Source organism: Chroococcidiopsis sp. CCNUC1, from assembly GCF_023546805.1.
GTDB classification, from domain to species: Bacteria; Cyanobacteriota; Cyanobacteriia; order Cyanobacteriales; family Chroococcidiopsidaceae; genus Chroococcidiopsis; species Chroococcidiopsis thermalis.
In genome coordinates this window covers 1,672,474-1,903,159 of sequence record NZ_CP097480.1, presented here as the reverse complement: position 1 = coordinate 1,903,159, position 230,686 = coordinate 1,672,474, and the positions used below count along the sequence as shown (strand labels likewise).

Genomic DNA, 230,686 nt, shown 5'->3' with positions numbered 1-230,686 from the left:
TAGATTTACCCGAACCCGATGCACCCACAGCACAGATAAATTCACCCCGCTCGATTGACATATTAATGTCTTTGAGGACTGCCAACGTTCCCGATTTTGTCTCGAAATTTTTATGGAGTTTGGTGATTTGTAGATACATGGTAATTGGTAATTGGTAGTTGGTGAGTAGCTAGTGACTGGTGGCTAGTGGCTGGATTCTTTATCTAGTTACTAGTCGCCAGTCACTAACCACTAATTCATCTCTTCTGACTTGCCCACTTACAAGAAACGCGCAGGAGCCATTGGAATAAGAGGTCAAAAGTGAGTCCGATGATTCCAATGACAATTAAGCCGACAAAAATTTCATCAGTTCTGAGGAATCGACCCGCGACGCTGATTCTACGTCCCAAACCTTCGGTTGCAGCAATTAGTTCTGAAACAATGACTAATTGCCATGCTGCTGCAAGGTTAATTCGACAAGCATCAATGATTCCTGGCAAAACATGAGGAAAAATAACTTGAGTCAGTGTCTGCCAGCGATCGCCACCTAGAGTATAGGCAGCTTCAATCAAATCTTTTGATACAAACTTGACCGTATCCATCACCATTAAGGAGTTGAAGAAAAACACGCCGATGAAAATTAAAGTGATTTTCGGTTCTTCTCCAATTCCTAAATAGAGAATGAGCAAAGGAATGAAAGCAGGCGCGGGCATGTAGCGCATCAAACCAAATAATGGTTCTAATAAGGCACGAATACTCGCAAAACTGCCCATCAACACCCCAACTGGAATCGACAACACGACTGCTAGCAAAAACCCTACGCCCACTCGCCAGAGACTTGCTACAGTATCCTTCAGCAGTTCGCGAGTCCTCCACAATCGCCCAAATGCTTCGAGTACCTTAGCAGGCGAGGGTAGAAACTTGGGGTCTACGTTACCAAATGTTGTCACCAGCCACCAAATCAGCAACGGTAATCCGATAGAAGTCGCAACTAGTAAGGTGTTTAATGGTCTGGGAATATCTTCAGCCAACCGCCAAAAAACCGTCGGGCTAAGCGTTTTTGGATTAGATGGGGGACGCATCGAGCCTGTGTTCATATTGAAAAATTACAAATTGGGACAAGGAAGTTTCAGGAACTTCAGGAACAACTACCAACTACCAACTACCGATTCTCTACACCCTTTCTTCACTGATAACTGCTAACTGATAACTGGTCACTGTTTCTTGGCGTATGCTTTTACAAAGCGATCGTCGAAGAGTTTAGTTAGGTCTGGTTTTTGTTTAGCTAAGCCGACTTCTTCAAGAAATTTAGTCATTTCTCCGGCTGCATACATCAGCGAAGTCATGTTGTTACCTGGTTGAAAGGCTTTGAGGTTTTCTTCCACAGTAAATATCTTGGTTCCTTTGGCGTATTCTTCATATTCTGCAACGCTAACCCCGGCACGTTTTGCCATAATTTCTGTTGCTTTGGCTGGTTCTTTTTGCATGTAATCGAGAGTAGCGAACCAGGAATCGACCATTGCTTGCACTTTTTCGGGACTTGCTTCTAAAAACTGACGGCTGACAACTAGATGGTCGGGAATTGCTCCAGGAAATTCTTTGGAACTAAAGAGTTCTTTACTGCCAGGACGCTTTAAGGCTTGAGTGGTAAATGGTGCAAACACTGCAACTGCATCTACTTGTCCACCGACAAAAGCGGCTGCGGCTTGTCCTGTTTCTAAGGGGACAAATTGGATGTCTTCTGGTTTCATGCCTGCTTTTTTCATTCCTAATAACAATAGGAAATGATCTACAGCGCCTTCTTCTGCGGCAACTTTTTTGCCTTTCAAATCGGCAATTGTATTGATACCTTCGCGAACGATGACCTTATCGTTACCTGTAGAGTTGTCGTTAACGAGTACGACGACTTTATCTGCACCACCGGAAACGGCACTGATTGTATCGTTGAGCGTCTGGCTATTGGCATTAATTTGTTCGGTTGTGAGAGCATTAATAGATTCTAAATAGCCGTCAAACCATTTCAAATTGACTGAAGCTTTGTTTGCTTCAAAGAGTTTTTGCTCTTGGGTAACTTGCCAAGGAAGCCAACCAGGCCACGCACTGAATCCCAAGCTAGCAGCGTTAGGAGCAGCATCACCAGAAGCAGCAACATCGGTGGTAGTGGTAATATAAACGGCGGGATTAGTGCAACCTGCTGCGATCGCCAGACCGATGACAAAAAGCAAAATTGATTGAATTACCGATCGCAGTTTCATTGCTTTTTCTACTAAAAAGTGTATTTACTGACGCGATCTTTCAGCTAAAAATCTTACAATCTAATACGCTTTAGACTAACGGAGTAAGTTTTTTTTATCCGTTACTTTTGCTACACTTTTTAGAGAATTTGAAGCTTTTAGTTATTTAATATTTTTCTAAAAAAGTTGGACGGTTACAGCAGAAACTTCGGCATATATTAAGTATGCCAAAATTTCTATTTTTAGATTTAAAAACTAATATTTTCTCTTTTCTAATCTCTGATTCTACTGACCTCTAGCTCTTTTTTAGCAATTTGCGATCGCACCCAGTCAAACCATACTGCTAAACCCTCTCCCGTCTTCGCCGATACGGGAATAATCTTCACGTTTGGGTTAATTTGACGTACATTTGCCACTATTGTGTCAATGTTCATATCTAAATGGATTGCTAAATCGATTTTGGTAATGAGCAAGCAATTAGCTTCGCGAAACATGACTGGATATTTCAGCGGTTTATCTTCTCCTTCCGTAACACTTAGTAGAGCAACTTTGGCGTGTTCGCCTACTTCAAATTCAGCCGGACAAACTAAATTTCCAACGTTTTCTACTAGGACTAAATCGAAATCAGCAGGATTGTATTGATGTTCTAATTGATGAATGCCACCTGCCACCATTTTTGAGTCTAAATGGCAAGAACGTCCAGTATTAATTGCGATTACAGGTACATTGTATTGACGCAGGCGATCGGCATCCAATTCAGTAGTCATATCACCTTCAATGACAGCAATTTTGAGATCGTCTTTTAAAGCTGCCAATGTTTTTTCGAGTAATACTGTTTTACCAGCGCCAGGGCTACTCATAACATTGAAACAGGTAATTCCCCACTCATCAAAATGGGTGCGGTTGTGGTCAGCTCCTTCCTGATTGGCATGGAGTAAATTAATCCCGAGGGCAGCGTCAAATGTTTGGTGCATAACTAGGGGTGTGGGGTGTGGTTAGGACAAGGGAGACAAGGTAGACAAGGGAGAGGGGGGAGACAAGGGAGGTAAGGGAGCAACTACCAATTACCAATTACCAATTACCCTTCATCCTTATTTGAATATTCAATGCGATCGATTTTTAGTTCTCGTCCAGAGCGAATGTCTTCCATAGGAGATTTACACTGCGGACAAGCATATTGCAGTCCAATTTCAGGACGATACTCTTGTTGGCAATGATGGCAAAAGGCAATTAAGGGTGTTTCTTGAATTGCTAGTGTTGCCCCTGCAAGAAAGGTATTGCGCGTTTGAACTTCAAAGGCAAATTCCAAACTGGCAGGCTCTACGCAGGTAAACCGACCTACAATTAGGTGAATTCGGGAGATTTGGGGTTTTTCTGGCTGTGCTTCCCACCAGTCGCGCACGGTAAGAATCAGCGCTTTGGTCATGTCGGTTTCGTGCATAGAGAGGGAGTAGGGAGCAGAGAGCAGGGGAAAGAGAGCTGAGGGGCTGAGGGAGCTGAGGGAGCAAAAAACAACCGTCAACCATCAACCGTCTTCACGGAGTGTAGCGTTTACCGTCAACTACCAATGACAAATGACGAATGACAAATGACGAATGACAAATGACAAACTAAGTCCAAGCCACAAGTTCGGGTTGGGATTCGGGATGAATGTAAGCTGGTTTCTCTTTGCGGGGTAGTTGTCCCGATAGGACAAGATGCGCCATTGTATCGCAAATTACGCGGGTTGCCATTAGAGAGGTGATATCGCTGATGTCGTAAGGGGGCGATACTTCCACAACTTCTAGACCGCAAACGGGGACTTTTTGCACGATTTTACCCAGTAGTGACAGGGCTTCGCGGGGTAACAAACCGCCCGGTTCGGGCCAGCCAGTACCAGGAACAAATCCTGCATCTATACAATCGATATCAAAACTGATGTAAACGCAGTCTGTACCGTCTGTTGCTCTTTGAATCGCAAATTCTGCGGCTGCGTCTAAGCCCATTTCGACGATATCTGTAACTGTGAGAATATTGGTAGCACGATCGCGACAGACTTTCACCCCGTTTCTTGGGACTTGCCAACCACCAATGCCCAGTTGGACTAAATTCTTAGCTGGCGCATTTTTCATATTAGTGGCGTGAAACCACGGGCAAGTATGCATCCGTTCATCTAAATCGGTTTCTTGGGTGTCTACGTGGCGATCGAAGTGAATGATACCAACTTTTTTATCTCCTAAATGGCGACATACACCCCTTACCGTGGGGAAACCAATCGAGTGATCGCCACCCAGAATAATTGGAAATGCCCCCGAACTGAAAACATGGGCAACGCCTTTAGAAATTTGATCGAAGGATTTTTCGTTGTTGGCGGGAATGGTGAAGATATCTCCCACATCGCAAATTGTAATTTGTTCGCGTAAATCGATACCCAACTCAAAGTTATAAGGCGTGTACAAAGCAGAAATGCGGCGAATACCTTGAGGTCCAAATCTGGTTCCAGGGCGATAGGTCGTACCGGAGTCATGGGGAACGCCAACGATCGCCACATCGTAATTTCCTACCTGACGCACATCTTCTAAGTATGGGGCTTTGAGGAAAGTATTAATTCCGGCGTAGTGGGGTAACTCGCCACGAGAAAAGGTAGGAATCGTGCGATCGCGGATACTCTGTGCTGCTTCTAATCCGTATTCTATCCCTTTCGATACCTCTTGCTGCCATCCTGTCATCGGCAGTCGTGTTTCTAATTCTAAAGCGCGTTGGGCTTCAGTAGGGGGTTGATGATTGTTATTGTCTGGACTCTGAAACAAAGGATTTTCAGAATTATGAGTCATGCGATCGCCCTCACTTAATTTTTCAAAATTTTTCAAACTAGATTAGGTCGCTAATTATGCAAAAAGCCCAGGAGTATAACATCAGTCGTCACAACTGATATTCCTCCCAGGCTTTTCTCCTTCCGTGTCACTCGCTACTCAACTAAAAACTCAGAAAATTTTTAGCATAGCCAGTTTGCTTCTCTTGGACCTGCATTTGCTAAGCGAGCTAACAGCGTAAGCTGAGACGCTACAAACCGGAACCCTAGAAGCTTGAGTATTATATACTTGTCTTTTAGCGGTATTCCATACTTAATTGAAAGCAAACTCTGTTTACTTTTGAGTTTGCTTCTCTGTAGTATTTGAATGCTGTATACAACCTGCTAATAGCGACATTATCAACCGCCGTATCAGACAACTGTATTAAATGTTACTAAATTTAGTAAATATCTAAATTTCATCACATAACTGTCTGCTATCTTTCTGGAGTCGTGAAGGTTACTGGGATGGGACAATACAAATCAGTTGTCAGTTATCAGTGTAGAGACGTTACATGTAACGTCTCTACTTGTTCCCACACTCACTACTTACTATTAAAATGTTGAAACGGATTGCATCGATTTTACTTGTAGTACTGATAGCGCTGAGTCTATCGGGTTGCGTACTATCAACTGCTGGACTCAAAAGCTTTGTCGATAGCGTTGATGGATATGAGTTTTTGTACCCTAATGGCTGGCTTCCAGTTAAAGTGACAGACGGTCCCGATATCGTATTGCACGATTTGATTGAAACCACAGAAAATGCTTCTGTGGTTATCGGTTCCATCGCAGATGGCAAAACCCTAGCCGATTTGGGAACTCCTGGCGATGTGGGTTATAAACTCGGCAAAAGCGCGATCGCACCGCCTGATTCAGGACGAGAAGCAGAATTAGTCAATGCTGGGCAGCAAGACTATAACGGGAAAACTTACTACATTCTAGAATATGCTGTAAAGTTACCCAATCAGCAACAACGGCACAATCTTGCTAGTGTTGCCGTTAGTCGTGGCAAACTCTTTACTTTCAACGCCTCCACCACGGAACAGCGTTGGCAAAAAGCCGCACCAAAGCTACAGCAAATGGTCAAGTCTTTTACAGTGTATTAACAGCGCCCGTGTCCATATGCCAGTACGCCTACGCCCGAATTTATGCGTGGGCTATTCTGACTTGTGTGAAAAATGACCAATAATAAATGACCAATGACCGATCGGAATGCTAGATAATAGGAAGGCTTTGTCAATTTTGAGCATTGTCATTACTAACCTGAGTTTGAATCCATAGTTATGCGAACCCACTATTGCGGCGACCTCCGCACAGAAGATATTGGAGCAACAGTTACCCTATATGGTTGGGTAGACCGTCGCCGCGATCACGGAGGAGTGATTTTCTTGGATTTGCGCGATCGCACGGGACTCGTCCAAATTGTTAGCGATCCTCAACGCACTCCCGATTCATACCATCAAGCGGAAGCACTACGGAACGAGTATGTAGTCTGCATTACGGGTAGAGTTACCCAGCGTCCTCCAGAATCTCTCAACCCCAAGCTACCGACAGGGGAAGTCGAAATCTACGCCGATAAAATTGAGTTGCTCAACGCTGTCAGCAAACAGCTACCCTTTCAAGTCAGTACGGCTGAAACCGAGTCGGTACGGGAAGAATTGCGCCTCAAGTATCGATATTTAGATTTGCGTCGCGATCGCATGAATCGCAACCTGCAACTCCGCCACCAAGTCATCAAAGCCATGCGCCGTTTTCTAGAAGACGCACAAGGCTTTATTGAAATCGAAACACCAGTACTTACCCGTTCTACCCCTGAAGGCGCGAGAGATTACTTGGTTCCCAGTCGCGCCAACCCTGGTGAGTGGTTTGCTCTACCACAATCGCCGCAATTATTCAAGCAATTACTGATGGTGTCGGGGTTTGACCGCTACTATCAAATTGCCCGTTGCTTTCGCGATGAAGATTTACGGGCAGATCGTCAGCCAGAATTTACCCAACTAGACATGGAAATGAGTTTCATGTCTCAAGAAGAAATTTTGGAGCTTAACGAAAGTTTAGTTTGTCATATTTTCCAGACAGTTAAAGGGATCGATCTACCCCGTCCTTTCCCTCGCCTCACCTACGCCGAAGCAATGGCACGCTACGGTAGCGATAAACCCGACACCCGCTTCGACCTGGAATTAGTCGATGTCTCCGATCTCGTCAAAGACTCCGGCTTCAAAGTCTTTTCTAGTGCTGTAAAATCTGGCGGGATTGTCAAAATTCTGCCTATTCCCAACGGCAATGAAGCCATTTCTAACGTGCGGATTAAACCAGGCGGCGATTTATTTAAGGAAGCCGAAAGCGCAGGTGCAAAAGGACTTGCTTATATTCGCGTCCGTGAAGATGGAGAAATCGACACAATTGGTGCAATTAAAGACAACCTCAGCCCCGAACAAAAACAAGAACTCTTGAGTCGCACTGGGGCAGAACCAGGACACTTATTACTATTTGGTGCTGGAGTTACAGATGTAGTTAACAAAACCCTAGACCGCTTGCGACAAGTTATTGGCTGCGAATTGGGGCATATCGACCCCAGCAAAATCAATTTGTTGTGGGTGACAGATTTCCCCATGTTTGAATGGAATGCCGACGAAAAGCGTCTAGAAGCGTTACACCATCCCTTTACAGCCCCCCATCCTGACGACCTGCACGACCTGAAAACAGCCCGCGCCCAAGCTTACGATTTAGTCTTCAACGGCTTTGAAGTCGGTGGTGGAAGCTTACGGATTTATCAACGGGAAGTCCAAGAACAGGTCTTTGCCGCAATTGGTTTGTCGATAGAAGAAGCTTATAACAAATTTGGCTTTCTCCTAGAAGCATTTGAATACGGCACTCCTCCCCACGGCGGGATTGCCTACGGATTAGACCGTTTGGTGATGTTACTTGCCGGGGAAGAATCAATTCGGGATGCGATCGCCTTTCCAAAAACACAACAAGCCCGTTGTCTATTAACTGACGCACCCTCTGGAGTGGACGCAAAACAGTTGAAAGAATTACACGTTGCTTCGACTTATCAACCAAAAGCGGGAATCGGGAGTCGGGAATTGTAGAGACGTTACATGTAACTCTCTACAATTCCCCTTTGTCTTCTCCCTAACCCTTAGTAGGGCAATTGCGATCGCGACTTGAGCAAGAACCGAACTCGATCCAATGTAACCGTTTGCTAAGTTTAGGGCAGAATGTATATACCCGAAACTATCCCTACTAGGTGCTGATTTGTCGCCTACACAGTGCCTTAGTGGGCTTATCCCTACACATAAAATTAGGTTGAATCGCACTCAGGAGGCTGATAGCTAGATGGCTGCTACTGATTTTAAGGACTATTACAGTATTTTGGGAGTCAACAAGACTGCCAGTAATGATGAAATCAAACAGGCTTTTCGCAGGCTAGCCCGTAAATTTCACCCGGATGTGAACCCAGGTAACAAGCAAGCCGAGGCGCGATTCAAGGAAGTTAACGAAGCTTACGAAGTCCTTTCAGATCCAGACAAGCGCCGTAAATACGACCAATTCGGTCAGTACTGGAAGCAAGCCGGACAAGCTTGGTCGCCTGGTGGTGCTGGTGCTGGTGGTGTCAATGTTGGTTTCGACGATTTTGAGTTTGGCAGATACGGCAGTTTTGATGAGTTTATCAACGATCTCCTGGGTCGTTTTGGTGGTGCTGGCGCACCTGGCACACCTGGCGCACCTGGGGCGCGGACTGGTGGGACTCGTCAGACATATAGTTATACCACTTCTGGGAGAAGATCTTCTGGAACGGGCGGTTTTGACGGTTTTACCGATCCCACGGCTGGTTTTGACGGTTCCGCAGCTAGCACCGACAGAGAAGCAGCGATCGCCCTCACTTTATCAGAAGCGTTTCACGGCGTACAGAAACGGTTGAGTGTTGGGAGTGAAACTATTGAAGTCCGCATTCCGCCAGGGGCAAAACCTGGTAGCCGCGTCCGCGTACGGGGCAAGGGTTTAGTTAATCCTGCTACGCAGCAACGAGGCGATTTGTACTTAAAAGTGGACATTCAACCGCACTCTTTCTTCAAGTTTGAAGGCGACAATCTCGTCTGCGAAGTGCCAATTACTCCCGATGAAGCGGTTCTTGGTGCAGCAATTGATGTTCCTACTCCCGATGGTTCTGTCAAGCTTAATGTTCCAGCTGGAGTTCGTTCCGGTCAATCTCTACGTTTACGCGGTAAAGGTTGGACTCTACCAAAAGGTGGACGCACCGATTTGCTGGTAAAAATTGCGATCGTTCCACCGAAAGATTTGAGCAGTACGGAGCGGGAGTATTATGAAAAGATTCGCAGTAGTCGCAGTTTTAATCCCCGCGATCGCTTGCCACAAGTACGGTTGTAAACTAGTATTACAAAATTATGTAGGGGCGCACAACTGTGCGCCCCTACTTTAGCTCCTATTTTACAATCCACATTAAATTGGCAGTAAAATCTAATCAAGTGCTGCTAACATTTGCTCTACACTGGCATTGTGATCGAGGAAAGAAAACAAGTGTTTGTAACGCAACCTGCCCTGATTATCTAATACAAACTGAGCAGGTAAAGGCGCACCCAGAGCTTGTCCCGTGCTGTATGCTCTAAATACATTGCAACTAGGATCGCTCAGTAACGGCATTCTCAAGCCTAAATCTCTGACTACGATCTGACTTTGTTTTTCATCAGTACTTGTAATCATCAATAACTCAATTCCGCGATCGCGAAAGCGATCGTACTTCTCATTTACATCCTTAATATGTGGGAAGCAAAAAGGACAGTACTGCTTTTCCGTGAAAATGCGCGTGAAAGCTAAAATGACAGGTTGCTTGCCCCGATATTCCGAAAGCTTAACTTCTCTACCATTAGTAATATCTGGCAATCGAAAGTCTGGTGTTATTGCACCCAAATCTAAACTACTAGTAGCTGGAATTGGCAAGAAATTACGAAAAAAACGCTCGTTGAGTAAGCCGCTAAAATCGTTTGAAGTGAGTACCATCTTTCTAAATAGCGTTTGACAAAACTATATTTTACCGAAGCAGAAGACAGGAGACAGGAGCCAGAAGACAGAATGTTTTTTTGGTTATTAGTCTTATTCACCTAACACCTTAGCATCATAGCAATTCTCGATTGCGTGCGTGACATTTGTAGAGGCGCACAGCTGTGTGCCCCTACAAATCGTGTGTTTTACCCAATCGAAAACCGCTATCAGATGGAAAAAACACGATCGAATTTTTCTGTTTCACCAACTTTAACCCAACCCCAGGAGATAACTCGATCGCCTCCTTAATTACCTCTGCTAACACAAATAGATCGGGATAGGCGATCGCCTTTAAAACAATAAAAAAACACTGCAAAGCTGTAGCTATTGCTTGAATCGATTTAGCTTGTCTAACTGCCGTATACAAGTGAGAAGAATGCAGATCGTAACCTATAAATCGCGCATAACTCGCATTGCGGCATTGTGTCCCGCTGCACCAATCACCGAACCTGCGGGGTGGCAACCTGCACTCGCTGAGTATAAACCCTGAATTGGTGTAGTATATGGCAAGCGATCGTTAAATCCAAAAGAATTATCGACATGATGAATGTGTCCGCGTGTCAAACCAAAATGCTGTTCTAATCTCTGGGGATGGAGGGCAAAAACTTCTTGAACGAGATTGGAAGTACCAGGGGCAAAGCGATCGCAAATTGATAGCAAATGTTTTACATAATTCTCTTCCTCCTCTTCCCAAGTTGTTCCTTGTAATTCGTAAGGAACCCACTGCACGAACAAAGCTGAATTATGATGCCCTTGCCCGTCTTGTAAAGAAGGATCGAGAGTTGTATGAATGTACCATTCAATCGTCGGAAATTCCGGTAGTCTTCCCGCTTCCACATCCGCAAAAGCTTGATACAGATGCATCATTACTTCCGATTCGTCCGGTAATAAATGAATCGTCGTACCGTACTGACCCCGATTTTCAGGCAAACAGGTAAACTGGGGCAGTTCTCGCAAACACATATTGACTTTAAAAGTCGTGCCATCTCGCAAGTAACTATCTAGCCTGCGGTTGTAGTCGGCAGCAAAATTCTCCGTACCGACAAGTTGACGCATCCGAAATGGATCGGCATTAACAATGACAGTTTTAGCAGCAATCTCAGTGCCATCCTGCAACACGACACCCGTTGCGATATTCTGAGATACTACAATTTTATCTACGCCGCGCCCAGTTTCAATTTTTGCCCCAGCTTTCACCGTCGCCTCTGCCAGACGATGAGTCACAGTCCCCATTCCGCCTCGTACCACCATCCAAGTTCCATCACTCCCGGGGAGGCGACACATATTATGGACGAGAAAATTCATCCCCGTACCTGGAGTATCCCAAGTACCGAATACCCCTGTAAATCCATCAGTGACAGCATACATTGCTTTAACTAAATCGCTTTTAAAATCAAAGCGATCGAGATATTCGCCAACAGACTTGCGACACAGATCGACAAATATAGATTTTAAATGCGATCGCACGTATTTTTCTGCTGTCTCTTCTATCGATAGCGGTTCCTCTAACCACGTCGGGGCAATATCCTCTCTTAACTGTGCCAGTTCCTCTTGCAATGCCAAATTTGCTTGCCAATCAGCCTCAGAAAAAAAGGCAGTAAACTGCTGCTGCATCTGTGCTGTATCGGAACCAAACAGCAGGTAGCGCCGATCTAATGTCGGGACAAAATAGTGAGGATCGCGCCGGATCGTTGGTAGATCGATATCTAAAATTTTTAGTAGTTCTGGTGGCATTAACCCCAATAAGTACGCGCCTGTAGAAATACCTAAGTTGGGTGCAGTACGAAAAGGTGTTTCGGTACGACAAGCCCCACCAATCGCCTGTTGTTCTTCCAGAACCAATACGTTCAATCCTTGACGGGCAAGTAGTAATGCCGCTACTAATCCATTATGCCCAGCGCCGACGATCGCAATATCTACAGAATGCTTCATATTAATGTTTGCGGTCATATGCTGTCACGGATTGAATTCAAGTTCCAGCATTCTGACTTTTGACTTTTGACTTTTGTACGGACAGGTTTACGAAGAAACTCTACTCAGAACAGACATTTTAAGTAGACCTGCCCCTACAATCTTGACGCACTCCACGCGATCGCGGGGCTAGACTTTAGCAGTTTTTTACGATCGCGCTGTTTTTTCTGCCTTGCCAATATACATAACTGACGTATTGTCTGTAATGCTTGCCCTCAAACTACCCGTTCTCTTATAGTGCCAGAAAGTAGCGATCGCATCCCAGGGTGAACTTCCAAATAGGCTAAAGCCTTTAATGTCAATATTCGTAAAACTCTGCTGTTGCATCAAACTCGTTAACTCCTCTGGTTTGATGAATTTCTCCCAGTCGTGAATCCCGCGATCGATCGCTTTGACGACTCCCTCCAAAAACCAAATCATCATCAACTGCGATTGCACAGTCCTGTTTATCGTGTCAAAACAAAACGTTCCTCCAGGCTGCAAGACGCGATGAATTTCCATGACAGTTTGTTGCCAATTCGTGACGTGTTCTAAGACATCGACACAAACAACCACATCAAAATAGCGATCGGCATAGGGCAGATCTTCGGCATATCCACACTGATAGTCAATCTCGAATCCAGAAGTTGCAGCATGGGCTTTCGCTGCGGCAATACAACTCTGAGAGCGATCGATGCCAAAAACCTTTGCACCCCGTGCAGCTAAAAATTCGCAAGAAAACCCTCCACCACAACCAACATCCAGAACTCTCAGCCCTTGCCAATTGGTTAAATGGCGATCGAAATACTGAAAGCGAAGGGGATTAAGGCGGTGCAGGGCGTAGATCTTAGCATCAGGTTGCCACCACTGGGCAGCACTGCGATCGTAAAACTCTAAATCGTTTTTTTTCACTAGCAAACAAATCAGTTGTCAGTTATCAGTTACCAGTGTAGAGACGTTACATGTAACGTCTCTACAGAGTTATCAGTTATCAGGGAGCAGGGGAGCAACTACCAATTACCAATTACCAACTACCAACTACCAATTACCAATTACCCTATGTAGTCCGCATTGCCACCCTAGCAGCATCAAAGTCTACCAGTTTAGCCATAGCGCCACTGCCTAAATCTACAGTATAAAGAGCATTTGGTTGTATGTATCTCGGTGCGCCAAAAGCAATCAGCTGGTTAGCGTTGTTGCATAATAGGCTTTGCAAGCCATTACCCCAAGAGTTGTTATTCAACCGCAATTGTACTAACGGCGTGACACTAGCTTGCGCTAAATTAATTCTGACGAGAGTAGTAGCACCGTTAGCAACGGCAGTTGTATAGATCGTGCCGTTGGGACAGATTGCTAAGGTACTATATTTTTGGTCAGATGGTAGGCTGAGTCTGACATTAAAAGTTCCTGTATTGGGGTTAACTTCTACCAGTCTTACAGGTGGCGTACCGTTCTTATTTGCAACCAAACCGAGAAGCACGCCATCTGGAGTTACCATTAAACTTTCGAGTCTTTGCTGGGGTGTGAGTCCTGAAACTGTCACCTCAGCACGCGATATCCCAGGAAAGCTGAGACGTGTCGGATTTCTGCCTTTCCTTCTAGTGGTTCTAGCGGGAGTTATGGCAACCACAGGCGTACCGTCGATTAAGTAAGCAAAACCGCTGATACTCTCATCCGTGGGCATTGCAGAGGTTACTCCCCTCTGGCTTCTCCCTGTTGGCAAGTCAATCGAGCTAATAATGACTTGCTGGGATGTATCAGAGGTATCGGAGGCATCGCCCGTCTCCACAGAAGGACTGGAAACATCGGTACGACTGGAATCTGGCGTAATAACAGTTCCCCTAGAACTAATGCCCGCGATCGTCAAACCTGGCGTTTGTGCCGAGGTTTTGCTCGCTAGATAACTAAATCCGGCAATTGTAGTTGTAGCGATCGCCAATTGTCCAAACCGACGACGAGAAATTCTGATTTCCATATGCAATAAGTGGTGCGTGGTGCGTGTCTGGTGGCTAGTGACTAGTGGCTGGTGACAAGAATTGAGTCCAGTTACTAATCACTAGTCACTAACCACTAATAACTGTTAACTGATAACTGATTACCTAACCCTTATCCATCTAGCTACTGAAGGTATGCGACTGTTATTGCTGACAAACAACATGTACCAGCCAGCAGGGGCAATATTGCGATTAGATGTCAGAGTCACGGATAGGGAAGTACTAGTTCTAGAGGCGATCGGCAAATCTACCAGCCGTTGTTCTGTATCTAGTCCGTGGGTTGTTGCCATTGGTCTAATTAAGCTGACCCATTGGATGTTCTGTGCCTGGGGAGTCGTGACTGTGAATGTATTGCCCAGGGAGATTTCTGCGGGTGCGTTCTGAATTGTCGGTCGCGTTTGCGAGATGTAAGGCGGGCTGTAAATTTCAATTTGCCTGTCCTCACAAGGTAGTGATGGCGTGCCTGGAAGGTTGCCATTGCTATCGCATTCATTTAACCGCCTGGGATTACCACCTGTGGTGACAACTCTGCCATCTGGTAGCAGTAAGGCAACGGAGTGATAGAGGCGGACTCGGTTAGCTGAAGCTGTCAGCGTCCAAGTATTGGCGATCGGGTCGTAGATCTCTGCGGTCAGCGTGGCAGCATTCCCAGCTTCATCAAATCCGCTACCGTTACAAACTAAAACCGTGCGATCGGGCAGAATTACGGCGTTGTGGTGCTTGCGAGCAAAATTGAGCGATGGTGCAGCTGCATATGCAGGGTTAGTTGCGTTTAAGTTGATGATACTGACTCTATTAGTTGCCTGATTGGGATTTCCTCCCCCAATCACCATGACTCGTTGGTCTTGAGCTGGTGGAAGCAGTACGCTAGCAGCTTGAGCGCCAGAGTCAGGCTGTTGCAATGCACCTACGGGTGTTTCGGTAATTCTTTGATTGAAGTTTCCTGGTAAGGTGAGCAGGCGAGCGGAAACACCATTGTTAAAAGCAAAATAGCCTCCGGTATAAAAAACCTGCCCCGTAGCGGTCAAAATTAAATGGGCGTAAAGCTCGAAAGGACTGGTAGCTTGAGAAAACGCTCTCCAAGAGCTGGAATATATTTCTGGGTTGATTGCTAGATTGCCATTCACATCCAGCCCCGATAAGGCAAAAATTCGACCGTTGCCCAGCGTTAAAACTGTAGGATACCAGCGACCGTACTTCATTGAGGCTATGGCTGTCAGCTGCTCGTTACTCGGATCGAATAAAAAAGCAGCGGTTGCTCCATAGAAAGGGTCGTATTGCAGAGTTCCACCTGCAATCATTAAGCGACCGTCAGCGCGAAACGATTGTCCGGCACAGAAAAGATCGATGGGTAGTCCAGAGGGATCTGTTGGTGGTGATTGACTGGTAAACGTGCCGCTGTTTACATCCCAAACCACGCTGTTGAAGGGCGAATTAATTCGCGTGGGATTATTTCCCGAACCAGTGAAGAAAAAGACTTTTCCCGTTCGTAATAATGCTGCATGGACGGGGTTAATCGGGACTTGATAGGACAGAAGTTGCCAGCTACCTACACCACTGCCTTGGGCTATTAGCGTCCCAGTGCCAAATTTCTTGGTAGGTAAATTAAGTAGTTCGTGCTGAATCACTTAAATTTGTATCCTCCTGATGTCAGTTGTCAGTTGTCAGTTACATGTAACGTCTGTACAAAGTTGTCAGCCATCGGAGATCGGTGCAGTAAGATGATATGTCGCGCCTCTCTATAGCAGTCCTATTTGATTCATGAGCGGAGCAGGCTTCTAGTCTGCGGCAGGCTAGAAGCCTACTTTACAAATCATTTAGAACTGCTATATCACTATTAGCTAGTAGCTAATAGCTCGTAATTAAGACTAAATTGCGATCGCGTCGATCTCCTTTGTGCTGACTTTCTGTAACTAATTAGTTTTGTCTGTTGTACTTCAGCCCTGAAATGAAGACAAAAAACTCTGATGACTGCTATTAGCCTAAAGTTTACTTTTGATTTGTGGTAGATCTGACGTTCAAATGCTTGCCGAGAGCCACTCGACAATTTCCTTGGTTAAGTCTGAAAATAACTTTAATCCGCGAATATCTTCTCAATATACACGACATATTGTCAAACTCAACTATTTTTTTGACAAAGTTTATACCGACAAATCATATATTTTATTCGTGCAAATTTTGCACGTTTAGCTTGAATCTTTGCAAAAACTTTGCCTTTTTTTGAAACAAAAGCACGAGAAGATAGCCAAGTTCCAACAAGAGTTAGAAAGAGGCAATTTTTACTGCTTTGTCTCATTTGTTTAAAGGAATAATACAGGAAATCCGCGATCGCGTAAAACTGAATTTGATTTAGTTTGTTTAAGTAGTTTGTCAAAAAAACTACTTTACTTAAAGAATATTTCAATCGAAAAAAAAATTTTGCCCAAAAATTCTCTTTCAACTCAAGTTGCGATCGAAACTCTAGAGAGTCGCTACAATGAAAGTTTGATGCTTCAGCCACTTATATGCCTTTGCCAATTGTTGCCATAGTCGGTCGCCCTAACGTGGGCAAATCTACGCTTGCTAATCGCCTGGCTGGAGTACAGGAGGCGATTGTCTATGACGAACCAGGCGTGACGCGCGATCGCACTTACATGCCTGCGTACTGGTGCGATCGCGAATTTTTGGTAGTCGATACAGGCGGCTTGGTCTTCGACGACGACACCGAATTTTTACCCCTGATCCGACAGCAGGTCATGGTAGCTTTGAGCGAAGCCAGTGCAGTGCTATTTGTCGTTGACGGTCAAACCGGACCACTGCCAGCCGATGAGGAAGTGGCGGCGTGGTTGCGGCAACAATCCTTACCCGTGCTACTTGCTGTCAATAAATGTGAATCACCCGAACAAGGTCTGATGCAGGCAGCGCAGTTTTGGGAACTAGGACTAGGCGAACCGTATGCTGTCTCTGGCATTCATGGCAACGGTACGGGAGATTTGTTAGACCAACTGATCGCCCACTTACCCCAACCTGAAGAAATTACTCCAACAAATGAGATTGCTGTAGCGATTGTCGGTAGACCGAACGTTGGTAAATCTAGCTTGTTGAACGCTTTTGTCGGCGAAAGTCGAGCGATCGTCAGTCCAATTTCTGGTACGACACGCGATTCAATCGATACCGTGGTCGAACACCAAGGACAAACCTATCGCTTAATCGATACAGCCGGAATTCGCAAAAAGAAAAACGTCGAATACGGACCCGAATTTTTTGGCATCAATCGTGCTTTTAAGGCAATTCGCCGCGCTGACGTGGTTTTACTCGTCATTGATGCGCTCGACGGCGTGACCGAACAAGATCAAAAACTCGCCGGACGTATTGTTGAAGAAGGACGGGCTTGCGTTCTGGTCGTGAACAAGTGGGATGCGATCGAAAAAGATACATACACAATTTACGACTACGAAAAAAACCTGCGAGAGCGAATGCAGTTTCTAGACTGGGCAGAGGCAATTTTTGTCAGTGCCACGACCGGACAACGAGTAGAAAAAATTTTAGAATTAGTAAACCGAGCCGCCGAATCTCACAAGCGTCGCGTCTCTACAGCAGTTGTCAACGAAGTAATTGAAGAGGCTTTGAGGTGGCATTCTCCCCCAGTAACTCGCCAAGGACGACAAGGAAGAATTTATTATGGCACGCAAGTCAGCGTTCAACCTCCAGCGATCGCGTTATTCGTCAACGATGCCAAGCGCTTCAACGACAACTATCGTCGATACATCGAGCGACAATTTCGCCAACAACTAGGTTATACTGGCACGCCGATTCGGTTATTCTGGCGTAGCAAACAAGCCCGCGACGTAGAAAAAAGCTCAAATCGCGCTACCCGCGTGTAGGAGAATTCGGAATTCGGAATTCGGAATTCGGAATTAATTTCGACTTGCGACTTGGAATAGCTCCGCGAGTTTCTCTTCCCCCTGCTCCCTACTCCCTACTCCCTGCTCCCTGGTTGAAATGGACTTACTGCGATCGCTACCCATAGGGTTATATCTAGAACAACCGATTGCTTGGCTGCATCGACTCGATCCGAGGGTGAAATTGGCTTGGTTGCTCAGCTTTTTAGCAGCGCCAATTATGGCAAACTCTCTCTACCGAGTAAGTTTAGTCATCTTACTCATTTTGATTACTTTAACAGCAGGGATTCCCTGGCGAGTTTGGCGACAACAAATGGGTTGGCTGCTCACGTTGTCATTTTTCGTCTTAATTTTGGGCGCGGTAAGTCCTGACGGTTTAGGCGTAGATCCTCAACCCCGCTTGCCAACTGCCGAACAGGGTGAGATGTTGGTTTTAGGCAATGAGTTTGACGCGGGAGCAGGGAGTCGGGAGCAGAGGGGACAAGGGGGACCAGGGGAACAACGTCAACCGTCAACTGTCAATCGTCAATCAACTACCAACTACCAATACGTTTTATTTCAATATTGGATAATTACGGTAACGCGCCGCTCGGTCGAGCTGGCATTACGCTTGAGTACGAGCCTGTTTACTTTGATTTACAGCACGAATTTATATTTACTCACAACCGCACCAGAAGAAATTACCGCAGGTTTGGAAAGCTTGATGCTACCTTTGCGACGGTTTAAATTGCCCGTAACTGAAATTGCGCTGACTCTAACGCTGTCATTGCGATTTATTCCCCTGGTGATGGAAGAAGTGCAAAATCTGATTCGTTCCGTGCGAACCCGGGCAATAAATTGGAAAAAGCTAGGCATCAAGGGAGCATTGCGGGTGTGGATGGTAGTGGCAGAACGATTGTTAGAAAACTTACTTCTGAGAGCCGAGCAAATGGCTAAAGCGATGACAGTGAGAGGATTTACCACTCCGAATACTCATCGCGTCCAATGGCATCAGCTGCGTTTTACTACTAGAGACTGGATTGCCTTGGTGTGTTTGGTTGCATTTTGGGGAATACGTCTAACTTGGGGTAATGAGGTTTGAAATGAAACCCATGCAGCCTTGGTATTGGCGATCGCTTCCTTTAGAACAACGTAGCGGTTCTGAAGTATTTGCAGCCCTATTTCGCCCTGATGATAATCCAGACGCGATCGCAACTCTACTAGAGAGTCCTGCTCCAATATCTCAAGACCGTTCTCAACTGGCGCGTTACTCTATCTGTGCTGGCACACCCCGCATTATCGACGGACAGCCGCAACTGTGGACACCACCCGTCGGGGAGATTTTGCCATTCTTGCAGCAGCTATTGGAATGTAAGGGAGCAATTCAAAATTCAAAAGTCGAAAGTCAAAAGTCAAAATTCCCCGACTCCCCTGTACGAGCGGGTATGAAGCAAAAATCTATTGATGGAAGCCGTGAATCTTTTCCTAAACCCGCCCCTACGACTCCCGACTCCCTCCCTTTCACTGGAGGGTGGTTGGGTTGGTTGGGGTACGATCTGGCTTGGGAGATTGAAAAGTTACCCTATGTAAAATCAGATCCCTTACCATTTCCTACAGCTTATTGGTACGAACCTGAATGTTTTGCCGTTCTCGACCACTCAGAACAAATATTGTGGCTAGCTGTCTCCGCACCACAGCAGCTAAACGAGCTACAAGAACGACTTGAAAATTTAAAAGTTAAAAGTCAAAATTCAAAACCAACAACCAACAACCAACAACCAATTACCAATTACCAATTACCAATTACCCATTCACTACTCACTACCCAAGAAGAATACGAAACGGCTGTCTGCCGAGCAAAAAAGTACATTCAAGCTGGAGACATTTTTCAGGCAAATCTTTCTTTGCGATTTGAAACCAGCACGATCGCCAGTAGTTGGCAAATTTATCAAGCACTGCAACAAATTAATCCGTCTCCCTTTGCTAGTTATTGGCAGACTCCTTGGGGAGCAGTCATTAGCTGTTCGCCAGAAAGATTAGTACAATTACGCGATCGTCAAGTCCAAACCAGACCAATTGCAGGTACGCGATCGCGGGGAGTCACTCCTGCACAAGACTGCGATTTAGCTCAGGAGTTGTTAAGCAATACAAAGGAAATTGCCGAACATATCATGCTTGTAGATTTGGAACGTAACGATCTAGGGCGTGTTTGCGAATGGGGTTCTGTCGTCGTCGATGAATTATTAGCGATCGAGCGATACAGTCACGTCATGCATCTTGTGAGTAATATTACTGGCACGCTTAAACCAGAATACAATGCGATCGATTTAATTCGCGCCGCGTTTCCTGGGGTACGATTACTGGCTGTCCCAAAGTCCGTTGCATGGAAATTATTGAAGAATTGGAGCCAGTCCGCCGCAGCTTGTTTTACGGTTCCTGCGGTTACTTAGACTGGCGCGGTAATTTAGACTTAAATATTTTGATTCGGACTCTGCTGTATGGTAGGGAGCAGGGAGCAGGGAGCAGGGAGCAGAGTAAGAGAGCTGAGGGCGCTGAGGAAGAAAAACCACGCGCCACTAGCCACCAGCCACTAGCCACTCTCCCAACTCCCGACTCCCGCAATCAAGTTTGGGGACAAGTTGGAGCGGGGATCGTTGCTGACAGCGACCCCGAGCGAGAATGGTATGAGTCCTTGCACAAAGCTCAAGCCCAAATCATCGCCTTAAAAAGGACAGAAGAATGAAGTCGTAAGTCGCGCATTCACAAGTAATTCCCCCTGCTCCCTGCTCCCTTTCTTCACTGACAACTGACAACTGATGCTACGGTTAGGAACGGATATTATTTATATTCCTCGAATTGAGAAGGTAATAGGGCAATTTGGCGATCGCTTTTTGCAGCGCGTCTACACGCCAAATGAGCTATTGGATTGTCGTTACGAGCAAAATGCTCCTAGTCGTAATGTGATGAATAAACTAGCTGGTAGATGGGCGGCGAAAGAAGCTGTAGTCAAAGCTTTGGGGACTGGCTGGCTGGGCGTAGGCTACACTGACGTTGAGATTTGCCGTCAACCGAGCGGCGTTCCTACCGTGCAACTACACGCACGAGCGTTAGCAATGGTAGATTCTTGGGGACAGTTGCAGTGGCAGTTGAGTTTGAGCCATGACGGAGATTACGCGATCGCTACGGCAATCCTCGTCTGTTCTTAGGAGCGATCCTCAAGGCGATCGCTGTCAGCAACTTTATAGTTCTACATAAAGACAGAAGAATTTAGAAATTATCTCAATAAACTTAAAACAAATTGTGAATAATGAAATACAAATTACAAATTTAGACAATCGATATACCTCACTGCCATAAAATACATGTTTTAAGCTGCGATCGCTGTTGATGAATACAGAAAATTATTTGAATCATCCTACATTTGGGTTGTTATTCCGCATCTGCCTTTTGGAAGAACATCAAGAACTTTTCACTACCCTCTACGCCCAGCGCTTGTTTTTTTTAGTGACGATTGAAGCTTCAGGGATGAAATTCGAGCCAGTGAGTCGTTCTGAAGCTCGCTTACTATTGGAGACTCGACTGCGGTTCTTACGTCGTAACGGTCAATACCAGGAGTACGATCGATTACAGAAGACTTTGCAAGCTACCTTCCAATGACTAATCAGATTGCCGAACGTATTGCGCTTATCCGTCAACAACTACCAGCTACCGTCCGGTTAATCGCCGTCACCAAGCAGGTATCCGTAGAGGCGATGCGAGTAGCATATCAAGCCGGAATTCGGGATTTCGGCGAAAGTCGCATTCAAGAAGCCGCCAGCAAACAGCAACAGTTACAAGATTTACCAGATATCACTTGGCACTTGATTGGTAGTTTGCAAAGCAACAAAGCCAAAAGAGCTGTAGAACTTTTTCAATGGATTCATTCTCTCGATAGCTTAAAGTTGGCTCAACGTCTAGACCGACTGGCACAAGAGTTATGTTGCCGTCCTCAAGTGTGTTTGCAGGTCAAAATTCTCAGCGATCCGAATAAGTCCGGTTGGACTATTCCCGACTTGTTAGCCAGCTTACCAGAACTAAATCGCTGCCACAACCTGCAAATCGAAGGCTTGATGGCAATTCCACCCTTAGATTTGAATGATGCCGAAATTCTCAATTTCTTCGAGCAAACTCGCGATTTGGCTGACAAAATTCGGCAGCAACACTGGTCTAATCTTCAAATGCACCAGCTATCAATGGGAATGTCTGACGATTACCAATTAGCCGTCCAAGCTGGAGCAACGATGGTACGTTTAGGACGGATAATTTTTGGCGATCGCGTTTATCAGGGAGCAGTGACCAGTGACCAGTGACCAGTGACCAGAGATCGGTTGACTTCTCAGATAATTCTTAGTCCTCAGTTTCTAATTTATTATTTCGCATGTCAAATAACTTTTGGAAGAAAAACCAAAGTGAATATTAAAAATTTCCGAAAAATAGACTTGACAACTGTATACTGTGAAGTCAAAATTCAAGCTGAGAAATAGCCGAAACTTGTAAATTTGACTACAAAAAAGGCGATTTATCAAATTTCAAGAATTGCTAAGATTCGCAGTGAAACCTCAAAAAGGCGGATAACATGAACGCCAACTTCTAAATCATTGCTTATTTGGTAGTTGCTCGAAACGGTTTTTCCCAGTAGATTTGTAGCGTGTAACGCAAGGGAGAGTGAAGTGAGTACGTTTTCTAAGCTGAAGCATTGGCTCGTTGGTACTAACGAAGAGTACGAATACGAAGACGAATTCGATGATATTGAAGAATCAGGGGATGAGGCATACTCACCCGAACCTACCCCTGTACCAGAAAAAGAAACGCGCCAGCAGCGTCGCTGGAATCAAGTTAACGCAGGTGGTAAAGGGAATGTAATTGATATGCATGGAGCATTGAACGGTAATTACGAAGTAGTTCTGATGGAGCCGCGTTCCTTTGAGGAAATGCCACAAGCCATTCAAGCTCTGCGCGATCGCAAGATGGTGGTGTTAAATTTAACAATGATGGAACCAGACCAAGCACAGCGCGCTGTGGATTTTGTGGCTGGCGGAACTTACGCGATGGACGGACACCAAGAGCGAGTGGGTGAAAGCATCTTCCTGTTTACACCGCTATGCGTTCAAGTCACAACTCCAGGAACTCTAGGTCACGACCTCCCACAAGCCGTACCTACACGTCCCCAGCGCATGAGCGCACCCGCACCCGCATGGACGGCTGAATCGACTAGAATAGCTCAATCTGGTTAAAATACGGTTCTTCAGCTCCTAGACGGTCAATACGTCATCAGTCATGAGTCATTGGTTACAAACATCAATAAATACAAATGACAAACGACAAATGACACATGACAAAACAGACTGATAGCTATGAGCCGATCGCTATGGAAAAATCGTCAATTAAGTTAGGTATTATTGGTGGCGGGGTAATGGGAGAAGCCATTTTATCCCGCCTTATTAGTGGGCGAATTTATCAACCTTTAGAAGTCATAGCCAGCGATCCGCAGCCGTCACGTCGCAATTTTTTGCAGCAACAATATGGCATTCAAGTAACAACAGAAAATGCCAAAGTCTTATCGGCAGATACAGTTGTATTGGCAGTAAAACCGCAGGTATTTGCAGCAATTAGCCAAGACTTGGCAGATGTATCCAATAGGGGCGCACAGCTGGGCGCCCCTACTACAACACAATTGCCGTTGATAATTTCCATCATGGCAGGCGTAACCTTACAGCAGCTAGAGAAGGCTTTTCCTCATTTACCAGTTATTCGGGCAATGCCCAATACCCCTGCTACAGTTGGCGCAGGTATGACGGCGATCGCTCTAGGCGATCGCGCCAGCGACGTTCACAAACAAATTGCCCTACAACTCTTTTCAGCAGTAGGAGAAGTCGTAGAAGTTTCAGAGTCGCTAATGGATGCCGTTACGGGACTTTCTGGTTCGGGTCCGGCTTATGTAGCCATCTTAGTAGAAGCATTAGCCGATGGTGGCGTAGCCGCAGGCTTACCCCGAAATATTGCTAACCAACTCGCCCAGCAAACCGTCAAAGGCACGTTGCAGCTGTTACAAGAAACAAGCATTCACCCAGCCGAATTAAAAGACCGCGTCACCAGCCCCGGCGGAACGACAATTGCTGGAGTATCAGCCTTAGAAAAAGCAGGCTTTCGTTCTGCCCTAATTGAAGCCGTAGTTGCTGCAACTAGGCGATCGCGAGAACTAGGGAATCAGTAGAGAGTGGTGCGTGGTACGTGGTGCATGACTAATTTCTCCCTTGTCCCCCTTGTCCCCCTTATCTCCCTCAGCTCTCTTTTCCCCTGCTCCCTAAATTTCCAAGATTGGTTACTCTATTAATAAAGGGTGTTGCATAAATTATTGAGTGAAAATTCCCCAACTGCAAGCTGACCTAAATCTAGAGAGTATCTTTCCGTTTGAGCTGGATGAGTTTCAACGACAGGCGATCGCGGCACTGAATGCCAATCGCTCCGTAGTTGTATGTGCGCCTACGGGTTCTGGCAAAACTTTAATTGGGGAATACGCGATCTATCGCGCCCTCTCTAGAGGCAAGAGAGTTTTTTACACTACGCCGCTCAAAGCGCTATCGAATCAAAAATTACGCGACTTTCGCGATCGCTTTGGGGCAGATTTGGTCGGATTGTTAACAGGCGATGTTTCGATCAACCGTGATGCACCAATCTTGGTGATGACTACGGAAATTTTTCGTAATATGCTCTACGGTACTCCCATTGGTGAAGTGGGAACATCCCTTGAAGGTGTAGAAGCGGTGGTTTTGGATGAATGCCATTACATGAACGATCGCCAGCGGGGGACAGTATGGGAAGAATCTATCATTTATTGTCCGCCAGATATTCAACTGGTGGCACTTTCAGCCACGATCGCCAATAGCGACCAACTGACAGATTGGATTTGTCGCGTTCATGGACCCACAGAGCTAATCTATTCTGAATTTCGTCCCGTTCCGCTCGAATTTTATTTTGGCAATCCTAAAGGAATATTTCCTTTACTCGATCCCAAGACTGGAAAAATCAATCCGCGACTGCGACCGAAAAAGGGTAGTAGCGACAGAAAGCAAGGACCCAGACCGGAAACTCCTAAGTTAATTGACACCGTGGGGCATCTCTACTCTAGAGATATGCTACCAGCCATTTACTTTATTTTCAGCCGTCGCGGTTGCGATAAAGCCGTCGAGGAACTAGCAGGCGTAACGCTAGTTAATTTAGAAGAAGCGGCTCAACTCAAAATCCAAATTGATGAATTTTTGCGCCGCAACCCAGATGCAGGACGTGTCGGACAAGTAGAACCTCTCTATCGCGGTATTGCCGCTCACCACGCGGGTATATTACCAGCCTGGAAGGGGTTAGTAGAAGAATTGTTTCAGCAGGGTTTAATTAAAGTTGTCTTCGCGACTGAAACCCTAGCGGCAGGAATTAATATGCCTGCGCGGACGACAGTAATTTCTACCTTATCCAAACGTACAGATCGCGGACACCGCTTGCTCAATCCTTCCGAATTCTTGCAAATGGCAGGACGCGCCGGACGGCGAGGTATGGATAAGCTCGGTCACGTCGTCACTTTGCAAACGCCATTTGAAGGCGCGAAAGAAGCTGTATATCTAGCCACTGCTAAACCAGACCCGCTAGTGAGTCAGTTTGCTCCCAGCTACGGCATGGTGTTAAATCTACTGCAAATTCATAATTTAGCAGAAGCGAAAGAGCTGATCGAGCGTAGTTTTGGGCAGTATCTCGCCACATTGTATTTGAAACCCCAATACGATGCGATCGCCGAGATGGAAGATCGACTTGCCGACTTGCAAACTCAAATGCAGTCGGTCGATGAGGATCGGTTAAATCATTATGAGAAATTGCGACAACGGCTCAAAGTCGAACGCCAACTCTTGAAGGTACTGGAAGAACAGGCATTAGAGGCACGAATAGAGCAATTGAGCCTGACGATTAATTTTGCCATGTCGGGTACGTTATTGAGTTTGCGCGGCAAGCATGTCCAAACATCAACGCCCATCCCAGCGGTGTTGGTAGCGAAAATTCCTGGTTCGGGACAAGCACCTTATTTTATTTGTTTGGGTCGAGATAATCGCTGGTACGTAGCAGCTAGTAGCGATATAGCAGATTTATTTGCCGAATTTGCTCGATTAGATATTCCCGAACATCTGATGCCGCCTGTAGAAATGCCCCTCAAACCAGGGCAAGCGCGTAAAGGGAATGAAGAAACAGCAACAATTGCGGCACAAATTCCCGACCTACCTCCGTGGCACGCTGCACCGGAGGTTCTAGAACAACAACACCGAGTTATTGCCGTACAAGAGCAACTAACAGCCCATCCTTTGCATCATCTAGGCAATCCCGCCAGTATTCTCAAACGCAAGACTAGAATTGCTCAACTGCAAACGGAAATCGAGGAAAGACAGGCAGAGTTAGAACGTTACGCGCACCGTCACTGGGAAGAATTTCTGCACTTAATGGAAATTTTGCAGCGATTTGGGGCTTTGGACGATCTTACGCCAACCAACTTAGGCAAAGTTGCTGCTGCTGTCAGAGGAGATAACGAACTGTGGTTGGGTTTAGCCCTTGCCAGTGGCGAATTAGACAATCTAGCACCCCATCACCTTGCTGCGGCGATCGCGGCGCTAGTCACGGAAACACCCCGCCCCGATAGTTGGGTACGCTATCTCTTATCAGAAGAAGTCGATATTGCCTTGGCGAGTATCCGTCCGATTCGGCGACAGTTATTTCAATTACAGCGGCGCTATAACGTCACAATTCCAATTTGGTTGGAATACGATTTAGTAGCTTTAATCGAGCAGTGGTCGCTAGGCGTAGAATGGACGGACTTATGTGCTAATACGAGTTTAGATGAAGGTGATGTCGTCAGATTGCTGCGCCGAACGTTAGATTTACTCTCTCAAATTCCTCACGTTCCATTTTTGTCAGAATCTTTACGTCGCAATGCTTATCGGGCAATTCAACTGATGGATCGTTTCCCAGTTAACGAAGTACTCGAAGAAGAATAAAAGTCAAAAGTTAAAAGTCAAAATTGTTGACTTAGCCGTTTCACCGAATCCGCTTTAACTGTTGATTTACTTGGTCTAGGTAAAAGGCTTCTGGTGGATCTTGAATTGCCTCTAAAAATTCTGCATAACCCCAAACTCCACCGCAGTCTTCTGGCGGACAGGCACGTTTACCTGTTAAACACAGCGGATAGTGCGTCTGCGGTTCAGCTGGCATGGCTGAGGCAGAGAATTCAACAATATATCTAGCAACAAGGCATAGTTTTCTGCTTCTAACAATTCTCTATGATCCCATGCTTGGGGAAGGGCGATCGCAAGAGATTTTGTCACGCAAAGACGCAAAGGCGCAAAGGGAATAAGATAGTGGCGGATGAGCTTTTGCTATTTCTGGCGATCGCGTTTTGTTTCAAGGATATGCTCGTGTATCGATACCAATTCTATTTATCCTTGCACTAAATCGGTCGCTCATAGCCCCCTTGTTAAGGGGGTTGGGGGATCTTCCGTGGCGCAGTCAGATCGAAATGGTACGAGTTGACGTATCAACAATTCAAATGTAATGATGATGCGATCGCGTCGAGGTATAATGAATTCGCTTTGCACCTCTGCGTCTTTGCGCGACATTTTAAATAAAGCTTTTCCAAATAAAAATTTTATCCTGGATTCTCCAGCAAATAATCAATCGCTGCTGCTAATTTTGATTCGTATTTTTCAGCAAATCGTTCAAACCACAATCCTTCAGGAGAAAACGGATCTAATTCTTTCAGCCACTTTTGAGCTGTTTGTTTCAACGCTTCTCGCTTTTGCTGCTGAATTTGCTGCTGTTTCAGTTGTTCGGCTTTTAATTGTGCTTGTCTAATTTCTTCTTGTTCTCTATCCTGGCGATCGTAGTCAGATTTTACCTGTTCTAATAAGCGATCGATCGCACCACTCGATTGAGCTGCTGCTGGTGGTTGAGGATTGGGTTTTGCAGGTTGCGGCTGCTCATTTTCTGTCTTGAGTTGAGATAAGAGGCGATCGATCTCATCCATAGGTGTTCTTTAATCTTTAATGGCATTGTCTCACTATTAGGTTTAGTTTGTTTGGCAGCTTTGCGATCGAAGTAATCATCTGTAGCGTGTTTCAAAACTGCTGCTAAATCCATACTACCCGATGGATCGTTTTCCTGAAATATTTGCGTAACTTTACTCACCGTCACGTTCTCGTAGCATTTGAATTTTCCCGAAAACAAGTAAATAGTAATGCCGTCAGGATCGAATTGTTCGCATTTACTCGCTAAAGCAAAAGTAGATTCCTGTGCTGCTATCCAACGGCTTTTACCACCTTTTCGATCTGGCGTAGCCATGCTTGCCACTTTTATCAATAATTAAAGTGTAATCCCGATTTTCCAGCATGACTACAATGGTTTCCTTTAGATTGAGCGAGTTGCGATCGCCATTCTAGCTCAATCACCAATAGCGTTCATCAGCACTTCAGATAGACTCATATCTTCTAAGTCATCTAAAGTCACAGTGTCGCAAATATCAAATTTAGCACCAACTCCCTGCAATTGATCGTCTAAAGCTTGGAGAAATTTGGTGGCTTGCGGATCGGAACCAACTTGGATCATTGAAATAGCCAGTTCTTCATCCCGTTCCATTTGACGGGTAGCATTGATGATAACTTCAAACACCGCACGGCGATCGTCTGGTTCTCCATCGGTGACAACGACAATCGTTTCTCCCTCTGGTTTTGTCTGTCCTTTGGCTTTGCGTTGAAAGTAGTTATTGGTTGCATCTTGCAGCACAGATGCTAAATTCGTCGTCCCCACCGGATCGTTTTCCAAAAAAATTTGAGAGACTTTCGCCGAAGTTACATCATCGTAACGCTTAAATTTACCGGAAAAAACATACACGGTAATACCATCAGGATCGAACTGTTCGCACTTTCGCGCCACTGCTAAAGTAGACTCTTGAGCAACTTCCCATCTACTTTTACCCCCTTGTTGGTCGGGAGTGGACATACTGCCGCTTTTGTCAATAATTAAAGTGTAGTCGCGGTCTTTCATGCTAGACTCTCCTATGCTCAGCTGCGTCTAGTCTAGCCGCCGATCGCTTTTCCGTCAGCTGTTTTAATTCGATGAAACAGCTGAGACTTTTCGAGAATAGTTTGATTAACTCCCCAGGTAAGATTCGAACTTACGACCAATCGGTTAACAGCCGACCGCTCTACCACTGAGCTACTGAGGATTGCGAATATTTATAATAACCCTTATAAACAGGTTTTGCAAGTCCCTGACTAATTTTTTTGAGACTTTATTTTCTGTCGCACCAAATTTACAAGCCAAAACGCATTTTAGCTAGCTTTTGCCGCGCTTTCGGGTCGATCGCCGAAGCCAGAAATCTCCCTGATGATTGTTTGGCTTGTTTGTGTTTGCGGCGCGATCGCATCGTAGCCGCCTCCACTTCCTGTCTCAGTTGCAATGCTGAGAGCCATTCCGCACCGTAACCCATTACAGTTAGTTGCTGAGCGCGATCGGAGGTAGCAACAATCAAACGGGAACAGAGCGAGCGGTTTAAATACTGCCTGTAGTATGCCGCGCAGATTCTTTCTATATATGTGTCTGCCGTTTCGCCGAAATTGGTGTAGTATACAGATAGATTTTCTGTTTTGACTTCTTGAGTCCCAATAGTCTGCTGATACTGAGCGTCAAAAACAATTTGAGTACTTAATCCCTTAAAAGCACTGTAACTAATTAAAGCTTCTGCCAACTGCCACCGCGCTGCCTCTAGTCCGTCGCGATCGCGGGCTATTTTCAGGTGTTGCCAAGCGCCAATGATGTTGTAGCCGTCTACTAGCAAAACAGGTTGAGTCGAAGGGGGTGACATGGTTCGCTGTGAATGTTACTAAATATAAAATTTATTATTCACAATTTTAATCTTTGTTTGCGTATCACGCATGACACTCAGGGGGAAATAGCAAGGGCTTGGCAGTGCCAAGCCCTTGCTGTGTCCTATGCTGCGACTTCCATCAGTTTTTGTCGCAACCGTTTTGGTTCTCCCCGATCGATCAGACAGCCGCGTTCGAGTAAAAAAGCACCGTCGCAATAGTTCAACTCGTCGAGACGATGCGTCACCCAAAGGGCTGTCATTCCCCGACTTTTCACCAAATTTTGCACCTGCGCCACCAGATCGAGTTGACTATCGGGATCGAGGAGGGCTGTAGGTTCGTCAAGCAACAGAACTTCGCAACGACGGGCGATCGCCCCAGCAATAGCAACGCGCTGCTTTTGTCCTCCACTCAGGGCATAAATCGGACGACGCTGTAGTTCTAATAAATTTACCGCAGCCAGCGCTTCTGTGACTCGCTGACGGACTTGGGAGATGGAGAGTTTTTCTTCCACCAACCCAAAAGCCACGTCAGCCCCCACAGTGGGCATTACGAGTTGGTGATCGGGATTTTGGAAGACAAAGCCAACTGGATGCACGATGCCAATTTGACCGGACTGAGGTGTTAACAAGTCTGCTAACAACCGCAGTAAAGTAGACTTACCGCTACCGTTGACTCCCAACAACATCCAAAACTCTCCCTTTGGTACTTCTAAAGAGAGAGATTGAAAAACTTGTTCTCCGCTAGACCAACTAAAGCACAAATCCCGAACTTGAATGGCAGATTCAGCCATTGACACCCCAGCTAGTTATTTAGATTCGGTAAAGGCAAAAAAGCCAGGGGTTTTGCCAGCAGCCGTGCTGTCTTTTTGCGAGATCTGCACCCCAGAAATTTCGCTGGTACGGACGGCGACTTTCTTTTCTGGCTGGCGATCGCACGTCAATTCGATAATTTCTGGATTTCCACTGCGCATTGCTGCCAGAATTTGATTGTATGCTGCTTCTGCATCCGCAGTTTCCTTCCGTTGTACTGACACCGGAAAGGCTGTATTTTTGATTGTCAAGTCGATCGTGAACATTTTACCTTCAACATCGTGACTAAGCTGCTCTCATCTTAACCTTTGCAACTGAACTACCTGATGGAATCGCAAGAAAGAGGTGAGCATTGCATCTTTTGAGCGAAAATCGATCGCAGGCTGATGCTAGGTGTGAAAGGGTATGAATGGTTCCAAAAATAAATTGTGGCAATGGTTGGCGATCGCTCTGCCATTCCCCTTACTTGTATTTAATGGATGGCTGGCACTCCTAGTTTTTCAGTATTTTCAACCTCTGATCGCCATATTCGGCTTAGCAGCGGTATTAGCTTTCATTCTGAATTACCCCGTGCAGTGGCTTCAACAGCGCCAAGTACAACGCCAATATGCAGTATTCTTAGTCTTTCTCATAGCCTTAGTCACATCGATAGCTTTAGGTATTACCTTAATTCCGCTACTTGTAGAAGAGTTAAGCGAAGGTGCGAGACTACTACCGCAATGGATTGACGCTGGAACGGCAAAGCTAAAAATGATAGACACCTGGGTAGAAACGCAGCAGTTACCTTTCGATCTGACTCATTTAACCACACAAGTGAGCGATCGCCTCCCAGATGAATTACAGTTTCTAGGCGAAGAACTAGTAATGCTAATTATTGGCACGATTGATAGCGTTTCCGAGGCGATTTTAACCGTCGTGCTAACGTTTTATCTCTTATTGGACGGCGAACGGCTTTGGCATGGCATTTTTGGACGTTTACCATCTCGCTGGAGTATTCCACTACAGCGATCGCTTCAGCAAAACTTTCAAAATTATCTGATCGGTCAGGTGGCACTAGCCGCACTAGTCGGTACAGCCATGACTTTAGCATTTGTGGCTTTAGGAGTTCCTTTCGGATTGCTATTCGGCTTAGGAATCGGCGCAATGACTTTAATTCCCTTTGGAGACGTTTTAAGTTTCAGCCTCGTTGGACTGTTAGTCGCCGTACATGATTTCTGGCTGGGAGCCAAAACATTAGCGGTAGCTGTAGTAGTTGACCAAATTATCGATCAAGCGATCGCTCCTCGGTTACTGGGTAGTTTTACAGGCTTAAGCCCGATAGGAGTGCTAATAGCTTTGGCAGTAGGGACTAAAATTGGGGGATTACTGGGTTTAATCACAGCCGTTCCGATCGCGAGTTGTTTGAAAAATCTTTTCGATCTTTTCCTCCCCGTGTCAGAAGATGCTTTAAATCCCGCAGAGACATTACATTTTAAAGGGAGCAGGGGAAAGAGAGCTGAGGGAGTTGGGGGAGCTGAGGGAGCTGAGGGAGAGAATTGACTCACCACGCACACCCCACACCCCACACCCTATCTACTACTAGCCACTAGCCACTAGCCACTCACCACTCACTAACGATGAACCGCGCCTTTTTACCGATTCAACAATTTCTGATCACTTGGCTGCTAATCTTGGTTTCAGTGTCGGTGACGCTTCGAGCCTTGGGTTATGTGGGCGAATTATTAAGTATTGTCATTAGCGCCGCTCTAATTGCCTTTTTGCTTAACTATGCCGTAGCTGGATTGCAAACTTTTTTACCCCGCACGTTAGCAGCTGGACTCGTCTACTTGGGAGCGGGATTTGTCTTTGCGATTGTCGCGTTGACTGTAGTACCGCTTGTATTTAACCAAGCGCGGCAGTTGGTGAATAACTTACCAACCATTGTCGATTCGGCTCAGGAACAATTAAATACTTTTCAAGCCTGGAGCGCTCAGTATAACTTACCCTTTGATGTCCAGTTGCTTGTATCGCTGTTATTGGATCGGCTGCAAACCCAGGCTGAAGCGATCGCAGTTAAAAGTCTAGGCTTGGCGATCGGTACGTTTAATTGGTTTTTGGACGCAATTCTAATTTTAGTCCTCTCCTTCTACATGCTGATTGATGGGGAACGGGTGTGGAATAGTTTGACGAGTATCCTCTCGCCTCAAATTCGCTCTGGCTTAACTGCTGCCTTGCAACGCAATCTCCAGCGCTTTGTCTCAGGACAGCTTTTGCTAGGGTTATTTATGGCTGTCACGCTCACCATCGCTTTTTCAACACTGCGAGTGCCGTTTTTCCTCTTATTCGCCGTTTTTATTGGCTTAACAGAAGTTATTCCTTTTATCGGTGCGACTTTAGGTATTGGTACGGTCGCGATCGTGGTTGCTTTTATCGACTGGTGGCTTGCGCTTCAGGTTTTGGCGATCGCAGTTGCCCTGCAACAAATCAAAGATAATTTAGTTGCACCTCGGATTATGGGCAATCTGACGGGTTTATCGCCCGTGGCTATTTTCATCTCTCTATTACTGGGGGCGCAATTAGGCGGATTTTTAGGTGTGATTCTCGCCATTCCCCTAACTGGAGTCGCAAAAAGTTTGGCAGAAATTGTTCTCGATCCAACTCTACCACCCCAAACGGGGTCTTTCTTCCACAATCCTTTTGCTGATGATGTCGATGCAGATGCTGAGGTGGATGGTATGACTTCAACCAAACGTTTCTCAGAAATGGAAGATCTAAGTGTGACAGCTGCGGCAACTGAAGCAAGGAAAAACTTATAAGTTGAAGAAAATTAATAAAATTATCCAATCATGTTTTCCAAATGATACGCCCTTAGACGGGGTTAAATAGGCGTTCCATCTTGCTAGAGACAGGAAAAGACCGGCAATCTCGCGATCGAATTCATTCAATTGGGTTGTTGCAATTTACCAGTCAGTTGTACAAATAATAATTAGAGTGAGTTAAGATTCGTAAAGTGAGTTTACAACTCGGTCTACTTTCTGCCTAACGTGAAAGTAAACGCTTTTAAAGTTGGGCGTAAAGCTCGCGAAAAAGTAATCATAAGAAGATTTGGAGATTTGTCCTCATGACAATCGCAGTAGGACGCGCACCGAGTCAAAGAGGATGGTTTGACGTTCTCGACGACTGGCTCAAGCGCGATAGATTTGTATTCGTCGGCTGGTCGGGGCTATTATTATTCCCCTGCGCCTACCTAGCACTAGGTGGATGGCTGACCGGAACCACATTCGTCACCTCGTGGTACACCCACGGGATTGCCAGCAGCTACCTAGAAGGAGCCAACTTCTTAACCGTAGCCGTATCGACCCCAGCCAACAGCATGGGACACTCATTGCTGTTCTTGTGGGGACCAGAAGCGAACTGGGACTTCACACGCTGGTGTCAACTCGGGGGCTTGTGGGCATTTGTCGCCTTACACGGAGCATTTGCGCTGATTGGATTCTGCCTGCGGCAGTTAGAAATTGCTCGCTTGGTCGGCATCAGACCATACAACGCATTAGCATTCACTGGTCCAATTGCGGTGTTTGTCAGCGTCTTCTTGCTCTACCCCTTAGGACAGTCCGGCTGGTTTTTTGCGCCTTCGTTTGGAGTCGCGGCAATTTTCCGCTTCTTGCTGTTCTTCCAAGGGTTCCATAACTGGACGCTCAACCCGTTCCACATGATGGGAGTAGCGGGAGTACTAGGTGGAGCGCTGTTGTGCGCGATTCACGGGGCGACGGTGGAAAACACCCTGTTTGAAGACGGCGATAGCTCCAACACCTTCCCCGCTTTCAACCCGACTCAATCGGAAGAGACCTATTCGATGGTGACGGCAAACCGTTTCTGGTCGCAGATTTTCGGGATTGCCTTTTCCAACAAGCGCTGGTTGCACTTTTTCATGTTGTTCGTGCCTGTAACTGGACTGTGGATGAGTGCAGTGGGAGTCGTCGGTTTGGCAGTGAACCTGCGGGCATATGACTTCGTCTCTCAAGAGCTGCGGGCAGCAGAAGACCCCGAGTTCGAGACTTTCTACACCAAGAACATTCTGCTTAACGAGGGCATCCGTGCTTGGATGGCTCCTCAAGACCAACCCCACGAAAACTTCGAGTTCCCTGAGGAAGTACTACCTCGCGGTAACGCACTCTAATCTGTCAAGAGAAGTTTTTACGAACCTCTCGACTTGATGCTCAGCAATCTATGGGTTGCGATAGGATGTTGACTTTCTTCCTTTTATAAACTATAGCCTCCACAACTTAGTGGAGGCTTTTTTGTGCTTTGCATTTTGATGAGATCGACTACGCTTTGAATCTTTTATCTCGATGCTTCTGATTCTTGTCTGCTACAACTTCGACTCCCTCTACTAAGCTTCCTAGCAGAAAGCAAAACATTGCTGGAGGAAGACAAACTTTGAGATTAAAAAATGCTGGTACAGCCAAGCTGAAGGCAATAAAAAATAGAAGGGTAGAAAGTTTAGGCTTGGGTTTTGCTGCCAGCATAATCAATAAGTCGTGCTTCGATTCTGCTGAAAGCATTCCCCTACGGATAATGAAAAGTATCATAAATTGCTCTGCTTAATCAAATCTTGTTTTGGCGATCGCTAAATTATGAAGAAGGTGAATAGTTGACGGTAAACGCTGCGCTACACTCCATGAAGACAGTTGACGATAACTGACAACTGTACGGGCGGGTTTTGACCAAAGATTATGGCTAAAGCCCGTGAATCTGCTGGCGCGCACCCGCACGGACAGTTTGCTCAACGGGGGATACCCCCGCACACAACTGTCCTCCCCTACGACAACTGACAACTGATAACTGGATTTCACGCAAAACGCAAATCGTGTGTTATCGTAAGTAAAGCAAACGACGGCAGGGCTAAACGCTCTGACCTCTTGAGACTAAGACCGCTTAGGCAACAAGGAGGTGATGCCCATGATAGAAAGTAGTAAATGCATGGGTCATCAGGTTGAAGCTAGCCGGCTGCGCGCCGGAGCCGTTCTCTAAAGTTAGCCTTAGTCTTTTTGAGACTGAGATAACTCAAAGACCCAGGCTGGTTTGGAGTTCCTTCCGGCAGTCAGGTTTCAATCTGAAGACCCAACTAGACCGCTCTTACTTCGATCGCAAGATCCCTAGTAAGAGCGGATAGCTTTTTATAGGGGAATTTGACTGGTTTTAGTAATTGATTTTTTTATGTCGCGCAAAGACGCAGAGGCGCAAAGACAAACCAAGGTCGAGCCAACTACCTATTACCAATTACCATTTCAATTACTTCTATTGGAAGAATTTATTTATAGGCTCAAAGAATGATAATTCTAGACTAGAGAAGATTGTAAAAGGTGGTTCTAAATTCATGGCTCATCCTAGCACAGAGGAAATTTCTGCTCAGCTAGACAGCCCCAATAGTCGCGATCGCATGGTGGCTTTAGCCCAGCTGCGTCACGTCCCAGCTGTTGAAGCCGTACCTTTGATTAAAAAAGTCCTCGATGATGAGATTTTGCAAATTCGCTCGATGGCTGTATTTGCTCTAGGTATAAAGCATACAGACGAATGCTATCCAATTTTAGTGCGCTTGCTAGAAACCGACGCAGACTACGGCATTCGCGCTGATGCCGCTGGCGCGTTAGGGTATTTGGGCGACCCGCGTGGAGTTGAACCATTAATTCGGGCTTTCTATGAAGATACAGAATGGCTAGTCCGCTTTAGTGCAGCAGTATCGCTGGGCAACCTCAAAGATCATCGCGCTCGGCAAGTCTTGCTACAAGCTTTAGATAGTGATGAAATAGTCATACAACAGGCAGCGATCGCGGCAATTGGCGAAATTAGAGACTTAGAAGCGATCGAGCCAATTCTTCGCTTTGCTCAAGCGGAAGATTGGCTGGTAAGACAGCGTCTAGCAGAAGCATTAGGCAACCTTCCCAGTCCTAAAAGTGTTTCCGCCCTTAAATACATGGAAAAAGACAATCATTTTCAAGTCGCTGAAGCCGCCAGAATTTCACTGCAACGCTTGGGCGAAAACTAGGGAATTCGGAATTCGGAATTCGGAATTCCGAATTCCGAATCAACTTACCCCAAACCCCATACCCTATTCTTGTTAGTCTAAATTAAGAGAAATTTTAAGAACTGTTGCTTTAGGATTGTAGCTGCATGAATATTCAAGAGTTTTTTGAGCTGAGTGCTGGTAAATGGTTTTCCCATCGCACCAGTCACCACCTTGCCTTTAAACAAGCTGAGGATGGCAAATCGGATATTGTAATTGAAACGCTGGCGTTGGATTGCCCAGAGGTCATGAAACTTTGCGAACAATATGGAATCGAACCTGGCTTGGCAACGTGCGGGGCGCGAGTCAGCTGGAATGGAACGATGGAATGGGATGAAGAAAAACACACTGGCTCTACCGTGCTGGTTTCTGTCCCTGATGCCGACAATCCCAACCAAGGTAAGCTGTTACGGGAAATGGGTTATGCTGAAAAAGCCCCTGTTGCCGGACGTTACATGATGGGCGGCGATAAAGCACTGACTCTAATTACTGAGTACGAAACCATGTTTTCCGAAGAGAGACTGTGGTTTGCTAGCCCTAATTTACGGATGCGAGTTAGCGTCTTAAAGCGGTTTGGTGGCTTCAGCATGGCTTCCTTTACCTCTGAAATTCGCATGGGCGGAGTGCAGCCATCTGCACAAGCAGTAGAAGCTTTTAATGCAAGCTAATTTTTGAGGGAACGGGAAAGAGAGCTGAGGGAGACAAAGAAGAGGGGAGAGAAGTCTCCAAGTCAGAACTTAGGAGCCATATTTCTTTCTCTGCTCCCTGCTCCCTGCTATTAGTGATACTGAGAAATTGCTTTGAGTTTAGTACAAAAATCAGAAGCTTTTGTAGTTCCTGGGTTAAATTGACGAATTGGTGGCTGGTGGAAACTACCGCTCGATTTAGGTGAAGCACTACTTGGTAAAGGATGATGGCGCTTTAGATCGGATTCGTGGCGATCGCGCTGACTCTCTCGCTCCGATCCCTGACGTTTTTCAGCAGTTGCAGGAGTAGCATTAGGAGCAATCTCTACGACTGCAACCGCAGCCGATCGTTTATGACTGGCGTTAGCTCTAATTTTATGAAGGTGACGAGCAACATCATTCAGTTGCCTGGGTTGAGTAGAAGTGGTATCCGTTCTCGCTTCACTGGTTCGGCGATCGCCACGATTCAGTGGTGTAACAGGTGCGATCGCGATTGGACGATAATGAACTTCGGGTAATAGCGGGTAGCTTGGCTGGGCGCTCAAGCGCGGTTGAATGTTGCCGCAGACAAGTCGCTCAAACTCGCAATTGAAATGAGGTTGAATCTGACCTCGCCGCTGCCAGATACTTAAGATTTGCTCGACGGAGACTGCCTTGTAACGACCTTGGTAAAGAGCTTCGATTGCTGCCAAGCGCACCCAGTTTGCCGGATAAAATCTCAGCCAGCGTTCGACTAATTCGCGAGCATTATGACCACCCAGGTCGAAAATATAGTGTAGTAATAATGCGACTGCGCTATCAGCAGTTGAATTCCAAGCTTGTGTCAACATTAGCTAGCCTACACTTCTACAATAAAACATGCGATCGAATTTAGCCTAATTTTATTTATACGCACAATCCCCCGTAAGGATATTAAGTTGCTCTTGCCTAACTGCACAACGAAATTTATATTGTTTTAATTTGGCAGCAGAGATCGGTGATTCAGTTGTCAGCGTACAGACGTTACATGTAACGTCTGTACGAAGTTATCAGTTGTCAGGATTTATAGGGACGAGTATTTTGCAGCTCTCCGTGCGATCGCCAAGAATTCTGTGGTTACAACCTTTCCGTACAGCAGAGCAATGCGCGATCGCAGACATGAAACGAAAGACAAGAGGTTAATAATTCCGAATTCTCAATTCCGAATCCCTCAGTCTCTACTTTCGCCATACCAATAGTATGACTCCAGCAACGATAAATCCTAAAGCAATGATTTGATTTAAAGGAATTGACTCTCGAAAGACAAAATAACCCAATATGACTGAGAAAACATAGGACAGGGAAGCAGCGGGACCAGCAACACTTAGGTTTACTCTCGTCAATACCAGAATGTAGAAGAATGCTCCCATGCCATAGCAAGCCAATCCTACTAGCAGTTCTGGAGTGCTGAGGATTCCGAGTAAATGGCTAACCATATTAGTGGCATTAACTTTTCCTAACTTTAATGCGCCTGTTTTGAGTAACCATTGCCCAGCTACACTCGCTAGGATCGAAATTAAGAACAATCCGAATTCTGATAAAGTCACGCAACAATCCTTGTGGCAATTAATTCGGTTTACTAGTTTACGCTAGCGAGGCTCTCGCTAACGCTAATATTGTTTCGGCATGTTTTGGCAAATCTGTAGGTAGAAACTTTATGACAAATCTGGCAATTTCTCCAAATACGCAAGAGCAAATTGAAGCTTGGCTGCGCGGTTTACTGGCAGTAGCCTGGGCAGATGGTGATTTTGAGGCACACGAACGAGAACTCATTCCGACTCTGGCACTAGGAGAATTAAAACCCACAGACAAACTAAGTGCCATGACACCAATTACAGTAGAGGAACTTGCTGCGGCGCTGGGACAAAACCAGAACATGGCAGAAAACTTTTTACGCACAGCTGTCATGGTGGCGATCGCCGATGGTACATACTCTACCCCCGAAGACGATCTGTTACATCAGTTCTGCCACGCCCTCGGTCTACAAGATAACGTACTTGTCTCCCTGCGTCATACTCTATGCGATCGCGGCGATCGCCCGCAAGATGAGTTAGGTTCTCATCCTCATATAGATGTACTCCACCCCGTGCGCGACTGGCTCGATGGGTTAGAAATCCACGATCCCAAAGTTGCCCATTTTTTATGTAAAATGATACCTCCCCAATGTCCTTTTGAACGAGATATCAAACTCTTCGGTCATAAAGTCGTCCACATTCCCCCTTTATGCAAGCTCAACCCACTATACGAACAACTAGTAGGCTTGCGCTTCCGTGCCTTGTCTTACTTGGCAGATGACTGTGGCGAAGATGTTTCAGAATATATTTAAGAGTCATTAGTCATAGATGCGACAAATGACAAATGACCAATGACAAATAACCAATCATGCAATTTATCGATCGCGCGGAAATTGAAGTGCTAGCTGGTAAAGGTGGCGATGGAATCGTCGCCTTCCGCCGAGAAAAGTACGTACCTGCTGGCGGACCTGCTGGCGGAAATGGTGGTAAAGGCGGTTCTGTGTTCTTAGTAGCAATGGAAAATCTGCAAACTTTGCTAGATTTTCAGTACGCCCGCAGTTTTAAAGCCAAAAATGGCGAACGTGGTGGACCGAATAACTGCACGGGAGGCGCAGGCGAAGACCTATATCTTGAGGTGCCCTGCGGTACGGTTGTCTACGATCGGGAAACTGGAGAAATTATCGGCGATCTCGTCCTTTCCGGTCAAGTTTTGTGTGTGGCTGAAGGTGGTAAGGGAGGACTGGGTAATAAATATTTCTTAAGTAACCGCAACCGCGCTCCAGAGTATGCTCTACCAGGATTGCCTGGAGAACACAAACTATTGCGCTTAGAGTTAAAACTGTTGGCAGAAGTTGGCATTATTGGACTACCTAATGCCGGAAAATCAACTCTCATTTCTGCTTTATCTGCTGCTAAACCGAAAATCGCCGACTATCCTTTCACCACCCTAGTACCGAATTTAGGAGTCGTCCGCAAGCCAACGGGTGACGGAACTGTATTTGCTGATATTCCTGGGTTAATTGAGGGAGCGCATGAAGGAGCTGGGTTAGGACACGAATTTTTACGTCACATCGAACGCACTCGGTTGTTACTCCATTTAGTTGACGTTAGTAGCGAACAGCCTTTGTCTGACTACCAAATTATCCAGCAAGAATTAATTGCTTACGATCGCGGACTAGCAGAACGTCCCCAAATCTTAGCTCTCAATAAAGTCGATGCAGTAGATGAAGCCACGGTAAAGGCGATCGTTCAACAGTTAGAAGATCGGACTGGAATGCAAGTCTTAACAATCTCAGCTGTCACCCGTCAAGGATTGGACGCACTGATGCAACAAGTCTGGTCTATGCTCGACGAACTCAATACTGCTAAATAGTGTCATGGGTCATGGGTCATGGGTCATTGGTCATTTGTTGTTGGTTGTTGAGAAGTGGCGCTTTGGCGCTGCGGAACTAGATTCTTGTCTAGCCACTAGCCACCAGCCACTAGTCACTGATAACTGATAGACGTTTACATCCAAAATAGATTAAACTTGTAATGAGTTCATATAAGTAACTAAGAACTCGACAGTTAATTGTTAAGCCTCGTACAGTTTTATGCGGGTTGTAATTTTTACAAACAAAAGTGAAACGTCATTAGCAACGGTATGGGATTAAACGTATTAACCTGAAGCTCTTAGTACAAATTCAAAGCAGACTCAGTGTTTGAAACTAAATAGAAGATAAAATCATCACTCATTGACATGGGTAGTTAAGCTACATAAATTTAGCTCAAAGATGCGGATATGCAACAAGAAGCGGCAGCAGTAAAACCAATTCGATCTCTAGAAGATGCTTTAGAACGGTGTCAGCACTTAGGTATGCGCGTCAGCCGCCAGCGTCGTTTTATACTAGAGTTACTATGGCAGGCTAAAGAACACTTATCGGCAAGAGAAATTTACGATCGCCTCAACCAGCAAGGTAAAGACATCGGACACACCTCGGTGTACCAAAACTTAGAAGCGCTGTCATCCCAGGGTATTATAGAATGCATCGAGCGTGCTGACGGTCGCCTGTACGGTAATATCAGCGACTCCCACAGCCACATCAACTGTCTGGATACCGCTCAAATTCTTGATGTTGAGGTGGAATTGCCAGAAAGCTTGCTGCGGGAGGTTGAAGCCAGGACAGGTGTAAAAATTACTGACTATAGCATTAATTTTTACGGCTACAGGCAGTAACAAAAAACAACAATTTGCGGTACGCTCTGCATGGAAGCAGCCAAATAACGCATGATGAGCGATCGCCCTATTAACCTACTAATAATCGATCCAGACTCTATCTACCGCACGGGTTTGAGGGTCGTTTTAGAGCAAGATCCACATATACGAGTAGCAGCAGAAGCAGCCGATAGTCAGGCTGGCTTGCAGAATGTATCAGCAATAGGAATAGATGCAGCGATCGTCGAGCTGAGATTGTCTGATTCCTCTGTCATGGGATGGCAACTATGTCAGCAAATCAAAACTCAATATCCCAACCTGCCGATCCTCATACTGACTTGCCACCCCGAACCCAGTCAACTCGCCGCAGCAAGACAAGCGGGTGTAGAGGGATTTTGCCATAAAGGAATTGCCGCAGAGGAAATAATTCATATAATTCGAGAATTGGTAGCAGGGCGATCTTATTGGGAGTCGAAAATTGTAGGGGTGGGTTTATCAGATGTGTCTGGAAGCCGATCGACAATACAGACAAACCCGCCCTTCCAATGGTTTTTCATCGGAACCCGCGATCGTCTGCGCCAATCGGGTTTGCAACAAATAAACGGTAATTTGGCGCAAGTCACAGCAAGGCTGCAAGAACCTGGACTCCCTACACTCGATCGCGCTATGTTGGCAGGACAAAGGCGAGAATTATTAGCAGCGCGGTGGGTTGTCGATCGGTTGTTAGCGGTAGGGAATGAGGAAGGACAAGGAAGACAAGGGAGACAAGGGAGACAGACAGAAAACTTACTCCTCGCTCCTCGCTCCTCGCTCCTCACTCCTCCCGACTCCCGACTCCCGGCTCCCCAACAACCAACAACAATATTTACTTCAACGCGGGAAAGATTAGAATTTAGTCTAGAGAATTTGACTTCTATTCCCTTAGAAATTGACATTTTTCGAGAAGATAAGAAACGAGAACTATTGCACTTAATTCTTCAGAAAATAGAGGATATCTTAGCAGATTTACGCTTTTCTCAAGTCCAGAGCGATCGCCTTCCGGTAATGCAAGCCACTATTTTACGAGATTTGTGGCAAGCAACAACTATAGATTTTTTTGGTAGATACTCTACTTTGTTAGTGGGGGAATTACTGTAGATTTTGTCAATAGTTTGTTACAAGCTGAAATTGTCGTACAAACAGCAATTTTAGATAAAATTCCTCTCGTCAGCGATTTATTTTCCTATCTACTATTTGCTACACCTTTAGTTATCGATAATACTTCCTTTGCGGCTGAAAGTTTGGAGGCGAAGGAAAGAGCGGAAATAATTCTACAGAATTTGATAATTCAAGTTGCAAATGCTGTCGTACAGCCACTTTTGAATCAATTTGCCGAACTAGAAATTATCAAACAAAGTTATTACGATCGCCGTTTAATTTCCACAAGGGAGATAGAGCGATTCAGGAATAATTTATCGTGGAAATATCGGGCTAGAACATATTTTGAAGAACCTCGCCAGGTTTTTGAAAGCCGCTATGAATTGTTATTGCTAGCCCCGCGTGGAATTGCTAAAGTATCAATTTACGCGCCTCGCGATCGCGAACTAACACAACTTTCAGGAATTCCTTTAATCGTAACTTTAGCTCTCGAATTACGAGATGCGATCGCACCTCGCCTACAAGCAGTAGTATCGTTTGTAGGTAAAGGAGTGATTTTTGTTTTGACCCAAGTTGTAGGAAAAACAATTGGTTTAATTGGCAGGGGAGTCTTACAAGGTTTGGGTGGTTCTTGGCAGGAAAGTAAGAATAAAAGGTTGTGAAAGGCAACTTTTCGGCGATCGAGCATTGGGGTTGTGATACCGTCTGATGCACTGAGACAATTGATCTAAACGATACAATCAAACAATAGCCGACTTAAGAGGTTAGCATGGTTCAAGCAACGGAATATCTTTATGTTGTTCGAGATGATGAGATTCTACATGGAGAACCTATCATCCGAGGAACTCGTACACCCGTCAGAGCAATCGTTGAAACTTGGCGCATGGGTATTGCACCAGAGGAAATTCCCAAAGGGATGCCGCACCTAACATTGGGGCAAATCTTTGGAGCATTAACTTACTACAGCGACCATCAAGACGAAATTAATCAATATATTGAAAAAAACCGCATTCCTGACGAATTGATCGATCCATTAGTTATAGATTTGTGAGTCGCATATTTATTTGTCTGTATTTGGATGAAGATGTTAATGTATTGGTAGCTGACTTGCTTCATGCAAGAGGCTTTGATGTCATTACTACACGAGATGCCGGGCAACTTCACGCAACTGATGCAGAGCAGCTTGCCTATGCTATAAGTCAAGCAAGAACTCTGGTTACTCACAACAGAACTGATTTTGAGGAACTCATACAGAAATATTTTGATTTGGGACAGACACACTACGGAGTAATTTTTGCAGTTCGCCGTTCTCCGCAAGAGATCGCACAAAGATTACTCGCCATTCTCAATCAAATTACCTCGGACGAGATGCAAAATCAGGTTCGATATATTTAGTGACGGTTACACTACCATAAACTTCAAAATATTGTCCCGCTATCTTGGCTCAAGATGCTAACAGATAAGCTTTAAGTTGCTGTTACCACCCACCGAGGACTTGGGGCTGAACGGTGCCCATCACTCGCCGCAGATAACCTCTGCCTCATAGCCAATCAACTCTCGGCGGTCGGTGTGCATGGGCGTTGTTAGACGGCTTTAAGCCTTAGCTATATAGGATTGTCAGCGCATACAGCAGTTCACGACTGCTCTGTATATTTCTTCCACCAATCTTTCCGCACCTTCGCCATCGTATTAATAAACTGCTGATGAGACTCAAATAAATTCATAATCGGCTTGATATCCGCATGATGTAAATGGTATGTCATAGCTGAGCGAAAAAAAGCCATCATTAGCAGATCATTTATCTGGCGAGACGCATGTGCTAATTCATCTGATCTTGCATCTTCAAAAGTTTTCTGTAATCTATTGTGGATAAGCTTTAACCCTGTAGCATCTTGGTGGGCTAGATGGCTTCCAATGCCATAAGTGTAAGACAATAGGTATCGAAGAGCATCAAAGTTTTTAAGACCAATATCATCTCTAGTTAAGATGTTGGCAATTTCGTTAAACGCCCATCTCTGCTCAAGCTGTTTTCTATTTTCGCGAGGATAGTTATTGTAAAGTTCAGCTAACTCAGCCTCTTCAATCAAGGTTTCTCTAAGTATTGCGTATTCATCTGATGTCGGATTATCTACATTCTGGAGGAATGAGCGTATTCTTTGTTGGTGCTTGATCTCGCCTATGTTAGGGAGATGTAACAAGTATTCCTCTGACTTAGATATGTAGTCGTTCTCATCTCCTAAACACAAGTAAATGTACTTAATGGTTCCTTCGATTACTGAACGTAACAGAATTTCAGCATCCCAAAGTTGAGCATTGGCAATAAGTAGAAATGTACTGTTAGTGGTTTGATTGCAACTTACAGTCAAATAGCGAAGTATCCACTGAGTTCTTGGATCAATAGATGGTTTTTCTAGTAAAAACTGAGATGTCAAATCAAGATAAGAGTCAACGACCTCATTACCCTCAGATGCCCACTGAGTCAATAAATCATAGGTGTCTACCATAAAGTGTCTTAGGAAGAATACTCAGCACTCATTTAGATGCCTTAATTCTAGACGCTCATTCAATACATTAAATATCTCTGAATCACTTTTAAAAACAGGATGAAGATATTAAAATTTATCTGTAGTTTTTCTGTGACATTTCATCAAATAGCGTCACAAATTCATCCCCTTATGTTATTTCGGTAAAAGCGATCGCGGATATTTTAACTTCAATTTAAGCTATTGCGATCGCAGCATAACTAAATCAAAACAGCTCCACCCAAGTAAGCAATTCTATTTCCACGTCCTAGCACTCCAAAGCTGACGTAGAATCTTAAAATACCAAGGCAAACTGCTTGCGAATGACACGATTCCATCCTTAAGATTCTAGCTATGATTGCTTCCCCTCAACAGTCCTACCTCACCCCCGAAGAATACCTCCAACTGGAGGATGCGAGCAACATCAAGCACGAATACATTGATGGGCAAGTCTTCGCTATGGCTGGGGCAAGCGATCCCCACGTTACCATTGCCGGAAACCTATTTGCGCTGCTCCGTAGCCATGTTCGAGGTTCCAATTGCCGTGTCTATATTGCTGACATGAAAGCACGGATTGAATCGCTGAATCGATTCTACTATCCCGATGTCATGGTGACTTGCGATCCGCGCGATCGCGAAACCTCTACTTACAAGTGTTTTCCTAGTCTGATTGTCGAAGTCTTGTCCGATTCTACTGAAGCCTTCGATCGCGGTGACAAATTTGTTGATTATCAGGAACTAGAAAGCCTACGCGAATACGTATTAATTAACACCAAACGGCAGCGAGTTGAGTGCTTCCGACGTAACGAGCAAGGGTTATGGGTATTGCAGTCTTACACGCCACAGCAGACAACATTTCGGCTCGATAGTATTGGTTTTGAGTCAACCTTAGAAGCACTTTATGAAGATGTCACTTTCACCACAAGTCAATAATTTTTTGTTCCTCCCTTTTTCAAGGGGGCTAGGGGGATCTTTCGTAAGTGGCGTAGTACTGCGATCCCCAACCCCCTTAAAAAGGGGGCAGTAGAGCGGTTGCACGTGGGCGATCAAATCAAAATTCCGGCAATCATTCCCCCTAATAACAGAAAACCCAACCAAACATTCTGACGAAACATTTCTCCGTAAGCAGGATTTGGTAACTGCGGCTCGCGCAACCGAGTGTACTGCCAAATCCAGCCAGATGCAGCCAAGACTAAAGTAATCCAAAAACCTAGACGTAGGTGCATGACGACACCTAGCCAACCGAGTAAAAACACAGTACCAGCAAAGAAAACTGCGATCGCTTCTGGGGCGTATTTACCGAAAAATAAAGCGCTGGAATTCACGCCAATGCGCTTGTCATCCTCGCGATCGCTCATGGCATAAACTGTATCAAATCCTAGCGTCCAGCATAAAGTTGCACCCCATAGCAACCAAGTTGCCTTATCTAAACTTCCCGTAACAGCACTCCAGCTAATTAATACGCCAAAACCCCAGGCAATAGATAACACCAACTGAGGGACGGGGAACACTCGCTTTGCCCCTGGATAAAGCAAAATAACGGGTACGGCGGCGACACACAGCCAAAAGGATAATTGGTTTAAATATAAAGACAAAATAAAAGCACAAACTAAAGCAATTAAACCAACTACAATTCCTACTCGGATAGATAAAGCGCGGGAAGCAAGAGGACGATTGCGAGTCCTTTCCACTTGCGGATCGATATCTCGATCCCAAAGATCGTTCGCTACACACCCAGCAGCACTGGTGGCAAAAGTACCTAAGACAATGACTCCTACTAGTAGTAAGGGTGGAGTCGCTCTAGCTGCTAAAAACACCGCCCACAGAGCGGGAATCATTAAAATTAAACGTCCTTCTGGCTTATCCCAACGTAACAGCCGGATAATTTTCAACCAGGTTGGTTCGGAACTCTGTTGTGGTGCGATCGTATTCATGGAAAAATGGTAACTATAGGCAGATGTAATGGTTCGTATCTTTTTCCCTAATTAGAATAGCGTGAAGTTTGGGTAGAAAAAACTCAATAACTTCATCTCAATAATTGCCGTTCAGTCCTTGCCGTTAATTACCAGTAAATCTAGATGGTTGATTCTGTTTTCACTAGCTGGCAGAGTATTCCCGCTCAAATTGTAGAGCAAGCACAGATCCTCGCGGCGATCGACATGGGGACAAACTCTCTGCATATGGTAGTAGTCAGTATAGAGCCGAAACTGCCAGCTTTTACCATCATTACTAGAGAAAAAGAAACTGTCAGGTTAGGCGATCGCAACCCAGAAACGGGAGAATTGAAACCAGAGGTGATGGCAAGGGCGATCTCTACGTTACGCCGTTTTCAAGACATTGCCAAGAGCTGCAACGCTCATTCTATTATTGCTGTAGCGACGAGCGCTGTCCGCGAAGCACCCAACGGACGCGAGTTTTTACATCAAGTCAAAGAAGAAATCGGCTTAAATGTTGACTTAATTTCTGGGTATGAAGAAGCACGTCGCATTTATCTCGGCGTACTATCGGGAATGGAATTTAACAACCAACCCCATGCCATTATCGACATTGGTGGTGGTTCAACAGAAATCATTTTGGGAGATAGCCACGAACCACGTTCTCTCAGCAGTAACAAAATTGGAGCTGTCAGACTTACCTCGGAATTCATCACTACAGATCCGATTACTAACAGCGAATATCAATATCTTCAAGCCTACGTGCAGGGAATGTTAGAACGTGCGGCGGAAGACTTGCACGCACACTTACAGCCAGGGGAAATTTTCCGCTTAGTGGGAACTTCTGGCACGATTGAAACGGTAGCAACAATTATTGCTAGAGAAAAAACGGGTACAGTACCGTCTCCCTTGACTGGGTATGAATTTAGTCTGAGGGAATTGCGGCAATTAGTCGATCGCCTGCGGAAGCTAAATTACAGCGAACGGGCAGCAATTCCAGGGATGAACGATCGCCGTTCGGAGATTATATTAGCAGGGGCGACAATTTTACAAGAGGCGATGACGCTGCTAGAAGCTGAGACATTGGTAGTGTGCGAGCGATCGCTGCGAGAAGGCATCATTGTAGACTGGATGCTGACTCACGGTTTAATTGAAGATCGTTTGCGCTATCAAAGTTCGATCCGGCAACGGAGCGTGATTAAAACAGCGCAGAAATACCAAGTAAATTTAGAACATAGCGATCGCGTGGCTTCTTTTGCCATGAGTTTGTTTAACCAAACCCAGGAAATTTTACACCAATGGGGTTTAGAAGAACAAGAATTGCTGTGGGCAGCGGCAATGTTACACAATTGCGGACACTTTATTAGTCATTCTGCCCATCATAAACATTCATACTACTTGATTCGACACGGTGAATTATTAGGATACACCGAAACAGAAATTGAAATTATTGCCAATATTGCCCGCTATCACCGGAAAAGTAACCCTAAGAAAAAGCATGATTCCTATCGCAGTTTACCCAGCAAACGCGATCGGCAAATTATCAATCATTTAAGCGCTTTTCTCCGGTTAGCCGTGGCTTTAGATCGCCGTCAAATTGGTGCAGTGAAGCGCGTGCGCTGCGATCGCCATGCGGATTCAAAAGAATTTTACTTGTATCTAACTCCGTCTCAACCTAATGATGATTGTGCTTTAGAATTGTGGAGTTTGGATTATAAAAAGGCGTTATTTGAAACAGAATTTGACGTGAAGTTAGTAGCCGCTTTAGAACCTGCAACAGTATCAGTTCGTTGAGTTTTATTTAGGTAAGTAACCATTTTGCGAATAGTCTCTTTCTGAATTGGCTGATCAATATATAAGTATATAAGTGAGAAATAGTTTTAGCAATTTGACGAGTCAGGAGAGCAAACTGGCAATAACCTAAGCACCTGCAATAATTTACTGAGAAATAGTTGTATTTAGAGTACTCCCATAAGTCGGAGAAAATTCACAACTTGATTTTTTTGCTCTGATTTTGAGTAAGCCGCAAGTTAAAATACCATCTTGGATTTAGCGTGGACGCGATCGCTCTAAGTTCTAGTTACCCCTCCCCTCATTTGCGGTTTGCGGGTATGCTGTAGCGAGAAAAAGTATAGTTTGTTGGTTGACAGTTAACGGTTGACAGCGACTAGTGGCTGGTGGCTGGTGGAACCAGAATTGCTTCCTTGTTCCCCCTTGTCTCCCTTGTCTACCTTGTCCTCCTACCCCTTAGCCCTTAAATTTCTATGGCTTTATTAAAACGTCAAATGCTTAAACTTCTGATGGTAGGTGTAGCTGCTTGTGCAGCAGTAATTGCTGTACCTATTAAGGTTCTCGGCGTGCAGCCCAATATAGCCGTAGAGGGATCTGGAATGAATTTGTGGCAATCCTTCGGTTTAGGAATCATCCAAGGGTTGACAGAGTTTTTACCAATCAGCAGTACGGCGCATTTGAAAGTTGTGCCAGTCGTACTGGGATGGGGAGATCCTGGCGTTGCTTATACTGCCGTGATTCAACTCGGTAGTCTTGCCGCAGTGCTATGGTACTTCTGGAAAGACTTAGCGCAAATCGTCACCGGAACCGCTAAGGCGATCGCTAATTCAGATTATGATTCCAGAGAATTTGGCACGGCATTAGGTATTGTCTTAGGTACGATTCCCATCGTATTTTTTGGTTTGCTAATCAAAATCTTTTATCCTGGCTATGACAAATCGCCCTTACGCAGCTTAGCAGCGATCGCGGTGTATTCAATCGTCATGGCTTGTTTGTTAGGGCTGGCAGAGATTTTTGGCAAGCGCAAGCGCAAATTTAACGAACCTACAGTTAAAGATGGCATATTAATGGGGCTGGCTCAGACACTTGCCTTATTTCCAGGCGTATCTCGTTCTGGTTCTACACTGACAGCCGGACTATTTCTGGGATTAGAGCGAGCCAAAGCCGCTAGATTTTCATTTTTACTTAGTATTCCTGCCATTGCAATCTCAGGTCTGGTCGAATTGAAAGATGCTTTAGAAGCCGGACTAGAGAACGCGGGAATTCTAAACTTGATTGTCGCAGTCGTTTCATCTGCCATTTTTTCCTACTTCGCGATCGCTTGGTTGTTACGTTTTCTCCAAACTCAGGATACCTGGATCTTTGTTTGGTATCGACTCATCTTTGGTGCAGCGATTCTAGCTGCGATCGGATTTGGAGTGTTATCTAATGTTTAGTTGTTGGTTGATGGTTGATGGTTGATGGTTCTTGCTCCCTCAGCTCCCTGGGCTCCCTCAGCTCCCTGGGCTCCCTCAGCTCTCTTCTCCCCTGCTCCCTCATATAAGCGACAATTTTAGAGTAGCTAATAGCCAAACGGCGATCGCCCTCTCGCTAGTCATGAGTGACATCACTATTCGTCCTGCCCGCATTTCCAAGGTTTTACCAGATTCCATCGCTGCTGAGATTGGCTTTGAACCAGGAGATGCGATCGTATCCATCAACGATACTCGTCCGCGTGACTTAATCGATTATCAGTTTTTGTGTGCTGATGAAGTGCTGCAACTGGATGTCTTAGATGCAGCAGGTAAAACTCATACGGTTGAAATTGAGAAAGACTACGACGAAGATTTAGGACTAGAGTTTGAGACAGCCCTGTTCGATGGGTTAATTCAGTGTAACAATCGCTGTCCGTTCTGTTTTATCGACCAGCAACCTCCAGGTAAGCGACAGAGTTTATACCTAAAGGATGATGACTATCGCCTTAGCTTTCTTTACGGCTCATACCTGACACTGACAAACCTCACCCAAAAGGAATGGCAGCGAATCGAACAAATGCGCCTGTCTCCTTTGTATGTCTCAGTTCACGCTACCGAACCTGAAGTTAGGGTGCGGCTGCTAAAAAATCCTAGAGCCGCTCAAATTTTAGAGCAGATTGAATGGTTTCGAGAACGAAGACTGCAAATTCACGCTCAAGTTGTTGTTTGTCCTGGGATTAACGATGGCATACATCTGGAAAGAACGTTGCTCGATTTAGCAAAATTTTATCTTGGCGATCCTGGGGAAGTACCAGCAGTTACTTCTGTTGCTGTCGTACCAGTAGGCTTGACACGGTTTCGTCCAGATGAAGATGAGTTAATTCCAGTGACTCCAGAAAAAGCAGCCGAAGTCATAGCCCAAGTCAAAGCCTTGCAGCAGAAATTTCGCCAGCAGTTAGGCACTAACTTTGCCTGGTTAGCAGACGAGTGGTTTTTGGTTGCAGGGGAGGATTTACCACCGCAATCTCATTATGAAGATTATCCTCAAATCGATAACGGTGTGGGTTCAATTCGCCTATTTTTAAAACATTTTGCTAGTGCAGCCAAACATCTTCCGCTGCAAGTCGAGCCATCACGCCGATTTATCTGGGTTGTTGGTAATGCCGTAGAAAAAGCGTTTCAACCAATTTTACAACAGTTAAATCAAGTAAATGGGCTGCGGATAGATATGGTAGCTCTGTGTAGTCACTATTGGGGACAAAAAATTTCTGTCACCGGATTACTCACAGGACAAGATTTATTAGAAGGGTTATGTGGTAAAGACTTAGGTAACGCGGTCATACTGCCTGCCGTGATGCTGAAGTATGGCGAAAACTGTTTTTTGGATGATATGACAATAGAAGAGTTATCTCATAAATTAAATATCCCAATTCTCCCAGTCAGGGGAGTTGAGGAACTCATCGATACTTGTATTAAGTAATGTCTAAAAATTTTGATATTTTTGCTTTCTTACCAACCCTGGTAAGGGCTAGGTCTGTGAATTTTTTAATAGAGACGTTACTAGCGTCTCTACTTTTGCCTCTTGCCTTCTATTTACCTGCTACAGCCGCAGAAGAACCCGCAGTTTTAGCTGTAGTTAAAAGCGATGATAATGCTGCTCAGTGGACGGAAATCTCTTCACGCATACAGGCGGCAGGAGTCAATTATTGCGTCGTCGATTTAGCTACTGTCAAAAATGCTAGCGATTTGAGCGATCGCTCTGTTATCTTTCTACCTAACGTAGAGAATATTGACTTTAACCAAGCACTTGCCTTAGAAGCATGGATGAGCCGAGGTGGTAAAGTCATAGCCAGTGGTGCTGTTGGAAGTACGAGTCAGCCGGGGGTACGCCAGCTCTTGAGTTCGCTTTTAGGCGCGTACTGGGGATTTCCTCTAGATGCTCCCAATAACTTACAAACCTTACAGGGTAATAGTAAAGATTGGCTGGAGCCAGCCGGAAATGATGGTTTGGTGCAGGGAGGAGTTGTAATTCCTACTGGTGTGAATAGTAGACCGATCGCGATTTGGCAGTCACAAATAAATCAAGCCGCAGTCGTCAAAAGCGATCGCGCCACGGTTTTAGGTTGGCGTTGGGGTTCGAGTCACGTATCACCAGGAGACTTCGATCGCGCTTGGTTGAGAGCGTCTTTAAGTCAGTATATTTCCTTGCCTGAGTCGGCTACGGTAGCGCCGCAGAATTGTAGTAGTGCGGTGGCAGGGAGCAGGGAGCAAGGGGACAAGGGGACAAGGGGGACAAGGGGGACAAGGGGACAAGGGGACAAGGGGGACAAGGGGGACAAGGGGACAAGGGGGACAAGGGGGACAAGGGGACAAGGGGGACAAGGGAGCAGAGGGACAGAGAAGAATTCACCAATTACCAATCACCAATTACCAATTACCAATCACCAATCACCAATTACCAACAACAAACTACCAGCAGATGAGGCGATCGAACGAATTGCCCCACCAGGTTTAGATGGGGTACAGGCATTTGCGCTTAAACAAGAGTTAGATAATCTGATTGGCAGATTTGAAAGCGCTCAGTTAGCAGCTCGTGCTTTTAGTAGCAGCATGAATGATAATGCAACGGCACAGCTAACTAACTCTGAAACAACCGCTGTAGCGACAACTGGCTCCTTTGTGGGTACGTTACCAGAATCGGCAGCTAGGGCAGTGGCAGAGGCGAAAGCAATTGCCAAAACTTTACCCCAGGCGATCGCCCAAAAGGACTTTGCGGGAGCGCGTCAGCAATGGCACAAAGCACAAGCACTACTATGGCAAAACTACCCCGTCGAACAGTACGCGGCTCAACCAGAAATTCGGGCGATGTGGCTAGACCGAGGTAGTATTATTCGTGCGGGTTCGGAGCAAGGATTGGCAAAGATTTTTGACCGTCTCGCCGCTGCTGGTATCAATACAATCTTTTTTGAAACCGTTAATGCTGGCTATCCGATCTATCCCAGTCAAGTTGCACCTCAACCCAACCCACTAGTTAGAGGCTGGGACCCGTTGGCATCAGCGGTGAAGTTAGCCCACGATCGCAATATGGAGTTACATGCCTGGGTGTGGACTTTTGCCGTAGGCAACAAGCGTCATAATACGCTGATAAATTTACCCGCAGATTATCCAGGACCGGTCATTGCCGCTCATCCCGAGTGGGCGAGTTACGATAATCGCGGGAGTTTATTTCCGCCCGGTCAAGGTAAGCCATTTTTAGACCCAGCCAACCCCGCCGCCAGACAATATTTATTACGGCTTTACGAAGAAATTGTCAGCCGCTACAACGTGGATGGTTTGCAACTAGACTACATCCGCTATCCTTTCCAAGACCCCAGCGCCGACCGGACTTATGGTTACGGAATTGCCGCCAGGCAGCAGTTTCAACAACTGACGGGCGTAGACCCAACGACAATTAAACCAAGCGATCGCGATTTATGGCAAAGATGGACGCAGTTTCGCACGCAACAAATCGATAGTTTTGTCGCTCAAGCTTCCCGCTACTTGAAGCAAAAGCGCCCTAACTTGGTGATGTCTGTGGCTGTCTTTCCTCTATCAGAACACGATCGCACCCATAAATTACAGCAACACTGGGAAGTCTGGGCAAATCGCGGCGATGTAGATTTGATCGTGCCGATGACTTATGCTCTAGATTCCTACCGTTTTCAGCGCCTCGCCCAACCCTGGATTACCTCTAGCAAACTCGGTTCGGCTTTGCTGTTGCCAGGAATTCGCTTGCTGAACTTACCAACTATGGGTGCATTCGACCAAATTCAGCTCGTTAGAGACTTACCCGGGAGCGGCTACGCCCTTTTTGCTGTAGAAAACCTCAACGATGAACTCCAGCAAGTTTTTCACAACACCCAAGGCACAAAAGTCAAAGTGACTGCACCAGTCCCTTATCGTCAGCCTTTCCACACAGCAGCGGCGCGTTACGTTAATTTGCGCCAAGAGTGGCAATTCTTGCTGGCAAACGAGCGGCTTTGGTTGAAGGGGACGGCACTGAGTGAGTTTAATACTCGATCGCAAAACTTAGAGACTGCTTTGGATCGCTTAGCTCAAACTCCTTCTGTCAGTAACTTAGCAGCAGCTAGAACAGCTTTAAATAGCTTCCAGACTCAGTTTAAAAATTGGATGCGATCGCAAGCGTTAGAAAATTCTTACCAAGTCAACGTGTGGTCAAATCGCCTGACTACTCTTGAAAGGCTGTTAAATTATGGCGAACGAGTTGTGCTGAAATCATCGTCACCTCTGGCTAGGCAGCGCTAGAATGGCAACTGTTTGTTAATCTCGCGCAAAGCCGCAAAGACGCAAAAGATTAGCCTTAGCGCCTTCGTGTCTTTGCGCGATCGCTTTTCCAGAGGATGGGTAACGCCATGAGAAAAATTTCTTTTACACTTATATCGGTTTTGGCGTTCCTCTGCATAGTTTTTATTGGATTTTCTCCAGCAGCAAGTGCAAAAGAATTTACTGTTAGAGGTACGAAAATTTTTGCTCCTAACGGACAGCCGTTTGTAATGAAAGGAGCAAATATTGGCATTTGGACAGATCAATCGAGTGCCAAAGATGTGAAATATATCAAAAATATCTGGAAGTTTAATACCGTCAGACTATCATTAGTACTGAAACCAGGTAGCGATCCGAATTGGTTTGTCACCGATAAGCTAATAGATAAATACGTCAAAGCCTATGCTGGTAGTAATCCCAGAACAGTAATTATGCTTGAATGTCACGACCATTCAGGTAGTTTTTATACTGAAGATTCCAATCCATCCTTACAAGATTTACGTAATTTTTGGCGCAAAATTGCCACTCGTTATAAAAATAATCCCTATGTCTGGTTCAACATTATGAACGAACCAGGGGGAACAAATAAAGTCGAAAAATATTGGTATGACATGCACAAACTGCTAATACAAGATATACGCAAAGCAGGTGCAAATAATATTATTGTAGTTGATGGTTACAACTTTGGTTCTGAAGACGGCAACGGCACGACCAAAGCTAACTTTATTAAAGACTCTACCAGTGCGTTTTTAACTTACGGACAACAACTTTTAAAAACCGATCCGAGAAGAAGAGTTGTCTTTAGCCTGCATACTTATGTTAATTGGAATTGGAATTTAAATAAACTCGATAATTTTGTCGATCGCGTCCAGAAAAAAGGATTGGCAATGATTATTGGCGAGTATGCTGCCACTACAGGCAATTCACAAGCAGATTTAGACGTGACGGAAGCCGCCCGTATATCTTTGGCAGTGGCAAAAAAGCGTGGCATTGGCAGACTCGTATGGCATTATTGGGCATGGGATTGGAACGCACTCGCAACGTCCGATACGGGTGGGGCGAGTGGCGATAGTGTTAATAAAACAAATGGCAGTCGCCCGACGAATTTAACTTGGTTGGGCGAACAAGTGTGGGATGATTCCCATAATCTCTCCGAACCGAAACGAGGAATTGAACTGAATCGTTTTGCTTGGAAAGCAAGTAGTTCGGGAGGAAATGCCGCAGCCGCAATTGACAATGACTTTCGGACGCAATTTGCGATCGCCAATGCAAGTTCTAGTAATTGGTTTGCTGTCGATCTCGGTTCGTCACAGTCGTTTAACAGAATTGTAATGGATTCTCGCAAAGCCGCTAGTAGTTTTTTACGAGACTATCAGGTCTATGTCTCTAATACGGCAAAGTCAAAAGGAAAGTTGGTTGCCAGTGTCAAAGGAAATGCAATGGCACGAATGCAAGTGTCTTTTCCGACGCAAAAAGCTAGGTATATCAGAATTGTCCCGCAAAGATTTGCGAAAAAGTCACAGCCCGATTGGTCGTTTGCCGAATTTTTAGTTTATCGTGCTGGTACTGAAAGAACAGTTGCGGGCAAAAATGAATTAAATTCGCGTAACTGGCAAGCCTCAGCCAGCCGCAAAGGTACTTGGGATCGAGAAGCGCCAGATATGGCAATCGATCGCAACTCAGATACGCGCTATACCAGTGGAGATGCGATCGCAAATGGCGATTGGTTTCAAGTCGATATGCGATCGCCCCAAACAGTTAGAGCGATCGTCATGAATGCAGGATCTTCAGGAGACGATTACTTGACAAGATTTGAGGTTTATGTAGGTAACAATCCCAACCAATTTGGCAAACCAGTATATCAAGGTCTAGGTTCTCCCGTGACGAGGATCGGCTTAAATTCTCCTGTGAGAGGTCGCTATATTCGCGTTGTCAACAAACAAGAGAAAAAAGCTTGGTGGTCGATCCACGATTTTCGGGTGCAGGCGTAAGCTTTATGGCTTTCTATCGAAATTGCGATCGCAGTGTTCTACTTCAATTGCGATCGCAGTGTTCTACTTCAATTGCGATCGCAATATAGAGACAAACTCGATACAATTTTTGAAAAGGCGAGTTCAAGTTAGGAATTATGTACTCAGATGCAGACCGTCCAGCAAACAACGATGCTTCTAATGAGGAAATTCCCATTTTGCGGCGACAGTCAATCCACCCAGACAGTCTCAAGTTCATGGATATGGCAAAAGAGTTACTCGACAGCCCAGAAATTAAACAAGCAATCTCAGACGAACGACAGGAAAAAACCCAGGAACAGTGAGCCGGGAGCCGGGAGCCGGGAGCCGGAAGCCGGGAGCCGGGAGCCGGGAGCCGGGGAAGAGAGAGTCGCCCAGCTGAGGGAGAATTACTCCTGACTCCTGACTCCTAATTTTTGACTTTTAACTTTTGACTTTTGACTTCTCAAGCGATCGCTCTGACTAGACCGATTGTCATTTGAAGCGGTATCCAACCGATTAAACAGATCGCGATCGCCCAACCAGGGGAAATATCTAGACCTTGGCGGACTGCTACAATTGCCGCTAGCAAACTCCACACGGCTAGAATTCGCTCAATTGGTTGACCCAATAGAGGAATCAGGGTTAAAAAGTTGAGAGCTTGGGGGGCGTAAGCCAAGCCTAGAGGAATCATCAGCGCTCGATAAGTTACGTGATTTGGTTTAAACCAGTCACCAATTTTCCAAATCGTCAAAGTCCAAAAGTAGTAGCCGATGACGACACCGATCCCACTGCCCAAGAGCCTCAAAATTAACAACGGTAGGGGAATTCGGTTGATTAAAAAAATCACAGCACTACCAAGCGAGTAGGAGATGGCTGCAAGAACAACCACTATTTGGGCGAAGCGGCGGTTTTTCGCGTTGATCGGAATATGTTCGTAAAAATTAGGGTCTAAAGTTAGTGCTTCCCGTAGTAAACTCCAAAGATTGCTATTTCGATCGCGCACTTTAAATTCCTTGAAAAGTGAGTAGTGAATGGTTAATGGTCATTCGCAACTACCAACTACCAACTACCAACTACCAATTACCAATTCCAATCAATCTTATGGTGAGGTTTGTCAATTGGCTGCGGAGCGGAAGCTTAAGACTGCTAGTTCTAGCGGGAATTATACTTTTGATTTGGGGCATGTTCTCACCCGTGGGAACTTTGGTTTGGTGGCTATCTCAAGAAGTGGAGAGTTTAGGGCTAAAACCAAAGCCAGATAAGCAATTGCGATTGAGTGGCAGTTCAAATTCTCAGGCGCAGTCGGCAAATATAAATTGTTACATTGTCTTTTTAACAGGTGTGGGAGATTTTTCTGCTAACCAGCTATTACCTGGGGAAGAAGTCTTTCTCAACCGTCTCGAACAAGCGCATCCTAACTGCGTTACCGTACGCGATGTCTTTCCCTATTCAGCCGCAAATGAAAGTTTGGGGGGAGAGCGCTTTTTAGCTCCCTTGTGGCGTTTTGCAGACGAGGCTAAAGGTTGGTATGGTGTGGCGGATGTATTAATAAAAATTCGCAACCTCTGGCGTTTTGCGATTTCTGCCGACGATCGCTATGGAAAAGTCTATAACTTGGGGATTGCTAACGCGATCGTTGACCGGATGCAAGCAGCTCACCCCTTATCCCAAACCTCTCAGCAACCAATTAAGATTCTATTGATGGGGACGAGTGGTGGCGCTCAAGTTGCCCTTGCCGCAACTCCATATCTCGCTCGATGGCTGCCAAACACTCAAATTGCAGTTGTCTCGATTGGAGGTGTGTTTGGTGGCACAGATGGTTTTAACACGGCTGAGCAGATTTATCATTTACAAGGTCAACGAGACTGGGTAGAGGATATTGGCAGAATTATTTTTCCCTCTCGCTGGATTGGGACGGTAGGTTCGCCGTTTAATCAGGCTGTCAGGCAGGGTCGTTATACGGTACATTCGAGCGGACCGCACGAACATGATGGTGCAGAAGGCTATTTTGGTATGGAGATAGTTGGCGAGAAAGGCATGAAATATGTAGATTTAACGCTACAAAAGGTGAATCAGTTGCCGATTTGGTCGCAAGAGAAAAGCAGTGTTAAATATATCTCGGTCAGAAGTTACGCAGTCGATTCCCCAACTCCCCTTCAATTGGGAATCTGAATGAAAAATAGCACGAACAGAAAATCGGAAATCGATCGCCAACGGGAACATCAAGCCAACGAGCGGACTTTCTTAGCTTGGTTGCGGACTGCGATCGCTTTAATTGGTTTTGGGTTTGCGATCGCTCGATTCGGTCTATTTCTGCGCCAACTTCAAACAGCCGTGACTCAACAACCTACGGTTGCCGATCGCAATTTAGTTAGCTCCGAGAATTTGGGGGTTAGCCTAGTTATAGTTGGTATCTTCACGATTGCCTTAGCAGCTTGGCGATATAACCGAGTTTTTGGGCAAATTGAAAGCGGTAACTATCGCCCCAACCGTTTAGTGATTTGGCTTTTGGCAGTCATTATGATGGCTCTGGGAACTATGAGTATTCCGCTGATTTTGGGTCGTTCTGCACCATCTCCACCTACATCTGAGCGCGATCGAAATTGATTCGCAGTCGATCGAGAAGACACAATCGAGCTTTTAATAATTACTTGATTTTCTGCATCTTAAGCGTCGGAGTTACGCCAGGAAAATATAGTAGTTCTAGATGATTTATTTCTGTATTTAGAAAAGTCAGTATGACAATTACAACTGTCTCGGCATACCTCTTGATTGCTTGCTACTTTGTGATGGAGCGTTCGTTGAGAAAAGGTGAACAGGCACTCAAGCTCAAACCAGGACTAGCTGATGCAGGCAGTTCTCAAGTGCTGTGGAGCAGTGGCACGATCGGTATTTTGCTGGTCATTACTGCGCCTATCTTAAATACTTATGAAGTCGGATACTGGAGCCATGCAAATGTTGGCTGGCTGGGATTAACACTGATGCTTGGTGGATTAGCAATGCGATATTGGGCTGCTAAAACGCTGGGTGAGTTTTATACAAGGACATTACAGGTTATCGAAGGGCAGAAAATTGTAAATCAAGCTCCGTACAACGTTATTCGCCATCCTGGATATCTTGGAACATTACTGATGGAGATAGGCGCGGGATTAGCCGTTACGAATTGGGTTGTGTTGATAGCTATTGTAGTTATCGGAATTACGTCCCGGACTTACCGAATTGGTGTAGAAGAGAAGATGCTAGAAGCAAGTTTTGGAGAAGAATACAAGATATATGCAGACAAAACTTGGAAATTAGTTCCGTTTCTGTATTAAAGCTATAGCCAGCGGTATTTCACCTATAGATTGTGGCAAACGAGAGTTCAAAGGGGTAGGATCGTAGCGAGACACAATGATGACAGGGCGCGTCTTGGCTGCAAGTCCTAAATCAGCCAGCCACACCTCACCTGGTTTTAGGTTCATCAATCAAATCCAACACTTCTTGTTCAACTGCTCTAGAACGAAGAGTATCTAAAGCGTCTTGGTCTGCCAGTTCAATAATCTCCACCAGGTATTGTCTCACCTGATGAGCAATATCAAGTTGCCATTGGCGCAGTTTTATGTCGAGTCCTTGGACTAAAGCATCCATTTCAAGTTCTCACGACAGGATACGATATTTGATTCTATGTTAATGTGTCAACCAGTAGGCTAATACTGCATGAGAGCAGGCAGGCGAAAATCTCGTGCTTCGTTTCAAGGTATTTGCCACCACTGAAACACGCTGTTACTGAATAAATCTAGAGCAAGATCGTTCAAGACTGAATTTGCCCCCACTAACTAAACTAATGCTGTAGCGGATTCGAGAACGGTCAATGCATGAGTTTTTGAAAGGCATTCATCGCGCCTTGGGGGTGGGAGTTGGCTATTTCCCTGTAGCGATGAGTTTTGGGGCGCTGGCAACTGGGATAGGTGTATCCACGCCAGCAGCAGTTACGATGTCTATTTGGGTTTATGCTGGTGCTGCCCAATTTGCCGCTTTGGAAGGAGTCAAGCAAGATTTATTCTGGGTAAGTATCGTGCTGACGATGCTGTTGATTAATTTGCGGCATATTCCGATGAGTCTGGCTAGCGATCGCATTTTCAACTCTTTTGGGCTAGGACAGCGATTATTCCTGGCTCACGGGCTTACAGATGAGGCTTTTGCTCTAGATATTACTAGCAAACCGCGATCGCATTTCTACTATTTCGGCATCCATATTCTATGTTGGTTGAGTTGGATCTCTGGAACTTGGTTGGGATGTCAAATCGGGGCAAAGTTACCCGTACAGTGGCTGAGTTTTGCTTTGCCGAGTTTGTTTATCTGTCTTTTAGTCGATAGTATTGGCGATCGCCTCAGTCGAGAGTGGATTGTAGTGGCGATCGGTGTTGGTTTGGTACTGGTAACTCAAGGTTGGGGAACTTTGGGTTTTTTATTGTCGATTGTAGGGGTGACTTGCTTGGCTGTAGTGTTGCCTAAAATTTATCGGTAGCTGCAAAAATTCTTTTTTATGTCACGCAAAGACGCGAAGGCGCAAAGCAACTTCTCGTAAGAGTAGATGCAAAGTTAAGAACGCTAAGAAAGGGTGAAGTTCAGATGCATGTTTGGTGGATTATTTTATTGGCTGGTTTGGGGACTTTCTTGATGCGGAGTGTCGGTATTTGGGTAAGGACACGGCTGCAAGCGGGTTGGTTGGATAAAGTTGGTTTTGCGGTAATTTTAGTAATGGCTACTAGTAGCGTAGCCGATCTAGGACAGTCAACTGTAGAAATTTGGGGGGCGATCGCTGCAAGTATAGTTGTTGTAGTTGCGAGTATTTATAAGCTACCGCTTCTCCTACGTATCGCCTTTGGTTGTCTTGTCTTTGGCGCGATCGCTAGCCTACGATTGTAGAGACGTTTCATGGAACGTCTCTACAGATCTATCCTTTTTTCATCTGCCACAAGGGAAGTTTCAAAATCGGGTCGATTTGTACGCCTTGAAGTCCTTTTTGGGCAAAAACGTAGTCTTTATTTTGAACTAGAGGAATAATCGGCACGTCTTGGGCGATCGCATCTTGAATTTCGCCAAAGATTTTTGCCCGCGCTTGCGGGTCTTGTGCTTGGCGCTGTTGGGCAATTAACTTGTTCATGCGATCGCTGTAGTAGAACGAACCTTGGCTTTGACTGGCACCATTCTCGCAACCGCTAGCATCGCCTTTGGGACAACTCAAAAATGGTTGAATGTAGTTATCGGGATCGCCAAAGTCGGGATACCAATCTTGTAAAATTGCCTGATATGCTCCTTTGGCTTGGTTGGCGAAAAAGGTAGCTGATTCTTCTGGCTGCGGCTGGATTTGAATGATTCCTTCGAGTTTCTGCGCTGCGTATCCCCTCAGAGTACCAGCTATTTGTTCCCGAATCAGGGAATACCCAGGATAAACGACTTGTAATTTCAAGGGGTTCTCTTTGGTGTATCCCGCTTTGGCTAGTAAGGCTTTTGCTTTCTCTACATTGCCATCGCCATAAGCCGATTGAAACACGGGTTTATAACTGTCGAAGGTATCGGGCAGCATACTGTAGAGTGGTTGCGCCTGATTTTGGTAAACTCGTTGTATCAGTAGGGGACGATCTATCATAGAGGCGATCGCCTGTCTGACTTCCAATTGGTCTAAAGGCTTTTGCTTGACGTTCAAAATCATGTGGGTGACAGTATTGCTTTTTTCTTCAATTGCCTGCCATCCTTTTGATGTTGCTTGCTGTTTTAAACTCTCTACCTGTTGCGGATCGAAGGTTTGATAGGCAATATCTACTGCACCCGTACGGAAAGAATTGTATAAATTTGCCGCATTCGAGAGAATTTGAAAGTCAATACCTTGATTTGTCGGTTTTGCGCCCCAATATTTATCAAATGCATCCATCCGTACCAAATTCGGTGTAAACTGCCTTAACTGATAGGGTCCCGTGCCAACAAATTTTGTCGGTAAAAATTTGCCGCTACCAATTTGATAGGCTTTGGGAGAGACGGCGCACATCCCAGGAAAAGCTAAGACTGAAGGGAATGCCGCAAAAGAGTTTTTTAATTTAATTGTTATTTGGTCATTTCCTGTCGCCGCTACAGAACTCACCACATCTGACAACAACGCACTCGGTTTACCACCATTTTTAATAAACCGATTCAGGGAAAACGCCATCGCTTCGGCGTTGAAAGGCGTACCGTCGTGAAAAACGACTCCTGTACGGATGGGAATCGTATAAGTTAACCCATCTTGACTGACTTTAGGTAAAGCTGTAGCTAGCTGGGGTTCTAGTTCTCCCGTACCTAGTTTGTAAGTGTAGAGGCGATCGCACAAACTAGTAGTAATATTAGTGCCTGCCAACTCGTAATTATCTGCGGGATCGATCGTTCTCGGTCTTAACGTTGTCCCCACAGTAATGCGACTGTTACCCCCACCACCACCACCAGTAGCAGGCGTTGTTGTTTGTGCTGGCGGACGAGAAGTATTACAACTGACGATCAGCAAGCAGCATAGACTCAGCAGACTGAAGAATTGTCCCCACGACCAAAATTGCCGGCGCGATAAACCAAACCAGTTCATATGTTTTATTGTTTTCGATTTAGCCAGTAGAGAGTGACTGGTGGCTAGTGACTAGAAAAAAGTCTAGCTACTAGCCACTAGATACTAGCCACTTACAAATGACCAATGACATTAAATCGAATAGTATAGCGGAAAAGATTTCGCTTCTTTGGGTTTGACATAAACCTTTTGCTGCGGTTCGAGTTGCAGCTGGTCGAAGCGATCGCGTGTTAAGTGCGCCATGACGACTTGTCCGTCGTCTAAAGTTAACTCTGCCTGAATTTCCCAGCCCAGATGAATAATCCGACTGACTCTTGCAGGGACACTCGTAGCGTTAGGTTCTGTCTCGATCGCCACATCTTGGGGACGTAAGAAGATTTCTGGATGGGCAGAATCAAACCCGCTACCCTGAAATATTTTCGCCGTACTCGGTAACACGTTCACAGGACCAATGAAACTCATCACGAATGCTGTAGCGGGACGATCGTAAATTTGGGCTGGCGTTCCTACCTGTTCGACTTTACCTTTATTCATCACGACAATTTCGTCGGCAACTTCCATCGCCTCTTCTTGGTCGTGGGTGACAAATACTGTCGTAACGTGGACTTCATCGTGGAGGCGGCGCAACCAGGCGCGTAAATCTTTCCGCACTTTGGCATCTAGCGCCCCGAAGGGTTCGTCTAGTAACAAAACTTTTGGTTCTACCGCTAGCGCCCGCGCCAGGGCGACTCTTTGTCTCTGTCCGCCTGAAAGTTGCGAAGGATAGCGATCGCCCAATCCTTTTAATTGTACTAACTCTAATAATTCTTCTACCCGCCCTTTAACTTTCCCTTTGGTGGCTTTGCGAATTTCCATCCCAAAGGCGACGTTTTGGCGTACCGTCATGTGTTTGAACAAAGCGTAGTGCTGAAATACAAACCCAATATTCCGATCCTGTACGCTCTGATTGGTCGCATCTTTACCCGTCAGCAAGATTTTACCGCTATCCGGCATCTCCAACCCCGCAATCAGACGTAAAAGCGTAGACTTACCCGATCCTGACGGACCCAACAAAGCGACTAATGAACCACTTTCAATCTCTAAACTGACGTTTTCGACAGCGATAAAACTGCCGAACTGTTTCGTGACGTTTTCTACAACAATACCCATTTTGACTGAGGTAGGGGCTAGGGGCTGGAGGCTAAGGAATCAGTTGTCAGCATTCGACAATAACTTATCCCTCTAATTTCCAGTTTATCGGTGGGATTACAGTAGATATATACCATAGATTAGCAGCTCTTGTCTGCCAAAACTGAGTTAGTCAACACATTACAACAATTCTTTTGTCTGTTGGTAATGGGTAATGGGTAATGGGTAATGGGTAGTTGGTAGTTGCTCGCCGAGCGATAAGTTCTACTTTTGTGTACTATTTATTTTTTATTTGTCAAGTCATCTTGCTTTTTTGTAACAAAAGCGTTACATTAGTTTACAAGAAGTAACAAACAAGCAATAAGCGATATGTACACAACTATCAACGAAGACGGTATCATCAACAACTACGCCACTGAGCCAGAAATGTATTATTCTGAATACCCATCCCCAGAACAGCAGAGTCGCTATGCTTTTCAGGGTGCGATCGCTGGTGTATTTGTCATGGCTATAGTATTAGTTGCTCTAGTTGCTAGCTAAGTTTTTTAATTTCAAGATTTAAGTTCGATAACAGTAGCTCCCATCGGCATTTAATTCCTCCTCTTGCACCTCGGCTTTTGAGTCGAGGTTTTTTGTTGCCCAGCAGCTTTATTTGTGAAGTTGTGCTAGCTACTGGCGTAGATATGGATGTGGGTTATTTTGCTACACAGAACGAATTGGTAGCGATCGCCGATGACGAATGTAAAAAGATACGAGTAACTGGCAATTTTGTTTCAGGTTTGGGTATTCTACAAGAGTTACTTTTGTGATGTAAGCCTGTGACAGTCACCGATTCTACAAAACAGTACCATTACAGACCTTCGCATAAACCAAACCAGCTATTATATGGCACTGGACAAGTTGCAGTCGTGACTGGTTGGACTGTCAAACAGGCGATCGCCAAGCATTTGCAACAGAGCGAATATGCAGTCATCGGACAGTTATACTCGCCAACGCGGGGAATTAACTTGCTGATCCGCAATTTACTCGCCAATCCTCACGTTCGTTTCTTAGTTGTTCTCAACGCTACTAAAGAAGATAGAAACTCAGGGGGTACGAAGTGCTTGTTAGATTTTTTCGAGCATGGCTTTGCAGCAGGGTCAAGCGATACGGGAAAGCACTGCTGGATGATTCGTTCCTCCATTTCTGGGTATATCGATATGGAAGTCGATGCTTTTGCATTGGAACAGTTGCGGCAAAATCTTGTAGTTAAGGAAGTGTTTTCGATTACTGAAGCAGTCGAACAGACGCGCAATTTTGTTGCTGTGACTCAACAACAAGAAATACAGCCTTGGGGTGTGCCTTTAGAATTTCCTATAGAGAGTGTAGTTCCTACAGTTTTACCTGGGACTCGTTACGGACATCGAATTGAAGGAAAAACAATTGCTGAAACTTGGGTGAAAATTATTCACCGAATCAAAACAACAGGAACAATTCGACCTACTGGCTACGATGGGCAATGGCAGGAATTGATCGATCTGATGGCAGTTGTCACCGACGAACCAGAGGGTTTCTATTTTCCCGAACCAAATTATCTACCATGCGATCGCGCTTTTATTCAAGAATATCTATCGCAGATTTTAGACGACCAACCCTATAGAGAAGGGGTGAAATATACTTACGGTCAAAGATTGCGATCGCATTTTGGTCGGGATCAAGTCGAGCAGGTGATTCAAAAGCTGATTGGAGAGATCGATGCTGCTAGTGCCGTCATGACACTGTGGGATGTGAAAGACCATGAAAAAGGTGGTAGCCCATGTTTAAATCATATTTGGGTGAGAGTTGTCGAGCAAGAAATATCATTAACAGCGACGTTACGCAGTAACGATATGTTCTCGGCATGGGCTGCAAACGCTATGGGATTGAGAGCATTACAACAGCATATTCGAGATGAAATTGCCGCTCGTTCTAGTTACGATTTACGCATGGGACCGCTGATTACAATGAGCCAATCAGCCCACATATATGACGATACTTGGGAAAACGTAGATCGACTGATTAAGCAGCAGTATGCGGTAATTTCTAAACAATTAGACTACAACGATCCATGTGGAAACTTCCTAATTGAAGTTACAGATGGTGAGATAGTTGTTACCCAAACAACACCTGGTAGCGGTGAGGTTGTTGCCTGCTATTCTGGGAAAAATCCCTTGAAGCTATTAAGAGAAATTTGTGCTGCTTCTCCTTCTATTCGTCCAGATCATTCTGGATATTTAGGAATGGAGTTGCAAAAGGCATCCGAGTGTTTGAAAACAGGAAAGTTATATAACCAGGACGGAAAATGACAGCTAGCGATGACCAAAGACCAACATGGAATGAGTACTTTTTAATGTTGGCTAAACTAGCAGCTACTCGTTCAACTTGCCTTGCTTTTCCAGTTGGCGCGGTAATTGTTAAAAACAAGCAGGTTGTAGCAACAGGTTATAACGGTTCGCCGTCTGGTTCGGCTCATTGTACTGCTCAAGGATACTGCTATCCAGGGTTGAGCAGTTGTGACGCTAGTAAGAGCCTACCATCACGGGCTGTACATGCAGAGGCAAATGCGATCGCCCAAGCTGCCAAACACGGTACATCTACTGATGGGGCGAGTATTTATGTCACCCTAGAACCTTGTCTATCTTGTTTAAAGTTAATTATTTCAGCTGGGATTAAAGAAGTTTTTTATGAAACTTCCTTTAATGGTCGAGAAAATGCTGTAGTTAGAGATTCTTTTGTCACGGAAGGATTAGTTACTTTGGCACAAATTCATTTATCTGAAGCAACACAGGAAAAAGCTGCTTTATTCCTGCTCAATCCTACATCTATTGCTAGGTATGAAAACACTTATATTAGCTAGTTTTGTGAATTATGGCACTTTGAACACGCGATTACAAGCGTCGAGCGTTTATCATTCAGGCAAACAGCTTTCCCTGCTGACATAGCTGTAAGGCTTGAATTTTGACGGGACTGGCGCGTCTCGAACGCGCGACCTAGCGCTTAGGAGGCGCTCGCTCTATCCAACTGAGCTACAGCCCCAATCCTTTGCGATCATAGCATCAGAAGTCAGAAGTCAGAATTCAAAAGTCAAAAGTCAAAAGTCAAAAGTCAGAAGTCGGGTGAGTAACTGGTGGCTTGGAATTACCCCCTTATCCCCCTTGTCCCCCTTGTCCCCCTTCGCCCCCTAATCCCCACTCCCTTCGGTCGTGGGGTCCCCGAGTTCCCCTTGTCCCCCTTGTCCCCCTTGTCCCCCTTGTCCCCCTTGTCCCCCTTGTCCCCCTTGTCCCCCTCACTCCTCACTCCTCATTGCTGCCACGCACTATCCCACGGGTTACCACCGATTTCTAAGCCACAGACTGAACTTGTAGCCTCCAGGATCGATTTCTTGCCACCACGACAAGAATAGAGTTGTAAACTCACTTGCCCGCGCATCGTATCCTTACAGCAGAAAACTAGCCCGTTCTGGGTGGGCGCACGTAGGGGAGTGCCAGGTAAATCTGTCGTCCCCGTTAAAACAACTTCGTAGTCAGCATTTCTCGCCTGCATTTGCCAGCAACCCCAGGGCTGGATGTTCCATGTTACCTCGGAGTTCCAAGGGACGAATTCGTAAAATTTACCCCGATAATGCAAGCCTACCATTGCTACAGATTCCATCCACCACAACACCCCACGCCTACCACCGCCAGCAGTTAAAGCTAAGTCGGGTTCGTCGTCAAAACTATTGCAATTCAGCCAAAACCATCTTTGGGGAAAAGCACCGCCCCAATTCTTTTCGCTATAGGCTGGGGCGTTGGTAAACTCGTAGCGCTTGCCGTACCAATCGATCCAACCCGTAGCTAAACCGTGCGCCATCAAGATTTGCCAGCCAGGTTCAAATATTTGTAACGAAGACAGCCAACCAGCCGTAGATTGCTGTATTCTACCGCGATCGCCCCATCCATAAATCGGTTGGATCTCGTACTGCCAGCGGCAATCACCATTATTGGCGGGATCGCGGATAATGCCTTGGTTCCAAGTCGCAGTTGCTTGATAACCCTGTTGGATGTGGCGATCGAATTCGTCAGGAGAAAGCCATTTTGCTTGAGTCTCTAAGTCTGTTTGTCCCCAATGTCCTAAAGCAAGTTGAGTCGGACTCGCCCAAAAGCGTTTTACATCGGGATAAGTCCGCCATAAATATTTATCGTCGGGACCGAGAATCTGGGCTGCGCCGCCACTATGGGTTTTACCACCGATAGGGTCTTCGATGGAGTACATGAAAGCGAAGGTTTCGCCAGTAGGCAAGGTAACGCGATAGTACCAGCCTTCAAAAAAACGGCGATCGCTACCATCCCAGTGATAACCACTATGAGGAGTTTGTGTTGAGGGAGTTTGTGTTGAGAAAGAAAAATTTTTGGGAATACTAACCATGACCGGATTTGTAAGTCCTATTCCAGTATGAGCGATCGCCTCATGCTATTGACGCAAGAAAGTTATCGCCATTGAGATGAGTCAAGTCGAAACCTATTACCAAATACTAGGACTAAAACCTGGTGCAACTGCTGCTGAGGTGAAGCACGCCTATCGTACCTTGGCAAAAACTTGGCATCCCGATTTATTTCCCGATCGCTCCCAATTAAAGCAGCAAGCCGAAGAAGAAATCAAAAAAATTAACGAGGCGTACCAGCAACTCAAATGGCAACAGCCACACGCGAGTAGAGTAGCTACGGTTACAGGAACTTACTCAACCTACAAATCTTGCGCCGAGACTTATTTTAAGCGAGGAATGGAGAACGCGAGACGAGGTAGATATATTGTGGCGATCGAGGATTTTACGCAAGCGATTCGTCTCCAACCTAACTTTGCAGCTGCTTATAAATATCGCGGACTCGCCTGCGCCCGACTGGGATACAAACATCGGGCAGACTCTGATTTTAAAATTGCCCTAGAACTGGAACCAAAACCCAAAACACCTAAGCCATCGCCTACAGCATCGCCTCAGACTCGCTGGAAATGCGTCAACACCCTCATTGGACACACGAACTGGGTATTTGCCGTGGCGATTAGTCCAGGCGGACAAACTCTAGTCAGTGCTAGTGCGGATACAACAATTAAAATTTGGGATTTAGCGACAGGAAAATTATTAAAGACTCTGATCGGACATACAGCATGGGTACGATCTATTGCTATCAGTCCCGATGGCAAATGGTTAATTAGCGGTAGCGACGATCGCACGATTAAGATTTGGCGGCTAGATACGGGAGAATTACTACATACATTAATCGGACATTCCGATCCAGTTTGGTCGATTGCGATCGCGCCTGATGGGACAAAGTTGGCTAGTCATGGTAAAAATAAGACAATTCACTTTTGGGATTTAACCACAGGACAAAGATTAGATACTCGCGTCGGTCAAGCAAACTCAGCCTATTCTGTTGCTTTCAGTCCTAACAGTCAAACTTTAGCGATCGGCAGTTGTAATAAAACCATTGAGATTTGGCATTTAGGCATGGAACAACTGCTGCACGTCCTTAAAGGACATTCAAGTTGGGTGAATTCGATTTCCTACAGTCCTGACGGGCAGTTTTTGACCAGTGCTAGCTATGACAAGACGATTAAGTTATGGCGATTGGGTACGGCTAAACCTTTTTCTGCTGTGACGTGGCATCACAGTTATGTAGGATTTGTGGTATTCAGTCCCGACGGGCAGACTTTAGCGAGCCGAGGAGATAATACGATTAAGTTATGGTATCCCAGTACGGGAAAACAATTATGTTCGCTTCAGGGACATACCGATTGGGTGAATGGGGTTGCTTTCAATTCGCAAGGGAACGTACTAGCTAGTTGCAGTCGGGATATGACGATTAAAATTTGGCAGATAAATGTAGAGACGTTGCATACAACGTCTCTACATTTATAAATTAAACGTTTTTACATCCACAAATTTGAAGAATTATTTTTGTTTTTCTCCCATTTTGTAGGATTATTAACAATATATTCTCGAATTTTATCTAGAGAACCATCTGCACGAATGATGCGATCGTAGAATCTTGGTTGCCAAGTAAAGTTATCGTAACCATTTTTCCTACACCATTGAGTAACAGCAGATTTATAAGACCGCAAAATTGCACTCAAGGAGCCAGATTTTGGCGAAATCATTGACATTGTTGTAAAAAAATTGCAATCATCAAGATCGTTTGATATGTCTGTAGAGACGTTGCATGCAACGTCTCTACATGTTGTTTCAACAACATATGGTTTATCTATAATAATCCCATGTACGTGATTAGGCATCACAACATAAGCATCAATATATGTATGTTTAAAATGCTGAGGAATTTCTACCCAAAATTTCTCAGCTATTTGCCCGATCGCAGATAAATGTATCTGTGTATTGACTATATCGCCGAAAAAGCAGGTGCGATCGCCCGTACATATCGTGATGAAATATAGTCCATTTGCCGCATAATCTCGATTTGATAATCGTGTAGATTCAATGCAATATTTATTTTTGAATAAAGTCATATCGGTTTAGGCATATATGTAGAGACGTTGCACGCAACGTCTCTACACCCGATGCAACGTCTCTACACGGTTATAACCTAATGAACCTACGATCTATTCAATCCCTTCGATCCGGTCTTCTACCTCCTGATATAACTCGCGTAGCAGATCCAAATTGTTCTCATCAGTATCCCAATAACCGCGCCCATTTGCTTCTAATAAAGTAGAAACCATCTTGCGGAAGGAATGAGGATTTAAATTCAACAACCGCTGACGCATGGCTTCATCTTTAATGAACGTGTCGTTAGCATCTTCGTAGATCCAATTATCGACAGCACCCGCAGTCGCACTCCAACCCATTGTATTAACTAACCGCTTAGAAAGTTCCCGCACGCCTTCGTAACCATGAGACAACATTCCTTCATACCACTTGGGATTTAACAACTTGGTACGGGAATCTAAACGCACGGTTTCTGATAAAGTACGGACTTGAGCGTTAGCTGTAGTTGTATCTGCCATGTAGGAAGTAGGCATCTTACCATCATTCCGCAGACTTGCCACAACTTTTGTCGGATCTGAGTCGTAGTAGTGCGATACATCCGTTAAACTAATCTCGGAAGAATCGAGATTTTGGAATGTCACTTCAGCAGTTTTCAGGGTAGTTTCAAAAATCTGCCGCGACTGTTCCATCGTCCCTGGATTATCGGCACTGAAAGCAAAGGATTTGCGCTTGAGATACATTTCCTGTAACTCAGCTTCACTGTCCCAAGTGCTGTTCTCCACTGCCAAATTAATATTGGACGAGTAGGAACCGGAAGCATTAGAAAATACGCGGGTTGCAGCTTGGCGCAAGTTAATCCCCATATCCTCAGCTTGCTTTAAGGCGTGTTTGCGAACAAAATTCATTTCTACAGGTTCGTCCGCTTCCGCCGCCATTTTCACCGCTTGATCTAGCAGGTTCATTTGGTTGATGAACAAATCGCGGAAAACACCGGAACAGTTGATCACGACATCGATTCTGGGTCGTCCCAACTCTTCTAAAGGAATCAATTCCAACTTGTTCACCCGTCCTAAAGCATCGGGAACCGGACGCACGCCGACCATCCACATAATTTGCGCCAGGGATTCGCCATAAGTTTTGATATTATCGGTTCCCCAGAGGACGCAGGCGATGGTTTCAGGAAACTTTCCGCCATTTTCTGCCTTGTTGCGGTCTAACAAGCGGTCTACGACGATTTTTGCCGATCGCACCGCTGCCATTGTTGGGATTGCTTGCGGATCGAGGGCATGAATATTCTTGCCCGTAGGTAAAACATCGGGGTTGCGGATCGGGTCGCCACCAGGACCAGGTAAGATGTATTCGCCTTCTAATCCCCGTAACAAAGCCCCCAGTTCGTTATCCGCACAAACTTGTTGCAGGCAGAATTCTAAGTATTCAAACAGGGGTTTGAGGGCATTCGGATCGACTTTGGCGTAACCTGCTTGATGCAAAGCTTCTACCCAAGGTTCCTTTTTACCCATGTTGAAGAAATTGAGTTTGGAAACCAGGGAAACTCTTCCTTCTGCGTCGGTTTGTGCCTGTACCAAAGCGCTAACTGCGGCGCGGGAGGCAAGGGTGATGTCTTGTAATAATTGCACGTCTTCCAAGACACCGCGATCGCTATTGTGATAAATTTCGTCAATATCCCGCCCGACGCTATTGGCAATAATCCGAGGTAAACTCTGGATCTCTTCTTCAGCCCGATCCAACCCAGCAATATTAACCAAAGTTGCGATCGCTTCCTCTGCTGAAGGCGGCTTCCCAATAACGTGCAACCCGCAAGGCAACAACCGCGACTCAATTTCCATCAACTTGCGATACACCAAGCCAACAATATTATCTCGCTCCTCAGCAGTCATGTCTTTGGCATCTTGCTGGGGCAAGTTAATATCTTGGTCTAAATTTACCATCCGGCACTTATCCATGATGGTGTTGACAATAGGGATACCGCGACCGGAATCTTTTAAAGTTTGATAAGAACCGATTAGTTCGCTTAATTCCTTCAAACCCTTATACAATCCAGCATTTTCAGCTGGCGGTGTCAGGTAAGAAATCGTTTCGGCATAACTGCGGCGCTTAGCAATTGTGGCTTCACTGGGGTTATTTGCTGCGTAATAGTACAAGTTGGGAATCATGCCAATTAAATTATCTGGGTAGCAGTCACCCGACATCCCCATTTGCTTTCCTGGCATGAATTCCAAGGAACCGTGCGTCCCGAAGTGCAACACCGCATCAGCTTGCCAAATTTGCTCTAAATATGTGTAGTAAGCCGCAAAACCGTGATGGGGACTGGCAGAACGAGAGAACAACAACCGCATCGGGTCGCCTTCATAGCCGAATGTCGGCTGTACGCCAATAAAAACATTACCGAATTGCTTGCCGTATACCAAAAGGTTCTGCCCGTCGCTGTTGAGATGCCCTGGTGGTGGTCCCCAGTTTTCCTCTAATTTTTGCGAATAGGGAGTCAGTGCTTCGTATTCCGGTACGGACATCCGGTAAGCAACATTGAGTTCGGGGCTGCTGTACTGCGCTTGGGCATCGTGGATCACCTGTTCCATCAACTCTTTGGGCGACTCTGGCAAATCCTGCACGTCGTAGCCGTTATTTCGCAGGGCTTGCATCACCTCGTAAATGGAACCGAATACATCCAAGTAGGCGGCTGTCCCCACATTACCTTTATCAGGCGGGAAACTGAAAACGGTAATCGCCACTTTTTTGTCAAGTTTCGGCTTGCGGCGCAGGTTTGCCCATTTCATCGCACGTTGGGCAACGGCTTCAATTCGGTCTTGCAGGGCGATCGCTTTACCTGTCGCACCGTCTCGACCTGATAGTATAATCGGCTCGATCGCCCCATCCAATTCTGGAATGGCAATTTGTAGTGCTACTTGAATTGGGTGCAAGCCTAGATCGCTATCTTGCCACTCCTCCGTCGTCTGAAACACTAAAGGTAGGGCAACCATGTAAGGGCGGTTCAGCCGCTTCAGTGCTTCAATTGCTTTGGGATGATCCTGTCGTGCAGGTCCTCCTACCAAGGCAAAACCCGTTAGGGAGATCGCCGTATCTACGATCGGATTTTTACTAACTGGATCGTAGAAATAAGCATCGACGGGCTTGGAAAAGTCCAAACCACCCGCAAATACAGGAACCACTCGCGCCCCCATCGCTTCGAGTTCCTGCACGATTGCTACGTAATGGGCATCATCGCCCGTTACTAGGTGGGTGCGTTGCAGTACGAGTCCCACGCAAGGCGCAAGCGGGTCTTTTAGGTCGCTAGAGATATCTTGGCGGCTGTTGTGCCAGTTGAGGTATTCCTTGACATCCTCAAACATAGTAGTTGACAAAGGATGCCAAATACCCATGTCGGGATAAACTACGGGTTCCTGGTATTGTAGAGACGTTGCGTGCAACCTCTCTACACCATTCAACACGTATTTATCCGCCAACATCAGCAAGAAATTTTGCAGGTTTTCTGGCGACCCCCCCAACCAATACTGAAAACTCAACATGAAGTTACGCGCATCTTGGGCTTTGTCGATGGGCAAATACTTCAGTACCTTGGGCAAGGTTTGGAGTAGCTTCAGCATCCCGTCTTGGAAAGAAGCCCCAGATTTTTCTTTACGCTTGCGCATGAATTGGGCGATCGCGCTTTTGGATTGTCCCAACTGCGCCATCGAGAAGCTACCCATTTTATTGAGGCGCATCACCTCTGGCATTGAGGGGAAGACAACAGCCACATCCAAGCGATCGCGGTATGGTTCTACTGCCGCTACCACCTTTTGCGCCAAGTCTTCAATAAAAATCAGTGAGGCGATGAAGATGTCGGCACTTTGGATATCGCGCTTGAACTCCTCGTAGTTTTCAGGGTCTCGGAGTTCTTCGATCAGATAGCCGCTAATTTCGATCGCCAAATTCGGATTGCTTTGGTTAATTTGGCGTACCGCTTGCGATAAGGCGCTCTGATACTGGGACTCTAGCACGACATAGACCACCTTGATTAAAGCACGTTCTGCCAGGTTGTCGGGCGTAATGTGTCGGATGGTGGACTTGACGTGTGTGAACATTCGGTAAGGCTCCTTTGATGCGTGTTCTTCTGTCTGTAGGGATCTCTGGCAATGAACGTAGGACACCAGATACACACTTTCCTAATGTCCCACTTGTACCTCTACGCAGTAAGTTCGACGATCTCTACAGATTGTGAACTGGTCGCGTTACAGTCGAAAAACCGAACTGCGATCGGCGTAGAAAATACACGGCACATGAGTTTTTTTTATCAGAAAGTGCCTACCAAAAGTTAGATTCAGGCTGTAACTGACACAATTTGATAAAAATTTCGTAACTTTTCGTTACGTTTGTTAATTTTGCCTGAAGTGGCTAATCATTAGGATTTTGACTAATCTTTGCAAAAATTTAATAAATAAAATTTAAATTTATGCTGTTAAATTTTCGTTTTATGATAAGCATGAAAGTCTGAAAAATTAAAATCAAGGGTATGAAAAGGTACAAATGACCAATGACAAATGACAAATAACATCGATATATTGGTTTTGTCTAATGGTCCTGGGGAAGTCACAACCTGGGTGCGTCCCGTCGTGCAAGCTTTGCGCCAGAAACTAGCAGACGATCGCGATCGCGTCAGAATTTCGGTAGTGCTTTCTCCTTGTCCGAATGCTAGTGGCAAAGAAGCCGCGATCGCCCAATCTTACCCAGAAGTCGATAGAGTGCAAGCAGCGAAGCATTTCTGGCAATTTTTGCTCTGGGGCAAAACCGCAGACAACTGGGATTGGAGAACTCGCGGTGTTGTGGTGTTTTTAGGTGGAGATCAATTATTTTCAGTCATCATTGGCAAGCGTCTCGGTTATCGTACCGTAATTTATGCCGAGTGGGAGACGCGCTGGCATAGTTGGATCGATCGCTTTGCCGTCATGAAACCAGACTTAATCGATAGCGCTCCATCAAAACATACCCACAAGTTTACGGTAGTAGGGGATTTGATGGCAGAAGCCTCTGGAGGAGTGAGGAGTGAGGAGCGAGGAGTGAGGAGTGAGCAGGGGAGCAGGGGAGCAGGGGAAGCAGGAGAGAATAACTACCAACTACCAACTACCAACTACCAATTACCAATTACCCATGACCAATCCAAAATTGAATTAATTGGTTTATTACCAGGCTCTAAAGCTGCGAAACTGTCACAGGGAGTACCGTTGATGCTGGCGATCGCCGAATACATTCATACACAACGACCGCAGACCCGCTTTGTCATTCCCGTCGCACCTACTTTAGACGTGCAAACCTTGGCTGAGTTTGCCAACCGTGAAAAAAATCCAATTATTCCTTTAGTAGAAGGTTCCACAGCCGAACTGATTCCTCACCCCTCACCCCTACTAAAAACAGCTAGCGGCTTAGTAGTAGAATTGTGGACGCGATCGCCAGCTTACGATCTGTTATCTCAATGTTGTTTATGCTTGACAACCGTAGGCGCAAATACAGCCGAACTAGGCTCTCTAGGCGTGCCAATGATTGTTTTGTTACCAACTCAGCAACTAGACGCGATGCGGGCTTGGGATGGTATCCCTGGGCTACTCGTAAATTTACCTTTTATAGGAACGAGTATGGCAAAAGTAATAAACTGGTTAGTATTGCAGCGATTGGGCTTGCGATCGTGGCCCAACATCTGGGCAAAATCGGAAATTGTGCCAGAACTGGTTGGTAAACTCCAACCTCAGACTGTAGCAGAACTCGTACTCGACTATCTACAGCATCCTGAAAAACTAGAAGAAATGCGCTCCAAATTACGCAGCGTGCGCGGACAAACAGGAGCCGCCGCTAAAATTGCTCAAATTGTTTATGAAGAACTTAAGTAAACTAGGGGAATCGGGAGTCAGAAGTCTACAAGTCAGAAGTCAGAAGCTACCACTCACCTGGTCACTGGTCACTGGTCACTGGTCACTGTTCCCTACCATCTCGTCGTCCTAACTCGTAGACTCCGCAGCTAACGCAGGCAAGTATACCCATACTAATTGCCCAACTCCGACCTAAGCTCAGTTCGATGCCGTAATTACACAAACTGCCAAAAATCAAAAAAGGCACAATGCTGAATAACGAAGCGTAAAAAGCATTCTGAGATTCTCTCGCTATGCGGGTTTTTTCAAATTCTGCTCGATTTATGTAAAGCGATTGCTCGGCAAAATTAAACCAGCGTTGGAGTTGGTGTATTATCCAGTCGCCTATGCCTGAAAAAGCTAAATATAACGCCAGCGACCACAAACTAGCTCCAGCGATCGCAGTAGCATCTAAATTGAGAGTAAACGGCAACATTTCTGTCAGCATGAGGTAAGAGCGTCTGGCGATCGAGATTTAATTCATTAATTTAAAAATTCTAACGATAAATTTACACATTCGCGAGTGGTTCTGCACAGTTCGCCGATCGCTAACTCAGAGAAGATGCGTCCTTCCGTAGATTTACCCTTGCTATGGCAAGATAAATCGTGTTAAGTTTTTGCAGGATTTTCAGCAAATTGTGAAAAATCTGATTATTCACATTGTTAGCGAACCTAAATCTATAGCGAACTTAAATATAAATTTCAGATAGAGGCAACACCAGTTCGACCTCAACAGTCTACTAAAACTAATCAGTCAGTAATATTCGGAATTTTTTCTTCTCCGCTAGTCAGTTGGCAGTATTTTATTTAAGTTATATGAATCAAGTTGCGATCGCTCGAATTCTGCTAATGCCCGTGGTGTCAAACCAGTACCCAGATCTAGGAGTCAAAGCATGAAGCAATTTCAACTTCTGAGGTCTCAAAAACTGGGTTTTACTGTTTCCAAAAAAAGTTTGCTGCTGGTTGCACTCAGTCTTGCCAGCTTACCCCTACTAGCATGGCATCAAAAAAAGGTAACAGCAGAGGAAGTAGCACAAAACAAAATTGCCACTGGTAATCTTTGGCGCAAAGCATCCTTTCCAGTCGAAAATTTCCAATACTATAGTTCGCCTTTCGGTTACCGTCGCTCTCCTACTGGCGGTTCGGGCTTGGAATTTCACAGTGGTTTAGATTTAGTAGCACCTCAAGGTAGTTACGTCCGCAGTTGGTGGACTGGCACAATAGTCAAGGTTGCCGATCGCGATGCCTGCGGTACGCACGTTATTATTCGTTCTGGAGCTTGGGATCACATTTACTGTCACATGCAAGGACAGGTCGGCACTCAAGGCAAAAACCGCTACATGATCGATCGCGAAGGCGGAATTGTCCTTTGGGAAGGGCAAACAATACCCGCTGGAGCTAGAATCGGTCGTGTCGGTATGACAGGACGCACTACAGGACCTCACCTACATTGGGGTTTGAAATACGCTAACAATTACATCGACCCCGCTTTAGTCCTGCGGGTCATGTACGCTCAGCAAAAAGATGGGCAGTCTTAATAGTCATTTGCTAGCATCTGCCGACCAATTACCAATTACCAATTACCAATTACCACTCATCAACTGATATAATGATGAATCCTTGCTGCTCGTCAAAAAACGGAGAGCAGCCTTTTTGTCCAAAAGGAGATTACTGAGCGTACCATGCCATCAGCCTACGAAACAATGTACATTTTGCGTCCCGACCTGGGAGAGGAACAGATCGAACAGGCGATCGCTAAATATGAAAACTTCCTCAAAGACCAGGGAGCTACTAACCTACAAATTCAGCTGCGCGGTAAGCGCCGTCTTGCCTACGAGATTGGCAGACAGCGCGAAGGCGTTTACGTTCAAATGAACTATGAAGCACCAGGGACAGCTATAGCTCCGATGGAAAGGGCAATGCGCTTGAGCGAAGAAGTCATTCGCTACCTGACGCTTAAGTCAGAAGAACCAACAGCCACTCCTGAAGCCGCAGCAGTGGAATAAAGCTATCGTAAAATTAAAACAAGAAGGGTGGGCAATGCCCACCCTTTTTCATTTTTCAAAACTCTCAATTTCAGGCGATCGCCAACTAACGCATTAGAGCAGGTGAATTAACAGTTGTTAGCACCTCATCATAGCTATCAAAAATTTCAAATACAGAATCCAGTTGTGTTAGTTCTAATACTAGCCTTACGGAAGCTTGCACATTACATAGGACTAGACGGCAACCGATTTGTCTTGCAGATTTCAACCCACTAACCAAGGAAACTAAGCCAGCACTATCCATGAAATCAACTTGGGCTAGATCGATCACCCAGAGAGCTTGCTTTTGAGGCAATAGCCTAGCCAATTGAGTTTCTAAGGCACTACCACCATTTTCGTCTAGGCGTTCTGGTGGCTGAAGCAAAATTAGTTGAAATTCTTGTGTACTCATCATTATTGCCGATTTATCAGTGCATACAATAGGGTTTTAGACAAGCCAGTTATTGTGAATTTATATATAAACCCGAATCAACTGGCACAAATTGTCGATTGTCTGAAGCTTCTCCATTCAAGAGATTTTGAAATTTAGTTACTCAAAAAGCAGTGGGAATTTCAAGCTATAAAAATTTGTCCTTAAGTTTAATGAATTCACAAATATTTAAATAAAAAATGACTGAATTAATCGCTTTTATTTACGTAAACTTGACTCCTATTTTAGGCTAACGATTTTTAGTACATATATCCAACCGTAAAATCACTGCTGTTTCTGTTGTAGTTCATAGAGTTAATTCAATCGATCTCAGTAGATTCACGCGCGGATACTGCTGCCTCAATCGCTACATTTTAGGTTTAATACCAAAACAATTAGGAAAGTATTCGAGCGGCTGCTTCAGATGAATCGATTTAAGCATGGAAACCCTCAAGTGTCAGTAAAATCAACAGTTTTTACCGAATCTTTATTACAAATCTGGATTTTTATAAAGATTACGTAAAGCAAGCAATGTAATATTTATTGATTTTCAGTAGTTTTTCGTAATATTCGACCGGTGCGAGGATAAACGGCAGCATAACTTGGATTGACACATTTTCCAGGCTCGCGCCAAGATGGAAGAAAAGTAAAACTTTGTAAAGGCGGCTGGATGTCACTAGAGTTTTTATCGTTGGAAAGAATTCAGGAAATTGCCCACCAGTACGGCTATTGGGCAGTTTTTCTCGGAATTTTATTAGAAAACCTCGGTATTCCCGTCCCAGGTGAAACCGTAACCATAGTAGGAGGGTTTCTTGCAGGTAGTGACGAGTTAAATTACTGGCTCGTTTTAGGTGATGCGATCGCGGGAGCTGCTATTGGTGGAACTTGCGGCTATTTAATCGGCAGAAAATTCGGTTGGTCGTTCATGTTGCAAGTCGGTCGAATTTTCCGCATCTCAGAAGACCGACTCCTAGAAATGAAAGAACAGTTTAGTAACAACGCCACCAAAGCCGTATTTTTTGGCAGATTTATTGCTTTATTACGTATTTTTGCTGGTCCACTGGCTGGTGTTGCCCAAATGCCCTACGCCAAATTCTTTATTTATAACTTAGCGGGGGCTGCTGCTTGGGCATCAGTCATGGTGACGCTGGCTTTCTTCGTCGGTAAAATTGTTTCTCTAGAAGAATTAGTTGCTCTCACAGCTAAGTTTGGCATCGTAGCACTAGCGATCGCTTTCGCTGTCATTTTTGTTCCCCTGTGGCTGGAAGCACGTAAAGCGGGAGTCGGAACCAGTGACCAGTGACCAGTGACCAAGTTGTCAGCGACCAACTACAAGCACCAAGCACCGCATCGCATCACGCACCACTCAACTACCAACTACCGACTACCAATTACCAATTACCCTTATAGATGGTATTAAGGGGAAAAACCGTGTTTTTCAGTATTGTCATTCCTACATACAATCGCCTGCCAATTTTGGCGAAGTGCTTGCGATCGCTAGAACGCCAAAACCATGACGATGTAGCTATAGAAGGCTATGAGGTAGTTTTAGTCGATGATGGCTCTACAGATGGCACTTTGGCATGGCTAGAGGCAAATGCAGCTGAATTTCCCCACGTGCGATCGCTTCTACAAGACCACCAGGGACCAGCTGCGGCTCGCAATCTGGGAGTAGAACGGGCAAAAGGCGATACGATCGTGTTCATCGATAGCGATTTGGTCGTGACTGAGAATTTCTTGCAGGCGCACGCTCAAGGGTTGCAGCAGGGACGAGAAATGTATGGCAGCGATCGCATTTTCACCTATGGCAGAGTAATTAATACATGTAATTTTGACAATCCTACAGCCGAGCCTTATAAAATTACCGATTTTTCTGCGGCTTATTTTGCCACGGGAAATGTAGCTATTCCTCGTCATTGGCTAGAAAAAGCTGGGTTATTCGACACGCGCTTTCAACTCTACGGTTGGGAAGATTTGGAATTAGGCGTGCGGTTGAAACAGTTGGGATTAAATTTAGTGAAATGCCCCGATGCAGTCGGCTATCACTGGCATCCAGCCTTTAATTTAGAGCAAATTCCTAATTTAATTGACAAAGAAATTCAACGCGGTCGGATGGGAGTTTTGTTCTACCAAAAGCACCCAACATGGGAAGTGCGGATGATGATCCAAATGACTTGGATACACCGCTTGCTATGGGGGATTCTTTCCCTCGGCGGACAACTCAACGAGCGTACCCTAGCCCCAGTTTTAAGGTGGTTGATTAACCAAGGTAAGCCTCAGTTAGCCGAACAAGTCGCCCGCATTTTTCTCAATTGGTACAACGTCCAAGGAGTTTACGAAGAGTACGCTTTGATGAAACCTAGAACCGAGTAGAGACGTTCTGTTATGGGAGAGAAACCCGTATAGACTTTTCGTAAGTGCCGAAACGTTTTAGTTTGAAACCATATTATACTAGAAAAGTTGTCTACAAATCGCACATCCAGTGTTTTCGGGTGTTTCCTGGGAGACGCAGCTGGGTGGAGGATTAACCCGAATCAGGAGTTAAAGAAGATATGCCAGTCGTTTCATTGGCTCAAATGATGGAGTCTGGGGTTCACTTTGGGCATCAAACCCGCAGGTGGAATCCGAAAATGTCGCAGTACATCTACACTGCTCGTAATGGCGTTCATATCATTGACTTGGTGCAGACAGCTCAGTTAATGGATGAAGCTTACAATTACGTCAGACAATCTGCCGAGCAAGGGAAAAAGTTTCTCTTCGTTGGTACGAAGCGTCAAGCAGCAGGGATTGTAGCTCAAGAAGCCTTGCGTTGTGGCGCTAGCTATGTCAACCAGCGATGGTTAGGCGGAATGCTGACTAACTGGACGACGATTAAAACTCGCGCCGAACGATTGAAAGAGTTAGAACGTCGCGAGGAAAGCGGAGCGCTGGATTTACTACCCAAGAAAGAAGCATCGGTACTGCGCCGAGAGCTAGCTAAACTTCAAAAATACCTGGGTGGAATCAAGAACATGCGGAAGGTTCCTGATGTGGTCATAATTGTAGACCAGCGGCGAGAATACAACGCAGTATTAGAATGCCAGAAGCTAGGCATTGAAATTGTATCTATGTTGGATACAAACTGCGATCCCGATCTCGTTGACGTTCCCATTCCTGCTAACGATGATGCCATCCGTTCGATCAAATTGATTGTAGGCAAATTAGCTGACGCAATTTACGAAGGACGACACGGACAATTGGATGCGGAAGAGGATTACGAAGATTACGAGGGTGCAGAAGAAGATTTCGATTATGATGAAAGCGAAAGTGAATACACTGATGCGGTGATTCCTAACGAAGAAGAGGAAGAAGGATAGGTTAATGGTTAATGGTTAATGGTTGATAGTGACAAACAATTAACCGTTGACTAACAAACAATTAACAAATAACAAATAGGAATTGAGGGAAGATGGCGGAAATATCTGCAAAGGCTGTTAAAGAGCTACGCGAGAGAACAAACGCTGGCATGATGGATTGCAAAAAAGCACTCCAAGAGACCGATGGCGATATGGAAAAAGCCATTGAATGGCTGCGGCAGAAAGGACTTGCCTCTGCTGGAAAGAAAGCTGGACGTGTAGCAGCAGAAGGACTAGTAGATAGTTACATCCATACTGGCGGGCGAATTGGCGTGCTAGTGGAAGTGAACTGCGAAACTGACTTCGTAGCGCGCAACCAAGCATTTAGTGAATTAGTGCGAAATATTGCCATGCAAATCGCTGCTTGTCCTAACGTAGAGTACGTTAGAGTCAGCGATATTCCCCCTGAAGTTGTCGCAAAGGAAAAGGCAATTGAAATGGGGAAAGACGATCTAGCAGGAAAACCAGAGAACATTCGCGAAAAGATCGTTGTTGGGCGCATTGACAAGCGCTTGAAAGAGATGTCCTTAGTGGATCAAGCGTATATCAAGGATCAAAACAAATCAGTAGAAGATTTGGTTAAAGAAGCGATCGCCCAGTTAGGCGAAAATATCCAAATCCGTCGCTTCTCCCGCTACGTCTTAGGTGAAGGCATCGAAAAGTCATCCGAAGAATAGAGCCAAATCATCGAGCTATTGATTAGCTCCCTTCAATTTACCAGACGGGTTAAAATGGTGCGACGCACCCACCCGTCCTTTTTTTTAGGGAGCAGGGAATAGGGAGACAAGGGAGAGTCGCGGAGAAAAAACACTACACCCCACACCCGCATCGATCGCACCACGTACCGTTGATAACTGATAACTGATAACTGATAACTGAAAAGATGGCAAGAGCAATCGAACAAATTGAGCGAGACATGCAAGCTTTGGAAAAGTCGGCAAATAAGTTATTTGCCGAACTCAACAGCGCCTACACGAGTTATTGTCAAGCTTTAGGACAAGCTACACGCCAGCAGCTGATCTTAGCAAGTTATCAAGTCTGCACTCAGGCGTATCCCAAGCAATTTTTGAGTCTGTCGATGAATCAAAGACAGCAATTGCAGCGATCGCTTCGTCAGTTAGGGCAAACAGCAGCCGAACGATTGCTAGAACTGTTGAACAACCCAATGGAAATGGCGCGGGAGTTAGCATATAGTATTCAGCTAGATAGAGAAAGTGCGATCGCTGAAATAGAACAGGACTCGATCGAGGAACAGGAACAGATAATTCCGAATTCCGAATTCCGTTCTCGCAGTGTAGCGTCAGCGTCTATTCCGAATTCTGAGTCTCCTGCTACGCCTTCTAACCCTTTAGAACTAGTACAATGGCAGCAAATTTTAGAACGAGAGATCGCCCAAGTCCTCAAAACCTTATCCTTGGATGCGAATCAATTACTGCAAAAATCTGGCATTCTACCTCAAAAACTACCTGCTCCTTTACTAGAAGCTGCTACCGCAGTCTCGGAAGCTACGGGCGAAATGACAGCAGGACCACCCAATGTCATGAATTTATTAATTGAAACTGAAAATCCGCAGGATTTGCAAGAAGGTGGCGTGACGCAGTTAATTGCAATTCAGTTGCGGTTGTCAGAAGTTGAGTTTGCAGATACCAATGTCAGGACTGCACGCAACCAAGTACGGCAACTAGAATCAAATTTAGTTTCTTTAGGGCGAGAATATCAGAAGAGGCAGCGGGAGCGAACGATCGCTGAAGCAGAAGCTGCATGGCGTGCGAGTTGGTTTGATGAATAGTAAGCGATCGGTTAACAACCTTCACTAGATACAAATGACCAACGACAAATGACCAATGACTAATGACGATATAGACTGGTTGCGATTGCAGAAAGCCTTAGCTGTGGAGGCAGAGAAAGGCTTTGTAGACTTGGTAGGGAAACAATACCGCTTCAGCGAGTTTCTCTGTTTGAGTTTTGGCAAACCTCCTGTCACTTTATCTGTAGAAGAAAGACGTAGATGGCAGGAAATGGCAATGCAATTTGCCGAATACCATCAGATGACGCAGGAAGAGAGACAAAGCGTAGTTGCAGCAGCACGTAGATGCTTGCACCTTTCTCAGCAAGTATCAGAACAGCAGCATTTCTATGAGTTAGGTGACGAATTAAGTCAAAAGTCCAAAGTTAAAAGTCAAAACATGACTCCCGACTCCCGTACGGGCGGGTTTGGAAGCCCGCCCCTACCGACTCCCGACTCCCCCGTCGTCCAACCTAAAACCTCAACCCTAATTTCTACTAAATCTTCAGAGATAAATCAACGTCTTGCACCCAGTTTAGAGCAGCCCTTGACTAGGTTGCCGGAGATTGGTGCGAGAAGAGGTGAGATTTTAGCCAAGTTGGGACTGTATACCGTCAGAGATGTCTTACTCTACTATCCCCGCGATCATATTAACTACGCACGACAGGTTAAGATTTGCAATTTAGAGGCGGGAGAAACAGCAACGCTAGTAGGAACGGTAAAAAAGTGCCAGTGTTTTACCAGTCCCCGTAATGCTAAATTATCCATTCTGGAAATTGTCCTGAAAGATAATACGGGTCAAATTCGCCTCAACTACTTTTTCGCTGGCGGACGTTATTCTCATCGCGGTTGGCAAGAACAACAAAAGCGCAAATATCCACCTGGCGCAGTCATCGCAGCGTCGGGATTGGTGAAAGAGAGTAAATACGGTCTGACGCTGGACAAACCAGCTCTGGAGGTGCTGGCACACCCAGGAGATACAATTGATTCATTAACTGTGGGTCGAGTTGTACCAATTTACCCCTTGACGGAAGGTGTCGGGGCAGATATGGTGCGCAAGGCTGTCACTACCGCACTTCCATCCCTAGTTCATCTCAAAGATCCGCTACCAAAAGCTTTACGCGATTATTACGGATTTGTTGAGGTAAGGGAAGCGATCGCTAATATCCATTTTCCAGCTGATACTGACGCTTTAGAACTTGCCCGTCGTCGGCTGGTATTTGACGAGTTTTTCTATTTACAACTAGGTTTGCTGCAACGCCAATATAAAGCACGGCAAATTGCTAATAGTGCCGTTCTCTCGCCAAGCGGTCAATTGGTGGAAAAGTTTTATCAACTTTTACCTTTTAAACTCACTGGTGCGCAGCAAAGGGTGATTAATGACATTCTCAATGACTTAAAAAAATCCGTACCGATGAATCGCCTGGTTCAGGGAGACGTGGGTTCGGGGAAAACGGTTGTTGCAGTGGTAGCAATTCTCGCCGCGATTCAATCAGGCTACCAGGGGGCGTTGATGGCTCCCACAGAGGTATTAGCAGAACAGCATTATCGCAAGTTAGTTGGTTGGTTTAATTTACTGCATTTACCTGTAGAATTGCTAACGGGTTCGACTCCAGCGGCGAAACGAAGGCAAATTCACGCCCAATTAGAAACAGGAGAGTTACCCCTATTAGTGGGGACTCATGCCTTAATTCAAGATAAAGTCATTTTTCAACGTTTAGGATTAGTCGTAATTGACGAACAACACCGATTTGGTGTCGGACAACGGGCGCGTTTGCAACAAAAGGGCGAGTCTCCCCACGTTTTGACGATGACAGCTACGCCAATTCCCCGCACGCTAGCCTTAACTTTACACGGGGATTTGGATGTGAGCCAAATTGATGAATTGCCCCCAGGTAGACAGAAGATTCATACAACAGTTTTATCTAGTAAAGAGCGATCGCACGCTTATGAATTAATTCTGCGTGAAGTTGCTCAAGGCAGACAAGCTTACATTGTCTTGCCCTTGGTGGAAGAATCGGAAAAGCTGGACTTAAAAGCAGCAGTCGATGAATATCAAAAGTTGCAAGAAAGCATTTTTCCCCAGTTTCAAGTCGGATTGCTCCACGGTCGCATGTCGTCAGCCGATAAAGACGAGGCGATTAATTTATTTCGCGACAACCAAACGCAAATTCTCGTCTCTACAACTGTAATTGAAGTTGGTGTAGACGTTCCCAACGCTACGGTAATGCTAATTGAAAATGCCGAGCGATTTGGTTTATCTCAATTGCACCAGTTGCGGGGACGTGTCGGACGTGGTGCGGCGCAATCTTTTTGTCTGTTAATGGGTAATCCTAAGAATGAAACTGCCCGTCAGCGCTTAAAAGTATTAGAAGAATCTCAAGATGGATTTTTTATTGCTGAAGCAGATATGAAATTTCGCGGTCCTGGGGAAGTTTTAGGAATGCGTCAAGCTGGACTACCAGATTTTACTTTGGCAAGTTTAATCGACGACCAGGCTGTTTTAGAAATTGCGCGAGAAGCCGCTGAGAAGGTGATGGAGAAAGATCCAACTTTGCAACGTTGGACTTTAATGCAAGCAGAATTAACTTATAGATATCAAAAGTTGATGGGTGGGACGATTTTAACTTAAGTTAGGGTCTATAAAATCTTAGTAAGTAATATCCTTCCAATGCTGGCAATCAGTAAATCGTTCCAAGTGTTCGAGATTTTCCGTAGCTACGACAACTCTACGACCTGGAAACTGCTCCTGTATCATGTACCATTGAATACATTCGTAAGAGCTTTGGCAACTTTGCGGTTAGATCCGACAAGAATGCAATTAATTTCTGGATTTATTGATACCTATTTAAAATTGAATACAGCCGAAGAAGAACTTTTTCGCACTAACATAAATCAAATTGCACCAGAGGAACAGGAGGTTGTGATGCAAATAGTAACGAGCTGGATGGAACAAGGACTGTAACAAGGAAGACAGGAAGAAGCTCTCACGTTGATTCTACGTCAGCTACCGCGCCGAGTTGGAGCCGTTGAGCCTGAATTACAAGAGCGTATTTGCCAGTTATCCTTAACTCAGTTAGAGAATTTGGCTGAAGCTCTATTGGAGTTTTCTAATCCAGAAGATTTAGTCAACTGGTTGAACAATTCAGCAAACTAAGAATTTAGACATATTCTCGCCTACTACTACACAATTGATGTTTTTTTCGATTTTTACTAGTTGCAGTAGGTTATACAACAAGTCTTCGCAAAAATTGTTAGATTAGTCAATACTAAGAGTTTGCGTAATTCAATTTTATCTTTGTCACTATAAGTTCTAAATAATACTCTTTGCAAAATTGCTGGTAACTTACAAATATGTAGGTTCGTTTAGATTTGATGTCAAAAGGCTTTGATCCCTAATAGATTAGAAAAGAAAATACTAAATTTACTTTTTGATATAAATTGACTCGATCGCAGTAGCAATCACTAGAGAGGAAAATAGCTATGGTAACGGCGGTAACAGAAACGACCTCCCCAGCAGCAAAAGAGCGATCGCTGATTCTCTGGTTTGAAGAGGTAGGAATTCACGATCTGGCTTTGGTAGGCGGGAAAAACGCCTCTTTAGGCGAAATGATCCAACAACTCACACCCCAAGGTATTAACGTTCCCAACGGCTTTGCAATTACTGCTTATGCCTATCGCTATTACATTCAGCAGACTGGTTTAGATGCCAAATTGCGATCGCTGTTTGCCGATTTAGATGTAGAAGATCTGAATAACTTACGCCAACGCGGTAAACAAGCAAGATCTATGCTGCGGTACACGCCTTTTCCGAAAGACTTAAAAGAGGCGATCGCTACTGCCTACGAAAAGTTATGCGAAAATTACGGGATTGACACTGATGTTGCCGTTCGTTCTAGCGCCACAGCTGAAGACTTACCAGATGCTAGTTTTGCCGGACAGCAAGAATCCTACCTCAACATCAACGGCGTTGAAGGCGTACTAGTTGCCTGTCATCGTTGTTTTGCTTCCCTATTTACCGATCGCGCCATCTCCTATCGTCACAGCCGAGGTTTTGACCATTTCAGCGTTGCCCTCTCAATTGGCATACAAAAAATGGTACGTTCTGACTTGGCGGCTTCTGGGGTGATGTTCTCTATCGATACGGAGACAGGATTTAAAAATGCCGCACTGATTACAGCCGCCTATGGTTTGGGCGAAAATATCGTCCAAGGGGCAATTAACCCCGATGAATACTACGTCTTCAAACCTACACTCAAAGCAGGTTTTCGCCCGATTTTAGGTAAAAGATTGGGTTCTAAAGAATTCAAAATGGTCTACGATACAGGCGGATCGAAAGTTACCAGAAACGTTCCTGTCGTACCTAGCGATCGCGGCAAATATGCCCTCAACGATGACGAGATATTGCAATTAGCGCGTTGGGCTTGCGCGATCGAAGATCATTACTCTAAAGTGCGCGATACTTATACCCCGATGGATATTGAGTGGGCAAAAGACGGCGTAACAGAAGAACTATTTATCGTCCAAGCCCGCCCCGAAACCGTACAATCGCAAAAAAGTCTCAACGTTTTACGGAGTTATCACTTAGTCGGGGCTAACGGCGATGCACCTATAATTACAGGTCGCAGTGTCGGCGAGGCGATCGGTCAGGGGAAAGTTAAAGTCATTACAGACGTGCATAGACTCGACCATTTCCAAACTGGGGATGTGTTAGTTACTGATAAAACAGACCCCGACTGGGAACCTATTTTAAAAAAAGCTAGCGCGATCGTGACAAATCAAGGTGGTAGAACTTGTCACGCCGCAATTATCGCTAGAGAAATTGGAATTCCGGCGATCGTCGGTTGTGGCGATGCTACTAGCGTGTTGCATTCTGGGCAAGAAGTTACGGTTTCCTGTGCTGAAGGCGATGAGGGAAAGGTTTACCAAGGATTATTACCTTTTGAAGTTCGAGAAGTTCCCTTAGATAACCTGCCTCGCACTCGTACCAAAATTATGATGAACGTAGGCAATCCTGCGGAAGCTTTCAGCCTCTCGGCAATTCCTAATGATGGTGTGGGATTGGCACGGCTAGAGTTTATTATTGCCAACTATATCAAAATTCATCCCTTGGCACTGCTGCATTTCGATCGCTTAGAGGACGAAGCGGAAAAAGCCAAAATTGCTGAAATGACGGCATTCTTTGCAGAGAAGCCCCAGTATTTTATCGAGAAACTAGCCCAAGGTGCAGCGACGCTGGCAGCTGCTTTTTACCCTAATCCAGTTGTCGTGCGGATGAGTGATTTTAAATCGAACGAATATGCCAACTTACTCGGTGGAAAGCAGTTTGAACCCAAGGAAGAAAACCCGATGCTAGGGTGGCGGGGGGCGGCGCGTTACTACGATCCGCGTTACCGCGATGCTTTTGCTTTGGAGTGTCATGCCATCAAGCAGGTACGAAAAGAGATGGGGTTAACCAATTTAATTCCGATGATTCCTTTTTGCCGCACTCCCGAAGAAGGGCGTAAAGTCTTGGCAGAAATGGCAAAGCACGGTTTAGAACGAGGTAAAGACGGGTTAGAAATTTACGTCATGTGCGAGTTGCCCAACAACGTTTTGATGGCGGAGGAATTCAGCGAAGTCTTTGATGGGTTTTCAATTGGTTCTAACGATTTAACTCAGCTGACAATTGGATTAGACCGAGATTCGGCTTTAGTGGCGGGTTTGTTTGACGAACGCACCCCAGGAGTTAAGCGATTAGTGCAAATGGCGATCGCTACTGCTAAAGCTAAGGGTCGTAAAATTGGGATCTGCGGTCAAGCCCCCAGCGATTACCCAGAATTCGCTCAGTTTTTAGTAGAACAGGGAATAGATTCTATGAGCCTCAACCCCGATTCGGTACTAAAAACTCTGTTGATGGTAGCAGAAGTAGAAGAGAAGTTGGGTCGCGGGTGCTAAGAGTTTGTGGGGTGGGTTATGCCCGCCCTATTTTTTGAGATCTTGCCCTTGGCGATTGAAATCGCTGCTACACACGCAAAACCTGCCTATCCTGCGTGAATGTAGGTTCAACCCTTAACTTGCCATGAATCCGCGCGGGCTAGTTTGCCTACGGCAAACTGCTTTACATCTATGTTTATTTAGCCGCGAATTCTATTCGCTGGGGCTTAGTGCTGTACTAATTATTTTTATGGATCTCAAATATAGGTAAAATTTACGTATTTATACGATAGATACTGTATTAATTTGCTAACTCATAAGTAAAACGCATAGTAGCCAGCAATCGTCCTCAAGCGTAGGTAGATCGCTTAGCAAACATCTCCAAACAACGTAGATCGATCGAGTTAGTGCTTGCAGATCGGCAATTTTACTGTAATTTAACTTCAGTAGAATTGCCCTTGGTCGATCTGAAAAATACATATTAACTTGATTTTGTGATGGTTCTATAAATTTAACTTAAACCAAGCGCGATCGCTCTGAGTTTCACGGTCGAGATATTTCACTCTATTTCCTTAAGTGTTTAGATATATGCGATCGCATTTTTCAAGTTTCTTCTATCCCCCAACTCAAATTCAACTAGCAGCAACCTCTGTCTTGCTCGCACTCACTAAAGATATACAGTAGATCATGCGTAAGTTTCAAGCTCAGCAAATTGCACTAGCAGCTAGTGTTGTTCTTAGTATTACTATCGGTAGCTGTCATACAACGACTGCAAATAATGAAGGGAAATCTGACAATCTGTCGGCTCAAAAGCCAAGCCAAGATTTTCTCATTAGTCAGCAAGTGACTTCTGGCATTCTAGCTCAAGACCCCAAATCGCGAGACAAATGGTTGTGGCCCTTCTCCTCTACTTCAATTTGGAATATGCCAATTGGAGCTACTGCAACATATGTACCAGCAAATCTTCCAAAAGCAGGCTTTTTTGGTGCAGATCGGGAGTACTTCTACAAGCTCAAAGCTGGCGATCCGATGCGACAAGTTGTATCACCGGGAAGTTTCGGTCCTGGACGCTGTACGGGTAAGCAATCAATGGGTCTTTCTCTCCCAGTCCCCGACAATTTAATCGTCCCAGACGCAACCAGTCAACCATACTCTACCCCTAATAATGCCGCAGCCTTTTTGATGCCAGATGGAAGAACGATCGAGCAACTCGAACCCCTGGCTCGTTGTACCGCAGGTGGCAACATCCACGGCTGGCGTAACCCGTGGGGGGTGTTGACATTTACGGCGACGGGATTAAAGGTACTCACTTCGGTTCTGGGATGTCGGCGATCGGTGGTTCTATTCGCCGAGGCGAACTAACAGGTGACGAACCAATTCGCCACGCGATCAAAATCTTGGTTTGGGGCAAAAAATATCTTCATTATTCTAAATCTATGCCCGGTTATCGCTGGCCCGCCGACCGCGCCGACCGATATGCCGAGAGTGAATATAAGGGGACTAATTCTAAACTCGTACAAGGTAGTTTATTAGCAATCCCGCCTCACGTAAAGATAGACAGTTTAGGGTTAAAGACTCCTGCGGGGCAGAAGATTTTCAAGGCATTACAAAATTATGGTGCATACATAGTTGATGATGCTTATTGGGACGCTTACTATCTCGCTGTAGAACAAGGAGTTCCAGAAGAATTTCGCAATCGCTACGGCTATAGTTTTGAAGGTCGGAGTGGTGCTTTTTATGACGACATGATGAAGCTAATTTCAGCACTAAACATCATTGACAATAACAGACCTGATAACATCGGTGGTGGTGGTAGATTGAGAGCGCCGCTCGCACCACCAATCGAGAATTAATTTAGTCCGAGTAAGGTGGGCAATGCCCATCTTACGCTACTCACGCACTACTCAATTACCATTGCGGATTCGATATAATCAACGCTTCTGCCGCATGGAAGTCCAAAGGTTTAGCAAAGAAATATCCTTGCCCAAAATCACATCCCCAAGCTTTGAGTTGAGCGTATTGTTGAGCCGTTTCTATACCCTCAGCGATCGCATCCATACCCAAATTATGAGCTAGGGTATTAATCGTACTGACGATTTCCACATTTTCAGAATTAGGATTTATTTGACTGATAAAATAACTATCAATTTTTAAAGTATTAATAGGAAATCGATGTAAATAGCTCAAGGAAGAATAACCTTTACCAAAATCATCAATACTTAGTTGAATATTTTTAGACCTAATTTTTAATAACATGTCAATCGTTGCTTCTGTATGGTGTAGCAACATGGTTTCAGTAATTTCTAATCTTAAGTGACTACCATCTAAGCCAGTTACAGCCAAAATTCGGTCTATCTGTTCGCTTAATTTGGGGTGGTTAATTTGCTGGCTAGCTAGATTGACACTAATTTTTAAATTCGCTGCTTGAGGGAACTGTAACTGCCACTGCCGCAATCGAGCGCAAGCTTGTTCTAAAACCCATTCACCAATGGGTACAATTAAGCCAATTTCTTCGGCAATAGGAATGAATTCACCAGGGAAAACTAAACCTCGTTCTGGATGGTGCCAGCGGATGAGTGCCTCAAAGCCAACCATCTGACCGCTACTCAAAGATACAATCGGTTGGTAATGCAAGCAAAATTCTTGACGCTCCAAAGCTTGCCGCAAATCTCTTTCTAAATGCAGTAGTTGTAGCGTTTGAGCGTACATATCAGGGTTGAAAATTGTATATTGTGCCTTGCCGCTCTCTTTAGCTCGGTACATCGCCGTGTCAGCATCCCGTAGCAACTCGGCGGGAGACTCGTATCCCATACCACTAAAAACTATGCCGATACTAGCAGTAGTAAAAACCGTATGCCCCTCTAACTCAAACGGCTGGGCGAGTTCTGCTTGAATGCGATCTGCAATTTTGATTGCGTCGGCAATTTGCTCAATGTCTTCTAGTAAAATTGTAAATTCATCCCCGCCAAAGCGCGCCACGGTATCTGAAGTACGCAAGCATTGTTGCATTAAACTGGTAAAAGCAATCAAGAGGCGATCGCCTACTGCATGTCCGAGGCTATCGTTCACAATTTTGAAGCGATCGAGATCGATAAAAAGTACGGCAAACAGATAATCTGGATGTCGTTTGGTATATCTCAACGCTAGCTCCAACCGTTCCAGAAAAAACGTGCGATTCGGTAATCCCGTCAGGTCATCGTGTAAAGCATCGTAGATGAGTTGTTGCTCGATCCGCTTGCGATCGGTAATGTCAGAGATAATGCCATCAATTCGTAGGGGAATGCCTGTAGGGTCGCAAATTAAATGAGCGCGAGCGTACAACCAGCGCACTTCACCATCAGCACGCACAATTCTATATTCCGAGCTATGGCTACCCTGCGATCGCAAGATTTGCGCCCCCTTTTCCACTTGTTCGCGGTCTTCTGGATGTACGACTTCTAGCCACAAGTGCGGATTTTTTAAAAATTCTGTCGTCGGAATACCGTAAACCTTCTGTGCGGCAGGATTGAGATAAATCAAGGTGGGATTTTGAGCAGTAACAGACCAGACAACTTCTTCTAAAGAGTTTAAAATGCTCTCCAGTCGTGCCTCGCTTTCATTTAATAGCTGAACTGCTTGCTGCCGTTCGAGAATTTCTTGTTGTAGTTTATGATTCGTTGCTGCTAATTGCGCGGTACGCTGTTCTACCCGTTGTTCTAGTTTGATATTTAATTGCTGAATTTCTGCCTTAGCTGCTTGTAAGGCAAGTTGATTTTTAATTCGAGCTAAAACTTCTTCGACTTGAAACGGCTTAGTAATGTAGTCAACTCCCCCGACTTCAAAAGCTCTGACTTTGTCTAGCACGTCGTCTAGAGCGCTCATAAAAATTATTGGAATTTCACGGGTTCGCATCTCAGCTTTTAAGTGTTGGCAAACCTCATAACCGTCTATATCCGGCATTTTGACATCCAACAAAATTAAATCTGGTGCAGCTACCTGCGCTCCTTTTAATGCCATGTTGCCATTTTTAGCACACCGGACTTTGTAACCCTGCTCGGATAGCGTTGCTGATAGCACTCGCAAATTATCGGGGATATCGTCCACAATTAAGATTGTCTTTTCAGAGGCAGTCGCCCACTCACTGTTCATAAACTATAATCCGATCGCTGCTTGGGCGAGATTGAGAATATCATCAAAATCAAAATTGTTTGCTTGTTCGAGTAAGGCTGTTGCCAGAGGCGCATGAGTCTCGGGAATTTGCGCTACGAGCTGCGCGATTGTCTCCCCATCGAGTTGTGCCGCTGCTTGCTGTAGGTGTTCGAGCCAGTGGTGGGGCATAATTTGTAAGGATGAAGGATTAAGGACGCACGATGATGCCTCGATCGCTACATCTTGTTTTTCTCCTTCCTCTTTGTAGGTGTAGCGCACGCCAATGTGCTGTGCCATCTTCTCAAACAGTTCTTCGGCACGGAAGGGTTTACGCATAAAATCATCGCACCCCGTCGAAAGTACCACTGCTTTTTCTTCCTCTAACGTGCTAGCAGTTAAGGCAATAATTATCGTTGCTTGCCCTTTGAGGTGCGATTTAATATATTCTGTCGTTTCGTAACCATTCATCACGGGCATCCGCATATCCATCCAAATCAGATGTGGTTCCCAACTCGACCATACCGCGATCGCGTCTTTACCATTTTCGGCTTCGCGCACTTCAAAGCCGATTGGAGTCAGCAGTTTGATGACAATTTGTCGATTTTCTGGGCGATCGTCTACTACTAAAATGCGATACTGCGGTTGTCCTGGTACGAGTCCAATTACCTGTCGCTGCGGTCGCTCCTGGGGAATGCTGCTAGGATCTGCTAGCTGTACGGGAATGGTAAATTCAAACTGCGTCCCGACTCCTATCCGGCTGCTGACAGAAATCTCGCCTCCCATCAGTTGCACGAACTTTTGGCTAATTGCTAAACCCAAACCCGTACCTTGTTGCGATTTGCGCCCAGTTTCCGTTTGAACAAAAGCTTGAAACAACCGCCCTAATTCCTCTGCGGCTATGCCTACGCCTGTATCTTGGACTGTAAAAGTGAGTTGGTAATTGGTAATTGGTAATTGGTAATTAGTAATTGGTAATTGGTAGTTGGTAATTACTCCCCTTCTCCCACTCTCCCCCCTACTCCCTGCTCCCTGCTCGTCGTCCCTGCTCCCTGCTATTACACGCACGATCACGCTACCATGAGAAGTAAATTTCAGGGCATTGCCAATGAGGTTGATTAAAATTTGACGCAGTTTCTTTTCATCGCTTTTGATGTAGCGCGGTACATCTGGGTGGCGATCGCAGATCAGTTGCAAACCTAAAGAGTCTGCTTTGAGTTGAAACATTTCTTCGACTGCATTCAGCATTAAGTACAGGTCAAATTCCTGTGGATGCAGTGTTAGCCGCCCAGCTTCGATTTTGGACATGTCGAGTACGTCGTTGATCAACGCTAGTAGGTGTTCGCCACTGCGATTGATGATGCTAACGTTTTCCTGCTGTTCTAAAGTGAGGGTGCGACTGCGTTGCATCAGTTGAGCAAAGCCGAGAATGGCGTTGAGGGGAGTACGCAATTCGTGACTCATGTTTGCCAAAAATTCGCTTTTCGCTTGATTTGCCGCTTCTGCCGTTTCTTTTGCTGTTTCCGCCGCGATTTTAGCTTCGTTGAGTTCGCGGGTGCGCTGCTGAACTCGATTTTCTAATTGCTCGAATGAGTCTTTGAGTTGCGCCGCCATCCGGTTGAAGGAGTGGGACAAAGTTTTTAATTCTTTGACAGCAACAACTTTGACTTCTTGGTTCAGATCTCCTGTCGCGATCGCCTCAGAAGCTTGACTCAAACGCCCAATCGGTTGAGCGATCCAACGAGAAGTAACAATTCCCAATATGGTTGCTACTAGTAATGCCAAAAAACACAGCAAAATTGTCATGCGCGTGTTGGCATTAATTTGTGCCATGAAATCGGATTCTGGGACGACGACTACAACTAGCCAATCCAAGCCATAGCGATCGCGCCACGGTTGTACGTGCAGGAATTGGCGATCGCCTTTCAGTTGAAAGTTTAATACTTGGCTATTTTGAATTGCTTTAAAGCTGCCAAATTTTTGCTGTAAATATTTGGCTGTAGCTCGAATTAGCGGATTTTGGCTATCTGTTGCACTGATGCGGTGCGTACTCTTATTAACAACTTTGTATGGTTTTTCAGCACCAGAATTAGCAATTAACAGCCCATCTCGCTCGATAATAAAGACTTGTCCTGAAGGGCTAATTTGGATCTTTCGGAGGAAATCGCTGATATCGGACAGCAGCAGATCGACCCCAATCACAGCGACTAGTTTGCGAGCTTTATCGTAGATCGGGTAATTCGCAGAAGCCGCTACATATTCCTCATAGCTGTCTGTCGTATATACCCGCGTCCAAAGCGGTTTGCCTGCCTTTACGGTTTGGGTATACCACACATCAGTCAAAGGTTCGTACTCGACTACTTGTTCTAGTTTGCGCCGATTTCCCTGTTTGTCTGTGGAATAAGTGTAGGATTTAGCTTGAGTACGAGCAGAAATTTCTTCGATTGTCACGTCTTGCCCTTTGATCCAGCGTCCTGCCCCAGCAGACTCGCCGTTTGCAAGAGCATAACCGATATAACTAGGCTTGTCATAAACCTGCATTTGTTGCCAAAAATACTTGCCTGCATCTTGAAAATCTTTCAGGTTGAGTTTCCCCATCTCTATAGCATTGGCATTAAGCTGATTGATTTGATGAGGCATTGCTAGGTAAGCATTGAGATGTTCGTTCACTAACTGGTTGGTTTTCTCGATCAACTGATTAGCCAAATCGTTAACTGCTTGTTGTCCGTTACGCAAAGAAAAGTATCCAGTCAATCCAACAGCGGCAAAAATTTGCAGCACGAATGGCAATATCAACAGGAGGCGTAGAGGTACTTCCCGATCGCTTGTGTTTTTTTGGTTGGTTAAAGGTTTTGGCAGCATACTGTAAATTCAACAACTCCACAATAAGCAAACCGTAACGAGCAGAGAATTAGTGCTAATCTAGGCAGCTCAATGGAGATAATTTATTACAGACTGCAAAATAGTCGAACGACATCCGAGTTTTTGCCGATCTTCACTTTTTCTAAATTATTTAAACATAGAGAAGTCAAAAAGGATGTTTGAGGAGCCTCGCTAGATTAGGGCAATGACCGGGTTCAATCTCTAATTTTTCTTGAAATTTTGCTTAACCGAGCATTTTAACATTTAGAGTATTACATGTATCATTAGTTATAATTTTATTTACTTAAAATTTAACTTGAGAATTGCCTGAAATAATGGGTTGTAAAAACGCAAGTTACTACGTCTCTACAACCCATGAAACGACCCTTAACAAAGAGTCAAAATCAAATTCAATCGCGATTATTGCCACAAATTAATTCAGATAGCCTTCAATCAACTGGCGATATTGACTCTTTTGCTTTACGCCTTTGACTTCGCTCAGCAGTTCCTTATCCTTAAAGAATTGGATAGTCGGCGTTCCCGTAACTTGAGCGTTCTCGGCAATATCAGGATCTGCTTGAATGTCAATTTCGACAAAGTGAATTTTGCCGTCAAACTCATCGACAACTTTATTCAGAATCGGTTTGAGCGTGTGGCAAGGACCGCATCCAGGCGAGACATATTTCACCATCAACAGGCGATCGCTATCATGAAATAGTTTGCGTAAAGCATAGCCACCATAATGCCGCGTCTGAGCGAGATCGAATTCTTCTGGAGTGGCGGCTTGCTTGGCTTGATGTTCCAGTTCGTTATTGGGAGTCTCTGGTTTTTGGTGGAATTCTTGAATCAATCCATTCACCGACAGCCACCGCTCTGCTAGCATTGCTCCCATACAACCGCTACCAGCAGCCGTAATTGCTTGACGATATTCGTGGTCTTGCACGTCTCCAGCCGCGAATACTCCTTCGACACTGGTTTCTACCGAACCGTGCTTGGTGACAATGTATCCTACATCATCTAATTCCAGTTGACCTTTAAATAAAGATGTGTTGGGATTGTGACCGATCGCATAGAATAAACCCCGTACTTCTAGCTTACTTTCTTCGCCTGTTTTGTTGTTACGGATCAGCAAGCCTTCCATGTGCTTTTCGTTGCCAAACACATCTACCGCTTCCGTATTCCAGTGAACGGTAATTTTGGGATTATTCAAAACCCGGTCTTGCATCGCCTTACTAGCACGCATTTTGTCACCCCGCACCAACATATGTACCTCGTCGCCATATTTGGTCAGGTAGATCGATTCTTCAGCGGCGGAGTCACCAGCACCAATCACGGCTAATTTCGCTCTGTGGAAAATCGGTGTAGCGCCATCGCAGATCGCACATGCTGATATACCTCGGCTCCAAAACTGGTGTTCATCCGGCAGTCCCAAACGCTTTGCAGTAGCTCCAGTCGCAATGACGATGCTATTCGTCTTAAATTCCCGCTCCTCAGAACGGACGGTAAACGGACGCTGCGACAAGTCAACTGCAATTACGTCCTCGGTGTATAACTCAGCTCCCCAGCGTTCTGCTTGAGCCTTCATCCGATCCATTAGTTCCGGTCCTGTAATTCCTTCTGGAAAACCAGGAAAGTTTTCTACTTCTGTCGTCGTCATCAGCTGTCCGCCAGGTAAGCCCCCTGCTTGGAAGCCTTCAAAGACAACAGGTTTGAGGTTTGCCCGCGCTGCATATATAGCTGCCGTGTATCCAGCGGGTCCAGAGCCAATAATCACTAAGTTCTCAACAGCAGGATTGGTCATAGGGGAATATATAAACTCATAACGACTACGTTTTTGTTATTATAACAGAGCTATTGAGAAGTCAAAAGTCGTAAGGACGGGTTTCGATCGAAAATTTTCACTTAAGGTTGTCAACCTATTTGCGCGCACCCGCCCGTACAAAAGTCAAAGTCGTAGGGGCGAGTTTTTTGAAGAACCTCTGGCAGAACAGATAATTCTGCGTTTAAACCCGCCCTTACCGAAGTCATATCATGTCTGTTCAAACAGCCATATCACCGTAGGGGCGGGTTTTAACAGAGATCTTCATACATAATACAGAAGATCTCAATAAACCCGCCCTGATAGAATTTACGGTCAATAACCGGACATGATATCAGGAAAAAAGACAACAGAGACAAGGAAGTAGGAAAGGTTCAGGGGCTTCAGGAGAGTTCACCAATTACCAATTACCAATTACCAATTACCAATTTGCCACTACTCACTTCAGAAACTCCAACACTGCTGCATTCACTGCCTGGTTTGCACCAGCTGAGGCATCATGACCGCAATTGGGAAGAATTTTTAATTGAGCGTTAGGGATGCGCGATCGCAGTTTCTCACCATCGCTACACGGAAACCAGCTATCTTGTTTTCCCCATAAAATTAGGGTAGGACATTTAATTTTGTGTAGATAATTTTGAATTTTAGTAATTAAGCTTGGTTTTTTTGCCTGTAAGTGTTCGATTTCTGCTGCTGCAATTTGTAAGTCTTCCGCAACTTTGGCGATCGTCCCAGGAAATTCTACAAACGGATAGGTCAGCCAATAGACATCTTCGTCCGTCAATATTGAGGGATCGTATAGTACAGATCGCCGCTCTAATCGCATTAATTCCCGCATGACGGGGGCAAAAAAATATGGAAACCGAGTTGAATCGATCGCTTTGACTATTTCTGTTGGTAATTGCGACAGCAACCACATACCCCAATGCGGTAGGCGTTCGGGAAAGATTGGGACATTAACAACAATTAATTTTTCGATCAGTTGAGGATAAGCAAGCGCCAGCCCCAAACTCACTAATGCACCCAGCGACTCTGCAACGATGATGGCTGGTTCGTTGCACAAGCCGCTAATAATCCGCGATAGCTCGATCAATTGGTGATCGTGTCTTTCTTTACGTAGTGGCTTTTCCGAAAACCCGTAACCTTTGGCATCGAAACAAATCACGCGAAAGTATTTCGATAAGGGTTCGACGCTATAACGCCAGTTGTAACTCCAACTGCCAATTCCATGAATTAAAAATAGTGGCTTACCCGTGCCTTTCTCTCCGTAAGATATAGAAACTGGGTAGCCATTCGCATCGATAATTTTTAATGTTTGTCTCCCCTGGGGAAATGTCGCCTGCCACCAGTCCTTCATTCCTGTCTTAAAACCTCAATTAGCTAGTCACTGCATTTAAGAGCAGTTTAAAAACTAGCACACTCAAGGTCACTAAACCTATACCAATAATTAAGAACCCTACTACCAGTAGAAACATCAACCAGCGATTGGCAGGCTTACTAGTATTTGTTACCCCCAAATGTGTCTCTATTAGCTCCAGATTCTTAACGTTGGCTTTCCAGGCAAAGTCAAACCAATCACCCACCACTGGGACAGTACCAACTACGCTTTCTAACAGAATATTACTCACCATTTTTCCCAATGTCTCTTTGGGAAGTCCCAAGCGCACGGCTTCCAGTACGATATATGCCGAAAGCGCCGTGCCGATAAAATCTCCCGCTCCTGGTAGCAATCCTAAAATGGGGTCTAAACCAATGCGAAACTTCGTCCCTGGAATTGCGATCGCATTATCCATTAGGTGTGTTAGCTTACGCAAGCGTTGAATAATAGCAAGCCTGGGATGATTTGTCACAACAGGAATTGGCGAAGTCCGAGACATAATGAGGGGTGAGGAGTTAGGGGCTAGGGGCTAGGGAAAATAACTCGATTATTGACTGCAAATTGAACTTTGGCACAAAGGCTATTACTGTCAATCTAAACATAGCTGAATACACTATGGGTTGTACCTATAGCCATATTTACCTAGCAATAGGGTGTGAAATGTGGGTATTGCCACTTACTACTGCTGTAGGGACGGGTTTACCTGAAATCTCGGTTACAAACAAAGTTTTTTGGTGAACCCGCCCCTACAACCATCAACTGTACGGGCGGGTTTACCTAAAGTCTCGGTTACAAACAAAGTTTTTTGGTGAACCCGCCCCTACAACCATCAACCAATTACTAACAACTAACAACTAACAACTAACCCCTTGCTTTTGGGCTTGAGCTTGAATGGCATAATCGCGGAATCTTTCCATGTTGGCTTGCAGCGTCGATTCGACTGCACGACCTAAAAATAGGCTATCCATAATTTTTCCTAAAATTCCTGGAAAGGCATAGGCAACGCTGAGCTTAACAATGGTACTGTTGTGGCGATCGTAAAACCGAATTGCGCCTTGATTGGGCAGACCATCCACAGATTCCCATTGAATAATTTGATTTGGTACTTTCTTCAAAATGCGCGAATGCCAGTCGAACTGCAATCCCCCCGTATTTAAATGCCAGCGTGACAAATCAGGGTTATCCTCCAGCACTTTTACCGACTCAATCCACTTCATCCAACGCGGCATCTGCTCTAGATCTGACCACAATTCCCATACTTGGTCAACGGGAACTGGCACTTCAACCTGTACGCTATGCTCTAACCAATCTGGCATTGACTTTTCCTCTGGTTGTTTAGTGTCTATGCAGTATCGCTCGAAGCTACTACCGCGCCTGCGTCTACCTATACAGCCGACAACTCACCTTGGCTGGCTAGTTTTTCACTTGCCAGAATTGCTTTCGCTGCCAATCGCCCCGAAAGTGTTGCCCCTTCCATACTATCGATGTAGTCTTGCTGGGTGTAGCTCCCCGCTAGGAAGAAATTTGCTACTGGCGTAGTTTGATAAGGGCGATACGGTTCCATCCCTGGTGCTTCGCGATAGAGAGACTGCGCTAACTTGACGACGCTATGCCAAGTCATATTTAACTCCCGCGACGAGGGGAATAGTTCGTGGACTTGCTTGAGGACGTGTTGAGCGATCGCCTCGTTACTTTCTTTAATGAAAGGATCGCCTGGTGTCAGTACCAGTTGCAATAAAGAACCCTGTCCCTCGCGGTAATAATCTGTCGGGCTAGTTAAAGCCAAGTCTGCAAAACAAGAAAAGTCGGCATCCGGTGTATACAGTAAATTATCGATGCCTGCGGCTTGCTGCAATTGCTGGCGTTTTTGAGCGTCTTGCAGTTCTGTCACCCAACCATCAAACCGCAATTGCACGGTTGCTACTGGTACTGCTTCTAACTTATAAATGTTGTCAAATTGCGACCATTGCCGCCATGCCGCAGGTAAGAGCCGTTGAATTCCCGGGACATCGCAAGCACAGACATAGGCATCGGCAGTAATTGTTTCTTCTGTCTCGCCACTAGCAACAACTATGCCCGTGACGCTGGTTTCTCCCCTGTCTTGGGCAAATTGAATTTCTCTAACTCGCCGCCGCGTGAAAATTTTGACCTGCCTATCCTCTAAATACTTCACAATTGGTTTGTGCAAAAACTCATCCGGCGAACCTTCCAACATCCGCAACACCGAAGCCTCGCTTCTAGCAGCAAACATTTGGAAAATTGTCAACATGCAACGAGCAGAAATATGCTCGCAGTCGATAAAACCCAAAGCATAGGCAATTGGGTTCCACATCCGCTTGATGCTACCATTGCTGCCACCCTGACGGCGGAACCAGTCAGCAAAACTGATGTTGTCGAGGCTGCGGATTGTTTTCATTGCCCCCTCGAAGTCGATTAAACCCCGCACTATGGGGCTAGTACCGAGGGCGATCGCATTTTGCACTTTATCTTGTAGTGACAGCTGCGAAGTCGTGAAAAAGGCTTTTAATCCATTAAATGGCGCACCTGTAATAAAGCGAAAATCTAACGCTCCGGTGCGTCCGCCTTTATTAATAAAATTATGGACGTGTTCTTTTCGCAGTAGGTGTTCAAATGCCCCTACCTGCTTCATTAATTCAAATAGCTGGTAATAATTGCCAAAAAAGACGTGCAACCCCATCTCAACATGGTTACCATCGGGATCTATCCAACTCCCAACTTTTCCACCTACAAAAGGGCGAGACTCATAAATCTCTACTTCCCAGCCAGCATCCGCCAACGTGACGGCAGTTGCTAGCCCAGCCAGCCCCGCACCGACAATCGCAACCCGCATGTGTTATTACCCGCTCAGTTTCTTTACGTATATTAACAGGGAGTGGGAGTCGGGAGTCGGGGGACAAGGGGACAAGGGGGACAAGGGGGACAAGGGGGACAAGGGGGACAAGGAGGACAAGGGGACAAGGGGGATAAGGGGGACAAGGGGGATAAGGGGGACAAGGGGGACAAGGGGGACAAGGGGGACAAGGGGGACAAGGGGGACAAGGGGGACAAGGGGACAAGGGGGACAAGGGGGACAAGGGGACAAGGGGGATAAGGGGACAAGGGGGACAAGGGGGACAAGGGGACGAGGAGAAGTTAATATCTTCTTCCCCTGCTCCCAGCTCGTCCCTGCTCCCTAATAACTGACAACTGGTAACTGTCGCTACGCCCAAAAAGTGGCGATCGCAGTAATCTGGGATTAAAATCTGTGAAGCAAGTATTGGCAAAGGTACAGATCTTTGCTTAATGACGCAACAAAGCTCTGTAGGTAGTAAAAGTAGAGAAAATTTAGCATCTAACTTATGGTAGAACCTATGAAAACTCCTCATAAAGTTGTCATCGTTGGTGGCGGCTTTGCTGGGCTGTATGCAGCCAAAGCATTAGGAAAAAGTGGTTTCGATGTCACTTTAGTGGATAAGCGGAATTTTCATCTGTTTCAACCCCTGCTCTATCAAGTTGCTACGGGGACTCTCTCCCCAGCCGATATTTCGTCGCCGTTGCGGGCGATTTTGAATCGACAAAAAAACACTAGAGTGCTGATGGGCGAAGTCATCGATCTCGATCCTCAACAGCAAAAAATTATTTTGCGGAATGGCGAATTAGCCTACGATAGCCTGATTGTCGCGACTGGGGTAAGTCACCATTATTTCGGTAACGATAACTGGGCAGAAGTTGCACCAGGACTCAAAACTGTAGAAGATGCTTTAGAAATGCGACGGCGGATTTTTCTAGCTTTTGAAGCAGCGGAAAAGGAAACCGATCCAGAAAAACGTCGTGCTTGGTTGACTTTTGCGATCGCGGGCGGGGGACCAACGGGAGTAGAATTAGCTGGGGCGATCGCGGAGCTTGCTTACAGTACTTTAAAGCGCGATTTCCGCAATATAGACACCAAAGAAACCCAAATCTTGCTGATAGAGGGTATGGATCGCATCCTACCACCCTACGATCCAAAGTTATCGGCTCAAGCGGCGCACTCTTTAGAGCGATTGGGCGTAACGATCAAAACTAAGACTTTAGTTACGAACGTCACCGAGGATGCTGTGACGATTCGTCAAGGTGAGAATATTGAATCCATTCCTGCGCGGACGGTTTTATGGGCAGCGGGTGTGAAGGCTTCATCGATGGGAGAAGCGATCGCCCAACGCACGGGGGCGCAACTCGATCGGGCGGGACGAGTCATTGTCGAACCCGATCTAAGTCTGGCTAACTATTCCAATATTTTCATCATTGGCGATTTGGCGAATTATTCGCACCAAGATGACAAACCTTTACCAGGAGTCGCACCCGTAGCCATGCAAGAAGGGCAATATGTAGCAGAACTGATCCAACGCAGGCTTCAGGGACAAGCTGTCACTCCTTTCCGCTACGTTGATATCGCCAGCCTAGCGGTGATCGGACGCAATGCCGCAGTCGTAGATTTACGTTTCGTCAAGTTCTCAGGTCTTTTTGCTTGGTTAATTTGGCTGTTCGTGCATATTTACTACCTGATTGAATTTGACAATAAGTTGGTAGTAATTTTCCAGTGGGGCTGGAACTATTTCACCCGCAAGCGAGGAGCGAGGTTAATTACTGGCGAAGAATCATTACTTCAGTTGGGGATTGATGAAAACGGTGATTATTACGCGCCGTCAGGCGATCGCTCGAACGTAGTTACTACTCACACCTAGTTAAGTTATCGGCTTGATGGTTTGTCATTTGTCATTCGTCATTTGTCATTGGTACGCCCAAAGAAATATTGACAACTGACTAATGATTCATTAGTTATTGGTAAGTCTACAAATGATAAACGAGAAGTCGTAAGTCGTAACTAAGAACACTAATCATTCACAAATGACAAATGACTCAATTATTAGCAAGATTGCTGGCAACGCAGCCAAACATAAACTTCTTGACTTCTTTGGGAATTTTGCCAGTTGCTCTGTACTTTTTTTCTAGTTTAGAAAACTGTTCGAGATCGTAGTCGTCTTGAATGCGATCGAGGACGCAAGCACAGACTTGTTTTTTACCGCTTTTTTCCGTGCATTCCTGCATAAAACTTTGTACGACTTCTGCCGGGTATGCATTGGTATTTGCTTCAGCTCGAACCAATGTAGGAAAGAAAAAAGTGGCAGTAGAGAGAAGTGTGTATGTGAGTTGCTTTCCAGTCAGCATTTTCCGTTTAAGTTCAAAAAAATTTCATGAAGCAGACAAATCAAACATAATTTATCCGCACATTTTCTGGGTCAGAAAAATTACTGAAATTAAGATATTCTTAATTGGGAGCAAGCGATCGTTAAGTATTAATAGGTAAGTGTAAACAAATAATACAAGTTAAAAACCCTGATAAAAATCTCGCAATTTGGCGATCGGCTGTGTCAAGATGAAAAGCTACAGATTTATCAGTTATTAGTGGCTAGTGGCTGGTGACTAGTGGCTAGAATTACTCCCCCTATCCCTTGTTCGACTTACGACTTTCAACTTTTTTACCATTGCAGATTTTGACTCAGTAAGGCTGTTGCTGCTTCCCCATCTACAGCAGGAGAGAAAAAGTAGCCTTGTGCGTATTCGGACTGTAAAGCTCGCAGTCGGGTAAGTTGTGTTGCGGTTTCTACTCCTTCGGCTGTCACCTCTAGTTCGAGTTGGCGAGCGAGAGTGAGGATAGTTTCCACAAGGGGGACGTTGTCAGCGTTTTCAATTTGTGCCACAAAGGAGCGATCGACCTTTAAACCGTGAATCGGAAAGTGGTAGAGCCGCCCTAGAGATGAGTATCCCGTGCCAAAGTCATCGATCCATAATTGCACGCCTAAATTTCGTAACTGCCAGAGGAGATCGGGTGCGGCTCCGGCTCCATCCATAATTGCGCCTTCAGTAATCTCTAGGTGCAAGCATTCGGCACTTAATTCTGTATCCTGTAAAGCTTGCTGTACTTGCTGGCTGAGCTGGGGTTGACTGAACTGCTTGCCAGAAATATTTACACTCATCGTTAAAGGTGCGATCGCAGGAAATTGCCTTTGCCACTGAGCTAATTGAGCGCAAGCCGTGTAGAGTACCCACTGACAGATGCGGTTAATCAGTCCCGCCTCCTCTGCGGCGTGGATAAATTGGCTGGGGTTTTGCAAACCGTATTGGGGATGTTGCCAGCGAATCAAAGCCTCAAAACCGACAATTCTACCTGTAGCTAGCGAGATAATTGGTTGATAGTACAGGCGAAACTCTTGTCGTTCCACAGCATTTCTTAGATCTGTTTCCAATTGCAACAGTGCTACTGCCCTAGCGTGCATGTCAGGGTTAAATATCTGATAGCCTGACGTTCCCTGACTTTTGGCGCGATACATGGCAAGATCGGCATCTCGCAGCACGTCTTCGGAGTTTTCATAACCAGTGGTACTTAAGGCAATACCAATACTGGCAGCGGTGAAAACTTCCTGTCCGTCTAAATGAAACGGCACAGCAAGCGCAGTATTGACTCGTTCGGCAACGCGAATTGCATCGCTAACATCGGTAATATCCTCGATCAGAATTGTAAATTCGTCTCCCCCGAGCCGCGCTACCGTATCTATAGGACGCAGACATTCTTTAAGGCGATCGCCGATCGCCATGAGTAAGCGATCGCCCAGTAAATGCCCTAAACTATCGTTAATGACTTTAAAGCGGTCTAAATCTAGAAACAAAACGGCGAAAAAATCTTCTGGATGCCTTTTGTGATGCTCGATCGCTAATTGCAAGCGATCCATAAACAGCACGCGATTGGGTAATCCCGTGAGCGGATCGTGAAACGCATTCTGCCGCAATTGTTCTTCTACTTGTTTCAATTGGGTAATGTCGCGGCAAATCGTATTCAGTCCTACAGGTGTCCCCATTGCATCTAAAATTAATTTGCTGCGTTCGCGAATCCAAAACACCGAGCCATCTTTACGCACTTTTCGCAGTTCGATTTCGCTCGTCGTCACTCTGTCGCGAAACATGCTCTCCATCCACTGCTGCGCCCAAGGAAGATCGGCTTCGTAAACTGTCATCCAAGCCGAACTACCAATTAGTTCTTCTTGGCTATAGCCTAAATACTCAGCACTAAACTGATTTGCCGATTGGATTGTGCCATCAGGTGTCAGGGAAAAATAGGCATCGGGAGCCAGCTCGAATAATTCTTGATATCGCTTTTCACTTTCTCGTATTGCTTCAACTCTGGCGATTTCTGCTCTGAGTTGTTGACCAAAAAAAGAAGCCAAGCCACCCAATAATAAGATCGCCAAAGTTGCAACACCAATCGTAATTGCCAGCACGTAGTTATCAATGCCAGCAGGCATCGTGCTTAATTTTTGGACGCTGGGATAGAAATTGACTCCCGCCATCGCCAGATAATGCATTCCATCAATCGCAGTTCCCGCTAAAATGGCACTTCCCAGCTTGCGCCAACTCTCAGCCGGAACCAGAACTTTAGCAGCCGGATGAAATGTCAGCCACAAGCCACAAAAGGACAGACCAACCGCACACAAATTGGAAAAAGCAACGAACCGCAAATCGTAGGTTGGTTCTGCTGCTACCAACATCCCCTGCATGGCAGTGTAATGCATCCCAATAGCGGCAAGCCCGACAAAAAAACTGCCAGACGCTAACAACAGCCATTTCAACGGTAGGCGACTGACGAGGAACAGCCCCAAACCAGCAAATGCGATCGCCACTACCATTGACAGTAAAACGATTTCAAAGTTGTAAGAGATGGGAATTGGTAATTGATAGGCAAGCATGGCAACAAAATGCATTGCCCAGACACTAATTCCTAAAGCGATCGCGCCGCCAACCGTCCAAAATTTCCGTGCAATTCCCTGCGCATAAATAACTTGTCCCACCAAATCTAGCGCTGTGTAAGCACCAAAAATCGCGATCGCTAGCGAAAGAAAAACCACCCGCAGATCGTAGGTGGCGCTTAAGGCTCTACTTATCTGAATTATTTCCCGATCTACCATACTTGCTGCTGAGATTTTGGCAGCAGAAAATCCTGCCGTAGGCTAATTTCTCTCAGCTTGCCATTTAAGTACAGAGTTTTTCTCCCTCAAAAAGTATGATTTTTAACGACTATCCTACAGATTGATGCAGAACTGGAATCAAAAACTGCGTCAATGTAAATGCATCGACTCCGATTTGAGTTCTTTCTCGTTCTGCTAAAATGCCAGCTTGGGAGTGCCACCATGCCGCACACGCCGCGATCGCATCTACTGAGATATGTTGTGCGGTTGCCTGGGCGAGCAGTCCCCCCAGTAATCCAGTTAAAACATCGCCACTCCCACCCCGTGCTAATGCAGGCGTACTCTCAGGATTAAGCCAGACTTGACCTGATGGATTGGCGATCGCCGTTCTCGCTCCCTTGAGCAATACTACTGCTTTGCTCGTCTGCGCTGCTTCTCGTACAGCACTAACGCGGTCTTGCATCGGGCTAGGAGCATCGGGAAATAAGCGCTTAAACTCTCCTGCATGAGGTGTGAGGACGGTTGGCGACGATCGCCGCGATAACTTTTGCGTCCCCAAAATGGCAAGAATATTCAACCCGTCTGCATCTAGAACTAGGGGACAATCGTTGTTCAAAACTCCTTGGATAATCGGCGTGGCTTCTAAAGTCAGACCGGGACCGCAGGCAATAGCTTGAAATGATTCTAAATCGGTTCCTTCTGGTAAATCGAGCTGGGCGATCGCGCCGTTATCGGTTTCGGGACAACCTACAACTAATGCTTCAGGAAGTTGCGCGTTCAGCAGGGGTTTGAGCGATTCAGGCACGGCGATCGACAGCATTCCGACACCACTTGCTCTAGCACCTAAAGCCGTTAGTAATGCACCGCCAGCATAGCGTCGCGAACCGCAGATGAGTAGTAAATGCCCTTGTTTGTATTTGTGGGTAACTGGCGGACGAGTCAGGGGAAGAGTGGCGATCGCCAAGTCACTCGTCACGCGCTTGACTTTAGGCGCTTCCAAAACAGCGTGTATATCTGCTGTGGGGATGTCAAAATCGAGCAGTTCTGCCGTACCGATATACTCTAATGCTCGATCTTGTAATAATCCTTGCTTCCACAATCCCAAACAAAAAGTTCGCGTTGCTTTAACTGCTTTTCCTAGCACTTCTCCTGTATCTGTATGCAACCCAGAAGGGAGATCGATGCTGAGAATAGGCATAGACCAGCGGTCGAGTTGGTGAATATCTGAGGCGATAGGCTCGGTGATTTGGCGTTCCATGCCAAACCCAAATAAGCCATCGATTAACAAGTCACAATCTTGCAAGGGAGCGATCGCCTCAAAATGTGGAATGCCCAAACTCTTAACATACTGTGCGTGTTGGTCGGTTAATTCTTTCAATTTGGCGATCGGACGGTAAACGAGAACTTCATACCCTTGGAAATGTAACTCTCGCGCCACCACTAAAGCATCACCACCATTATGTCCTGGTCCTACCAGCACGCCGACCCGCCGTATCTGCGGATAGGGATACAATGTCTGCACTCGTCGGGCGATCGCGCCCCCTACTTTTTCCATCAAAGCTGCTACTGGCATTCCCGCAGCAAATATCCGCGCCTCAATCTGGCGCATCTGCTCAGCCGTAACTACGACTTGCTCAATTTGTTTGCGTCTAGATCGTTCTGGTAGCAAAGCTCAAATCCAAAGCTTACTTTATCTAGACTACCAGCCTTATCGAGCTACAGCTTAACGCTTGAGTCATAAAGCTTGAGGCGATCGGTTTTTCGGGTCGTGCTGCGATCGCATATCAGCAGCAACTACAGCAATCCAAATTGATTTGCAAACGTTTTCCGTGTAGAGACGTTACATGTAACGTCTCTACACGGGCAATCGATTTCACGATTCATCTAGGAGCGCTATATATGCAGTCCAGGACGATTGAAAGCAATTGCGTGAGGAACGCTATAGTAGCAGCAGTCTCATTACCAGGACAGATTGTATGTATTCAGTCATGGGTACTGTGAATATGACCTTTCCCCTTTGGGGTTTAGTAATTTTCATCGTATGGACGATCGCTGTCGTTGTCTCTTTGATTGTTGTTAGAATTCGACATCTCTCTGCTGGTGGTTCTGTCAAAGATTTCGCCACACCAAATGATGAAAGCTTGCTTTGGCGCTTATATCGGGTACAAGCTAACTTGGTGGAGAACCTACCTTTATATTTAGGAGTTGTGTTTCTGCTGACAGTTCGAGGCGTATCTGGAACAGCGGTAGATTCACTAGTTGTTGCGTACATCGGATTTCGGCTAGCACACTCACTGATTCACATAGCTGGCTTAAATCCGTTGTATCGAGTTTTCTGTTTAGGCATTCAGTTTGTTTGCTTGGTCGCCTTAATTGTACTAGCAATTTTCTAGGTTATTAATTCAATTATTAACTATTGTCCGTAATAAACTCGCGCCCTTCTCAGTCCTGAAGCTCGTAAATAGCGCCGCCAATTTTCGGCTTGTTCTTTTGCCAAAAATGGTCCTACTCTTACGTGAGTGCGCGGTTCTTGGCGCTGACTAATTCTGACTGGCATTCCCATTCTTAGCTGTTGGATTCGCTGCTCGATCGCACCTAATTTGTCTTGTTTAGCAGGAATGACAACGAAATAAAATTTACCTGTAAAATCTGTATCTTCTCCAGTTGAAAGATTGACAATTCGCGCATCAATGCCTTGAGATTCTAGAGCGATCGCTAGTTTTTGGGCGTTGGCAGTTTGTTGAAATATTCCTGCCTGAATCACGTTTCTTTGTTGATACTGGCGCACGAATGCCGATGGCTCAAACTGTTTGATTCGTTGTAACGTCAATGCATTCGGATTATTTACGTAAACCAAGTAATTCGTTGTGCGAGGAGTAGGTACGGGATTTACTTGTAAAGGCTTAACTGGTGCGGGGTTAGCTGGTGCAGAAGAGGGAGCTTGAAAGTCGAGTTCGCGGGGAGTGAAATTAGAATTAGAAATTCGGAGTACTCGCCCTTCAGGCGAGAAGCGAGCTACGGAATTCGGAATTGATTTTTTGTTTTCAGCTACGGGTTGCGTTTCAATGGCGTTGGCAGCTAGTGTTAGCCATGTTCCTACTAATAAAGTTACGGCTGGGGCGATCGCCAAGTTCCACCTTATATCTAAATTAAAAAATTTGGTTATTATGGAAGATTGAATTCGCCGCTTCATCGTAGCTAGCCTTGTGCTTTAAGTCGAGTAGTTATTGAATATAAAACAATTTTCGCTGCATTCCCACCCACAACGCTGAAAATTAGCATTTAGGCTAAGTACAAGCAACAAAAATATAAAAAAAAATTAACCCACCCTCACTCTTACCCCCAGAGCATTTATGCGGAAACTTTTTCTGGATTCATGCTGCTGCGATTGAACGTTCAGTAGATACACGGGAAGAATAGGTAATGGGTAATGGGTAGTTGGTAATGGGTAGTTGCTCCCTTGTCCCCCTTCGCCCCCTAATCCCCACTCCCTTCGGTCGTGGGGTTCCCGAGTTCCCCTTTGTCCCTCCCTACTCTCTGCTCCCTAATTAAATCATTTTCTCCGGGCGGACGAGGCGATCGAATTCTACTTCGGTGAGGTAGCCTAACTCGACACAGGCTTGGCGTAGCGTAGTGCGATCGCTATATGCTTTTTTCGCCACAGCAGCAGCGCGATCGTAACCGATATGCGGGTTGAGTGCTGTGACTAGCATCAGGGAATTGGTGAGGAAATGCTGAATTTGTTCTCGATTTGGCTCAATACCAACTACTAAATGTTCGGTAAAAGACGAGCAAGCATCGGCTAATAATCGGATGGAGTGCAGCAAGTTGTGTATCATGACAGGCTTGAACACGTTTAGCTCGAAGTTACCTTGAGATCCGGCAACTGCGATCGCGGTGTCGTTTCCGATTACTTGCACGCATACCATTGTCATCGCCTCACACTGAGTCGGATTGACTTTTCCTGGCATAATTGACGATCCAGGTTCGTTTGCAGGTAAAATTAGCTCTCCTAAGCCACACCGGGGACCAGAACCCAACCAGCGCAGATCGTTGGCAATTTTCATTAACGAAGTTGCAAGGGTTTTCAGCGTCCCGCTAGCAGCCACAATCGCATCGTGAGCCGCTAAAGCGGCAAATTTATTTGGGGCAGAGATAAATGGTAATTGGGTGCGATCGCTAATTTTCGCCGCGACGCGATCGGCAAATTCTGGATGTGTATTCAAACCCGTACCTACTGCCGTACCCCCAATTGCTAATTCATATAAATCTGGTAATGCAGCTTGAATGCGGTTTAAGTCTTTATCTAATTGAGCGATATAGCCAGAAAATTCTTGTCCTAAAGTCAAAGGTACGGCATCCATCAAGTGAGTGCGACCGATTTTGACAATCTCCTGAAATTCCTCAGATTTAGCTGCCAATGCGTCTCGCAGTTTCTTGACCATTGGTAGCAGTCGATGGTAAATCTCTTCAGCTGCGGCAATATGCATTGCTGTGGGAAACGTATCGTTGGAAGATTGGGACATATTTACATGGTCGTTGGGGTGAATTGGCTTTTTACTGCCCAAAACTCCCCCAGCTAGCTCGATCGCTCGATTGGCAATAACTTCATTTGCATTCATGTTGGTTTGAGTGCCGCTGCCCGTCTGCCAAATTCGTAACGGAAAATGGTCGTCTAGCTTGCCAGAAATTACCTCTTCTGCGGCTTGCACGATTAAACTCGCTTTATCTTCCGGTAGCTGTCCCAACTCTTGATTGACAACCGCCGCCGCTTGTTTCAAAACTCCGATCGCCCGAATCATTTCCCGTGGCATGGTATCGTTGCCAATGGCAAAGTAAATGAGCGATCGCTGGGTTTGTGCGCCCCAGTAGCGATCGCTCGGTACTTCAATCGTCCCCATACTATCGGTTTCAGTCCGAGTGCCGATTTGAGCAGTCATGGGTTCCATTAGCATTTATTCCTTAATTCACCACATCCTACATCCTATGGCACTCCAATTCGCAATTGTATAAACCATACGAACATGGTTTATACAATATCTAGAGGGGCGCACGGCTGTGCGCCCCTACTACTTAAATAATCGATCGCACCACTCCCCCTCAACCCGCAAGGCTGCGCCGTTAATAGCAGACGCTAAGGGACTGGCTACGAAAGCAACTAAAGCCGCAACTTCCTCCGGCGTGGCGAAGCGTTTAATTAGGGAAGAAGGGCGAGTCTTCTCGAAAAACTCTTTTTCTACCTGGCTCGGATCGATATCTTGAGACTGCGCCATGTCTTGCACGAAAGTTTCTACGCCTTCTGACTTGGTGGGACCAGCCAGGATAGAATTTACCGTAACGTTACTACCAACTGTAGTTTCTGCCATTCCGCGCGCCAAGGCAAGTTGAGCGGTTTTAGTTACGCCATAATGGATCATTTCAGCGGGAATATTCACAGATGATTCGCTGGAGATAAAAATTATCCGTCCCCAGTTTTGTTGCAGCATCAGCGGTAAGTAATGCCGCGATAACCGCACGCCACTCATGACGTTAGTTTCAATAATTTCCATCCAATCTACATCTGTGATTTCGCCAAATTCCTTGGCTTGATAAATTCCCAGATTATTCACCAAAATGTCTACGACTGGTACTTGCTGAAACGTTAACTCAGCACCAACTGCGGTAGATAAATCTGCCGTGACACCTTGTAGTTTTGCTTCTGGATAAATCTGCCTAATTTTATCCATCGCACTCCCAACTCGTTCTGGTTTTCTGCCATTAATCGCTACTGTTGCCCCCTCTTGAGCTAAAATCGTCGCGATCGCCAAGCCGATTCCAGCAGTAGAACCACTAATTAGGGCGATTTTGTCCGTTAGTTGAAGATCCATTCGATCGCTCCTTACAGATTAAGGTCTAATCAAGCGATGCATATCTAAAGACGGTGGTGAAATTGTAGTCTGTGTCACCATGTCGTGAATCTGTCCTCGGTGGTGAGTTTGATGGTTGAAAAAGTGAGCGACTAATAAATTGACTGGATCTGCACAAGTTTTTCCAGCATTGTTTACATACTCGATCGTCCCGTGCAAAAACTCCGCAGTTAGATTGGCAACAAAGGTTTCAATCTGCTCATCTTCTACTCTACGTGCCGTCCACAATTCCTCATAATCTTCGTAAAGAATTGCATCGAGCATAGTTGATGGTATTTGCTTGCCTGCAAATCTTGTCAGCCAAATGCGGTCGCCTACTAAAATATGATTGAGCGTGCCATGAATGCTCTTAAAAAATGCAGGTCGATTTTGCTTGCGTTCCGTATCGCTTAACTGAGAACAAACTTGATACAATTTGTGATTTGCCAAACTGTTATAGCGGGCAAGCATTTGAAAGTGTTCGACAAGCATATTAGTTTTGAAGGGAGCTGGGGAATTGTAGGGGCGAGTTTAGCGAGCGGCTTTACTACTAGCAGAGATTTTCGGTGAACCCGCCCGTATAGGAATTTAGAATTGGATACAAATTTTGCCGAAGTGAGAGCCGCTTTCCATATATTTCAAAGCTTCTCGTGCTTCAGAAAAAGGAAAGACACGATCTACAATTGGTTTGATTTGATGTAGCGTAATTGCTTGATTCATGGCTTCAAACATCTCTCGCGAACCAACATAAATTCCCTGCACGCACACGCTTTTCATTAACATCGATACCGTGCTAATCTCGCCACTACCACCGCTGAGAACGCCGATTAAACTTATTTGTCCGCCTATACGTACAGCCCGTAAAGATTCGTTTAAAGTTCCCGATCCGCCAACTTCTACAACTAGATCGACACCCTCACCACCAGTTAATTCTCTGACGGTTTTGCCCCATTGAGGAGATTGTTTGTAATTAATTGTTTCTGAAGCCCCTAATTGCTTGACTTTTTCCAACTTTTCATCGCTGCTGGAGGTAGCAATAACTCGCGCCCCTGCAATTTTGGCAAACTGAAGGGCAAAAATCGAAACTCCGCCCGTACCTTGTCCGAGTACTGTCTCGCCTGCTTTGAGGTTACCGGAGTGAAATAGGGCATTCCAAGCAGTGACGGCGGCGCAGGGTAAAGCAGATGCTTCTGCGTCTGTGAGGTGCGCTGGAACGTGTACTAAACCATCTTCGTGCAATACTACGTATTCTGCCAGCATTCCATCTCTGGCTCCACCTAAAGCGGAGTTGGTTTTTGCTGCGGTTAGTTTTCCGGCGATCCAATTTTGGAAGAAAATACCCGCCACGCGATCGCCCACTTTTACCCGCGTCACTCCTTCCCCGACTGCTACAACTTCTCCCGCGCCATCAGAAAAGGGAATTAGAGGTAAAGGTATGTTGGGATTGTACAGTCCTTTAACCACCATCAGATCGCGGTAATTCAGGGATACTGCCCGGATTTTGATTAATACTTGTCCGTAACTGGGGCTAGCATCTGGACGTTCTGCAATGTTTAGAGAGTCTAAACCGAAGGAATTCTGAATTTCGTATACCTTCATGCTAATTCTCCATCTGGTTCTGGCTGTAGAGACGTTACATGTAACGTCTCTACATAGTAAAAAAATTGGTTGCAGATCTAGCATTAGCTAGGATGGAAAAAATAGATAGCTGGTTTGATTGCTTATATTGTCAAATTTGAAACAGTGGCGATCGCAATATTTTTAATTGTCATAAATTTGTCATTCGTCATTCGTCATTGTAAAATATCCGATTTTATCGCCCCCCATTTTGAGCTTCATTAGTCATTTGCCATTGTCATATATCCAATTTTATCGCCCCCCTTAAAAAGGGGGGATGGGGGGATCTTCTATGACGTAGTTGAAAGAAAATAGACGATCGCAACTTAAGAAAATGCGAACTATTCAACCTGCTTTTTACTATACAAGATCTGAATTATTTTACTCAAGCTAACGACAATTAAAACCACAGCTAAGCTAACAGCTAAGAAAGGTAATACGAGCGCCAAGATTGACAAAACAAACGCGCCGAAAGATTCAATTGTCGCTACGACTGAATTACCGAGTCCAATTGTCAAAGCAGTAGAAGATATCCGAGCAATTCCCGTTAAGCCTTGAATTGTACCAGCTGTACCACCACCTGCGATCGCGGCTAAAGTCCATTTGAGTAAAGGATCGGTATCGGGTAGAAAAGCAGCGGTAATAGCAGTACCAATTGCGATCGCGGTTGGGGTAGCAATAGTATCTAGCAAGTGGTCTACCAAGGGAATATAGTAAGCCCCCACTTCCACCGCCGTCGCCACAGCAAAAGCTATCAGTGCCGGATAAGTCCCCATCCAAGCAAAACCTGAAGCCAGGGGTAAATGACCGAAAACAGCTGCAATACTCATGACTAACGGTGGAATAAAAATCCGAAAGCCACAAGCAGCACTTAAAGCAATACCGATACTAATGCCTTCTAGGGTATCCATCTTTAAGGGAACAAGAGAACAGGGGAGACAAGGGAGAAGTCAAAAATTAAAAGTCAAACGTCAAAAGTCAAAAGTTAAAACTCAGGAGTCAGAAGTCATAACCAACAACTGATAACTGACAACTGTGTAGAGACGTTACATGTAACGTCTCTACACTGATAACTGATACATACTAGCGCTTTTCAGTGCCTTGATTGCCACCACCTTCAGCCATTTGATCGCTGCTGCCAGATTCTGGTACAGCAGAAGGCTTAGCATCTGTTTGAGCCGCATTACCAGTTTTGCGAATGTCTTCCTCAACGGGGGTTTGATAGCCGCCGGAAGCTGATGACGTATTTTTTTCTTCTTCTGACATAATCTTTTCCAAATCCATGCTAATTTAGCATCATTCTATACAGCAAGAAAATGCACTCTCCTCTCTCTTACATGTGGTTTGGTGTAATTTTTGCTCCACCTTTAGGAGTAATTTTTTTGAAGTGAGTTCTGAGAAAAGTTTTGACTTCTGACTTTTGACTTTTGACTTCCTCTGTTGTGGTAAAAAATACTTAAGCTAAAATTTTACAAGCAGTTTCACGATAAGGAAAAATGCCGTGTTCCCTTTGCGCGACGATGTTCCTACATCAATTACGCCTTATATTACCTATGGATTAATCGGTGCAAATATTGGTATTTTTCTTTACCAATTAACCCTGAACCAACAACAATTACAAGAATTTTTCTATTCAGCTGCCGTCGTGCCTTGCCAATTGTCAGGAAATATAGTGGGTAGATGTCCCATTCCAACACCGCAGCAATTACCAGAATGGATGACATTAATTTCATCTCAATTTTTGCATGGCGGCTTCTTACACATTGCCGGAAATATGCTGTTTCTCTGGATTTTTGGGAATAATGTAGAAGACCGTTTGGGACATGTAAAATTTTTAATTTTTTATCTTACTTGTGGAGTTTTAGCGGCGTTATCTCAGTGGTTTTTCTCACCAAATTCAACTATTCCCTCATTGGGTGCAAGTGGGGCGATCGCAGGCGTGATGGGTGCGTACATTTTGCGCTATCCCCAAGCAAGGGTATTGACTTTAGTATTTTTGGGATTCTTCGTGACTACCTTGCAAATTCCAGCAATTTTTTTCTTAGGATTGTGGTTCGTTCAACAAGCTTTATATGGTATCGCTAGTTTACAAGTTCCTAGCAATATTGGGATGGAAAGTGGCGGTGTCGCTTATTGGGCGCACGCCGGAGGATTTGTATTTGGGGCAATTCTCGCCCCAATGTTTGGATTGTTGAAACGCGATTAATTGAGACGAAATGTAGAGACGTTGATGTAACGTCTCTTTATCGAGACTCTGGTGATGATGCGATCGCTTCTGGTTGCGGTAAATTCTGTTCTGGCGATCGCTGAAACACAATTTGTAATAGTGGTGGGGCGATAAATGTGGTGACAATGACCATGACAATAATTGCTGCATCTAAGGCAGGTGGTAACACGCCAGTAGCAGAACCAATACCTGCAAAAACAAGTCCTACTTCACCTCTAGGAATCATACCCACGCCGATCGCTAAACGATTGACTTTTTCTTGCCCGAAGACGGTGAAGCCAGTGACAACTTTACCTAAAATTGCCACGACAATCAGAAAGCTTGCCATAATCAGCCCTTCCCGATTTGCTGGGACGGCTGGGTTTAAAACACCGATGTCTGTTTTGGCACTAACAACGACAAAGAAAATCGGTACGAGAATATCTGCGATCGGAACGACCTGATTTTTCAATTCGCGACATTTTTGCGTTTCTGCTAAAACTAACCCAGCAGTAAAAGCTCCTAAAATTGCCTCTAATTTGATGACAGTGGCAATGTAGGACAAGACAAAAGCGAAAATGAGCGCTGGAATTAATAATTGACCGCGAGTTTTGAGTGCATCGACTAACTGAACGAAGTAGGGATTTAACCAGCGTCCAATTAAAATTGCTCCTACTAAAAACACGACCGAACTGAGGATTAAATAAATAATATTTGTCAGTTCGACTTCTCCAGTTTTAGCAAGACTAGCAACCACTGCTAGGACGATAATACCCAAAACATCATCTAGCACCGCTGCCCCGATAATAATTTGTCCTTCCGAACGGTTGAGATAGTTGAGTTCTGCCAAAACTTTAGCCGTAATACCGATGCTAGTTGCCGTCAAAGCCGCGCCTGCAAAAATAGCTGGTACGGTGGAGATGTGAAATAAAGTAATTAAGCCTAAAGTACCGAATAGAAACGGTGTCACCACACCGACGATCGCGACGATTGTAGCTTGAGTCCCGACGCGCAATAATTCTTGTAAATTGGACTCTAACCCAATTTCAAATAGTAAAATCACCACACCAATTTCCGATAGAACGGAGATCACTTCGCTGTCTATCTGAAATGTTGTCGTCACTCCATCTACACTCAATCCTGCCGTAGCCTCCAGAAAACTCATTAACAGGGAATTAGAACTGTCGCCGCCACCTTCTGGAAAAACCAACAGATGTAAAGCCGAGATTCCTACCACCAAGCCGCCGATAAGTTGCCCTAAAACTGGTGGTAAATTCAGCCGCGCGCAAACTTCCCCGCCAATGGTACTGGCTAGGTAAATGACAACCAGACTAGCTAAGATGCCAGCAAAAATGAAGGGAGCATTGTCTGCTGTTGAAGCACTGGCAAGTAAAGAAGTGCTACCGATGCGAATCGGATCGAACCAGGCGATCGCGTCAAATACTGGTGCTGCGGAAATCAGTCCACCAAAATTCATGCTTTAACCTCAAGTCACTTTTCTCATTGTGCCGTTAATTCGGGAGTTGGGAGTCGGGAGTCGGGATAAGGGGGACAAGGGGACAAGGGGGACAAGGGGACAAGGGGGACAAGGGGACAAGGGGACAAGGGGGACAAGGGGACAAGGGAGACAAGGGGGACAAGGGGGACAAGGGGGACAAGGGGGACAAGGGGGACAAGGGGGACAAGGAAGACAAGGGGGACAAGGGGGACAAGGAAGACAAGGGAGAATAAATACAAATGAGCAATGACCAATGACCAATCATTCAATCGTCAGATTGAATGGCAAACGGGCATAAACTCCTAAAGGATCGTTCATGACTTGCAGAATTGCTAGCTCGTCGCGCATTTTAGCAACTTCAGATGCGATTGGGGCTGGTAGTGCGAGTTGGTTTGCAGCAGTATTGTTACCCAAGGCGGTTCTGACTCCATCAGAGACTTGCCCAAATAAGCGTTCTTCTAAAGAACGACTTTCGGGATATTCTGCTACTTCCCAGTCATCGCCTAACTTGGCTTGCTTCGTGGCGTAGTCAATTGCTGCGTCTAACCCACCAATTTCATCGACTAACCCAATTTGTTTGGCACTGACACCCGACCAAACTCGACCTTGGGCAATTTCCTCGACTTTCTGTTGCGGTAAATCCCGTCCCTCAACAACTTTTGATAAGAATGTACTGTAGATGCGATCGACCGCGCGTTGATAGACTGCTAATTCTGCGGGAGATTTAGGGCGAGAAACAGTTTGACTGTCGGCATATTTTCCAGTTTTCACCACATCCCAGGTAATACCATTGTTATTTGCCAACTTTTGGAAATTTGGCAGCAGTCCAAATACGCCGATAGAACCTGTAATTGTGTTGGGTTCGGCAAAAATCCGATTGGCATCGGTGACAATCCAGTAACCGCCGGAAGCTGCAACATCGCCCATAGAGACAACGACTGGTTTTTTGGATTCCCGCGTCAGGCGGATCTCGCGTTGAATGATTTCTGAAGCTGTGGCACTTCCACCAGGACTATTTACCCGTAAGACAACAGCTTTGACATTGGGATTCTGTCGCAATTGGCGGAAGATCCGGGCAAAGCGATCGCCTCCTACTTGTCCCGCCTCTCCTTGACCGTCCACAATATCACCTTCAGCGTAGACGATCGCCACTTTATTCTCTGAGTTCCGTTCTACGCCCAAAGCCTTACCAGAAACCCCAGCATATGCACTCAAGCTAATTTGGCGGAAGGTTTTATTTTCTTTTTCCTCACCAGTTAGCTGCTTTAACTGCGCCAAAACGCGATCGAAATAGTCTACTTTGTCTACTAATCCTTGTTTTTGGGCTGTTTCTGCCAGCAAGAAACCTTGACCGTCTGCGATCGCTTGTAACTGGTTAGGGCTAATTTTCCGGCTTTGACCGACTGCTGTGCGCCACTCTCCCCACACATCATTTAATAATTTCTGTGTCTGTTGCCGATTTTCTGGACTGAGATTTTGACGAATTAATGGTTCTACGGCAGCTTTAAACTTACCTACCCGAATCACTTGCACCCCAACACCAAATTTCTCTAATGCCCCCGTTAAGAATGGAGTTGAAGCACCCAAACCATTAATCTCCATTGCGCCAAGGGGGTTCAGCACTATGGTATCCGCCACGGAACTGAGATAATATTCTTTCTCTCCCCAACTTGAGCTGTAAGCAATAATTTTTTTGCCAGCAGCACGGAACTTTTCCAAAGCTCCCCGCACCTCTTTCAATTTGGCGTAGCCACTGCTGCCATCCTCTGCACCATTGCTGCCATCGAGATAAATCCCAATAATTTTAGGGTCGCGCCTTGCCTTTTCCAGGGTATCTAGCACCGTCCGCAGGGCGATCGTGCGGTTACTTTCTCCTGAAAGAGCATTTTGAATCAAAGCGCTGGTACTGGAGTTACGCGGGGCATCGGTGATATTGAGAGATAGATCGTAAACTAAGACCGATCTATCCTTAACTTGCGGTTCGTTATCTTGAGCAGCCAATGCCACCAATATGACAAGCATTCCAGATATACTCAGACCAAAAAATAGTAGCAGTCCGAGCAAGGTTCCAATGGCACTAGCAAAAGTTTGTTTGAGGAAGTTACGCATTTAACTAGGGAGTAGGGAGTAGGGAAGGGAACAAGGGAGACAGTGGAAACAAGGGGGACAAGGGAGACAAGGGGGACAAGGAAGTAGAGGAGCAGAGGGAGCATTCTAGCCACCAGCCACTGGTTCCACTAGTCACTTAATAACTGACAACTGATTTAATTTTTCCCACAACTATCATTTATGCTACGCGCTGCAAAGTTTGAGATTGTTTGAGCTGTTGTAAGTTAGCGTTACCAGTACAAAAGAGGACGGTGGTAATTTCGGCAATTAGGACTTCTGCAAGAGCGTGTAGGGTCGGTTCTGATTCGGCAGCTGCTCGTAAAAACGGCATGGCAAGACCTGCAAGATCTGCTCCCAGGGCGATCGCTTTGGCAACTTCTAAGCCGTGTCTCAACCCGCCAGAGGCAATCAGAGGAATATTGGGGGCAGCCTGCCGCACGTTGATAATGCATTCTGCCGTGGGAATACCCCAGTCAGCAAAGGTGAGTCCGAGGCGGCGTTGCATGGCTGTTTCTGCCCGTTCGCTTTCTACTTTTGCCCAGGACGTACCACCTGCACCCGCTACGTCAATCGCTGCAATTCCAGCATTGATAAGTTTTTGCGCCATCTCCCCTGAAATTCCATTACCGACTTCTTTCGCGATCGTCGGAACGGGTAGCTTTACACACAGTTTTTCGATTTTGTCAAGTAAACCGCAGAAGTTGACATCACCTCTGGGTTGAATGCACTCTTGTAGGGGATTGAGATGCAAAATCAAGGCATCGGCTTCGAGGATGTCTACTACCCGCAAGCATTGTTCTAAGCCATATTCGTAGTTGAGTTGCACCGCACCCAAGTTAGCGAATAAGGGAATATCGGGAGCGAGCGATCGCACGGCGAATGTATCGGCAACTTGCGGTTTTTCCACTGCCACCCGTTGAGAACCTACGCCCATCGCGATTTTATAGTGTTGGGCAACCTCAGCTAAGCGTCGATTGATGATGCCTGCTTGCTCTGTACCCCCAGTCATGGAAGAAATGAGTAGGGGTGCGCCTAGCTTCTTACCTAGAAAGGTAGTGGTTAAGTCAATGTCACCGCGATTTAGTTCGGGTAAACAGGTATGAGTAAAGCGATAGCGTTCCAATCCATTTGTCACAGACTGGCACTGGACATCTTGTTCGATGCAAATTCGCAGGTGATCTGCTTTACGAGATTCGGTAGCTGCTGGCAAATTGGTAGGAAGGTTCACAGGTGGATTTAAATCGAAGCATCATTTACTACCATTTTCTCAGTCTTGGGTAGAAGATGCAGGTAAGTTTTCATCCGGCTTGTTCTACTGTTTGCTGCAAGCTATTGTAACTCACGACTCGGTTACGACCGGAATGTTTAGCAGCATATAAGGCTTTGTCAGCAGCACCGAGTAATTTTTCCTCTAAAATTGCATCTATTGGAAAAGTTGCATGACCGACGCTGACAGTGACATGAATCGAGAGTTCGAGAGAAATAGCGATCGCTTCAACAGCCACAGCATGACGCAATCGTTCTGCGACAATCGCCGCACTATCGTTGAGCGTTTCTGGTAGAATCACGGCAAACTCTTCGCCGCCATAACGCGCCACTACGTCCACGGGGCGAATTTCGCGTTTGACGATCTCAGCAACGACTTTGAGTGCTTTGTCTCCCCCCTGGTGTCCGTGGGTATCGTTCAGCTTTTTGAAATAGTCGATATCTAACATAATTAAAGAGCAAGGATGCCTGTAGCGATGCGATCGCTCGATCTCTGTTTTCAGTTTTTGGTTGAACTCGCGACGGTTAAAAACTCCGGTTAATCCATCCAAAGTCGCTAAATTTCGCAAAGCTGCCTGACTCTGTTCGAGTTTTTCTGCCATTTGATTAAACATCGTTGCCAGTTGCCCCAATTCATCTTGATTCGTTAGGACAATCCGGTAAGAAAGATCTTCCTCAGCTAGGTGTTTGACTCCCTCTGCTAAAATCTGCAATGGGATTAATACAGAACGAGCTAAAGTTAAACTCGCGATCGCCGCTACTCCCAATCCCAAGCCAAACACAACAACTACAATCGCCTTTACCCAAAGTTTGGTGTTTCGCGCTTGAGCGACGTTATCAGATATTTGCAAATGAGTCAGGAGTTCTTGCAATCGATCTAGAGCTTCTGTAGCCTGTTCGAGCTGTACGTCCAAAAGCTTCTTTTCTTGGGCAGTAAACTTAGTTCTAGCTAGATGGGAATTCGTAAAAATCGCCTGGCTGCTGATTTTAGCTTGTTGCCATGCTTTTTGAGCTACGAACAACAAAGCTGTTTTTTCTGGCGTATCGTTTGAGGTATTCAGAATTGTCACAAAAGCTTTATCTATTTCACCACTTATGCGCAGAAAGCGATCGCGAGCATCTGGCGTACCGTAGCTGAGATAATCATCAGCAGAAGTTGATGCCATGACAATCAGTGATTCTAACTCGGTAACGGGAAACAATTCCTCTAAAGTTGCGTTTTCATTTTTTTCAAATTTACTCAACGCTCCTTCTACCGAGATAAAAGTCCCACAACCAAGCAAAATCAACGGCAGCAGCATAGCTCCCATACCAAAGGCGAAGCGATTGCGGATGGAGGTACTCGAACCCCAGATTTTCATCAAGTTTGGCAGCTGCTAGCTTAGTTGCATTTAGTTTGCCCGCAGCCACCTCAACTGTTTACTGTAATTACGCGCAGCAACATGTAATTTTTATATGAAATTGGTATAAGTAAAAACACGACTCGGGAGAAGCTAAAAGTCAAAAGCTAAAAGTCAAAAGTAATTCTCCCTACTCCCTACTCCCTACTCCCTTAATTTCCGCAATAACTGCAAATGCTGAGATAATGGGGCAAGGGTATTTGCCGCGATCGCACCACTGGCGGCGACGGCGGGTAAACCGATACCAGGGAAGGTAGAATCACCACAACACAACAACCCTGGAATCGGTGTAGTTGCGCCAGGAAACAAACCTTTCCCCGCAGCAATGGCGGGACCGTAGGAACCTCGATGACGGCGTAAGTAACGAGCGTGAGTTAGGGGCGTACCTACCAAAGTTACTTCACAGCGGTTGTCGATATCAGGAATAATCCGTCTCAAAGCTTGCCACATGACTTCTGCGCGTGCTTGTTTTTGACGGGCATACTCTTCACTTTTGCGATCCATTCCCTGCCATATACTGTAAGGTTCGCTACCAGGAGTATAAGCATGAATAACGTGCTTTCCTGGTGGTGCTAGGGACGGATCTAAAACTGATGGAATCGATACCAATACGACATTTTGCGGTGCTGTGACTCCCCTTTCCCAATCGTTTACCACAATATAGTGACATGCCAAATCTGCCCGAATATGTGTGGCATCAATTCCCAAATGTAGGTGCATGAAACTGTCACACTCTGGAGTTGCCTGTCTTGCTTGCAAAGATTTGGGGATGGCATTCTGGGGAAGTAATTTCAGCGTGTCCCAGATAGAAGCATTCGAGACGACGGCTCGTCTTGCGTGTAATTCTTCACTACCACGCAATCGAACACCTTGAGCGCGTCCCGCTACTAAAATTTCCTCAACATGGGCATTTAGCATCAATTTACCCCCATGTTTTTCTAATCCCCGTACTAAGGCATCAACTAATGCCCCACTACCACCTAGAGGGTAATCTAACATCACTCCAGGTTTGTACCAGTCGGCAAACATAAATGCCATTTCTGCCGCACTCGTGCCGCTTGCTGGTAGCCCAGAGAGGAGAAAACACAACAGATCCAACCAGTTACGCACAAACGGATCGGTGACGACACCATCCATAATCTGACTGAATGCCCCCGTCAGTTTAAAAGTACTACCAACATGAGGTAGCATCGCAGGCAGATATTGCCCTAAAGAAATGACTGCACCTAAATCGAAACGTAAAGCCGTGGGAGGAATTGCCGTAGCAGCTTTGGCTAAAGGTTCTATGACTCGTTGAAGTTCGCGCCACTCGGCTACAGCCTTATCTCCTCGCAACCTTGCCAACACATCACAAAATTGGTCTGCACCTACCGTCGTATCGAAATCACCTTCGGGCAAACAGCACCCCCAAGTATCGTAATTGACACAAGGTAAATCTTCGCCAATTGCATCTAAAACTTGTCGCAGTGGATTGGGTGAAGGGCTGTAAGATAAACCGGAGTAGAGGGAAGGTCCAGAATCAAATTTAAAACCGTTGCGTTCAAAACCGTGCGCCGCACCCCCAGGAGTTGAGTAGCTTTCGCAGACAACAACATCAAATCCATACCGTGCCAAAATTGCCGCACAGCTCAAACCACCAATACCGCTACCGATGACAATGACATCTGTTTCCACTACTTTAGATTTTGTTACATCACACCCTGTCTATGATAATTAATTATCGTTAAGCACGATCGCTGCCCTCTACTCCTAAATGTTTAGCAATTGTTCCTGTCTGTCTTTGGATTGCAGACAACCGAGAATTGGTTTCTTGTCTGTCTTGGTTTGCCGAAGCAATTATCCCGTCCATGCGAGTCGCTAAATTATGCATGGTTTCGGTATACTGCCTCAAATCTCGACTGAAAGACTCCAAAAAGCGATTGTTTGATTCTACAATCTGCTCGATCCGTGTCAAGCGAGCATTACTTTCGATGGCTGATTGCTCGATTCTTCGCATCCGTTCGTCGCTTTCGGTGGCTGACTGTTCCAAGCGTTGCTCGATTCTTCGCATCCGTTCGTCGCTTTCGGCTTTTGATTGAGTGCTGGCAGCAACAAACTGTTGCAACAATGATTCAATTTGAGTTAGTCGTTCGTTGCTGCCCGTCATTATACTTATAGCGATCGCGGCTTTAGAAAAAGTGTTTATCTTTTACTATTATCCTCGATATTTACACGAAAGATATTTGCAAATTTGCAGTTTGCACTGTTAAAAGGGCAGGTTTACTAAGAGATTTGTAGGAAAATTTTGAGCGAACCCGCTCTACCCTCAACTAAAACGTCAGCACGGTACGAATTGATTCTCCTTTGTGCATCAAATCGAAGGCATCGTTAATCTTTTCGATTGGCATTGTGTGAGTGATTAAATCATCAATATTAATTTTGCCTTCCATGTACCAATCGACAATTTTCGGTACGTCTGTGCGCCCTCTCGCACCGCCAAAAGCCGAACCTTTCCAAACTCTTCCTGTTACTAATTGAAATGGACGAGTGCGAATTTCTTCACCCGCAGCAGCAACGCCAATAATAATACTTTCACCCCAACCTTTATGGCAGCATTCTAATGCTTGACGCATGACATTTACATTGCCAATACATTCAAAACTGTAGTCAGCTCCACCTTTAGTTAACTCTACTAAATAAGGAACTAAATCGCCTTCCACTTCTTTTGGATTGACAAAATGCGTCATGCCAAACTTTTCGGCGATCGCCCGTTTACTAGGATTAACATCTACACCAACAATCATCTCTGCGCCTACCATTCGCGCCCCTTGGATGACGTTTAAACCGATCCCCCCCAAACCAAAAACGACAACCTTGGAGCCTGGTTCGACTTTTGCCGTATAAACAACTGCACCAATACCCGTAGTTACACCACAACCGATGTAACAAACTTTGTCAAAAGGTGCATCTTCACGGATCTTGGCAACAGCAATTTCTGGTAGTACTGTATAGTTAGCAAAAGTGGATGTTCCCATGTAGTGGTGGAGCTTAGTGCTATTTAAGGAAAACCGACTCGTACCATCGGGCATCAACCCCTTGCCTTGAGTGAGGCGAATGGCTTGACAGAGATTTGTTTTACGACTGAGACAATATTCACACTGACGGCATTCGGGAGTGTAAAGAGGAATGACGCGATCGCCCGCTTTAACGCTCTTTACCCCTTCCCCTACTTCCACGACAACCCCAGCCCCTTCATGCCCTAAAATTGCCGGAAATAAGCCTTCTGGATCTTTACCAGAAAGGGTATAGGCATCGGTATGGCAAACTCCAGTCGCTTTGATTTCTACTAAAACTTCCCCTGCTTTTGGTCCTTGTAGTTGTACCGTCTCCAATTGCAAAGGTTTTCCAGGTTCGTAGGCAACAGCTGCTCTGACATCCATAATTCATCCTCGCGATCGCTATGACTAGCTTACAGTTATCAGGGAGCAGGGAGCAGGGGAGACAAGGGAGACAAGGGAGACAAGGGGGACAAGGAAGACAAGGGGGACAAGGGAGACAAGGGGGACAAGGGGGACAAGGAAGACAAGGGGGACAAGGAAGACAAGGGGACAAGGGAGACAAGGGGACAAGGGGACAAGGGGGACAAGGGGGACAAGGAAGACAAGGGGACAAGGGAGACAAGGGGGAGAAGAGAGAGTCGCGGAGTTGGGGGAGAACGATCGCGCACTACTCACCACACCCCACACCCCACACCCTATTTACTGCTGGTTCCACTAGCCACCACCCACTAGTCACTCTCTACTGTCAACCACCTATTACCAATTGCCTATTACCACTTATGACTAATCTGTCTAAAGAAAGAGGAGAACGGGCGACTATTTTGTCATTTTGAGTACAGATTGAATACAGATATTTCCAGCGTTCAATTGCGTAGCATCACCAACTGCCAATCGTTAAAGTTTACCAATTTTATATCTGCATTTATGCAGAGGGGGCTGCTAGGATGTCTATTACGAAGCGAGAATCTGGAAGTGCGATCGTCTTTGAGGCTCATAACGGTGGTGTGGTGGCATTCTGTCGTCAGGGAGCTTGTTATGTAAATCCTCTGTGTACGTCGGGTGTTAAGAGTAGTGTTTTATCTCTGATGCCGAAAGATGTGGTCTTAGAGGAGTTGCAAACAACCTCTGAGTTCCTGGAATTGCTGGCAAAGAAGTAGAGTAAAGGCTTGTGTCGTTCTGGGTTAGTTTTTCATAGAATTAACCTGCTCGTGCCACCATCGAGAGGACGACTGCTGGGTTGGATTGTTCGTTCAATTCAACCTAGCAATGGCGATCGCGATTCGTTCTACAGATAAATATCGATCCTTCTCAATTGTTAAATTTTTTTCTTCATTTTTTGTTAAATAAAACACAATTTTGACTCCAAGAGATTTGGTGTTGTGTAACGTTGATTATTTTTGACAATTGTTGGTTATTTTTGATACAAACTCTCTTGCGTTCTAATCCTTATGATGCGCTATGTCCGCGTAGCTTTAGGAGGATTTGAATGCCGAAAACGCTTTTCAAAGTCGATCTAACTAAGCCAATGGATCGACAGGAACTCCCTGGACACAACCGCTGGCATCCTGATATTCCTGCCGTGGTTTCGGTGAATCCAGGTGATGTCTTCCGCATTGAGTGTAAAGATTGGACGGACGGACAGATTAAAAATAACGATAATCCTGACGATATCCGCGATGTCGATTTAACGGTCGTCCACGTATTGAGCGGTCCCATCTGGGTCAACGGCGCTCAACCAGGAGACATCTTGGTTGTCGATTTGCTCGATATTGGCGCTTTGCAGGGCGATGAGTGGGGCTTTACGGGTATTTTTGCCAAAGACAACGGTGGTGGCTTTCTGACCGACCACTACCCCAATCATGCTAAGGCAATTTGGGATCTGGAGGGCATATATACCAGTTCTCGTCACATCCCAGGCGTGCGTTTTGCTGGCATCACTCACCCTGGTTTGATTGGTTGCGCTCCCTCACACGACTTACTGGCAACATGGAATAAGCGGGAAGCAGAGTTAGTTTCAACAGCTCCCGATTTACGGACTTATGGAGCGGGATTAGCGGCGAATATGCCAGTTTATGCGGCTCTACCGAATCCAAAAAATGCGATTTTGGGTCAAGTCGCACCAGCAGACTTCGATCGCATTGCGGCTGAAGGTGCGCGTACCGTCCCTCCTCGCGAACACGGTGGTAACTGCGATATCAAAAACCTCTCCAAAGGAACGCGGATTTATTTCCCCGTTTACGTGGAAGGTGCAAAGCTATCGATGGGAGATATTCACTTCTCCCAAGGAGATGGGGAAATCTCATTTTGCGGTGCGATTGAGATGTCTGGTTATATTGACTTGCATGTAGACATCATCAAAGGTGGCGTAGAAAAATACGGCATGGTCAACCCAATTTTCAAGCCAGGTCCCGTAGAGCCTCGTTATTCAGAATATCTCGTATTTGAAGGGATTTCCGTAGACGAATATACAGGTAAGCAATACTTTATGGACGTGCATATTGCCTACCGTCGTGCTTGCTTAAATGCGATCGAATATCTGAAGAAATTCGGTTTTACAGGCGAACAAGCTTATTTATTGCTCAGTTGTGCGCCCGTAGAAGGACGAGTCAGCGGTATCGTTGATATTCCCAATGCTTGTTGTACGCTAGCAATTCCGACGGAGATTTTTGACAAGAATATTTTGCCTGTTTAAAGGGTAATTGGTAATTGGTCATTTGTAACCATCAATCAATCAACACGATCGATCTTCCTTTATTTCCCGATGCCCGAACGGGCGGGTTCACCAGCCATATTTGTTAGAATTAGAAATCTTTGGTAAACCCGCCCCTACAACAACTGATAACTGATAACTGACTATGCCTTTATACGAATTTCGTTGCGATGATTGTGGTGTATTTGATGAATGGCGATCGCTGGCAGAATGTAACAATCCTGCTCATTGCCCAACTTGTGAAGAACCTGCCAAAAAAGTGTTTGCACCACCGATGTTGTTGTCTGGTTCGATGCGACTGAAACAGGAAAATCCAGAGCCAAAATTAGTCAAACGCGATCGCGAACCCGAACAACCCCACCTGAGAAGTCATACTGGCAGTCGCCCTTGGATGATTAACCATTAAAATTGGAAAAAGAGAATACAAATTCAAGTTTTCTGCAACGCTTCCATTTATGGGCTTAACTTGTCAACAATTACTACAAAAGCATCCTCAAGCGTGGCAAGAAGCTACGATCCATCCTTTCCTGCAAGAATGCCAACAGGGAACAATTCAACCGCAACAGTTTAATACTTGGTTGGTACAAGACTATTTATTTGTGATAGATTTTACCCGTTTTCTCGCGAGAATTTTGGCGATCGCACCCCCGCACAACTTCGATATTCTTTTGGCTGGATTGAGCGCCCTTAAAGACGAACTCAACTGGTTTCAAACCAAAGCCGCCGAACGCCAACTGCAACTCAATACTGATAAACAGCCTACCTGCATTGAGTATTGCGACTATATGCAAAGCTTATCTGCAACGCCCTATGCCGTACAAGCTACGGCACTTTGGGCGATCGAACTAGCATACAATCAAGGCTGGCAATTACCTGGAGCCATGCCCCCACCCTACACTGAATTTGCCGATCGCTGGGGCAATCCCGATTTTACGACTTACGTAGACTTCCTAGAACAGCAAGCAGATGCAGCTTTGAGTAACGCCTCAGAGGAGGTGCAGCAACAAGCCACAGCAGCTTTTTTGAATGTTGCTAGATTAGAAAAAGATTTCTGGCAAATGGCGTACACAGTAACCAGTGACCAGTAACCAGTGACCAGTGACCAGTGACCAGTGACCAGTGACCAGTGACCAGTGACCAGTGACCAGTTTATTCTGACTTACGACTTAGCAATTACCAACTACCAACTACCGATGACTAATTGACATTTCATCTTTTTCATGCTATGTAGCATTTGTAACCAACTTCAAAAAGAAATCATCAGTCTTAGGGTAGATGTTTCACCGGAGATCGCGCAAACGCGATGAATTTAATATTTAATAGAGTATAAATAGCTCTGCCAATTAGAACGCCAAAAAATTTAGTCTAAGCGTAAGCTATGGACAACGCTCCCATTCTTGATGCTACTACGATTTTGGTTGTAGACGACGATAAATTCATGCGGCAGCACATGCGCCGAGTGATGGAACAGGCTGGATATCAGGTCGTAGAGGCGCAGAATGGCGAACAGGCAATAGCGGCTTACACTCAGTTTCATCCCAGTCTCGTATTGCTAGATGCCGTTATGCCCGTGATGGATGGGTTTGCCTGCTGTCGGCACTTGCGTAGTTTTCCCGATGGCGATAGCGTGCCAATATTAATCGTTACAAGGCTAGATGATGCAGAATCGCTCCAACTCGCTTTTGATGCAGGTGCAACTGATTTTATTACCAAACCAATTAACGACATAGTTTTACGGCAGCGAGTACGGCATTTATTACAAGCTAGTCGGACGATGGCAGAATTACGCGCCTCTACGGACGCAGCCCAAGCATCGCGCCAACAAGTTACCAATATTTTAGAAAGTATCAGCGATGGCTTTTTTACCTTAGATAATGAGTGGCGATTTACCTACATCAATCAACACGCCCAAGTATTTCTACAAAAAACGAGAGCGGAGTTAATTGGTAAGAGTATTTGGGATGAGTTTCCCGAAGCAGTGGGTTCTACTTTTGACCAGGAGTATCGCCAAGCAAGAGCGCAACAAATTGCAGTTGCTTTTGAAGAGTTCTATCCTCCGCTCAATACTTGGTTTGCCGTTCATGCCTATCCATCTCAAGATGGTATATCAGTATATTTCCAAAATATTAACGAGCGCAAACGCCTAGAGGCGATCGCCCGCACGCGAGAACGAGAACTGGCTGATTTTCTAGAAAATGCCAGCGTCGGCATACACTGGGTAGGAGCAGATGGAATTATTGTCTGGGCAAACCAAGCTGAATTAAATCTGCTCGGTTACACTCGCGAAGAGTACATCGGACAACACATTGCCAAGTTTCACGCCGATCGAGAAGTTATCGACGATATTCTGCAACGCCTCAATGCTGGCGAGACACTGTGCGACTACGAGGCGCGGTTGTTATGCAAAGATGGTTCTATCCGAGATGTATCGATCGGCTCTAACGTTTTTTGGAAAGACAAGCAATTTATCCACACGCGCTGCTTTACACGCGATATCACCGATCGCAAACGGATGGAAAACCAACTGCAACAAACTATGCAGTTGCAACAAGCAGTTCTCAACAGCGCTAACTATACGATAATTTCTACCACCACTGACGGGACAATCCTCACCTTTAATGCTGCTGCCGAGAAATTATTGGGCTATTCCGCCTCAGAAATTGTTGGTAAAACCACACCCGTAATCATTCACGATCGCGAAGAAGTCGTCAGTCGGGCGCGAGAATTGACTCAAGAACTGGGAGTGACAATCGAACCAGGGTTTGAGGTGTTTGTTGCTAAAGCAAGACGGGGAGAACCAACCGAGCAAGAATGGACTTACATTCGTAAAGATGGCAGCCGCTTCCCCGTTTTATTGTCAATTAGCGCCATGTACGATGCTAACGGTAAGATTACCGGATTTTTGGGTATTGGCAGCGACATCACCGAACGCAAACGAGCCGAAGCAGAACTACAACGCCAAAATTTGCGATCGCAATTATTTGCCGAAATTACCCTGAAAATTCGTCAATCGCTCCAACTAGAATCGATCCTCCAAACTACCGTCAACGAAATTCAAAAGTTTCTCCGAGCAGATCGGGTGATTATTTTTCGCCTATGGTTGGATGGTTCTGGAAATGTCGTGCGGGAAGCCGTAGTCAACGGCTATCCAGCGATTTTAGGACAACATATCTACGATCCTTGTTTTGAGGAGGAATACATTCAAAAATATCGACAAGGACGCATCAGCGCTATTCATGATGTCGAGCCAGCAGAAATACACGCTTGCCACAAAGAACTTCTGCAACAATATGGAGTCCGAGCTAATCTCGTCGTGCCGATTTTCCTCAAGCGAGAACTCTGGGGTTTGCTGATTGCCCATCAATGTAGTAGTCCCCGCGTTTGGAGCAGCTTTGAAACCGAATTGTTACGGCAATTGAGCGATCAAATCGGCATTGCTCTCGCCCAAGCCCAAATGCTAGCCGAAGAAACCCGCTACGCGCAAGAACTTGCCCGTTCTAACGCGGAACTGCAACAATTTGCCTCCGTTGCTTCCCACGACTTGCAAGAGCCACTCCGAAAAATTCAAGCCTTTGGCAACCGCTTGAAAGCCAGTTGCGGAGATCTTCTCAACGAGCAAGGACTCGATTCCTTGGAGCGAATGCAAAATGCAGCCGGACGGATGCAAACTCTGATTGACGATCTCTTAATGCTGTCCCGCGTCACGACTAAAGCGCAACCTTTTGTAACTGTCGATCTCAATCGAGTCGTAAAAGAAGTATTATCCGATCTAGAGGTGAGGATACAGCAGACTGGGGGTAAGGTGGAAGTTAGTTCCCTTCCTAAAATTGATGCTGACCCAGTACAGATGCAGCAGTTATTACAAAATCTTTTGAGTAATGCACTGAAGTTTCACAAACAAGATACGCCTCCAGTGGTTAAGCTTTTCAGCCAACTATTTGATTCCCAACACCAACCAGTTACAGATGGGGCGATCGCCACATCATGCCAAATTATGGTAGAGGATAATGGTATCGGTTTTGAGCAAAAGTATCTCGATCGGATCTTCAATGTCTTTCAACGCCTGCACAGTCGCAGTCAGTACGAGGGTACAGGAATCGGACTAGCGATTTGCCGTAAAATCGTCGAACGACATCAGGGCAATATTACAGCTCAAAGTAGTCCAGGGCAAGGAGCTAAATTTAGTGTTACCCTGCCAATTAAACAACTCGTAGGAGATAACTCGGAGTGAAAGGGCGACGCACCACTGTCACAATTCTCATGGCTGACGATGACGAAGACGATTGCATGTTAGCAAGAGAAGCGCTGGCAGAAAGTCGCTTGGCTAACGATCTCTATCTCGTGCGCGATGGCGAGGAATTAATGGATTACCTACATCAGCGCGGTCAATATACTGACCTGAAGCTTGCCCCTCGTCCAGGCTTGATTTTACTCGATCTCAACATGCCCAAGAAAGACGGACGCGAGGCACTACGGGAAATTAAGGCAGACCCGCAGTTAAAACATATACCAGTAGTGGTATTGACAACTTCCAAAGCCGAGGAAGATATTTATCGTAGTTATGAATTAGGCGCTAACTCCTATATCACTAAACCAGTCACCTTTGCTTCCTTAGTAGAGGTCATGAGGACTATTGGTAAATACTGGTTTGAAATTGTAGAACTACCACTGCAATCGGTGGGAAACGGACATGGACACTGAGCGAGTCAAAGTACTTTTAGTTGATGACGACGAGGACGATTATGTCTTGACGCGAGACTGGTTGGCAGCAGCTCAAGGCACGACATTCGATTTAGACTGGGTAAGTTCTTATGATGAGGCAATAGCGACGATCGCCCAGTGTCAACACGATATTTACTTGCTCGACTACCGCTTGGGCGATCGCAATGGTTTAGAATTGCTTCAAGCTGCCGTAGCTGAAGGTTGTGCCGCACCCATAATTTTACTCACGGGCAAAGGCGATCGCGAAATCGATATCGAGGCGATGAAGGCAGGAGCAGCCGACTATCTAGAAAAAACTCAGTTGAGCGCCCCTTTACTAGAACGTTCCATTCGCTACGCCCTCGAACGCCAGCACACTCAGCAACAAATTCGCGCCCAAGCCGAATTACTCGATGTCGCCACCGATGCCATTATTGTTAGATCGCTAGATGACAAAGTTTTATATTGGAACAAGGGAGCAGAACGTCTCTACGGTTGGCAAGCACAAGAGGCGATCGGGCGAAATCCTAACTTATTAATCTACAACGAGAGTCTCGTCGATCAACTGCTAGAGATTCACACAGCCTTAAAGCAAACAGACACTTGGCAAGGCGAACTACATCAAGTCACTAAAAACGAGAAACCAATTGTCGTCTACAGTCGATGGACCTTAGTACGCGATCGCCAAGCTCAGCCTAAGTCAATTCTTGTCGTCAATACTGATATTACCGAGAAAAAACTCTTAGAAGCTCAATTTTTACGCGCTCAGCGTTTGGAAAGTATCGGCACTCTTGCCAGCGGCATTGCTCACGATTTGAATAATGTCCTAGCACCAATTCTGATGACAGCTCAGCTACTGGAATCTCAAATGCACGACGAGCGCAGTCAGCGACTTTTGCCAATTGTCGTTACCAACGCCAAACGGGGTGCGGCTTTAGTCAAGCAGGTACTCTCTTTTGCACGAGGTTTAGAGGGAACGTATACAAACTTACAAATTAAGCATTTAATCTCAGAAATTCGCCAAATTGCCAAACAAACCTTTCCAAAATCGATCGAGGTTCAGACTAACATTGCCTCTAATTTGTGGTCTGTCTCTGGGGATGCCACTCAATTGCATCAAGTCCTAATGAATCTCTGCGTCAACGCTCGCGATGCCATGCCTAATGGTGGAACGTTGACAATTTCTGCCGAAAACTTTACAGCAGACGAACACTACGCCAGGATGAACTTGGAGGCAAAAGCTGGCTCCTACATCGTCGTTACCGTCAGAGATACAGGTCAGGGAATGTCGCTGGAAACTCAGGAAAGAATTTTTGAGCCATTTTTCACGACCAAAGAACTCGGTAAAGGCACGGGACTGGGACTATCCACTGTCATGGGTATTGTTAAAGGTCACAATGGATTTATTCAAGTTTGGAGCGAACTCGGTAGAGGTACGGAATTTCAAGTCTATCTACCAGCAGTGGCAGTTGTAGAATATTATCGGCAGACAGAACAAGACACGCCCTATGGGAACGGTGAGTTGATTTTGGTTGTGGATGATGAAGCTGGCGTGCGCGAGGCAACAAAAACTTCTCTAGAGACTTTTAATTATAAAGTTGTCACTGCTAGTGACGGAATTGAGGCGATCGCTACCTACGCAGAACACCGCGATCGGATAGATTTAATCTTAATTGATATGTTAATGCCTGCAATGGACGGTATTACCACAATTCGTACTATACAAAAACTCAATCCCCAAACTAAAATTATTGCTACTAGTGGTTTAGCCGCTCAAGACAAATTTCATGGAATGACAGACATAGAAGTACAAGCCTTTTTAGCAAAACCCTACACAGCCCAAGAATTATTGCAAACGATGAAGCAAGTTCTGTGTTCGCAACCAGTTGGTTGTTAGTTGTTGATGAGTGACTAGTCACTGATTAATATCCGCCTAAAATTCCGCGTTTCTTTGCTTGGCGTTCTGCTAGTCGGAATAGTCCTATCCCTAGAGCAAGATATACGACTCCATTGATGAAAGCGATCGCTATGTGAGTTAAATTTAAATTCTCTCCGCGTGCCATCAAAGCTCGTAATATTCCTGCACTGGGAGTAATTGGTAATAGACTTGCTAAGACTCGGGCAAATCCCGTCGATGCTTCTATGGGAGTAGCTAGGAGAAATAATAAACCAAATTGAAATATGACTTGTAATTGGCTTACCTGCTTAAATAATAAAGCTAAAGCTCCAATTATAAAAGCAATCCCATTCGCTCCCATCAATACAGTTATGAGAGGTAAAATCAAAACTGGAGGAAAATCGAGACGGCTGCCAGTTAAGAGCATTATAGTTAATAAAATGCTCAAAACAAAAGCTAATTGCAACGTTATCGCTGCTAGCGATCGAATTAAAAATACTTTGACTGCCCCGAATTGAGAGAGAAAAAGTTGTTCGAGCGTGCCAGTTTGAGCTTCGTACTGAATTCTATTAGCAACGTTGCCCATAACAAATAAAACTAAGCTCCAAAGCACGTAGCCAATAACTATTGAATCGAGGCGATCGCCTAATTGAAAACTCGCCCCAGCAACGTAACGAGCGCTCAAAAACAATCCATAAAAAATTGAAACAGTAACTATAATAATACCAACAACTTCGATTGGATAGCGACGTTGTAAAATCCAAGTTCGTTTCAATTCTGCAAAAAATAACTCAATCATTAATATTATTACCTTGTTTCACAATCTGTAAAAATATTTCTGTTAGATTAGCTTGTTCTTTTGCCACAGATTGAATTGGTAAAGGCTGGAGAATAGCAAGAACTTTATAGAGTAATTCCGGGCGATCGATGTAAATAAATCTTCTGGATTCAATCTCTAAACCAATTGTTTCTAATTCTATTATTCTTGTTTCATCTAAAGCGGTTTCCATTTCTATCTTGTAAGCTGTACCAGAAAATTGTTGAATCAATTTTTGTGTGGGTGCTTCTGCCAAAATCTCGCCTTTTTGAATAATGGCAATTCGGTCTGATAAAATTTCTGCTATTTGTAATTGGTGAGTTGTCAGCAAGATAGCACAACCGGTAGCAGCAATTTCGCGGACGAGAATTTTTACATCCTCAGTTGCTTCTACATCTAATCCTAAAGTTGGTTCATCTAATAATAAAAGTTTGGGACGATGAACTAAAGCTACAGCAAATGCTAATTTCTGTTGCATTCCCCGTGAGAGTTGCTCTACAGGAGTATGTCGCTTGGCTAACAAGTCAAATCTTTCTAAAAGATCTCTTCCGGCAAGACGCGCTTCTCGTCGATTCAGTCCTTTTAATACGCCAAAATATTCTAAATTTTCCTCTGGAGTCAATCGCCAGTAAAGGTTGCGATTCCCTTCTAAAACTGCACCCAGGTTTTGTAACGCTGAAGCATTGCGATGAGGATCTTTACCTACAATTCTCACTGAACCAGAATCAGGCTGAATTAAACCCGCCATCATTTTGATACTAGTTGTTTTACCTGCACCATTGGGACCAAGAAAAGCTAAGATCTCTCCTGGGTAGATAGTTAAGGAAACATCCTTCACGGCTGGTACATTTTGTTTGTTGCGGCGGAAAGTTTTTTTGAGATTATACGCTTCTAAGGCTTTCATAAAAAAGTGGTAATGGGTAATGGGTAATGGGTAGTTGGTAGTTGGTAGAGGCTAGTTTTCATATCATTACCCTCACCCCTAATCTCATCCTCTATTGAGTGTGTAAGGTAGGCAATGTCCACCTTACAATTGATATTAAATACTTTTCAAAATGCGATCTTCAGTAGCGTAGTCGAGTAATTCTTTTCCAGTCCACGGAGAAATTTCTGTTGGTGGATGCGATCGCTGCCAGTCAATTGTTGTTTTTAGCGCCTTTTCTAGCGTGACGACTTCGCTATAACCGAGTTCCTGCCGAATGCGGGTGGTATCTACCAGCCAGTGCTGAGCCGTGTTGTATGGTAGGTTCCAGTCTGTCGGTAAAGATTCTGTGGCAACAGTCACAATTTTGCCTTGCCAGCCTGCGACTCGTCCAACTCTGCTCAGTCTTTCTGCCTCAGTTAAAACTTCTGCATCTGCAACATGATAAATACGTCCCTTAGCACGTTCGTTTGTAGCTGCCAAAGCGATCGCGTAAGCAACATTCTCTACATACCCGTAGGAACCGCGCCATTGAGCTATGCTTTCTGGCAAGACGATCGCCGGACGGTCTTCATCCATTCGCTTTAAGTAGGGGAATAGACGGTTGAGAGGATCTTGCGTCCCGTAAACCATTGGCAACCGTACAATTGTACCAGTTAAATCGGCAGAATTCATCACTACCCGTTCGACCAAAATCTTTTCATAATCTGCCGGAGCGTTCAGCGGTCTTTCAGCCATTTCCCGAAATAAATGTAGCTGCTGGCGCAAGGCTGAATTTTCAGTTAGGGGAACCGGCTCAACTGGAGTCGATTCAATTTGCAGAAATACTGCATAAGCGCGATAGACATCCATACTGCTAATAGCAACAACGCGCTCTGCGATACCGTGAAATATATTCATCAGCGCGATCGCATCTGCCTCGGTATAGGGAAACATATCGACGACAACTTGAGGCGAAAGACGCTCAAATTCACTTTTCATCTGGCTAAGAGCGGAGCGATCGCCTAATATATGTTGTATTCCTTCGGGTAAGTCTGCTGCTGTTTTTCCTCGATGGAAAACGGTAACTTCGTGTCCCATTGCATACAATTGCCTAACTACAGCAGGACCAATAAAATTCGTTCCCCCGATAACTAAAATTTTCATATTTGCTCCTTGATGGGAAAGTTAAAAGTTAAAAGTTAAAAAGCAAAACCAATTATCAATTACTAATCAATTACACAGTCAACTTTTGAATAATATTGTCAATCAATCCATACTCTTTTGCTGCTTCAGCGTTGAGATAAAATTCTCGCTCTGTATCGAATTTGATTTGTTCTATTGCCCGATCGCTATTAATAGAAAGTATGCTATTAACTGTTTCTCTTAAATGTGCAATTTCTCTAGCTGTAACTTCGATGTCGCTTACTTTCCCTTGAGTGCTAGCTAATGGCTGTGCGATCGCAATTCGGGCATTTGGTAAAGCCGATCTTTTTCCTTTTGTGCCGGAAGAAAGTAATAATGCAGCCATTCCCTTTGCAGTTCCAACGCAGACGGTACAAATATCCGCCTGAATTTGAGTCATTGTATCGTAAATAGTCAATGCAGCCGTAACTGAACCACCTGAACTATTGATATATAGAAAAAGATCTCGTCCTGAATCTTCCGTATCGAGAAATAGCATCTGCGCTACAATTGAATTAGCTATTTCTTCTGTAATGTCACCTCTTAAAAAGATTACTCTTGTAGCTAGTAAGCGAGAGTAAATATTGAAATAACTCTCTCCATAAGCTGAAAACTGAGGAAAAAAAGGAATGTTTGACTGTTTGGGAAAACTCATCTTTATAGCCTCCTAATTCAAACTTAAATCTTGCGTCGAGGCGTATACTTACAGCTATACATTTTTAATTGTCTGAGCGAGAATGAGAGTGAGGAAGCAGAATTTAGTTACCCGTTATTATCAAAAAAGCTCGCTAAAACATTTGGTAGTCGATCGAGCTTGTCATTCCAACCACCATTCAACAAAGAATGGAGAATAACACTTTCTAAAATTTGAGCTGCACCAATATGCGTAGGTGAAAATGTAGAACTGGGAGCGATCGCCTCTACAGCATGAGTCACTGCATTGAAATCCCCCAACCCCCTTGAAAAGGGAGCATCTGTCCCCCCTTGTTAATGGGATCTAGGGGAGTTCGAGATCTCTGGTTACAAATGCGTACCTCCTGTAACTGAGGTGTTGCGTAATTTAACTCGCGGTGTTCTAGCTGAAGTTGCGTCCCGCCATCAACAGGTGTCAGCGTCCAAATCACAATCGAAGGCTGACTCATATAACTATCCTGCCAATTGTAAGCAAGTCGTTTTGGTGCGTCAATTTCTAAAACTTCGCAACGGATAACACCATCTAAACCTGGTAGGGAATGAGTGCGAAATTGAAATTTGTGACCGATCTGCGGTTCAAAATCATTGTCCATCAACCATGCGGCAAGCGATCGCCTCTCGGTGAGTCCCCGCCAGACTTGCTGCGGTGAGTAAGGATAGAAAACTTTGGTCTTTAATCCTCTGAGCATCGGTTATTCTCCAAATATGCACCGAGAGCAGCTAATTTCTCTTGCCAGAACTGTTCGTAATGCGATACCCACTCCGACACTTGTTTTAAAGGTGCAGGATTCAATTGATAAAGCCGCTGTCGTCCTTCCCGCCGTTGGGTAACTAAGCCTACTTCACACAACACCTGCAAATGCTGAGAAATGGCTGGTAAAGACATGGCAAAAGGTTCAGCCAGTTGTTTTACTGGTTGTTCGCCGTCACGCAACCGATCCAGCAATGCTCGTCGCGTTGGATCGGCGATCGCCTGAAAAATATCTCCCCCCGCAGCGGGTCTACTCATACAATATTTAAGCATTCACTTAAATATTAGGATATATAAGCTTTTACTTAAATGTCAAGCTTACGGAGGCGCAAAATTCCGCGTCTTGACTTTGTAGGTCTTTGTTCAAGTTTTACAGCTAAGACATAAATACAAGGCTTATTTGAGTCATAAAATATCTAATTAAAAAACGCTTTTAGTACGATTCATATTTGGTTGATGACCAATAACTAATCGGCGATCGATGATAGTCTTAACACCAATACTAATTCTCTTTATTTTTGTCCAAAATTTCCTCTCCACTGGTTCCCTTTTTTACAAGGAGAGTTAGGGGATCTGCTGTCGCATATCTTTGTGACATATAGTCTGTGACATATAGTTACAAAAAACTGGTATAAGTCCATCTCAGTTTGGAATTACTATAGCCTTTTTCAATTCGATGAAATACAAGATATGTAGGGGCGCACAGCTGTGCGCCCTACGAATGTATCGCATCATAACGAGAATCGCTATACATTAAAACTAATTTGTTATCTAGCGAAATAGCTATATTTAAATGCCCAGTGTTTTTCAGAAGTTTCATTTGCCATCTTAACTGTTTGTTTACTTGAAAATTTCTCAATTAGCCCTAATATTGTTCTTATTTACTCGACTGGAGATATAAGGCATGAAGGAAAACGATCTGCTAGTCGAAAAAGTTTACCAGCAAGCTAGAGCCGATGAATTTATCTGGCAGAAAGCGAAAACTTTAGGTATGTCGCGCAAGAAATTCCTGCAATTTATGACTGTCGGTGCGGGAATAGCAATTGGTAGCGGTTTACCACGCTTACGGCTAGAAGAACCCGCTCTGGCTGCTGGGGAGGTAGTTAAATCAGTTCCTCCAGAACTTTTTTACGATTACAAAGGCATTCAACAAGAAATGCGTTGGGAAGCCATGTATGACCGAGGCTATCTCGTTCCCAACGAGCTATTCTACGTCCGCAACCACACGGCTACCCCCAAAATCGACCAGAAGACATGGCGCTTGCGGGTTGAAGGATCTGGGGTGTCTCGTCCGAGAGAGTTTACTTACGACGAACTCCTTTCTCTACCATCAGTCTCGGTGATTCGAGCGCTAGAGTGCGCTGGTAACGGTCGCAGCTTTTTTGAATCCGTCCAGGGGAAAAAAGCCGACGGAGCGCCGTGGAAACTGGGCGCGATCGGTGTAGCAGAATGGACGGGCGTACCTTTGCGGGAAGTTCTGCAACTCGCAGGAGTCAAACGCACCGCAAAAGACGTAATGCCAGAAGGGTTAGACGAAAAGAAAGTTCGTCGTCCGATGTCCCTGGCGAAGGCATTAGAGGAAGATACATTGCTCGTCTATGCGATGAACGGGCAAACTCTACCAGCAGACCACGGTTTCCCCATCCGTGCCTTCGTTCCAAGCTGGCTGGGTGCGGCTAGTATCAAATGGGTAGGGCGGATTGAAGTTTCAGAAAAACCTCTGTTTTCCACATGGAACACGGAAAGTTATGTCTTAATCGGCTCCGACTATCAACCCAATCCCCCTGCTAAAGGCACGATTATCACGGCGCAAAATATCAAAAGTGCTTTCGAGCTGGCTTGGGATGCCAAAATGCCCGCAGGAGAACATTTATTGCGAGGGCGTTCTTGGTCTGCTGGCAGTAAAATTGCCAAAGTTGAGGTCAGCCTTGATGGGGGCAAGACCTGGCAAGCGGCACGACTCCGAGAGCCTAACCTTGATGGAGCTTGGGTGAGATGGGATGTAGATTGGAATGCTCGTCCTGGCAAATATCAGCTTCAGGCAAAGGCTACAGATACTAAAGGCAATACCCAACCAGCTTCAGTACCTTTCAACGCTAAAGGCTATTTGTACAATGCGGTTGTCAGCCATCCCGTGACTGTGAGTTGAGGAGAGAATATTTGCAAGTCGCATGGCGACTTGCAAATGCATTTCAATTCAATGAATTGCTGCAAATCCAGCTTTTTCAACAATTTGCTGTCCTTCGTGGGAGAGTAACAAGTTGGTGTAAGCAACTCCTGCTTGTTCGTCGGGAGTGCGGTCGCGACGGATGACGATAAATAGACGGCGAGTAATGGGATAAGAACCATCGCGCAAGGCAGCAACATTGACGCGCTCGCCTGCAACAGGGGAGACGTAATCTTTAGAACTACCTCTAGCTATGCCCAACAGATGAATCGATCGCTGTCCGACAGCAATAGAAGCCGAACTGTAAGAGATTGCCCCAGGGGTAGCAGCAACTCTTCGCATGGCTGTGGTGTAGTCGCGCACGATCTTGACATTACGACCCAAATTGTTGACGCGATCGCTCAGCAATAATTTGAGCGAAGCGTGAACCTTGGGGTCTTGAGAAATAGGCGCGATCGCTCGATTGGGTCCCCCTAGCTGTTTCCAGTTAGTCACTTTGCCCAAGAAAATATCTTGAAGTTGTTTCACCGACAGTCCAGGTAAGGGAACGTTGCGGTGGGTAAAAAATACAATGCCATCAATTGCCACTGGCACTTGTTGCAGAGTAAAGTTACGTTCTTTAGCTTTGCGATACTCTGCATCTGACACGGAGCGACCATTTTGAGCAAAACTGAGTTCGCCATCAAGCAACATACCGATCCCGGTACTACAACCCGGCGGAACGTTAACAGGTGGTTCGGTATAGCGTAGATGGAAATTTGGACGCACTTTGGCAATACTAGAGTGCATTCCGTGGGCAGTCATAGCAGCAAAACAGGTTGCGCCGCCATAATTAAACACACCTGTAGGAACGTTAGGAACATCTTGCATCGACGCATAGGTTTGAATATCCGCTGTATTGGATGCTATTGCTGGAGGCTGTTTTCCTAGCGGTTGCTGTGTGGGCGTAACAACTGCACTTGGTTTATCTTTCAAAGTAGCAGTTGTATGACTTCTGTAGAACCAGTACATCCCACCCGTTCCCAACAATAACGCAATCAGCGGTATGACCGACCAGGGAAAAGCAGACGAGTTTTTAGTTTGAGAATTTTTGGCAGATTCGGGAAAACTGCGGTTAAGAGTGGAGTGGCAACGCTGACAGCGATCGGCGTTACTAGGATTATCATCGTAACCGCAGACACGGCAAATAATTTTAGTTTGATGAACTTTCATAAGAAAGGTGGTGCGTGGTGCGTGGCTAGTGGCTAGCAACTAGTGGCTGGATTCTTTTCTAGCCACCAGTCACTAGTCACTGATCGCTGATAACTGACAACTGACATCTAGTGGCGAATTCTTTCTCGTTCTCCCGATTCTAAACCGTTGGTGCTGCGTCGTTTGCGACCGAGTACGCTTAAGGAAATTAAGCGGTAGAGCAAAATTGTCCCTAAACCCCAAATGCCGTTGAGAATTAAGGCTGTAGCAATACCGTTGGGTTGCCAGCCACCACCGACAGGTTCGCCTCTTAGGGGCATGACAATAAACCAGTTAACAAGACTAGGTGCGATCGCGCCAAATAGCAGTGTTGTCCCCCAAATTCCCAACCCTTGTCGAAAAAAGGAAACGAATAAGACTAATACAATCCCCCAAACACCGCCCCAAAAAGCAAGAGACCAGACGCGAGGAATGCCGAACGGTTGTGTTGATTTGATCGCATAAGCTGTTAACTTAGCAGGTGCAAAACCAATACTATGTAACAACAATAGTGCTAATTGATGAAATAGTAAAACTGATAAAAATCCAGCCACAAAAGCGAGAATCAAACGAGGTAAAGGATGATTTTGCGACATAATGTAAAGCACCTAATTTTATTTGTGTAAATTTTATAGGGAGCAGGGAGCAGGGAGTAGGGAGCAGTGACCTGTTACCAGTGACCTGTTACCAGTAATTTCTCCTCAGCTCTCTTTGCCCCACACGCCACACGCCACACCCTATTTACTACTAGCCACCAGCCACAAGCCACTAGTCACTCACTCCTCACTCCTCACCGAATCGGTACATAACCCGCTCGATCGACGAGTTTTTGACCTTCTGTGGATAGCAGCAGGTTAGCGTAAGCTCTTCCAGCCACTTCATCTAAACTGCCATCCTCGCGATAAACTACGAAGATCCGGCGAATCAGTGGATAGGAACCATCAAGCAGGGCTTGCTGGTTCACCGTACCATCGGGAGCGGCTGCTGGAACGTAGTTACGAGATCGCCCCTTTGCCAAACTGAGTGGCTCAACTGTCTGTTGACCGACTACTAAAGCCTGAGCGCCGTAGCCGATGCCTCCCGGTATTGCAGCAACTTTGCGAATTGCACTAGTAGTATCGCGGACAATTTGTACATTTTTACCAAACCGCCGTTGGGAACTCGGCATTCCTTGCAACAGAAAACTCGTAGACGCTTTCGCATCGGGGTCTTGACTGACGGGAACAATTGGTAGATTCGATCCTCCCAGTTGTCGCCAATTCGTAATTTTGCCACTGTAAATCTCTTGGATTTGACCCAAGGATATACCAGATAACTTCACCCCAGGATGGCTGTAGAAGGCAATACCTCCTAGCGCTACGGGAACTTGTTTGAGGGTGTAACCGCGCGATCGCACTATATTGTATTCCGATTGCTGAATGGGTCGAAAGGACTCGGAGAAACTAATTTCTCCATTAGCCGTCATTTCAATGCCCTTGCCAGAGTCGGGCGGGACGTTGAGCGGATCGGTATAAAGCAGGCGAAATTTTGGATGGGCGCGGGTAATTTCACTTTGTATATTCTTGGCACGTAAGGCAGCTGAAGCCATAGCGCCGCCATAGAGGAAAACTCCTTCAGGAACATCAGGGACATCCCGCAAGGAGTTATAGAGCTGCCATTCTCTCGGGAAATCAGCTTGAGATGTTAGTGGTTGGGATGAGGGAGGCGTTGGCGGTTGACTGTTCCGCCAGAGAACAAATAACCCTAGTGTGACTAATAGCAGTCCTGCTAAAGGTATGACTGACCAAGGAATGCTATTACGCCTCGATAGAGAATCGCGATCGCCCCCATCAGCAGATTGACTACGGAGGCGAGAGTTACAATTCAAACAGTGGTTAGCTGTAAAAGGGTTATCGTCGTAACCGCATTGAGGACAGACAATCCGACGATTAGAACTGATTTGATTCATGAGGTTTCCCAATTTGTGAGGGATCGATCTTAATAGAGTAGACAACTACTTAGTTAAGAACGATACATTATCCTCCTTGGGTAAACTGTCCGATAATACTCGGTAAGGCTTGGCAGAAGAAAAAACCGAAAAACACGACTGAGAGTAAAACAATCGCCTCTCGCCATAGCGGCGATCGCAATTCGGCAGGGAGAAATTTGCGATTGACATAGAGAGCGTGCAAACCTAGAAAGACAAAATTTAAGCCAGCAATGTTCGCACTCAGGAGAATTAAGAAAAAGGGCTTGATCCCTGATAAGAGAATAAAAACTCCCCACAGAGTAAACAAAGAGAGGATGCTGTAGTAAACAAAACGAATATCTCCCCTCGCCAAGCGCGAATGTGGCTGCTGCCCGACCACACCATATCTGTCACCATACGCGCAAAAACATCAGTAATGCCAAGTTGGGTACTGTAGAGAATCCAAAAGCCTACCAACAGAGTAATAAACCACATAATGCTAGTGGTATCTTCCCGCGATAGGTATTGAGCTTGATAGACGGCGATCGCAAATTGGTTGTCAAAGCGAGTTCCAGGCGGAATAAACTGCAAAGTCAACAAGGCTGGCAGTCCCATTCCTAAGAAACATCCCAGCACCCACACACCATATTGGTCGGTAATGGCATACTTCCACCATTCACGCCAACGCTTCTTGTTTTCGGTGGTTAAGGGAAAGACTTTACCCGTGGGAGTCAGAGACATACGGCGACCGCCAATCAGTGCCGGAATGTATCCCACTACGCCTCCCATGCCCAATCCCTTATCGCGAAACCAGTTACTCAGCGTTCCATTTAAGACTCCTCCCGCACCAGCAAAAGCCGCAAAGCCTCCCACTTTCAGCCAATCAACATTAGGGGGAATCGTGCCGAAGCGGAGAAAACCCATTGCCGCTCGACCCCACGTCTCGGGTGCAGTAAAACCCAGGGCAATGACAATTAAGAACAGGAGGATTGCCCCAACAAAAAACCATTGCACGACTTCCATCGTCCGCTCAATTTTGGCTCCAAAAGCAACGATCGCCACTGTAGATAGGAACCAGAATAAACCAAATGCTTTAATCGTTTCTGCGTGTTCCGGTCCAGGAATATCGCCGACAAACATCGCAGTCAGAGCCGTAGCCGCCGAAGAAGCCCACCCAGGCCATCCTAGTTGCAAAAACGCCAGGACGGAATAAAAAATTGCCCAGAAGCGGGGTCCTGGTTTAGTCCGCATAAAACCTGTATAAATTGGTTCGCCCGTATACAGGGTGTAGCGGATAAACTCCATGTTCATGAGGACTTGGAGAATAATCGAAGTCGTGGCAATCCACAACATAAAACCACCGTACTGAGCCGTCACCGCTGGACCCAGCAGCCATTCGCCGCTACCAATCGAAGTCCCCAAGAGAATTGCTCCAGGTCCAATCAGAGCGATCGCATTATTAAAACTAAATGGCGGCGGTGCGGGGAGATCGGCAACTTCCCAGGGTGGAAGTTCGCCCGCCGAGATTTTAGAACGAGTGGCGATTGCCTCAGTTCCTCTTTCAGTTGCGGTTGGAGCGATCGCTCTATAGATAACCCCTGAGGTATCCACTACATTTGGCTCCGCCTCCTCCGAAGAGCGCCATCCTAAAATTCGCAATCCCAGATAAACTAAATAGCCGACAACGATCCCGGCAGCCAACCAGCCATACAAACCCAACCAGAAAGTGGCATCAGCCAGAATTTGTATTCCGTTGCGAACGAGCGTAATGATAAAACCCAGTACCAAGACTGCCGTAGCTACATATATGGCATACTTGGTAGCTGGGTCGCGTACTTTATCCATAAGCAGCCACAAATAGCTACACAATCCTCTTAATATATCTGGATTGCTAGCAGATAGAAGTTAAATCTAGTTAAAAGTGAGTGGAGAGAATTCGGAATTCGGAATTGGTGATTTGGTAATGGGTAATTGGTAGTTGGTAAAATTCTTCTTCCTTGTCCCCCTTCGCCCCCTAATCCCCACTCCCTTCGGTCGTGGGGAAGAGCGAGTTCCCCCTTGTCCCCTTGTCCCGACTCCCTAACCCCTAATCGCATTAATTGCACTTTTAGCAACACCAGCGATCGCGGAGTCAGTAGCTTTTGGTAGGTGGTAGTATTTTCCTCCCGCAGTTTGAGCTAGTTCTTTAGCAAAACCTGTAGAGATAAATTTATTTTCAGTATCGATGACTAACAGCTGTATTCCCAATCCGCGAATTCTAGCGGCGATTTCCAGTAGTTCTTTCTTGATATCGGGCTTTTCTCCCTCTGGTAAAGGTTCGCCTAGCGATCGCGCCAAAGGTATATTTCCTCGACCGTCGGTAATTGCCACAACGACCACTTGTCCGATATCTCCCGCCATTTGAGCATTCATACCCACCCGTACCGCTTGTGTTAAACCATGCGCTAGGGGCGAACCGCCACCACAAGGCAACAACTCCAATCGTTTACGCGCCAAAGCGATCGAACGGGTAGGAGGCAACAACACCTCTGCCTGTTCGCCACGAAACGGGATCAACGCCACTTGGTCGCGATTTTCATACGCTTCTGTCAAGAGCTGAAAAACTGCCCCCTTAGCTGATTGCATCCGATTCAACGCCATCGAGCCAGAAGCATCAACCACAAACACGATCAATGCTCCCGCTTTGCGGACGAGTCGCTTCGAGCGGATATCTCCCTGCTCGACAAAAACTCTTTTTTGTGGGTAATTGGTAATTGGTAATGGGTAATTGGTAGTTGGTAGTTGCTCCCTTGTCTCCCTTGTCTCCCTTGTCTCCCTTGTCTCCCTTGTCTCCCTTGTCTCCCTTGTCTCCCTTGTCTCCCTTGTCTCCCTTGTCTCCCTTGTCTCCCTTGTCTCCCTTGTCTCCCTTGTCTCCCTTGTCTCTACTCCCTGCACTCCCAGGCTCCCTGCTCCCTGCCTCTCCCGCCGTGCCTTCTGATAAGGTGCAGCTGCTCTTAACGTGGCATCTACTGCAATTCGTCGCACGGGACCTTTGGGTAACATCGGTTTGACGTATCGTCCCCGATCTTCGGAGAAAATTAAACTGCGACTGCCGGACTTCCCCCGCCGCTGTGCCATCTGTGCGAAATAAAGCACGCTGTCGTCGAGAATTACACCTTCGGCATCAAAGACAAATTCTTCAGGAATGTTGGGCGGTGTTTGCTCGTTTTCAGGTTCTTCCTGTTCGTCCTTCTCTTCCTGCTCCTCCTGTTCCTGGTTAGACTCATCTTCGGGTTCGTCTTGGTTTTGGGGTGGTGGAGGTGGTGGGGGTGGTGCTTCGGGTGGAGTTTGTACGACTGTTGCTCTCGGGACGATGACTAATTCTACGGCGCGACGAAGATCTTCGGCTGTAACTGTGGTTCTGCCTTCTAAAGCGGCGGCGGCTTTGGCGACTCGCACGGCGTAGAGTTCGGCGCGGTGTCCCTGGACTCTAGCGCGTACCGCTTCATCGACTAAATAGGCAATTTGCTCGTGGGTAATTTGTACGTCTTTGAGCCACTCTCGCGCCAAGATAATTTGAGTTTTGAGATTGTCGAGATCTTCGGCGTATTGCTGGAGAAACTGCTGCGGTGAGGTGGTGTAAGCGATCGCCTGTTCTACTGCTTGTACTCGTTCGTCTAGACCTAGCACGCCATCCGCAGAAAGAGCGATCGCGATGCGATCGAGCAGGTGTTCCCGTAACGCTCCTTCTTCTGGGTTATACGTAGCGATAAATAAAGGCTGACAGGGATGCCCAAAACTAATTCCTTCCCGTTCGATTTGGTTGCGTCCCTCGGTTAAAACCGTCAGCAGTTGGTTGCTAATACTGTCGTCGAGTAAGTTAATTTCATCGACATACAACACGCCACGATGGGCAAGTGCCAGCAGTCCTGGTTGAAATACGGTTTCTCCCTGTTTGACCGATTGTTCTACATCCACCGAACCTAAAAGTCGGTCTTCTGTCACGCCTAAAGGAATTTGTATGAATGGTGCGGGAATCACTTCTGTAGGGACGTTACCCTCTGTAGAGACGTTACCCTCTGTAGAGACGTTACATGTAACGTCTCTACTTAGTTCGTCGTCCCATTCTTCAGGGCGATTGGGATCGCAGTTACAAAAAGAACCTTTAACAACTTCAATCGGCGGTAAAAGGGTATGAATTGCCCGCGCCATGACTGATTTTGCCGTACCGCGACGACCTGCGATCGCGACTCCTCCCAAACCAGGATCGACGGCTGCTAGCAGCAGGGCTATTTTAATGGCTTCTTGTCCCACGACAGCAGTTAAGGGAAAACTGGTAACGGTTGCAGTAGACGACGCAGGCATGGTTTCAATCTTTGAGCTTCCAGCCTTCTAGCATATCAATTCTTTGTCCCTTACTGAAAATATGACAGTTGACAGTTAACGGTTCGGAGAGCGATCGCCCTTCTATTTGTCAGTCAAACGATATTCTCATAATTTCAATACTTTATAAAGCTTGCATAAACATGCGTGAAATCTCACAAGAATTAATTGATTTTTAATATTTTTTTGCCTGTCTTTGCGCATTCTTTACCTACAAAATGAATTCGCTCGGTAAACTATGTACGTATATACTTAATCCGCTAATCTAATAGGTAAAAATCATATTATGTGTATTGTATGTGGAGTTTTCTTTTCTGGCTTGACACTGTTTACACCCGTAACAGAAGTTCCAAATTCAGCTAACTCAAACGCTGCTAATCTCCCTAAAGTCCAATATCAACAAACTCAAAGCAAGTCATTGGCGAAACAGGCTCAAATTAAGCTATCTAATATGCTGAGTCGATTACCTGTTTCTGAAGAAACGCAAGTATTGCGAAAGGAACTTAAATCAATTCAAGTACAGTTAGAGCCAATTAAAGATGATGCTAAGGCTCAACAAATTATTGAAAAGGAATTAAGAACTGTATATCAGAGAATTTTAGAAAAACCAAGTTATCAGCAAGAGTTTAATGTATTTATGAAACTGCTAGAAGTCAAGTCCGATCAACAAGCTATTCATAACCTGAGTTTGAACTTGGCTCAAAATAACAGCGATCGCTCGACTCTATTTACAGGACAAAGCAAAAGCTGGGGTTGGATACAATAGCTGGTAGGGTGCGTTATCAACGCACCCCACGAATCTACTGTTACTTCCTTATAGCGCGCGACTGGCTGTCTCAACTACCGTGTCATAATCTACATAGGCTTCTACCAACGTGCCTGGTTTTACGGTGATATTTTTGCCTTTAATAAATACGCCAAATACGCTGACAAGTGCTGCCACAGCTACCATAGTTGCACCCCGACCTTTACCATTTTTCTCCACAGTCGATCGCAACGGAATTTTAGTACCATCCACTGCTTCAATTTCTTCCACAGTAAAGTTTAATTGTCCTTTTTTACCAAACATGCGAGCGCGTTTTGCTTCAGTAACTTTTCCAGTCGCTCGCGCTCCTTTTTTAATCAAAATTTCTTTGGTTGGTGAGAGGACATTTGTTGCTGCATAGTAAACAACAATATCTCCCTCTTGTGCTGTCTTTGAGCTAAGTTCTTCAGCTAGTTCTAATTGCAGTTTAGTTCCTGACGCTAATGTTAGCTTTTTCGCTACGAGCATTTGCGATCGCTCTAATTTTAGTTCTGAGTTTCGCAGTTTTAGTGGTTCCGAGCCTGCTGGAGCCAGCCAGATTGTTTGCAATAGTAAGACGAGTCCAAAAGATAAATAACGACGGTCAAGTTTCATTTTTCGAGTTCCTCATGCTTTTTTATAGCAACCTAGTCAATTAAAATATGCTCTATACTTAAGCGATTAGAGCATACTTTAATAGCTACACCCATAATTAAATAACGGTTCGCTTTAACTATGTAGCTTCATTTCTTCTGTAGTTACACTCAGAACGGCATAAATACTTTTGCCTATTTCTGCTAAGCGATCGCAATTATTAATTTAGAAAATTCTGAGAAAAATTGGCTCAACAATAGAAAGTTTTAGCAATTGTCTAATATTTCTTAATTAAGAATAATTAAAATAAGATGATTTTAGCTTAACAGTCAAAAATAATAAATTACAAATAGCCGATCGCGGAATATTATTTTGTTTTAACTTTGAGCGGAAAAGTCACTGTAAATGTCGAACCAACTCCAACCTCAGAGGCTAATTCAATCTTTCCCTGCAACAGCTTGACTAAGCGCGAAACGATCGCTAGCCCCAAACCCGTGCTGTTGGGTGTGGCGATCGTTCCGGCTTGAAAATAGGGTTCAAACACGCGCTGCTGTGCTTCTGGCGCAATTCCCACGCCTGTATCGGCAACTGCGATCGCCCATCGTTCGCGATCGATCGTCCAACATTTCACCAAAATCTTTCCATCTAGCGTGTAGCGAATCGCATTACTAATCAGATTCGTCACAATTTGCTGCAATCGTAACGAATCCGTGACAACTTCTTTTGGGGCTGAATCTAAATCGAGGCTCAATTTGAGTTCCTTGGCTTGTGCCGCAGGCTGCATCATAGCAACAAGATCGCTTGTTAGCTCGCGAATCTCGACTATTGCAGGCTGAAGTTGCATTTGCCCTGCTTCGTATCGCGAGATTTCTAAAGCATCGTTAATCAAGTGTAATAAATGCCTACCACCGCTTAACACCTGTTCGATATGTTCTATATTGGCGTAGCTATCTTTTACCTCAACTCTGTCTTTCCGCTGTAGGCGCAAAAATAAATCGGCATAGCCAATGATCGAAGTCAAAGGAGTTTTCAGTTCGTGGGCGAGATGAGAAAGGTTTTCGCGATTTGCCCGCACCAGCCGCGTTAATTCCTGATTGTTGAGTGTCAGTTGACTTTGTAGCTGTTGTAGTTCTGCCAATCGTTGCTCGGTGTAGCTTTTAAAGCAGCGGGCGATCGCTTCATCAATGACAGTATCAATTAACCGAAAAGCACGAATCACCTCTAACGCTGAGCTTGTCTGCAAGCTTGTCTCAATGGTAGAGAAGATAACATGACGCAGAATTCGATACTCTCGGGCAATTTCCCCAGCCTCAAATCCTTGTTCTGCCCTAATGACACCGTGTTCTAAACTCACCTCTACTAGTGTCTTCAAATCGCTATCTTGTGATTGAGAAAGCACTGTTGCCATCGCTTGAATTACGCGCGGTATGCTGTCTTGCAAAGACTTGTACGGCAGTTCGTTAGCTGTTTCAATTTGGTCATCTGCACGAATGGCAGCAATCCAGTCCTTCAAAATCGTATCGCTTCGTTCGAGCAGCAGTTGACTGAAATCTTGCATCACTTCAAGCACGCATAGAGATAGGCATGGCAATCTTCAGTTTATAGGAACCTGCCAGATGGTGGAACCACTCTATCGTTCGATACTTCGGTAAGCAATGCTATGGTACTTCGCCAGTGGTTCGTCCGCATTTCTGCCCCGTAGAGATAGCTGAAAAGCTTTTCGACACTAATAGCAGCTCGATTCCCCTGCTGAAAATTTTGGCTTGATGTTATTGTAATTGTCTGCAAAAATTGCACGCTACCCGGAATAATTTGACGAATTTGAGTAAGAATGTTAAATTTCTCTTCAATAGTTTGAAAACAGTTAGCCTAATCCAGTGGTGTCTGTGTTGAGGAGTTCAAGACTTTAGTAAAACTGGAGCGGAGGAACCAAAATCTGGGGCTTATCTGGTTTAAAGATGAATTAGCAAGAACGAGTATCGAGTTCAGATCTTCATAATTCATCCTTGACAAGAAGAACATCTCTCAGTTCTAGCCCGTCAGCTAACTCCGTAGGCGTTGAGAGGAGACTGAAATAAGCAACATTATCAATAATGTGCTGCTTGGTTCAGCTTCCAAGGCTCGTACTGTTAAGCCTGTTGTACCTGCACTTGAAGAGACTGAAAAATAGCAGATGAAAATCCCACAAAAATCACTGGTAAAAATAAAGCAATTCGCCTTGAAAAATTGTCAGGCACGCAACGCCCACTCTACTAGGCTTGAATTTCAAGCATCAAATAGAACTGCTATAGTTGCGGAATCACAAACAGATGCGATCGCTTCATTACCTTAGCCGTATGTAGCTAACTACCAATAAATATCAAGCGCATTAGTAGAGTTTTGTATGGATGTAAAGCTCTATAACTTTGGTTAGAATAATTAATAATCAAACCAGTAGTAATAATATGGAAAACTGGCAGGCGATCGCTAGCACTATTACTTTCCTTAGTGTCATCTTTTTCGTGATGACAGAATGGATACACTTGACTATCGCGGCATTTTTAGGAGCATTAATTCTTGTTTTTACAAATGTGTTAACGCTAAATGAAGCAATTGGATATATTGGTAATAGCTACTCTACCATTGCTTTGTTTTTTGGCGTAATGGTGTTGGTACGAGCTTTTGAACCTACAAAAGTTTTTGATTATTTAGCCACCCAAATTGTGATTTTAGCTAAAGGACAAGGCAAGCGCTTGCTACTGGGAATTGTGGCAATTACAACTCCAATTTGCGCTTTTTTGCCCAATGCTACAACAGTTATGTTACTAGCACCGCTGATTCCTCCGATTGCAGAGGAAGTAGGGGTAAACTTTGTACCACTACTCATCTTAATGGTATTCGTAGCCAACAGTGCCGGATTACTAACATTGGTAGGAGATCCAGCTACATTTATTGTCGGAGATGCCGTAAACGTCAGCTTTATTGATTACCTCGCGCGCCTCAGTTTAGGTGGAGTTATTGCAGTTATTACTGTGGTTGCAATGCTACCATTTCTATTTCGTAAAATTTGGCATAAAGATTTAGAAGATTTAGAACATCTTCCCCATCCAAAAATTAATCATCCTCAAGTTTTAACATTAGGGATTGTTTTGATTGCTGGTGTTTTAACATTCTTTGTTATTGGGGAAATGTTACCAATTCCAATTTCTCCTGCTGCGGTAGCTTTATTAGGTGCAGCTTTAGCATTGTTACTGTCACATCATAGCAAAATTGATACAGTTAATAATATTTTGCGAGATGTCGATTGGAGTACGTTAATATTTTTTATGTCCATTTTCGTCTTAATTGGTGGACTAGAGAAAACTGGCGTCGTGACTAGCCTTTCTGGTGTTCTAGCAGCAATTTTAGGAAAAAATATTGCTTTAGGTTCGCTAGCGTTACTCTTTTTTGTTGGTATAGTCTCAAGCGTCGTGCCAAACATTCCTTTGGTTGTGGCAATGGTTCCGTTACTCAAACAGTATGTAGTCAATATTGGTTTGGCATCGCCAGTAATTCTAGAAAAAAGTTTTACAGGAGAGTTGCCAGCAGAAGTATTACCTCTGTTTTATGCCATGATGTTTGGTGCAACGTTAGGTGGAAACGGAACTTTAGTTGGAGCCTCTTCTAACATAGTTGCTGCCGGAATTGCCGAACAACACGGACGGCGAATTTCATTTAAAACCTTTCTCAAATATGGTTTACCCGTAATGGCAGTCCAATTAATAGTTGCTGCTATATACGTTACAATTCGGTTTTTGATTTAATTGGTCATTTGTCATTTGCGATTTGCGATCGCTACCCAAAAACTCCGCTCGCTGCCTTACCACTTACCAATTACCAATCACCAATTACCAAATAAATACATATATCTACAGAATGATTGACGGTAGAGAAATAGCGATGATATCTTAGGAAAGTTAGAGTAAGTCAGCCTAATCTAGTCCTTCACATGTATATAGATGAAGCTAGAACGGAGGAACCAATTGTAAGGGGCTTATCTTAATTTAAGAGGGGCATCTCTCAGCCCTAGCCCGTCAGCTAACTTCGTAGGCATTGAGAGGAGACTGAAGAGTAAGCATTATTTCATTAATGTTTTGAACTCATCAGTGTTCCTATCTGGTACTGCTCGATTTTACGTACCTGCGATTAACTCTGAGGAGTATCAATATGATATTTCAGTTAAATCTTGCTACTCTAGCAGTAGCCGGACAAGCTGCGTGGAAAAGGGTTAGACCGATTGTTATCAGGGATGCTGTTCTGTTACCTGCCGATGGTTTCTTGGGCATCATTATTTTGTGGTGGGCGATCGCTCTTGTCAATCCCGAATTAATGCCTACTCCACCACAAGCACTAGTAGCGAATTTAGACTACATTCTCAATCCATTTTACCAACGCGGTCCAGGCGATTTAGGCATTGGCTGGCTATTGTTGGCAAGTCTGCGAAGAGTATTAATCGGATTTGCTTTAGGCGCAGCAGTAGCAATTCCTGTTGGCTTCTTGATTGGAATGTCAAAGCCAGCAATGATGGCACTCAATCCCATTATTCAAATCTTCAAACCTGTATCGCCTTTAGCGTGGTTGCCGATCGCCTTAGCGATTTTTAATTTGGCAGATCCTTCGGCAATTTTTGTAATTTTTATTACTTCTTTGTGGTCCACAATTATTAATACAGCCTTGGGTGTTTCTAGTGTATCGAAAGACTATATCAACGTTGCTAGAGTTTTAGAAATGCCACCTTGGAGACAGATAACTAAAATTATTTTACCCGCTAGTTTACCTTATATTTTTACAGGCTTGCGAATTAGTTTAGGTATCGCTTGGCTGGTAATTGTTGCTGTAGAAATGCTCACAGGTGGTGTTGGGATTGGCTTTTTTGTCTGGGATGAATGGAGTCGCCTCAATCTTAGTTCCGTCTTCCTCGCAGTATTGGTAATTGGCTTAACAGGCTTACTGTTAGACTTCGCCGTTGCCAAAATTGAATCTCTAGTCATCCACCGCCGCCCCGCTTAGAAGAGAGCTGAGGGAGCTGAGGAGGCTGAGGGGGACAAGGGGGACAAGGGGGACAAGGGGGACAAGGAAGCAGGGGAGCTTCAGGTGCAACTACCAACTATCAACTACCAACTACCAATCCCCCCCCACACTCTACACCCTAGTTATTACGCGCCACTCACTTAATATGAACACCAACTGGACGCGACGCGAGTTTTTAGCAGGAATAGGCGCGACAGCGGCGGGAATGTCGCTGGGTGGTTGCGCGATTAGCGGCGACAGAAGCGCCACAGGACTTACAGCAGAAGCCGCAGCTATTGAACAAATAGTCGATCCGAAAACCTTAGAAAAACCAAATTTAACAGTAGGCTACGTACCAGTCAACGACTGCGCCCCATTTGCGATCGCTTGGCAGAAAGGATTTTTCCGCAAGTACGGGCTAAATGTCAAACTCAACCGCGAAGCTAGCTGGGGAACTTCGCGAGATGGCATCATCTTCGGACGTACCGATGCTGCTCCCGTTGTCAGTGGTGCTGTCACCAACGCCAGGACAGGAGCAGAAGGCGCGCGTCATGCCCCCCTATGTGCGGCAATGACAATTCACCGTCACGGCAACGCTATGACAATGAACCGCGCCATGTGGGATGCGGGTTTGCGTCCCTGGCGGGAGTACAATGGCAACTTAGAAGAATTCGGACGCGATTTTCGCAATTATTTTGACAACCTGGCTTCAGAGAAGCGAGTTTGGGCAGTCGTGTTGAGTTCTGCTATTTATGAATATTTCGTCCGCTACCTCTCGGCGGCGGCGGGTGTCGATCCAACCAAAGAATTTCGGATTATTATCATTCCTCCCCCCCAGATGGTGACGAACGTGCGGATTGGGGCGATGCAAGCTTATATGGTTGCCGAACCCTGGAACACTCGCGCCATTACAGGAAATGAGGGTGTAGGTTTTACCTTTGCCCAAGGTAAAGAAGTGTGGCAGGGACATCCAGATCGATTGCTGGGGGTAATGGAAAGCTTTATTACTAACTACCCAAAAACATATCGATCGCTAGTTAAGGCAATGGTTGAAGCCTGTCAGTATTGCAGCAAACCAGAAAATCGGGAGGAAGTTGCTAAAGTGATTTCACAACGTTCCTTTACTGCGGCTAAGCCGAAATTGACCCGCGCTGCGATCGTTGGAGAGTACAACTATGGTGGTTTCGATGACAAAAAGCGGCTGGTCAAAGCACCGGAAACAACAGTCTTTTTCGATTATCCCGCTCACCTTGCCACAATACCAAACGACCATTCCACTTTTTTATGGCAGTCTCAAAGTTTGTGGTTGATGACTCAATCGGTACGGTGGGGACAAATCCCAGAAGTTCCCAAAAATGCCGAAGCTGTAGCCCGAAAAGCCTGGAGAACTGACATATACCGCGAAATCGTCGCCGAAATGGGAATTGAATGCCCGAAAGAAGATTACAAGGTAGAACCAGCCACAGCTTTTATTGACAAAAAAGCCTTCGATCCTAGCGATCCAGTCGGATATCTCAACAGTTTTGAAATTAGAGCAAATCGCCCAAAATCTTTTTTTATGTCTAGTTAATAGTAGTTAGTAGTTGGTATTTCCCCTACTCCCTACTCCCTACTCCCTCTAATCTTATGACCAAATCCACAAGTTTTTATCCTAACCAAAACGAGCTTGACTATAATTCTCGCAACTTCCTAGAAATTAAAAACCTCGTCAAATCTTATCGTAATCCTAATGGCAGTGAATTTGTCGTTCTCGATGGCATCGATTTGACTATAGCGGAAGATGAGTATATTTCTATTATCGGTCACTCTGGCTGCGGTAAATCAACTCTACTGAAAATTGTGGCTGGGTTAGAAAAAGCTACTGCCGGATCGGTAAGGCTGGAAGGGAGAGAAATCCGCAAACCAGGCGCAGAAAGAATGATGGTGTTTCAGCAATATTCCCTATTGCCGTGGTTAACAGTAAGGGAAAATGTTAGGCTCGCAGTAGATGAAGTGATAAAAAATGCTAGCCGTGCCGAAAAAATTAGCATTGTAAACGAACACTTAGCAATGGTGAATTTAACAGCGGCAGCAGATAAGTATCCTGATGAAATATCGGGAGGGATGAAACAGCGAGTAGGAATTGCACGAGCTTTAGCGACTCGTCCAAAAATGCTACTAATGGACGAACCTTTCGGAGCGCTAGATGCTCTCACTCGCGGAAAATTACAAAGACAAGTCTTAGATATTTGGGAACATCAGCGACAGGCGGTGATGATGATTACTCATGACGTAGAAGAGGCAATTTATATGTCCGATCGCATTGTTTTGATGACAAATGGTCCCAACGCTAAAATTGGTGAAATCATCGACGTTCCCTTTCCTCACCCCCGCGATCGCCATGCCATGCGACATTCAACAGAATACGTGGAACTGCGCGATCGCGCCTTAGATTTTCTCGATCGCTATTTCACCCAAGACGAATAATTTATTAGAAGTCAGGAGCCAGAAGTCAGGAGTCAGAAGATAGAAGAATGTATATTGATTTAGCTTCTTCCTTGTCCCCTTGTCTCCCTTGTCCCCCCCTCTCCTTTGTTCCCCTTGTCTCCCACTTACCCAAAGGAAAAACTGTGAACCTCAAACCCATTCTGGCGCGGCTGCAAAATGCTCTAGGTAGTCAAGACGTACACAACTTGATTTTGCGGATGCCAACTGGATATCAAACTCAGAATAATACATCCGAGCGATCGCTAAATTTAGTTGTCGGTTATGACGGTTCTCCTGACAGCCAAGCAGCGTTAGATCTAGCTTTATTAATTGCTCATCAAACTCGCTTGGCGACTCAAAACCAAGTCACAATTCACGTTGTTTATGTCTTAGATGAAGTACAAATAGAGTTACTGACCAAAATTTATAGCTCCAGTTCCTCAAAAGCTTTTCGTCGGGGACAAAAGAAATCTACACCTGTCGCCACTCTCTCTGGAACTCAGGCACTCGCAACCAAATCTAAAACAATTTTGTTAGCACAAGCAGACGAAATTTTATGGCGAGCGCGATGTTTAGCTGAAGCATGGAAAGGTACGTTTGTGGCTCATCTACGATTTGGTTCTTTAGCTACGGAACTCAAAAATATTGTAGAGACTGAAACAGCAGACATAATGCTATTAGGTTGTCATTCTCAAAATAGTTTAGTCATTCGGCAACTAGATCCAAGTCTTCCTTGTGCGATATTAGGAATTTCTGAATAAATGAATAAAATTTATCTAGCCAGAAGTCTAATATCTTTTTAAGACGTTTTTGAAACTTTATAGGATAGAAAAACATGAGCGAAGTTAAAAAAGTTGCGATCGTGACGGGAGCAAATCGCGGTTTGGGTTTAGAAACTTGCCGTCAATTAGCAAAACAAAATATTAAAATTATTCTAACCAATTGCGTGGCTGGCAACTTTAGCGGATGATGGACCTACGAGCAGCTTTTTCCGCGATCGCCAACCGATAGAATGGTAATCTTACTTGTGGCGATCGCATCCGCTCTCTATATTATTGCTCTGATTTGACTGCCCTCGCGCAAACAATCAGCGGGAAACGCGGATCGTTATATTCCAATTTCGCCTTAGCAAAATCATAAGCTACCATGCCTCGGAGTTCTCCAGCAGCTACAAGAGAATTTCCATAAGTTTGTATGTCGATCTGTTCGGCAAGAAAAGATTTAGCTAAGATGTAGTGCAAACCGCGAGCTGTAAAGCGCCAGTATTCGGGATAGGCAGGATAATTGATTGTAATATTCGGTACTGCAATCAGTAATACACCCCCTGGCTTCAAAATACGATGCATTTCTGAAACGATTTTTTCTGGTTCTGCAATTATGTGTAAGACATACGTACAAATGATACAGTCATAAGTATTACTAGGTAGATCGTTTGGTTGAGTTAAATCGGCAACAATAGTTGCATTTGGAATATAATCCTTGTTTAAAACATCTAGCTTGGTAATCCGATCCCTAAAACGAGATGTATAAGTATCGTCTTGAAATTCTAGGCAATGACCTTTAATATCTGCCGTGAATTTTTGTAAATACCAATCTAAATAAACGCGATGAGCGCTATCTCCTCTCTCACACCAGTTTTCTGCTAAAGGCTGCACGCCTACCTGTAGTAGCTCTACTCTTGTTTTGAGCATAAATAAAGGTTTTAATGCTTGCTTGGCAGATTGCTTAAAACTCTTTGGTAGCAGTTGTTTTCCATTATTAAATATTTTCTTGAGCTGCTCAGAAAAACCTTTTGTCTTAGGCGGAAAAAGCTGTCCAATACTATCAAATTGGCTCACAATCCATCTCCTTATACCTGGTTAAAATGGCTATACTTCTAGATCGCTAATATCAGAAACCCAGCGATGTTAAAGAATGTATCTATAGCAGTTCTAAATGATTTTTAAAGTAGGCTTCTAGCCTGCGGCAGGCTAGAAGCCTACTCCACGTTCATGAATCAAATAGGATTGCTATATCAGCAATAATGTACTTGAAACTTAAAATTGATAGGCTGACAAGTCAACTCTGTTCGTGTGAGTTGCAAAGCTCTGAGTTAGCTTAAATTCGTATTGTAGAGTGCAATTCTATAGCTACAAATCTTGTGCGATCGAGCTTAGGTAATATATCAATTCACAACATTTTTAACTCTGTATGTCAGGTATATATGACTAGAGTTATTCCAACTTATAAAATTACTATTATGGTGGCGTAAGTAAAATTTGCATATCTGTGCGCTGGTTTAGAGATAAATACTGCTGTAATGTAGGAGCAATTTGCCTATATGTTAATAAGTTAAGAACTGCATAACTTTAATTCCTCTGTCGCTAGGTGGAAACACAATTAAGTATAGACAATAATTTTATACGTGTTTAAAAAAGCTGAATTTAACTGACTTTATATGTATGCAACAGAGGCGCGATCGAATCTATAGTATTTCTACACGCTCGATCGCCATCACAACATAGAAACGGGATTAAGCCACTGTACGATTGTTTGTCTTAGCTGTCTTAAATCGCGAGAAAACTCTTGCTTAAACCACTGTCCTACTGCATCGAGAGGTGTAAAGTTAGAACCAGTTTGCCATTGTAGGTCTTGACTTAAAGGCGTGGTATGAGTACCGCTGAGGGTTTTTAATGTCACCATCCCAGGAAAGCGTTGATGCAGCAACTTCACCAAAGCTTCAGACTGATCGATCGTGTCATTGGTAAACTTGATCGCTAAGTTGCGGCGAACCTCGTAACGAGTTTGCAACAGAGTATTGGTTTCCAGAGGAGAAGGGGTAAACTCGACAGAGAAGCCCGGATTAAAATTCAACTGCTGTACCAAGGGGATAGCATCTCGCGCCGCATAATTATTGAAAGAAATGAGGATATTACCAGCGCGTTCGACATTGAACAGACTGCCAATCAATAGATGGAGTTTACACCCCATACTATGCCCCACGCCGTAAATTGGTAAATAGCGGCTGCGCAGGAGGGATTTAGCGTAAAGTTGTCCGATCGCATTTTCAAACCCATTCAGTACCGAGCGGGCGATCGCGGTATGATCTAGAGTGTTGACAAACGGCGTAGCAACGACAACGTAATTTTCCTCAGCGAGTTGTTCTAAGAGCCAGCGATACGTCAATTGAGGTGCAGTGGCGACAAACGCACCGCCTAAAAAATGCACGATCCCGATTTGCTTGTGGGGAACTAAAACCCAGTTCCCAGCAATTTCTTTCCATTCCATGAGCTTAGGGAGTGGGGAGTAGGGTTTTAGGTATTAGCTTTATCTACCCAAACTTTCATATTCTTCAATTGTACTGCACCAAATTGGGTAACTAAGGCAACATCAGCCGCATCTCGTCCGTAGGCGATCGCAATTCTATTACCCCTTGGTTCTTTTTGGGTAGCATCAAACGTATACCAACGTCCACCTACAAACGCTTCAAACCATGCGTGCAGATCCATCGGATCTAACTCGTAAAGATATCCTACTACCATCCGCGCCGGAATATTCAAACTGCGGCTTAAGGCGATACCCAAATGGGTAAAATCGCGACAGACCCCTACTTTTTGCTCGGCTGTATCCACAGCAGAAGTAGAAGCATCGCTCGTACCGTAGCGATATTCTATATTTTGCTGAATCCAACTGCGAATCGCCTCTACTTGATCGTATCCAGGTGCAGCATTGCCAGCAATCTCATTTGCTAAATCTCCCAAGCAATCTGCTTGACAATAGCGACTGGGTAACAGAAATTGCAGCGTACTTTCCGGTAAATCCTGTACCAACACATACGGCGCGCCTGGTTGAGTATCAATTTTATCTGCGGTGTCTACTTCAGCTGTAGTTTGTACCTGAAATGAACCTGGAGGCGCTACCATCCGCTGACACAAATTACCATAACTATCGGTATACTCTATAACTTGTGCGCTGGGTTCGATGATGTATTCCTCTCGCATCACCCATTGTCCCAATCCACTGCGAGGTCTAAGCATGAAAATGAGTGGAGTTGGCGCGTTGACTTCATATGTAATTTGACACCCTGCAATCAGCCGCATTCTTACCTCCTCTTGACTTAGTTTATAAGTATTTACATATATGCTATTTAGTACAAAAACTGTATTATTAGCTAGTTTCCTGGGAGGTATTTTATGATTCTTGAGGCAGTAATGCTGAGTGTCAAGTTGGGAATGGAAAGCGATTTTGAAGCAACTTTCAAACAGGCTTCCAGAATTATTTCGGCTATGAATGGGTATTTATCCCACGAATTACATAAATGTATAGAAATTAAAGGAAAATATTTATTACTTGTTAAGTGGAAGACGTTAGAAGCTCATACAGTTGAATTTAGAAAGTCTCCTGAATATCAACAATGGAAAAAACTATTACACCACTTTTACGATCCATTTCCAGTAGTCGAACATTTTGAAAAAATTTAACCGTGGGGTGGGCATTGCCCACCTTACTATTGTCTACTGAGAAGAACTTTCGCTTGTAGTTGTATCTTGACCTAACGTACCCTCAGCAGATGGTGTTTGAGATTCGGTAGTAGCACTGTTATTCTGTTGAGGTTGAGTTGTTTCAGCTTCAGTTTCAGGCTGTGTAGGAGCGGGAGTTGTCATATTTTCGTTCTGCTGTGGAGTAGATGCTGGGGGTTGCAGAACTGGAACTGGTACTTCCTTAATTCTCTCAATAATTGTTTGTTTTTCCGAACTGCGATCGACCGTAGAAGATTCTGTGTTTGGTTTGTCGCTAGGTACGGGAACGAGAACGGGTTGTGGTGTCGATGTAGATGCTTGAGGAGATTGATTCAAATACCAAATAACTCCCGCACTCAAAGCTGCAATTGTTGTCAGCAGAATTCCCAAAAGCAGACCTCGTGCCGCATTTTCATTATCTCTTACAGTTGATGCTCTCTCTTGAGTGCTGCGCTCTGCAACTCGACCGTGTACGTAGCCATGCTGATAAGAATCATTAGATTCAGTTGTCTTTGTCACATTAACATGGGTGTTACCGTTAGCATCTTGATAAGACTCTTGACGCACTTCACGGTTATAGCTATTACCTGGGTTTAGATTAGACATGATTTCAATAAAACTCCTTTCAAGTTATCTAATGTTTTATTTGATACTTGAGTTTAGACAAAATCAGCATAATCCCTGAAATCAAACGAGTCACTCTATCCCCAGAAGGGATCTCTTTCATGCTATTCCTCTATCTTGAGAAGGATTGTTCAAGAAAAAGCTGAGATTCCGTAATTTCTAGTAGTTGCGTTGTGTCTTTATATTTTTGTAGTTAGACTCAGTTTGATAATTAGAGCTTTTACATGGGAATCATAAATTGTAGAAGACTTACAAATCTAGATTCAGGATAAAAATGACACAAGGTGGTAGAGCAAATAAATCAGGTAATGTGTTAGAAAAAATGTTGAAGCAACTTTATTAGCACACGGATACGTTCAAGTAGATAAGAAATTACAGAGAAAAAAACTCTTGCAAAGCCTGCTCAGCTCAACTAATCTATCTAAAAGATATGCAAGACAGGTTTACATAGGACAAGGAATATATGGTACTGATATTTATGTAGACTTTTATATAATTGGTTCTACTACAATTCCCTCCGGTCTAATAATTGAGTGTAAATGGCAGCAATCTGGTGGCTCAGTTGATGAAAAACTACCTTACGTCAACCTAAATGTGCTAACTTGCTATCCTGCGCCAGCCGTTGTGTTAATTGACGGTGGAGGAATGAAACCAGGAGCAATTGCTTGGCTAAACGCACAAGTTACTATAAATAGTAATTTATTAGCAGTTCATACACTCTCTAGTTTTATTGCTTGGGCTAACAATCATCTTTAATATGAAGTTACCAATAACTCATTAATTTTTCCTCTTCTCTCAGCTTTAGAATTAATAGCTCTGGCTGCTAAAACTTTGTGAATTTTAAAATCTTGATACAATTCTTGAATGAAAGAACAATCGGAATTAGATAACATGACCTTAACCCCACGCCGAGCTAATTCTGCAAATGTATCTCTCAATCTAATCTGATCTTTTTCGTTAAAAGAGTAACGACTATAACCTGTAAAGTTACTAGTATCGCTCAAGGGATGGTAGGGTGGATCGAAATAAACAAAATCCTCTGGCGTTTTAGCAAAATCTAAAATAGCATCAAAAGGTCTAACCTCTATGACTACAGATTGAAGAGAGACTGAAACTAAACGCAATAACTCTGCATTACAAATAGTAGGATTTTTGTATTTTCCCATTGGGACATTAAACTCTCCTTTAGAGTTTTCACGGTATAAACCGTTAAAACAAGTTTTATTCAGATAAATTAATCGCGCTGCCATTTCCACAGGCGTTCCTGTGAACTGCGATCGCACCCGATAATAATAATCGCGATCGTGCTGTTCTTGATGCCGTGCCAACAACTCGATTAATTCCTCAACGCGATCGCGCACGCAACAATACACATTGACCAATTCAGGATTAATATCTGTCAGTACTGCTGGAAACTTTTGTGTCGGTTTATCGTTTCTAGCCACTCCATACAAGTAAAAAAAGACTGCCCCTCCTCCCAAAAATGGCTCGTAGTACGTAGCAAATTTTTGAGGAAAGTAAGGAATATATTGAGAAATCAACTGGCTTTTACCACCCGCCCATTTTAAAAACGGACGCGGAAGGCTTAACTGGAGTGACTGACGTAGCATTCAAAGAATTGAGTAGTGAACAGTTATCAGTTATCAGTCTAGAGACGTTACATGTAATCTCTGTACAAAGTTATCAGTGGCTAGTGAAAGCGTGGCTGGTGACAAGAATTGAGTCAAGCCACTAGCTACCAGCCACCAGCCACTCACGAATGACCAATAACAAATTGCTATAGAATAAACGTAATTCACATGAAAAAAATTTAACAGCTAGACAAGGCTTACAAATCAAATGTTTGATGGCTTCTGGGAAAACGTCTCTCGCTACCCCCGCTACTTTGTCACAATCGTCTTGGGGATTTTCTTAAACGCCATATCTCCATTGACTCCCCTATTCAAGCGTCCCACAACCGCGATCGCGATCGTCGGTATGTTTGTTGGGTTATCTTTGTTCGTCCTATTTACCCTCCGCGCTATGTTGGGCTTAAGCCCGTCATAAAATAGCGAAGTAACGCGAGAATAAGCGTATAGCCGATCGCCAACTTAATAAAGCAAATGGAATCAGTATTATAATCTTTTGCCTGCTGCCTTCTTGCAATAGCTAATAGACTAGAAAAGTTGGGTAGAACCATTGGCTGGCTCTACTGATTTGATTCAAGTATGAGGAAGGGTTATTGTTATGGCTACAAGTCGCCGCGTGGATCGCGTTGCTGAATTAATCAAACGCGAGGTAAGTCAGATGCTATTAAATGGCATCAAAGACGATCGAGTCGGTGTAGGTATGGTTAGCGTTACCGATGTAGACGTATCCGGCGATCTACAACACGCCAAGATCTACGTATCAATATATGGTTCAGACGATGCTAGAGAGCAAACTATGGCAGGCTTAAAGTCAGCCACAGGGTACGTTCGCCGAGAGTTAGGGCAAAGAATCCGTCTCCGCCGCACTCCAGAAGTTGTATTTCACGAAGATCGTTCGATTGAAAGAGGAACAAGAGTGCTGTCGCTGATTAATCGGCTCAATCAAGATCGCCCCGCCAATCTAGAGCCAGACTACAAGGAAGAAGAGATCGAAGTCTCCGCCGAGGATGAAGCGTAACCTACTGATATCAAAATATGTGAGGGGCATATAGCTATGTGTCCCTACCTGTGCTTCTCGATCTAGGCAATGAGGCATAATTTGCTATCTTGCGCTATCTTGTGCCGATATAGATCGGCTTCTAAGTTGATGTACATATAAAGTTTATGTAGATTTAGCGATCGCCGCTAAAGTCCAGTAGCTTTACCTATCAATCCGCTATGTTAAAACCTACTTTAAAACTAAATAAAATCTGAAATGAGATACGATACCGTACATTCTCGGTATCTGATATTTTTCTATCTCAAGGTAGAAAAGATTGCCGAGCTTCCCCTTTGTTGCTAGAGCCCAGATGCAGCCAGCTCTGAATTCTCTTAAGGATCTTTTTAGAAAAAGTTTGGTTTCAGAAACCTAGTCTGAGTCAAGGTTTGGAGTAATCTTAAAAAAACACGAAAAAATTTAAGATTTTTTTTATAATTCTGTTAGATCGTCACCAAGGTTGGGCATAACAAATATAGAAATCTATCTTGGTAACGTTATGAACTTCCGCCTCAATGCAACCATCGCTGCTGCTGCTATTGCTCTAGTTTCTGGTTTCCAATTTCAAGCTTTTGCCTCCGAACCAGATTACCTCTGCTTCGTTACGACTGGTGCGGGGGACGTGCTGGACTTATCTCAATCCCTATGTGCTGAAAAAGCTACAAAATCGACAATCGCAGCTCTAGACAAAGCATTTATTGAAGCTTACAAACAGCAAGCCATGACGCACGCTGACGTACGCGATAACTTGATCGCTAATATTCAGCAATCTCCAGAAGCTAATATCGCAGCCGCAAAAGGTGTTTGTAACGACTTAGAAGCCGGAATTACCCTAGAGGAAATTCAAGAAGCTCAATCGGAAGAGCATGAAGCCAAAGCAGATGAGGTCAATTCGGAAATCGTCAATAAACTAGCTACACAGTACTACTGCCCAGGCGTGCAGTAAACCTATTCATCTATCGATCGATAAATCAAAGTGCGATTGCCAAACGTCAAGGCATGTCAGCAGATCGTCACATAATATTTCCTCTCAGACACAATTTGACTGTTGAATCTGTATATATCTGCTCAAGTAGTCACGAACTGCTCGTCTTATCTTATTTATGATGGGGGAAAGTTGATTATATATATAAATAGTCAATGCTTACCCAAATAAAAGACATAGCCCTAAAGTTAGCGCCGCGTTTAATTGAAATTCGCCGCCATCTCCACAGTCATCCAGAATTAAGCGGTCAAGAGTATCACACATCTGCTTATGTTGCTGGTGTCCTTTCGTCTAGTGGAGTTCATGTAAAAGAGGCGGTTGGGAAAACTGGTGTATTAGGAGAAGTGCAGGGACATGGTAGCGATCGCCGCTTATTGGCAATTCGTACCGACATGGATGCACTACCCATCAACGAACGCACGGGATTAGAATTTACTTCCAGAGCGACAGGTGTGATGCACGCCTGCGGACACGATGTCCACACCACCGTAGGACTTGGAACTGCTATGGTTCTTTCCGAACTAGCATCCCAGTTACCAGGTAACGTGCGGCTGTTGTTCCAGCCAGCAGAAGAAACTGCTCAAGGAGCTAGTTGGATGATTGCTGACGGGGTGATGGAAAATGTCTCGGCAATTCTATCCGTACACGTCTTCCCTTCCATTCCCGCCGGAAAGGTAGGTATTCGCTATGGGGCGCTAACAGCAGCAGCAGACGAGTTAGAAATTACTATTATCGGTGAATCGGGGCATGGGGCGCGACCCCACGAAGCGATCGATGCTATTTGGATCGCCGCGCAAGTCATTACCACCCTGCAACAAGCCATCAGCCGCACGCAAAACCCTTTGCGTCCAGTGGTATTGAGCATCGGACAGATTACAGGTGGTAGAGCGCCAAACGTCATTGCCGACCAAGTAAAATTACTTGGCAGCGTGCGATCGCTCCATCCCGAAACCCGGACTAATCTACCTGGGTGGATCGAAAAAATTGTTGCGAATATTTGCCACTCCTACGGAGCGCAATACGAAATGAGCTATCGCCCAGGAGTACCAGGGGTGCAAAATAATATTGGTCTATCCCAAATTTTACAAACAGCCGCAGAAGAGGCTTGGGGAAGCGATCGCGTTTTAGTTTTAACCGAACCTTCTCTTGGTGCAGAAGACTTTTCACGCTATCTCGAACACGCTCCTGGTGCTATGTTCCGCTTAGGGGTGGGATACGAAGATCGCACGAACTATCCCCTGCACCATCCTCAATTTGAAGTGAACGAAGCCGCGATCGTTACTGGTGTCGTCACCCTTGCCTACGCTGCGGTGAAGTATTGGCAATAGGAGAAGTCGGAAGTTAGAAGTCAAAAGTTAGAAATTCATCTTCTCTCCCTGCTCTCTGCTCCCTGCTCCCTGCTCCCTAACAACTAACAACTGACTTAGGAAAGATGCAGCCATATCCACAGATTTGCTACTTTAACAAAAAATACCGAGACAGTAGTAATTAAAATATGGCATCACCTACACCACTGCAAGGTACTGAATTAGTTGACTGTGCGAGAGCAAACGCTAAGCAGGGAATTGAAACTGCTGCCCGTCAGTGCGGTTTTGGTGAAGATTTAAATGGTTTTTCACAAGCGCTCAAGCAAGCCTGCGAAAGCATGAATTTACAAGTGAAGGAACTGAGCGAACTCATTACCGATGACGAGATGATTCTTCAAATGGGTAAAGGGGAAATTGTTGCACCCGATAGTGCTTCGGAACTGTGAGCGGGGGTTAGAAACTGGGAATTTTAGACCCGTAAAATGACTCTTGCCAAGTTGAAATAAATCAAAACTCCTAATACGTCAACTGCGGTTGTGATAAACGGCGCTGACATCAAAGCTGGATCTAAGCCTAGTAAGCGAAATAAAAATGGTAGTGCAGAACCGGAAACAGAAGCCAAAACAGAAATTGCGACAAGACTAACTCCCACGGCGATCGCTACCGATAAGTTTCCTTGTAGGAAAAAAGCCCAAATAGTAGCGATCGTTCCCAACATAGAACCGAGTAACAATCCAGCCAGTGCTTCTCTGACAATGACTTGTGCTGGTCCTAACGCCCTAATCTCATCGGTATTCATCCCGCGAATCACGACAGTTGAAGACTGCGCTCCTACGTTACCACCAGTCCCCGTTAGTAGTGGGATAAATGCTGCCAGTGTCACGACTTTTTGTAAAATCTCTTCTTCAGCTTTGATAATTGTGCCTGTCACGGTATTTGTAATTAGCAAGACAAATAACCAAACAACTCGCTTGCGAGCAATGGAAAATAAATTACTTTGAAAATAGCCATCGCCCCCTGACTGCACGCCTCCACCTAAAGCGTAGATATCCTCTGTTGTTTCCTGTTGAATAATATCAATTACGTCATCTACAGTAACGATGCCTACAAGTCGCTGTTCGCGATCGACGACTGGGACAGCGAGAAAGTCGTAACGCTGAATTAATCTAGCTACTTCTTCTTGATCGGTATCTGTATGCACGCAGATAGCATCGCGGGTCATAATTTCGCCAATCGTTTCTTGCGGATCGGCAGTGACTAAATCACGTAAAGATAAGGTTCCCGTCAGCCTTCTCGCTGCATCGGTGACGTAAAGGTAGTAAATAGTTTCTGTATTTTTAGCTAAATAGCGAATGCGTTCCAGGGCTTGCGTGACGGTCATTCCCTCTTTCAGAGAGATTAACTCTGGGGTCATGATCCGCCCTGCTGTTCCCGTTTCGTAGCCTAACAGTAAAGCGGTGGCTTGCCGTTCGGAAGGGCTGAGTTGTTCTAGCAAGCGATTGACAATTTTAGCGGGGAGTTCGTCGAATAAGCGGGCGCGATCGTCTGGCGACATTTTATCCACGATATCGATCACGTCTTGGCGCTTGAATTCTTGAACGAGTGCTTCTTGTACGCTATGGTCGAGATATTCGTAAACTTCGATCGCCTCGCCTTTAGAAAGCAAGCGAAAGGCGAGTACTTGCATTGGTTCGGGTAAGCCTTCAATGGCTTCGGCGATATCAGCAGGCTGTACCGGAACCAAAATGGCTTTAGCTCCCTGTAAGTCTCCCTGTTCCAGTAGGGCTAGCAGTTGAGTACGTACAAGGTTGCGTAATTCTCTACGGGAGAAGTTTTGCAGGGTCGAGGATGGGTTGTTACGATCGGTCAATAGCCTATCCTCCTATAACAGTCAAGTGAACGTGCTGCCTTTAGTCTAGGTGACGGTGGCAGCTACCAGATCGAAGCATACTATTTTTCGGCTCGATGTTTTAGCGCGATCGCTTACTAATGTAGGTTAAGTAGCTGCGATCGCAATTTTCTAAATTCCTGGTTTCGATTCTCTCTAATCTTGGCTCCAGGCACATCGCCTAGTTGGTAGAGTTCGTTGTAAAACAAGGTCGGCGATCGTGCCTCAACAACTTAACTATCGAGTTCCAAATATCTTCTGAGGATAGGCAACATAGATCGTTTTCTGGAATTGGATAGATTCCAATTGAAGGAACTCTATGTGAGGCTTCATCGTCTCTATAGGTGTTTCCTCTGATAGATGCTGTCTGGCATCTAAGTAGAAAATTCATTCAATAGTTCTTATTTATACTTATTAAAGCTAATCTTACTGTATACTTAAACTTAATAAAGTAATGAATATTGTCAACTTTTATGATCAAAAAACAACAAGTAGCGATCGCTACCATATTAATAATGTTGTCGATTATACCCGCTTACAAGGCAAAAAGTAGAATGGGGGTTAATATTTTGCCAGGTCCCCATACCCCGAATTTGGTAGAAAAGTTGACGAGAGGCAAGTTCAAAGCTGAGTGGGTCGATCGAAACTGGTTTCGTCGTCCTGATTTGCCTTTCAACAGTTAGCGCGACGCAGATGAAAGGAAAGGGGAATACGAGCTATTCATGCTTGGCTGGTCGTGCAATAATAAACGGTCTATGACCAGATCGTTCGCCTTCTCATGCTGCAATCCTCCGATTCTACTGACGACTTAGCTGCTGTCTTAGCAGAGTCAATCGATCTAAATTTTGAACTGCCCGATCCTGAAGACGAAGAAATTTCGGAACATGATTTTCAGCAGCAGCTAGACAATGCTTGGCTAGTTTGCGATCGCTTCGATCTACAGACAGAAATCTGGCGGGGCAGAATTTTAAGGGCAGTGCGCGATCGCGAGAAAAAACAAGGAGATGCCCGTGGGAGTGGTTTTCTCAACTGGTTGAAGGCGCGGGAAATTAGTAAAAGTCAAGCATACTCCTTAATCGAGTTAGCTAACAGCGCCGATACGCTAGTAGAACAAGGGCATTTAGACCCCAATGCCGTAAGATGCTTTAGTAAACGAGCGTTTATCGAAACTGCAAAAGCGGAACCAGAAATTCAACAATTAGTCACCGATGCAGCGAAACGAGGCGATCGCATTACCCGTCGTGAAGTGCGTCAGCTATCAGATGAGTGGATGGCGATGTCGTCCGAACTCCTCCCCGAACCCGTTAAAGTGAAAGCTTCAGAAAACGCGCTTCCGCCCCGCTATCTTGCGCCTCTGGTGAAAGAAATGGAAAAATTACCAGAGTCTCACCAAAAAGAGTTACAGCGGGAAATTGCAGCAAATCCTGACGTAGACACAATTAAAGAAGTGACAACGGAAGCAAAGTACCTGTCCAAATATATTAATGCTGCTACGACCGTCCAAGCCCTAAACAATGACGATGTAGACTTAGAACGGGCGATTCAGGAAGCAATTCGAGTAGGCTGTATTAACGTCGCGGCTGACTTGGTAAATCAGGCATCGCAGTTAGAACAAACCATAGCTAAACTTTACGGTACTTGGAAGCGGATTGGTAGTTTAGCCGATCGCCTGTATGTAGATACGGGGGCGAGTACTCCCCACTTGCGATCGCTTTTGAGTTGTCTCGAACCCCTCGGTGGCGAAGTGATGGAAGTTAGTTTAGGGGGAGATAACGAACGCACGATTCGCTTGCAAATCACCGAGGAGTAATTTTTTGTAGAGATGTTACATGTAACATCTCTACATCAATTTTTGATTCCCGTCGTTGCGATTCCTTGAATAAATTGTTTCTGTCCGATGAGAAATATTAATATGACTGGCAAAGTGGCGATCGCCACTGCTGCCATCATTAAAGACCAGTTATTAGTAAATTGTTCTTGAAACTCAGCTAGTGCTAATTGAACCGTCCGCAATTCTGGGCGCGTTGTGAAGACAAGCGGTTTAAATAAATCGTTCCACTCACCGATAAATGTAAACAAAAATAATGTTACCAAAGCCGGACGAGATAAAGGCAACATTACCCGCCATAAGATTTGCAGGCGGTTCGCCCCATCGATCGCTGCTGCTTCTTCTAACTCTATGGGAATAGTTTGAAAATACTGCCTGAGTAAGAAAATGCCAAAACCATTTACAGCTGTAGGTAGAATTAAAGCTCCATAGGTATTAATTAAATGTCCCCATTTGAGGACGAGAAAGATAGGAATAACTAATAACTGAAATGGAATGACCAAAGTTGCCAAAACAACTAGCAGTAATGCTTGTCGTCCTCGGAATTTCAATCTTGCTAAGGCATAACCCGCTAAAGCTGAAGTCACGATTTGAATTCCAGTCACGGCTAAAGCTACCAGCGTGGAATTAGCAAATGCTAGCAAGAAATTTGCTCGCTGCCATGCTTGTTGGTAGTTTACCAAAGTCCATCCCGATCGCGTTAACAAATCGGGTGTTGAGCCAGGCGGTGCAAAGGATGTGAGGAAGACAACTCCCAATGGGAGCAAGACAATTACCGCTCCCAGTATCAGCACTATAAAACTAAGAGATGGTATAGAGAGATTCTTATGTTTGGCATTCACATCTTTCTGAAGCATGAATTGTTCGCTTTCCTCTATGCTTTTATACCTAGAGGTGATATTCTCCCAAATGGACTCTATTTTGCTGCAATAGATAACAGATCCCCTTGGGATTTGTTAGGTTTAATTTTAATTATTGTTGACGCTGATGCATAGAGCTAAAGAGTCAACCGCAATCGACAAAGCTGATTTACGCCAATAGGAGTGAACGACTATGCAGCAAGTTGCTGCCACCTCCGAAATCGATTTCCACAGCGAAACCTATAAGGACGCATACAGTCGCATTAACGCGATCGTGATCGAAGGGGAACAAGAAGCCTACGAAAACTATATTCGTTTGGCTCAAATGCTACCGAACCTCAAGGATGAGCTGATTCGCCTATCTAAAATGGAGAACCGCCACAAAAAAGGGTTTGAAGCCTGCGGGCGCAATCTCCAAGTTACACCGGATATGCAATTTGCTCGCGAGTTCTTTTCTGGGCTGCATCAAAACTTTCAACAAGCAGCATCAGCAGGACAAGTCGTGACGTGCTTGTTAATCCAATCGCTGATTATTGAGTGTTTTGCGATCGCGGCTTACAACATCTACATTCCCTGTGCCGATGACTTCGCCCGTAAAATTACCGAGGGCGTTGTCAAAGACGAGTATACTCACCTCAATTTCGGCGAAGTTTGGCTGAAAGACAACTTTGAACAGTCCAAAGCCGAACTAGAAGCAGCCAATCGCCAAAATCTCCCGATTGTCTGGCAAATGCTGAATAAAGTCGAGGATGATGCTCGGGTTTTAGGCATGGAAAAAGATGCTTTGGTGGAAGACTTCATGATCCAATACGGTGAAACCCTTGCCAATATTGGCTTCTCCACCCGTGACATCATGCGTCTATCCGCCTACGGACTACAAGCCGCTTGAAACAGTGACCAGTAACCAGTAACCAGTGACCAGCGAACAGCGACCAGTGACCGTAACAAAGAAATCTGGGTAACTGATAACTAATAACTGGTAACTGGTAACTGATAACTGGTAACTGACTTTATGTAGTATTTTTAAGATTAAAGATACAAAAATTCTCATCCACCCGCTCTGCTTTGTCAGAGCTACCAGTTTGACATCCGTAATACATGTTTGGTCTAATCGGTCACTTAAACAGTCTGGAACACGCACAATCGGTAGCACAAGAATTAGGCTACCCCGAATATGCCGATCAAGGACTTGATTTCTGGTGCAGCGCACCACCACAGATAGTCGATGATATCAAAGTTACTAGCGTTACTGGACAGCAAATCGAGGGCAAGTATGTCGAATCTTGCTTTCTGCCAGAAATGCTTGCTACGCGGCGGATTAAAGCTGCAACGCGAAAAATCATCAACGCAATGGCGCACGCTCAAAAGCATGGGATTGACATTACAGCTTTGGGCGGCTTTTCTTCGATTATTTTTGAAAACTTTAACTTGCAGCAGATCAAACAAGTCCGTAACGTACAACTGAAATTCGAGCAGTTCACGACGGGGAACACTCATACTGCTTACATTATCTGTCAGCAGGTGGAGCAAGCAGCAAAGCAGTTGGGTATTGACCTCAATCGAGCTACTGTTGCCGTTTGCGGTGCTAGCGGTGACATTGGTAGTGCAGTTTGTCGCTGGTTAAATGCTCGTACCGACGTAGCAGATTTATTACTAATTGCCCGCAATCAAGAGCGCCTACAAGCATTACAGGCAGAGTTAGGACGAGGTAAAATCTTAGACTTGGAAACTGCCCTACCGCAAGCAGATATCGTCGTCTGGGTGGCAAGTATGCCCAAGGGAATTGAAATCGATGCCCAAATGTTAAAACACCCCTGTTTGATGATTGATGGTGGTTATCCTAAAAATCTGGCAACAAAAATTCAACATCCAGGGGTTTATATTCTCAACGGTGGCATTGTCGAACACTCTTTGGATATCGACTGGAAAATTATGAAGATTGTTAACTTCATGGATGTACCAGCTCGTCAGTTGTTTGCCTGCTTTGCTGAATCAATGCTACTGGAATTTGAAAAGGTCTACACTAACTTTTCTTGGGGACGCAACCAAATTACTGTGGCAAAGATGGATCAAATTGGTCACATGTCTCGCAAACACGGCTTTCGCCCTCTACTGTTTGAGAATTCACCAGTTTAAGGGATTGAAGAGTAAGTCAAAAGTTAAAAGTCAAAAGTCAAAACTGAGGAGTCAGAAAACAGAAGTCAGAAGTCAAAACTAACTGGTCACCGATAACTGATAACTGACAACTGACTCACCACTCCCCACCCCTCGCTACTCACTACCCCACCCCTCGCTACTCACTACTCACTTCCGAGATGGCAACAACCGAACGCAAAACTCTACTGTTAGATTTTGAAAAGCCACTAGTTGATTTGGAGTCGCGCATCGACCAAATTCGAGAGCTAGCAACAGAAAATGGCGTTGACGTGTCGGAAGAGATTCGCCGACTAGAAGCCCGCGCCCGCCAATTGCGCCAGGAGATTTTTAATAGTTTATCGCCGTCGCAAAAATTACAATTAGCAAGGCATCCCCGTCGTCCCAGCACCTTGGATTACATTCAAGCTATTAGCGACGAATGGATGGAGTTACACGGCGATCGCCGTGGAAGCGATGATTCTGCTATAGTTGGTGGCGTTGCGCGCCTTGCAGGGCGACCAGTCGTCATCTTAGGCAATCAGAAAGGACGCGATACAAAAGATAATATTGCCCGTAATTTTGGGATGGCTTCCCCTGGTGGCTATCGCAAAGCTATGCGGTTGATGGAACACGCCAACCGCTTTGGAATGCCAATTTTAACTTTTATTGATACTCCAGGGGCTTTACCCACAGTCGCAGCTGAAGAACAAGGAATTGGGGAAGCGATCGCCTATAATTTACGCGAAATGTTTAGCCTCGACGTACCGATTATTTGTACCGCAATTGGTGAAGCTTTTTCTGGTGGTGCTTTGGGTATTGGTGTCGGCGAACGCCTGCTCATGTTTGAACACGCAGTTTATACTGTCATCACCCCCGAGGCTTGTGCTGCAATTGTTTGGCGAGATGCAAGTAAAGCCGCTCAAGCTGCTATGGCATTAAAAATGACAGCAATCGATTTACAAAATTTAGGTATTGTTGACCAAATCTTACCAGAGCCAATCGGCGGCGCTCACTCCGACCCTCTCAAAGCCGCGATCGCTCTCAAGCAAGCTTTGCTACAACATTTAGAAGAATTAACTCAACTTACCAGCCAACAGCGCCGTCAACTGCGGTATCAAAAATTCCGTCAAATTGGTGTTTTTACCGAATTTGACTCCTAAGTTTTGTCAGAAGATGAAGACGGAAAAGATGGTGATATAATCAACGAGGGGTGTAAAGATTTTTTACAACCTCTCATTTTTGTCTCATGCTAGGCAAAACAAAGCAAAGTGGACAATAGGTAGCAGCAATGTCTACCGTAACGGCTGGCGATCGCCAATCGATCGGTAATCTCTATGTTCTATTCAACTCTACTAGAGATTTACATAATAAATCCGCGATTGAATGGCTATAGCCAACATGAATAAAGAATTAATCATCTGCCCGAACGTTCGAGACAAAAATTCTTGCAGGTAAAGTATAAGTTGAATCTAGAGGTAATTGCATCTATCAGGGGTAAGAGATTGACATGAGTACAACAGCCATGCAATTTGTGGTGCGATTAAGTTGGAGTTTATGACATTGACAACGGGAAAACGCGCCCTAATTACGGGTGCTAGTAGTGGGATTGGTAAAGCAACAGCCCTCGCCTTTGCAAAGACGGGAGTAAACTTAGCTCTAGTTGGTCGTTCGCTAGACAAGTTAGAGGCAGTTGCAAGTGCAGCAAGGCAGACAGGCGTAGAAGCAAAAACTTACGCCCTGGATCTTGCCCAAGTTCATGTCGTGCCAGAGAAGATGGCTGCGATTGCAGCCGATTGTGGAGCTATAGATATTTTGGTCAATAGTGCAGGTATGGGCTACACGGGGGCTTTGAGTGCTACGCCTCTGCCTGACTGGCAAAAAGTGATAGATTTAAACCTAACTAGCGTGTTTGGGTGCATCTTGGCAGTTTTACCCACAATGCACCAGCGCGGCTCCGGTACAATTATTAACGTTGCTTCCATCGCCGGACAAACTCCCTTCCCCAACTGGGGAGCTTATTCCGTCAGCAAAGCTGGTTTGATTGCCCTATCCAAGACCCTAGCAGCAGAGGAAAGCGCTCGCGGTATTCGCGTCACCACCATCTGTCCTGGTGCTGTGAATACAGAACTTTGGGACAGCGAAACAGTTCAGCATAACTTTGACCGTAATGCCATGCTGACACCAGAAATTGTCGCTCAGTCAATCGTACATACAGCCTTGTTACCAACACCAGCCGCGATCGCCGAATTAACTCTCATGCCCGGTGGTGGCGCTCTATAAGTCATTTGTTATTTGTCATTTGTAAGTGAATGCTATCGAAGCGTCTACGATATCCACAAGCAATTAGAAATATAGCTTGTGGTTTTAGATTCTCAAAGTTGGACAGTCTACCCGTTGTCACTGGTTAACTTTCCACTTCCTGCTAACTCATGGCTAATGACCAATGACTAATGACCAATAACCATTGTTAAACTTTATCTGAGACATACACCATGACTATTGCTGCTTCTAACGGTTCTAATGGTTCTACCAATCGCTTTCAATCATCGCCTTTGAATTCCGATCTGGTGGAGGCGATTCAATCCCGACCAGACCGCAACACCCACAACGGTCAAAAACCAAACTTACAGACTCCTACCGAAGCAGAAGCCCACGAGTCGATGATGGAGGCTGTACGCGCCCTCTTGATCGGTGTAGGCGAAGATCCAGAGCGAGAAGGTTTGTTGAAAACTCCTAAGCGTGTTGCGGAAGCCATGCGGTTTCTCACCAGTGGCTACAGTCAATCTTTAGAAGAACTCGTCAACGGAGCCATTTTTGATGAAGGTCATAACGAGATGGTACTCGTGCGCGATATCAACTTTTTCAGCTTGTGCGAGCATCATATGCTGCCTTTTATGGGTAGAGCGCACGTAGCCTATATTCCCAATCAAAAAGTGGTGGGTCTGAGCAAGCTAGCTCGAATTGTCGAGATGTACTCCCGCCGCTTGCAAGTACAAGAACGACTGACGCGCCAAATTGCTGAAGCAGTACAGGAAATTTTAGACCCTCAAGGCGTAGCAGTGGTTATGGAAGCAACCCATATGTGTATGGTAATGCGTGGGGTGCAAAAACCTGGTTCTTGGACTGTTACGAGTGCCATGCTTGGAGTATTCCAAGACGAGCAAAAAACCCGCGAAGAGTTTTTCAACTTGATTCGCCATCAACCAGCTTTCTTCTAATTGATTGGGGAGTTGTAGGGGTGCACGGCTGTGCGCCCGTACTAGTGAATCAGAAGTCGTAAAGAGTGTATTCTTTTCGTCACCACATGGTCTGATAATTTGCGATCGCGCTTTAGTCAGTTTTAATCAGTACTTAGTTATACTGCACCCAATGACATTCAGCATTTGGGTGCTTTTTTTCAGAAAAAAAACTAAAATCTCTGCCAAATAAAATACTTTCTCAAAATAAAAATTAAACTCTATTAGCTAAGTACGTAAATTCCTGTAAATAAACATCGCCTGGGGAGGACAGAGCGAATTGATGTCAGATATAAAAAACTTAAACAGTCGAGCCATCCGTAAAATTTATTTCCTGATATGATATCGCGTGACATTTGTATACTGGACTTTGGGGTGAGGTGTGAGGAGTAAAAATGACTAATTATGTCGATTTAAGCGGTAAACCATTCCATTTCGTCGGTATTGGTGGTATTGGGATGTCTGCTCTTGCTTATATCTTAGCTAAGCGTCGTTTACCTGTTTCTGGCTCCGATATCCGAGAGAGTCATATCACCGAGAAATTAGCAGCTTTAGGAGCGCATATTTTTAGTCGCCAAGATGCATCCAATCTGGAGTTTTTTCGCTCTCAGACCGATGCCAGCCCCCAAGCCTTAGCAGTGAGCGGTAATAGTGCGCCTGTATTTCTCAAGTCATCAAGACGAGCTAGTCCAGCGATCGCCAACAGCAAAATTGCCGACTTACCACAAGTCATCTGTTCGACGGCAATTCATGCAGGTAATTTAGAGTATCAAGCAGCGCTAGATTTAGGTTGTCCGATCTTTCATCGTTCCGATTTGTTGGCAGCACTGATTCAAGAGCGTTATAGCATTGCCGTAGCTGGGACTCACGGTAAAACAACCACCAGCAGCGCGATCGGGTATATGCTACTCAAAGCTGGTCTCGACCCTACCATCATCGTTGGTGGAGAGGTAAAAGCATGGGAGGGTAACGCGAGGCTCGGTAACAGTCAGTATTTAGTAGCAGAAGCAGATGAATCGGATGGTTCTTTAGTCAAATTGGCTTGTCAAATTGGCGTAGTTACTAACATCGAACTCGACCATCCCGACCACTACAAGTCTCTAGAGCAGGTAGTCAAGACTTTTCAAACTTTTGCGCAACAGTGCCAGCATGTCGTAGGTTGTATAGATTGCCAAACAGTCCGCGATCGCCTGCAACCGACAATTAGCTACAGCCTCAATCCAGAGATGGCGGCAGACTACACGGTATCCAACGTGATTTACGGTGCTGATGGGACGATCGCCACGGTATGGGAGCGAGGCAAAGAGTTAGGGCAGTTGCGTTTGCCATTGCTAGGACAACATAATCTCAGTAATGCCTTAGCCGCGATCGCTGTCGGTCGGCTGCTGGGAGTAGAATTTGCGGCGATCGCCGACAGTCTAACCACCTTTGAAGGCGCTAGGCGTAGATTTGAACTGCGTGGTGTTGTTAATGACATCCAATTCATCGACGACTACGCGCACCACCCCAGCGAACTCCAGGCAACCCTGGCGGCTGCGAAGTTGCAAGCTAAACCCCAAACTAGAGTCGTGGCGATCTTTCAGCCTCACCGCTACAGCCGTACTCTGACTTTTTTGTCAGACTTTGCTAAATCTTTTAGTCATGCCGATGCCGTCGTTCTCACGGATATCTATAGCGCAGGCGAGTCCAATTCAGGGCAGATTGACGGCGAGAGACTAGCAGCACTGGTTGCAAACCATCATCCTCAAGTCACGTATTTACCTACACTTGCTGCTGTCGAGGAGTTTTTGGTAGATAATTTGCGTTCTGGAGACACAGCTTTATTTTTAGGTGCAGGGAACTTGAATCAAATTATTCCCAATGCAATTGAAAGAATCAAGGCTAAAGGCTGACAGTTATCAGTTATCAGTTATCGGTGAAAGCGTGACTAGTGGCTGGTGACTAGAAAAGAATCCAGCTCTCAATCGCCACTAGCTACGCACCACAAACCACACACCACGCATCACTCACTATGAACTCCTCCCAACACCCCAATCCAATTCCGATTCCAGAAACTGCTGGCGATCGCCAGATAATATACTTGCCTGGAACAAAATGCGCGATTAAATCTCAAGTCCCACTAGCTAGTCTCACATCCTTTCGGGTTGGAGGACCAGCCCAATGGTATGTAGCACCTCAAAATCTAGCAGAATTGCAAGCTAGTTTGGAGTGGTCGCGCTCAGAAGGATTAGCCGTGACACTAATTGGAGCAGGTTCTAATTTATTAGTTAGCGATCGCGGTCTTCCTGGTTTGGTCATTGGCACTCGTCATTTGCGCTACAGCCGCTTCGATCTGGGAACCGGTCAATTGACCGTGGCTGCTGGAGAACCTTTACCTCGCGTAGCTTGGCAAGTGGCAGAATTAGGCTGGCAAGGGCTGGAGTGGGCTGTTGGAATTCCTGGTAGTGTCGGCGGTGCTGTGGTCATGAATGCAGGAGCGCACAAAAGCTGCATTGCCGATATTTTAGTCAGCGCTCAAGTTTTGTCTCCCTCTGGGCAGCTAGAAACCCTTACTCCAGACCAACTAAGTTACAGCTATCGCACCTCAATTTTGCAAGGCAGCCAGCGCCTCGTCACTCAAGCTATCTTCCAACTGCAACCAGGCGCAGATCCACAACAAGTGCTAGCAGCCACCACCGAACACCTAGAGCAAAGGCGGCGTACTCAACCCTATCATCTACCTAGCTGTGGTAGCGTGTTCCGTAACCCCCTACCATACACCGCTGGCTGGTTGATCGAACAGTCAGGCTTGAAGGGCTATCAAATTGGTGCAGCTCAGGTCGCACAGCGCCATGCTAACTTCATTCTCAACTGTGGTGGTGCGAAAGCTAACGATATTTGGCAGCTAATTCGTTACGTCCAGCATCATGTAGAAGAACGTTGGTCACTACTGCTAGAGCCAGAAGTGAAAACAATTGGAGAATTTTAATATTAGTGACCAGCTATCAGTTATAGCGATTCTCGTTATGATGCGATACATTCGTAGGGGCGCACAGCTGTGCGCCCCTACAGATCTTGTATTTCATCGAATTGAAAAAGGCTATATCAGTTATCGATACTTTGTAGAGACGTTACATGTAACGTCTCTACAAAGTGCCGCTCCCGACTCCCTAATTACAAATTACGTATCACAACTTCACCTTTGCCCTTTATCGATTCTCGGCGCATCTATAATTTAATGGAACTTCGATTAAATCGACTCAACTAGCATATGACACAAGGACAAGGAAAAGGATTTGGCTTCGGTCTGGGCAAAATGAAGGAACTCGCAGATGCCTTCAAAAAAGCGCAGCAGGTGCAAGAAGGTGCGAAAAAGCTTCAAGAAGAATTGGAGATGATGGAGATCCAGGGCGAAGCTGGTGGAGGTATGGTCAAAGTGTCTCTCAGCGGTAACCAAGAACCTCGACGGGTAGAAGTGGCTCCAGAAGCACTGCAAGAAGGCGCAGATGTCCTTTCCGATTTAGTGCTGGCAGCGATGAAAGATGCGTACAACAAATCTACTGCTACCATGCGAGAGCGGATGGAAGAGTTAACTAGTGGTTTGGAATTGCCAGGAATGTAAATTCGTCATTCGTCATTCGTCATTCGTCATTTGTATACAACTAATGGCTGATGGCAAATGACAAATGACAGACAAAAAGCAATTGTCAAAAATTATTTGTATGTATAAGTTACTTTTTGTCTGCCTGGGAAATATCTGCCGTTCTCCAGCGGCAGAAAATATTATGAACCATCTGATCGATCGCCATCAGTTAGGCGATCGCGTTGTTTGCGATTCTGCTGGTACGGGTGGCTATCATGTTGGCAGTCCGCCAGACCGTCGCATGACATTTGCAGCAGCTAATCGGCTGGGAATTCAGCTATGCGGTCGAGCGCGCCAGTTGCAAAAATCAGATTTGGTGGAATTCGATCTAATTTTGGCAATGGATCGAGAAAATTACTACGATATTCTGGCGCTAGATTTCAGTGGTAAATACCGCGATAAAGTGCATTTGATGTGTGACTTTTGTACCGCGCATACCATAAAAGAAGTGCCTGACCCCTACTACGGTGGTGCAGAGGGTTTCAACCAGGTAATTGACCTCCTACTTGATGCCTGTAACGGACTGCTCGATCGCGTCAAACAGGAAATTGTAGACAGCGAACAGTGAACAGCTATCAGTTATCAGTTATCAGTGACCACGCACCACGCACCACGCACCACGCATTATTCAACCAACCGATGCTTCATGGCATAACCGACGAGTTCGGCTCGGTTGTTGGTTTCTGTTTTGCGCAGGAGATTGCTAACGTATTTTTCTACCGTGCGGGGACTGAGGTGGAGCTGGCTACCAATTTGAGCGTTGGAAAGACCGTGAGTGAGCATGACTAACACCTCCTGCTCGCGTTGGGTGAGGTGGAAGGGAAAATCAAGTTTTTCGACGATCGCCGTTGCGGTTGTCTGGGGACGCAAGCCTTCTTCCTGCGATAGGCGATACTCTGATTGGATCATTTGCGATCGCTCCAACAAATTGCGGATTGCCGCTCCTAGTTCTTGTAACTCAAACGGTTTAGGTAGGTAAAGATCTGCTCCCGACTGATAGCCTTGAATTCGCTCTTCAGTTTTGTTACGTTCTGTTAAAAAAATGACTGGCAGCAGTCGAAATGAAGGGTGTTGTCTGACACTCCGTACCAATTGATAGCCATTCATGCGCGGCATCACAATATCTGTCACCATCAAATGAGGGCGATAAGTCTCGACCATATCCAAGCCTTGTTGCCCATCAGCAGCCGTAATGACTGAGTAACCAGCCATCTCAAGATAATCACTGATAGCCAGACGAGTCCCAGGATCGTCATCAACAACAAGAATAGTCAGAGGCATGAATAATATGGAGTTACTACACTGAGTAAAGATGGTGCGGTTTCTGGCTGTACTGTGACAGTATTAACCGAGGATTTATTTATCCTACCGAAACATATCCATGCAAGTAATTCCAACTCTTGATAGAAAATTGTCATCGCGATCGCTACAGTAGGAGATAGGAGTCAGGGATGTTAGAAGTTTGTTTGACGGGTTAAAGTCCCTAAGATAATCTATGGAGAGAGTTTAAACAAGGCATCTTCACTGAACTCTAACAGTTCATCCGTGGGAATAATTCTGTCTTCTGTGTCTTTACCTCAGAAAATGAGATGTATTTCTAATTTCGAGAGTAGCGATTTAGCATGGCAAGATAGCGAGAAACGTGATAAGTTCGCAATAGCCAGCATACCTTAACTTTTAGCAAGGTAGATGTAAATCTTTTAGCAAATAGTCGATAATTTATTTTCCCCTTACTTTAGTACTTTAGAGCAGCACGAGAATACTGCAAGAAAACTTCAATGAGCGACAACGACGGTTATAAGGTATTGAGCGACAATCGCAAAGCCCGCTTTTTGTACGATATCCTCGAAACCTATGAGGCAGGACTGCAACTCATGGGTACAGAAGTCAAGTCAATCCGTGCAGGTAAAGTCAACCTGCAAGATGGCTATGCTCTTATTCGTAACGGAGAGGCATGGCTAATTAACGTTCATATCTCACCCTATACTAACAGCAGTCAATATTTTAATCACGACCCTCGCCGCACTCGTAAACTACTACTGCATCGGCAGGAAATTCGCAAGCTGATTGGTAAGGTAGAACAACAGGGTTTGACATTAGTGCCGCTAAAACTGTATCTCAAACGCGGCTTAGTCAAAATTAGTATTGGACTGGCTAAAGGGAAAAAACTCCATGACAAGCGGGAAGATTTAAAGCGCCGTCAAGACCAAAGAGAGATACAAAGGGCGATGAAAAACTACTAATTAGAAGTTAATTTAACTACAAGCAAAAAGTTAAATTTGGTTAAGAAAAGTGTTTTTTCTATTTCTTTAGCTAGATCTACCAACAAATGAGTTTTCTGGCTTAAGAGCGATTTAGTTTAGATTGCTACTGAATAGATTAGTAGGCAGCATAACAATTCAACTAGAAAACATAACCATGAAAATTGCTGCTCTTTCTAAAATAATTAGTGCTGGAGTTCTCGCCTTCAGCTTGACAGCACTACCTGTATCTGCGCAAACTACCACCACCCCAGACTCTGGAACAACAACGACTCAACCTACAGTTGTTGACGATGACGTAGACGATCGCGATGATGATAGTAACTGGGGTTGGCTTGGCTTACTCGGTCTAGCTGGGTTACTCGGACTAGCTGGAAGAAAGAAAAAAGAACCTACAGCATATCGCGACCCCGATCGAACTGTAGGTAGCACGACTTATAGAGAATAATCTTTCTGATTTTCCACAAATGGAGATCTAAATAATGTCTGAGGGAAAATGAATAACTAGGCAATTTTTGTGACTGCCATACAAGCAAGTTGCCTAGTTTTTTCAGTATCTAGGTGTAGGCATTTCGGGAGATGTCAGAAGTGGCGATCGCTCTTTAGCTTAGATGAGTATTGTATTTACTTTCACCCATCTATGATTTATATTCCCGAGCCACAAATTCCCGATCCGACACCAAGTCCCCTACCTCAACCGACTCCAGAACCAACTCCCTCACCAGCACCGGAACCCGTACCGAGTCCAGTACCGCAGCCAATTCCATCGCCAGCACCAGAACCCGTACCCGCACCAATTCCCCAACCCGTACCTGCACCAATTCCGCAACCAATTCCCGAACCGGTGTAGCTAGCAGCAAATGCTATTCCTTGACTGAGAAATCTACAGTTTCGCAAAGATTAACTTGGCGCTTGTCTATTTCACCATCATCAGTAATAGCACGGATGTCGTAAAGGCATGAGGTGGAGTTGTCTTCAAAAACTATGTCCGCCGATTCATCTGGAAGTAGAATATCTTTATCCAAAAGATTTACTCCCCACTTGTCAGCGCCAGAATTAGATATATGTAGTTCCTGAATATTGACGCTGGTTTCATTGTGCAGCGTAAAATCGCGGATATCGGCTCTGGCGGCTGGAGCGATCGCACCAATAACTGGTAAGCACAAGCTAGCAGCAATAAGTAAAATAGAAGTCTGATTCTGCAACACAAACGTTAACCTAGATAGTTTTCTCAGGATAGAATTCACCTGTAGTAAAAACCTCCGTGAATTTTGTGAAATTAAGTTTCATATATCCCTCTGAGATTTTGTTATCCTGACAAAGGAATAAGCGATCGTTACACAGCCATGCTCAGAGCCGGAATTGTCGGACTGCCTAATGTCGGCAAATCTACATTGTTTAATGCTTTAGTTGCCAATGCCAAAGCGGAAGCAGCTAATTTTCCTTTTTGTACAATTGAACCAAATGTGGGCGTGGTTGCCGTACCAGACGAACGATTAAAGGTGCTTGCCGAAATTTCTAACTCCGCGCAAATCGTGCCTACGCGGGTTGAGTTTGTCGATATTGCGGGTTTGGTCGAAGGTGCAAGTCAGGGAGAAGGACTAGGCAATCAATTTCTGTCCCACATCCGCGAAGTTGATGCCATCGTTCATGTCGTGCGTTGTTTCGAGAATGACGATATCATTCACGTCGCTGGTTCTGTCGATCCGGTGCGAGACATTGAGGTGATTAATTTAGAACTGGGTTTAGCAGATTTAGCTCAAATCGAACGTAGAAGCGATCGCGCCCGCAAGCTAGCTCGAACCAGCAAAGAAGCTCAGCTAGAATTAACTGTGTTAGATAAACTGACAGAAGCTCTCAATCTAGGTAAACCAGCGCGTCAAGTTAGTCTAACTGATGAAGAAGCTGTTTTAATTAAAGGGTTGGGATTGCTCACAGCTAAACCAGTCATTTATGCCGCAAATGTATCGGAGGACGATCTGTCAACTGGAAACCAATGGGTGGAACAAGTCAGACAGTTTGCAGCCTCTGATAAAGCACAGGTGGTTATAGTTTCAGCACAAGTGGAATCGGAATTAGTCGAGATCCCCGAAGAAGAACGAGCCGAATTTCTTGCCACATTAGGGGTAGAAGAAGGCGGGTTAAAATCTTTAATTCGCGCTACCTATGAATTACTCGGTTTGCGTACCTACTTTACTACAGGTCCAAAAGAAACTCGTGCTTGGACAATTACCGCAGGAATGGTAGCACCGCAAGCTGCTGGAGTCATTCACTCTGATTTTGAGCGCGGTTTTATTCGCGCTGAAACGGTAGCTTACGACGACCTAGTAACCAATGGCTCGATGAATGGAGCCAAAGAGAAAGGCTTAGTCCGTAGTGAAGGAAAAGAATACATCGTCAAGGAAGGAGACGTGATGCTGTTCCGGTTTAACGTGTAGTGTTTTAGAAGGAGCCAGGAGACAGGAGGCAGAAAACTAGAATGACTCCTAACTCCTCTGACAAAATCCTTTTAGGAGTTATGAGTTTTTGACGACACTGGTATCCTTAAGGGTAAATTCTTGAGCGCGGGAGCTATGCACTAAAGTCCAACCTGCTTTTAATAACTTTTGGTAGGTTGCCCAACCCTTAGAACCACCTGGAATAGGATAGTCTGGTACGGCGAATTGGCGAAAAGCAGTATATGGCTTCCAAGGCTCGTCGGGCGAGAGTTGTAAGTGTAAGATTTTTTCTCCCTCTTGGGCTTGAGATAACCAGCACATACGTCTAGACATAAAAACTCCTCATGGATTAAGTAAACGGCAAAAACATTCAGAATTTTAGCGATCTAAACTATGGTTAACTGTCGTTAAAGTTGCGATCGCACTTAGGTAAATCGATACATCACACTTACTTATAATTTTTAAGTTTTGAGTGAATTTTGCGAATATAAGTAAATTAGCTGCGAGCGATCGAGAAATATGCAATTGGCAAATACATAACCGATAAATCTGCCATCCACTAGGGAAACGCTATCTTGCATTGGCTTTCCTCTGTTAGGTCGTAATTCAGCTAGTTTTTGTATTCAAATTGACAGAATTCTATCCAAGATTAAATCCCAGAACGATCTACTGCTGAATAATTAGCGAATAAGCATAGCAGCATATTTCGGGAATTTATTTTTATTCTTAAGATATTCTTAATGTTTTGCCAAGTCTGGAGCGAACGGAATTGCTAACGAATGTCATTTTATTGTTTGACTGCGACAAGAGAGATCCCCCTAGCCCCCCTTCAAAAGGGGGGAAATAAATGCCACTTTTTAACCCAGTTGGGGGATCTGCGTAAGACTTTACGCCCGACCTAGATTGACCGGATCGCCTTCCACAGTGGGCGCGGGTTGCACGCCCAAAATTCGCAGGATCGTAGGAGCAATATCGATATTACGCACTCGCTTAATTGTCCCAGTACCAATATCTGGTCCAGCAGCATAAAAAATTGCGCTCATCTCTGGTAATTCTGGATCGTAGCCATGAGCGCCGTAGAAGTTGGGGACTGATAGCAATGGAGTCTCTGAAGCCGAATCGCCCAAACGTTGTACCACTGGGGTTTGAGTGCCGTCAAAATTGTACCCCAGTCGCATAATTGCAAAAACATCTCCGCTGTCTTGACCGATAAACTCACTTGTATCTAAGCCAAAGTTGCGATCGCTCGGATCGTTGGGTATGGGACGAGCGTAGATCTTATCGAAGATCGCTACAGATTTGCTTCCCGCAGTATAGTTTGGATTAGTATCGGTAAATTTGGCTAAAGCATTAACCAACTGTTGTTGCAGCGTGACATATTCTGCTTTGCTCACAGTGCCATCCGGTTCTCGTCCCTGCAAATTGATGTAAATGTTCACCGCTGGACCCGAGGTAATTGCTCGTACTTTTGTATTATCAAATCCCAAGCTGCTGAGGTAGTTGTTGAAGCTAACTGCGGTGTGGAACGGGGCAAAACCGTGGTCGGAAACTACGATAATATTACTATTCGGTCTACCGCGCTTATTTGTCCCAACCGCCTCAATAATTTGCTGCACGGCTGTATTTGCTGCTCGATAAGCCGATCGCAGATACTTTTGATATCGCTCGATTTTTTCTCGGTCTTGGTTATTGGCAATTGAGTTTGGATCGCGAAAATCAGTCGCTTGGCGAGGATCGGTAATTAGAAATTGGTGTCCCGAACCATCGGGTTGTTCAATATATGTCAGTACGAGATCTGCGTCGGGATTTTGGGCGATCGCCCGTAAAGCAATCCGCGTTTGGTAATCTACAAAAGTACGGACTTGATCTTGATAAATTGCTTCTAGTTCTAAATCGGGAAAATCATCAAAGCCTGAACTGATTCTTTCGGGGATGCGGAAGTCGGGCTGAGGAACCCAGAACCCAACATTGTTATTTGCATCGTCCACATCCGCCAAAACTGCTTGGTTGCAAGGAATATAGTTAGCAGAATAACGCGCTAACCGCACCTGGGAAAGGTCGGAGGCGAGTTGAGTCACGTAGAAACTCGTACCGACTTTATTTGTACTACCTTCAAAGTAAAATAAACTGGAGGTGCGATCGCTGGCTTTAAGGTAGGCGGAACCAGTAGCAGGGGGTTGAGATGCTCTAGGTTGGATACCGCGATCGGCATCAAAAATAATTAAAGTATCGTAGTTAACCGCTTTATCGTTGCTCGTATCGATCGCTGCTACTTGCAGGTTATAGGAACCGCCGCCACCCGTCAAGCTACCCGAACCGCTTGCGGGGATGGTTTCGAGAGTCGTTACTTTGACGGGGCTAAAAGACGATCTGCCTGCGGTTGTGAGTTGCTGAATAATCTCGCTAGCAGCGTCGCTAAAATCTGCTGCTGTAAAGCTAAAGCCCCTAGCTCCTACGCCGCCAAATGCGCCAAACGGTACGGTATAATCTACCGTGCGATCGCTAGCTGGTTGAACGATCGGACTGTCTGCTAAACCAGGAATTTTGATATCGAGTCCATCTGCACCGGGAAAGGTAGCTGCAACGACTTTCTTACCGTTGTTTCGCAGCGCAATCCAGAGAGATTCAGCAGTTTGGGTATGGTCGTCCAGAGGTCCATCAATTCCCACCGAGTAGCCGCCAATTGGAGCCGCAAAACCGCTGATATTTTGTTTGAAAGGACTGGCGACGAGGTGAAAGCTATTAGCATTAATATCGTTACGAGCAGCCGTAGAACCAGTACCGATCGCAATATGGGCTGGTGCTGTTAGAGATGGGGTAATAGTTTGATTTTGTTTTGCAACAAGTCCTTGACTTTGCAAAAATCCCAATCCCTTACGTTTGTCCAATACACCAGTTGCGAAGTAGCGATCGAGTAACGGTGGTGTTGCGCCATCTAAAGAAATCAGGACAATCTTGGGATGAGGTTTGTTAACAGCTGGAGTTGCAGCAAAGGAGTGAAATATAAAAGTTAATCCGAAAGTCACAATAACAATCGGGATAAAACGTTTGAGCGAAGCTAGACTGCAACTGAACGGAACTCTCAACCCCATATTTCTGATCCTCTATGAAAGTCTTAATCCTACGCTGCAAGATAGGAATAATCGGAGCATACCGTCATGACTTTAAGAACAGAATATGGGAGAGTTATCGGTCATTTGTCATTTGTCATTCATCACTAGTGAGTAGCTAGTCACCAGATTTTTATCTAGCCACCAGCCACTAGCCACTGACAACTGTAGTACGGACGACTCCGGCGCGATCGTGACGAGCAGTTAATTTGAATACCGTACCATCATCAGGCGCGTATACTACCCATTCAACTAAAGCGCGATCGCTTGTAGAATCGGCTTGTCTTCTTAGGGGTGCAGAAGGTTGGTAGGCGCGTCCTTCGAGTTGTCCTACATCTTCTCGCAATTTACCCGTTACCAATTTTGCCCCTTCTGGTAGCTCGATTGCACATAGACAACCCCGTACCAGTTTTTTATCCATTGCTCTTTCGGTAACGTAGGTAGGTAGCCAACCTGTATTTTGAACGGCAAAGCGGATGCGGTAGTTAGAACCGCCTAAGTGACTGATACTCGCCTCATAGATTTCCAACTGAGGTGAGATTAACAAGTGCCATACCAACCACTCGGGAAAACGCGCAAGCTCTTTTTCCAAAAACTGCGGGGGAGGATTTGACCAGGCATACATTGCATCCCAGCCTCCTAGTTCGACTTGACCGAGTTGAGGATGCTCGAAGGGATACCAATCGATATAACCCTTACCACCTAAAACTTCATCGCTCCAACGCAGCATGGTTAAGTCATCTTCAAAGGGGTGTTCCCTGTACCAGTCGATGAATTTATACTCTTTAATTCCGGCTTGACGCTGCGGACTCCAAATTTCTACCGTCCAGGCAAATACCCCTTGATGTTCGTAAGCCCAATCATCAAATGCACCGGTAATAAAGTCTTTGGGATCGTAGCGAAATTCGTGAAAGACTGAGACAGCAGGGTATTGAGTGATTTCTGTGGCTTTATCGCCGATGCGTTGATAAACGCGCAAATCTTTAGTAGGTAACTCGTCGTCGCTTTGATGGCTGTAGGGGCGCAGGATAACACCACTAAAAGTATGAAAGGCGATCGCCCCTGTAATATTGAGATGACTCGTAATAAAATCAACTAGCGATCGCACTTCTGCTTCTGAGGCAGGATAGGGTCCAGCTCCCATTTGCTCTTGTTCTTGTCGCCATCCACTAGGGAAATTGCGGTTTAAGTCGAGTCCTTCTTTCGGTGGTGGAATGTCAATCTGGATGCCGTTGTAGTTTTCAATTTCTCCCTCTGGGAGGATGCGATAATATTGTCCGCCCGTTTCTGTTGGTTCCCGTGGAATTAATAAACGCGGTTCAGTTGGGCAAACTTTCCAAGCACCATTCGGATCTGGTATTCTCATTTGTAGAATTCGCCCATCTCCGTCCATATCTGTCATCACTAGCCCATCTTCTCGTTCTCCCTGGTGAGGATAAGGACGAGTGCTAGAACGAATAAACTTTGGTTTGTTTGCCAAAGCCAACTCAGCACCATCAGGGTTGACGCGAGGACAGATATAAAATACGCGAGTATCCAAGCAACGGGCGATCTCAGGTTGAGTACCGTAGCCAGTCACCAACGTTTGCAGTAAATATAAGCAAGCACTTGAAGGCGCGAGTTCGGTAGCGTGAATGTTACCATCTACCCACAAAGCAGGCTTATCTACATCGTCGCCCGTCGCGAAATTGGTAACTGTTAATAGCCAAATGTCTCTGCCTTCGTAGCTTTTACCAATGCTTTGCAAGCGTAACAATTGTGGAAATTCTCGGGCGTATGCGCGGACAATCTCGGTCAAATCTGCATAGCGATAGTACTTATCGAACCGGACTTCTGGCATTTTCAGTTATCAAGTGGCTAGTGGCTAGTGGCTAGTGGCTAGTGGCTAGTGGCTAGTGGCTGGTGGCTAGAATAACCTCCTTGTCTCCCTTGTCTTCCTTGTCTTCCTTGTCCCCGTTTTCCTTTCACTAACCCCGAACTCCTATTTTTTCGTCGGATTTACTTGTCCAGCCAGTTTGCGGTAATATTCCATCTGCGGATCGGGACGACGATTAGGCGTGAAGCTGGGTTCGATTTTTTCTGATTTGACTTCAGTTATTTGCCGCTCTGCTGCCGATTCTATATTATTTTGGCGATCGCCTTCTACGTAATAACTAGAATTTGAAAATCCTAGCGCTTGCAGCAAAACCAGTAAGCGTTGATAAAAGAGATTAAAAATTTGGCGGAAAAATCCAAATATCTGATACAGTAATCCTTCTAGGCGAATGAACGAGTTCCGAAGCAGTTGCTGCAATCTATCCATACTATTGACCTCTCAAAGCAGCATCAATCTAACTTTGGGTGTAACCGTAATACTAACAGTCTATATTTCTCAGATTACTACTATAAGTCAACATTTGTTGACCACCAAATGGATGATATAGCGATCGCCCCACAATTCCTATCGTGCGATCGCAATTCTTGTCAATATAATGTATAGGCGTTATGTGTAACGTTTGTACTACTATGTCTGAATCTTATCAACCTCTACCTCCTCTCGATCCTAGTTTGGATATCAGCAAAAATCATTATTGGAATTATCACAACATTGAAGCGCTAATTAGTTGTAAAAAAACTCTAACTGCTTCAAAAGATGAAGATTTGTTTATTTCCATACATCAAATCTGCGAACTTGCTTTCCATCAAATGATTATTGACATGGAACGGGTGTTAGATGCTTTATCAAAGGCATTAGATACGGATTTAGTTATTAGTGCTACTAGCGAAGTGTGTTATTTCTTTCAAAGAGTATTGCGACTGTATGAGGTTGTTAATACTACCATGCCGATTCTCAACACTATGCGAGCATTTGTCGAATTTCGGACTAGCATTGGTCCTACAAGTGGCTTTCAATCAGTTCAATTTCGGCAGTTAGAAATTATGAGCGGAGTGAGAAAATATTGGGTAGGTGGGACTAAAGATTCTGAAGGTAAGTTACATATTGCCGAGACTGAATTCGATCGCAAATATGGCGATCGCATTACTCAATGGTTCGAGCATTATAAAGAACATAACTTAGCACATTATTACGATTTCCTCATAAGTCGTGCTATAGGTGACACGCAAGCTGAGAAAGTTGCCCATTTACGCACTTATCCTGATGCCAATGCAGTTCTCACCTTTTTGCAAGCCTACGATAAATGTCAGACTCAATTTCATCAAGGACATTTAGGCTTGGCAATTCAACAACTTAAAATTGTTGGAGTAGAAGTCGGGACTGGGGGTACGTCTTTTAAAGATTATTTAGCGAAATATCACAGGGAAGAAGCGCCATTGTTTCCAGGGTTGAGCTAAGGGTACGTTAAATAACGTATCCTACAAAAATATATGTAAAAATAAGCACCTTTAATAGTGGCACAACAACCGTATATCTTCTCGAAACTACCTCTCATGATTGAGTAAACGCTCCTATAGTTTCGAGTATGAAAATTTACAAAGAAGATTTGCATTGGGCAGCTTCCCAAGGCTTAATTACTGAGGCGCAAGCAGACGCGCTATGGCAAGCATTATCTCACCGGAGCGACCATCGCCCCCAATTTAATTTTGCCAACGTAGCTTTCTATTTTGGGGCTTTGGTTGTCATCTCTGCCATGAGTTGGTTTATGAATTTAGCATGGGAATCGTTTGGTGGCGGCGGAATCTTCCTATTAGCTAGTATTTATGCGTTTTGTTTTGTAATGGCAGGCAAAACTTTGTACTTTCGCCAAAACATGAAAGTTCCTGGGGGATTGCTATTTGCGATCGCAGTTTGCATGACTCCTCTAGCAATTTACGGACTACAAAGATGGACGGGATTTTGGAGCCAAGGCGATCCGGGTGTATATCGAGATTACTATATTTGGATTAAAGGCAGTTGGTTTTTGATGGAATTGGGGACTGTTATTTCAGGTTTAATCGCGCTCAAGTTTGTCCGATTTCCATTTTTGACTGCGCCGATTGCTTTTTCGTTATATTTCATGTCGATGGATTTAACGCCATTGCTATTTGGTAAAAATGAATTTACCTGGGAACAAAGACTTTTGGTTTCTCTATGGTTTGGAATTGCGTGTATTATCGTTGCGTATTTAGTCGATCTTCGCACCCGCAGGCGCGATGGAGATTTTGCTTTTTGGTTGTATTTATTTGGCTTACTTGCCTTCTGGTTTGGTATGACTTTGATGAGAGATAGCAATGAATGGCAAAAATTTATTTATTGTCTAATTAATTTGGGATTGATTTTGTTATCGGTGTTGTTGAAACGCAAAGTTTTTATGATGTTCGGAGCTATAGGAGTCTTTGGATATTTAAGTCACCTGGCTTATACAGTGTTTAAAGATGCCCTACTATTTCCGTTCGCACTCACTGTTTTAGGAATATCTATTATTTATCTAGGTGTGCTATATCAACGCCATAGTAGAGTCATTGAGCAATTCTTCGATCGCTGTCTCCCACAAGAATTGCGGCAATTATTGCCGCGAGATTAGGACATAACAATATCCTTACCAATGATCGATTACCAATTAGCAACTACAACTGATTCCTTGCCTTGAGCTGCAAATACCGCTCTACCAACTGTTCGGAAATCAAATCGGCTGGTGCATCTAATACCAAAACCCCTTTTTGTTTCAAACCAGCAAAGGCAACTTGACGCTGAGATAATAAATCTAAAGCCACAGCACGGGCATAAGTCGGATTCACTTCATTCGTAGAAGTATGAGCTAAACGATCCACTTGCCGATCGCGTAACGTAACGCAAAAAGGTAAATAACGGGGTGTCAGTCTTCCTAATGCAGCTAATAATTCGGCAGAAGCGGTTATATCAACAATGTCTGTAATTAATACTACCAAGGCTCTGCGAGCTTGTTGTTTGATAATACTCGTGACAGCACCAATATAGTCAGATTCGAGTAATACGGGTTGAATTGGTGTCAGGCGATCGATCAGTTGGTTTAATTGATTTTGTCCTCGTTCCGGTGGTATCCAAGTCTGCATTTGCTTATCAAATACTCCCACACCTACGCGATCGCCGCGATGAATTCCCGCTAGTGCTAAAGCCAAAGTTGCGTTTAAACCCCAATCAAATCGCTTTAAACCCGATACTTGAGCCGTCATCAAGCGTCCTTTATCCAATAGAATAATCAGGGTTTGTTCGTGTTCTGGCTCCAAAACTCGCACCAAAGGACGGTTGCGACGTGCCGTAGCTTTCCAGTCAATCAACCGCAAATCGTCACCCGTACCATAATCTTTAAGTTCGGCAAATTCCGTTCCGATTCCCCGTTGGCGCAGCTTGCGAATTGAACCAGCCGATTGTAGCGTCAGACGAATGGAGAGCGATCGCAATCCTACCAAGTCAGGATAAACCTTGACTTTCTGACTTTGAGAAATTTTCCAGTTATCCCAACCTAATCCCCAAGCACCCAATTGTCTCACTTGCAGATCTCCCCAGGCAAATTCTCCCCGTTGGTTAGGGTGAATTGTATAAGTTAATTCTGTCGTGCTGTTGGGTGCAAGCGCAGCAGTCAGCGTAGTTGCAGAAACAGCAAACTGCATTGGGTAATAATCGCAAATCTGAATTTGAGCTGATTTTTTCAGCGATCGCACTGTCAAAACCACCGAATTATCCCGTCCGATGGAGAGTCTAGCAGGCAGAGATCGCTCGACTTGGACGCGATGACGGCGTACCATTAGGCTATCGGCGATCGTCAGCCCTAAGATAACAGCATCAAACAGCAGCATCACCAAGATACTGCGCGGTACGTTCCAAATTGTGGCTAATAGGGGTGCGATTGCTATTCCCAACAACAGCAACAAATAAACTCTTCTGGTAGGAATCATAGGGAGATAGATAAAGGCATCATACCAATTTACTCTCAGTTGCGGGAGTCGGTGTAGAGACGTTGCAGGCAACGTCTGTACGGGAGTCAGGATTATTTTTGACTTTTAACTTTTAACTTCTGACTTTTGACTCCCGATGCTATCTTGAATAAGAATGATTATCATTTTTAAGTATTGTCTAGCACGATTGTCATGCTTGCAGAAGCTTCCAATACCGATATTGCCATCATTGGCGCTGGTCCCCACGCTCTCACGTTTATTGCCTACTTGCTGCAAAAGCGGAAAAAGCTGCGGCACAGGTTTGCTGTTTTCGATCCAAGTGGAATGTGGTTGCAGCAGTGGCAGCAACAATTTGCGGCTTTTGAGATCCCTCATTTACGTTCTCCTGCCGTCCACCATCCCGATCCCAACCCATACGCCTTGCGAAAATTTGCCGCATGTCGTCCCCAGGAATTATTTGCCCCTTACGATCTGCCAGGAACGCAATTATTTCAAGATTTTTGTACCGATTTAATTCGCCGTTTGGATTTGCCACCAGTTTTCAAAGCAAAGGTTTTGCGGATCGAACCCTTACAACATCGGTTGCGTCCTCGGTTTCGCTTGTGGCTAGCAGACGATCGCACAGTTGTTGCCCGTAGGGTAGTATTCGCCAAGGGTAGCAGTCAAATTCACACACCTGAGTGGGTGAGTCAAATTCAGTCTCCTTATCCGCCAGAACGGTTATGTCACTCTCAACAAGTGGATTTGCGAAAATTGAACTTAGCTGGAGAACGCATATTAATTGTTGGTGGTGGATTAACTAGCGGGCATTTAGCTGTCGGTGCGATCGCCCGTGGTGCTAAAGTCGTGTTGATGGCAAGGCGCAACTTACAAGAGAAATTATTTGATGCCGAACCAGGGTGGCTGGGACCGAAATATCTCAAAGATTTTTGGGCAGAACCGGACTGGGAAAAGCGTTGGTATTTGATTCAACAAGCTAGAAATGGGGGTTCCCTCACGCCAGCAATGATGCTACAGTTGCGGCGGCTCATGCGGTGCGATCGCTTGCAAATTCAAGAACAATGCCAAGTCGTCAAAGCAGTATGGCAAGGGAATAGTTGGTTAGTGCATTGCCATAATGGGGAAGAGAATGAATGCGATCGCATTTGGGTCGCAACAGGGACGACACTTGACGTGACTGCCGAACCTCTGCTGTCAGACATGCTCAATACCTTTCCTCTAACTATAGCTAGAGGTTTACCCGTTCTCGATCCCTGCTTGCGCTGGTCGGGATGCGAATTATACATGATGGGCGGTTTAGCGGCATTACAAGTAGGACCAACTGCTAGAAACTTATCAGGTGCAAGAATGGCAAGTGAAAGGATCGCGTCTGCTTTGTAGCTTCACTGTTGGCAAAGGTGGCAGTTACCAGACTGGAATTGTTTACTCTTAATAATACCCTGCACGCGACTACAAAAAATATGGCAATAGCTATAGCTAACACCGCAACTGAAACCTATATTTTGTGCATCTTATAATACAGTCGTAGCGTGCAAAATATTGTTATTTTAGTTACTCCAAGTCATTTTTTACAAAAGTTATTTTTTGATAATATTTAAACACTTATAAAAAGACAGAATCACTTCGCCGCTCGACGAACCCAAAAGATGTTCTCGACTGATTTTTGAACATCTATCTTAGGAATGAGTTCAAAAGAATAAACCTGCTGCATGAATCAAAAAATCATGGATGTCATTCTGTTGGCGAAGCCTTCCCGAAGGGTACGCAACGCAGTGTAGTGAAGAATCTCCCAGATGTTTCGCTTCGCGTGTGGATGACAATTCAAGTATTCACGCAGGAGGTCTAATAAGCCAAAAGAGTTGTAGAATTCGACGAAATCAGCAACTGCCATCTTCAAGTAAAACAGTTTTTTGAGTTTGAGAAAATATCGTAATCCATGTAACTTTTTTTCTTTGCCATTCTCGGTAATTATGTAAAAAGGTGTGAGGTATATACTAATGAAACGACTTTTTAGAGATTCATTTTTCGTTTCTCTAGCGGTTATTGCTGCCAATTCTTTATATTTAAACTCAGCGATCGCGGGAGATATAAGTTCAGTGACTCCCATGACTGCAACAACCAGCGTTGAGACATTAACGACAAAAGAGCGATCGCCACAGCTAGCTCAAGTGACTTCAGTTTCCCAATTATCAGACGTGCAGCCTACAGATTGGGCATTTCAGGCATTGCAATCTTTGGTAGAACGATATGGTTGCATTGCGGGATACCCCGATGGAACTTATCGCGGTAATCGCGCTTTAACTCGTTATGAATTTGCCGCAGGGTTAAACGCTTGTTTAGATCGAGTCAACGAACTGATTGCCACCGCTTCTGCCGATATGGTCAACAAAGAAGACTTGGCAACTTTACAACGGTTGCAAGAGGAGTTCGGTACGGAACTTGCAACTTTGCGCGGTCGAGTCGATGCTTTAGAAGCAACCACCGCCGAACTAGAAGCAAATCAATTTTCCACCACAACCAAATTGAGCGCTCAAGTCATTATGGCGGCTAGCGATACTTTTGGCGATGACGTGGAGGACAACACAGTCCTACAAACGAGAATGCGGTTCAATTTCCTGTCTAGTTTTACTGGTACAGATCAACTGCAAGTTCGCTTGCAAGCAGGTAATTTTAGTGCCTTTGACTATGTAGGCAACATTACAAATGAAGGACAGATAGCATATGCTACGGGTACTGATAACGACGTTGTCGTAGATAACCTCAACTACAGTTTTCAAGTTGGCGATAATCTAAGAGTTTGGCTGCTAGCTAACTCTGGAGAATACGACGACGTTTTTGATATTGTCGATAACCTGATTACCGACACGAATGTAGGTGCAATTGGTAATCTCAGCTTCAACCCCATCTATAATGCAGGGGGACAGAATGCAGGGATAATTACAGAATTCTCGATAACTGAAGCTTTGAAACTGGGGCTTGGCTATCAAGCTGGTAATGCTGAAGATCCTGCCCCTGGTAACGGTTTATTTAACGGTAGCAATAGCTTTCTCGGACGATTAGAGTACGGGACTGACAGATTTAAGGTTGCCTTTGCCTATCTCCATACGTATGACGAAGCCTTAAACACGACAGAGCAAGGTAGTATCAGATCGCTGGTAGAAGTCACAGATGCTGATGGCAGCACGCGATCGGTAGTGGGCAATCACTACGGTGTAGAAGCACAGTTTGACATCACCCCTGGAATTAGAATTGGTGGATGGGCAGGATTGAGTAAGGCGATCGTGCTTGGATTGGGTGATGCTGATGTGTGGAACTATGCTCTGTCTCTCAGTTTTCCCGATTTGGGCAAGGAAGGAAACCTACTCAATATTATTGTGGCGGTGGAACCTAAACTAACGGGTACGAGTGGTTTTACTGTTGCTGATGGCGACGGTGTAGAAAGAAGAAGAGATCCCGATACTGGGTTGCACGTTGAAGCGTCGTATCGATATCAACTGACTGATAATATCTCGGTTGCACCGGGCGTAATTTGGCTGACTGCTCCTGGTCACGATAGCGACAATAGCGATATTGTTGTCGGTACGTTGAGGACAACGTTTGAGTTTTAGTTGTTAGTTAGTGATTGTTAGTTAGTGGTTGTAAATTCCCCTCATTTCTCGATCGAGATTGGGGGAATTTTCTATGCACTGAACTGAAAGTAGGCTTTACCTAATTACCTAGTTACTGCTGGCGGTTTCAGCGTACAAACTACCTACACGGTAGGGAGGCCAAAAACGCACTGCTGCCTTACCAATAATGCGATCGCGACTAATAAAACCCCAAGCATGGCTGTCATAGCTGCGATTGCGATTATCTCCCAACACAAGGTAAGACTTGGGTGGCACGATCGCTGCTGCTAAAATGTATTCCGGTGGCTCGGCAATGTAATGTTCTGTTAAAGGGCGATCGTTGATATATACGATCCCATTTTTCACTTCTACTTTCTCTCCTGGCAGTCCAATAACTCGCTTCACATATGCATCGCGAGAATGCTCTTCCTGAATCACTGCTTCTGGAGGAGTAAACACGATGATATCTCCTCGCTGAGGATTGCCGATGTGGTAGCTAATTTTGTCTACGAAGAGGCGATCGTCAATCTGTAAAGTGGGCTTCATGGAAGTAGAAGGGATTAAGTAACACTGCTCCGCAGTTATCCGAATGCCAAATCCAATTAGCAATGTTATTCCCAGTAACTTAGAACCCTCAGCCCAAGGATTTTGCGATTTACTGACTCGAAAGCTGTGTACGGGCATAAATTTAGTAATTATTTTAACAGATATATTACGTATTTCTACCATAAACACTACGGAATCGCCACTAGAATCAGATAGATATCAATGAATTTTTCAGTAAATTTACGCACATCAGTGATTAGGGAGCAGGGAGCTGGGACGAGCTGGGAGCAGGGGGGCAGAGGGACAGAGAAGCAACAACCAATTACCAATTACCAATTACCACTCACTTGCTTTCAGTAACCAAAGTAAGGCTAGTCCATTCACCTTTATCGTTGTAACGTCTTATCAGTCTTTGTCGTAGATTTGGCTGTACTAGCCAACCCACTTCGAGAAAAAAGGCTTGTCTTAACTGCACTTGCTGAGGGCAAGTGGCAGAAGCGCCATCTGGTAGTAGCATAACTTGAGTCATTTGGCGATCGGGCTGAGAACCCTCAAAGTAGAGTAACGATCCGGTAATTTTGCCTGTGGAACTGATTTGGTAAGGGTTTTCTGGCGTAGAGTAGATAGTCAATTGTTGTGCGAGGCGATCGCTACCAAGGCGCTCGATTTGCAGTTGTGTAGAATAAGTATCGGGCGATCGCCAGTCGGGATAAATTGTGACCGCTTCCCCTTGCCACTTACCTACCAAGTCATCAACCTGTAGAGGGGGACGTTCTGGAGTTGTCGTACCAGCAAGATATTCGCGAATCAGCGTAATTTTATCCAACTTTCCGTTCGGTGTAAAAAGTTGCACTAAGCGCAAGCGGCGATCGCCATGAATCAAGCCAAGTTCTGCGCCAAATTCTGCAAACGGACTGAGTTGAATCGAACCTTGAGAAAACGCACCATTTTCAAAAAACAGTACCCCCTTACCCAGAGAACTGTATTCAAATACTTTTTCCTCGGCGGGACGATTGGATGGTAGGAAACGGACAATTTGACGGATGGTTTTATTATCGTTTAATCCAGCTAGAGATACGACTGTAGGCGTATCTTCGATTAACTCAGCTTGGGGTGAGAATCGTGTAAACGAACCCTGCCATTCACCCAAATTTTGTAGCAAATATTGCCATTGCGATCGCATAAACAGTGACCAGTTATCAGTAACCAATGTAGGGGCGGGATTCACCCGAAATTTCTGTCAGAAACGAAGTCATCTAATAAACCCGCCCTGGCAGTTATCAGTTATCAGTGACCAATAACCAGTTTATTATTCAAGGATAATTCTATGGCAAAGCAGGTTGATTGCATAGTACTTGCTCAAGCAATTTTTCTACGTAAGCTTGCTACCGACCTCATAACTAACTATCGTGCATTCTATTCGCTTGGTATCTTAAAAATCTTCACACCTTGCATTGCTTGGCGCACTGGTATACGAACCGATAGTTGCTCTAACTGTGTAGCAGTTCTGTTTACTAGAAGTAGGACGAAGGCTGGGAGCCAGACTGCTGCTATCTAAGCTAGAGACAGAGCCACTATAAACCTCTGTAGCTACCCCATCCACGGTGCGATAGACTTTGTAAGTTGGATTACCCGTACCACTCCAAGTCCAAGTCAAATTCATCTCGGTTGTTCCTGACTTACTACCGAATAGCACGGGTGCAAGGTCATTACTGTAACTACTCAGGCGAGAAAACGCTCTACCCGTGACATCTTGATTTTCTGTAGCACTTACTGCACCGCGCAAGAACAGTTCGACTAAACTACCGTCAAGACAAGCATAAAAACCGCCAGCACCAAACTTAACGGCGGGTGAGGTGCTGCAAGTTGGATTGATATCTGTATCAGAAATTGAGTCAACTAAAATATCGCTAGCTACAGGATTTTTGCAAGGATCGATTGAACCATCCGCGTTCGGTATGCGTCCGTAACGCGCGATTATTCTCGGACTCAACCAACTTCCAGTTGTAGGGCGAATATCGTAAACTACTTTGTCAAATCCCGCTTGATAATCGCTGGGAATTATAGCAGGAGGAGTTGGTGGAGGACATGAAGTAGGAATATTGTCGATCGGAATTTCTAGATATAAAGCAATTGTGCCATAACTACCTAGCTTTGCTTTAATACCAGCGTCTTCTACAATTTTTTCCAGAGTTGTAGTAGAGCTATCTGCAACTTCAGTTTCAAGCCGATTTATTCTGCTTGCCATTCTAATTTCATGACTCATGAAATCGAACGCACGATTGAGATCGATTTGTCTTTCTGTTCTGGCTTCTGCTTTATTATCAAAAGATGTAATTGTGACCAGGGCAAATCCTGCAATGACAATTACCATTGTACTAATTAGGACTGCAATTAGTAACTCTACAAGTGTAAATCCTCTAGAAAACTTAGAAGTATGAAATCGACGATAAATTTGAGCAAAATACTTTTTCATATAACTCTTAGTTAGGATGCAGTACAAATCCCATCGTCAGTAATGTGATTTGCCGCAGTAGAATCACCAGTGTAGTTACCAGCTCTTGTCAATCCTAAAGTATTAGATATAGCCAGACATTTTTGATCTTGAATGGAGCTGCGAGCAACAGAAAAGATCAATTTTCCACTCGGATCGACTGGAGGAGGAGGGTTTCTAGAACTGAGAACTGTAAATTCTGCTGTGCCTAAAATACCAAAAGTAATTTTGATGGGATTTCCTGTTACTTGACTAATATTTGTTATTAGTTGAACTCGCTCTGATAAATTGCGATCGCCCGTAACACCACAATTTGCGGTAATTTGTACTGGTGTAGTCGATAACATCAACATAACATCGCAAGGTTGACTTTTACGGATAGCTTGTCTTTGGGCTTCTTGCAAAATCCCTCTGACTTCAACTACTGCTTGATTCAATTTGACGCGATCTAAAGAACCAGCAAAGCTAGGAACTGCGATCGCGGCTAGAATACCAATAATGACAACTATTATTGATATCTCTATTAAAGAAAAACCTTTGTTTTGATTATTTTTACGGACACTTAAGCGACGCATCAGGAATTACCTCAGTTGAAAGCGTTGCGATTGGGGAATTACTGTCTGCTGGTGTGACATTATAAGTTAGCTGAAGTAATTTATAAGCATAAGTAGGATTATCGTAAATAGCAGTTCGAGTCAGAGTGAAACTTTTTCCTGCTAAAGTTTTAGAAACAGATGTTGTGGTAGATGGTGCTGATGGAGGTGGTGACGTTGGAGTGCCAAGTATACTATGTAGTAATCCCGCAGCAAAGCCGTCAGCAGAAGTAGTGGCGTTACATCTATTGGAATAAGGAAAAGTATTAATTTCGTATTCTTTAGCTTGATTTTTAACGAATTCTAAATCCTTCTGAATCCAAGTGATTGCTTCCTGACGTTGTTCGGCGCGTACTTTAAAAATAATCGCTAATAAAAGCGCTTGCATTGCTACAGCAAGAAATACACTAACTATAAGTATGGATATTAATACCTCAAAAAGAGTAAATCCTTTATCTTGTAGCGGCAATTTCTGTAGATGCATCGATCGCGCCATGTTGAAAGTTTTATAATTGAATCGCTGCTAATTTATTTGATAGTATGATGCGATTACTAATGAGCTATTGCACTAACTATATATAGCAATCCTATTTGATTAATGAACGTGGAGCAGGCTAGAAGCTTACTTTACAAATCATTTAAAACTACTATATAAAAAGCAATTTTATTCATAAAAATCCTGTGTTGGTGAAATAAAAACGATATTTTATCTGTTAGGCAAACTAAAAATCATATCTAGTTTGCCCTACTCTATACTGACTTATTGCCGTAGAATTACGGTAATCTTAATGAATATTATTGCTGAGTTTTCAGTAAATTTACGGTGAATTGAATGAGGGAAATTGATGCGATCGCAAAGTACTAAAAAAATCAAAATTTCCAACTCTACAGCTTATATCGCTGCCACTTCTGAATCGAGCCGATTTTATTAATAGTATATAGGTTAAAGCTATTAGCTAAGTCTGATAAACTGAGAACGTCATCTGGTACATTAATGCCAGTATTGCTAGTATTAGTGTTTTGAAGATCTTCAGCCCACACAACTCCATCAAAATTACTATTCCCAGGACTCTCACAACCATCGCCTGAAGTTTCTAGTTTAAAATCTGCATCCCGATTGTAAAGAAAAGCATTTTGAATACAAGCAGTGTTGTAAAGATAGGCAGACTGCGGCGTTCCCGAACCACTGTATAAAATAATAATTCGTAAATCTCCAACTCTGGGCAGTTGTCCATCAGTGCGAATATTACGAATTTTAGAATTTCCTCGCAAATGAAATCCTTCTTTATCTAAATACGAACCTTTCACATAAAGATAAACTGGACCAGCAGTTGTATCAATATCAATTATTTTGTCAGTAATATCAATTTTATTAGTTTGATAATGAGTAATTTGTCCGCTAGTACCAGTAAGTGGAAGCGACAGCAATGAAAACCTGGGATCTGTGATGTCTCCTAAATCCGTACCTTGCGCAGCGAACGGAAAGTTGAGTTGCAGCTTACAAGCGAAAATTGTGCCATCAATACTAGTATCTGTGGTATCTGATGCCGAACCGATAGCAGCGAGATATTGAGATCTATTTGTACCACCTTTTATGGCATATCCATTCAGATTAGAACTATTAAAAGCAGTCACAGGATCGAAGTAGATATTAGCATTCTTACCTGCAATTCTACGTGCCTGTATTTCAATGCGATCGAGGTCGAAAGTAGTATGAGTGCTAATAGCACCAGGAAAATTTTGAATTGTTACATGAATTGCTACTGTGACTGCAAGATGAGCGATAGAACTATCATTCTGACCAGATATCAGGAAAGTTCCTGTTTGCTTTAAACTATCGTAACGATATGCCAACAACTGAAATTGACCATTACCAATATTGTTAGAACTAGTCAGTGTAGTTACATTAGGAGATACTGACGGTAAACAAGGAAAAGTCATTGGAGTTATCCATTCATTAATAGCAATTGTGGTGTCGTCGCTCGTTTTAGGAATACCGTCGGCTCCCAGATAATTTTTTCCCGTTTTTGGGTCGATTGGATCGTAATTTCGAGTTAGTAAAACTGCGTTTTCTGGTTTAGTCATGAAAGCTAGAATTCTAGCAACACCTCCTTCAGCCACAGCTAAACTATCTCCGGTTTGAGTGCGGGTAGATGCGATCGCTTCGTTACGAGAAGCACGAAAAATTAGGGTAGTCGCAATTGCCATCACGATCAAACCCATACTGAGAGCAAGAACTATAGTAAACCCTCGCTCTTGAGATCGTTTTAGCGCTAAAAGTTTAATTAGAAAGGTTTGTAACGACAAGGTTTTTCCTAGTTTGCATTGAACTTAAGATCTAGTTTGCCCTGAAGTACAGTAATTTATTGCCGCACGATCGCGGCAATTATGCTGAAGATTTCACAAATACGTTTGTGTAGTTTTACTGAGAAAAATAATAGACCTCCTGCGTGAATACTTGAATTGTCATCCACACGCGAAGCGAAACATCTGGGAGATTCTTCACTACACTGCGTTGCGTACCCTTCGGGAAGGCTTCGCCAACAGAATGACATCCATGATTTTTTGATTCATGCAGGAGGTCTAATGATAATCGCTATATGTAAAAAAAAATAGCCAGTTGTTGCTGGCTAAGAAAATCTATATGACTGACAGAACTTTTAAAGTAAAAATACTCTAATGCTATACATCTACACGCGACTCAGAGATCAAATTTTGAAATCTTTCGTCTTGAGAAATGGTATGAAAGACCGAGCTATTCTTGGCAAGAGTACGATACTTATCTGGACTGATTTGAATTGCCTGTTGTAAGCTAATAACTGCTTGTTCGGCTTGCGATTGCAAAGCATAACAGCAGGCAATATTGTACCAAAATATAGGTGTATGAGGCTGGACTTCTAAAGCTTTGGTGTAAATGGCGATCGCTTCTTGGTAACGGCACAATTCATACAAAGCTAAACCACAATCGTACCAAACTGCCATATCTTGAGGTTGAATGCTAAGAGCATGTTTGTAGCTAGCGATCGCTGCTTCTTTTTCACCAACTTGTGCTAGAGATAGTCCCCTGTTATACCACGCCCAAAAATCATTAGGCTCCAACTCAACAGTGCAATCGAAACAGACGACTGCTGCTGTGAAATCTCCTAATTTTCGCAGCGCTACCCCCTTGTTGTACCAAGCCTTGCTATATTCTGGATCGATTGCCAAAGCGCGATCGAAGCTAGCTACTGCTTTGGTATATTCACCCCAGTCGCTTAGAGTGATGCCGCGATTATTCCAAGTCAAGAGATCGTCAGGTTGGAACTCTAGAGCGCGATCGAAGCTATCAACTGCTGCTGCATATTGCTTGAGATGTCCCAGTGCCGTACCTCGGTTGTACCATGCCCAGTAAGCATCTGGTCGTAGCTGGATCGTTTTTTCAAAGTTGATAACAGCTTTTTCATAGCAACCCAGATCGATCAGAGTAATCCCTCGGTTGTGCCAAATTGTCGCCGCATCAGGGTTAAATTCTAAAGCGCGATCGAAGCTATTGAGAGCTTCAATATAACGACTCAGCTTACCCAGGGCAATTCCGCGATTGTGCCAAACCCAGCTAGCATCTGGACGCAGGGTAATAGCGCGATCGAAACTGGCGATCGCCTCTTCATGGCGGTTTAAACTACCCAAGGCTATACCTCGCTGCGACCAAGCATCAGCGTAATCTGGCTTGTATTCCACAGCTACATCTAAGCTTAGTAGAGCTTCTGCGTATTGTTCGGCTTTATTGCGACGCAATCCCTGTTGATAAAAAAATTCTGCCTCCAGACTGAGATTCCACTTCATAGATCTTGGCATCTAACCTAAGGATGATTTTATTTTGCAGATGCTCAACAAGATATCACGACTCAATCACAAAATGGTGAAGTTTGTATAGAAGAAGACTAGAAATTTGTGTATGGATGGTAATTGGTAATTGGTACTTGGTAACTGGTTGTTGCTATTTTCTTCTCCATCCTCCTCAACTCCCCCAGCTCTCTTCACTCCCTCAGCTCCCGAGAGCCCCCTCAGCTCCCTCAGCTCTCTTACTCTGCTCCCTGCTCTCTGATAACTGACAACTGAATTTTGGGTAATACAATACTAGCCTTGACAGAATGCTGGATTTGGGAGAGTTAAGGCAAAAGTTACTTGAAAACCAAGCAAGAGAGGTAATTCCTAGCGATGAACGACCACAATATGCTACAAATCACGTTTTTCTACACTAACGGTCAAATAGAAGCCTTCAATGTGGTTTTGCACGAAGATAATGCTCTGACTCCTCAAGAAATTCATCAGCGGATTTTGAAACATCTGGACAAACCTTGGTGCTTGCTACATCTGCCAGAACAAACGATTTGCGTCAATACATCTTGCTTGCTAAAAGTTGAAGTGAAGCCGACAATGTACGAACTACATGGGGAAGGAGTATTTTCTGATGTGCGGCGTGTAACTGCTCTTTCTCGGAGCGCCCAGCGGTAATTCAGGGGGAGTGGAGAATCGGGAAGACAAGGAAGACAAGGGGGACAAGGAAGACAAGGAAGACAAGGAAGACAAGACGAGAGTGTCCTCATCTTTGCGTGAGCTAATACTAGCTTCAAACCTCCGAGAATGTCACAATATTCCTTTACAGGACACAAGAGAGAAATCATGACCATGCATCCTCTACTCCACCAAGCTTTTGCCCAAGGACGGGCGCTAAAAATTATTAGCGGTTTGAATAACCTCGATCGCCAAAGCGTAGCAGCGACAGTTAACGCAGCCGATCGCGGTGGTGCTACTTTTGTTGATATTGCTGCTGATGTCGAGCTAGTGCAGATGGTAAAAGCCTTGACAAATTTACCAGTTTGTGTGTCGGCAGTTGACCCAGAAAAATTCGTCACCTGTGTAGCAGCTGGTGCAGACCTAATTGAAATTGGTAACTTCGATAGCTTCTACGCTCAAGGACGCAGATTTGAAGCAGAGGAAGTCCTCGCCTTAACAGAAATTACGCGATCGCTCTTGCCTGAAATTACCCTTTCCGTTACCGTTCCCCACATTTTAGAACTCGATCGCCAAGTGCAACTAGCAGAGGAGCTGGTAAAAGCTGGAGCTGATATTATCCAAACCGAAGGTGGTACGAGCAGCAGTCCCGTTCATCCTGGTACGTTGGGTTTGGTTGAGAAAGCTGCACCTACCCTCGCCGCCGCCTACGAAATCTCCCGCGCCGTGTCCGTACCAGTGTTGTGTGCTTCCGGTATTTCTAACGTAACGGCACCAATGGCGATCGCATCTGGTGCGGCTGGTGTGGGTGTAGGTTCGGCAATTAACCAACTCAATAGCGAAGTGGCTATGATTGCAGCCGTTCGTAGTTTAGTTGAATCTCTTGCCACTGTTAACCGTCCCGTTTTAAGAACTCAAGGATAGACCCCCCTAAATCCCCCTTACACAAAGGGGACTGGGCAGATCCCCCTAAATCCCCCTTACACAAGGGGGACTTTTGGATTATTGTTTTCCGACTCCTGTACGGGCGCACAGCTGTGCGCCCCTACGATTCGACTCGTGTACGAGGCGCGTTTACCAAAAAACTTTGCTCTTACAGATATTCTGGGTGAACCCGCCTTTACGTTAAACAATCCTTCAGGCAATAAACGACCTGTTCTTGTGCTTCAGGAGAAAGTTCGGGGAAGATAGGCAGGGATAAAACTTCATGACAAGTTTGTTCCGAGATCGGAAATTGCCCTTGTTGGTAGTCTAAATTTTGATACACAGGTTGCAAGTGTAAAGGCAAAGGATAGTAAACCATCGAACCCACATCTTTTTCTTGTAGGCGCTGGCGGATCTCATCCCGATAATTGCTATTGGACGCACGGCTGTGTGTCCCTACGTCTAGCAAACGAATTGTGTATTGGTTCCAAACTCCCTCGCCGCCTGGTAATTCCTGGGGAATGACAACACCTGGAACTGGAGCGAGATATTCTTGATAGCGAGAAGCGATCGCCCGTCGTTGTTCGTTCCAAGTATCTAAATAACGTAACTTGACTCGCAAAATCGCTGCTTGTATAGCGTCCAGACGACTATTTAATCCAATATCTTCGTGATAGTAACGATTTTTCTCCCCGTGATTGCGTAGCATTCGCATCTTTGCCGCAATTTCTGGATCGTTCGTCGTCACCGCACCGCCATCGCCACAAGCACCTAAATTCTTTGTAGGGTAGAAACTAAAACAGCCAACATGACCGATGCTACCGACTTTTTGTCCCGCCCACAATGCTCCTGTTGCTTGGGCGCAGTCTTCAATCACAGCAAGTTTGTGGGTTTGAGCGATCGCCATTAGGGCAGTCATGTCAACTGGCTGTCCGTATAAATGAACTGGAATAATAGCTTTAGTTTTAGCTGTAATTGCTGACTCTACCTGAGTCACGTCAAGATTAAATGTTGGCGCGTCAATATCTACAAAGATTGGCTTCGCACCGACAGCACTAATAGTCTCAGTCGTAGCAAAAAAAGAAAAGGGCGTGGTAATCACTTCGTCTCCAGCCCCAACACCTAACGCCCGCAATGCTAGCAGCAGTGCATCCGTACCGGAATTACAGGCGACGCACTCAGACACATTTGTATATGTGGCAAATTCTTGCTCAAAGTTAGCAACATTTGCCCCACCGACATAACCGCCAGAGGCAAGTACTTTGAAAACAACATCATTAATTTCAGTTGCAAGATCCGTATATTGCTGCGCCAGATTTAAGATAGGAACGCGAGTAGATTGAGTCACGCTTTGAACCATAAGTTTTTCTACTAGTTAATCAAATCAGAAGTTGTATCGCAAGAAAATGGCAAATTGGTTGTTGGTCATTGGTAGTTGGTAGTTGGTAGTTGGTAAATTCTCCTCTGCTCCCTTGTCCCCCTTCGCCCCCTAATCCCCACTCCCTCCGGTCGCGGGGTCCCCGAGTTCCCCCTTGTCCCCCTTGTCCCCCTTGTCCCCCTTGTCCCCCTTGTCCCCTTGTCCCCCTTGTTCCCTCACTCCTCACTCCTCACTCCTCACTATGGACACTCTAATTAGACTCGATTTAGTAGATTTTGTTCTGGCTGTAGCGCTGATGGCGATCGCAATAGGGCTATCGGCTGGGCAGCGTTTGGGCTTAGAGTGGAGTTTGGCGATCGCGACGGTAAGAACGATCTTGCAACTGTTCGTCGTGGGAGCGATTTTAGATATTATTTTTCGGCTAGATAACCCTTGGGCGGTGCTAGCGGTAGTGCTGGTGATGCTGACAATTGCGGCGGTGGTGTCTCGCAACCGGATTGGCAAAAAGATTCCCCGCTTGCTACCTCTAGTTTGGATTTCAATATTTGTCAGCACGGCTTTTACTTTAAGCTATGTCAACCTGCTGATCGTTCAACCGCAGAAGTGGTACGAACCGCAATATATCATTCCTTTGGCGGGAATTATTCTAGGAAATGCGATTAATGGGGCGGCGATCGCGGGGGAGCGTCTTGTCAGTACAATTAATGCCAGCCAGCTAGAGATTGAGACTCATTTAAGTTTAGGTGCGACACCCCAACAAGCTGTAGCTCAGTACCGTAAAGATGCTATCCGCGCTGGGTTAATTCCAATCCTAAATCAAATGATGGTCATCGGCATCGTTACCCTTCCAGGCATCATTACAGGACAAATTCTCAGCGGCGTGAGTCCCCTCGATGCTGCATCCTACCAAATTTTAGTCATGTTCATGCTTGCCTTCACTAACTTAGCCACAGCAATTCTCGTTACCCAAGGGCTTTGTCGCCAATTTTTCAATTCCGCCGCGCAGTTGGTTCGGTGAATTGGGGAGTCGGGAGTCGGGGACAAAATTCAAAATTCACGCATTGGGACAAGGGAGACAAGGGGGACAAGGGAGCAACTACCAATTACCCATTACCCATTACCACAACTCACTGCTCGCTACTCACGTTCTTAGGTGTATAAGAATGCATTTGCCCGCCATCAGAAGCATAAATTTGTAGGGGTAGGCGAGTCGCGTTGCTAATGCCTTCGAGAACTTGCTTGAGGGTGCGATATTGAGTCGCGATATCAGCTTGGGCTTTTGAGTCAGCCCTGAGTCTGGCGTTGATAAATGTTTTCTCGACAGCCTGTTCGTAGCTGGAAGTCAACTGAACGAAGATTTGTTTGTTATCTAACTTGTATCTACATACCCGAATTCTACCGGAGCAAGCGCGATCGAGGTCGGCGCGAACTTTTTGGGTGAGATTAGCGCCTTGCAGGTTGCTGTTAGCTTGTTCGAGCTTCGCGGTATAAGTATTAATTAGCGATCGCGCTCGGTCGTAATACTGAGTCCCACTAGGAATCTGTTGAGCGAAGATTAAAGCCTGTCTCCAGTTGGTTTGAGCTGTAGCAAATTGATTTTGTTGTTCTTGCCGTTCGGCAAGTTCGGCGGAGTTTACTGCTTGGGAAAATGCTTTGGTGGATATTGTTTCTTTGGCAACGCGATCGCTAGCTGCTTGAAGTTGAGGGCGATATTGTGCGAGTAGTTGCTGTGCTTGTTGGTAAGTTGTACTCGACTGCGGAATCGAGCTAAGATTATCTACTGCGTTTTGCCAATTGGTACGAACTATTTGCCAAGCTTGTAAAGATCGCGCCGTCAGTTGCTGTTGTTGTGCTGCCTGCGCTGAACTTTGCGCTTGAGGGAATTTTTGAAATGCTTGTTGCTCCGCTTGCATTTTCTGCTCTACAGCCTGCAAGCTGCCTCGGTACTCAGTAGTTTTTTTCTGTGCTAAGGGATATAGATCGCTATCTTTAGGAACCGCAGATAAAGAGGCGATCGCTCTTTGCCACAAAGCTTGGATTGCCCGCCAGTCTTCTAAAGAGCGGATGGGTTGTTTCAGCTTATTTGCTGCTGTATCGCCTTCTTCCAACGCCGCCAGGACTCTATCTACATTAGTGGCTCGATTGGCGATCGTACTGGAAAAATTTTGTGCTTCCTGGTGGCGGCTCGACCAAGGTGGAATTTGTTTGAGTAGGTTATTTGCGTCTTGCAGTTGTTTTTCAGCATCAATTAATTCCGATCGCTGCTTGGCTCCTTGTACGATTCGATTTGACTCCTGATATAACTGCTTTGCTGTTGCGAACTGCTGACACCTACCAATCGTACAGGGGCTAGATAAGACATATGCACTGCTAAAGAATGCTACGATTGCGACTCCACCTCCAGCAATTAGCGCCGCCCGAGGAATTTTTGTCTTGGCTGCTTTCGGCAATCGCTGTAAGGGTAAGACAGGGTAGGGAAGTGTAGCTGTATTGATGTTTGTATTGGAGTCTGCTGTTGATTCTGCTGTTGATTCTGCTTGAGTTGCTGGTTCAGGCTTAGCGATTGTTTCTAACCGTTGCTCGAAAGATCGCGATCGCCAGGTTTCGCTAGACGTTTCCGGTGAAGAAGTTGCTGGGCTTAAACTTGACGTTTCGACGGGTACATCTTCTCGATTGACAACAGGCGTAGATTCTGCTGCCGGAGCCTCCTTGATTTGAGGTTCCTCGACTGGAGGCTTTAATGGTTGTGGGGAGGATATGGGATCGCTCTTCGTCTCAGTAATGGAATCGCCAGCAGTAATTTCAGCCTCATGTCGTGTTAGCGGTTCTGCTACTTCTGTAGGAAGGGATAATTCTGGCGCTGCCAGAGTGCGATCGCTAGTCAATAAATCGATGCTACTGGCTGCTAGTGGCTGTTCTGTTGCAGTTGCAGGTGGTGTTTCAATCACAACCGGGCTAGTGGGCGGCTCTGACTCTTCTACGGCAGGAACAAAAGGCGCAGGTGGTGTTTCAATGACGTGACTAGCTGGTGGTGGCTCTTCTACTGTGGGAATTGGGGGTGCTGGCGTTTCATCTACAATGCTGCGATCGCCTGAGAATGGCTGCACCACAGGCGGAGATAATTCTGTCTCGGGTGGAGATACGGTTGTTTCTGAAATAATGGGGGAAGGCTCATTTAATATCACCTGAGAGTCAGGAGCCACCTCCACTGGTTCTAAAGTGATATCGTGTTGAGCGTAAATTTGTTTTTGCCCCGCCTCTCTCAAATAAACCCTGACCGACTGAACTGCTTGAGGACGTAAAGACTGTAAAGCCTGCCCAATTGCAGTAAAAGTTTTATCAGTATCGAGATTGACTTGTGGTGGGTGTTGGCTCAAAATCACTAAAGCACCGTCATCGCCGATCGCGCAACCGACTTTCAGGCGATCGACTTGAGAAAACTCAGTTTGCAAGCGTTGGTATAGAATTCGCTCTAAAACTTGTAAATCTTCTGGCTTTGCTAGTTTCATATAACTTATAGCTTCTTATAGCTTGCTTGTTGTGATACTTATATTTGTATGATGTTAGCGATCGCCACCTAAGTGTACTCGTAGCAGCATTTACGCTCCTGTTATCGACTGCGATCGCCCGATAAGATTATTCTTCGAGCAACGACCGTAAGGCTGAGATTGCGATGATTTTACATTAAAAATCTATCAAAAGCTGCGTGAAGCGTCTTTCTTTAAAAAATTAATATCAAGTTTTATCAATTTTTATTTGCAGTAGAGACGCACCAATGAAAATCGAGCGGATAATTCAGCAACTAGTCGTAGGGGCGCACAGCTGTGCGCCCCTACTACAGGAATTGCTAGAAAAAACCTTAAGTATCCAACAGTTGCAAAATCCGCCCCAAGGTGATCTCTACCCAGTCGAGGCGGGAATTGAGATCGTAGCCCAAGCCGTGGATTGCTTTTTCTAAGAGGTAAGCATCTAGCAGAACTTGTAACTCAGTCTTGGTTTTGGGTAAGAAAGAGTCTTGAGAAGCGATCGCCAGATATGAATTGAGGAAAGCCGCACCGACGCAGGTAGACCAAAACTGCGCCCATTGCTGCATGACGGGTAAATTCTCTGTACGAAGCATTCCGCTTTCAATTTCGTTGCGCAGCCCAACGTTAGCAGCGTAATGAAAAGACTGCAACATATTGGCAACATCGCGCAAAGGAGAGCGTTTAATGCGGCGATCGCTTAAACTGCGTCCCGATTCTCCTTCAAAATCGGAGATGATGAAGTCTTTACCCGTATAGAGTACTTGTCCCAAATGATAATCGCCATGACAGCGAGTCCGCATAGCAGTAATTTTTTGGTTGAGGATCAGCCCAAAGCGCTCCATGATTTGCTCTTGGCGATTCAGGACATCTTGAGCTAATTCTTGGGCGTGTGGTGTCAGCGTTTTTAAACGTTGTCTGAGAACGATGAGGACTTGTCCCGCGAGATTGCGGGCTTGTTGGTAAATGGAACGTTGGTAAAATGTCGAGAATGGTTCTGGAGTAAATCCAGAATTGTCGCCATCAGCAGCAAGGGCGATATGCAGTTCTGCTGTCGATTGTCCCAAAATTTGAGCGCTGTCTAGATAAGAACCGATGGTTCGATTAGCCAAAGAAAATGGCTCGAACTCTTCTTCCTGAGTCCCCAGTACAGGCGCACTGCCAATTGCCCCTACCGACTCCCGACTCCCGACTCCCGACTCCCGACTCCCCATATCGATCAGATTTCCCCCTGGTATGGGGATCTCAGTCATTTCTGCATGTTGTGTTGTGACTAACTCAAAGTAATCTCGCAGGCTATCGAGGGTATATTCCCAACCACTACGGGTATCGCGGATGTATTCCTGTAATATCCCTACCGTAACTGGTGTTGTTGACGGACGGTGATATTCGATCGCTCCTACTAATGGGGCAAAGTGTTGCAAGCGTTTTTTCTCGCCCAAAAAGCGGCGAATTTCGAGATCTGGGTTAATTCCTTCTTCTTGCTGGCGGAAGAGTTTGAGTACGAGATGGTTGTTGGGGTTAGCACCGTTAGCACCCAATCCCTCGTAGACAATAAAAGTCTTGCCCTGTTCTTGCTTTAATACTGTCGGTTCTAGGGCTTTTTTACCGTTACTACTAGCTTGGGGATAGAGATCGGTAGCACTTGCCATGAGTTCCCCTGCCATACCTTTATACTGCCGCTGATAGGCGATCGCCTCAATCAACGAGGCAAGAAAACTTTTATCTGCGGTGGCTTCAAATAATACGCCGAATTTATCTTTACCTTGCACCAACAAATTAGCGACGATCGCACTGCGGTTATCTGTTAAAGTCTGTGTTGCTTGTTCTCCCTCGGCATAAGCCAGCAGCATCAAGTAAGTTTCTGGATCGCCCTGCACGTAATCTACCTGCAACCAAACGGCTCTGGCTTCGGTATTTTTGTAGGGGATGGCAACAACTTCGGCGATTTGTACCCCTTGAATTATTCGAGTTTTCGGATTGAACCAAGAACACGTAGACAGATATTCTGGCAGTATAGCTTCTAGTCTGACTCTTAAATCCCGTTGGGCAAAGATATTTTGCCATTTGCTATTGACAACTAATGTCGGTAACTCTGCTTGGGGTCTAGCAGGCTGAATTTCGCTCGGCTTGGCAACTAGACTCAACCAATAAAAGGCATAAGGGCTGATGCTAAAGAAGTAGGGAGTATCGCCAATCGCTGGAAACTCCGTGCGACCAAAAATTTCTACTGGAGTCGTGCCTTTAAAAGCTGATAAATCCAGTTCCACTGTTTGCACGAAGCGAGACAGATTTGCCACCACTAGAATATGTTCGCCTTGATAAGTGCGCGTAAAGGTAAGCACTTTGCGGTTATCTGGATGCAATAATTCAAAACTACCGCGTCCGAAGGCTTGGAAACGCTTGCGGGTGGCAATTAAGCGTTTCATCCAATACCAGAGAGAATTGGTATTAGCTCGTTGTGCTTCAACGTTGATGGCGGCGTAGTGATATTCTGAATCAATAATCACAGGCGAGTATAACTTTTGCGGATTAGCGCGGCTGAAACCAGCATTGCGATCGGAACTCCACTGCATTGGTGTCCGCACGCCATTGCGATCGCCTATATATACGTTATCTCCCATGCCAATTTCATCGCCGTAGTAGAGTACGGGAGTGCCAGGAAGGGAGAGTAACAGGCTGTTGAGTAATTCAATTTGACGGCGATCGTTTCCGAGTAGAGGCGCGAGACGGCGACGAATTCCCAAATTCAACCGCATTGCCGGATCGCGGGCGTAGACTCGATACATATAATCGCGGTCTTCATCCGTCACCATTTCTAGCGTGAGTTCGTCGTGATTGCGCAAAAACAGCGCCCACTGACAGTTATCGGGAATTGTTGGCGTTTGTTGTAAAATATCAAAAATGGGGAAGCTATCTTCCATCCGCAGCGACATGAACAAGCGCGGCATTAGCGGAAAATGGAAGTTCATGTGACACTCATCTCCATTTCCGTAATATTCTGCTGCATCTTCGGGCCACTGATTTGCCTCAGCTAGCAGCATTCGGTTGGGAAATTTGGCATCTACCCGCTGGCGGAGTTGTTTGAGGAAAACATGAGTTTCATCTAAATTTTCGCAGTTCGTTCCCTGCCGTTCGTAGAGATAAGGTACGGCATCCATCCGCAGCCCATCAACACCCATACCCAACCAAAAATCTAGCACGTCAAACACGGCTTCCCGCACGGCTGGATTATCGTAGTTAATATCGGGCTGGTGAGAGTAGAAGCGGTGCCAGTAGTAAGCTTTAGCTACTGGGTCCCAAGCCCAATTAGAAGTTTCAAAATCTTGGAAGATAATCCGCGCTTCTTGGTATTTCTCCGGCGTGTCACTCCAAACATAAAAATCTCGTTCTGGACTGTCTTTAGGCGCACGTCTCGCTCTTTGAAACCAAGGGTGTTGGTCGGAAGTATGGTTGACGATCAATTCTATAATGACGCGAATGCCCCGTTGGTGGGCGGCTTTCAAAAATTCGCGAAAATCGTCTAAATTACCGTAAATTGAATTAACATTCTTATAATCGGCAATATCGTAGCCATCATCTCTGAGTGGTGAGGGAAAGAATGGTAGTATCCAAACTGCGGTAACGCCTAAGTCTTGAAGGTAATCGAGTTTTTCCGTCAGCCCCCGGAAGTCACCGATCCCATCACTATTACTATCGGCAAAGGCGCGTACAGGCACTTCGTAGATAATGGCATCTTTGAACCAAAGGGGGTCATCTTTTAATACGTACTGCATGTTCTCGCTAGTTGTATTCCCAAAAACCACTGTTTCAAGTTATTGAGTCTAGCGCGATTTCCACAAGTACCCAGAGAGGGAAATTTAGGCATAGGGACGGGTTTCTTGTAGGGGCGGGTTTAGCAGATAAAATTTCGGTTGTAGTAGCAGATGTTTGGTCAAAACCCATTCCTACCTCATTTTCTACCCCTAGCAGCATGAAAAACAGACAATAACGCGCTATCTTCTATCCTGGTTCACCTCAAATATCCCTATGACATTCCAACGTGCTAGCGGCGTTTTATTGCATCCTACCTGTCTTCCCAGCCGATATGGAATTGGCGATTTAGGAAAATCGGCTTACGAATTCATCGATTTTCTCGCCAGTAGCGGACAAAAATTGTGGCAAGTTTTGCCTTTGGGTCCTACGGGATACGAGCATTCTCCATATATCATGAATTTCAGCACTTTTGCTGGCAATCCATTATTAATTAGTCTCGATACGCTAGCAGAAGAAGGATTGTTGAAGAAAGAAGAACTAAGTCCATTAGAAAATGTGGATTTGAATCGAGTTAATTTCGATCGCGTCATTCCGCATAAAACTAAATTTCTTAAAATCGCTTTTGAAAACTTTCAACAAGCTAATACTCATCAAAACCCCGAATACGCACAATTTTGTCAATCTCAATCTTACTGGCTCGATGACTACGTACTTTTTATGTCATTATTAGAAGCCAACGAAGGGAAAAGCTGGAATAATTGGGAACGAGCGATCGCGCGTCGAGAGCCAGATGCGTTGCAAGCAGCAAGAGATTCTTTAAAAGATAGTATCGCTTATCATAATTTCGTTCAATTCAAATTTTTCGAGCAGTGGAAACAACTACGAAAATACGCCAACGACAAAAATATTCAAATTGTCGGCGATATTTCAATTTATGTTTGTCACAATAGTTCTGATGTCTGGTCGAGTCCAGAAATATTTAAATTAGATCCCCAGACTTTTGAACCTACATATATCGCTGGCGTTCCCCCAGATTATTTCAGCGCTACGGGACAATTATGGGGAAATCCTGTCTATAACTGGGATAAATTGCAACAAACAAACTTTGCTTGGTGGATTCAACGCTTTCAAGCCACCTTAGAATATGTCGATATCGTCCGCGTCGATCATTTTCGCGGTTTTGAGGCATACTGGCAAGTCCCAGTAGGCGAAGAGACTGCCATTAATGGCGAGTGGATTAAAGCCCCAGGAGTAGAATTTTTTGAAACTTTAGGTAACGCTTTGGGAAGTTTGCCAATTATGGCAGAAGATTTAGGCATTATTACTCCAGAAGTCGAAGAATTGCGCGATCGCTTTCAATTTCCAGGCATGAGAATTCTGCAATTTGCCTTTGGAGACGACTCAAGTAATGCCTATTTACCTCACAATTATGTCCATAACAGCGTCGTTTATCCCGGTACTCACGACAACGATACAGCTATTGGTTGGTGGAACAAAGCTAGCGACAAAGAAAAGCAATTTGTCGCGAAATATTTGGGTGACGAATCTGCGGCAGAAATAACAGAAATTAATTGGGAATTCATCCAACTGGCATTAGCCTCAGTTGCAGACTTGGCCATTCTACCTCTACAAGACATTTTAGGCTTAGACGATCGCGCCCGCATGAACGATCCCAGTGTCAATGCAGGCAACTGGCGTTGGCGTTACGAAAGTTCTGAAATGCTAACACCTCAACTACGCGATCGCCTGTTGGAAATGACACAAATTTATAGCCGCTAATTAGGAAGTCGGGAGTCGAGAGTCGGGAGTTGGGGGACAAGGGAGACAAGAGAGCAATTCTAGTCACCAGCCACTAGCCACTAGTAACCGATCGCTGACAACTGATTCCTGCTTAGGATAGATAGTCAAGCTAATTCGGAATCGGTACTGTGTTGAGAGAGACTCTCCCAAAAGTAGGAAGAACCTTTAGTTAAATTCCTACTGTCATCAGTCATTCACTACTTAATACTTGACACACAGTCAAACCTATGTATGTTGCACTCTGGCCAGGCAATGTCTATCCTTTGGGTTCCTGTTGGGACGGCAAAGGCACGAACTTCACCTTGTTTTCGGAAAATGCCACAGGTGTAGAATTGTGCTTGTTCGATCGCGATGACGAAGAAACTCGCATACAGCTAACAGAAGTCAGTAATTTCGTCTGGCATGGCTACATACCAGGTATAGGTCCAGGTCAACGGTACGGGTATAGAGTGCATGGACCATACGCACCCCAAGAAGGACATCGCTTTAACCCCAATAAACTGCTGATCGATCCGTACACAAAAGCGATCGCGGGGGAAGTTGGCAATGGTCCAGAATTATATGGTTACTCTTGGGAGTCTGAAGAAGCCGATTTATCGTTTTCCGATTTGGATAGCGCCCCATTGATGCCGAAATCGGTCGTTGTCGATCAAAGTTTCGACTGGGAAGACGATAAACTCCTGCGTACCCCTTGGAACGAGACAATTATCTACGAAACTCACGTCAAGGGTTTTACTAAGCTACACCCCGATATTCCCGAAGAACTACGCGGGACTTATGCAGGAATGGCACACCCAGCGGCGATCGAGCATTTGCAACGTTTGGGAATCTCCGCCGTTGAGTTGATGCCCGTACATCATTTCCTCTCCGTCCCAGGACATTTGGCGGATAAAGGATTGAGAAATTATTGGGGCTACGATTCGATCAATTATTTCGCGCCTCACTCCGAATACAGCTCTAGTGGCACTTTAGGCGAGCAGGTGAGGGAGTTTAAGGAAATGGTTAAAGCCCTGCACCGGGCTGGAATTGAAGTCATTCTAGACGTGGTATACAACCACACAGGTGAAGGCAATCACATGGGTCCTACCCTATCGATGCGGGGAATTGACAACGCCAACTATTACCGCTTGGTAGACGGCGACGCGCGATACTACATGGACTTTACAGGTTGCGGCAACTCCCTCAACGTGCGCCACGCCCAAGTTTTGAAGATGATCATGGATAGCCTGCGCTACTGGGTGACAGAAATGCACGTCGATGGCTTCCGCTTCGATCTTGCTTCAGCCTTGGCAAGAGAACTGTACGAAGTGGATCGACTGTCAGCATTCTTCGATATCATTCACCAAGATCCGACGATCGCGGATGTTAAATTAATTGCCGAACCTTGGGACATCGGTACGGGTGGTTATCAAGTTGGTAACTTCCCCGTTCTCTGGTCGGAGTGGAACGGCAAATATCGCGACACGGCGCGAGACTTCTGGCGTGGCGTGGACAGTACTCTGGGAGAATTTGCCTATCGGCTGACGGGTAGCCCCGACTTGTACTATCAAGAAAACGGACGGCGACCGAATGCTAGCATTAACTTCATCACCGCCCATGACGGATTTACGCTCAACGATCTCGTCAGTTACAACGAGAAACACAACGAAGCTAACGGCGAAGAAAGTCGCGACGGTGAAAGTCACAATCGGTCTTGGAACTGCGGCGCGGAAGGCGAGACAGACGACCCAGAAGTATTGCAGTTACGGGAACGCCAGCGCCGGAACTTCCTCGTGACGCTGATGCTGTCCCAAGGTATCCCCATGATACTTGGGGGTGATGAAATGGGTCGGACGCAGCATGGAAACAATAACGGATACTGCCAAGACAGTGAAATTTCTTGGTTTAATTGGGATTTGGTACAGGGAAATACAGATTTATTAGATTTTACTCGCGAGTTGATCTATTTCCGCCGCCAACATCCTGTATTTCGTCGCCGTAAGTGGTTCCAAGGTCAAGCGATTCACGGTTCTGGTGTCAGCGATATCATGTGGTTCAATCCTGACGGTAGCGAGATGGATCAGGAACAGTGGGAAATCGGATATGCGAAGTCAATGGGCGTGTTCTTAAATGGAAACATGATTCCCAGTCCTGGGAAACAAGGTCAACGCATCAGCGACGATAGCTTTCTCATATTCTTCAACGCCCACTACGAAACTCTTGAATTCAACTTGCCACAGGGAATGCAAGATAACCAGTGGGTATTAGTTATTGATACCAAAGAACCGCGCTTTATTCAAGAAGAACGCATCTATACAGGCGATCGCACCGTTCCAGTTACAGCGCGATCGCTCGTTCTGCTGCGTCAGATGGTTTAAGCAGTGGCGAGTGGTTCGTCGTGGCTGGTGACTAGAATTGAGTCTAGTCACCAGCCACCAGTCACTCACAAATGACAAATGACAAATGACAAATTTATGAAAATTGGTGCTAACTATTTAGGCGGCGATCGCTGTGAATTTATCGTGTGGGGACCGAATATCGAGTCACTGGGCGTTCAAATTGTATCCCCCGAAGAACGCTTTTTGCAGATGGAACAGGAAGATGGCTACTGGAAAGTTGTAGCCGATAATATCCCTCCAGGTACGCAATATCTTCTGGAATTAAATGGTGGCGAAACTCGCCCCGATCCAGCTTCCTATTTTCAACCGCATGGCGTACATAAGCCTTCTCAAGTGATAAGCCATGAATTTACTTGGAATGATGGCGATTGGGCTGGCGTACCGCTAGACGCGATGATTATTTATGAATTACATGTCGGTACGTTTACCCCAGAAGGGACTTTTACCGCAATTATTCCCCGTTTGGCAGATTTGAAAGAGTTGGGAGTCAACGCGATCGAAATTATGCCGATCGCGCAGTTTCCTGGCAATATACCCCCAGATGGGAGTTGCGCCTATCGCAACTGGGGCTACGATGGGGTTTACCCGTTTGCCGTGCAAAATTCCTACGGTACTCCCGAAGAGTTAAAGCAATTAGTTGCAGCTTGTCATCAACAGGGAATTTCGGTGATTCTCGATGTGGTGTACAACCATTTTGGACCTGAAGGTAATTACACCAGCAATTTTGCTCCTTATTTTACTCAAACCTACCGCACTCCTTGGGGCAGCGCCATTAATTTTGATGATGCCCACAGTCACGACGTGCGCCACTTTTTTATCGAAAATGCTCTTTATTGGCTGCGAGAATTTCATATCGATGGTTTGCGATTAGATGCAGTTCACGCGATTTACGATTTAGGCGCAAAACACTTTTTAGCGGAATTAGCCGAAAAAGTTCGAGAATTTTCTGAACGACAAGGGAGAAAGTATTACTTAATTGCTGAAAGCGATTTAAACGATCCAAAAATTATTCGTCCCAAAGAAGTAGGTGGATACGAACTTGATGCTCAGTGGAGCGATGATTTTCACCATGCTTTACATGCATTATTAACAGGCGATAGTGACGGTTATTATCAAGACTTTGGTAAATGCGAAGACTTGGCAAAAGCCTATCGCGATACATTTGTCTATGACTGGAAATATGCACCTCATCGTCAGAGATTTCATGGTAGTTCTGCTCGCGATCGCACCGATCTCGCTCAATTTGTCGTTTGCATTCAAAATCACGATCAAATTGGCAATCAGTTGTTAGGAGAAAGACTATCAAAACTCATCTCTTTTGATGCTCTCAAACTAGCTGCTGGAGCGGTAATTCTTTCACCTTATATTCCTCTGCTATTCATGGGTGAAGAGTATGCCGAAGAAGCACCTTTTACATACTTTGTCAGCCACTCTGACCCAGATTTAATTAAAGCAGTTCGTGAGGGCAGAAAACAGGAATTTGCTGCCTTTCACGCCGTAGGAGACCCACCCGATCCAGAATCTTCCAAAACTTTTCTCGGCTGTAAAATGGATTGGGAAAAACGCCAAGAAGGTAAACACCAAGTTATCTGGTCTTGGTATCAAAAATTAATTCAACTTCGCACTACTGTTCCTGCTTTAATTAAAAAAGAAAGAAACAGCATAGAAGCAGGTGCAGACGAACAACAAAAAATTGTCTGGTGGCGGCGATGGAGTGACGACAGCCAAATTCTTTGTCTGATGAACTTCAACCAAAATGATGTTAGCTTCGCACCAGAACTCAGCCACAATAATTGGCAAAAGATTCTCGATTCTGCCGATGAAAAATGGCAAGGTTCCGGTACTGTCGCCCCAGATAAAATCAATTCGGGCGAAGAAATAAAACTGCGATCGTACAACTTTGTACTTTACGAAAACACGTAGTTTTGGTAATTGGTAATTGTTAATTGGTGGTTGTTATAGCTTGGTTGCTATCAAATCTAATAATTAACAGTTACCCATCACCCATCACCCATCACCCATTACCCATTACCATTCTCATGCGCATTCCCACAGCTACTTACCGCATTCAATTTAACTCGGAATTTAAATTTGCAGATGCGAAAAAAATTACCGCGTATCTAGCAGCTTTGGGAGTTTCCGATCTCTACGCTTCACCGATATTTAAAGCTAGAACGGGTAGTACTCACGGTTACGATGTTGTCGATCCAACTCAACTCAATCCCGAACTAGGAACTGAAGCAGATTTTGATGCTTTGATTGCCGAAATTAAACAGCATCAATTAGGTTGGTTGCAAGATATCGTCCCTAACCACATGGCTTATGACAGCCAAAATGTATGGTTGATGGATGTCCTAGAAAATGGGTCTGATTCAGCCTATGTAGAATATTTTGACATTGCTTGGAATGCTCCTTTCACTGATAACAAAGAACCAATCTTAGCACCGATGCTAGGAAATTTTTATGGAGAATCGTTAGAGAATGGAGAAATTCAACTCAAGTACGAACAAACCGGCTTGACTGTCAACTATTACAGTCTAAGTTTGCCGTTAAAACTAGAATCCTATGCGACTTTCTTGACCTACAATTTAGGTAAATTAGCTAGAACGCTAGGTAGAAGACATCCAGATTTTGTTAAACTTCTAGCAATTCTCTACATTCTTAAGAATATCTCTGCTGATGTTGTTGGTAAACAAAGAAGACAAGATCAAACAGAATTTGTTAGAGGCTTACTTTGGGAACTGTATGAAGGCAATCCTGAAGTAAAAGCTTTTATCGATGATAATATTAAGGTTTTTAATGGCGAACCAGGAAATACTGAAAGTTTTAATCTTTTAGATAAGTTACTTTCAGAACAGTTCTTTCGACTTTCTTACTGGAAAGTAGGTGCAGAAGAAATTAATTATCGCAGATTTTTTACAGTCAACGAATTAATCTCAGTCAAAGTAGAAGAACTCAAAGTCTTCAACGCTACTCACGAACTCATTGCAAAATTAGTTAACGAAGGCAAGTTTACAGGTTTAAGAATCGATCACATCGATGGTCTTTACGATCCTACTCAATACTTAGAAAGACTGCGGGAAAAAGTAGGTGATACTTATATCACCGTCGAAAAGATTTTGCAAATTGGGGAAGACATACCTAATTACTGGCAAATTCAGGGGACTTCTGGCTACGATTATCTAAACTATGTGAATGGACTTTTCTGTCAAAAAGCAAATCGAGATAAGTTTGACGAAATTTATCGAAATCTAACCGGATTTATCACGATTTTTCCTGATGTTGTAGCCGAGAAAAAGCATTTAATTATCGATAAAAATCTAGCAGGTGATATTGATAACTTGAGTGTCTTGCTAAAGAAAATTGCGGGTAGATATCGTTATGGTAATGATTTTACTCTCAATGGCTTAAAACGTGCGATCGCAGAAGTTCTCACCCGTTTTCCCATCTATTGTACTTACATCAATGCTGCCGGAATTTCCGATCAGGATCGACAGTATATTCAAGCAGTCATTCAAGCTGCTAAAGATGGCACACCTCTATTACAAAACGAACTAAATTTTATCGAGAAACTACTCTTACTAGAATACGAACCCACTCTGACTCAAGCTGAGAAAGACCAGTGGTTATATTTTGTTATGCGAATGCAACAATATACGGGACCGCTGATGGCAAAAGGGGTAGAAGATACAGCTTTATATGTCTATTACCGCTTGCTTTCTTTAAATGAAGTTGGTGGCGAACCAGACCATTTTGGAATGGATTTAGCTGAGTTTCATAGTTTTAACCAACATCGAAATCAGACATGGACTCATGCTATGAGTGCAACTTCAACCCACGATACCAAACGGGGTGAAGATGTGAGGGCGAGAATCAACGTTCTGTCAGAAATTCCTGACGAATGGCAGCAACAAGTTCGTAGTTGGATGGAATTAAATCGTTCTTATAAAACGCAACATAAAAACTCAATTTTCCCCGATCGCAATGATGAATACGCATTTTATCAAACTTTAGTAGGGGCATATCCATTCTTAGAGAGTGAAATAAATGGCTTTAGCGATCGCGTCAAAGAATATATGCTCAAGGCAATTCGCGAAGCAAAAGTCTACACGGCTTGGCTGAGGCAAAATCAGACTTATGAAGATGCTTGCACTAGTTTTGTCGAAGCAGTCTTGAATCAGTCAGAAAACAATCAATTTCTGAAAGAGTTTCTCCCATTTCAAAAGAAGGTTTCTTACTATGGGATTTTTAATTCCCTGTCTCAAACTCTGCTAAAATCAGTTTCTCCTGGGGTTCCTGATTTTTACCAAGGAACAGAATTATGGGATTTAAGCTTAGTCGATCCAGATAATCGTCGTCCAGTTGATTTCGAGCAGAGAAACTCTTATTTGTCGGAAATCAAAGAGAAAATTAGCACGAATATTTCTGCTCTAATTTCCGATCTGCTAGCTACAAAGGAAGATGGCAGAATTAAGCTGTTTCTAACTCATCAAATTTTGAAAGCGAGAACGAAATATTTAGATGTTTTTCAAAAAGGAGAATATCAACCTCTAGAAATTAGCGGCAAGTACAAAGAAAATATCGTGGCTTTCGCCCGCAGTTTTGAAAATACAACAGCTATTGCGATCGCCCCTCGCTTCTTAACGAGTTTAATTCAACCTGGTGAGTATCCATTTGGCGAAGTTTGGCAAGATACTTATATTCAAATACCTGCCGAAATAGCTTCAAAGTGGGAGGACACAATTACTCATCAAAATATTCAAACTGATGGAAAGTTGCCAGTTGCTGACACGTTGAAAGAGTTTCCCGTAGCGCTGTTAATTGGACAGAAATAACTTTTATTTTCAGGGAGAAACTCCAACTAGATCCCCTAGTCCCCCTTTTTAAGGGGGAAAGCCCCCTTTTTAAGGCGAGGAATAAAGCCCTCGTCAAAAGGGGAAAAAGAAAGCCCCCTTGTGAAGGGGATTGGGGGATCTCCAAAGAAAGCCCCCTTGTGAAGGGGGTTGGGGGATCTCCAATTGTATTGTTGTATCGTCCCCTTTTAAAAAAATTGGCAAATCAAATTAGACAATCACTTGAGCCAAACTTGGTGTAGAGATTGTCGAACAACCAGGAGCGTAGATGCGTGTCACGTAATCGGCGATCATCCGATCCGTATTAAACAGAGGTGCATTCGTCTTAATCGATGCCTTCATCATTTGAATCCAGCGGTGCGGAATGCCGTTGTTGTCGCGATCGTAGTATAGAGGCGCAATTTCCTCTTCCAATAACTTGTAGAGGGATTCAGAATCGATCCGATCCTGCAACTCTTGATTGCTTGTATGAGCATCTTCACCGATCGCCCAACCGTTGATTCCCTTGCCATCCATCCCAACTTGATAGCCTTCGCACCACCAACCATCAAGGACGCTACAGTTGATCCCGCCATTAAAACAGACTTTTTGCCCGCTCGTACCAGAAGCCTCCAGGGGACGACGGGGATTATTCAACCAAACATCTACGCCTTGCACTAACTTCTGTGCTACGTAAATGTCGTAGTCTTCAATAAACGCCACTCGATGCTGAATTGCAGAATGCTGACACCACTCCATCAATTTTTGGATGATCCGCTTACCTTCCTCATCGGCGGGGTGAGCTTTACCAGCAAAGACAATTTGGACTGGACGCTGAGCATTACCAAAGATTTTCAACGCTCTTTCCGCATCCCGTAACAGCAGATTGCCCCGTTTGTATTGGGAGAAGCGACGGGCGAAACCAATCGTGAGAGCATTGGGATCGAGCAACAGATCGGCAGCATGGATGCGATCGCCTACTTCACCCCGATCCGTTCTGGCTTTTTTGATTCTGTAACGGGTAAAGGCAATCAAACGCTCTTTCAAAACTTGATGTCGCTGCCATAATTCCGCATCGGGAATGCGATCGACATCTGCCCACATTGCCGGATCGATCGCCCGCGTCTGCCAATCTGTACCTAGATACTGAGTATAAAGGTCAGCCATCAACGGAGCCGTCCAAGTCGGGGCGTGAACGCCATTGGTGATGTGACCGATGGGTACGCGGTTTTCAGGGCGATCGGGATACAAAGCAGTCCACATTTGCCGCGAAACTCTGCCGTGCAATTCGCTCACGCCATTAGCAGCGCGGCACATCCGCAGCGCTAAGACAGTCATACCAAAAGGCTCCCAAGGATCGCCCAGTCTTTTCGCGCCCAAAGCTAAAAACTGCTCTCGCGATAGCCGCAACTGCGCCCAATATTGCGCAAAATGAGAATCCATCAAATCGGGAGAGAAGACATCGTGTCCGGCGGGTACGGGGGTATGAGTCGTAAAGACGCAGCGATTGCGGACGCTCGCTTCCACATCGTAGAAAGGTTTGCCCGTCCGCTCCATTTCTTGCCAAGCAATCTCTAGGGTGCAAAACGCAGCGTGTCCCTCGTTCAAGTGGTGAATTGAGGGCTGAATTCCCAAAGCTGTAAGCGCCTTGACTCCGCCAATCCCCAAAACCACCTCTTGGGCGATCCGCGTGTCTTGGTTGCCCCCGTAGAGGTGTCCCGTGAGCCAGCGATCGATCGGGTCGTTGTCTTCGCGGTCTGTATCGAGCAAGTAGAGACTCACCCTACCCACTTGCGTCCGCCAAATTTGAACTTTGACCATCCGCTGTCTAACTTGCAGCGCGATCGTCAGGGCTTCTCCCCGTTCGTTCAACATCAACTCCAGCGGCATTTGCTGGAAAACATTGTCAATGTAGTAATCTTCTTGCCAACCACTACGATTGAGCCGCTGCCGGAAATAGCCTTGACGATACAACAATCCTACGCCGATCAGAGGTACGCCCAGATCGGAAGCAGATTTGAGGTGATCTCCAGCCAGAATACCCAAACCGCCAGAATAAACGGGGAGAGATTCGTGAATGCCAAACTCAGCACAGAAATAGGCGATCGGATTTTGCCAGGAAATTTGCGGTGCAACTCGACTCACCCAGGTATCTTGCTGATTCATGTAAGCATCAAACTCAGCCACCACCTGGGATAAATGTTTGATGTAGAAAGGGTCTTCTGCTAATTGGGTCAGGCGTTCGTAAGAAGCCGATTCCAACACGGCTACAGGGTTATGCCCGTAACGCTCCCACGCTTCCGGCGAAATGTTTTGAAATAGGAAAACTCGTTCGCTCGTCCAACTCCACCAATAGTTATAAGCCAGATCTGCCAATCTTTTGAGTGGCAGGGGTAGTTTTTCGCTCAGCTTTTGTGCTGGGGCGATCGCAGATTTATTCGTCATATTATTCCAGTACTCTCTTGTGAACTCTCTGCTCTAAAACCGATGGCAATACAAACCAATTAAAACTCGACTCGGTAATAGAAACCTGGGTAATTTATCCTCGCCAACATCATCCCAGTTAGGATTTTTAGCATATACGGAGTATGTCTACTTTAAGATTTTTATTTACACTTTTTCCAGATTTCAGTGTCAAATTAGATAAAGGATGTTTTAACAAAATTTTGCTGGATGTTAAGTTTGGTAATGGGTAATGGGTAGTTGGTAGTTGGTTAATAAGGCAAGAGGCAACAGCCAGTTTCACCCTCAGCTCCCTTGTCTCCCTTGTCTCCCCCCTCTCCCTTGTCTCCCTTGTCTCCCTTGTCTCCCTTGTCCCCTCTGCTTCCTCAGCTCTCTTCCCCGACTCCCGACTCCTCCGATTTGGTTAAATTAAGAAAGTCTCCTACACATCTGCTTATGAACCCTGCCCTAACGAAAATTGGCGCTCAAATGTCCCACCTAACGGGGGTGCGAGCAATTATGAAAGATATTATTGAAACGCTGCAAGCAGGTGCAGGTAAGGAGTTTATTAATTTAAGTGCGGGAAATCCGCTGATTTTGCCGGAAGTAGAGCAGTTATGGCGAGACTGTACGGCACAGTTGTTAGCCAGTTCTGACTATGGCGAAGTCGTCTGTCGTTATGGATCGAGTCAGGGGTACGCGCCACTGATTAGCGCGATCGCATCTGATTTCAATCGCCGCTAC

211 protein-coding genes, 2 tRNA genes, 6 pseudogenes and 2 riboswitches (2 of these 221 running past the window's edge) are annotated in these 230,686 nt (G+C 45.1%); of the genes and pseudogenes, 113 read left to right on the top strand and 106 right to left on the bottom strand.

From position 1 onward, the window contains the following. The 6 genes from M5J74_RS08955 to M5J74_RS08930 all read right to left on the bottom strand — a co-directional run. Positions 1 to 139, bottom strand: the beginning of a protein-coding gene (locus tag M5J74_RS08955; protein WP_015153776.1) for an ABC transporter ATP-binding protein. 638 nt of this gene lie to the left of the window's left edge; only the first 139 of its 777 coding nucleotides appear in the window; it begins with the start codon at positions 137 to 139; the stop codon falls past the left edge of the window. A 97-nt stretch (positions 140 to 236) separates the two neighbouring features. Then, positions 237 to 1,076, bottom strand: coding sequence for an ABC transporter permease (locus M5J74_RS08950; protein ID WP_250016332.1), 840 nt, complete (start codon positions 1,074 to 1,076; stop codon positions 237 to 239). Between the two features lie 117 nt (positions 1,077 to 1,193). Beyond that, positions 1,194 to 2,234: an ABC transporter substrate-binding protein gene (locus M5J74_RS08945; RefSeq protein WP_250016330.1), complete on the bottom strand. Its 1,041-nt coding sequence runs from the start codon at positions 2,232 to 2,234 to the stop codon at positions 1,194 to 1,196. A 251-nt stretch (positions 2,235 to 2,485) separates the two neighbouring features. Next, positions 2,486 to 3,187, bottom strand: a complete 702-nt coding sequence (gene hypB / locus M5J74_RS08940; protein ID WP_250016328.1) for a hydrogenase nickel incorporation protein HypB — start codon at positions 3,185 to 3,187, stop codon at positions 2,486 to 2,488. Between the two features lie 104 nt (positions 3,188 to 3,291). After that, entirely contained in the window at positions 3,292 to 3,654 is a 363-nt protein-coding gene (gene hypA / locus M5J74_RS08935; protein WP_015153772.1) for a hydrogenase maturation nickel metallochaperone HypA, read from the bottom strand. A gap of 169 nt (positions 3,655 to 3,823) precedes the next feature. Further along, entirely contained in the window at positions 3,824 to 5,026 is a 1,203-nt protein-coding gene (locus M5J74_RS08930) for an agmatinase family protein (protein WP_015153771.1), read from the bottom strand. A 577-nt stretch (positions 5,027 to 5,603) separates the two neighbouring features. Between M5J74_RS08930 and psbP the strand changes: the two genes are divergently transcribed. The 3 genes from psbP (at position 5,604) to M5J74_RS08915 (ending at position 9,435) form a co-directional block, all read left to right on the top strand. Further along, complete coding sequence (gene psbP / locus M5J74_RS08925; RefSeq protein ID WP_015153770.1) at positions 5,604 to 6,149, top strand: photosystem II reaction center PsbP; 546 nt, start codon at positions 5,604 to 5,606, stop codon at positions 6,147 to 6,149. A gap of 177 nt (positions 6,150 to 6,326) precedes the next feature. After that, positions 6,327 to 8,135 carry an aspartate--tRNA ligase gene (aspS, locus tag M5J74_RS08920; RefSeq protein ID WP_250016326.1) on the top strand — a complete coding sequence of 603 codons (1,809 nt, stop codon included), beginning with the start codon at positions 6,327 to 6,329 and terminating at the stop codon, positions 8,133 to 8,135. Positions 8,136 to 8,382: 247 nt separating this feature from the next. Continuing rightward, positions 8,383 to 9,435, top strand: coding sequence for a DnaJ C-terminal domain-containing protein (locus M5J74_RS08915; RefSeq protein ID WP_250016325.1), 1,053 nt, complete (start codon positions 8,383 to 8,385; stop codon positions 9,433 to 9,435). 90 nt (positions 9,436 to 9,525) lie between these two features. On the opposite strand, the gene M5J74_RS08910 is transcribed toward M5J74_RS08915, so the two are convergent. The 6 genes from M5J74_RS08910 to M5J74_RS08885 all read right to left on the bottom strand — a co-directional run bounded on the left by M5J74_RS08910 (position 9,526) and on the right by M5J74_RS08885 (position 15,679). Then, positions 9,526 to 10,065, bottom strand: coding sequence for a peroxiredoxin (locus M5J74_RS08910; RefSeq protein WP_250016323.1), 540 nt, complete (start codon positions 10,063 to 10,065; stop codon positions 9,526 to 9,528). A gap of 172 nt (positions 10,066 to 10,237) precedes the next feature. Further along, positions 10,238 to 10,474: a hypothetical protein gene (locus tag M5J74_RS08905; protein WP_250016321.1), complete on the bottom strand. Its 237-nt coding sequence runs from the start codon at positions 10,472 to 10,474 to the stop codon at positions 10,238 to 10,240. Between the two features lie 23 nt (positions 10,475 to 10,497). Next, positions 10,498 to 12,057: an NAD(P)/FAD-dependent oxidoreductase gene (locus tag M5J74_RS08900; RefSeq protein WP_250016319.1), complete on the bottom strand. Its 1,560-nt coding sequence runs from the start codon at positions 12,055 to 12,057 to the stop codon at positions 10,498 to 10,500. 168 nt (positions 12,058 to 12,225) lie between these two features. Then, positions 12,226 to 12,969, bottom strand: coding sequence for a bifunctional 2-polyprenyl-6-hydroxyphenol methylase/3-demethylubiquinol 3-O-methyltransferase UbiG (gene ubiG / locus M5J74_RS08895; RefSeq protein WP_015153765.1), 744 nt, complete (start codon positions 12,967 to 12,969; stop codon positions 12,226 to 12,228). Positions 12,970 to 13,114: 145 nt separating this feature from the next. After that, entirely contained in the window at positions 13,115 to 14,032 is a 918-nt protein-coding gene (locus M5J74_RS08890) for a hypothetical protein (RefSeq protein WP_015153764.1), read from the bottom strand. Positions 14,033 to 14,152: 120 nt separating this feature from the next. After that, the gene (locus M5J74_RS08885) at positions 14,153 to 15,679 is read right to left on the bottom strand and encodes a galactose oxidase-like domain-containing protein (protein ID WP_250016317.1); all 1,527 of its coding nucleotides are present in this window, start codon (positions 15,677 to 15,679) and stop codon (positions 14,153 to 14,155) included. Positions 15,680 to 16,555: 876 nt separating this feature from the next. Between M5J74_RS08885 and der the strand changes: the two genes are divergently transcribed. The 10 genes and pseudogenes from der (at position 16,556) to M5J74_RS08830 (ending at position 26,979) form a co-directional block, all read left to right on the top strand. Then, positions 16,556 to 17,914, top strand: a complete 1,359-nt coding sequence (der, locus tag M5J74_RS08880) for a ribosome biogenesis GTPase Der (RefSeq protein ID WP_015153762.1) — start codon at positions 16,556 to 16,558, stop codon at positions 17,912 to 17,914. Positions 17,915 to 18,032: 118 nt separating this feature from the next. Further along, positions 18,033 to 19,013 carry an energy-coupling factor transporter transmembrane protein EcfT gene (locus M5J74_RS08875; RefSeq protein WP_106217507.1) on the top strand — a complete coding sequence of 327 codons (981 nt, stop codon included), beginning with the start codon at positions 18,033 to 18,035 and terminating at the stop codon, positions 19,011 to 19,013. Position 19,014: 1 nt separating this feature from the next. Next, a pseudogene (locus tag M5J74_RS33360) lies at positions 19,015 to 19,638 on the top strand (aminodeoxychorismate synthase component I); the annotation flags it as partial. Between the two features lie 54 nt (positions 19,639 to 19,692). Further along, positions 19,693 to 20,654, top strand: a pseudogene (locus M5J74_RS33355) (chorismate-binding protein). A 73-nt stretch (positions 20,655 to 20,727) separates the two neighbouring features. Next, a complete protein-coding gene (acpS, locus tag M5J74_RS08855; protein WP_015153759.1) occupies positions 20,728 to 21,117 on the top strand; it encodes a holo-ACP synthase in 390 nt (129 codons plus the stop codon). 181 nt (positions 21,118 to 21,298) lie between these two features. Then, positions 21,299 to 21,568: a transcriptional coactivator PipX gene (gene pipX / locus M5J74_RS08850; RefSeq protein ID WP_015153758.1), complete on the top strand. Its 270-nt coding sequence runs from the start codon at positions 21,299 to 21,301 to the stop codon at positions 21,566 to 21,568. Further along, on the top strand, positions 21,565 to 22,260 hold the full coding sequence (locus tag M5J74_RS08845) for a YggS family pyridoxal phosphate-dependent enzyme (protein ID WP_106168628.1): 696 nt from the start codon (positions 21,565 to 21,567) through the stop codon (positions 22,258 to 22,260). Before pipX ends, M5J74_RS08845 begins: the two co-directional genes overlap by 4 nt. A 360-nt stretch (positions 22,261 to 22,620) precedes the next feature. Next, complete coding sequence (locus tag M5J74_RS08840; protein WP_015153756.1) at positions 22,621 to 23,184, top strand: cell division protein SepF; 564 nt, start codon at positions 22,621 to 22,623, stop codon at positions 23,182 to 23,184. A 98-nt stretch (positions 23,185 to 23,282) separates the two neighbouring features. Continuing rightward, positions 23,283 to 24,164, top strand: coding sequence for a pyrroline-5-carboxylate reductase (gene proC, locus M5J74_RS08835; protein ID WP_181246434.1), 882 nt, complete (start codon positions 23,283 to 23,285; stop codon positions 24,162 to 24,164). 145 nt (positions 24,165 to 24,309) lie between these two features. After that, on the top strand, positions 24,310 to 26,979 hold the full coding sequence (locus tag M5J74_RS08830) for an RNA helicase (RefSeq protein WP_106168627.1): 2,670 nt from the start codon (positions 24,310 to 24,312) through the stop codon (positions 26,977 to 26,979). Positions 26,980 to 27,019: 40 nt separating this feature from the next. Here M5J74_RS08830 and M5J74_RS08825 read toward each other — a convergent pair whose 3' ends face one another. The 9 genes and pseudogenes from M5J74_RS08825 to M5J74_RS08785 all read right to left on the bottom strand — a co-directional run bounded on the left by M5J74_RS08825 (position 27,020) and on the right by M5J74_RS08785 (position 30,919). After that, positions 27,020 to 27,193 carry a hypothetical protein gene (locus tag M5J74_RS08825; protein WP_084739144.1) on the bottom strand — a complete coding sequence of 58 codons (174 nt, stop codon included), beginning with the start codon at positions 27,191 to 27,193 and terminating at the stop codon, positions 27,020 to 27,022. A gap of 248 nt (positions 27,194 to 27,441) precedes the next feature. Continuing rightward, positions 27,442 to 27,597, bottom strand: a complete 156-nt coding sequence (locus tag M5J74_RS08820) for a hypothetical protein (protein ID WP_250016316.1) — start codon at positions 27,595 to 27,597, stop codon at positions 27,442 to 27,444. A gap of 29 nt (positions 27,598 to 27,626) precedes the next feature. Further along, positions 27,627 to 28,004 carry a salt stress protein, Slr1339 family gene (locus M5J74_RS08815; RefSeq protein ID WP_106168626.1) on the bottom strand — a complete coding sequence of 126 codons (378 nt, stop codon included), beginning with the start codon at positions 28,002 to 28,004 and terminating at the stop codon, positions 27,627 to 27,629. Positions 28,005 to 28,027: 23 nt separating this feature from the next. Then, positions 28,028 to 28,367: pseudogene (locus M5J74_RS08810) on the bottom strand (VWA domain-containing protein); the annotation flags it as partial. Positions 28,368 to 28,417: 50 nt separating this feature from the next. Further along, positions 28,418 to 29,020: a VWA domain-containing protein gene (locus M5J74_RS08805; protein ID WP_250016313.1), complete on the bottom strand. Its 603-nt coding sequence runs from the start codon at positions 29,018 to 29,020 to the stop codon at positions 28,418 to 28,420. A 109-nt stretch (positions 29,021 to 29,129) separates the two neighbouring features. After that, positions 29,130 to 29,201, bottom strand: a tRNA-Asn gene (locus tag M5J74_RS08800). Positions 29,202 to 29,288: 87 nt separating this feature from the next. After that, complete coding sequence (locus M5J74_RS08795) at positions 29,289 to 29,840, bottom strand: NYN domain-containing protein (RefSeq protein ID WP_015153751.1); 552 nt, start codon at positions 29,838 to 29,840, stop codon at positions 29,289 to 29,291. 125 nt (positions 29,841 to 29,965) lie between these two features. Further along, positions 29,966 to 30,634, bottom strand: a complete 669-nt coding sequence (locus M5J74_RS08790; protein WP_015153750.1) for an energy-coupling factor ABC transporter ATP-binding protein — start codon at positions 30,632 to 30,634, stop codon at positions 29,966 to 29,968. A gap of 15 nt (positions 30,635 to 30,649) precedes the next feature. Further along, positions 30,650 to 30,919, bottom strand: coding sequence for a hypothetical protein (locus M5J74_RS08785; protein ID WP_039715888.1), 270 nt, complete (start codon positions 30,917 to 30,919; stop codon positions 30,650 to 30,652). A gap of 139 nt (positions 30,920 to 31,058) precedes the next feature. Between M5J74_RS08785 and M5J74_RS08780 the strand changes: the two genes are divergently transcribed. From M5J74_RS08780 to psbD, 3 genes are all read left to right on the top strand, one after another. Further along, entirely contained in the window at positions 31,059 to 32,192 is a 1,134-nt protein-coding gene (locus tag M5J74_RS08780; RefSeq protein ID WP_250016312.1) for an AI-2E family transporter, read from the top strand. Positions 32,193 to 32,269: 77 nt separating this feature from the next. Beyond that, positions 32,270 to 33,448 (top strand): AI-2E family transporter, encoded by a 1,179-nt coding sequence (locus tag M5J74_RS08775; protein WP_106548184.1) that lies wholly within the window; start codon positions 32,270 to 32,272, stop codon positions 33,446 to 33,448. A 305-nt stretch (positions 33,449 to 33,753) separates the two neighbouring features. Beyond that, complete coding sequence (gene psbD / locus M5J74_RS08770; RefSeq protein WP_015153746.1) at positions 33,754 to 34,812, top strand: photosystem II D2 protein (photosystem q(a) protein); 1,059 nt, start codon at positions 33,754 to 33,756, stop codon at positions 34,810 to 34,812. A 148-nt stretch (positions 34,813 to 34,960) separates the two neighbouring features. Here the strand turns inward: psbD and M5J74_RS08765 are convergent, their stop codons facing one another. Both M5J74_RS08765 and M5J74_RS08760 read right to left on the bottom strand, forming a co-directional pair. Beyond that, on the bottom strand, positions 34,961 to 35,224 hold the full coding sequence (locus tag M5J74_RS08765; protein WP_015153745.1) for a hypothetical protein: 264 nt from the start codon (positions 35,222 to 35,224) through the stop codon (positions 34,961 to 34,963). A 12-nt stretch (positions 35,225 to 35,236) separates the two neighbouring features. Next, positions 35,237 to 35,440 (bottom strand): hypothetical protein, encoded by a 204-nt coding sequence (locus M5J74_RS08760; protein WP_250016311.1) that lies wholly within the window; start codon positions 35,438 to 35,440, stop codon positions 35,237 to 35,239. Between the two features lie 572 nt (positions 35,441 to 36,012). Between M5J74_RS08760 and M5J74_RS08755 the strand changes: the two genes are divergently transcribed. Continuing rightward, entirely contained in the window at positions 36,013 to 36,681 is a 669-nt protein-coding gene (locus tag M5J74_RS08755) for a HEAT repeat domain-containing protein (protein ID WP_015153744.1), read from the top strand. Positions 36,682 to 36,806: 125 nt separating this feature from the next. Beyond that, complete coding sequence (locus M5J74_RS08750) at positions 36,807 to 37,367, top strand: phycobiliprotein lyase (protein WP_015153743.1); 561 nt, start codon at positions 36,807 to 36,809, stop codon at positions 37,365 to 37,367. A gap of 110 nt (positions 37,368 to 37,477) precedes the next feature. Here the strand turns inward: M5J74_RS08750 and M5J74_RS08745 are convergent, their stop codons facing one another. Then, entirely contained in the window at positions 37,478 to 38,215 is a 738-nt protein-coding gene (locus M5J74_RS08745) for a hypothetical protein (RefSeq protein ID WP_106170829.1), read from the bottom strand. A 130-nt stretch (positions 38,216 to 38,345) separates the two neighbouring features. On the opposite strand from M5J74_RS08745, the gene M5J74_RS08740 reads away from it, so the two are divergent. Then, positions 38,346 to 38,546, top strand: coding sequence for a hypothetical protein (locus tag M5J74_RS08740; protein WP_250016310.1), 201 nt, complete (start codon positions 38,346 to 38,348; stop codon positions 38,544 to 38,546). Between the two features lie 35 nt (positions 38,547 to 38,581). On the opposite strand, the gene M5J74_RS08735 is transcribed toward M5J74_RS08740, so the two are convergent. Then, positions 38,582 to 38,950, bottom strand: a complete 369-nt coding sequence (locus tag M5J74_RS08735) for an EamA family transporter (RefSeq protein ID WP_015153741.1) — start codon at positions 38,948 to 38,950, stop codon at positions 38,582 to 38,584. Positions 38,951 to 39,060: 110 nt separating this feature from the next. Here M5J74_RS08735 and M5J74_RS33350 point away from each other — a divergent pair, with 110 nt between their 5' ends. The 7 genes from M5J74_RS33350 (at position 39,061) to M5J74_RS08695 (ending at position 44,144) form a co-directional block, all read left to right on the top strand. Then, the gene (locus M5J74_RS33350) at positions 39,061 to 39,729 is read left to right on the top strand and encodes a Mo-dependent nitrogenase C-terminal domain-containing protein (protein ID WP_015153740.1); all 669 of its coding nucleotides are present in this window, start codon (positions 39,061 to 39,063) and stop codon (positions 39,727 to 39,729) included. Positions 39,730 to 39,785: 56 nt separating this feature from the next. Then, on the top strand, positions 39,786 to 40,790 hold the full coding sequence (gene obgE, locus M5J74_RS08720) for a GTPase ObgE (protein ID WP_015153739.1): 1,005 nt from the start codon (positions 39,786 to 39,788) through the stop codon (positions 40,788 to 40,790). A 408-nt stretch (positions 40,791 to 41,198) separates the two neighbouring features. Continuing rightward, entirely contained in the window at positions 41,199 to 41,633 is a 435-nt protein-coding gene (locus M5J74_RS08715; RefSeq protein ID WP_015153738.1) for a Fur family transcriptional regulator, read from the top strand. A gap of 51 nt (positions 41,634 to 41,684) precedes the next feature. Then, entirely contained in the window at positions 41,685 to 42,749 is a 1,065-nt protein-coding gene (locus tag M5J74_RS08710) for a response regulator transcription factor (protein WP_250016309.1), read from the top strand. A 14-nt stretch (positions 42,750 to 42,763) separates the two neighbouring features. Then, positions 42,764 to 43,411 carry a DUF3685 domain-containing protein gene (locus M5J74_RS08705; RefSeq protein ID WP_250016308.1) on the top strand — a complete coding sequence of 216 codons (648 nt, stop codon included), beginning with the start codon at positions 42,764 to 42,766 and terminating at the stop codon, positions 43,409 to 43,411. Positions 43,412 to 43,518: 107 nt separating this feature from the next. Further along, entirely contained in the window at positions 43,519 to 43,800 is a 282-nt protein-coding gene (locus M5J74_RS08700) for a DUF433 domain-containing protein (protein WP_015153736.1), read from the top strand. Then, complete coding sequence (locus M5J74_RS08695) at positions 43,797 to 44,144, top strand: DUF5615 family PIN-like protein (protein WP_015153735.1); 348 nt, start codon at positions 43,797 to 43,799, stop codon at positions 44,142 to 44,144. The genes M5J74_RS08700 and M5J74_RS08695 overlap by 4 nt, the downstream gene beginning before the upstream one ends. A 239-nt stretch (positions 44,145 to 44,383) precedes the next feature. On the opposite strand, the gene M5J74_RS08690 is transcribed toward M5J74_RS08695, so the two are convergent. Further along, positions 44,384 to 45,253, bottom strand: a complete 870-nt coding sequence (locus tag M5J74_RS08690; RefSeq protein ID WP_015153734.1) for a DUF5677 domain-containing protein — start codon at positions 45,251 to 45,253, stop codon at positions 44,384 to 44,386. A 372-nt stretch (positions 45,254 to 45,625) separates the two neighbouring features. Here M5J74_RS08690 and M5J74_RS08685 point away from each other — a divergent pair, with 372 nt between their 5' ends. After that, positions 45,626 to 46,204, top strand: a complete 579-nt coding sequence (locus M5J74_RS08685) for a Uma2 family endonuclease (protein WP_106548148.1) — start codon at positions 45,626 to 45,628, stop codon at positions 46,202 to 46,204. Positions 46,205 to 46,317: 113 nt separating this feature from the next. Here the strand turns inward: M5J74_RS08685 and M5J74_RS08680 are convergent, their stop codons facing one another. Continuing rightward, the gene (locus M5J74_RS08680; RefSeq protein ID WP_106218904.1) at positions 46,318 to 47,205 is read right to left on the bottom strand and encodes a 4-hydroxybenzoate solanesyltransferase; all 888 of its coding nucleotides are present in this window, start codon (positions 47,203 to 47,205) and stop codon (positions 46,318 to 46,320) included. Between the two features lie 144 nt (positions 47,206 to 47,349). Here M5J74_RS08680 and M5J74_RS08675 point away from each other — a divergent pair, with 144 nt between their 5' ends. The 6 genes from M5J74_RS08675 (at position 47,350) to M5J74_RS08650 (ending at position 57,087) form a co-directional block, all read left to right on the top strand. Next, positions 47,350 to 48,999: a Ppx/GppA phosphatase family protein gene (locus tag M5J74_RS08675; RefSeq protein ID WP_250016307.1), complete on the top strand. Its 1,650-nt coding sequence runs from the start codon at positions 47,350 to 47,352 to the stop codon at positions 48,997 to 48,999. A 470-nt stretch (positions 49,000 to 49,469) separates the two neighbouring features. Beyond that, complete coding sequence (locus M5J74_RS08670; protein WP_015153730.1) at positions 49,470 to 50,432, top strand: undecaprenyl-diphosphate phosphatase; 963 nt, start codon at positions 49,470 to 49,472, stop codon at positions 50,430 to 50,432. A gap of 160 nt (positions 50,433 to 50,592) precedes the next feature. Further along, a complete protein-coding gene (locus M5J74_RS08665) occupies positions 50,593 to 51,930 on the top strand; it encodes a TIGR03279 family radical SAM protein (protein ID WP_015153729.1) in 1,338 nt (445 codons plus the stop codon). Beyond that, on the top strand, positions 51,930 to 54,755 hold the full coding sequence (locus M5J74_RS08660; protein WP_371933992.1) for a glycoside hydrolase family 10 protein: 2,826 nt from the start codon (positions 51,930 to 51,932) through the stop codon (positions 54,753 to 54,755). The genes M5J74_RS08665 and M5J74_RS08660 overlap by 1 nt, the downstream gene beginning before the upstream one ends. A 107-nt stretch (positions 54,756 to 54,862) precedes the next feature. Continuing rightward, positions 54,863 to 56,764 (top strand): cellulase family glycosylhydrolase, encoded by a 1,902-nt coding sequence (locus tag M5J74_RS08655; protein WP_250016305.1) that lies wholly within the window; start codon positions 54,863 to 54,865, stop codon positions 56,762 to 56,764. Between the two features lie 137 nt (positions 56,765 to 56,901). Then, positions 56,902 to 57,087 (top strand): hypothetical protein, encoded by a 186-nt coding sequence (locus M5J74_RS08650; RefSeq protein ID WP_015153726.1) that lies wholly within the window; start codon positions 56,902 to 56,904, stop codon positions 57,085 to 57,087. 140 nt (positions 57,088 to 57,227) lie between these two features. On the opposite strand, the gene M5J74_RS08645 is transcribed toward M5J74_RS08650, so the two are convergent. Then, complete coding sequence (locus M5J74_RS08645; protein ID WP_015153725.1) at positions 57,228 to 57,767, bottom strand: YIP1 family protein; 540 nt, start codon at positions 57,765 to 57,767, stop codon at positions 57,228 to 57,230. Between the two features lie 98 nt (positions 57,768 to 57,865). Between M5J74_RS08645 and M5J74_RS08640 the strand changes: the two genes are divergently transcribed. The 3 genes from M5J74_RS08640 (at position 57,866) to M5J74_RS08630 (ending at position 60,078) form a co-directional block, all read left to right on the top strand. Beyond that, entirely contained in the window at positions 57,866 to 58,936 is a 1,071-nt protein-coding gene (locus M5J74_RS08640; protein WP_371934021.1) for a hypothetical protein, read from the top strand. Continuing rightward, a complete protein-coding gene (locus M5J74_RS08635; RefSeq protein ID WP_015153723.1) occupies positions 58,937 to 59,371 on the top strand; it encodes a YidH family protein in 435 nt (144 codons plus the stop codon). Positions 59,372 to 59,502: 131 nt separating this feature from the next. Next, entirely contained in the window at positions 59,503 to 60,078 is a 576-nt protein-coding gene (locus M5J74_RS08630) for an isoprenylcysteine carboxylmethyltransferase family protein (RefSeq protein WP_250016301.1), read from the top strand. A gap of 51 nt (positions 60,079 to 60,129) precedes the next feature. Here the strand turns inward: M5J74_RS08630 and M5J74_RS33345 are convergent. Both M5J74_RS33345 and M5J74_RS08625 read right to left on the bottom strand, forming a co-directional pair. Beyond that, positions 60,130 to 60,225: pseudogene (locus M5J74_RS33345) on the bottom strand (type II toxin-antitoxin system PemK/MazF family toxin); the annotation flags it as partial. Further along, a complete protein-coding gene (locus M5J74_RS08625; protein ID WP_106547249.1) occupies positions 60,206 to 60,391 on the bottom strand; it encodes a hypothetical protein in 186 nt (61 codons plus the stop codon). The pseudogene M5J74_RS33345 and the gene M5J74_RS08625, both read right to left, overlap by 20 nt. 223 nt (positions 60,392 to 60,614) lie before the next feature. Here M5J74_RS08625 and M5J74_RS08620 point away from each other — a divergent pair, with 223 nt between their 5' ends. Both M5J74_RS08620 and M5J74_RS08615 read left to right on the top strand, forming a co-directional pair. Further along, positions 60,615 to 61,271, top strand: a complete 657-nt coding sequence (locus tag M5J74_RS08620; protein ID WP_015153719.1) for an AzlC family ABC transporter permease — start codon at positions 60,615 to 60,617, stop codon at positions 61,269 to 61,271. A 104-nt stretch (positions 61,272 to 61,375) separates the two neighbouring features. Beyond that, on the top strand, positions 61,376 to 61,672 hold the full coding sequence (locus M5J74_RS08615; protein WP_015153718.1) for an AzlD domain-containing protein: 297 nt from the start codon (positions 61,376 to 61,378) through the stop codon (positions 61,670 to 61,672). Positions 61,673 to 61,700: 28 nt separating this feature from the next. Here the strand turns inward: M5J74_RS08615 and M5J74_RS08610 are convergent, their stop codons facing one another. Both M5J74_RS08610 and M5J74_RS08605 read right to left on the bottom strand, forming a co-directional pair. Continuing rightward, positions 61,701 to 63,356 carry an ABC transporter substrate-binding protein gene (locus M5J74_RS08610; RefSeq protein ID WP_250016300.1) on the bottom strand — a complete coding sequence of 552 codons (1,656 nt, stop codon included), beginning with the start codon at positions 63,354 to 63,356 and terminating at the stop codon, positions 61,701 to 61,703. A 111-nt stretch (positions 63,357 to 63,467) separates the two neighbouring features. After that, positions 63,468 to 64,484: a sulfate/molybdate ABC transporter ATP-binding protein gene (locus M5J74_RS08605; RefSeq protein ID WP_015153716.1), complete on the bottom strand. Its 1,017-nt coding sequence runs from the start codon at positions 64,482 to 64,484 to the stop codon at positions 63,468 to 63,470. A gap of 348 nt (positions 64,485 to 64,832) precedes the next feature. Between M5J74_RS08605 and psb34 the strand changes: the two genes are divergently transcribed. The 4 genes from psb34 to M5J74_RS08585 all read left to right on the top strand — a co-directional run bounded on the left by psb34 (position 64,833) and on the right by M5J74_RS08585 (position 67,338). Further along, positions 64,833 to 65,003, top strand: coding sequence for a photosystem II assembly protein Psb34 (gene psb34 / locus M5J74_RS08600; protein WP_015153715.1), 171 nt, complete (start codon positions 64,833 to 64,835; stop codon positions 65,001 to 65,003). Between the two features lie 95 nt (positions 65,004 to 65,098). After that, complete coding sequence (locus M5J74_RS08595; RefSeq protein ID WP_181824298.1) at positions 65,099 to 65,272, top strand: hypothetical protein; 174 nt, start codon at positions 65,099 to 65,101, stop codon at positions 65,270 to 65,272. A gap of 9 nt (positions 65,273 to 65,281) precedes the next feature. Further along, positions 65,282 to 66,787, top strand: coding sequence for a thymidylate synthase (locus M5J74_RS08590; protein ID WP_250016299.1), 1,506 nt, complete (start codon positions 65,282 to 65,284; stop codon positions 66,785 to 66,787). After that, positions 66,784 to 67,338, top strand: coding sequence for a dCMP deaminase family protein (locus M5J74_RS08585; protein ID WP_106167762.1), 555 nt, complete (start codon positions 66,784 to 66,786; stop codon positions 67,336 to 67,338). The genes M5J74_RS08590 and M5J74_RS08585 overlap by 4 nt, the downstream gene beginning before the upstream one ends. Positions 67,339 to 67,443: 105 nt before the next feature. Here M5J74_RS08585 and M5J74_RS08580 read toward each other — a convergent pair. The 3 genes from M5J74_RS08580 to M5J74_RS08570 all read right to left on the bottom strand — a co-directional run bounded on the left by M5J74_RS08580 (position 67,444) and on the right by M5J74_RS08570 (position 68,885). Beyond that, positions 67,444 to 67,517, bottom strand: a tRNA-Arg gene (locus M5J74_RS08580). Between the two features lie 110 nt (positions 67,518 to 67,627). Continuing rightward, on the bottom strand, positions 67,628 to 67,771 hold the full coding sequence (locus M5J74_RS08575; protein ID WP_250016298.1) for a hypothetical protein: 144 nt from the start codon (positions 67,769 to 67,771) through the stop codon (positions 67,628 to 67,630). Positions 67,772 to 67,781: 10 nt separating this feature from the next. Further along, positions 67,782 to 68,885, bottom strand: coding sequence for a tocopherol cyclase family protein (locus M5J74_RS08570; RefSeq protein ID WP_015153712.1), 1,104 nt, complete (start codon positions 68,883 to 68,885; stop codon positions 67,782 to 67,784). Between the two features lie 76 nt (positions 68,886 to 68,961). Between M5J74_RS08570 and M5J74_RS08565 the strand changes: the two genes are divergently transcribed. Beyond that, positions 68,962 to 70,374, top strand: a complete 1,413-nt coding sequence (locus tag M5J74_RS08565; RefSeq protein WP_250016297.1) for a DnaJ domain-containing protein — start codon at positions 68,962 to 68,964, stop codon at positions 70,372 to 70,374. A gap of 11 nt (positions 70,375 to 70,385) precedes the next feature. Here M5J74_RS08565 and M5J74_RS08560 read toward each other — a convergent pair whose 3' ends face one another. After that, the gene (locus M5J74_RS08560) at positions 70,386 to 70,979 is read right to left on the bottom strand and encodes a transposase (RefSeq protein WP_250016296.1); all 594 of its coding nucleotides are present in this window, start codon (positions 70,977 to 70,979) and stop codon (positions 70,386 to 70,388) included. Positions 70,980 to 71,072: 93 nt separating this feature from the next. Beyond that, positions 71,073 to 75,059: a magnesium chelatase subunit H gene (locus M5J74_RS08555; protein WP_250016295.1), complete on the bottom strand. Its 3,987-nt coding sequence runs from the start codon at positions 75,057 to 75,059 to the stop codon at positions 71,073 to 71,075. A 456-nt stretch (positions 75,060 to 75,515) separates the two neighbouring features. Between M5J74_RS08555 and M5J74_RS08550 the strand changes: the two genes are divergently transcribed. Beyond that, positions 75,516 to 76,856, top strand: coding sequence for a lipid-A-disaccharide synthase (locus M5J74_RS08550; RefSeq protein WP_250016294.1), 1,341 nt, complete (start codon positions 75,516 to 75,518; stop codon positions 76,854 to 76,856). Positions 76,857 to 76,938: 82 nt separating this feature from the next. On the opposite strand, the gene M5J74_RS08545 is transcribed toward M5J74_RS08550, so the two are convergent. Beyond that, the gene (locus tag M5J74_RS08545; RefSeq protein ID WP_015153707.1) at positions 76,939 to 77,322 is read right to left on the bottom strand and encodes a hypothetical protein; all 384 of its coding nucleotides are present in this window, start codon (positions 77,320 to 77,322) and stop codon (positions 76,939 to 76,941) included. Positions 77,323 to 77,767: 445 nt separating this feature from the next. On the opposite strand from M5J74_RS08545, the gene M5J74_RS08540 reads away from it, so the two are divergent. Continuing rightward, entirely contained in the window at positions 77,768 to 78,412 is a 645-nt protein-coding gene (locus M5J74_RS08540) for a M23 family metallopeptidase (RefSeq protein WP_015153706.1), read from the top strand. Positions 78,413 to 78,556: 144 nt separating this feature from the next. After that, on the top strand, positions 78,557 to 78,880 hold the full coding sequence (rpsF, locus tag M5J74_RS08535) for a 30S ribosomal protein S6 (protein ID WP_015153705.1): 324 nt from the start codon (positions 78,557 to 78,559) through the stop codon (positions 78,878 to 78,880). Between the two features lie 85 nt (positions 78,881 to 78,965). On the opposite strand, the gene M5J74_RS08530 is transcribed toward rpsF, so the two are convergent. Further along, complete coding sequence (locus M5J74_RS08530; protein WP_106168538.1) at positions 78,966 to 79,313, bottom strand: STAS domain-containing protein; 348 nt, start codon at positions 79,311 to 79,313, stop codon at positions 78,966 to 78,968. A gap of 685 nt (positions 79,314 to 79,998) precedes the next feature. On the opposite strand from M5J74_RS08530, the gene M5J74_RS08525 reads away from it, so the two are divergent. The 11 genes from M5J74_RS08525 to M5J74_RS08475 all read left to right on the top strand — a co-directional run bounded on the left by M5J74_RS08525 (position 79,999) and on the right by M5J74_RS08475 (position 92,278). Beyond that, entirely contained in the window at positions 79,999 to 80,631 is a 633-nt protein-coding gene (locus tag M5J74_RS08525; protein ID WP_015153703.1) for a DedA family protein, read from the top strand. A 107-nt stretch (positions 80,632 to 80,738) separates the two neighbouring features. Beyond that, the gene (locus M5J74_RS08520; protein WP_015153702.1) at positions 80,739 to 81,701 is read left to right on the top strand and encodes a glycosyltransferase family 2 protein; all 963 of its coding nucleotides are present in this window, start codon (positions 80,739 to 80,741) and stop codon (positions 81,699 to 81,701) included. Between the two features lie 179 nt (positions 81,702 to 81,880). Then, positions 81,881 to 82,684 carry a 30S ribosomal protein S2 gene (rpsB, locus tag M5J74_RS08515; protein WP_015153701.1) on the top strand — a complete coding sequence of 268 codons (804 nt, stop codon included), beginning with the start codon at positions 81,881 to 81,883 and terminating at the stop codon, positions 82,682 to 82,684. 92 nt (positions 82,685 to 82,776) lie between these two features. Further along, positions 82,777 to 83,400: a translation elongation factor Ts gene (gene tsf / locus M5J74_RS08510; protein ID WP_015153700.1), complete on the top strand. Its 624-nt coding sequence runs from the start codon at positions 82,777 to 82,779 to the stop codon at positions 83,398 to 83,400. A 206-nt stretch (positions 83,401 to 83,606) separates the two neighbouring features. Further along, on the top strand, positions 83,607 to 84,512 hold the full coding sequence (locus M5J74_RS08505; protein WP_106217952.1) for a hypothetical protein: 906 nt from the start codon (positions 83,607 to 83,609) through the stop codon (positions 84,510 to 84,512). A gap of 55 nt (positions 84,513 to 84,567) precedes the next feature. Beyond that, positions 84,568 to 87,141: an ATP-dependent DNA helicase RecG gene (gene recG / locus M5J74_RS08500; protein WP_015153698.1), complete on the top strand. Its 2,574-nt coding sequence runs from the start codon at positions 84,568 to 84,570 to the stop codon at positions 87,139 to 87,141. A gap of 132 nt (positions 87,142 to 87,273) precedes the next feature. After that, on the top strand, positions 87,274 to 87,474 hold the full coding sequence (locus M5J74_RS08495) for a hypothetical protein (RefSeq protein WP_199755582.1): 201 nt from the start codon (positions 87,274 to 87,276) through the stop codon (positions 87,472 to 87,474). A gap of 27 nt (positions 87,475 to 87,501) precedes the next feature. Continuing rightward, a complete protein-coding gene (locus M5J74_RS08490) occupies positions 87,502 to 87,666 on the top strand; it encodes a DUF4351 domain-containing protein (protein WP_199755583.1) in 165 nt (54 codons plus the stop codon). 326 nt (positions 87,667 to 87,992) lie between these two features. After that, positions 87,993 to 90,446, top strand: coding sequence for a phosphoenolpyruvate synthase (gene ppsA, locus M5J74_RS08485; protein ID WP_250016293.1), 2,454 nt, complete (start codon positions 87,993 to 87,995; stop codon positions 90,444 to 90,446). Between the two features lie 666 nt (positions 90,447 to 91,112). Continuing rightward, complete coding sequence (locus M5J74_RS08480; protein ID WP_250016292.1) at positions 91,113 to 91,787, top strand: hypothetical protein; 675 nt, start codon at positions 91,113 to 91,115, stop codon at positions 91,785 to 91,787. After that, on the top strand, positions 91,748 to 92,278 hold the full coding sequence (locus M5J74_RS08475; RefSeq protein ID WP_250016290.1) for a hypothetical protein: 531 nt from the start codon (positions 91,748 to 91,750) through the stop codon (positions 92,276 to 92,278). The genes M5J74_RS08480 and M5J74_RS08475 overlap by 40 nt, the downstream gene beginning before the upstream one ends. Positions 92,279 to 92,333: 55 nt before the next feature. Here the strand turns inward: M5J74_RS08475 and M5J74_RS08470 are convergent, their stop codons facing one another. The 7 genes from M5J74_RS08470 to zds form a co-directional block, all read right to left on the bottom strand. Next, complete coding sequence (locus tag M5J74_RS08470) at positions 92,334 to 94,553, bottom strand: EAL domain-containing protein (RefSeq protein WP_250016289.1); 2,220 nt, start codon at positions 94,551 to 94,553, stop codon at positions 92,334 to 92,336. A 3-nt stretch (positions 94,554 to 94,556) separates the two neighbouring features. After that, positions 94,557 to 97,412 carry a hybrid sensor histidine kinase/response regulator gene (locus M5J74_RS08465; RefSeq protein ID WP_250016287.1) on the bottom strand — a complete coding sequence of 952 codons (2,856 nt, stop codon included), beginning with the start codon at positions 97,410 to 97,412 and terminating at the stop codon, positions 94,557 to 94,559. A gap of 433 nt (positions 97,413 to 97,845) precedes the next feature. Next, on the bottom strand, positions 97,846 to 99,213 hold the full coding sequence (gene trxB, locus M5J74_RS08460; protein ID WP_015153693.1) for a thioredoxin-disulfide reductase: 1,368 nt from the start codon (positions 99,211 to 99,213) through the stop codon (positions 97,846 to 97,848). A gap of 457 nt (positions 99,214 to 99,670) precedes the next feature. Further along, the gene (locus tag M5J74_RS08455; protein ID WP_106169092.1) at positions 99,671 to 100,588 is read right to left on the bottom strand and encodes an alpha/beta fold hydrolase; all 918 of its coding nucleotides are present in this window, start codon (positions 100,586 to 100,588) and stop codon (positions 99,671 to 99,673) included. Positions 100,589 to 100,607: 19 nt separating this feature from the next. After that, the gene (locus M5J74_RS08450; protein ID WP_015153691.1) at positions 100,608 to 101,108 is read right to left on the bottom strand and encodes a DUF4112 domain-containing protein; all 501 of its coding nucleotides are present in this window, start codon (positions 101,106 to 101,108) and stop codon (positions 100,608 to 100,610) included. Between the two features lie 355 nt (positions 101,109 to 101,463). Then, positions 101,464 to 101,925: an SRPBCC family protein gene (locus tag M5J74_RS08445; RefSeq protein ID WP_015153690.1), complete on the bottom strand. Its 462-nt coding sequence runs from the start codon at positions 101,923 to 101,925 to the stop codon at positions 101,464 to 101,466. Between the two features lie 68 nt (positions 101,926 to 101,993). After that, positions 101,994 to 103,460: a 9,9'-di-cis-zeta-carotene desaturase gene (zds, locus tag M5J74_RS08440; protein ID WP_015153689.1), complete on the bottom strand. Its 1,467-nt coding sequence runs from the start codon at positions 103,458 to 103,460 to the stop codon at positions 101,994 to 101,996. Here zds and M5J74_RS08435 point away from each other — a divergent pair. Both M5J74_RS08435 and M5J74_RS08430 read left to right on the top strand, forming a co-directional pair. Next, entirely contained in the window at positions 103,459 to 103,806 is a 348-nt protein-coding gene (locus M5J74_RS08435) for a hypothetical protein (RefSeq protein WP_250016285.1), read from the top strand. The genes zds and M5J74_RS08435 overlap by 2 nt on opposite strands. A 162-nt stretch (positions 103,807 to 103,968) precedes the next feature. Next, positions 103,969 to 105,333 (top strand): NAD(P)/FAD-dependent oxidoreductase, encoded by a 1,365-nt coding sequence (locus M5J74_RS08430; protein WP_106218602.1) that lies wholly within the window; start codon positions 103,969 to 103,971, stop codon positions 105,331 to 105,333. Positions 105,334 to 105,508: 175 nt separating this feature from the next. Here the strand turns inward: M5J74_RS08430 and M5J74_RS08425 are convergent, their stop codons facing one another. From M5J74_RS08425 to M5J74_RS08415, 3 genes are all read right to left on the bottom strand, one after another. After that, positions 105,509 to 105,817: a hypothetical protein gene (locus tag M5J74_RS08425; protein ID WP_015153687.1), complete on the bottom strand. Its 309-nt coding sequence runs from the start codon at positions 105,815 to 105,817 to the stop codon at positions 105,509 to 105,511. A gap of 311 nt (positions 105,818 to 106,128) precedes the next feature. Beyond that, positions 106,129 to 108,609: an EAL domain-containing protein gene (locus M5J74_RS08420; RefSeq protein WP_250016283.1), complete on the bottom strand. Its 2,481-nt coding sequence runs from the start codon at positions 108,607 to 108,609 to the stop codon at positions 106,129 to 106,131. Between the two features lie 109 nt (positions 108,610 to 108,718). Then, positions 108,719 to 110,218: an NAD(P)H-hydrate dehydratase gene (locus tag M5J74_RS08415; protein WP_371934020.1), complete on the bottom strand. Its 1,500-nt coding sequence runs from the start codon at positions 110,216 to 110,218 to the stop codon at positions 108,719 to 108,721. A 394-nt stretch (positions 110,219 to 110,612) separates the two neighbouring features. Between M5J74_RS08415 and M5J74_RS08410 the strand changes: the two genes are divergently transcribed. Beyond that, positions 110,613 to 111,002: an MAPEG family protein gene (locus M5J74_RS08410; RefSeq protein ID WP_250016282.1), complete on the top strand. Its 390-nt coding sequence runs from the start codon at positions 110,613 to 110,615 to the stop codon at positions 111,000 to 111,002. A 20-nt stretch (positions 111,003 to 111,022) separates the two neighbouring features. Here the strand turns inward: M5J74_RS08410 and M5J74_RS08405 are convergent, their stop codons facing one another. The 7 genes and pseudogenes from M5J74_RS08405 to M5J74_RS08375 all read right to left on the bottom strand — a co-directional run bounded on the left by M5J74_RS08405 (position 111,023) and on the right by M5J74_RS08375 (position 117,377). Then, a complete protein-coding gene (locus tag M5J74_RS08405; RefSeq protein WP_250016280.1) occupies positions 111,023 to 111,802 on the bottom strand; it encodes an SPOR domain-containing protein in 780 nt (259 codons plus the stop codon). A 355-nt stretch (positions 111,803 to 112,157) separates the two neighbouring features. Continuing rightward, the gene (gene fumC / locus M5J74_RS08400; RefSeq protein ID WP_181246444.1) at positions 112,158 to 113,558 is read right to left on the bottom strand and encodes a class II fumarate hydratase; all 1,401 of its coding nucleotides are present in this window, start codon (positions 113,556 to 113,558) and stop codon (positions 112,158 to 112,160) included. Between the two features lie 124 nt (positions 113,559 to 113,682). Further along, a pseudogene (locus M5J74_RS08395) lies at positions 113,683 to 114,476 on the bottom strand (SDR family NAD(P)-dependent oxidoreductase). An 18-nt stretch (positions 114,477 to 114,494) separates the two neighbouring features. Next, positions 114,495 to 114,986: a DinB family protein gene (locus M5J74_RS08390; RefSeq protein WP_015153680.1), complete on the bottom strand. Its 492-nt coding sequence runs from the start codon at positions 114,984 to 114,986 to the stop codon at positions 114,495 to 114,497. Between the two features lie 96 nt (positions 114,987 to 115,082). After that, positions 115,083 to 116,093, bottom strand: a complete 1,011-nt coding sequence (locus tag M5J74_RS08385) for an NAD(P)-dependent alcohol dehydrogenase (RefSeq protein WP_250016277.1) — start codon at positions 116,091 to 116,093, stop codon at positions 115,083 to 115,085. Between the two features lie 359 nt (positions 116,094 to 116,452). After that, positions 116,453 to 117,022, bottom strand: a complete 570-nt coding sequence (locus M5J74_RS08380) for a DUF4126 domain-containing protein (RefSeq protein ID WP_106168858.1) — start codon at positions 117,020 to 117,022, stop codon at positions 116,453 to 116,455. Between the two features lie 172 nt (positions 117,023 to 117,194). Beyond that, positions 117,195 to 117,377, bottom strand: coding sequence for a hypothetical protein (locus tag M5J74_RS08375; protein WP_041462922.1), 183 nt, complete (start codon positions 117,375 to 117,377; stop codon positions 117,195 to 117,197). A 235-nt stretch (positions 117,378 to 117,612) separates the two neighbouring features. On the opposite strand from M5J74_RS08375, the gene M5J74_RS08370 reads away from it, so the two are divergent. Continuing rightward, the gene (locus M5J74_RS08370; protein WP_015153676.1) at positions 117,613 to 118,317 is read left to right on the top strand and encodes a rhomboid family intramembrane serine protease; all 705 of its coding nucleotides are present in this window, start codon (positions 117,613 to 117,615) and stop codon (positions 118,315 to 118,317) included. A gap of 37 nt (positions 118,318 to 118,354) precedes the next feature. On the opposite strand, the gene M5J74_RS08365 is transcribed toward M5J74_RS08370, so the two are convergent. Next, positions 118,355 to 119,794: a cation:proton antiporter gene (locus M5J74_RS08365; protein ID WP_015153675.1), complete on the bottom strand. Its 1,440-nt coding sequence runs from the start codon at positions 119,792 to 119,794 to the stop codon at positions 118,355 to 118,357. Between the two features lie 28 nt (positions 119,795 to 119,822). Between M5J74_RS08365 and M5J74_RS08360 the strand changes: the two genes are divergently transcribed. Continuing rightward, the gene (locus M5J74_RS08360; RefSeq protein ID WP_250016276.1) at positions 119,823 to 120,065 is read left to right on the top strand and encodes a hypothetical protein; all 243 of its coding nucleotides are present in this window, start codon (positions 119,823 to 119,825) and stop codon (positions 120,063 to 120,065) included. 11 nt (positions 120,066 to 120,076) lie between these two features. Here M5J74_RS08360 and sppA read toward each other — a convergent pair whose 3' ends face one another. From sppA to M5J74_RS08330, 6 genes are all read right to left on the bottom strand, one after another. Next, positions 120,077 to 121,924 (bottom strand): signal peptide peptidase SppA, encoded by a 1,848-nt coding sequence (sppA, locus tag M5J74_RS08355; protein ID WP_250016275.1) that lies wholly within the window; start codon positions 121,922 to 121,924, stop codon positions 120,077 to 120,079. Positions 121,925 to 122,102: 178 nt separating this feature from the next. Continuing rightward, positions 122,103 to 123,152 (bottom strand): type 2 isopentenyl-diphosphate Delta-isomerase, encoded by a 1,050-nt coding sequence (gene fni, locus M5J74_RS08350; protein WP_250016274.1) that lies wholly within the window; start codon positions 123,150 to 123,152, stop codon positions 122,103 to 122,105. Between the two features lie 70 nt (positions 123,153 to 123,222). Further along, positions 123,223 to 124,551, bottom strand: coding sequence for a diguanylate cyclase (locus M5J74_RS08345; protein ID WP_250016273.1), 1,329 nt, complete (start codon positions 124,549 to 124,551; stop codon positions 123,223 to 123,225). Positions 124,552 to 124,734: 183 nt separating this feature from the next. Next, complete coding sequence (locus tag M5J74_RS08340) at positions 124,735 to 126,264, bottom strand: NAD(P)/FAD-dependent oxidoreductase (RefSeq protein ID WP_250016272.1); 1,530 nt, start codon at positions 126,262 to 126,264, stop codon at positions 124,735 to 124,737. Positions 126,265 to 126,313: 49 nt separating this feature from the next. Next, complete coding sequence (locus tag M5J74_RS08335) at positions 126,314 to 126,736, bottom strand: hypothetical protein (protein WP_015153670.1); 423 nt, start codon at positions 126,734 to 126,736, stop codon at positions 126,314 to 126,316. Between the two features lie 163 nt (positions 126,737 to 126,899). Continuing rightward, on the bottom strand, positions 126,900 to 128,009 hold the full coding sequence (locus M5J74_RS08330; protein ID WP_250016271.1) for an S-(hydroxymethyl)glutathione dehydrogenase/class III alcohol dehydrogenase: 1,110 nt from the start codon (positions 128,007 to 128,009) through the stop codon (positions 126,900 to 126,902). A 20-nt stretch (positions 128,010 to 128,029) separates the two neighbouring features. Between M5J74_RS08330 and M5J74_RS08325 the strand changes: the two genes are divergently transcribed. From M5J74_RS08325 to M5J74_RS08290, 8 genes are all read left to right on the top strand, one after another. Continuing rightward, positions 128,030 to 128,461, top strand: coding sequence for a hypothetical protein (locus M5J74_RS08325; RefSeq protein WP_250016270.1), 432 nt, complete (start codon positions 128,030 to 128,032; stop codon positions 128,459 to 128,461). 111 nt (positions 128,462 to 128,572) lie between these two features. Next, positions 128,573 to 128,785: a hypothetical protein gene (locus M5J74_RS08320; RefSeq protein WP_015153668.1), complete on the top strand. Its 213-nt coding sequence runs from the start codon at positions 128,573 to 128,575 to the stop codon at positions 128,783 to 128,785. 329 nt (positions 128,786 to 129,114) lie between these two features. Beyond that, positions 129,115 to 130,320, top strand: a complete 1,206-nt coding sequence (fmdA, locus tag M5J74_RS08315; protein WP_015153667.1) for a formamidase — start codon at positions 129,115 to 129,117, stop codon at positions 130,318 to 130,320. Between the two features lie 163 nt (positions 130,321 to 130,483). Next, positions 130,484 to 130,744, top strand: a complete 261-nt coding sequence (locus M5J74_RS08310; protein ID WP_015153666.1) for an FmdB family zinc ribbon protein — start codon at positions 130,484 to 130,486, stop codon at positions 130,742 to 130,744. Between the two features lie 49 nt (positions 130,745 to 130,793). After that, complete coding sequence (locus tag M5J74_RS08305) at positions 130,794 to 131,426, top strand: TenA family transcriptional activator (protein WP_015153665.1); 633 nt, start codon at positions 130,794 to 130,796, stop codon at positions 131,424 to 131,426. 290 nt (positions 131,427 to 131,716) lie between these two features. Continuing rightward, positions 131,717 to 134,569 carry a PAS domain S-box protein gene (locus M5J74_RS08300; protein WP_250016269.1) on the top strand — a complete coding sequence of 951 codons (2,853 nt, stop codon included), beginning with the start codon at positions 131,717 to 131,719 and terminating at the stop codon, positions 134,567 to 134,569. After that, positions 134,566 to 135,039 (top strand): response regulator, encoded by a 474-nt coding sequence (locus M5J74_RS08295; protein WP_015153663.1) that lies wholly within the window; start codon positions 134,566 to 134,568, stop codon positions 135,037 to 135,039. The genes M5J74_RS08300 and M5J74_RS08295 overlap by 4 nt, the downstream gene beginning before the upstream one ends. Further along, positions 135,029 to 136,936: a response regulator gene (locus M5J74_RS08290; protein ID WP_106170199.1), complete on the top strand. Its 1,908-nt coding sequence runs from the start codon at positions 135,029 to 135,031 to the stop codon at positions 136,934 to 136,936. The genes M5J74_RS08295 and M5J74_RS08290 overlap by 11 nt, the downstream gene beginning before the upstream one ends. Positions 136,937 to 136,961: 25 nt before the next feature. Here the strand turns inward: M5J74_RS08290 and M5J74_RS08285 are convergent, their stop codons facing one another. The 7 genes from M5J74_RS08285 to M5J74_RS08255 all read right to left on the bottom strand — a co-directional run bounded on the left by M5J74_RS08285 (position 136,962) and on the right by M5J74_RS08255 (position 141,541). Then, positions 136,962 to 137,735, bottom strand: a complete 774-nt coding sequence (locus M5J74_RS08285) for an ABC transporter permease (protein ID WP_015153661.1) — start codon at positions 137,733 to 137,735, stop codon at positions 136,962 to 136,964. Then, positions 137,728 to 138,657 carry an ABC transporter ATP-binding protein gene (locus tag M5J74_RS08280; protein ID WP_015153660.1) on the bottom strand — a complete coding sequence of 310 codons (930 nt, stop codon included), beginning with the start codon at positions 138,655 to 138,657 and terminating at the stop codon, positions 137,728 to 137,730. Before M5J74_RS08280 ends, M5J74_RS08285 begins: the two co-directional genes overlap by 8 nt. Positions 138,658 to 138,792: 135 nt before the next feature. Continuing rightward, complete coding sequence (locus tag M5J74_RS08275) at positions 138,793 to 139,821, bottom strand: NAD-dependent epimerase/dehydratase family protein (protein ID WP_250016267.1); 1,029 nt, start codon at positions 139,819 to 139,821, stop codon at positions 138,793 to 138,795. Positions 139,822 to 139,891: 70 nt separating this feature from the next. Continuing rightward, positions 139,892 to 140,494 (bottom strand): ATP-dependent Clp protease proteolytic subunit, encoded by a 603-nt coding sequence (locus M5J74_RS08270; protein ID WP_250016265.1) that lies wholly within the window; start codon positions 140,492 to 140,494, stop codon positions 139,892 to 139,894. 107 nt (positions 140,495 to 140,601) lie between these two features. Then, positions 140,602 to 140,775, bottom strand: coding sequence for a hypothetical protein (locus M5J74_RS08265; RefSeq protein ID WP_250016263.1), 174 nt, complete (start codon positions 140,773 to 140,775; stop codon positions 140,602 to 140,604). After that, the gene (locus tag M5J74_RS08260; RefSeq protein WP_250016262.1) at positions 140,772 to 141,221 is read right to left on the bottom strand and encodes an SRPBCC domain-containing protein; all 450 of its coding nucleotides are present in this window, start codon (positions 141,219 to 141,221) and stop codon (positions 140,772 to 140,774) included. Before M5J74_RS08260 ends, M5J74_RS08265 begins: the two co-directional genes overlap by 4 nt. After that, positions 141,206 to 141,541, bottom strand: a complete 336-nt coding sequence (locus tag M5J74_RS08255) for a helix-turn-helix transcriptional regulator (RefSeq protein ID WP_015153656.1) — start codon at positions 141,539 to 141,541, stop codon at positions 141,206 to 141,208. Before M5J74_RS08255 ends, M5J74_RS08260 begins: the two co-directional genes overlap by 16 nt. A 646-nt stretch (positions 141,542 to 142,187) precedes the next feature. On the opposite strand from M5J74_RS08255, the gene M5J74_RS08250 reads away from it, so the two are divergent. Then, on the top strand, positions 142,188 to 143,432 hold the full coding sequence (locus M5J74_RS08250) for a sulfite oxidase (protein WP_250016261.1): 1,245 nt from the start codon (positions 142,188 to 142,190) through the stop codon (positions 143,430 to 143,432). A gap of 48 nt (positions 143,433 to 143,480) precedes the next feature. On the opposite strand, the gene M5J74_RS08245 is transcribed toward M5J74_RS08250, so the two are convergent. From M5J74_RS08245 to M5J74_RS08215, 7 genes are all read right to left on the bottom strand, one after another. Then, complete coding sequence (locus M5J74_RS08245) at positions 143,481 to 144,662, bottom strand: substrate-binding domain-containing protein (RefSeq protein WP_015153654.1); 1,182 nt, start codon at positions 144,660 to 144,662, stop codon at positions 143,481 to 143,483. Positions 144,663 to 144,769: 107 nt separating this feature from the next. Further along, positions 144,770 to 145,276, bottom strand: coding sequence for a hypothetical protein (locus M5J74_RS08240; RefSeq protein ID WP_106547487.1), 507 nt, complete (start codon positions 145,274 to 145,276; stop codon positions 144,770 to 144,772). Positions 145,277 to 145,470: 194 nt separating this feature from the next. Then, positions 145,471 to 146,628 (bottom strand): PstS family phosphate ABC transporter substrate-binding protein, encoded by a 1,158-nt coding sequence (locus tag M5J74_RS08235; RefSeq protein WP_015153652.1) that lies wholly within the window; start codon positions 146,626 to 146,628, stop codon positions 145,471 to 145,473. Positions 146,629 to 146,695: 67 nt separating this feature from the next. Then, a complete protein-coding gene (locus tag M5J74_RS08230; protein ID WP_250016260.1) occupies positions 146,696 to 146,851 on the bottom strand; it encodes a hypothetical protein in 156 nt (51 codons plus the stop codon). 47 nt (positions 146,852 to 146,898) lie between these two features. Next, positions 146,899 to 148,473, bottom strand: coding sequence for an Nramp family divalent metal transporter (locus M5J74_RS08225; protein ID WP_250016259.1), 1,575 nt, complete (start codon positions 148,471 to 148,473; stop codon positions 146,899 to 146,901). Positions 148,474 to 148,502: 29 nt separating this feature from the next. Then, a complete protein-coding gene (locus tag M5J74_RS08220) occupies positions 148,503 to 148,724 on the bottom strand; it encodes a hypothetical protein (protein ID WP_250016258.1) in 222 nt (73 codons plus the stop codon). After that, positions 148,708 to 150,972: a VWA domain-containing protein gene (locus M5J74_RS08215; RefSeq protein WP_250016257.1), complete on the bottom strand. Its 2,265-nt coding sequence runs from the start codon at positions 150,970 to 150,972 to the stop codon at positions 148,708 to 148,710. Before M5J74_RS08215 ends, M5J74_RS08220 begins: the two co-directional genes overlap by 17 nt. Before the next feature lie 304 nt (positions 150,973 to 151,276). On the opposite strand from M5J74_RS08215, the gene M5J74_RS08210 reads away from it, so the two are divergent. Continuing rightward, the gene (locus M5J74_RS08210) at positions 151,277 to 151,756 is read left to right on the top strand and encodes a hypothetical protein (RefSeq protein WP_015153649.1); all 480 of its coding nucleotides are present in this window, start codon (positions 151,277 to 151,279) and stop codon (positions 151,754 to 151,756) included. Positions 151,757 to 151,804: 48 nt separating this feature from the next. Here the strand turns inward: M5J74_RS08210 and M5J74_RS08205 are convergent, their stop codons facing one another. Further along, positions 151,805 to 152,389 (bottom strand): hypothetical protein, encoded by a 585-nt coding sequence (locus tag M5J74_RS08205; protein WP_015153648.1) that lies wholly within the window; start codon positions 152,387 to 152,389, stop codon positions 151,805 to 151,807. Positions 152,390 to 152,735: 346 nt separating this feature from the next. Beyond that, a complete protein-coding gene (locus tag M5J74_RS08200) occupies positions 152,736 to 153,926 on the bottom strand; it encodes a sensor histidine kinase (RefSeq protein WP_250016256.1) in 1,191 nt (396 codons plus the stop codon). Between the two features lie 298 nt (positions 153,927 to 154,224). Continuing rightward, positions 154,225 to 154,441, top strand: a riboswitch (cyclic di-AMP (ydaO/yuaA leader). Positions 154,442 to 154,812: 371 nt separating this feature from the next. Between M5J74_RS08200 and M5J74_RS08195 the strand changes: the two genes are divergently transcribed. From M5J74_RS08195 to M5J74_RS08180, 4 genes are all read left to right on the top strand, one after another. Continuing rightward, a complete protein-coding gene (locus tag M5J74_RS08195) occupies positions 154,813 to 156,150 on the top strand; it encodes an ArsB/NhaD family transporter (protein ID WP_106218843.1) in 1,338 nt (445 codons plus the stop codon). A gap of 155 nt (positions 156,151 to 156,305) precedes the next feature. Beyond that, positions 156,306 to 156,454: riboswitch (cyclic di-AMP (ydaO/yuaA leader) on the top strand. Between the two features lie 99 nt (positions 156,455 to 156,553). Further along, on the top strand, positions 156,554 to 157,396 hold the full coding sequence (ntrB, locus tag M5J74_RS08190) for a nitrate ABC transporter permease (RefSeq protein WP_250016255.1): 843 nt from the start codon (positions 156,554 to 156,556) through the stop codon (positions 157,394 to 157,396). Between the two features lie 166 nt (positions 157,397 to 157,562). Further along, complete coding sequence (locus M5J74_RS08185; RefSeq protein WP_106218499.1) at positions 157,563 to 158,966, top strand: ABC transporter substrate-binding protein; 1,404 nt, start codon at positions 157,563 to 157,565, stop codon at positions 158,964 to 158,966. Positions 158,967 to 159,022: 56 nt separating this feature from the next. After that, positions 159,023 to 159,862, top strand: a complete 840-nt coding sequence (locus tag M5J74_RS08180) for an ABC transporter ATP-binding protein (RefSeq protein ID WP_192157115.1) — start codon at positions 159,023 to 159,025, stop codon at positions 159,860 to 159,862. A gap of 25 nt (positions 159,863 to 159,887) precedes the next feature. On the opposite strand, the gene M5J74_RS32600 is transcribed toward M5J74_RS08180, so the two are convergent. Beyond that, entirely contained in the window at positions 159,888 to 160,016 is a 129-nt protein-coding gene (locus M5J74_RS32600; protein ID WP_256498734.1) for a hypothetical protein, read from the bottom strand. On the opposite strand from M5J74_RS32600, the gene M5J74_RS08175 reads away from it, so the two are divergent. Beyond that, entirely contained in the window at positions 160,006 to 160,623 is a 618-nt protein-coding gene (locus M5J74_RS08175; RefSeq protein ID WP_015153646.1) for a universal stress protein, read from the top strand. The two genes, M5J74_RS32600 and M5J74_RS08175, sit on opposite strands and share 11 nt — an antisense overlap. Positions 160,624 to 160,697: 74 nt before the next feature. Beyond that, positions 160,698 to 160,832, top strand: coding sequence for an SDR family NAD(P)-dependent oxidoreductase (locus M5J74_RS08170; RefSeq protein ID WP_015153645.1), 135 nt, complete (start codon positions 160,698 to 160,700; stop codon positions 160,830 to 160,832). Positions 160,833 to 160,914: 82 nt separating this feature from the next. On the opposite strand, the gene M5J74_RS08165 is transcribed toward M5J74_RS08170, so the two are convergent. From M5J74_RS08165 to M5J74_RS08155, 3 genes are all read right to left on the bottom strand, one after another. Then, entirely contained in the window at positions 160,915 to 161,700 is a 786-nt protein-coding gene (locus M5J74_RS08165; RefSeq protein WP_106166937.1) for a methyltransferase domain-containing protein, read from the bottom strand. Between the two features lie 655 nt (positions 161,701 to 162,355). Then, positions 162,356 to 163,129, bottom strand: coding sequence for a DUF1350 family protein (locus M5J74_RS08160; RefSeq protein ID WP_015153643.1), 774 nt, complete (start codon positions 163,127 to 163,129; stop codon positions 162,356 to 162,358). A gap of 26 nt (positions 163,130 to 163,155) precedes the next feature. Continuing rightward, complete coding sequence (locus tag M5J74_RS08155; protein ID WP_106166938.1) at positions 163,156 to 163,941, bottom strand: transglutaminase family protein; 786 nt, start codon at positions 163,939 to 163,941, stop codon at positions 163,156 to 163,158. Positions 163,942 to 164,034: 93 nt separating this feature from the next. Here M5J74_RS08155 and M5J74_RS08150 point away from each other — a divergent pair, with 93 nt between their 5' ends. Continuing rightward, a complete protein-coding gene (locus tag M5J74_RS08150; protein ID WP_106166939.1) occupies positions 164,035 to 164,322 on the top strand; it encodes an antibiotic biosynthesis monooxygenase in 288 nt (95 codons plus the stop codon). A 33-nt stretch (positions 164,323 to 164,355) separates the two neighbouring features. Here M5J74_RS08150 and M5J74_RS08145 read toward each other — a convergent pair whose 3' ends face one another. Continuing rightward, positions 164,356 to 164,967 (bottom strand): hypothetical protein, encoded by a 612-nt coding sequence (locus M5J74_RS08145; RefSeq protein WP_015153640.1) that lies wholly within the window; start codon positions 164,965 to 164,967, stop codon positions 164,356 to 164,358. 292 nt (positions 164,968 to 165,259) lie between these two features. On the opposite strand from M5J74_RS08145, the pseudogene M5J74_RS08140 reads away from it, so the two are divergent. Beyond that, positions 165,260 to 165,741, top strand: a pseudogene (locus M5J74_RS08140) (PD-(D/E)XK nuclease superfamily protein). On the opposite strand, the gene M5J74_RS08135 reads toward M5J74_RS08140, so the two are convergent. Then, positions 165,738 to 166,595, bottom strand: a complete 858-nt coding sequence (locus M5J74_RS08135; protein WP_250016253.1) for a DNA adenine methylase — start codon at positions 166,593 to 166,595, stop codon at positions 165,738 to 165,740. The pseudogene M5J74_RS08140 and the gene M5J74_RS08135 sit on opposite strands and share 4 nt — an antisense overlap. A 229-nt stretch (positions 166,596 to 166,824) precedes the next feature. Between M5J74_RS08135 and M5J74_RS08130 the strand changes: the two genes are divergently transcribed. From M5J74_RS08130 to M5J74_RS08110, 5 genes are all read left to right on the top strand, one after another. Then, positions 166,825 to 167,031: a DUF751 family protein gene (locus M5J74_RS08130; protein WP_015153636.1), complete on the top strand. Its 207-nt coding sequence runs from the start codon at positions 166,825 to 166,827 to the stop codon at positions 167,029 to 167,031. Positions 167,032 to 167,211: 180 nt separating this feature from the next. Further along, positions 167,212 to 167,631, top strand: a complete 420-nt coding sequence (gene rbfA / locus M5J74_RS08125; RefSeq protein WP_106166943.1) for a 30S ribosome-binding factor RbfA — start codon at positions 167,212 to 167,214, stop codon at positions 167,629 to 167,631. A 517-nt stretch (positions 167,632 to 168,148) separates the two neighbouring features. Then, a complete protein-coding gene (locus M5J74_RS08120) occupies positions 168,149 to 168,595 on the top strand; it encodes a DUF732 domain-containing protein (protein ID WP_106166944.1) in 447 nt (148 codons plus the stop codon). A 194-nt stretch (positions 168,596 to 168,789) separates the two neighbouring features. Beyond that, on the top strand, positions 168,790 to 169,962 hold the full coding sequence (locus M5J74_RS08115; RefSeq protein WP_106166945.1) for a M20 family metallopeptidase: 1,173 nt from the start codon (positions 168,790 to 168,792) through the stop codon (positions 169,960 to 169,962). 167 nt (positions 169,963 to 170,129) lie between these two features. Next, a complete protein-coding gene (locus M5J74_RS08110; protein ID WP_106166946.1) occupies positions 170,130 to 170,387 on the top strand; it encodes a hypothetical protein in 258 nt (85 codons plus the stop codon). Between the two features lie 23 nt (positions 170,388 to 170,410). Here M5J74_RS08110 and mgtE read toward each other — a convergent pair whose 3' ends face one another. After that, entirely contained in the window at positions 170,411 to 171,811 is a 1,401-nt protein-coding gene (gene mgtE, locus M5J74_RS08105; RefSeq protein WP_106166947.1) for a magnesium transporter, read from the bottom strand. Positions 171,812 to 172,383: 572 nt separating this feature from the next. Between mgtE and M5J74_RS32595 the strand changes: the two genes are divergently transcribed. Beyond that, complete coding sequence (locus tag M5J74_RS32595) at positions 172,384 to 172,512, top strand: hypothetical protein (protein WP_256498733.1); 129 nt, start codon at positions 172,384 to 172,386, stop codon at positions 172,510 to 172,512. A gap of 95 nt (positions 172,513 to 172,607) precedes the next feature. Beyond that, the gene (locus M5J74_RS08100; RefSeq protein ID WP_199197420.1) at positions 172,608 to 173,639 is read left to right on the top strand and encodes a hypothetical protein; all 1,032 of its coding nucleotides are present in this window, start codon (positions 172,608 to 172,610) and stop codon (positions 173,637 to 173,639) included. Between the two features lie 35 nt (positions 173,640 to 173,674). Here M5J74_RS08100 and M5J74_RS08095 read toward each other — a convergent pair whose 3' ends face one another. Then, positions 173,675 to 174,514: a carbohydrate ABC transporter permease gene (locus tag M5J74_RS08095; RefSeq protein ID WP_106166949.1), complete on the bottom strand. Its 840-nt coding sequence runs from the start codon at positions 174,512 to 174,514 to the stop codon at positions 173,675 to 173,677. A 196-nt stretch (positions 174,515 to 174,710) separates the two neighbouring features. Here M5J74_RS08095 and M5J74_RS08090 point away from each other — a divergent pair, with 196 nt between their 5' ends. The 9 genes from M5J74_RS08090 (at position 174,711) to M5J74_RS08050 (ending at position 184,079) form a co-directional block, all read left to right on the top strand. Continuing rightward, positions 174,711 to 175,406, top strand: a complete 696-nt coding sequence (locus M5J74_RS08090; RefSeq protein ID WP_015153626.1) for an aldehyde oxygenase (deformylating) — start codon at positions 174,711 to 174,713, stop codon at positions 175,404 to 175,406. Between the two features lie 209 nt (positions 175,407 to 175,615). After that, positions 175,616 to 176,653, top strand: coding sequence for a long-chain acyl-[acyl-carrier-protein] reductase (locus M5J74_RS08085; protein WP_250016251.1), 1,038 nt, complete (start codon positions 175,616 to 175,618; stop codon positions 176,651 to 176,653). Between the two features lie 179 nt (positions 176,654 to 176,832). Then, positions 176,833 to 177,813, top strand: coding sequence for an acetyl-CoA carboxylase carboxyltransferase subunit alpha (locus tag M5J74_RS08080; RefSeq protein WP_015153624.1), 981 nt, complete (start codon positions 176,833 to 176,835; stop codon positions 177,811 to 177,813). Between the two features lie 394 nt (positions 177,814 to 178,207). Continuing rightward, positions 178,208 to 178,933, top strand: coding sequence for an SDR family oxidoreductase (locus M5J74_RS08075; RefSeq protein ID WP_015153623.1), 726 nt, complete (start codon positions 178,208 to 178,210; stop codon positions 178,931 to 178,933). Positions 178,934 to 179,145: 212 nt separating this feature from the next. Further along, positions 179,146 to 179,871 carry a GTP cyclohydrolase I FolE gene (folE, locus tag M5J74_RS08070; protein WP_015153622.1) on the top strand — a complete coding sequence of 242 codons (726 nt, stop codon included), beginning with the start codon at positions 179,146 to 179,148 and terminating at the stop codon, positions 179,869 to 179,871. Between the two features lie 413 nt (positions 179,872 to 180,284). Next, positions 180,285 to 181,781: a UDP-N-acetylmuramate--L-alanine ligase gene (murC, locus tag M5J74_RS08065; protein ID WP_015153621.1), complete on the top strand. Its 1,497-nt coding sequence runs from the start codon at positions 180,285 to 180,287 to the stop codon at positions 181,779 to 181,781. A gap of 119 nt (positions 181,782 to 181,900) precedes the next feature. Continuing rightward, positions 181,901 to 182,857, top strand: coding sequence for a UDP-N-acetylmuramate dehydrogenase (gene murB / locus M5J74_RS08060; RefSeq protein WP_250016250.1), 957 nt, complete (start codon positions 181,901 to 181,903; stop codon positions 182,855 to 182,857). A 282-nt stretch (positions 182,858 to 183,139) separates the two neighbouring features. After that, positions 183,140 to 183,490, top strand: a complete 351-nt coding sequence (locus M5J74_RS08055) for a YbaB/EbfC family nucleoid-associated protein (protein ID WP_015153618.1) — start codon at positions 183,140 to 183,142, stop codon at positions 183,488 to 183,490. Positions 183,491 to 183,554: 64 nt separating this feature from the next. Continuing rightward, positions 183,555 to 184,079, top strand: a complete 525-nt coding sequence (locus M5J74_RS08050) for a low molecular weight protein-tyrosine-phosphatase (protein WP_250016248.1) — start codon at positions 183,555 to 183,557, stop codon at positions 184,077 to 184,079. A gap of 56 nt (positions 184,080 to 184,135) precedes the next feature. Here the strand turns inward: M5J74_RS08050 and M5J74_RS08045 are convergent, their stop codons facing one another. Continuing rightward, positions 184,136 to 184,792, bottom strand: a complete 657-nt coding sequence (locus M5J74_RS08045; RefSeq protein WP_015153616.1) for a response regulator transcription factor — start codon at positions 184,790 to 184,792, stop codon at positions 184,136 to 184,138. A gap of 497 nt (positions 184,793 to 185,289) precedes the next feature. Here M5J74_RS08045 and smpB point away from each other — a divergent pair, with 497 nt between their 5' ends. From smpB to M5J74_RS08030, 3 genes are all read left to right on the top strand, one after another. Then, positions 185,290 to 185,754 carry an SsrA-binding protein SmpB gene (gene smpB, locus M5J74_RS08040; protein WP_015153615.1) on the top strand — a complete coding sequence of 155 codons (465 nt, stop codon included), beginning with the start codon at positions 185,290 to 185,292 and terminating at the stop codon, positions 185,752 to 185,754. Positions 185,755 to 185,929: 175 nt separating this feature from the next. Beyond that, positions 185,930 to 186,220, top strand: coding sequence for a WGxxGxxG family protein (locus M5J74_RS08035; RefSeq protein ID WP_015153614.1), 291 nt, complete (start codon positions 185,930 to 185,932; stop codon positions 186,218 to 186,220). A gap of 192 nt (positions 186,221 to 186,412) precedes the next feature. Further along, positions 186,413 to 186,622, top strand: a complete 210-nt coding sequence (locus tag M5J74_RS08030) for a hypothetical protein (protein ID WP_015153613.1) — start codon at positions 186,413 to 186,415, stop codon at positions 186,620 to 186,622. Between the two features lie 13 nt (positions 186,623 to 186,635). On the opposite strand, the gene M5J74_RS08025 is transcribed toward M5J74_RS08030, so the two are convergent. Beyond that, a complete protein-coding gene (locus tag M5J74_RS08025) occupies positions 186,636 to 186,980 on the bottom strand; it encodes a hypothetical protein (RefSeq protein WP_250016246.1) in 345 nt (114 codons plus the stop codon). Positions 186,981 to 187,118: 138 nt separating this feature from the next. Here M5J74_RS08025 and ychF point away from each other — a divergent pair, with 138 nt between their 5' ends. Continuing rightward, positions 187,119 to 188,210: a redox-regulated ATPase YchF gene (gene ychF / locus M5J74_RS08020; RefSeq protein WP_106218216.1), complete on the top strand. Its 1,092-nt coding sequence runs from the start codon at positions 187,119 to 187,121 to the stop codon at positions 188,208 to 188,210. Positions 188,211 to 188,288: 78 nt separating this feature from the next. Here the strand turns inward: ychF and M5J74_RS08015 are convergent, their stop codons facing one another. From M5J74_RS08015 to M5J74_RS08000, 4 genes are all read right to left on the bottom strand, one after another. After that, entirely contained in the window at positions 188,289 to 188,543 is a 255-nt protein-coding gene (locus M5J74_RS08015; protein WP_015153610.1) for a hypothetical protein, read from the bottom strand. A gap of 554 nt (positions 188,544 to 189,097) precedes the next feature. Continuing rightward, positions 189,098 to 191,302, bottom strand: a complete 2,205-nt coding sequence (locus tag M5J74_RS08010) for an alkaline phosphatase family protein (RefSeq protein ID WP_250016245.1) — start codon at positions 191,300 to 191,302, stop codon at positions 189,098 to 189,100. A 169-nt stretch (positions 191,303 to 191,471) separates the two neighbouring features. Then, positions 191,472 to 193,160 (bottom strand): M14 family metallopeptidase, encoded by a 1,689-nt coding sequence (locus M5J74_RS08005; protein WP_250016244.1) that lies wholly within the window; start codon positions 193,158 to 193,160, stop codon positions 191,472 to 191,474. A 141-nt stretch (positions 193,161 to 193,301) separates the two neighbouring features. Further along, positions 193,302 to 193,622 carry a hypothetical protein gene (locus tag M5J74_RS08000; protein ID WP_015153606.1) on the bottom strand — a complete coding sequence of 107 codons (321 nt, stop codon included), beginning with the start codon at positions 193,620 to 193,622 and terminating at the stop codon, positions 193,302 to 193,304. A gap of 203 nt (positions 193,623 to 193,825) precedes the next feature. On the opposite strand from M5J74_RS08000, the gene M5J74_RS07995 reads away from it, so the two are divergent. Together M5J74_RS07995 and M5J74_RS07990 are read left to right on the top strand one after the other, a co-directional pair. Further along, positions 193,826 to 194,653, top strand: a complete 828-nt coding sequence (locus tag M5J74_RS07995; protein WP_015153605.1) for a tryptophan 2,3-dioxygenase family protein — start codon at positions 193,826 to 193,828, stop codon at positions 194,651 to 194,653. A 128-nt stretch (positions 194,654 to 194,781) separates the two neighbouring features. Beyond that, entirely contained in the window at positions 194,782 to 195,822 is a 1,041-nt protein-coding gene (locus M5J74_RS07990; RefSeq protein ID WP_250016243.1) for a DUF2157 domain-containing protein, read from the top strand. A gap of 43 nt (positions 195,823 to 195,865) precedes the next feature. On the opposite strand, the gene M5J74_RS07985 is transcribed toward M5J74_RS07990, so the two are convergent. Next, positions 195,866 to 197,173 (bottom strand): DUF58 domain-containing protein, encoded by a 1,308-nt coding sequence (locus M5J74_RS07985; protein ID WP_371934019.1) that lies wholly within the window; start codon positions 197,171 to 197,173, stop codon positions 195,866 to 195,868. 192 nt (positions 197,174 to 197,365) lie between these two features. Between M5J74_RS07985 and M5J74_RS07980 the strand changes: the two genes are divergently transcribed. Then, a complete protein-coding gene (locus tag M5J74_RS07980) occupies positions 197,366 to 198,553 on the top strand; it encodes an FAD/NAD(P)-binding protein (RefSeq protein WP_371934018.1) in 1,188 nt (395 codons plus the stop codon). A gap of 617 nt (positions 198,554 to 199,170) precedes the next feature. Continuing rightward, positions 199,171 to 200,781 (top strand): iron uptake porin, encoded by a 1,611-nt coding sequence (locus M5J74_RS07975; protein WP_015153601.1) that lies wholly within the window; start codon positions 199,171 to 199,173, stop codon positions 200,779 to 200,781. A gap of 108 nt (positions 200,782 to 200,889) precedes the next feature. Here the strand turns inward: M5J74_RS07975 and lepB are convergent, their stop codons facing one another. The 7 genes from lepB to M5J74_RS07940 form a co-directional block, all read right to left on the bottom strand. Next, on the bottom strand, positions 200,890 to 201,465 hold the full coding sequence (lepB, locus tag M5J74_RS07970) for a signal peptidase I (RefSeq protein WP_041462399.1): 576 nt from the start codon (positions 201,463 to 201,465) through the stop codon (positions 200,890 to 200,892). Positions 201,466 to 201,670: 205 nt separating this feature from the next. Continuing rightward, complete coding sequence (locus tag M5J74_RS07965; protein WP_106218220.1) at positions 201,671 to 202,510, bottom strand: DUF3598 family protein; 840 nt, start codon at positions 202,508 to 202,510, stop codon at positions 201,671 to 201,673. Between the two features lie 249 nt (positions 202,511 to 202,759). Next, positions 202,760 to 203,803: a type II secretion system protein J gene (locus M5J74_RS07960; RefSeq protein WP_250016239.1), complete on the bottom strand. Its 1,044-nt coding sequence runs from the start codon at positions 203,801 to 203,803 to the stop codon at positions 202,760 to 202,762. A gap of 11 nt (positions 203,804 to 203,814) precedes the next feature. After that, positions 203,815 to 204,396, bottom strand: a complete 582-nt coding sequence (locus M5J74_RS07955) for a Tfp pilus assembly protein FimT/FimU (protein WP_106166705.1) — start codon at positions 204,394 to 204,396, stop codon at positions 203,815 to 203,817. After that, on the bottom strand, positions 204,374 to 204,910 hold the full coding sequence (locus M5J74_RS07950) for a prepilin-type N-terminal cleavage/methylation domain-containing protein (protein ID WP_106166704.1): 537 nt from the start codon (positions 204,908 to 204,910) through the stop codon (positions 204,374 to 204,376). Before M5J74_RS07950 ends, M5J74_RS07955 begins: the two co-directional genes overlap by 23 nt. A gap of 389 nt (positions 204,911 to 205,299) precedes the next feature. Beyond that, the gene (locus M5J74_RS07945; RefSeq protein WP_250016238.1) at positions 205,300 to 206,637 is read right to left on the bottom strand and encodes a hypothetical protein; all 1,338 of its coding nucleotides are present in this window, start codon (positions 206,635 to 206,637) and stop codon (positions 205,300 to 205,302) included. A gap of 459 nt (positions 206,638 to 207,096) precedes the next feature. Further along, a complete protein-coding gene (locus M5J74_RS07940) occupies positions 207,097 to 208,236 on the bottom strand; it encodes a tetratricopeptide repeat protein (protein ID WP_250016237.1) in 1,140 nt (379 codons plus the stop codon). Between the two features lie 375 nt (positions 208,237 to 208,611). Here M5J74_RS07940 and M5J74_RS07935 point away from each other — a divergent pair, with 375 nt between their 5' ends. Together M5J74_RS07935 and M5J74_RS07930 are read left to right on the top strand one after the other, a co-directional pair. After that, complete coding sequence (locus M5J74_RS07935; protein WP_015153592.1) at positions 208,612 to 208,908, top strand: hypothetical protein; 297 nt, start codon at positions 208,612 to 208,614, stop codon at positions 208,906 to 208,908. Positions 208,909 to 209,076: 168 nt separating this feature from the next. After that, entirely contained in the window at positions 209,077 to 209,832 is a 756-nt protein-coding gene (locus M5J74_RS07930; RefSeq protein WP_106218937.1) for a DUF561 domain-containing protein, read from the top strand. Positions 209,833 to 210,028: 196 nt separating this feature from the next. Here the strand turns inward: M5J74_RS07930 and M5J74_RS07925 are convergent, their stop codons facing one another. Continuing rightward, entirely contained in the window at positions 210,029 to 211,192 is a 1,164-nt protein-coding gene (locus tag M5J74_RS07925; RefSeq protein ID WP_106218936.1) for a DegT/DnrJ/EryC1/StrS aminotransferase family protein, read from the bottom strand. A 19-nt stretch (positions 211,193 to 211,211) separates the two neighbouring features. Further along, positions 211,212 to 211,436, bottom strand: coding sequence for a hypothetical protein (locus M5J74_RS07920; protein ID WP_250016235.1), 225 nt, complete (start codon positions 211,434 to 211,436; stop codon positions 211,212 to 211,214). Positions 211,437 to 211,451: 15 nt separating this feature from the next. On the opposite strand from M5J74_RS07920, the gene fetB reads away from it, so the two are divergent. Continuing rightward, on the top strand, positions 211,452 to 212,228 hold the full coding sequence (gene fetB / locus M5J74_RS07915) for an iron export ABC transporter permease subunit FetB (RefSeq protein WP_250016233.1): 777 nt from the start codon (positions 211,452 to 211,454) through the stop codon (positions 212,226 to 212,228). Next, positions 212,225 to 212,371, top strand: a complete 147-nt coding sequence (locus M5J74_RS07910; RefSeq protein ID WP_158631734.1) for a hypothetical protein — start codon at positions 212,225 to 212,227, stop codon at positions 212,369 to 212,371. The genes fetB and M5J74_RS07910 overlap by 4 nt, the downstream gene beginning before the upstream one ends. Here M5J74_RS07910 and M5J74_RS07905 read toward each other — a convergent pair. Beyond that, on the bottom strand, positions 212,338 to 214,719 hold the full coding sequence (locus tag M5J74_RS07905; protein WP_250016231.1) for a hypothetical protein: 2,382 nt from the start codon (positions 214,717 to 214,719) through the stop codon (positions 212,338 to 212,340). The two genes, M5J74_RS07910 and M5J74_RS07905, sit on opposite strands and share 34 nt — an antisense overlap. 350 nt (positions 214,720 to 215,069) lie before the next feature. After that, a complete protein-coding gene (gene treS, locus M5J74_RS07900) occupies positions 215,070 to 218,510 on the bottom strand; it encodes a maltose alpha-D-glucosyltransferase (RefSeq protein WP_106217705.1) in 3,441 nt (1,146 codons plus the stop codon). A 253-nt stretch (positions 218,511 to 218,763) separates the two neighbouring features. Here treS and malQ point away from each other — a divergent pair, with 253 nt between their 5' ends. From malQ to treY, 4 genes are all read left to right on the top strand, one after another. Continuing rightward, positions 218,764 to 220,269: a 4-alpha-glucanotransferase gene (gene malQ / locus M5J74_RS07895; RefSeq protein ID WP_250016229.1), complete on the top strand. Its 1,506-nt coding sequence runs from the start codon at positions 218,764 to 218,766 to the stop codon at positions 220,267 to 220,269. Between the two features lie 248 nt (positions 220,270 to 220,517). Further along, the gene (gene glgX / locus M5J74_RS07890) at positions 220,518 to 222,647 is read left to right on the top strand and encodes a glycogen debranching protein GlgX (protein WP_106168631.1); all 2,130 of its coding nucleotides are present in this window, start codon (positions 220,518 to 220,520) and stop codon (positions 222,645 to 222,647) included. Positions 222,648 to 222,743: 96 nt separating this feature from the next. After that, entirely contained in the window at positions 222,744 to 224,591 is a 1,848-nt protein-coding gene (gene treZ / locus M5J74_RS07885; RefSeq protein WP_015153584.1) for a malto-oligosyltrehalose trehalohydrolase, read from the top strand. Positions 224,592 to 224,707: 116 nt separating this feature from the next. After that, positions 224,708 to 227,503: a malto-oligosyltrehalose synthase gene (gene treY / locus M5J74_RS07880; RefSeq protein WP_371934017.1), complete on the top strand. Its 2,796-nt coding sequence runs from the start codon at positions 224,708 to 224,710 to the stop codon at positions 227,501 to 227,503. A 228-nt stretch (positions 227,504 to 227,731) separates the two neighbouring features. Here treY and glgP read toward each other — a convergent pair whose 3' ends face one another. Then, positions 227,732 to 229,945 (bottom strand): alpha-glucan family phosphorylase, encoded by a 2,214-nt coding sequence (gene glgP, locus M5J74_RS07875; protein ID WP_015153582.1) that lies wholly within the window; start codon positions 229,943 to 229,945, stop codon positions 227,732 to 227,734. Between the two features lie 453 nt (positions 229,946 to 230,398). On the opposite strand from glgP, the gene M5J74_RS07870 reads away from it, so the two are divergent. Then, on the top strand, positions 230,399 to 230,686 hold the 5' portion of the coding sequence (locus M5J74_RS07870) for a valine--pyruvate transaminase (RefSeq protein WP_015153581.1). Its footprint extends 993 nt past the window's final position; only the first 288 of its 1,281 coding nucleotides appear in the window; the start codon lies at positions 230,399 to 230,401; its stop codon lies off the right edge, out of view.

Bases quoted from the DNA above. Each gene is read 5' to 3' on its own strand.
- M5J74_RS08910 (WP_250016323.1), bottom strand. From the start codon at position 10,065: ATGGTACTCACTTCAAACGATTTTAGCGGCTTACTCAACGAGCGTTTT.
- ychF (WP_106218216.1), top strand. From the start codon at position 187,119: ATGCTCAGAGCCGGAATTGTCGGACTGCCTAATGTCGGCAAATCTACA.
- M5J74_RS08000 (WP_015153606.1), bottom strand. From the start codon at position 193,622: ATGGATAGATTGCAGCAACTGCTTCGGAACTCGTTCATTCGCCTAGAA.
- M5J74_RS07995 (WP_015153605.1), top strand. From the start codon at position 193,826: ATGTCTGAATCTTATCAACCTCTACCTCCTCTCGATCCTAGTTTGGAT.
- M5J74_RS08550 (WP_250016294.1), top strand. From the start codon at position 75,516: ATGACAAATAACATCGATATATTGGTTTTGTCTAATGGTCCTGGGGAA.
- M5J74_RS08640 (WP_371934021.1), top strand. From the start codon at position 57,866: ATGGTGAGGTTTGTCAATTGGCTGCGGAGCGGAAGCTTAAGACTGCTA.
- rpsF (WP_015153705.1), top strand. From the start codon at position 78,557: ATGCCATCAGCCTACGAAACAATGTACATTTTGCGTCCCGACCTGGGA.
- M5J74_RS08270 (WP_250016265.1), bottom strand. From the start codon at position 140,494: ATGAGTTTTCCCAAACAGTCAAACATTCCTTTTTTTCCTCAGTTTTCA.
- M5J74_RS08875 (WP_106217507.1), top strand. From the start codon at position 18,033: ATGGACTTACTGCGATCGCTACCCATAGGGTTATATCTAGAACAACCG.
- M5J74_RS08950 (WP_250016332.1), bottom strand. From the start codon at position 1,076: ATGAACACAGGCTCGATGCGTCCCCCATCTAATCCAAAAACGCTTAGC.
- M5J74_RS08415 (WP_371934020.1), bottom strand. From the start codon at position 110,218: ATGCGCCAGATTGAGGCGCGGATATTTGCTGCGGGAATGCCAGTAGCA.
- M5J74_RS08375 (WP_041462922.1), bottom strand. From the start codon at position 117,377: ATGTCAGAAGAAGAAAAAAATACGTCATCAGCTTCCGGCGGCTATCAA.
- M5J74_RS08385 (WP_250016277.1), bottom strand. From the start codon at position 116,093: ATGAAGGTATACGAAATTCAGAATTCCTTCGGTTTAGACTCTCTAAAC.
- M5J74_RS08445 (WP_015153690.1), bottom strand. From the start codon at position 101,925: ATGCCAGATTGGTTAGAGCATAGCGTACAGGTTGAAGTGCCAGTTCCC.
- M5J74_RS07975 (WP_015153601.1), top strand. From the start codon at position 199,171: ATGAAACGACTTTTTAGAGATTCATTTTTCGTTTCTCTAGCGGTTATT.
- M5J74_RS08090 (WP_015153626.1), top strand. From the start codon at position 174,711: ATGCAGCAAGTTGCTGCCACCTCCGAAATCGATTTCCACAGCGAAACC.
- M5J74_RS08030 (WP_015153613.1), top strand. From the start codon at position 186,413: ATGATTTATATTCCCGAGCCACAAATTCCCGATCCGACACCAAGTCCC.
- M5J74_RS08100 (WP_199197420.1), top strand. From the start codon at position 172,608: ATGCTGCAATCCTCCGATTCTACTGACGACTTAGCTGCTGTCTTAGCA.
- hypB (WP_250016328.1), bottom strand. From the start codon at position 3,187: ATGCACCAAACATTTGACGCTGCCCTCGGGATTAATTTACTCCATGCC.
- hypA (WP_015153772.1), bottom strand. From the start codon at position 3,654: ATGCACGAAACCGACATGACCAAAGCGCTGATTCTTACCGTGCGCGAC.
- M5J74_RS08305 (WP_015153665.1), top strand. From the start codon at position 130,794: ATGGGCTTAACTTGTCAACAATTACTACAAAAGCATCCTCAAGCGTGG.
- fumC (WP_181246444.1), bottom strand. From the start codon at position 113,558: ATGGAACCCATGACTGCTCAAATCGGCACTCGGACTGAAACCGATAGT.
- M5J74_RS08685 (WP_106548148.1), top strand. From the start codon at position 45,626: ATGATTGCTTCCCCTCAACAGTCCTACCTCACCCCCGAAGAATACCTC.
- M5J74_RS07945 (WP_250016238.1), bottom strand. From the start codon at position 206,637: ATGGGTTTGATCGTGATGGCAATTGCGACTACCCTAATTTTTCGTGCT.
- M5J74_RS08820 (WP_250016316.1), bottom strand. From the start codon at position 27,597: ATGTCGCGCAAAGACGCAGAGGTGCAAAGCGAATTCATTATACCTCGA.
- M5J74_RS08750 (WP_015153743.1), top strand. From the start codon at position 36,807: ATGAATATTCAAGAGTTTTTTGAGCTGAGTGCTGGTAAATGGTTTTCC.
- folE (WP_015153622.1), top strand. From the start codon at position 179,146: ATGACTATTGCTGCTTCTAACGGTTCTAATGGTTCTACCAATCGCTTT.
- M5J74_RS08290 (WP_106170199.1), top strand. From the start codon at position 135,029: ATGGACACTGAGCGAGTCAAAGTACTTTTAGTTGATGACGACGAGGAC.
- M5J74_RS08620 (WP_015153719.1), top strand. From the start codon at position 60,615: ATGCATGAGTTTTTGAAAGGCATTCATCGCGCCTTGGGGGTGGGAGTT.
- zds (WP_015153689.1), bottom strand. From the start codon at position 103,460: ATGCGGGTTGCGATTGTCGGTGCGGGGCTGGCTGGGCTAGCAACTGCC.
- malQ (WP_250016229.1), top strand. From the start codon at position 218,764: ATGACATTCCAACGTGCTAGCGGCGTTTTATTGCATCCTACCTGTCTT.
- lepB (WP_041462399.1), bottom strand. From the start codon at position 201,465: ATGCCCGTACACAGCTTTCGAGTCAGTAAATCGCAAAATCCTTGGGCT.
- M5J74_RS08045 (WP_015153616.1), bottom strand. From the start codon at position 184,792: ATGCCTCTGACTATTCTTGTTGTTGATGACGATCCTGGGACTCGTCTG.
- M5J74_RS08345 (WP_250016273.1), bottom strand. From the start codon at position 124,551: ATGAAAATCTGGGGTTCGAGTACCTCCATCCGCAATCGCTTCGCCTTT.
- M5J74_RS08055 (WP_015153618.1), top strand. From the start codon at position 183,140: ATGACACAAGGACAAGGAAAAGGATTTGGCTTCGGTCTGGGCAAAATG.
- M5J74_RS08665 (WP_015153729.1), top strand. From the start codon at position 50,593: ATGAGTGACATCACTATTCGTCCTGCCCGCATTTCCAAGGTTTTACCA.
- M5J74_RS08700 (WP_015153736.1), top strand. From the start codon at position 43,519: ATGGTTCAAGCAACGGAATATCTTTATGTTGTTCGAGATGATGAGATT.
- M5J74_RS08145 (WP_015153640.1), bottom strand. From the start codon at position 164,967: ATGTCTAATCTAAACCCAGGTAATAGCTATAACCGTGAAGTGCGTCAA.
- ntrB (WP_250016255.1), top strand. From the start codon at position 156,554: ATGATATTTCAGTTAAATCTTGCTACTCTAGCAGTAGCCGGACAAGCT.
- fetB (WP_250016233.1), top strand. From the start codon at position 211,452: ATGGACACTCTAATTAGACTCGATTTAGTAGATTTTGTTCTGGCTGTA.
- M5J74_RS08845 (WP_106168628.1), top strand. From the start codon at position 21,565: ATGACTAATCAGATTGCCGAACGTATTGCGCTTATCCGTCAACAACTA.
- M5J74_RS07940 (WP_250016237.1), bottom strand. From the start codon at position 208,236: ATGAAGTGGAATCTCAGTCTGGAGGCAGAATTTTTTTATCAACAGGGA.
- M5J74_RS08225 (WP_250016259.1), bottom strand. From the start codon at position 148,473: ATGGATAAAGTACGCGACCCAGCTACCAAGTATGCCATATATGTAGCT.
- M5J74_RS08630 (WP_250016301.1), top strand. From the start codon at position 59,503: ATGACAATTACAACTGTCTCGGCATACCTCTTGATTGCTTGCTACTTT.
- M5J74_RS08825 (WP_084739144.1), bottom strand. From the start codon at position 27,193: ATGCCAGCTGAACCGCAGACGCACTATCCGCTGTGTTTAACAGGTAAA.
- M5J74_RS08530 (WP_106168538.1), bottom strand. From the start codon at position 79,313: ATGATGAGTACACAAGAATTTCAACTAATTTTGCTTCAGCCACCAGAA.
- psbD (WP_015153746.1), top strand. From the start codon at position 33,754: ATGACAATCGCAGTAGGACGCGCACCGAGTCAAAGAGGATGGTTTGAC.
- M5J74_RS07925 (WP_106218936.1), bottom strand. From the start codon at position 211,192: ATGGTTCAAAGCGTGACTCAATCTACTCGCGTTCCTATCTTAAATCTG.
- M5J74_RS08215 (WP_250016257.1), bottom strand. From the start codon at position 150,972: ATGCCTGCGTCGTCTACTGCAACCGTTACCAGTTTTCCCTTAACTGCT.
- der (WP_015153762.1), top strand. From the start codon at position 16,556: ATGCCTTTGCCAATTGTTGCCATAGTCGGTCGCCCTAACGTGGGCAAA.
- M5J74_RS08635 (WP_015153723.1), top strand. From the start codon at position 58,937: ATGAAAAATAGCACGAACAGAAAATCGGAAATCGATCGCCAACGGGAA.
- M5J74_RS08745 (WP_106170829.1), bottom strand. From the start codon at position 38,215: ATGTTGACACAAGCTTGGAATTCAACTGCTGATAGCGCAGTCGCATTA.
- M5J74_RS08520 (WP_015153702.1), top strand. From the start codon at position 80,739: ATGGTATTAAGGGGAAAAACCGTGTTTTTCAGTATTGTCATTCCTACA.
- M5J74_RS08505 (WP_106217952.1), top strand. From the start codon at position 83,607: ATGGCAAGAGCAATCGAACAAATTGAGCGAGACATGCAAGCTTTGGAA.
- glgP (WP_015153582.1), bottom strand. From the start codon at position 229,945: ATGACGAATAAATCTGCGATCGCCCCAGCACAAAAGCTGAGCGAAAAA.
- M5J74_RS08380 (WP_106168858.1), bottom strand. From the start codon at position 117,022: ATGGATACCCTAGAAGGCATTAGTATCGGTATTGCTTTAAGTGCTGCT.
- M5J74_RS08465 (WP_250016287.1), bottom strand. From the start codon at position 97,412: ATGCTGCCAAAACCTTTAACCAACCAAAAAAACACAAGCGATCGGGAA.
- M5J74_RS08675 (WP_250016307.1), top strand. From the start codon at position 47,350: ATGGTTGATTCTGTTTTCACTAGCTGGCAGAGTATTCCCGCTCAAATT.
- sppA (WP_250016275.1), bottom strand. From the start codon at position 121,924: ATGCGTAACTTCCTCAAACAAACTTTTGCTAGTGCCATTGGAACCTTG.
- M5J74_RS08900 (WP_250016319.1), bottom strand. From the start codon at position 12,057: ATGACCGCAAACATTAATATGAAGCATTCTGTAGATATTGCGATCGTC.
- M5J74_RS08545 (WP_015153707.1), bottom strand. From the start codon at position 77,322: ATGCTGACAGAAATGTTGCCGTTTACTCTCAATTTAGATGCTACTGCG.
- M5J74_RS08805 (WP_250016313.1), bottom strand. From the start codon at position 29,020: ATGAAAGACCGCGACTACACTTTAATTATTGACAAAAGCGGCAGTATG.
- M5J74_RS08525 (WP_015153703.1), top strand. From the start codon at position 79,999: ATGTCACTAGAGTTTTTATCGTTGGAAAGAATTCAGGAAATTGCCCAC.
- M5J74_RS08050 (WP_250016248.1), top strand. From the start codon at position 183,555: ATGACAGACAAAAAGCAATTGTCAAAAATTATTTGTATGTATAAGTTA.
- M5J74_RS08660 (WP_371933992.1), top strand. From the start codon at position 51,930: ATGTCTAAAAATTTTGATATTTTTGCTTTCTTACCAACCCTGGTAAGG.
- M5J74_RS08220 (WP_250016258.1), bottom strand. From the start codon at position 148,724: ATGCGATTAGGGGTTAGGGAGTCGGGACAAGGGGACAAGGGGGAACTC.
- M5J74_RS08605 (WP_015153716.1), bottom strand. From the start codon at position 64,484: ATGGGTATTGTTGTAGAAAACGTCACGAAACAGTTCGGCAGTTTTATC.
- M5J74_RS08150 (WP_106166939.1), top strand. From the start codon at position 164,035: ATGATTCTTGAGGCAGTAATGCTGAGTGTCAAGTTGGGAATGGAAAGC.
- recG (WP_015153698.1), top strand. From the start codon at position 84,568: ATGACTAATGACGATATAGACTGGTTGCGATTGCAGAAAGCCTTAGCT.
- M5J74_RS08015 (WP_015153610.1), bottom strand. From the start codon at position 188,543: ATGTCTAGACGTATGTGCTGGTTATCTCAAGCCCAAGAGGGAGAAAAA.
- M5J74_RS08790 (WP_015153750.1), bottom strand. From the start codon at position 30,634: ATGGCTGAATCTGCCATTCAAGTTCGGGATTTGTGCTTTAGTTGGTCT.
- M5J74_RS08155 (WP_106166938.1), bottom strand. From the start codon at position 163,941: ATGCGGCTGATTGCAGGGTGTCAAATTACATATGAAGTCAACGCGCCA.
- M5J74_RS08075 (WP_015153623.1), top strand. From the start codon at position 178,208: ATGACATTGACAACGGGAAAACGCGCCCTAATTACGGGTGCTAGTAGT.
- M5J74_RS08420 (WP_250016283.1), bottom strand. From the start codon at position 108,609: ATGGTAGATCGGGAAATAATTCAGATAAGTAGAGCCTTAAGCGCCACC.
- M5J74_RS08470 (WP_250016289.1), bottom strand. From the start codon at position 94,553: ATGAACAGTGAGTGGGCGACTGCCTCTGAAAAGACAATCTTAATTGTG.
- rpsB (WP_015153701.1), top strand. From the start codon at position 81,881: ATGCCAGTCGTTTCATTGGCTCAAATGATGGAGTCTGGGGTTCACTTT.
- obgE (WP_015153739.1), top strand. From the start codon at position 39,786: ATGCAATTTATCGATCGCGCGGAAATTGAAGTGCTAGCTGGTAAAGGT.
- M5J74_RS08085 (WP_250016251.1), top strand. From the start codon at position 175,616: ATGTTTGGTCTAATCGGTCACTTAAACAGTCTGGAACACGCACAATCG.
- fmdA (WP_015153667.1), top strand. From the start codon at position 129,115: ATGCCGAAAACGCTTTTCAAAGTCGATCTAACTAAGCCAATGGATCGA.
- M5J74_RS07980 (WP_371934018.1), top strand. From the start codon at position 197,366: ATGCTTGCAGAAGCTTCCAATACCGATATTGCCATCATTGGCGCTGGT.
- M5J74_RS08945 (WP_250016330.1), bottom strand. From the start codon at position 2,234: ATGAAACTGCGATCGGTAATTCAATCAATTTTGCTTTTTGTCATCGGT.
- M5J74_RS07990 (WP_250016243.1), top strand. From the start codon at position 194,782: ATGAAAATTTACAAAGAAGATTTGCATTGGGCAGCTTCCCAAGGCTTA.
- M5J74_RS08335 (WP_015153670.1), bottom strand. From the start codon at position 126,736: ATGACGGGCAGCAACGAACGACTAACTCAAATTGAATCATTGTTGCAA.
- M5J74_RS08780 (WP_250016312.1), top strand. From the start codon at position 31,059: ATGAATGGTTCCAAAAATAAATTGTGGCAATGGTTGGCGATCGCTCTG.
- ppsA (WP_250016293.1), top strand. From the start codon at position 87,993: ATGGTAACGGCGGTAACAGAAACGACCTCCCCAGCAGCAAAAGAGCGA.
- M5J74_RS08795 (WP_015153751.1), bottom strand. From the start codon at position 29,840: ATGTCACCCCCTTCGACTCAACCTGTTTTGCTAGTAGACGGCTACAAC.
- M5J74_RS08120 (WP_106166944.1), top strand. From the start codon at position 168,149: ATGAACTTCCGCCTCAATGCAACCATCGCTGCTGCTGCTATTGCTCTA.
- M5J74_RS08680 (WP_106218904.1), bottom strand. From the start codon at position 47,205: ATGAATACGATCGCACCACAACAGAGTTCCGAACCAACCTGGTTGAAA.
- M5J74_RS08390 (WP_015153680.1), bottom strand. From the start codon at position 114,986: ATGCTTGTCGAACACTTTCAAATGCTTGCCCGCTATAACAGTTTGGCA.
- M5J74_RS08135 (WP_250016253.1), bottom strand. From the start codon at position 166,595: ATGCTACGTCAGTCACTCCAGTTAAGCCTTCCGCGTCCGTTTTTAAAA.
- M5J74_RS08775 (WP_106548184.1), top strand. From the start codon at position 32,270: ATGAACCGCGCCTTTTTACCGATTCAACAATTTCTGATCACTTGGCTG.
- M5J74_RS08185 (WP_106218499.1), top strand. From the start codon at position 157,563: ATGAACACCAACTGGACGCGACGCGAGTTTTTAGCAGGAATAGGCGCG.
- M5J74_RS08435 (WP_250016285.1), top strand. From the start codon at position 103,459: ATGTGTTATTACCCGCTCAGTTTCTTTACGTATATTAACAGGGAGTGG.
- tsf (WP_015153700.1), top strand. From the start codon at position 82,777: ATGGCGGAAATATCTGCAAAGGCTGTTAAAGAGCTACGCGAGAGAACA.
- murC (WP_015153621.1), top strand. From the start codon at position 180,285: ATGACTAATTATGTCGATTTAAGCGGTAAACCATTCCATTTCGTCGGT.
- M5J74_RS32595 (WP_256498733.1), top strand. From the start codon at position 172,384: ATGGGGGTTAATATTTTGCCAGGTCCCCATACCCCGAATTTGGTAGAA.
- trxB (WP_015153693.1), bottom strand. From the start codon at position 99,213: ATGACCAATCCTGCTGTTGAGAACTTAGTGATTATTGGCTCTGGACCC.
- glgX (WP_106168631.1), top strand. From the start codon at position 220,518: ATGTATGTTGCACTCTGGCCAGGCAATGTCTATCCTTTGGGTTCCTGT.
- M5J74_RS08755 (WP_015153744.1), top strand. From the start codon at position 36,013: ATGGCTCATCCTAGCACAGAGGAAATTTCTGCTCAGCTAGACAGCCCC.
- M5J74_RS08655 (WP_250016305.1), top strand. From the start codon at position 54,863: ATGAGAAAAATTTCTTTTACACTTATATCGGTTTTGGCGTTCCTCTGC.
- M5J74_RS08300 (WP_250016269.1), top strand. From the start codon at position 131,717: ATGGACAACGCTCCCATTCTTGATGCTACTACGATTTTGGTTGTAGAC.
- M5J74_RS08715 (WP_015153738.1), top strand. From the start codon at position 41,199: ATGCAACAAGAAGCGGCAGCAGTAAAACCAATTCGATCTCTAGAAGAT.
- M5J74_RS08450 (WP_015153691.1), bottom strand. From the start codon at position 101,108: ATGTCTCGGACTTCGCCAATTCCTGTTGTGACAAATCATCCCAGGCTT.
- M5J74_RS08765 (WP_015153745.1), bottom strand. From the start codon at position 35,224: ATGATACTTTTCATTATCCGTAGGGGAATGCTTTCAGCAGAATCGAAG.
- M5J74_RS08255 (WP_015153656.1), bottom strand. From the start codon at position 141,541: ATGAGTAGACCCGCTGCGGGGGGAGATATTTTTCAGGCGATCGCCGAT.
- M5J74_RS08930 (WP_015153771.1), bottom strand. From the start codon at position 5,026: ATGACTCATAATTCTGAAAATCCTTTGTTTCAGAGTCCAGACAATAAC.
- M5J74_RS08915 (WP_250016325.1), top strand. From the start codon at position 8,383: ATGGCTGCTACTGATTTTAAGGACTATTACAGTATTTTGGGAGTCAAC.
- M5J74_RS08690 (WP_015153734.1), bottom strand. From the start codon at position 45,253: ATGGTAGACACCTATGATTTATTGACTCAGTGGGCATCTGAGGGTAAT.
- M5J74_RS08365 (WP_015153675.1), bottom strand. From the start codon at position 119,794: ATGAATTTTGGTGGACTGATTTCCGCAGCACCAGTATTTGACGCGATC.
- M5J74_RS08710 (WP_250016309.1), top strand. From the start codon at position 41,685: ATGATGAGCGATCGCCCTATTAACCTACTAATAATCGATCCAGACTCT.
- M5J74_RS08275 (WP_250016267.1), bottom strand. From the start codon at position 139,821: ATGAAAATTTTAGTTATCGGGGGAACGAATTTTATTGGTCCTGCTGTA.
- M5J74_RS08670 (WP_015153730.1), top strand. From the start codon at position 49,470: ATGGCTTTATTAAAACGTCAAATGCTTAAACTTCTGATGGTAGGTGTA.
- treY (WP_371934017.1), top strand. From the start codon at position 224,708: ATGCGCATTCCCACAGCTACTTACCGCATTCAATTTAACTCGGAATTT.
- rbfA (WP_106166943.1), top strand. From the start codon at position 167,212: ATGGCTACAAGTCGCCGCGTGGATCGCGTTGCTGAATTAATCAAACGC.
- aspS (WP_250016326.1), top strand. From the start codon at position 6,327: ATGCGAACCCACTATTGCGGCGACCTCCGCACAGAAGATATTGGAGCA.
- M5J74_RS08625 (WP_106547249.1), bottom strand. From the start codon at position 60,391: ATGGATGCTTTAGTCCAAGGACTCGACATAAAACTGCGCCAATGGCAA.
- M5J74_RS08160 (WP_015153643.1), bottom strand. From the start codon at position 163,129: ATGGAATGGAAAGAAATTGCTGGGAACTGGGTTTTAGTTCCCCACAAG.
- M5J74_RS08095 (WP_106166949.1), bottom strand. From the start codon at position 174,514: ATGCTTCAGAAAGATGTGAATGCCAAACATAAGAATCTCTCTATACCA.
- M5J74_RS08475 (WP_250016290.1), top strand. From the start codon at position 91,748: ATGTCGGCGATCGGTGGTTCTATTCGCCGAGGCGAACTAACAGGTGAC.
- M5J74_RS08430 (WP_106218602.1), top strand. From the start codon at position 103,969: ATGGTAGAACCTATGAAAACTCCTCATAAAGTTGTCATCGTTGGTGGC.
- M5J74_RS08890 (WP_015153764.1), bottom strand. From the start codon at position 14,032: ATGGAAATCAGAATTTCTCGTCGTCGGTTTGGACAATTGGCGATCGCT.
- M5J74_RS07935 (WP_015153592.1), top strand. From the start codon at position 208,612: ATGAACGACCACAATATGCTACAAATCACGTTTTTCTACACTAACGGT.
- M5J74_RS08210 (WP_015153649.1), top strand. From the start codon at position 151,277: ATGTGTATTGTATGTGGAGTTTTCTTTTCTGGCTTGACACTGTTTACA.
- M5J74_RS08325 (WP_250016270.1), top strand. From the start codon at position 128,030: ATGACTAGCTTACAGTTATCAGGGAGCAGGGAGCAGGGGAGACAAGGG.
- M5J74_RS07960 (WP_250016239.1), bottom strand. From the start codon at position 203,803: ATGAAAAAGTATTTTGCTCAAATTTATCGTCGATTTCATACTTCTAAG.
- smpB (WP_015153615.1), top strand. From the start codon at position 185,290: ATGAGCGACAACGACGGTTATAAGGTATTGAGCGACAATCGCAAAGCC.
- treZ (WP_015153584.1), top strand. From the start codon at position 222,744: ATGAAAATTGGTGCTAACTATTTAGGCGGCGATCGCTGTGAATTTATC.
- M5J74_RS07950 (WP_106166704.1), bottom strand. From the start codon at position 204,910: ATGGCGCGATCGATGCATCTACAGAAATTGCCGCTACAAGATAAAGGA.
- M5J74_RS08235 (WP_015153652.1), bottom strand. From the start codon at position 146,628: ATGAATCAAATCAGTTCTAATCGTCGGATTGTCTGTCCTCAATGCGGT.
- psb34 (WP_015153715.1), top strand. From the start codon at position 64,833: ATGTACACAACTATCAACGAAGACGGTATCATCAACAACTACGCCACT.
- M5J74_RS08130 (WP_015153636.1), top strand. From the start codon at position 166,825: ATGTTTGATGGCTTCTGGGAAAACGTCTCTCGCTACCCCCGCTACTTT.
- M5J74_RS08205 (WP_015153648.1), bottom strand. From the start codon at position 152,389: ATGAAACTTGACCGTCGTTATTTATCTTTTGGACTCGTCTTACTATTG.
- pipX (WP_015153758.1), top strand. From the start codon at position 21,299: ATGAATACAGAAAATTATTTGAATCATCCTACATTTGGGTTGTTATTC.
- M5J74_RS07905 (WP_250016231.1), bottom strand. From the start codon at position 214,719: ATGAAACTAGCAAAGCCAGAAGATTTACAAGTTTTAGAGCGAATTCTA.
- M5J74_RS08005 (WP_250016244.1), bottom strand. From the start codon at position 193,160: ATGCCAGAAGTCCGGTTCGATAAGTACTATCGCTATGCAGATTTGACC.
- M5J74_RS08010 (WP_250016245.1), bottom strand. From the start codon at position 191,302: ATGGGGTTGAGAGTTCCGTTCAGTTGCAGTCTAGCTTCGCTCAAACGT.
- M5J74_RS08815 (WP_106168626.1), bottom strand. From the start codon at position 28,004: ATGGATGAGATCGATCGCCTCTTATCTCAACTCAAGACAGAAAATGAG.
- murB (WP_250016250.1), top strand. From the start codon at position 181,901: ATGAACTCCTCCCAACACCCCAATCCAATTCCGATTCCAGAAACTGCT.
- M5J74_RS08480 (WP_250016292.1), top strand. From the start codon at position 91,113: ATGCGTAAGTTTCAAGCTCAGCAAATTGCACTAGCAGCTAGTGTTGTT.
- M5J74_RS08610 (WP_250016300.1), bottom strand. From the start codon at position 63,356: ATGAACTGGTTTGGTTTATCGCGCCGGCAATTTTGGTCGTGGGGACAA.
- M5J74_RS08180 (WP_192157115.1), top strand. From the start codon at position 159,023: ATGACCAAATCCACAAGTTTTTATCCTAACCAAAACGAGCTTGACTAT.
- M5J74_RS08650 (WP_015153726.1), top strand. From the start codon at position 56,902: ATGTACTCAGATGCAGACCGTCCAGCAAACAACGATGCTTCTAATGAG.
- M5J74_RS08245 (WP_015153654.1), bottom strand. From the start codon at position 144,662: ATGAAAGTTCATCAAACTAAAATTATTTGCCGTGTCTGCGGTTACGAT.
- M5J74_RS08425 (WP_015153687.1), bottom strand. From the start codon at position 105,817: ATGCTGACTGGAAAGCAACTCACATACACACTTCTCTCTACTGCCACT.
- M5J74_RS08320 (WP_015153668.1), top strand. From the start codon at position 128,573: ATGTCTATTACGAAGCGAGAATCTGGAAGTGCGATCGTCTTTGAGGCT.
- M5J74_RS08585 (WP_106167762.1), top strand. From the start codon at position 66,784: ATGACAGCTAGCGATGACCAAAGACCAACATGGAATGAGTACTTTTTA.
- M5J74_RS07955 (WP_106166705.1), bottom strand. From the start codon at position 204,396: ATGCGTCGCTTAAGTGTCCGTAAAAATAATCAAAACAAAGGTTTTTCT.
- M5J74_RS08110 (WP_106166946.1), top strand. From the start codon at position 170,130: ATGGCATCACCTACACCACTGCAAGGTACTGAATTAGTTGACTGTGCG.
- M5J74_RS08260 (WP_250016262.1), bottom strand. From the start codon at position 141,221: ATGCTCAGAGGATTAAAGACCAAAGTTTTCTATCCTTACTCACCGCAG.
- M5J74_RS08410 (WP_250016282.1), top strand. From the start codon at position 110,613: ATGACCTTTCCCCTTTGGGGTTTAGTAATTTTCATCGTATGGACGATC.
- M5J74_RS08405 (WP_250016280.1), bottom strand. From the start codon at position 111,802: ATGAAGCGGCGAATTCAATCTTCCATAATAACCAAATTTTTTAATTTA.
- M5J74_RS08115 (WP_106166945.1), top strand. From the start codon at position 168,790: ATGCTTACCCAAATAAAAGACATAGCCCTAAAGTTAGCGCCGCGTTTA.
- M5J74_RS08035 (WP_015153614.1), top strand. From the start codon at position 185,930: ATGAAAATTGCTGCTCTTTCTAAAATAATTAGTGCTGGAGTTCTCGCC.
- acpS (WP_015153759.1), top strand. From the start codon at position 20,728: ATGCTACGGTTAGGAACGGATATTATTTATATTCCTCGAATTGAGAAG.
- M5J74_RS08280 (WP_015153660.1), bottom strand. From the start codon at position 138,657: ATGAAAGCCTTAGAAGCGTATAATCTCAAAAAAACTTTCCGCCGCAAC.
- M5J74_RS08565 (WP_250016297.1), top strand. From the start codon at position 68,962: ATGAGTCAAGTCGAAACCTATTACCAAATACTAGGACTAAAACCTGGT.
- M5J74_RS07930 (WP_106218937.1), top strand. From the start codon at position 209,077: ATGACCATGCATCCTCTACTCCACCAAGCTTTTGCCCAAGGACGGGCG.
- M5J74_RS08570 (WP_015153712.1), bottom strand. From the start codon at position 68,885: ATGGTTAGTATTCCCAAAAATTTTTCTTTCTCAACACAAACTCCCTCA.
- M5J74_RS08785 (WP_039715888.1), bottom strand. From the start codon at position 30,919: ATGTTCACGATCGACTTGACAATCAAAAATACAGCCTTTCCGGTGTCA.
- M5J74_RS08540 (WP_015153706.1), top strand. From the start codon at position 77,768: ATGAAGCAATTTCAACTTCTGAGGTCTCAAAAACTGGGTTTTACTGTT.
- M5J74_RS08455 (WP_106169092.1), bottom strand. From the start codon at position 100,588: ATGAAGGACTGGTGGCAGGCGACATTTCCCCAGGGGAGACAAACATTA.
- M5J74_RS33350 (WP_015153740.1), top strand. From the start codon at position 39,061: ATGACAAATCTGGCAATTTCTCCAAATACGCAAGAGCAAATTGAAGCT.
- M5J74_RS08285 (WP_015153661.1), bottom strand. From the start codon at position 137,735: ATGATTGAGTTATTTTTTGCAGAATTGAAACGAACTTGGATTTTACAA.
- M5J74_RS08200 (WP_250016256.1), bottom strand. From the start codon at position 153,926: ATGCAAGATTTCAGTCAACTGCTGCTCGAACGAAGCGATACGATTTTG.
- proC (WP_181246434.1), top strand. From the start codon at position 23,283: ATGACAAAACAGACTGATAGCTATGAGCCGATCGCTATGGAAAAATCG.
- M5J74_RS07965 (WP_106218220.1), bottom strand. From the start codon at position 202,510: ATGCGATCGCAATGGCAATATTTGCTACAAAATTTGGGTGAATGGCAG.
- M5J74_RS07985 (WP_371934019.1), bottom strand. From the start codon at position 197,173: ATGATTCCTACCAGAAGAGTTTATTTGTTGCTGTTGTTGGGAATAGCA.
- M5J74_RS08080 (WP_015153624.1), top strand. From the start codon at position 176,833: ATGGCAACAACCGAACGCAAAACTCTACTGTTAGATTTTGAAAAGCCA.
- M5J74_RS08170 (WP_015153645.1), top strand. From the start codon at position 160,698: ATGAGCGAAGTTAAAAAAGTTGCGATCGTGACGGGAGCAAATCGCGGT.
- M5J74_RS08560 (WP_250016296.1), bottom strand. From the start codon at position 70,979: ATGACTTTATTCAAAAATAAATATTGCATTGAATCTACACGATTATCA.
- treS (WP_106217705.1), bottom strand. From the start codon at position 218,510: ATGCAGTACGTATTAAAAGATGACCCCCTTTGGTTCAAAGATGCCATT.
- M5J74_RS08310 (WP_015153666.1), top strand. From the start codon at position 130,484: ATGCCTTTATACGAATTTCGTTGCGATGATTGTGGTGTATTTGATGAA.
- M5J74_RS08195 (WP_106218843.1), top strand. From the start codon at position 154,813: ATGGAAAACTGGCAGGCGATCGCTAGCACTATTACTTTCCTTAGTGTC.
- M5J74_RS08615 (WP_015153718.1), top strand. From the start codon at position 61,376: ATGCATGTTTGGTGGATTATTTTATTGGCTGGTTTGGGGACTTTCTTG.
- M5J74_RS08330 (WP_250016271.1), bottom strand. From the start codon at position 128,009: ATGGATGTCAGAGCAGCTGTTGCCTACGAACCTGGAAAACCTTTGCAA.
- M5J74_RS08555 (WP_250016295.1), bottom strand. From the start codon at position 75,059: ATGTTCACACACGTCAAGTCCACCATCCGACACATTACGCCCGACAAC.
- M5J74_RS08250 (WP_250016261.1), top strand. From the start codon at position 142,188: ATGAAGGAAAACGATCTGCTAGTCGAAAAAGTTTACCAGCAAGCTAGA.
- M5J74_RS08240 (WP_106547487.1), bottom strand. From the start codon at position 145,276: ATGTCGCAAAATCATCCTTTACCTCGTTTGATTCTCGCTTTTGTGGCT.
- psbP (WP_015153770.1), top strand. From the start codon at position 5,604: ATGTTGAAACGGATTGCATCGATTTTACTTGTAGTACTGATAGCGCTG.